The organism is Amycolatopsis sp. NBC_00438, from assembly GCF_036026695.1.
Classification (GTDB): Bacteria; Actinomycetota; Actinomycetes; order Mycobacteriales; family Pseudonocardiaceae; genus Amycolatopsis.
Window position 1 is genome coordinate 395,007 of the sequence record NZ_CP107923.1, and the last position, 224,538, is coordinate 619,544.

Here is a 224,538-nt window from a genome sequence, read left to right on the forward strand (position 1 = left end):
TCGATGATCGCGAACGACGAGTCCTCGATCTCCCGGAACGTCTGGGCCCGGAGCCGTTCACGCCGGTTCATCGCCGGCGGCTGGTCGGTCATCGTCGCATCGTAATGGACCGTCGCGATGTCGAAGGCGACGTCACTCTGCTACGGGGAGTCACGCGGTGGCACAGGCTGTCCAGCATCGCCTCGACCTCGGTCCGGTAGAGCACCGCGGCGTCGATGCCGGTGGCGGTCAGATGCCCGCCCAGTTCGAGGCTGATCAGGCCGTGCAGCCGGCTCCACCAGACCAGCCCGAAGTGCAGCACCCCACTGGGGAGGTGGCGCCGGCCGTCGCCGCCGTTCCACCGCCGGATCTGCTGCTCCAGCGCGGCCGGGAGCGAGGGGGCGGCTGGCTCGCCGGCTTCGGCCACGACGCCCAGGAACACGTCCATGCACCGCTGCGCGGCTGACGCGATGCGGTCGGCGGCCTGATCGCGGGCCGAGCCGTAGGTGGTCTCGTAGGCCAGGTGGTAGGCGTGGGGCTGGGCCAGAGCCCAGTCCCGGTAGGTGTTGGCGACCGCGCCGACCCGCGCCGAGGCGGACGTCTCCCGGTCGGCGGCGGCTTCGAGGGCGCAGGCAAGCGCCAGGTGGATATCGACCGCCAGGTCGGCCAGCAGCTCGTCGCGGCCGGCGAAGTAGCGGTACAGCGCCGGTGCGGACATCGCCATGCTCCGCGCGATCGCGTTGAGCGACACCGTCTCCGCGCCGCCTTCGCGCAGCTGGCCCATTGCGGCGGACTTGATCTCGGCCACGGTCTGGCGCCGGTATCGCTCGCGCCGGGTCGGCTCCTGCTCGGGCATCGTGCAGCACCTTCTTTCGCGCTATGAGTTGACGCAGTATGACACGGCGATGCATAGTTACGACCATTAACAGAGTGACTGAGCGTCGCGCTAACTTCAGGAGTCAGCCATGACCGAGACGAACCTCCCCACCGGGGCCACCGTGACCGCCACCGAGGTGGTGCTGCCGGGCAAGGTCGAACCGTCCGGGTTCCGGGTGCTCCGGCGCTCGCTGCCGGCGCCGGCAGCCGGTCAGGCCCTGGTGCGCGTCGAGTCGACCGCTGTTTCCTTCGCCGAGAGCGCGATGCGCCGCGGCCGCTACTACGGCCAGCCCGCGTTCCCCTTCGTGCCCGGTTACGACCTCGTCGGCGTCGTCGAGTCGGTCGGCCCGGGCGTGGACCGCGCCCTGATCGGCCGGCGGTTCGCCGCGCTGACCAAGACCGGTGCCTGGGCGACGGCCGTCGTGCTGCCCGCCGCCGACCTGGTGGCGGTGCCCGACGGCGTGAGCGCGGACGAGGCGGAGACGGTGACGGTCAACGGGCTGACCGCCTATCAAATGCTGCACCACGTCGCGAAAGTGAAGGCCGGGCAGACCGTGCTCGTGCTGGGCGTCGCGGGTGGCGTCGGCACGCTGCTGGCCCAGCTCGCCCGCCACGCGGGTGCTCGGGTGATCGGCACGGCGAGCCCCCGCCAGCACGAGGCCCTGCGTGAACTGGGTGTTCAGCCGGTCGACTACCGGGATCCCGACGTCGCCGCCCGGGTCCGGGAACTCGCCCCCGACGGCGTGGACGCCGTGTTCGACCACCTCGGCGGGGCGAGCATCTCCCGGTCCTACCGGTTGCTCACCAGCACCGGAGCCCTCATCTGCTACAGCATCGCGAGCAAGCTCGACGACCGCACTCCGGTGCTGCTCAGCTTCCTGCACGTGCTGACGAAACTGACGTTCTGGAACTACCTTCCCACCCGCAAGCACGCGAGCTTCTTCGACGTGTGGTCGGGTGCGGGCAAGCCCGGCTCGGCGAAGCGGGAGGCGTTCCGCGCCCGGATCCGCACCGACCTCACCCACGTCTTCGGGCTGCTGCGTGATGGGGTGCTCACCGCGAAGATCGCCGCCCGCTACCCGCTCACCGAAGTGGCGGCGGCCATGGAACTCTCCGAGTCCTCCGGCCGGACGACCCTGGGAAAGATCGTCCTCGTTCCCTAGCCGAAGCCTGTGAACCCGGTACCGGAAGGACAATCGACCATGGAGAACCAGCCCGTCGGCACCCTGCCGCGGACCGGGATGTCAGCGGCGCCGGCCGGTTTCGCCATCGCCCTCGTGCTCAGCGCGCTGGTGTATGCGATCGGCGAGACCGTCACCGCCCGCGCCTGGTCGACACCGGCCTACAGCTACAGCGCGAACTACGTCAGCGACCTGGGAAACCCGCACTGTGCCGCGTACGACGGGCGGATCGTCTGTTCTCCGTTGCACGCACTGATGAACTGGGGGTTCGTCGCCCAGGGACTGCTGCTGGCCTGCGCCGTGCTGCTGGTCGGCCGGGTGGTTGAGGGCCGGACGCGAGCCGTGGTGCTCGGCATCGGCGCGGCAACCACGGTGGGCTTCGTGTTGACCGGAGCCACGCACAGTTCCCCCGATGCGGTGGCGCAAGGCACGCTGTGGCTGCACTACACGGGGGCGACGATGGCGATCCTCGGCGGCAACGCGCTGGCGATCGTCATCAGCCGGCACTGGCGCCGGCTGCGGATCCCCAGGGCCGTCGGCGTGGCGGGTGTCGTGCTGGGTGCCGCGGGGATCGTTGCCGCCCTGACGTGGTTGGCGACGTTCGGTGTGGTTCCACCGGGCATTCCGGAACGGGCCGCCGTGTACACCTTCGTGCTGTGGCAACTGCTCGTCGGCGGATTCGTCCTGCACGTCACCCAACCGTTTCGCGCGCTGCTCTCACGGCGCTCGCGTGAGCGGATCTGACTTTCCCCTCAGCCGCAAGGAATCCAGGACCATGAAGCTCACCATCTCCGGCGCGTCCGGACTCATCGGCGGCAAGCTCGTCGCCCGCCTGCGAGCGCGCGGCGACGAGGTGACCGTGCTTTCCCGTTCCGCGAGCACCGACCCGTCGGTGGCGCGGTGGGACCCGCTCTCCGGGCCCGCCCCGGTCGACGCGCTCGCCGGCCGGGACGCCGTGATCCACCTGGCGGGCGAACCTCTCGGCCAGCGCCTGACCGACGAGGTCAAGGACCGCGTCCGACGCTCGCGCGTGTCCGGCACCCGCAACCTGGTCGAAGGCCTGCGTGCCACCGCCGAATCGGAACGGCCTCGGGTCCTCGTCTCCAGCTCGGGCGTCGCCTATTACGGTCCACGCGGCGATGAGGAGGTGACCGAGGAGGCACCGCCGGGTGACACGTTCCTCGCCCGGGTCTCCGTCGAGTGGGAGCGCGAAGCGGCCAGGGCGGCCGAGTTCGGCGTCCGGGTCGTGCGGATGCGGACCGGTGTCGTGCTCGACGCGTCGGGCGGGACGCTGAAGTCACTGCTCGCGACCTACCGTGCCGGCCTGGGCGGGCCGATCGCGGGAGGGGCGTTCGCCGTGCCGTGGATCCACCTCGACGACATCGCCGGCTTGTACGTCAAGGCGGTCGACGACGCGTCGTGGAGCGGCGCCTACAACGGCACGGCGCCCGAACCGGTCACCCAGCGGGAGTTCGCGAAGGCGCTGGGCCGGGCACTGCACCGCCCCGCCGTGGTGCCGATGCCCGGATTCGCGCTCAGGATGACCCTCGGCGAGATGGCGGACATGGTGACCACGGGCCAGCGCGCCGTTCCCCGCCGGGCCCTCGACGGCGGCTACGTCTACGCCTACCCGCACCTCGACGCGGCGCTGCGGGCCGCGTTGAACGTTCCAGAACGAGGTTGATGATCGCGCTGACTCGCCACGGTGACCCGTTGGCCGCCCTCGCCGGGTGGTGGTCACTGATGCGGTGGCTCGCAGGCTCAGGGTTCGGTGCCCCACGTCAGAGTTCCGGACTGGTAAGCGGAGACGGTGGTGAGGTCGGTGAACGACGCCGCCGCGCGATAGCTGTGGTCGTCGGCCTGGTTGAACGATGACCAGTCGGCCTTGGCGAGCCGGACCTGGAGCTCGCCGGTGTTCGCGCCGGCGGCGAGGGTGCCGCCGCTGAAGCCGACCTCGATGTAGGCGTCGGCTCCCGGGCGCGGCGTACTGAGCTTCAGGACGCGCAACGTGACGTTGCCGCAGCCGACAACCGCGTAGTCGCACCAGATCTGGTAGCCCGGGTTGGTGGCGTCGCCGGTGAACCAGTAGCGCGCGGTGACGCCGTTGAGGGCGACCGGGGTGCTGCCCCGGTTGACGATCTGCAGGCCGGTGCGGATCTGGTTGTCGGTCACGCCGCTGCCGGAGCGTTGCTGCACGGCGAGCGCGCCGGTGCCGGTGTCACCGCCGGTCGTGGTGGTGACCGACACCGGGCCGCCGGCCGCGGACTGGTTGCCGGCGGCGTCCCGGGCGCGTACCGAGAACGTGTACGCGGTCGCGGGGGTGAGGCCGGTGACCCGGTAACCCTTGCTCGTGGTGCTACCGACCACCGCGCCGGCGGAATTCAGCACGTCGTACCCGGCGACGCCGACGTCATCGGTGGCGGCGGTCCAGGTGAGGCTGACACTGGTGCTGCCGGGAGTGGCGGTGACCCCCGTGGGCGCGGACGGCGCAGTGGTGTCCCCTGTGGACTGGCCGGGTTGGGTTCCCCACACCACCGCGGAGCCCTGCGTGAGCACCAGCCGCGCGTCATCCGCGGGCGCGGTTCCGCTGGGGGCGAGACCGGCGTGCGACCAGTCGTTGGCGGGGTCCCAGGTGCCGGTGGCGGCGATCCGGAACTGCACTTCCTTGCGGTAGCGGGACTGGCCGCCGGGCGCGACCCCGCCGGAGCAGGGCACCTCGACGTAGTACACCTGGCCGGAGAACTGGTGCAGGGCAGGCGCGTCACATTGGTTGTACGCCGAAGTGACGGAGATCTGGCCGGGGGCGGTGGTGCCGTCGAGCGTGAAGTAGTAGCGCAGCGAGCCGGTGAACGTGCGCGCCGGCCAGGCCGACTTGTTCAGCACGTACGCCTTGACTTCGGTGAACGCGCCGCCGTCGGGCTGGTTGAGCGCGCCTTGGGCGAGGATTTCCGGGCCGTCCGGGGTTTCCGCCGGTGGGAAGCTCGCCAGGGGCGCGCCGCCGTACTCGGCGTAGAGGCGGGCGAGCGCGCTGGTGAAGCCCGCGTTGTAGTCGAGGGCCACCTCGTTCATCGTGTAGTTGGTGCGGTCGTCGGTGTACGCGTCGTTGGCGGAGCTGGGACCGCCGACGAGCGCGCCGTAGAGGGTGTGCCGGCTCTGCGCCGGCTCGGTGATGGAGTCGGCCCAGGAGCCGTGTGCGGTGCGGTGGTGCGGGTTGCGGGGCGGGTTGACGCCGAACCCGACTTCGTAGCTCGCGCCGCGTGGGTTGTCGCCGAGTGCGTAGTCGATCTGCCGGACGCCGAAGTCGTGGTACGTGGCGGCGCGGGTGGGATCCTTGGCCCGCAACCAGTCCGAGTAGGTGAGCGCCGCGAACGCGGTGTTCGCCGCGTACCGCAGGGAGCCCCACTGGTCGAGCACGGCCTGGCCGCCGGGGGAGTAGGGCACGCGCTGGCCGTTGACGCCGGTGGTCCACCAGTCCAGCCAGCGGTTGGCGTCGGCGACGTACTCGGGGTCGCCGGTGAGCTGGGCGAGCAGGACGTAGGCGCCGTAGGACTTGTCGTCCCAGGCCAGCGTCCAGCGGTAGGAACGGGTGGTGGTCTGTGGTTCGGTGGAGAGCTTCTCGTACTCCGTGCGCGCCTTGGTCAGGTAGGCGCTGTCGCCGGTGGCTTTGTAGAGCCAGATCGCGCCCCACGTCAGCTCGTCCTGATAACCGCTCCAGGACTTGTAGAAGTTCTGGGCGTCGGTGATGCAGTTCGAGTAGGCGCCTCGGTGGTTGTCGGCGAACGAGTACAGCTGCTTCGCGTGGGTGAGCAGGGTGGCCGCGTAGGCCGGATCGTCGGCTTGGAACACCAGCGAGCCGGCGGCCAGCTGCGCGGCGGCCTCGCCGGCGAGGTCCGAGCCGGGGCAGGAGTCGTCGATGCGGTAGGCGGGCCGCGCCATGGTCATCGTCTCGGCCGGGCCCCACCACTTGTGGTCGTCGTCGCCCTTGCCGACCTGGCCGTAGAGCACGTCGGGCTGCGGGTGCGCCTTGATCAGCCAGTCGGCGCCCCAGCGCAGGTTCGACAGCAAGGGCTGCCACTGGCCGGAACTCCGGTAGGCGGCGCGGTTCTCCAGCGCGCCCCAGGCGAGCATGGTCATGCTGGACTCGAACGGCAGCCCGAACTTGACGTGGTCGCCGGCGTCGTAGAATCCACCGGTGAGGTCCAGGCCGACGTCCTTGCCGTCGCCGAGGGCGGACGGGCCGCGCCAGGAGACCCGGTTGCCGGCGGGGAGCGCACCGGAGCGCTGAGCGTCGTAGAACCAGACGGCCTTCTGCAGTGCCTCGCCGTAGTCGAACTTCCCGGCGGCGGCGCCCGCGGAGGTGCCCGGGACCACAAGGGTCAGGCCGAATACGAGCAGCGCGACGACCGCCCGGGACATCGCCTTCACCGTTGAAGTGCGCACGCCGACTCCTCAGATCTGGGAGCGCTTCCAGAACGAAGGGTAAGGAGCTGGATCGGTTGTGTAAAGCACCGACGGCCGGCGTAAGCGGTTCGGCGGAACCGGCAAGGCTGTCCGCCGTAGTCCGGGCGGGAGGAGCCGTTGCGGTGCCGGAAGATCGCGAGTCTTCGGCTGGAGGCCGCCGCCTGAGCCGGTGGCACCGGAACGGCCTCTTTCGCGGTCACGGTTCCCCGGCTATGGTGCACATTTCTGGGAGCGATCCCAGGCGCCTTGAACTTCGGCGCCGCCGGTCGAGGCGAGGCAGGCCCGGCCCGGCTAGTTCCCGTCGCCGAGGCGGTACTCCGCGTTCACCAGTTCGAGGAGCTCGGCCACCGACGTGTCGCCCGATCGCCGGTCGAAGGTGATCTCGCCGTGCTGCAACAGGTTCACCCGGTCGCAGACGTCCATCACCTGGCCGTAGTTGTGGGCGATGAGGATGATCGCGATGTCCCCTCGCTGCTTCAGCTCCCGCAGCAGGCGCAGGATCACCGCGCTCTCCTTGGCGCCCATCGCGGCGAGCGGCTCGTCGAGCAGCAGCAGCTTCGCGTTCGAGTACACCGACCGGGCGACCGCGATCGCCTGCCGCTGGCCGCCGGAGAGCATGCCCACTTCCGCGGTCACCGACGGGATGTTGATGCCGATCGAATCCAGGGTCTCCCGGGCGCGGCGTTTCATCTCGCGGCGTCGCAGGAACGGCAGCGGACGGTGCGTCAGCTCGCGGTTCAGGTGCAGGTTCAGGTAGACGGGCAGGTCGTTGACCATCGCCAGGTCCTGGAAGACCGTCTCGATGCCCAGCGACCTGGCGTGCACCACGGACTTCAGCGTGGTCGGCTCGCCCTCGAACAGGATCCGCCCGCGGTCGGGCTGGTGGTAGCCGGTGAGGATCTTGATCAGCGTCGACTTGCCGGCACCGTTGTCCCCGATGAGCCCGAGGATCTCGCCCCGCCGCACGCGCAGGGTGACGTCGGTGAGCGCGTCGACCGGGCCGAACCTCTTGCTGACGCCCTCGATCCGGATGACCTCGCCGGTCATGTCAGCTCCCGGGATCCGACGCGGTTGCGGGCGACGATCAATGTCACGTTCAGCACCATGGCGCCGAGGATGGCGGCGCCGAGCACCAGGTTGAACGCGTTCGCGCTGACGCCGGTGAGGTTGAACCCGTCGAACACGATGCCGAGCAGCAGCGCGCCGAGGAACGCGCCGACCACCGTGCCGGAACCGCCGAGCAGCGCCGTGCCGCCGATCACGGCCGCCGCCACCGCGAAGAACATCGTGGTGAACCCGCCGTTCGTCGGGTCGTACGAGCCGACCCGGGTGCCCTGCAGGATGCCGGCGAGCCCGGCCAGGGTGCTGGTGACCGCGAAGTTGACCACCTTCACCCGGTTGACCGCGATGCCGGACTCCGCGGCACCGACCGGATTCCCGCCGGTGGCCTGGGTGTGGATGCCGAACCGGGTCGCCGAGAGCACCACCTGCATCAGGACGACCACACCGACGGCCCACAGGAACTCGCTCCAGCGCGCCCCGCCGAACACCTCGACCACCCAGCCGTCCTTCGGCGCGCCGACCGGACGGGCGTTCGAGATGATGAGAACCAGTCCCTGCAACAGGAACGCCATGCCGAGGGTGGTGATGAACGAGGGGATCGTCAGCACGGTCCGGATCAGCCCGTTCACCACGCCGATCAGCGCGCTCACCACGATCGCGCCGAGCAGCGCGAGCCACAGCGGCCAGCCGTTGACGGAGAACAGCGTCAGCAGGAACGGGGAAAGGGTGAACACGAAGCCCGCGGACAGGTCGATCTCCCCGCAGATCAGCAGCATCACCTGCCCCGCGGCGATGATCGACCACGGCGCGACGTACTGCGCGATCGTCTGGTAGTTGTCCAGGGAGTTGAACGCGTCACTGGTCACCGTGAAGTAGATCCCCGCGGCGATCGTGACCAGCAGGATGCTCAATTCCTTGACCCGCATCACGCCGAGCAGCAATGACCTCACCGGTATCGCCCCGCTACCGGCTCAGCACCGACGCCGGCGGCAACGGGATCGCACCCGGCATGGCGATCACGTCCTTGTTGTCGCCGCCTTCGAACCTGCTGCGGGCCGTCGCGTACGGGCCGACGTTCTCCTTGGTGACGAACGTGAGGCCGGTGTCGGTGACCGGCGGCGCGACCAGCGTGCCGGACAGCCGGAACAGGTAGAGGTAGAGGACCGACAGGAACCCTTGCAGGTAGGGGGACTGGTCGATGGTGAAGTCGAGCGCGCCGCCTTTGACCCCGGTGACCGTGTCGTCGAGCAGGTCGAATCCGCCGCCGCCGATCTTGCCGGCCAGGCCGCGGTCGGCGATCAGCTTCGCGCACGCGGCCGTGCTGCCGGCGTCGACGGCGTAGATCCCTTTGACCCCGGTGTTCCCGGTGTAGGCGGCGGTCATCGCGTTCAGTTCGCCCGCCTGCTCGGCCCCGGTGTTGACCGACTGGACCCGCACGCCCGGCGCGGACTGCTTGAGCGCGTCGGTGATGCCGTCGAGCCGCGGCTGGACGTTGTTGCCGCCCGGCTGGGAGATGCCGACCAGGATGTCGCCGGAGGTGACCTTCTGCCCGATGCGCTGTCCCATCCGGAAGCCCGACAGGTACAGGTCCTGGCCGACGTAGGTGAGCGGGTAGTTGCCGGCGGCGTTGGCGTTGTAGGCGATCACCGGGATGCCCTGGCCCAGCGCCCGCTTGGTCAAGTCGACGAAGGCGTTGTCGTCGGTCAGCGCGACGGCGATCCCGTCGGCCTTTCCGGTGATCGCGGTCTCCATGGCGCTCGCCATCTGGGCGACGTTGCCGTTCTCCGACCCGGTCCATTGTGGCTCCGGCACCCCGAGCAGGGCCGCGGCGTCGGCGAGCCCGGTCCGCGTCGGCACGAAGAAGGAGTTCGTGGTGACGTGGTTGACGAACACGAACCGCCACCCCGGCGTGGCCGGGAAGGGGCCGGCGTGGCCGCCGTTCTGGGCTTCCTGGACGCCGGTGCACGCCGCGAGCAGCGCGCTCGCGGTGACCGTCGCGCCGCCCGCGCCCAGGTACTTGAGCGCGGTCCTCCGGGAAGTGGTGCCGGTTCCAGCTCTCATCGTGACCCCGCATTCATCGCAGCGGCAGTGCTTCGTACGACGGTCTCTCTTGGTGCGGCAGCGACGACGGTAGCAGACGTATGATGTCTCGACTAGGTTCTCGCGGATTCGACCGTGCTTCTGGACTTTTCGACGACGAAAGCGTAGCCATACGTATGTTGTCTCCCGGTCGGTTGGTGAGAGGTGGCGGACTTGCCCGAAGTGATCAGCTCGATCGAGGCACTCGACGTCCGCTTTCCGACGTCGCTGGACCTCGACGGTTCGGACGCGATGAACACGGAACCCGACTACTCGGCCGCGTACGTCACGATCCGCACGAGCGCGGGGGAGGAGGGGTACGGCCTCGCGTTCACCGTCGGGCGCGGCAACGACGTGCAGGTCGCCGCCGTCCGGGCGCTGGTGCCCCTGGTCGCGGGCATGCCGGTGGACGAAGTCCTCGCCGACCTCGGGGGCTTCTCGCGCCGCCTGACCGGGGACAGCCAGCTCCGGTGGCTGGGCCCGGACAAGGGCGCGATCCATATGGCCGCGGCCGCGATCGTCAACGCCGTGTGGGATCTGCGGGCCCGCCGGGAAGGCAAGCCGGTCTGGCGGCTGCTCGCCGAGCTGCCGCCGGCGGAGCTGGTCGACCTGATCGACTTCCGGTACCTGAAGGAAGCGCTTACCCGCGATGAGGCGCTGGACATCCTCCGTCGCGCGGAACCGGGCCGGGCGGCTCGCCAGGCGGAACTGCTCACGTCGGGTTATCCGGCCTACACCACCACTCCAGGCTGGCTCGGTTACTCGCCGGAGAAGCTGGCGACGCTCGCGTCGGCGGCGGTCGCGGACGGGTTCACGCAGATCAAGCTCAAGGTCGGGGCCGATCTCGACGAGGACGTCCGGCGGCTGCGGCTGGCGCGTGAGGTCGTCGGCCCGGACGTGCGGATCGCCGTCGACGCCAACCAGGTGTGGGGTGTCGAGGAGGCCATCGCGTGGATGCGGCCGCTGGCGGAGTTCGACCCGTACTGGATCGAGGAGCCGACCTCGCCCGACGACGTGCTCGGCCACGCCGCGATCCGCCGGGCGGTGGCGCCGATCAAGGTGGCCACCGGGGAGCACACGCACAACGCGGTGATGTTCAAGCAATTGCTGCAGGCGGAGGCGATCGACATCCTCCAGCTCGACGCGAGCCGGGTCGCCGGCGTCACCGAGAACATCGCGATCCTCCTGCTGGCCGCGAAGTTCGGCGTGCCGGTGTGCCCGCACGCCGGCGGGGTCGGGCTCTGCGAGATGGTGCAGCACCTCGCGATGTTCGACTTCGTCGCGGTCAGCGGGACCCGGGCCGACCGGGTCATCGAATACGTGGATCACCTGCACGAGCACTTCGTCGACCCGGTACGGGTCGAGCGGGGGCGGTACCTGGCGCCGGACCGGCCGGGCCTCGGTGCCCGCCTGCACCTCGAATCCGTGGCGCGCTACCGGTATCCGGACGGTCCGGCCTGGCGCGCCGAGGCGGTGGTGGTCGCGTGACCACCGGCCCGCGATTGTTTTCGTAGCCTGTCAACGAGGAGAGGTCATGAAGATCCGCTACCTGTGCTCGGCCGTCGTCGCAGCCGGCCTGCTCGCCGGCTGCAGCGGTGGGGGCACCACCGCCTCCGGCGGCACCGTCGTCGGCGTGGACTACCCCCGCTCGGACACCGACTTCTGGAACGCCTACATCAAGTACGTGCCCCAGTTCGCCGGCCAGGACGGTTTCGAGCTCAAGACCACGAACTCGCAGAACGACGTCGCCACCCTGACCGCCAACGTGCAGACGATGATCAGCCAGGGTGTCAAGGGCGTCGTCATGGCCCCGCAGGACACCGCGGCGATCATCCCGACGCTGCAGCAGCTGGCCGGGAAGAAGATCCCGGTCGTGTCGGTCGACACCCGCCCCGACCAGGGCGACGTCTACATGGTCGTGCGGGCGGACAACCGTGCCTACGGCGAGAAGGCGTGCCGGTTCCTCGGCACGAAGCTCGGCGGCGCGGGGAAGGTCGTGATGCTGCAGGGCGACCTCGCGTCGATCAACGGCCGGGACCGCACCGAGGCCTTCAACGACTGCATGAAGCAGAACTTCCCCGGGATCACGGTCTTCGGTGAGGCCACCAACTGGGACGCCAACACCGCGGCCCAGAAACTCCAGACCCGGCTGACCGCGAACCCGGACATCAAAGGCGTCTACATGCAGTCCAGTTTCGCTCTCGCGGGGACGTTGCAGCTGCTGAAGCAACGCGGTCTGCTCGTGCCGGCGACCGACCCGAAGCACGTGTTCATCGTGTCCAACGACGGGATCCCGGAGGAGCTCGCGAAGATCCGCGCCGGTGAGATGGACGCGACCGTCTCCCAGCCCGCCGACCTGTTCGCCAAGTACGCGCTGCAGTACGTCAAGGACGCGATCGCCGGCAAGAAGCCGGTGCCGGGCAAAACCGACCACGACAGCACCATCGTGGCCGTCCGCGACGGCCTGATGGAGGACCAGCTGGCCGCGCCCCTGGTCACCGCGGACGGTGCCACCTTCGGTCCGGTCGCGAGCGTCAAGGTCGACGACAAGTCCCTGTGGGGCAACAGCAAGAGCTGACCGTGACCGGCTTCGGAGAGGAGGTGGACATGAGTACCGTGCCGATCGTCGAAGCGCGGCAGGTGGTCAAGCGCTACGGCGCCACCGTCGCCCTGGACCACGCCGACCTCACCGTCCTACCGGGACAGACGCACGCACTCGTCGGCCGCAACGGCGCGGGCAAGTCGACGCTCGTCTCCGTCCTCACCGGCCTGACCGGGCCGGATTCCGGCTCGCTGAAGATGAACGGCGAGCCCGCGCCGGGACTGTCCGACCGGGACGCCTGGCGGTCGCTGGTCGCCTGCGTGTACCAGCGTTCGACGATCATCCCCGACCTGTCGGTGGCGGAAAACCTGTTCCTGAACCGGCAGGAGACCGTGCGCGGATTCGTCCGCTGGTCCGCGGTGCGCCGGGCGGCCACCCAGCTGCTCGAACGCTGGTCGGTCGACGTCGACGTCCGCCGGCCCGCGGGTGAGCTCGGGGTCGAGCAGCGGCAGTTCGTCGAGATCGCCCGAGCGCTGTCCTTCGGCGCGCGGTTCGTCATCCTCGACGAGCCGACCGCGCAGCTGGACGGCGGCGCCATCACCCGGCTGTTCGGCCACATCGCCGACCTGCAGCGCCACGGCGTGACGTTCCTGTTCATCAGCCACCACCTGCAGGAGGTCTACGAGATCTGCGACACGGTCACGGTCTTCCGCGACGCCCGCCACGTCCTGACCGCGCCCGTCGCCGAACTGCCGAAGGCCGGCCTCGTCGCGGCGATGACGGGGGAGAACGCCGTCGTGGCCGAAGAACGCGCTTCCTCGGCCCGGCTCGGTGTGCCGCCGGTGCTCCGGGTGCGCGGGCTGAGCCTCGCCCCCACGTACGAGGACGTCTCCTTCGACGTTGCACCAGGGGAGATCGTCGGCCTGGCCGGGGCCGGCGGCAGCGGCAAGACCGAGGTCGCCGAAACGCTGACCGGGCTGCGGGCGGCCGGCTCGGGAACCATCCTCGTCGGGGAACACCGTCCTCGCCCCGGCGACGTCCCGGCGGCACTCGCCGCCGGGCTCGGCTTCGTCCCGGAAGACCGCCACCACCAGGGACTCGTGCCCGAGATGTCGGTCGCGGACAACACCACCCTGTCGGTCATGGACCGGCTCGGTCCCGGCATCTTCGTCCGGGCCGCCCTGCGTGACCGGCTGGCCGGGGCGCTGATCGACCGGCTGGAGGTGAAGACGCCCGGTCCGGAGCTCGCGGTGTCGGCGCTCTCCGGCGGCAACCAGCAGAAGGTCGTCATGGCCCGGGCGCTGGCCGGCGATCCGCGGGTGCTCGTGCTGATCACCCCGACCGCGGGAGTGGACGTGCGGTCGAAGGAGTTCCTGCTCGGCAAGGTGGCCGAAGCCGCCGCCGGGGGCACCGCGGTGGTGATCGCCTCGGACGAGCTGGACGACCTGCGCCTCTGCGACCGCGTGCTCGTGCTGGTCCGTGGCCGGCTCACCACCGAAATCCCCGCCGGCCGGCCGGACCGCGAGGTCGTGGCCGCCATGGAAGGAGTCGACCTCGATGCCGGATAGCCCTGCCACCGTGGCGGCCGAGGCACGGACCGAGCCCGCTGCCGCCCGGCCGCCGCGGCGGATCGCCCTCGCCCGCGTGCGCGACTTCGCGCTGGTACCCGGGATCGTCGCGATCGCCGTGGTCGGCCAGCTGGTGAACCCCGTGTTCCTCCAGTACGACAACGTGATCAACATCCTGCAGACCATGTCGGAGATCGCCCTGCTGGTGCTGGCCCAGACGCTGGTCCTGGTCGTCGGCAAGATGGACCTGTCGCTGGAGTCCACGTTCGGCCTGGCGCCCGGGGTGGCGGCCTGGCTGACGATCGACGGCGGCCATTCGCTCGGCCTCCTGCCCGCGTGGACGGCGGTGCCGGCGGTGCTCGCGGTCGGGGTGCTGGTGGGTGCGCTCAACGCCCTGCTGATCGTCCGGTTCGGGCTGAGCGGGTTCGTGGTCACCCTCGGCATGCTGATCGTGCTGCGTGGCCTGCTGACCGGGATCTCCGGCGGCCAGACGTTCTTCGGCATGCCCGAGGCGATGCTCTACCTCGGCACCACGCTGTGGGCCGGGATCCCGGCGTCCATCTGGATCTGCGTGCTGCTGTTCGCCGGCGGCATCGTCCTGCTCGGCCACACCCGGTTCGGCCGCAGCCTCTACGCGATCGGCGGCAACGAAGACGCCGCGAAGGCGGCGGGCATCCGGACCGACCGCGTCGTGTGGATCGTCCTGATCGGGGCGAGCGTGCTGGCCGCGCTCGGCGGCCTGCTGCTCTCGGGCCGGCTCGCGTCCGTGGCGGCGGGGCAGGGCAACGGCTACATCTTCACCGTCTTCGCCGCGGCGGTGATCGGCGGGGTCAGCCTGAACGGCGGCCGCGGCACGCTTTTCGGGGCCTTCACCGGAATCCTGCTGCTGTACATGATCCAGAACGTGCTCACCCTGGCCGGGGTGCCCGCGCAGTGGATCGGGGCGCTCAACGGCACGATCATCCTGGTCGCGCTGGTGATGTCCCGGATCACCAGCGGCAAGCGGCAGAGCTGAGCCCGTTACTGCTCGCCGAGGGTCCGCAGCTCGGCCAGGTGGTCGCGCAGCCAGCGCTCGGACGTGTCCACGTGCATCAGCGCGGCCGCGGTGGCCACGGCGGGGTCACGGCCGGCCAGTGCGTCGTAGATCGCCTTGTGCTGCGCCAGGGTCACGTGCGTGACGCCCCGGTCGACGGTGCCGCGCCAGATCCTCGCCCGCAGCGTGCGCGAGGAGATGCCGTCCAGCAACGCGGTCAGGGTTTCGTTGCCCGACGCGGTGACCACCGCGCGATGGAAGGCGGCGTCGAGCACCGTCAGGCGCTCGACGTCCTCGACCGCCTCCTGCATCGCGTCGAGCAGTTCGGCGACGGTGCGGAGCTGGGCGTCGGTGATCCTGGTGGCGGCGACGCCGGTCGCGGCGGGCTCCAGGAGGCGGCGCACCTCGGTCAGCTCGAGCACGCTGCCTTCCATGAGCGACACCGCGGTGCCCAGGCCCTCCAGCAGCAGGCTGGGCGCGAGGCTGGTGACGTAGGTGCCGTCACCACGCCGTACTTCGAGGACCCGGGCCAGCTCCAGCGCCTTCACGGCTTCGCGCGTGGGGCTGCGGGAGATGCCGAGTTCGGTGGCCAGTTCGTGCTCGGCCGGCAGCCGGGAGCCCGCGGGGAACCGCCCGGACCGGACGAACTCCCGGATCCGGTCGATCGCGTCGTCGGTCAGGGACCTCGCCATGGTGCTCCTCGGGCAGTGAACTGCCTGAGATCCTAGCAGTCATATGATGAATGTCACGAAAGCGGTGAGTTTTTCGCTTGATTCGACGGGTTCAATGCGACTAGCTCGCTCTCGGTTGCCGAGACATGTGATGTTCTGTCAACGCGCGCTGCGGCGATCCACTCGCGGGAGTGCCGCGGCCTTGTCCGGGTCTGTAGCTTCCTGCCGGCCGACTTGGCCGGCCACCGCGCGGCTTTGCTTCCCGGTCATGGCGGCGATGCGGTCGGCCGCGCGTTCGGCGAGTTCCCGGGCCTGCGGGGAGTCCGCGGCCAGTCCGGCTTGCTGGGCTGCTCGCGCTTCGAGCAGGAGCTTGCGGTGGGTTTCGGCGCGGGCCGGCATGTCCGGCGTGGTGATGAGCTTGCCCTGCTGGGTGCTGAAGGCGCGGTGGTGGAAGTCTTGCATCGCGTCCGGAAGTCCTTGTCCTGGACCAGGTCGGTCAGCGCGATCCACGCTTCGAGCTGCTCGGTCGACGGCTCTTCGGGCAGGTGCGGCTGTCGCGACACGAGCTTGTGGAGCAGGTTCACCTGCGGGCGCTCGGTGATGAGCGCGTACGTCCTGGACGTCACCTCGATCCGATCGTGTGGTGTGGGTGTCGCTCATCGGATCGGAAGGTGCGTCCTCATGGTTCGGCGGGCCCCAAGGCGGTGGTCGGGACGAAGCCGTCGGGACGAGGCTCCTTCAGCTCGATGAACACCGAATGCGTCGGGGTGTCACCGACGTTCTCGCCTGAATGTTCCTGTTCGTCGAGCCACCGGACGGCGCCTGCCGGCAGCTCGACGCCGACTTCCCGGCCGCCGGCGTGGATCCGGCGCCGGAACGAGCTGAGCGTGACCATCACGCTGTCCGGGTGCCGGTGCGGCGCGGTCCGATCGCCTGGCCCGTCGAGGTACTCGAGCACCCGGACCCGTTCGTTTTCGAAGGCGACTCGATACAGCTCGGGGTTCGTGTCCGTGGGGTCGTCGGCCATGACTGCCTCCTTGTGGCACTGAAGTACCATGATGGCATGGACGTACCATATGAGTCCACCGGCCGTCGGCGGCAGAAGGGCCGGACCCGGGCCGCGCTGGTGGCGGCTGCGCACGAGTTGCTCGCGGCGGGAGAGTCGCCGGCCGTCGAGGACGCCGCCGCCATCGCGGGCATCTCGCGGACCACGGCGTACCGCTACTTCCCGAACCAGCGCGCCCTGCTGCTCGCCGCCTATCCGGAAATCGAGGACGGCGTCGGGTTGCTGCCGGTCGACGCGCCGACTGACGCGGAGCCGCGCCTCGAGCTGGTCATGCGCTCGTTCCTGGATTTCGTGGTGCGCTGGGAGCCGCAGCTGCGAGCGCAGCTGCGGCTGTCCCTGGAGCCGGGAGCGGCTCAGCCGATCCTGCGTGGCGGCCGGGCGATCCGCTGGATCGAGGAGGCGCTGGCGCCGCTGGCCGAAACCCACCCGCACGTCGACATCCGCGAAACCGCCGTCGCGATCCGATCCGCGACCGGCATCGAGTCCCTGGTGTGGCTCACCGACATCGGCGGGCTCGACCGCGCACGCGCCGCCGGGATCCTGGCCGGCTCCGCGCGAGCGATCCTTCGAGCGGCCCTCGAGCCCACGGACTGAACGGCATCGCAAGCGTGAGGTCCGCGGCGCTGCCTACAGCCGGGCTCCCATGATCGTGACAACGTTCGTCGAAGGGTTCGGCTTCGCCGGCAAGCCCGTTCATCCGCCCCCCGCCTACGCGATGAGCGGGCTGGGAACCACCGGCGGGACTACGCTGCCTCTTGTCCCGGCGCGACGCCGGGGAGGGCTTCACTGTGCGCGGCGAGGACGTCGCCGACGCGGAGCCCGCGATCGCGGAGTGGCTGCGCCGCATCGGTTTGCCCGCCCGCTGACCCACCACAGGAGACCGGCACCGCATGATCGTCCTCTTCCTGCTGATCGCCGCCGTCTTCGTGGGCCTGCACTGGTACGTGTGGCGACGTCTCGTGCGCGACACCACCGCCCGCGGCTCGGCGCCGCGGCGGATCGGCACCGTCGCGCTCGTGGTCCTTCCGGGGCTGACGCTGCTCGCTGTCCGAGACGACCTGCCGGGAATCCCCTTCCGGCTGGAAGGCGTCGTCGACTGGCCGGGCTTCCTGTGGCTGGCCGTGTTCCTGTACGTGGTCCTTGCTCTGGTGGCGGGGGAGGCCGTGCGCCCCCTGCTGCTCCGGGCCCTGGCCCGGCGGGACGTCAAGCGGGCTGAACCGGTCACGGCGCCGCCGGGCACCGGAGCCGCACCGGCGCCGGCGGACGACGTCCCGGCACCGGCGTTGCTGGCGCGTCGGGTCTTCGTCTCGCGCGTGGTGGGTGGGAGCGCCGCGGCCGTGGCGCTGGGCACCGTCGGCTACGGCACCGCCGGCCTGCTGCGCGGACCCCAGATCAAGCGGCTCACCGTGCCCCTGGCGAAGCTGCCCCGCGGCGCGCACGGCTTCCGCATCGCGGTGGTCAGCGACATCCACCTCAGCCCGCTGCTGGGCCGCGACTTCGCCCAGCACGTCGTCGACACCATCAACAGCACCCAGCCCGACCTGATCGCCGTGGTCGGGGACCTGGTCGACGGCAGCGTCGAAAATCTGAGCACGGCGGTGGCACCGCTCGCCCAGCTGCGCGCCCGGCACGGCAGTTACTTCGTGACCGGCAACCACGAGTACTTCCACGACGCCCGGCGCTGGGTCGGCGTGGTCCGCGACCTCGGCCTGCACCCGCTGGAGAACGCCCGGACGGAGCTGCCCGGCTTCGACCTGGCCGGCGTCAACGACGTCCGCGGCGAGAGCGAGGGCCAGGGCCCGGACTTCGCCCGCGCGCTGGGCGACCGCGACCCCGCACGCGCCAGCGTGCTGCTGGCCCACCAGCCGATCGTCATCGACGAGGCGGTGCGCCACGGCGTGGACCTGCAGCTGTCCGGCCACACCCACGGCGGGCAGCTCTGGCCCGGCAACCTGCTGTTCGGCCTGACCAACCCCACCGTCGCCGGTCTCGACCGCTACGGCGACACCCAGCTCTACGTCAGCCGCGGCGCCGGCGCGTGGGGGCCGCCGGTCCGGGTGGGCGCGCCGTCCGACATCACCGTCGTCGAGCTGGCCTCGGGGCAGGCGTGACGGGTCATTTCTCGGCGGTGACCCAGCCGGCCAGCAGTTCGAGGCCGTCGCCGGACAAGGCACCTTCGACGACCTCGTGGTGGCGATCCGGCGGGTCTGCCCCCGCTCGGCTGGATGGGGACTACCGCGCGTGGCCGTCGCGGGTGGCGAGCACCCGGCGCACCTCCTCCGCGCCCAGCGCCACGGGGGAGCGCAGCGATCCGACCTCGTCGATCTCGATGTCGACCACGTCTCCCGGCCGCAGCCCTTGGTCGAGCCCCGGCACGACGGACGTGCCCGTCGAAAGGACGGCGCCGTCGGGGAAGTCGTTGTCCCGCCACAGGTACTCGACCAGGTCGGCCGGTTCGCGGTTGAGCTGTGCGGTGCCGGCTTCGCCGGCGAACACCTCGTGACCGTCGCGCCGGATGCGCATGCGGATCTCGAGCGACAGCGGGTCCGGGACCTCCCACACCGGTCGCACCCGTGCCGAGACCGCGCACGAACCGGTGTAGATCTTGGCCTGCGGGAGGTACAACGGGTTCTCGCCTTCGATGCTGCGGGAGCTGACGTCGTCGACCACGAGGTAGCCGGCGATCTCCCCGGTGCGGGTCAGCAGCAGGCCGAGTTCCGGCTCCGGCACGTTGTTGGCGGAATCGACGCGGACGGCGATCGGCTCGTCGTCGGTGACCACGCGCCACGCGGGTGACTTGAAGAACAACTCGGGCCGCTGCGCGCGGTACACCCGCGCGTAGACGTCCTCGTCGGCGCTCTCCTCGCGGCGGGCCTCCTCGGACCGCCGGTACGTCACCCCGGCGGCCCACACCTCCATCCGGCCGTCCAGCGGCGGCAGCAGGCGCGTCCCGGCCGGGGACACGGGCTCCCCGGCGGCCTCGGCGAGTTCGCGGATCTCCGCCACGGTGTGGCGCAGCAGGTCACTCATCGACGTCACCGCGAGGGGCCGCAACCACTCACCGGTGAGCAGGCCGACCCGGATCGTGCCGGTTCCGTCGGTGAAGCGCACCAGGTGGCTCATCCCGGACCTCCTTGTCGACGGGTCACTTGGGGGTCACTTGGGTCACCAGGGTCACTACTCGAACACCCCGTAGCCCGCGACAGCGTGCGCCCGGACGCCGTCCATGTCGAGTTCCACGCCGATGCCGGGGGTGTCGGGAAGCGTGATGTAGCCGTCCTTGACGATCGAGCCGCTCCCGTCGGGGGCGTGGACGTAGCTGTCCCACACCTCGCGCTCTTCGAGGGCGTGCCATTCCTGGACGAGGAAGTTGGGGATCGCCCCGCACTGGTGCGACGTGGCCATCGTGCCCAGCGGCGTCGACACCAGGTGTGGTGCGAACGGAATGTAGTGCAGCTCCGCGAGGTTGGCGATCTTCTTGGCCTCGGCGAGACCACCGCACTTCGGCACGTCCGGCTCGATGACGTCCACGGCGCCGCGTTCGAGCAATTCGCGGAATCCCCACCGCAGGTAGAGGTTCTCGCCCGCGCAGATCGGCGTGCGGGTCTGCTCCCGCACCCGCACCAGCGCGTCGACGTTCTCCGCCGGCAGCGGTTCCTCCAGCCACATCAGCTGGAACGGCTCGAGCTCCCACGAGATCCGGCACGCGCTCGGCACGTCGTAGCGGGCGTGGAGGTCGATGGCCAGATCGACGTCCGGTCCGATCGCCTCCCGGACGGCGGCCACGCGCTCGACCATCGAGCGCAGCTCGGCGGTGTTGACCGTGTGGTTGAAATCGTCGAACTTGGCCGGGTGGCGCAGGTTGTCGATGTCGAACTTGATGGCGGTGAAGCCTTCCGCGACCATCCGCTGGGCCCGGTCGACGCACCCGGCGATCGAGCCCGCCGGGTCGTCGCCGTCGCCGCAGTCGGCGTAGAGGCGGATCCGGTCGCGGAACTTCCCGCCGAGCAGCCGGTAGACCGGCTGGCCCGCGGCCTTGCCCGCGAGATCCCACAGCGCGAGCTCGATCCCGGACAGGGCGATCACGAACACGCCGCTCTGGGCGCCCGCGAAAACCTTGCTGCGACGCAATTTCTCCCAGCACCGCTCGACGTTGCGCGGGTCCTCGCCGAGCAGGAGGGGCGTCAGCGAATCGATCATCCCGACGACGGCGCCCGCGCCGGCATCGGGGTTGGCCTCGCCGAACCCGCTGATTCCCTCGTCGGTGTCGATCCGCACCAGGGTGGCCTGACCGTGGTAGGCCACCACCGCCGTCGTGACGTTCACTATCCGCATTGCTCTCCCGCCGCCGGGTAATGCGTCTGAAAGGGACTGTCGCAAGAGCCAACTTGTCCTATAAGCTGATGACATGCCAAGGAGACAAGAGTCTCCGGACGCTGTCAAGGTCCGGACTCTCCCGGTGCAGGTGGCGGCCCACCTGACCCGGCGCATCGTCAGCGGCGAAATCGAGGACGGCCGGGCCCCGTCGGAGCTGGAAATCTCCCAGGAGTTCGGGGTTTCCCGGGTGGTGGCGCGGGAGACGCTCAAGATCCTCGCCTCGCTCGACATCGTCGACGTCGCGCAGGGCCGCCGCGTCGTCGTCCGGCCCCGCGCGGAGTGGGACTACCTGAACCCGTTGCTGATCGAGTGGCTGCCCACGGAAATCGTCGACGAGCTGCTGCAGGAACTGCACCAGATGCGCGTACTGCTCGAGCCCGAACTCGCCGCGATGGCCGCGACCGGCATCACCGACGAGACGCTGGCCCGGCTCGGGAAGGAGATCGAGCGGATGGCGGCGCTCGAGACGGATCCCGAGGCCTACCTCGAGGTCGACCACGAATTCCACATGGAGATCTGCCGGGCGGCCGACAACCGCATCCTCGACCGGATCATGTACTCCGCGCGCTGGCTGGGCACGGCCAGCCGGCGCCTCACCAACGAGGCGCCGGCCGGGCTGCGCCGCGCCACCGCCCAGCACACGGAGATCTACGAGGCGCTCGTCGCGCGCGATCCTGCGGGCGCCCGCGCGGCGATGCGCAAGCACTTGAGCAACAACTACTCCACGCTCCTCGCGGAGAAGGAGCAGCGAAGCAAGCGGGCCGCCCGGCGGCGGCGTTACCAATCCGGCCAAAAGTAGGCCGCCCCCGCGCGGCACGTAGCCGTTGCTACGAAGCCATTCGGCCGTGGCTGTGGTCGGGTTGGTAACCATCGGCGCAGTACTTCTGCACGACCGAGTTCCGGAACCGATGACGAGGACGGACGAGGCATGGCAGCATCCGCGATCCCGCCGATCCGGCTGGGGCTGATCGGCACCGGGCTCGCGGTCGAGAAGCTGCACTGGCCGGCGTTGCGCGGGCTCGCCGATCGGTACGTGGTCACGGCGTTCACCGATTCCTCCGCCGAGCAGAGCACGAGGTTCGCCGGCTACAGCGGGACCGATCCGTCCCGGGTCGCCGCCGACCGGGGCGCGCTGCTCGCCCGCGACGACGTGGACGCCGTGCTGATCTCCGTGCCGATCCCGCACTTGTACGAGGTGGCGCGCGACGCGCTCGCGGCGGGCAAGGACGTGCTCTGCGAGAAGCCGGCAGGCGTCGACGCGGCGCAGGCCGGCGCCTTCCTCGCGCTGGCGGCCGGGCACCCGGACCGCACCTTCGTGGTGGGCGAGAACTTCTTCTACCGCGACGATCTGCGTTACGCCCGCGCCTTGCTCGACAGCGGCGCGATCGGCCGCCCGCACCTGATGGCGTGGCGGCACGCCGGCCGGGTGGTGCCCCGCGAGGGCGGGTTCAGCGGCACGCCGTGGCGGCACCGGCCGCAGTACCGCGGTGGGGTGCACCTCGACTTCGGCGTGCACCACATCGCCCAGATCCGGTTGCTCTGCGGCGACATCGCGCGGGTGCACGGTGTCGTGCAGAGGGCCAACAGCACGATCGACGCACCGTCGGACCTCGCGCTCAACCTCGTGTTCACCGGAGGCGCCATCGGCAACTACACCGCGTCCTTCCCCGAAATCCCGGTGCCGCCCGAACCCAACGACATGCGGCTCTACGGCACCGAGGGAGTGCTCGTGCTCGCTGGCTCCGAGTCGGAGCGCCGCGTGACGCGCAGCGGTTCCGACGCCACCACCCACACCACGGTCTTCCGCGGTAGCGACAACGGCTACCTCGCGGAGCTCGTCGACTTCGCCGATGCCGTGCAGTTCGGCGTGCGGCCGGTCGGCAGCGTCGCGCAGAGCGTGGCCAACACGATGGTCGTCCAGCGGGCACTCGACTCCGCGGAACGGGCGGCCGCACTGGCGCTCGACCCCGTGCCCGGCGCGGGCCCGGTACCGCTGTGGCGGCCCCGTGGCTCGACCGGGCTGTTCGACGGGCTGCCAGGACAACGCGTCAGCAGTTCGGCGTCCTTCGCCGCATGAAAGACCCAGCTTTGAGTACTCACAGCGCGGCACTCGCCTCGCTGCCCCGCCGGTTGCACCGTCGCCCCGTCGGTACGAGGAGTTGTCATGGAAGAGAAGAATGACCTGTCGAGACGCACTTTCCTCGGCATGAGCGCGGGGGTGAGCGCGCTGGGCGTGCTCGGTCTCGCCGGGTGCGGGAGCGGCCCCGCGCCCGCACCACAGGTCGACGTCCAGGTGCCCCAGGCGCTGCTCGACCAGGCGGCCAAGCTCCGCGGCGGGTCGGTGGGGATGCTCTCGCAGAAGCTGTACTCGGAGGCCGCCAACAAGGCGCTGGACAAGTCGCTGCAGGTGTTCGCGCAGGCCACCGGCACCACGGTCCGCAACGACCTGGTCTCCGGCGACGCCGGTGACATGGTCGCGAAGATGGACGCCGAGGTGAAGGCGGGCACCAATCGCGACCTGGCCTTCCTGAGCGACCGGCGGTTCGTCGGCCAGCTGCACAACCTCGGCGCCCTCACCGACGTCACCGACGTGGTCAACGACATGAAAGCGCTTTACGGCGAACCCGCGACGGAAGCGAACAACTACTGCGTGTTCGACGGGCGCTGGTTCGCGATCCCCTACCACTTCATCGCGACCGGGATGTACCTGCGCAAGGACTGGTACCAGGAAAAGGGTCTCCCGCTCAAGCCCTACTACTCGTGGGAAGAGCTGCGCGACAACGCGCTGGCGATCTCCGACCCGGCGAAGCGGCGCTTCGGCTGGGGGCTCACGGTGAACCGCTCCGGCGACGCCAACGGCTTCATCACGAACGTCATCAACACCTACGGCGGGGCGATCGCGGACAACACCGGCACGAAGGTGGTGTTCAACTCGCCGGAGACCGTCGAAGCCGTCACGTTCATCGGCGACATCTACACGAACCCGAAGTACAAGCCGATGCTGCCGCCCGGGATCGGCAGCTGGACCGACTCGAGCAACAACGAGAACTGGCTGGCCCAGATCCTCGGGCTCACGCTCAACCAGTTCAGCGTCTACGCCGATTCGAAGAGCAAGAAGAACCCGGTCTACGCCAACACGCACGTGTTCAACGGTGCGAGCGGACCGGCGCTCGACCGGCCGCTGGCCTACGGCGAGTCCAACTCGTTCGTCGTGTTCAAGGGGGCGAAGAACCCCGACCTCGCCAAGCTCGTCGCGAAGTTCATGGCCGGCGGGAGCGCGCTGCTCGGCGTCGCGAAGGAAGCGCCGTGCCTGGTCAATCCCTCGTGGGACAAGGTGTGGGACTCCGACCCGTACTACACCACCGGTGACCCGGCCTTCGCCGCGCTGCGGGAGCAGACCCGCGCTCCGCTCCCGGTGAAGACCAAGACCGGTTATGCCTTCCCCCAGGCCCCGAGCCCCGGCGAGCAGGCCGCCGTCGCCGCCTACCTGCTGACCGACATGATGCAGTCGGTCATCCAGGGCACCAAGCCGGCCGAGGCCGTGGCCACGACGCACACCAGGATCGTGCAGATCTTCGAGCAACAGGGCTACCGGCAGTGACCGTCCTGCGTCCGAAGAGGACACACCCGGCGCCGGCCCGTCCGGCGCCGGGCGCGTCGTCCTCGCTCACCCCGGTACAGCGGCGGCTCGGGCGCGACTGGCGCCTCGCCGCGGTGTTCATCGGGCCGACGCTGCTGCTGGTCGCCGGCCTGATCCTGGTCCCGATCATCAGTTCGGTCTTCACCAGCGCCACCGAGCGCCACGGTGCGGACACGGTCTTCGTCGGGCTGGACAACTACACGGCCCTCATCGGCGACGCCCTGTTCCACAAAGGCGTGCTCAACTCGTTCGTCTTCACCGCCTACGCCGAGATCTTCAAGGTGGTCTTCGGCCTCATCGCGGCGTTGATGCTGCACCACATGCGCCGCGGCCGGGCGATCCTGGCCGGGGTGATCCTGCTGCCGTGGGTGATCCCGACGGTCGTCACGGCCTTCACCTGGCGGTCGTTGCTCGACCCGATCTTCGGCAGCGTCAACGTCCTGCTCACCGACTCCGGGATCGGGCCGGCCCTCGCCGCGATCGGGCTCGTCGACAAGTGGCCCGCGGAGTGGCTGTCCGATCCCGCGCTCGCCATGCCGGCGGTCATCCTGGTCAACGTGTGGAAGGGCATCCCGTTCTTCACGGTGACGTTCCTCGCCGGGCTCAAGGCCATCGACGGCAACCTCCACGAGGCCGCGATGGTGGACGGCGCCTCGGCGTGGCAGCGGTTCGTGCACATCACGTTGCCGGGGCTCCGCAGCGTCATGATCGTGACGACGCTGCTGTCGTCGATCTGGACGTTCAACAACTTCGACCTGATCTGGCTGATGACCCAGGGCGGGCCGGGGGACGCCACCGCCCCGTACGTCATGGTGGCCTACTCGAAGGCGATCCAGCAGCTGCAGCTGGGCGCGGGCGCCGCGGTCACCCTGGTGATGCTGCCGATCATCGCCGTCCTGGTGGTGATCCTCGTGCGGATGATGCGGCGCAGCGACCAGCCGGGCGCCGCCGACATGGGGCGCAGGCGGCTGACTCCCGCTCAGCGCCGGGCGCTGCCGTGGGTGATCGTCGTGGCCGCGGTGCTCGTGCTGATCTGGGCGTCGCCGCAGATCGTCTGGAAGGCCGCGCTCGTGCTGGGCGTGTTCGTGGTGCTCGCGGCCGCCGTCGGACGGGTCGTCTCCACGCTCGCCGCGCGCGGCAACCGGCTCGCCGCGCGCCTCGTCGGTGGTGGCGGCACCGGGGTCGCGCTCGTGGGCCTGCTGGGCTTCGTGCTCGCCCCGATCTACTGGATGACGGTCACGGCCTTCAAGTCCGACGACCAGATCGTCGCGCGCGGCGACGACCTCTGGCCGACCCCGTGGAGCACCGAGCAGTTCACCAACCTGTTCTCGGGCCGGGCGTTCGGCACCTGGTACCTCAACACGATCCTGGTGTCGGTGGCGTCCACCGTGATCGCCGTGGTCTGCGCGGCGCTGGCCGGTTACGCGCTGGCGCGGCTGAAGTTCCGGGGTTCGGAGAGCTTCACGGTGACGATCCTGCTCACCTACGTGATGCCGGGCGCGCTGCTGTTCATCCCGCTGTACCAGCTGATGAGCGGGATCGGGCTCAACGACTCGTTGTGGTCGCTCGTGCTCGCCTACCCCACGTTCACCCTGCCGTTCGCGACGTGGCTGCTCGTCGGCTACTTCAAGTCGATCCCGGTCGACCTCGAGGAGGCCGCGCTGGTCGACGGCTGCACGCGGTTCGGGGCGTTCCGCCGGATCGTGCTGCCGCTGGCCAAGCCGGGCCTGCTCGCGGTCGCGCTGTTCACGCTCACCAACGCGTGGAACGAGTTCCTGTTCGCCTTCGTGTTCATCACCAAGGACGACTACAAGACGCTGCCCGTCGGCATGCAGTCGATGATCTTCGGCGACGTCGTGCCGCAGGGGCAGCTGGCCGCGGCCTCGCTGCTGGTCAGTATCCCGGTCGTGCTCATGTACGGGTTCGGGCAGCGGTTCCTGACCGAGGGGCTCACCGCGGGGGCGGTGAAGGGATGAGCGGGATCACCGAGGAGCACGTCGCGACGGCGTCCCGGCCGAGCAAGCTGCGCATCACCGACCTGCGCGTGGCCACCCTGGCCGGGGTGCCGTTCCGTTCGTCGATCATCCGGATCGACACCAACCAGGGCCTGTCCGGCTACGGGGAGGTGCGCGACGGGGCCAGCGCCACCTACGCGCTCATGCTCAAGAGCCGGCTCGTCGGGGAGAACCCCTGCGACGTCGACAGGATCTTCCGCAAGATCAAGCAGTTCGGGTTCCACGGCCGCCAGGGCGGCGGGGTCTCCGGCGTCGAGATGGCGCTGATGGACCTGGCCGGCAAGGCGTACGGCGTGCCCGCGTACGCGCTGATCGGGGGCCGGTTCCGGGACGAGATCCGCTGCTACGCGGACACGCCGTCGCTGCCGGACCCGCACGCGATGGGCGCGCGCCTGCTGGAGCGCAAGCAGCGCGGGTTCACGATGCTGAAGATGGACGTGGGCGTCGACCTGCTGTGGGACGTCCCGGGCGCGCTGATCGCGCCGCCGGGTGCCCGCGCGGACGTCACGACGATGCACCCGTTCACCGGTATCCAGGTCACCGCGAAGGGCGTCGACCACCTGGTGTCCTATGTGGACATCGTCCGTTCCGTCGTCGGCACCGACGTCGCGCTCGCCGCCGACCACTTCGGCCACATCGCCCTCGACTCCGCCATCCGGATCGGCCGCGCGCTGGAGCCGTTCACGCTGGCGTGGATCGAGGACCTGATCCCGTGGCAGCTGACCGATCAGTGGCGGCAGCTCACCACCGCCGTCGCCGTCCCGACGTGCACGGGGGAGGACATCTACCTGCTCGACGGCTTCCGGCCGCTGCTGGACGCCGGCGCCGTCCGCGTCGTGCACCCCGACCCGGCGACGGCGGGCGGGATCGCGGAGACCAAGCGGATCGGCGACTACGCGCAGGAGCGCGGGATCGCGATGGCGCTGCACCTGGCGGCGTCGCCGATCGCGACGATGGCGTGCGTGCACCTGGCCGCCGCCACGGAGAACTTCCTCGCCCTCGAACACCACGCGGCCGACGTGGAGTTCTGGAGCGACCTCGTCACGGCCCCGCTGATCCGGGACGGCCGCATCACGGTGCCGGACACACCGGGACTGGGGTTCGGGGACCTCGACGAGGAAGTGCTGCGCCGCCACCTCGACCCGCGTGATCCGGTGTTCTTCGCCGAGACGACACACTGGGACGGGGAGTCGAGCCACGACCGCCTGTGGAGCTAGGCGCGGCCCTGTTCGGCCCGCCACCGCTCGTACTCGGGCCGGGCCTCGTCCGACAGCGGGTAGTACCGCCGCAGGTCGCCGCCCTCGGCCAGCCGGATCCGGGAGAACTCCTCCCATTCCGCGTGCTCCTGAGCGTGGGCCACCAGGGCGGGGGCCAGCTTGACCGGCACCACGACGGCGCCGTCGTCGTCGGCGACCACGATGTCGCCCGGTTCGACGAGCGTGCCACCGCACGCCACCGGCACGTTCACGGCAACCGGGACGATGCCGGTCTGGACGTGGAAGTTCGGTGTGGCGCCCCGGATCCACAGCCCGAGGCCGAGCTGCTTGGCCTCGGCGGTGTCACGCAGACAGCCGTCGACCACCACGCCGAGGCCGCCGCGGCCCTTGAAGTAGGTCAGCATCATCTCGCCGAACACGCCGCTTTCCATGTCGCCGCGCGCGTCGACGACGATCATGTCGCCGGGCTGGGCGTGGTACATGACGTGGCGGTGCAGCTGCTTCTCCGGTTCTTCGTACTCGTCGACGGGGTAGAGGTCTTCCCGCTTCGGCAGGAACTGCAGTGTCAGCGCCGGGCCGGCCACGCGCACGCCGGGGGTCACCGAAACCGGGCCGCGGATGAACGCGCTGCGGATGCCCATGCGGCTGAGCTCGCCGCTGGCGGTCGCGCTGCCGATGGCCGCGAGGGCCGCGCTGAGCTCGGCAGGCGGGCGAACGATGTCGTGCGTCTCGACCACGTCGATAGCTCCCTCGGGTCCGCGTTTACCGTGGCTGTCGGGAAGTTTCCCCGAGATTCCACGTCCGAGCGTAGTCCGGCGGAGCTGTTTCCGCGATGTCATACGGGGTTTCGGCACCAGCTCGCCCCCTGTTCCTTCGTGGACGAGCTGGTGCCGGCTTGCCGTGTCAGGTCTCAGGAGGTGCTGCAGCTGACGGTGGGCCAGTTCCAGTTTCCGTTGTGCTGGATGGTGACGCCCCAGTTGTTGCCGTTTCCGTTGGGTGTCGCGATGAGCACCTGACTGCTGGGCCAGGTGGCGTTGATGTTCCAGGTGGCGCTGATCTTCGCGGGGCTGGGCACGGTCATGGTGACGGTCCAGGTGCTGGAGCCGCTGACTGAGACGTTGAGGTTGTAGCGGTCGTTCCAGGACTGTCCCGCCGACAGTGTGGCGGTGCAGGTGCCGCTGCCTGGTGTGGTGGTCGGGGTGGTGGGGGTGGTGGGGCCGGTGGGGGTGGTGGTGGGTGTGGTGGTTGTGCCGCCGCCGGAGTTGAGGACGTTCAGCACGGAGTTGTAGGCGGATTTTTTGTTGCCGTTGCCGTCGAAGAGGAGCGGGTTTTCGCTGGAGCGCCAGGAGTCGCTGTCGCGTACGCCCCAGACGGTGATGCCGACGCAGCGTGCGACGTTCATGCAGGCTTGGGTGAGGGCTGCGTATTGGGTGGTGGATGCGTTGGTGACGTCGACTTCGGTGAGGGCGACGTCGACGCCGAGGGCGGCGAAGCTGGAGATGGTGGTCTGGAGGTTGCTGGGGACGGAGCTGCCGCCGGTGAAGTGGGCTTGGAGGCCGACGCAGTCGATGGGGACGCCGCGGGATTTGAAGTCGCGGATCATGGTGTAGACGCCTTGGGTTTTGGCGTAGTTCCAGTTGTCGATGTTGTAGTCGTTGTAGCAGAGTTTGGTGGTGGGGTCGGCGGCGCGGGCGGTTTTGAAGGCGACTTCGATCCAGTCGTTGCCGGTGCTTTGCAGGTTGGAGGAGCGGCGGCTGCCGTCTTCGTTGAAGGCTTCGTTGACGACGTCCCAGTAGGCGAGTTTGCCTTGGTAGTGGGCCATGACTTTCTGGATGTGGTTGATCATGGCGTTGCGGAGGGTGCTGCCGCCCATGTTCTGCATCCAGCCGGGTTGCTGGGCGTGCCAGGCGAGGGTGTGGCCGCGGACTTGGGCGCCGTGGCTGGTGGCCCAGTTGTAGATCTGGTCGCCGGCGGAGAAGCTGAATTGGTTCTGGTTGGGTTCGGTCGCGTCGGGTTTCATCTCGTTTTCGGGCGTGACCATGGTGAATTCGCGTGCGGCGAGGGTGGTGTAGGCGGTGTTGCCGAGTTTGCCGGCGGCGATGGCGGTGCCGAAGTAGCGGCCGGTTTGGGCGGCGGCGGCGCCGAGGGTGCCGGCTGCGGCGTCGGCGCCGGGTGCGGTTATGAGGACGGCGGCGGTGGCGGTGAGGGTGGCTGCTGCGGTGAGTAGTCGGGTGGTGGGTGTGCGCCACCATCGCTTGTGGGGTGGGTTTGCTGGGGTTGTTGTCATCGGTGGTCTCCTTCCGGGCGTGCGCCCAGGGGAGCCGGGGACCAAGTCGCCGGTGACCTGGGCGTGCTGATGATGTTCGTCCGTTGGGTGCAGGAGAACACGGGTGTTTGTTGTGGGGCAAAGAGTTTCGGTCGAGTTTCGACTGGTTCGCCGGGGGACGGCGGGTGGGTGCAGGAGTTCACCCGATTGCGACAGGTGTTCGTCCAATCGCCCTCGGCAAAGGGGCAGGCGGCTGGTGCTCGGCCATTCGAGTGGTCCGAGGCGCCGGGAATCAACGGTGCGGCCGGGTGGGGAGTGGTCCGAGTCGAACGGGACAACTCATCAGGGGCCTGCGGGCCTGCGATCGTCCGAGGGGAAAACATGAGTACCGGAAAACGCTTCATCCGAGGGGCACTGACCGTGCTGGGGGCGCTGCTGCTGGTGGTGGCCAACTCGACCGCCCCGGCGTCCGCGGCGACTCGCCAGGGCACGTGCGAGTCGGGAGAGGTCTGTTTCTACTTCTACGCGGGCTCCCAGGGATCACTGTCGGACTTCACCGGCTCGCTCGACAACTACGGCGCGACGCAGCCGTCGTGCTACGAGTTCAAGACCCCGCAGATGAGCGGGTACGGGCAGTGCATGAAGAACAACGCCCGCTCGGTCCGGAACCTCACCGGAAAGGCCGTTCGCGTCTACTTCAACAGCGGCTACTGCGGCAGTTACGACACCATTCCCGCGAATTCCGCACACGACCTCAGCGTGGCGTACGACAACAACGCGTCCCACCAGTTCTCCCCGTACCCCGTCGGATGCCATTCCGTGTGACCGGGTCCTGATCGGGCCACCCGGTCGGTCGGTCCCGGACCGGCCGACCGGGGGGCGCGGCTGTCACGGCCGCGTCGCAACGGAGTACCAGGCGTGCGGGGATGCTCGGCCGTCCGAGTCCGACGAAGCGCGACCGCGACCCGGCCCGGCGGGTGACGCGGTATCTCCGGCAACCACGACCGCGGCCGCCCGTCGCGGCCAACAATGGCGGCATGGCGTTCACCGAACCACCTGATCCCGGCCAGGCGCGCACGCTGGCCGAGCTCATCGCCCAGTTGCGGCTGCTCAAGACGTGGGCGGGCGGCCCGTCGTACGCGCAGATCGCCGAGGGGGTGAACCGGCTCTGGACGGCCGCTGGGCGTCCGCCCGCCGAGCGGACCGCCCGCACGACCGTCGCCGACTGCTTCAAGACCGGCCGGGCGCGGCCCAACACCGATCTCGTGCTGGCCGTCGTCGAGGTGCTGCACCCGGACCCGGGTTACCTCGCCCACTGGCAGGACGTGCTGCGGGTGATCCGCAGCCGCGCGGAGGCGGCGACCTTCGTGCAGGCCCAGCTCGGCCTGCCCGAGGCGATCCCGCACTTCACCGGGCGCCAGGCGGAACTCGCGAAACTGTGCGCGGCGCTCGGCGACGCCGCGGGCGGGCAGGCGTCGGCGATCGCGGGCATGGCCGGGGTCGGCAAGACCGGGCTGGCCGTGCACGCCGGCCACGAGCTGCTGCGCGCGGGCCGGTTCGACGACGCGCTCTTCGTGAACCTGCGCGGCTTCCACCCCGACCCCGGCCGGCCGCCGGTGGATCCGGCCGCGGTGCTCGACTCCTTCCTGCGCTTGCTCGGCGTGCCCGGGCACGCCGTCCCCGCCGACCTGCCGGGCAAGAAGCGCGTCTACCGGGAGCGTTCGGCCGGGCGGCGCCTGCTGGTCGTGCTCGACAACGCGCACAGCGAGGACCAGGTCCGGCCGCTGCTGCCCGACGAGCGGGGCGGGCCGGTGCTCGTCACCAGCCGCCTTGCCCTGCCCGGGCTGGCCGGTGCGCAGGTCCGGCTGGACGTGCTGCGCCCGGACGAGGCGCTGGCCTACCTGCGGCGCACCGTCGGCGCGGAGCGGGTCGACCAGGAGCCCGGCGTGGCGCGGCGGATCACCGCCGAACTCGGCCACCTGCCGCTCACGCTGACCCTCGCCGCGTTGCGGATGACCGCGCCCGCCCACCGGTCGTGGCTGCTGGCCGACCACCTGGAGCGGCTCGAGCAGCGGCGCGCGCACCTGCGCCTGGACGACGCCGTGGACGCGTCGATCAGCCTGTCCTACGACCACCTCGGCGAGCCGGAACGGCGGGCCCTGCGGCTGCTCGCCCTGCACCCGGGCGCGGACCTGGACGTCCACGGCATCGCCGCGCTCGCCGGCACCGGCCTGGACGAGGCGACCCGGACCGCGGACCGGCTCGTCGCCGCGAGCCTGGTGCGGCGCCGCGAGGCGGACCGGTTCGAGCTGCACGACCTCATCCGCGCGTTCGCGATGGCGCGGGCCCAGGACGAGGACGTCTCGGCCGGCCGGCGGGCCGCGCTGGCGCGGCTGCTCGACTACTACACGTTCGCCGCCGCCACGGCGATGGACTACTACGCGCCGCGCGTGCGTGACCACCGGCCGCCCGTCCCCGACCCCGGTCTGCCGATCCCGCCGCTGACCGACCGGGAGCCGGCGGCCGCGTGGCTGGACGCCGAACGGGCCAACCTGGTCAGCGCCGGCCTCCACGGGGTGGCGACGGGCCACGCGGGACTGCTCTCGCGGATCCTGTTCCGGTACCTGCAGACCGGCGGCTACATCAGGGAAGCGCTGGCGCTGCACGCGAGCGCGACGGAGTCGGCGGACCCGGTCGCCCGCGGGCACGCCCTGGCGAGCCTCGGGGCCACCCACAGCCAGGTCGGCCGCTACGAGGTGGCGACGCGGTGCGCCGAGCAGGCGCTGGACTGCTTCCGCGGCGCCGGGGACCGCTCCGGCGAGTGCCGGGCGCTCGGCACGCTGGGCGCGATCGCCTCCTGGAACGCCGATTTCGCGCGCTCGGCCGGGTTCCTGCAGGGGGCGCTGGCCCTGGCCCGCGAGATCGGCGCCCGGGCGGGCGAACGCACCGCGCTCACCAACCTCGGCTACGTCTACGGCCGGCTGGGCCGGTACGCCGAGGCCCTGGAGTGTCACACGAAGGCGCTCGCCATCGACCAGCAGACCCGCGACCTGAGCGACATGGGCCGCACCCTGCTCAACATCGGCGACACGCACCTGCGGACGGGCCGCCGCGCGGAAGCCTGCGGTTTCTTCCGCCGCGCGACGGGCATCGCCGAGCAGGCCGGCGACCGGGACCTGCACCTGGAAGCGCTGCTGTGCCTCGCGGACGTCTCCCTGGAACTCGGCCGCCTCGGCCGGGCCCGGGCCGCGCACGAGTCCGCGCTCGCGTTGGCGGCGGACCTCGGCATCCCGCACCAGGTCGCCCGCGCGCACCTCGGCCTCGCCCGGTCCCTGACGGCGTCGGGCGACCCGGAACGCGCCCGCCACCACTGGCTCACGGCCCGCGACCACCACCGCGAGCTGGGCCTGCCGGACCCGGAGGAGATCATCGAGGAGGCCGGCCACTCGGTGCCGGCCGGCAGCTGAAGCCGCAAGTATTCGCCACGACACACGTACCTGGCTGGACGACACGCGTACCTGGCTGGACGACACGCGTACCTGGCTGGACGACACGCGTACCTGGTTGGACGACACGCGGCCGACCTCGGCCGCGTGTCGTGTCGTCCGCCGGGGTACGCGTGTCGTCCACCCGGGTACGCGTGTCGTCCGCCGGGGTACGGGCCAGTGGTGTGGGCCGGTCGGGGTGACCGGGTGTCGGTGGTGACCCGTGCCGGGCGGAGGGCGTCCGGGTTCGTCCGGGATTGCTGCCGGGGGCGGCGGGGACCGCGATGCTCGCGGCCGGTGCGGGACCACGAAAGCGGCTTCGCACCGAGCCGGACACCCACCGTCGAAGGGAGACACCATGCGGCGCCTCGTTGACCGCGTGCTCGACCGGATCGTGCCCACCGCCCAGGCTTCCGCCTGCGCGGGCGGCTACTTCTGCAACAGCGCGGGCCACCCCGGGTACTGGTACCGGTTCTGCTGTCCGCAGACCGGCTGCGAATGGTCCAAGATCCGCAGCTCCTGCTGACCCAGGCAGGGACGTCCCGGGCGGTGTCCGCGGAAGCGGGCACCGCCCGGCGGGGAAGGAGTGCCGTGGAGTACCTCCGCGCGGCCTGCGCGACGCTGATCGCCGTCGTGTTCGCCGCCTCTTCGCTGTCGAAGTTCCGGGACTTCCGCGGGTTCGCGCGGTCGGTGCCCGCGCTGGTGCCGATGCCCGCGAACGCGGTCCTGCCGGTGTCGGTGGCCGTCGTGGCCGCCGAAGGGGGCGTCGCAGTGCTCGTGGTCGTGCCGGCCACCGGCACGGCGGGCTTTCTCCTCGCTTCGCTGCTGCTACTGGCTTTCGCCGCCGCCATCGGCACCGCGCTGCGACGCGGGCGGCCCGCGCCGTGCCGCTGTTTCGGCGCGGGTGACACCCCGGTGGGCCCGCGTCACCTGGCCCGCAACGCCGTGCTGCTCTGCCTCGCCGTCGCCGGCGCGCTCGCGCCGGCGCACCTGCCGCCCGTCGCCGGGGCCGCCCTCGCGGTCGCGGCCGGTGGGGCGGTGGCCGTACTCGTCATCGCGATGGACGACATCGCCGTCGTGTTCGCAAGGAGTTCCTGATGCCCTTCGTCGTCGCCGCCCTGGTTCTGCTCGGCCTGTTGTGCCTGGTGAACCTGCTCCTGACCGCCGGGATCCTGCGCCGGATGCGAGCGCAGGCCACGATGGGGTCCGGGGCGCTCTTCGCGCTGGGCCCCGGTTCGGCCGTCGGCGAGTTCGCCGCCACCACGACCGAGGGCGAGCCGGTCACGGCCGCGACGCTGGACGGCACGGTCGCGTTCTTCTCCGCCGACTGCCCCGCCTGCCACGACACCCTGCCGGACTTCCTCGCCTACGCCCGCGAACAGGGCCGCGACCGCGTCCTGGCGGTCGTCGGCGGCGGTGACGCGGACACCGTGCGCGCGCTCGCCGCCGTCGCGCGGGTGGTGCCGGCGGAGCTCGACGGCGGGCCGGTGGCCGCCGCGTTCCGCAACACCTGGACCCCCGCGCTGTACGTCGTGGCCGACGGGCGGGTGGTCGCGACCGCGGGCCGGGTGCACGAGCTGACCGTGCCCGCCGGGCGGTGACGGTGCGCGAGCCGGACCGGCGGATCGGCGCGGACCAGCTGCGGGCCGCGGCCACGGCGGCCGCCGCGCTGCTGTGGCGGTCCGGCCCGGCGCGGCTGGCCGGCCTCCTGGTGATGACCGCGGCCGCGGCCATCGCGCCGATCGCCACCGCCTGGCTGACCAAGCTCGTCCTCGACCGGCTGGTCTCGCGCACCGGCGCGGTCGGCGGCCTCGCCGCGGCGCTGGCGCTCGCCGGGCTCGCCCTCGCCGCGCTGCCCGTGGTGGTCCACTACGTCCGCGCGCAGATCGGCCGCGCGGCGAGCACCGTCGCCACCGACGGGCTGTTCGCCGCGCTGGGCCGCCAGGTCGGGTTGCGCACCTTCGAAAACCCCGCCTACCAGGACCGGTTGCGGCTGGCCCAGGAGAGCTGCGGCCGGATGCCGGAGATCGTCGACGGCGTCGGCGGCACCCTCAGCGGCACCCTGTCGCTGGTCGGCTTCCTCTGCTCGCTGTTCCTGCTGAGCCCGGCGATGACCGGCGTCGTGCTGGCCGCCGCGATCCCCGCGCTGCTCGCCGAACTGCTGCTGGCCCGGCGCCGCGCCGCGGTGGAATGGCGGATCGAGCGGTTCGCCCGCCGCGAGTTCTTCTACAGCCAGCTGCTCACCGGCACCGCCGCCGCGACCGAGATCCGGCTCTTCGGCATCGGGGCGTTCCTGCGCGCCCGGCTGATGGACGAACGCCGGAGCGCGAATGACGCGCAACGCCGGATGGACGAACGGGAGCTGCGGACCATGGGCGGCCTGACGGCGCTGAGCGCGGCGGTCGCCGGTGCGGGCCTCTGGTGGGCGATCACGTCGGCGCGCGACGGGTCGCTCAGCGCCGGCGACGTGTCCATGTTCGTGGCCGCCGTCGCCGGGGTGCAGGCCGCGCTGGGCACCCTGGCGTCGGCGATCGCCGACGGCCAGGCCCGGCTGCTGTCGTTCGCGCACTACGTCGCCGTGGTCCGCGCCGAACCCGATCTGCCGAGCGGGTCCGGGGACACCGCACCCGCGTTGCGGCGGGGACTCGAGCTGCGCGACGTCTGGTTCCGCTACAGCGACGACCACCCGTGGGTGCTGCGCGGCGTGGACCTCACCATCCCGCACGGCGCGGCGGTCGCCCTCGTCGGCCTCAACGGCGCGGGCAAGAGCACGCTCGTGAAGCTGTTGTGCCGCATGTACGACCCGACACGCGGGCGGATCCTCTGGGACGGCGTGGACCTGCGCGACATCCCGCCCGCGTCGCTGCGCGACCGGATCAGCGCCGTGTTCCAGGACCACATGAACTACGACATGACCGCCGCCGAGAACATCGGGCTCGGCGAGCTGTCCGCGATGGACGACCGCGCCCGGCTGGTGGACGCCGCGACGCGGGCGGGCGCGCACGACCGGATCGCCGCGCTGCCACGCGGTTACGACACGCCGCTCACCCGGATCTTCGAGATCGGCACCGACACCGGGGACGCGTCGACCGGGGTGGTGCTCTCCGGCGGGCAGTGGCAGCGCCTGGCGCTGGCCCGCTCGCTCGTCCGCGAGGGCCGCGACCTGATGATCCTCGACGAGCCGAGCTCCGGCCTCGACCCCGAAGCCGAACACGAGGTGCACGCGCGCATCCGCGAGCACCGGCAAGGCCGCACCAGCCTGCTCATCTCGCACCGGCTGAGCGCGGTGCGCGACGCCGACCGCATCGCCGTGCTCGAAGACGGCCGGGTGGGCGAACTGGGCACGCACGAAAGCCTGCTCGCCGACGGCGGGGGTTACGCGCGCCTGTTCCGCCTGCAGGCCGACGGCTACCAGGCCGTGCCGTGAAAGCGCCGGTTTTCGCGGCGCTGCTGGCGGCCGGCTGCGTCGTCGCCGCCCGGCGGCTGCTGATCCTGACCACAGTGGACGGTGCGAGCATGGCGCCGGAACTGCTTTCGGGCGACCGGGTCCTGGTGCGCCGGACCCGCCGTCCGCGACGGGGTCAGGTGGCCCTGCTGCGCTACCCGCGGTTGCCGAGCGGGGCGCCGGCGGAGCAGCAGCTGCTGCTCAAACGCGTGGTGGCGCTGGCAGGCGACCGCGTCCCGGCCGGCTGGGCCGACCCGGACGTCCACGGCCTCGCCGGTGCGGTGGTACCCGCCGGCAGCGCCGTCGTCCTGGGCGACAACCGGCCGACCAGCTGGGATTCGCGGCACTACGGGTTCGTGCCGCGGGAGCGTCTGGTCGGCGTGGTGGTGCGGCACGTCTCCCGTGGGTGAGGGTGCCTCGCGCCGGCGTGGCCGTCGAATGCGTCGAACTCCCGGCCGGGCATGGGCGGACGCGCGGAATCGGCTGGGGTTGCGGGAAAACCGGTCCGGTGCGTCTCCGGTCAGTCCCGGCTGATCGTTCGGGCAGGGTTCCCGCGGGTGGGTCCCCCGGTTCGCTAGGGTCGAGAGCTTCGAGACGATTGTGGAACTCTGCGGAGGGGGGCCTGCGCGGTGAGTAATCCGTTGGTTGCGCCGGTGAAGGATTCGACGACAGCGGTGTCCGGGGTGCCGTTGCTCGAAGACGCCACCGGCCTGAAGACGGCGATCGAGAGCGGCGACTGGGCTTCGGTCGCGATGGGGGCCGTGGGCACCGCGCTGGACGCCCTGACCGCCGCCATGGACCCGTTCGGCGCGATCTTCGCCGCCGGGGTCGGCTGGCTGATCGAGCACGTCGGGCCGCTCAAGGAAGCCCTCAACGCCCTCACCGGCAACGCGGACGAGATCACCGCGCAGTCGCAGACGTGGACGAACGTCGCCAAGGAGCTCGAAGGCGTGTCCACCGAGCTGGTGGACCTGGTCAAGAAGGACCTCGGCGGCTGGGCGGGCCCGGCGGCCGACGCCTACCGCACGCGCGCGCAGGACACCTCGACGCTGATCGCCAGCGCGCAGAAGGGTTGCGAAGGCGCGGCCAGCGGCGTCAAGACCGCGGGCGAGGTCGTGGCCGCGGTGCGCACGCTCGTGCGCGACATCATCGCCGAGCTGGTCGGCCACCTGATCTCGTGGGCGCTGCAGGTCGTGTTCACCCTCGGCATCGGCCTGACGTGGGTCGTCCCGCAGGTCGTGGCCGCGGTCGCCAAGACGGCGTCGAAGATCGCCAGTGTCACCACCAAGCTGGTCAAGGCCCTCAAGGCGCTGGTCCCGCTGCTGAAGAAGGCCGGGACGCTGTTCGAAGACGCCGCCAAGGCGTTGAAGAACATCAAGCCCGGCAAGGTCAAGCCGGCCGGCAAGCCCAAGGACATCACCGCCAAGTCGTCCCCCGACCCCACCCCGCACGGCAAGGGCGGTGATTCGACGAACACCGCCGGTGACCACAGCGGCGGCGGCAGCTCCGGTGGCCACGGCGGCGACTCCACCGGTACCGCGGGGGACAAGGGCAAGGGCGGCGGTTCGGGCGGTGGTTCGGGTGGTGGCGAGAACACCGGCCCGGCCGGCACCCACGACAACCCCCCGGGCGGTGGCGGGCAGAACCACCCGGGCGGCAACGGTTCCCGGGGCAACCCGGACGGCACCTCGCCGCAGGGGATCCGCGGCCAGGGGGAGAACAACCGCCCGATCGGCAACGAGGTCTGCGTGACCGACCCGGTCGCCGTCTCGACCGGGCAGATGGTGATGGAGGAAGTGGACGCCACCCTCTTCGGCGTGCTGCCCCTGGAGTTCCGGCGGACGCACTTCTCCGGCTACCGCGCCGGGATCTTCCTCGGCGACGGCTGGGTGTCCACTGTGGACCAACGGGTCGAGGCCGACGGAGACGGCGTCAGCTTCGCCGCCGAGGACGGCACCCTGCTGCGTTACCCGCTGCCGGGCCCGGACGACTGGGTGGTCGCCGAAGGCGGGCCCCGCCGTCCGCTCAAACGCGCCCCGGACGGCGGGTTCCTGATCGACGACCAGGGCCAGGGCCGCCTGCTCTACTTCGCGCCGGGTGCCGGTGCGGCGCTGCTGACGTCGGTGACCGACCGCAACGACAACGCCTTCGAGGTCGTGCGCGCCGAGGACGGCAGCCCGCTGGAGATCCGGCACACCGCCGGGCACCGCGTCCGCTTCGAGACCCGCGAAGGGCTCGTCACCGCGCTGTTCGCGGTCTCCGGCGACGGCGAGGTCGAGCTGGTCCGGTACGGCTACGACGGCCGGAACCTGGTCTCGGTCACCAACGCCTCGGGGCAGCCGATGCGCTACACCTACGACGGCGCGGGCCGCATCACGGGCTGGACCGACCGCAACGACGAATGGTTCCGCTACCACTACGACGACGCCGGCCGCGTGGTGCGCACCGAAGGCTCCGGCGGCTTCCTCGACTGCGTGCTCGAGTACGACCCGGACAACCGCGTCACCCGCTCCACCGACGCGCTCGGCCACACCTCCGAGTTCCACTTCAACGAAGCCGGGCAGGTCATCCGCGAGATCGACCCGCTCGGGCGGGCGACGCTCTCGGAGTGGGACGCGCGCAACAACCTGCTGAGCAGAACCGATCCGCTGGGCCGCACCACCCGCTACCACCACGACGAGCTCGGCAACCTCCTCGCCGAGATCCGCCCGGACGGGACCGAGCGCGCCTTCGAACGCGACTCGGCCGGACGGGCGGTGGCGGTGCACGACGCGCCCGGCGTCGTGACGCGCTACGCCTTCGACGAGCGGGGCAACCTCACCACGGTCGTGGCGCCGGACGGCGGGACCACCCGGTACCGCTTCGACGACCAGGGTGCCGCCGTGGCGATGACCGACGCGACCGGGGCCACGGTCACCGTGGTCAACGACCCGGCCGGGCTGCCGGTCGTGGTGACCGACGCCCGGGGCGGCGTCACCCGCTACGAACGGGACGAGTTCGGGCGCGTCACCACGATCGTCGACCCCGCCGGCGGGGTGGAGCGCTTCGCCTACACCGTGGACGGGAACCTGGCCTGGCACCAGGATCCCGACGGGAGCCAGGACCAGTGGGTGCTGGACGGCGAGGGCAACAACCGGGTGCACATCAGCGCGGCCGGCGGGGTCACCCGCTACGAATACGGCGGGTTCGACCTGCAGACGGCGCGGATCCTTCCCGACGGCAACCGGATCTCGGTCACCTACGACGCCGAGCTGCGGGTCGACACGGCGACCAACGAGCAGGGCCGGGTGTGGCGCTACGAGCGGGACACGGCCGGGAACCTGGTGCGGGAGACCGACTTCACCGGCGGGGTGACGACCTACGGGTACGACGCGGCGGGCCAGCTCGTCGACCGCGTCCGCCCGGACGGCCGGCGCACGACGTTCCGCTACGACCTGGCCGGGCACCTCGTCGAGCAGCTCGACGGCGACCGCGTCACGAAGTTCGAGGTCAGCGCCACCGGGCAGCTGCTGTCGGCCGACGACGGCACCACGCGGGTCAGCTACGAGCGGGACGCGGTGGGCCGCGTCCTCGCCGAGACGGTCAACGGCCGCACGGTGCGCTCCGCCTACGACGCCGAGGGCCGCCGGGTTCGCCGGCTGACCCCGTCCGGCGCGGAGAGCGCGTGGGAGTACGACGCCGCCGGGCTGCCGGTCGCCGCCCGGCTCGCGGGCCGGGACCTGCGCTTCGCCCACGACGCCGCGGGCCGGGAGGTCCGCCGCTCCCTCGGCACCGGCGCCACGCTGCTGCAGACCTGGACCCCGAACTCGCAGCTGGCGACCCAGGCGATCACGGACCAGGCCGGCACCGTCCACCAGCAGCGCTCCTACGGCTACCGGGCCGACGGCGAGCTGGTCGCGCTGCACGACCAGGCCGGCGGCCCGCGCGAGTTCGGTCTCGACCCGCTCGGCCGGATCACCGAGGTGCGGTCGCCGCGCGGGTCCGAGTCCTACCGCTACGACGAGGCCGGGAACATCACCGACGCGTCGTGGCCCACGGCCGAGACGGACCTCGTGGGCCGGCGGACGTTCGTCGGCCCGCTCGTCACGGCCGCCGGCGGGACGCGCTACGGGCACGACCGGCGAGGCCGGGTCGTGCTGCGGGAACGCACGATGCCTGGCGGCGCGAAACTGACCTGGCGGTTCACCTGGGACGGCGACGACCGGCTCGTCGCGGCCGGCGTCCCCGACGGCAGCAGCTGGCGCTACACCTACGACGCGCTGGGCCGTCGCGTCGCCAAGGAGCACCTGGCCGCGGACGGCCGGACCGTGCTCGAACGCGTCGAGTTCACCTGGGACGGGCAGCTGCTCGTCGAGGAGGCCCGGCACACGCCCGAGGGTGTGCAGGCGACGGTGTGGGACTACGAGCCCGGCGACTTCCGTCCGCTCGCGCAGCGCGGGCGGACGGCCCGGCCGGGGCAGGCCTGGGTGGACACCCGGTTCGACGCCATCGTCGCCGACCTGACGGGCAGTCCCGCGGAGCTCGTCGACGACCACGGCCGGATCACCTGGTGCGCCCGCCCGAGCGTGTACGGCGCCCCCACCGGGGCGGGTACGCCGGCGGCGACCCCGCTGCGGTTCCCCGGGCAGTACTTCGACGCCGAGACCGGGTTGCACTACAACGCCCAGCGCTACTACGACCCGGTGACCGCGCGCTACCTCAGCCCCGACCCGCTCGGCCTGGAGCCGGGCCCGAACCCCTACGCCTACGTGGACAACCCGTTCGGGCAGATCGACCCGCTGGGCCTCACCCCGAAGTCCTGCGGCAAGCCCAATCTGACGATCGACACGAACGTCGGGCCCAGCCCGATGAAGCAGTCGCCGGGCGGCGGGAAGTACAGCCAGTCCCCGGGCGGCAACTGGTACAAGGAATCGGCGCCGGCGGGGCCGAACAAGAACAAGAAGAACCGGCCCGCGGCGGGGATGGACAACCCCAGCTGGACGCACCAGAACATCAAGCCGATGTTCGACAACGCCCTGGTCAACAAGCACCAGATGCCTCCCGGCCTCAAGACCGACGCCGAGAACAAGTGGATGCAGAAGCACGGCCAGTTCCAGACCTACCACCAGGACGGCACGCCGGACCTCGTCGTCCCCAAGAAGAACGCGATCATGGGGCACAACAAGGCGGCGGGCACGTACTTCAACGAGACGGGTCACAAGCTGCCCATCGCGGACAACAAGCACTACAACCGGCAGGGCAGCAGCTACGGTCAGGTCGAGTACTCGAAGAGCTCGTCGGGCACCGGCGCGCACGAGGACAAGTACATCCCGCCGCGTCCCGACCGCGGTTCGCACCCGGGCTACACCAACCCGGCCGCCCCGGGCCACACCGGCGGCCCGTGGCCGTCCTACCCCCACGCGCCGAACGGGGTGCCGCCGAACTCGAACCCCATCTCGCCCGGCGGCACGCCGATCCCGCACGCGCCGACGTCCGAACGCCCCCCGACGGGCCTCCCGCTGGTCCACACACCCCCGGGGTCCCCGGTCGACCCGCCGGGGAAGCGGCCGCGGTTCGACTGACGATCCGCCGGCCGCGGGGGTGCCCCGCTCGAAAGTCCGTGAAGGCCTCCTTGAGGGACGTAGAGTCTCTCAAGGAGGCCTTCACGGACCCTGCCCAGGGATGGTGCGGCGTCGCGTGTGGGAGGGGCCGAGCGCGGTGGTGCGCAGGGCCTGTGGGAGTGCGTAGCCTTTCGGTGGCGGTCCGCCCGCGTACTCCTTGAGGAAACTTGCCATGCCCGACGACGATCCAGCCGCCGTGGTCCTGCCGGACGTGCTCGCGCAGGACCTGCGGGTGGTGTTCGTCGGGATCAACCCCGGCCTCGCGGCCGCGGCGGCCGGGCACAGCTTCCACGGCGCCGGCAACCGGTTCTGGCCCGCCCTGCACCGCTCCGGGTTCACCCCGCGGCGGCTGCGCGCGGAGGAGGAACGGCTCCTGCCGGACTGGGGGCTGGGCATCACCAGCATCGTGCGCCGCCCGACGGCCCGCGCCGCGCAGCTGTCCCGTGCCGAACTCGTCGCGGGCGGCGAAGACCTCGCCGAACGGGTCCGGGCGGTCCGGCCGCAGTGGCTGGCGATCCTGGGCGTCACCGGCTACCGGGTGGCGTTCGGCGCACCCCGGGCCCGGCTCGGTCCGCAGCCCGGGACGCTCGGCGGCGCCCGCGTGTGGATCGTGCCCAACCCCAGCGGCCTTAACGCGCACTTCCCGCCCGCGGCGCTCGCCGTCGAGTTCGCCCGGATGCGGGCCGCCGCCGGTGTGCCCGACCGTTCCGGGATCCTCGGCGACGGCCCGTTCCCGGAACCCGGGCACTGACCCGCGCCGCGGGTCCCGGGCCGCCCCCCGAGGCGGTCCGGCGCCCGCGGCCGGCGGTCAGTGGGCGGCGCTGGTGTTCACCTCGCCGTTGACCCCCTTGGGGAAGAAGCCGCCGGAGGTGGCGGCCTTGTTCGTCAGGTAGACGATGTTGAGGACCTGGCCGGGCGAGCGGCTGTAGGCGATGCCGTTCGCGTCGGTGGGGACGATGTTGGCGTTGCCGTGGCTGTCGATGACGCCCTGGTCGTCGTCGCCCGGCCCGTCGAGGCTGTCGCGGGCGGCCGACAGCTTGACCGTGGCGTTGGCGTCGCCGCGCTGGTAGAGCGCGCTGCGGATGTTGGCCGCGTGGTAGGCCTCGACGGCGAGGATGCCGGCCGCGGCTTCGAGGTAGGTCTTGTTGGTGATCAGCGGCGCGGCACCCTTGTAGGCCGTGACGCCGACGTCTTCGAAGAGGAACGCGGCGAGCAGGAAGTTCTCCTCGCAGGAGAACGCGTCGAAGCTCTGCCCGGGCTTCACGAGCCCGGCGGCCTGCGCGGCGGCCGTGAAGCTGGACCGCAGGTCGATGGCGGGCCGGCTGACCGCCGCCGAGCCGAGGGCCGAGCGCAGGAACCGGACGTGCGCCTTCTCGTCGCCGGCGATCTCCTGGGCGTACTGCTTGGCGGCGCGGGTCTGGAAGCGGACGGCGCGTCCGCCGGTGACGCCGCCGCGGGCGCCGGTGCCGGTGGTCATGGCGTCGTCGAGGCCGCGGCCGGTGACGGCGTGGAGGTAGAACTCGGCTTCGAGGTACTCGAGGTTGAGGGCGAAGTTGAGGACGGCGGCGTCGCTCACCCCACCGGCCGCGGCGGCCGCGGCGGCGGGCCGGACGGTGGCCGCGGACGCGGGCCCCGCGACGAGGCCGCCGAGCGCACCGGCGCCGACGACGCCGAGGCCGGTCATCCCGGCCGCCTTGAGGAAGCGACGGCGGTCCTGGTCGTTCTCCGCGCTCCGGTTGATCATCGAAGCGGCATAACGTTTGCCAAACACGGACGAACTCCTCCCCGCCCGCGCACGGCGGGCGTAACCCACCGCCGGAATTCCCGGCACCGGGCGGATTCTTCGTGGACCTCCCACTTTCGAGGCCCGGGCCGCCGCGGATGGGTCGTCACCCTGAACGGGCGAAAACGCGGGCGGCGGGCGGGTCACCGCGGGTGTCCACATCGGTCCGTTCCGGGAGTTCCGTGGCCGGTACCGGCCACGGAAAACGCCGCGCGTACCCCCTACCCGACGGTAGAAAACCCTTTCGGGTAAAAGAAAAAAAGAATGTTTTCCACCAATCTGGTGACGTCCTTCGCCTCGAAACCTGACTGACGGTGAAGTCCAGACCTGAAAGGGGGTGAGATGGATGGATACTTCCCAGAAGGACTACGTGCTGGTCGACCACCCGTTACTACTGCGGGTGCTCGTTGTGGCCGGTGCGTTGTTCGGATTCACCCTGGTGGCGTTGGCCGTGTCGGGGGCCGCGGACGCTTCCGAAGGTTCGCCGCCACCGGATCGGCCCGGTCTGCTCGACGGAGCCGGGCAAACGGTGCACGGCGTGCTCAAGCCGGTCGAACCGGTGCTGAAGCCGGTCACCGGCGCCGTGTACACGGTGTCGTCGCAGGTCGCTCCGGTGGTCAAGCCGGTGGCGGGCACGCTGCACACGGTGACGTCGGTAGTGGCCCCGGTGGTGCGGCCGGTGACGAGCGGGCTCGAGCCCGTGCTCGCGCCGGTGACCCGTCCGGTGCTGCAGGCGGCGGAGCCGGTGCTGTCGGCCTTGCGGCCGGTCACCGAGCCCGTGCTGCACGCGGTGTCCCCGGTGACGTCGCCGGTCCTGCACGCCACGGCTCCGGTGACCGCACCGGTGGTCCGGGCGATCGGGGCCGGGTACGTCGTCCCGGCGGTGACCGGGCAGCCGGCCGAGCCCACTCCGCGCGGTGACACCAGTGCCCCGTGGGCGGTGGTTGCGCCGGCGGAGCAGGTCGCACCGGTCGGCTGGATCGCCCCGGTGGCCGCCGAGCAGGGTGATACCCAGCGTCGTCACGATGCTCAGGTGGGTTCCCGGCACGTCGCCGGGGACGCGGCTCCGGAGATGGCCGGCGTGACCGGCCCGATGTCCGGATCCGGCGGCGGACTGCCCGCCGACGTCTCCGGCACGAGCGGCGCGATGTCGGCGGGTTCCGGTGCTCAGCACGGCGGCGAGTACGCCGTGACCGCGGCCGGGACCGGTGCGGCGGGAACCGATCGATTCTGGCGGGCGCCACCTGCGGGCTCGTGGTCGTTGCACTGGCTGGAATTCTTCGGCAACGACCATCCGAGCTGACTTTCCCTTTCCACCTCCGGAATCCACATTGGACAGAAGGTAAGGAAAGGGAAGTCATGCACAAGTACGTGCGACGCGGCCTGACCGCCGCATTCATCTCCGGCGGGTTCGTCCTGCTGGGCAGTGCGGTGGCCAGTGCGGACACCGGGAACGCGAACCCGCTCGGCGGGCTCGGCAACACCCTGCACTCGGTCGTGACCGGCACCGCCGGCGGCGGCGACGGCGGGACCTCGGGCACCGGCGGGAACGCGAGCAGCGGCAACACCGCGGTCAGCGGGAACTCCGGTAACTCGGGCAACTCCGGCTCCACCGGCGGCAACAGCGCCTACGGCGTTTGTGTGCTGGCCAAGTGCACTACCTCGGTGTCCTCGGGTAATTCCGGGAACACGGGCGCGACCGGCTCGACCGGGAACGCCTCGAACACCAGCACCACCAGCGGTGGCCACTCCGGGAACGCCGGCAACGGCGGCTCCGGGACGGCGGCGGTCTCGGGCAAGAACACCGCGGACTCGCGGGGCGCCCGCGGCGTCGGCAAGGCGCTCGGAACCGTCACGGGCACCGCGAAGGGTGGCAACGGTGGCAACTCCGGCGACGCCGGGAACGCCACCAGCAGCAACTCCGCGACGTCGGGGAACTCGGGCGATTCCGGGAACTCCGGCTCGACCGGGGGCAACAGCGCCTACGGCCTCTGCCTGCTGGCGCAGTGCAGCACCACCGTGTCCTCGGGTGACTCCGGGAACACCGGCGCCACCGGCTCGACCGGTGACGCGACCAACACCAGCACCACCACCGGCGGGAACTCCGGCCGGGCGGGCAACGGTGGCGACGCCACCGTCGTCGGCACCGGTCACAACTCCGCCGGCACCAACGGTGGGCACGGCTGGGGCTGGCACCGGCACGACCAGGGCGGCAACACGGGCGTCCTGGGCTCGGTCACCGGCACCGCCAAGGGTGGCAACGGTGGCAACTCCGGCGACGCCGGGAACGCCACCAGCCACAACTCCGCGGTGACCGGGAACTCCGGCACCTCGGGTGACTCGGGTTCTACCGGTGGCAACAGCGCCATCGTGTGGACCCTGGGCGGCCAGGACAACGGCCGTGGCCACCACAGCGATGGCTGGAACAACGGCGGCTGGAACAACGGCGGCTGGAACAACGGTGGCTGGAAGCACGAGAGCGGCACGAAGTCGGCCACCACGGTGACTTCGGGCAACTCGGGTGACACCGGCGCCACCGGCTGGACCGGTGACGCGGGCAACACCAGCGTCACCACCGGCGGGAACTCGGGCTGGGCGGGCAACGGCGGCGACGCCACCGTCGTGAGCACCGGCCGGAACTCCGCCACGAACAACGGTGGGCACCGCTGGAACCACCAGGGCGGCAGCACGAGCGTCCTGGGCTCGGTCACCGGCACCGCGACCGGCGGCAAGGGCGGCGACTCCGGCGACGCCGGGAACGCCACCAGCGGCAACAACGCGGTGAGCGGCACGTCCGGCACCTCGGGCGACTCGGGCTCGACCGGCGGCAACACCGCCGTCACGTCGACCCGCGGCCACGAGCAGCAGGGCCGTCACCACGGCGGCGGCTGGAAGCACGAGAGCGGCACGAAGTCGGCCACCACGGTGACTTCGGGCAACTCGGGTGACACCGGCGCCACCGGCTGGACCGGTGACGCGGGCAACACCAGCGTCACCACCGGCGGGAACTCGGGCTGGGCGGGCAACGGCGGCGACGCCGGCGTCCTCGCCTCGGGCTGGAACACCGTCGCGCACGCCCCGCACACCGTCTGACGGTAAGCGGGAGGACAACGAGCGGGGGCACCGGATTCCGGTGCCCCCGCTTCGTTTCGCCGGGGACCCCGCGACCCGTCGGGAAGACCGGGTTACGGCCGCGCGGCTCAGATCGCGCGGGCGATGGCGATGTTGCCCGCCAGCCGTTCACCGGCTTCGTAGATCATGTACTCGTGGCCCTGGTAGGTGCCGAAACTGGGCGCCGCGCTGCGGCCGTTGTCCGGGCTGCCGCTCAGCGAATCGTGGAACACCCCGAGGTGGTTGCGCTTCGAGAAGTCGGTGCCCACCTCGGTGATCATCAGGTTGCCGCCGTGCGCGATGTCGGTGTTGTAGACGACGTACGTGCTGTTGTTGCGGTTCAGCAGGTGCGGGCCGCCGATGTCGTTGGCGCCGACGTCCGAGTGCTTCACCAGTGGCGTCTGCGAGAACGTCCAGTTCAGCGCGTCGGGTGACCAGCCCCAGCCGATGTCGCGGTGGTTGCTGCTGTTGTTGATCATGAAGACCATGACGTACCGGGCGTTCTTCGACGGCACGTCCTGGCGGAACACCCGCGCGTAGGACGTCTCGGTCGTGCCGGCGGGCTGCAGCCGGGTGGACAGCACCTCCTTCTCGTAGGTGAAGTGGATGCCGTCGGCCGAGCTGGCGAGGCGGGTCACCGTGTTCTCACCGTGGAAGTACAGGTAGATCCGCTTGACGTCGTCGTTCCACAGCGCGTGCGGCGACGAGACGTGGCTGACCGAGTACTCGCCGGGCCACGAGTTCTTGATGATCGGGTTGCCCGCGTACTCGGTGAACTCCTGGTCGAGGGTGTTCGCGTAGGCCAGGCAGATCCCGCCCGGCGCGTCGTGCGGGGCGTAGTAGAGGTAGTACGCCCCGAGCGCGTCCGGGATGCGGCCCGCGGTGCCGCGGATGCAGGGGAAGATCAGCTCGCCGGTCGGGTTGTACTCGAGCTTGCTCTTCACCAGTGCGAGCCGCTGGTACCGGTAGTCGGGGAAGCCGGCCGGGGCCGCGAGGGCCGGCGCCGGCAGGAGGGCGCCCGCGCCGAGTGCGGCGGCACCGGCCAGCAGGCCGCGTCGAGTGAGGGACATGGTGCCGCTCCTTCGCCTTCGAAGTGTTCGCGTTCCGGCGACGGTGGCACGCGTCCGACAGCGAAGTCAATGGAGTAATACGTATTAGTACGGTCGGGGCAGGTTCGCTGGAGTTTCGGGCAAAACGGTTGACGGTGTTCCGGCCGGGCCGCACGCTGGCTACTGAACCGAGTCGGCTGACCCCCGGTGCGGCGACCCGAGCGAGGTGTCGATGAGCAGGGCGCGGCGGACGCCGAGGCAGGCCGACATCGCGCGTGTCGCCGGGGTTTCGCAGGCGACGGTCTCGGTGGTGCTGGGCGGGAACCGCACCGGCGTCCGGCTTTCCGAGCGCACCCGGCTGCGCGTGCTGGAAGCCGCCGAGCGGCTGGGGTACGTGCCGGACCCGGTGGCGACGCGGCTGGCGTCGGCGCGCAACAACCTGCTCGGCGTCTACACGTTCACCCCGGCCTTCCCGATCGACGTCGCCGACTCCTACTACCCGATCCTGGTCGGAATCGAGGCGGAAGCGGCCGCGCTCGGCCAGGACCTGATCATGTTCACCGCGTCCAGCGCGGTGCCCGACCACACCCGGATCCGCCGCACCCGGCTCGCCGACGGCTGCCTGTTCCTGGGCCGGCACGTCCCGGTGGCCGCGGTCGGCGAGCTGCTGGAGAGCGGCTTCCCGATCGTCTACATCGGACGCCGGACCGAGCTGGGCGGCACGATCCCCTACGTGGGCGCGGATTACGTGTCGGCCTCGGCCGAAGTCGTGACGCGGCTGGTGGGCGCGGGACACCGGCGCGTGCGGTACCTGCGCGAGCCGGACGAGGCCCCGTCGTCGGACGACCGCGAGCGCGGCGTCCGCACCGCGGCGGCCGACGCGGGCGCGGCGCTGACGGTGACCCGCACCGACGGCACGGATCTCTCCGCCGCGACGATCACCGCGTGGCTCGAAGACGGCGTGACGGCCCTGGTGGTCGAGGAGACGGACACCGGCGCGGTGTTCCACGCGACGCGGCGGGCCCTGGGTGAGGCGGGGGTGTCCGTGCCCGGCGACGTTTCCCTGGCGGTCCTCGGCCGCCCGCCCGGCGTCCCGGCGGGCCCGGAGATCAGCGGCTTCGAGGTGCCGCGCCGCGAGATGGGCCGGGCGGCGGTCCGGCTGCTGGCGTCGCTGCTCGACCCGGCCGCGGCCGACCCGTCGGTGCACCGGCTGCTGACGTGCCCGCCGGTGGCCGGCGCGACGATCGCGCCGGCGCCCTGAAGCGGCGCGGTCAGCGCAGCGCGTCGAGGTGCCCGGCGATCTCCGTGTTGACGTCGGCCTGGTGGTCGGCGAGGAAGAAGTGGCCGCCGGGGAACACTCGCATCGTGAAGGCGCCCGAAGTGTGCTCGCGCCAGGCCTCGGCTTCGGGCAGCGTCGTCTTCGGGTCGTGGTCGCCGGTGAGCACCGCGAGGGGCGCCGCGATCTTGCGGCCCGGCTCGCAGCGGTAGGTCTCGATCGCGGTGTAGTCGCCGCGGATCGCCGGCAGCGCCAGCCGCAGCAGCTCGTCGTCGCCGAACACCGCCGAGTCGGTGCCGTTGAGCAGCCGCAGCTCGGCGATCAGGCCCTGGTCGTCGCGCTCGTGGACGCGGTCGTCGCGGCGGGTCGAGGGCGCCCGCCGGCCGGACGCGATCACCGTGGCCGGCGCGTGGGTGCCGCCCTGTTCGAGCCGGTACGCCGTCTCGAACGCGAGCACCGCGCCCATGCTGTGCCCGAAGAACACCGTCGGCTTGGGGCTCAGCGCGGCGAGCTCTCCGGCGATCAGGTCGGCCAGCTTGCCGAGGTCCTCGACGCACGCCTCGCGCCGCCGGTCCTGGCGGCCCGGGTACTGCAGCGACACGACGTCGGTACCGGGGGAGAAGCGCACGGAGACCGGGTGGAAGAAGCTCGCCGAGCCGCCCGCGTACGGGAAGCACACCAGCCGGGCGGTGCTGCCGGTCGCGTCGTGGTACCGGCGGATCCAATCGGTCGTGGCGCCGTCGTCGGTGCGCAAGTCGTCCGCCCTCCAGGTCCGGGATATCGTCGTCGGGACCAGTGAAACACGGTCGGCCCGGTGTTTTCGCCGGTTTCGCCGGACCGCGCCCGACAGGAGAACCGGTGGCCGCGACGACGTACCTGTTCGTGCCGGGAGACCGGCCCGATCGCTTCGGCAAGGCCGTCGCGAGCGGCGCCGACGTCGTCGTCCTCGACCTCGAGGACGCGGTCGCCCCGGCGGACAAGGACACCGCCCGCGCCGCGGTGTCCGCATGGCTCGGCGACGGCCGGGCGAGGGGGACGGCGGTGCCGGCGGTGTCGGCGGTGCGGATCAACGCCGCCGGCACACCCTGGTTCGACGCCGACGCCGCCCTGGTCGCCGCGCACGGAGTCCCGGTGCTGGTGCCGAAAGCGGAGACGCCGGGGGTGCTGGCCGGGTTCGGCGAGGTGGTGGCCCTGGTCGAGACGGCGCTCGGCGTCGAACGCGCGGGTGAGCTGGCCGCCGTCGGATCGGTGACGCGGCTGGCGTTCGGCCACGTCGACCTGGCCGCCGAACTGGGTGTCGCGCCCGAAGACCCGGAGCCGTTCGCCTACGCGCGTTCGCGGCTGGTCGTGGCGTCGGCGGCGGCCGGGCTCGCGCCGCCGGTCGACGGCGTCACCACGGACCTGCACGACGAAGAGCGGCTCGCCGCCGACGTCCATTACGCGCGGCGCATGGGCTTCGCGGGCAAGCTCTGCGTGCACCCGAAGCAGATCGGCCCGGTGCGCGCCGGGTTCGCGCCGACCGAGGCCGAGCTCGGCTGGGCCCGCCGGGTCGTCACCGCGGGCGATTCGGTGTCTGCTGTGGACGGGAAGATGGTCGACAAGCCGGTGCTGGCCCGCGCCCGCCGGATCCTCGGGGAGCGGTGATGGGCCGGAAGACGCGGCAGGCCGGGTTGCGTCAGCCTCGATCGGGTGACGACGAGTTCTGCTTCCAGCTGCACCGCAGCGCGCTCGGCGAGTACGTCGAGGCGATCTGGGGCTGGGACGAGCCGGCGCAGCGCGCCTACCACGAGAAGAGCTTCGACGCGGCGCGCACGCAGATCATCACCGTCGACGGCCGGGACGCCGGCGCGCTGGTCGTCGACGACACCGGCCCCGACGTCGTCCTCGGCCGGATCGAGCTCGAGCCGCACCACCAGGGCCGCGGCATCGGCACGCACGTCGTCCGGGCCCTGGCCGCCGAAGCGGCGTCCCGCGGCCGCGACGTGGTGCTCGAGGTCCTCGACGTCAACACGCGCGCCCGGGCGTTCTACGAGCGGCTCGGCTTCCGCGAGACCGGCCGGCCCCGGCCGCACAAGATCGCGATGCGCTACACGGCGCCCTGACCCGGCGTCACCCGGAGCCGGCGCAGGCCCACGGTGACGACCGCCGTGGCGACGACGAGGTGCATCAGCATCAGGCCGACGACGTTGGCGGCGGTCGCGCCCGCGCTCAGCAGCAGGACGTCCGGGATCCAGGTCAGCGCGAGCGCCACGGGGACGATGACGCGCAGGGCCCGCGGGGCCCGCTTGGCGAGCACGTTCCAGCCCAGGACGCCGAGGACGAAGCCGACGACGGTCGCGGGCAGGTAGGCGGCCGGGGTCAGGCCCATGCCGATGCCGCCGTCGTCGAGTGCGGCCGCGCTGAGCCCGAGGACGGTGTTGACGGCCGCGGCGGCCAGCGCGGTGGCGCCGTACCGGAGAGCGACGGCCGAAGCGGGAGTGGTGGCGGTGGTGGTCATCGCTGCTCCTTGGGTTGCGTGTGCAACCCAAGGTAGGTTGAGTTGCGTGTTAAAGTCAAGCCGTGAGCGAGCGAGACGGGGAAACCGAGCCGGTGCGCTGGCTCGACGACGACCAGCACCGGGCGTGGATCAACCTGGTGAAGGTGCTGATGTCGCTGCCGGGGGTGCTGGAGAGCCAGCTCCTGCGCGACGCCGATCTCACGCTGCTGGGGTACATGATCCTGGCCCGCCTGTCGGCGGTCCCCGGCGAAACCCTGCGGATGAGCCAGATCGCGGAGATGGCCAACGGGTCGCTCCCGCGCATCTCGCACGCGGTCGCGCGGCTCGAGGACCGGGGCTGGGTGACCCGCACGGTGTGCACCGGCCAGGGCCGCCGCTTCACCGTCGCGACCCTGACCGACGCGGGCCGCGCGCACCTGGAGGCGTCGGCCGCCGGCCACGTCGCCACCGTCCGCCGGCTGGTCGTCGAGCCGCTGGGGGACGACTTCGTGCGGCTCGGTGACTCCGTCGAGCGGATCGTCGAGATCCTCGGGCTGCCCACGGCGTCGCTGAAGCCGTGATCTCACCGGGCCGGGGAGCCCGCGCCGGGACCGCCTGCCGGGTGAGCGGCAGACGGTCCCGCGCCGGGCGGTCCCGCTCCGCTGGGGCACGGGACGGGACGCCGGTCCGGATGACCGCGAGGTCGTGCGCCCCCCTCGGCACCACGCCCGGTCCGCCTCGTTCTAGCCCAGCCACCCGGGGACCGGTCCCCGGTGTGCGTCACCCGGTGATCCTGCGCGCCGCCGCCAGTTGCCCTTCCTTGTGCCGGTGCTCGCGGGACAGGTCGGCGGCGTGGTGCGGGACGAGCCCCTCCTGCACGGCGCGTTCGACCGCGACCCACGTCCGGACCCAGCCGGTGCGTTCCTTGCACCGCACGTCCCGGATGGCGACGGCGATCTCGTGCGGCGACGCGCGGCCCGCGCCGAACGCGGGATCCTCGATCGCGGCTTGCGGGTCGGGATAGCGGAACCCGGCCTCCGCCATGCACCGCGACCACACCGCCGCGGCCGCGGTGACCGGCGGGGTGGTCCGGGTGATGTCGTAACTGCGTTGGCTCAAGGCGAAACCCACCGGTTCCTGGCCGGGTTTCCCGTCGGGCGCGAGAGTCCGGTCCGCCTCGCCCGCGCACCCGCCGGGTGGGACGTCACGTCCTCCGCCCGTGCCGGTGATCATGGCGACGACGTCCGGTGCTGGCGGCGGCCGGTCGGCGCCGTGCGGGGCGAACACCGCCGGGTCGCGGTAGCCGTACGCCGCCGCCTCGGCCGCGTCGACGAGACCGTGCCGCCGCGGCTTGGCGGCGTCCCGCACCGGATCGACGGGCGGGAAGATGAACGAGAGCCCGCGGGCGGCGAGACAGCGTTCCATCAAGGTGTTGCGGGCCTTGATGACCTCCAGCTCTTCGACCGGCGTCAGCTGCGACCGGTCGAGCGGGAGGTCGAGACCGTGCACCGTCGACAGGTCACGGGGAACCTTGCCGAGCGCGGCGGCGAGGTCGTCCGCACCGAAGTCGGACGTCGCGGCGGGCGCCGCCGAACAACCGGCGACGATCGCCAGCACCGCGGCGAAGGTTATGACGCGGCTGGATGTGGCCACGGCTGGACCTCCGGTTCGCGACCGGGACCGCGCCGGTGCGGCGCGGTCCCGGCCGGTGCGGCTAGAACTGATCGCGGTTCGCGCAGTCGGAGGACGCCCCTGCACTCCCCGGCCACTTGAAGCTCGCGTTCTGGTTCTTCATGGTGGCGTTGAAGTTTCCGGAGGAGTACGGGGCGAACGACTGCGACGCGACACTGCCGTTGCAGCCGCTGTTGTAGTAGACCGTCGCCGTGTAGGACCAGTTGTTGGTCACCGACGCGGCATGGTTCTTCACCTGGACGCCCAAGCCGTTGCTGGTGGTGCCGACCTTGTTGAACAGCTCGTCGCCGAGGTTGCCGTCCGAATGGAAGTAGTCGCCGTGAGCGCCGGCGTTGCCGCTGTTGAAGTAGAAGCAGAAATAGGCGCTCGGGCAGGCGGCGCTCGCCGCCGGGCTCACGGTCGCCGCCTGGGCGGCCGGGGCCGCGATGAGCCCGGCCGCGGCCAGGACGGCACCGATCGCGATTTTCCGCACCTTCGACATCATGGGTTCTCCCTCGTTCGTGGTCCTGCACCGCTTCCACGCCCGAACTGGACCCGGGTTGAGGCCGGACCGCGAAGAGAACCCGGGTGGAGCAACGTCAGGGGACCAGGACGATCCGGCCCGGCGCGTGTCCCTCGGCCAGCATCTGTTGGGCCGTCGCGGCTTCCTCCAGCGGGAACGTCCGCGCCACCCGCACCCGGAGCGTCCCCGCCTCCGCCAGGGCGGCGACCGTGCGCAGGTCGGCGGGGACGAGGCGGGCGAACACCGGTGTCACACCCGGGACGTCGAACTCGGCGACCGACGCGACCCGCGTGCCGAGGCCCGGAGTCGCCCTCAGCGTTCCGCGCCCGGCCGTGTCCAGGACGGCGTCGACACCCTCCGGGGCAAGGGCGCGGACGCGCTCGGCGAGGCCGTCGCCGTAGCGGATCGGCTCCACGCCCAGGGAACGCAGGTAGCCGTGGTTGGCTTCGGACGCCGTGCCCAGCACCCGGACGCCGCGGCTGACGGCGAGCTGCGCGGCCAGCGAGCCGACGCCGCCCGCGGCCGCGTGGACCAGCAGCGTCTCGCCGGGCTTCAGGGCGAGCGTGTCGACGGCCTGCACCGCGGTGAGCCCGGCCAGCGGCAGCCCCGCCGCCTCGGCCCACGGGACGCCGCGGGGCTTGCGGACCAGCGTCCGGACGTCGGCGGCGACCAGCTCCGCGTAGGCGCCGTTGCGGTGTTCGACCTCGCCGCGGACGTAGCCGATCACCTCGTCGCCGGGCGCGAACTCGGGCGCGGCGGGGCCGGCGCGCCCGACCACCCCGGCGACGTCCCAGCCGGGCACGACCGGGAAGTAGGACGCGCGGAACCCGGCCAGCACTCCTGATCGGACGCCGAGGTCGGCCGGGTTGAGCGCGGCGGCCCGCACCCGCACGAGCACGCCGTCGAGGTCGACCACGGGCTCGGGCAGCTCGGCGACCGCCAGCACCTCGGGGCCGCCGTACCGGTGGTGGACAACGGCTTTCACGGCTGCACGACCCGCATCGGCAGGTCGCCCAGCGCGTGGTGCCGGACGATCTTCCACTCGCCGTCGACGCGCCGCAGTTCGGTGTCGTAGTACCCCGACTCGACGGCCTGGATCGTACGTTCGGGCGTGGTCCGGACCTCGAACACGACGAACTGGGCGTTGAGGTGGGCGGTGTCGCCGTCGACGGTGATCAGGTGATCGGCGGTGACGTGGTGGCTGGACCCGCCTTCGGGGTGCGGGGCCATGAAGTTCTCGACGGCGTACCGCACACCGGCGCCGCCGGTCAGCGGCTCGCCGACCGGCTCGTACTGGTCGGGCCCGGCCTTCCGGAAGATCCGGACGACGGCGTCGTCGGTGAACAGGGCGCCTTGGGCGGCGCCGTCGCGCCGGTCGGTGGCGCGGACGTAGCGGGCCAGGACTTCCTGGACCGCGCGTTCGTCGGACACGGGGTGACCTTTCGTCGGTGGTGGCTGTGCTTCCAGCCAACCGCGCCGTGACCGGCGGAACGATGCCGTCCGGGCCGCCGATCATTACCCTGGAGGTATGGATCGACTGGAGACCCGCGAGCTCGCCTACTTCGTGACGGTCGCCGAAGAGCTGCACTTCGGCCGCGCGGCCGAGCGGCTCGGGATCGCGGCCCCGCCGTTGTCGCGGGCGATCGCCCGGCTGGAACGGCGCCTGGGCGTGCGGTTGTTCGACCGGACGAGCCGCCGCGTGTCGCTCACCGACGCCGGCCGCGTCTTCCTGGCCGACAGCCGGTCGGCGCTGGCCGCGGTCGACCGGGCGGCCCGGCGCGCCCGGCGGGCGGGACGCTCATCGCCGCTGACGGTCGCGGTGCGCTCGGGCACCGCCGCCGGCGTGCTGTCCGAGCTGGTCGAGGCGTTCGCCCGCGCGTACCCGGTGGAGCTGCTGTTCACCACCGACCAGGTCGGCGCCCTCCGCGGCGGCGCCGCCGACGTCGCCCTGCTCTGCGCGAGCAACGACCTCGCCGGGTTCGTCACCACGGACGTCGCCGAAGAGCTGCCGGTGGCCCTGGTCCCGGTGTCGCACCCGTTCGCCGCCCGCCCGGCGGTCTCGATCGCCGACCTCCGCCGCGAAGACGCGTTCCGGACGGAGTGCCCGCAGCTGCCCCTGGACGAGATCGTGGACCGGGTAGCGGTCGGCCAGCTGCTGGCGGTCGTCGGCCACGGCGCGGTGAGCCGGGCCGGTGACGCTGTCGTGGGAGTGCCGGTGGCGGACTGCCCGCCGACCCGGGTGGTGCTGGCCCGCTTGGCGGGTGAGGTGGGCGCGGAGGTGAAGGCGTTCGAGCGTACGGCGAGGGATGTTGCGGCTCGAAGGCTTGCCGTGGCGGCGATCGCTTAGCCGGTTGGGGTTTGTGTGCTTGGTGTTGTGGCGGGGTTGCCCGCCGACCCGGGTGGTGCTGGCTCGCCTGGCGGGGGAGGTGGGCGCGGAGGTGGAGGCGTTCGAGCGTACGGCGAGGGATGTTGTGGCGCGCAGGCTTGCCGTGGCGGCGATCGCGTAGTGGTAGTTTCCGCGGATGCTCACGCCCGAAGACGAATGGTACGCCGTGCGTTGCGTTTTCCGGTGGGACGGCTCCCACGGCACGCCGTTCGAAGAACGGATCACGTTGTGGCGGGCCGGAAGTCTCGACGCCGCCATCGGGCTGGCCGAGCGGGAAGCCCGCGAGTACGCCGCGGCGGCCGACGTCACCTACCTGCAGTTCGCCCAGGCGTACGCGCTGCGGGAACGCGGCGAGCTCCGGCCGGGCGCCGAGGTGTTTTCGTTGCTGCGGGACAGTTCCCTGCCGCCGTCGGAGTACCTGGACGCGTACTTCGACGACGGCCGGGAACACTGGCGCGGCTCAGCAGCGGGGTAGCGTGGCCCGCAGCAGGTTCGGGTCCTTCCGCGTCAGGTACGCCGCGCTCAGCACGTAAACCTCACTGCCGCGCACCGCGATCGACGTCGGGTTCTGCAGGCCGTCGGCGGCGTCCAGCACCGTCGACGCCGTTCCGTCCGCGCTGATCCGGACGACCTTGTTCGGGCTGTCGAGCGCGGCGAGGATCTCGTCGCCGCGGCCGGTGAACGTGAAGTCGTCGATGCCCGCGACGTCCGTCGCCTTGATCCGCGGGGTGCCCGCCCGGCCGTTCGGCAGGATCGGGATGCGGAGCACGGTGCCGCGATCGAGGTTGGTCACCCAGAGGGCGCCGTCGTGGAGCTTGGCGCCGTTCGCGCCGAGGAAGCCGTTCGGGACGAGCTCCGTCGCGGTGGACCAGGATTTCGCTGTCCCGCCGGCGAAGGGGACCGTCCACACGGTACCGAGCACCGAATCGGTGACGAAGAAGCGGTGCCCGTCGAACGCCAGCCCGTTCGGCAGGCCGGTCCCGGGCAGCGCGGCGATCCGCTCGGGCGTGCCGCCCGGGCGCAGCCGCCACAGCCCCGTCAGGTCGTCGGTTCCGGTCGCGTACAACACATACAGGGTCCCGTCGGCCGTCCGGACGATGCCGGTCGTCAGCGGGAAACCCAGGGCCGGAGCCCCGCCGCCGCCGGCCGGAGCGGGCAGCGTCGCCAGGATCCGCGTCCGGCCCGCCCGGTCCACGCGGGCGACCTGACGCGCGCCGGCGAAGGTGACGTCGGCGGAACCGTCGGGTTCCAGGGCGACGTTCTCCGGCTGCTGCCCGGCCGTCAGATCGAAGTGCACCACGTCGCGCGACGCCGCCGAGGCCGGTGTGGCGGTGGCGACGGTCGCCAGGAGGGTGAGGGTCAAGAGCGTCTTCTTCATGGTTCCTTCGTTTTTCCGGCGCGTTCGAGGAACGCGCGGTGGGTGAAAACCGTGCGGTGCGAGGAAAAAATGTCAGGGCCGAACGGGGGCGACCTCGGCTGTGACGTCCCGGGCGAGCAGCTGCAGCGCGTGCGCCGACGCCGAATCCGGCTCCGCCGTGGCGACCACGATCCGCTGCCCCTGCTCGGTGTGCAGGGTCTGCTGGGTGAGCGTCATGGCGCCCACGATCGCGTGGTGCATCTCGTAGACGCCGACGTCGCAGGCGCGGACGCGGTGGTCCGACCACAGCGCGGCGAACTCCGGGCTCTTCATCGACAGCTCGCCGATCAGCGACGCCAGCAGCGGGTCGTCGGGGTGCTGCCCGGCCGCCAGCCGCAGGTTGCCGACGACGTCGCGGGCCTTCGCCGCCCAGCCGGGGTACAGCTCGCGGGTGTGCGCGTCGGTGAACACCAGCCGCGTCATGTTGGGGCGCGCGCCCTTGTCCTCCGGCGAGCCGAATCCGAGGTGCCCGGCGTGGAGCGCGTGCCCGGTCCGGGTCCAGGCGAGGACGTCGCCGCGCCGGCCGAGCACGACGACCGGCACGTCCCCGAGCGCGGCCATCAGCTGGCGCGTCGCCGGGGTGAGCCGCTCGGGCGCCGGCCGGCGGTTCCCCGCCCGGCGGCGGGGCCCGGCCAGGTTGTGCAGGTGCCGGCGTTCGGTGTCGTCCAGCGCGAGCGCCCCGGCGATCGCGTCGAGCACCTCGGCGGAGGCGTTGAGGGAGTAGCCCTGCTCGAGCCGCGCGTAGTACGACGCGCTCACGCCGGCCAGCAGCGCGAGCTCCTCCCGGCGCAGGCCCGGCACCCGCCGCCGGTCGCCGTGCTCGGCCAGCCCGACGTCCTCGGGCCGCAGCCGGGCGCGCCGGGTCTGCAGGAACTCACCGAGCTGCCGTCGTCCGTCCATGGCTCCAGTGTCGAGCCTGGGGCGAACCCGAGCCACACCCTGGCACGGGGACCCTTGTGCATCGCCCGGCGTTCAGGTATCCAATCAAGCGTCACATGTATGCCACTGGTTCATGTACGTGAACGGAGTAGCAGTGTTGCCACTCGGAAACCTTCGCCGCCTCGGTGTTCTGGCCGTGGTGACGGCGACCCTCGGCGGGGCGCTGTCCGGAGTCGCGTCGGCCGGCCCGGCCACGACCGCCGGGGTGTGCTCGCTGCCCGGGATCGAACGGCTCTGCCCGCCCAAGACCGTCGTGCTCGACGGGAACCGCCTCCTGCTGAACAAACTCGCCCTGCTGCTCGGGGACAAGACCGTCAAGACGTCGCTCGGGAATCTCGTCGAGCAGGCCGACGTCGCGGTCGAGGACGGCCCGTGGACCGTCGCCGACAAGGAGCGGGTGCCGCCCAGTGGCGACAAGCACGACTACCTGAGCCTCGCGCCGTACTGGTGGCCCAGCCAGCCTAAGACCGCGGCGAACCCGCTCGGCTGCCCGTACGTCCAGCGGGACGGCGTGCTCAACCCCGAGACCACGGCCGTGTCCGACAAGGCCGAGCGGCTCAAGGCGTTCAGCTCGATCTACCGGCTGTCGCTGGCCTGGTACTACACCGGCAAAGCCGACTACGCGCGGCGCGCGGCGCTCGACCTGCGCACCTGGTTCCTCGACGCCGCCACGAAGATGAACCCGAACCTGAACTTCGCGCAGGGCATCCCGTGCAAGAACGACGGCCGCGGGATCGGCATCATCGAGTTCTCCTACACCTTCACCCAGGTGCTCGACGCCGCCGCGATCCTGAGCACCGGCGCGCCGGGCTGGTCGAAGGCCGACGAAAGCGCGTTCAAGGGCTGGTCGGGTGACTTCCTGACCTGGCTGCGCACCAGCAAGTACGGCCAGGACGAGGCCGCGGCCCAGAACAACCACGGCACGTTCATGGACGTGCTGACCGCCGGGATCGCGCTCTACACCGGGCAGAGCGGCGTCACCGAGGACATCCTCGAGAAGGCCAAGGCGGGCCGGATCGACCACCGGATCGCCGCCGACGGCAGCCAGCCGGAGGAGGTGGCGCGCACCCGCACGTTCCACTACTCGACGTTCAACCTGGTCGCGCTGACCCGGCTCGCGCAGATCGGCAGCCACGCCGGCGTCGACCTGTGGGGCTACCGGAACCCGCAGGGCGCCGGCATCACCAAGGCCGTCGACTTCCTGCTCCCGGCGGCCACCGGCGGCGCCGCGCAGTGGCCCTACCCGGACCTGAACTTCACCCAGTACGCGGCCTTGGACAGCGTCCACGCCGCCGCGGACGCCGGTGACCGCCTGGCCCGCGCCGCGCTCCCGCGGGTCCCGGCACCGCCGGGCGGCGACCTCTACCCGGTCCGGCCGGCGGCCGAGCAGCTCGACGACATCTCGACGACCGGCTGAGTCACCGGGAAAGCAGTTCCGTGATCGCCGCGGTGGGGACGAACTCGTCCGCCACCGCGGCGAGCGCCGGGTCGAGGGTGACGAACCGGTCGGCCTGCAGCTTCGCGACGGCCAGGTATTCGGCCATCCCGATGCCGGGCCAGTCGAGCCGCGCGGCGATCTGCCACGCCGTCGAGCGCGAGACGCGGTCGCCGAGCAGCCGGATCTTCAGGCCCGCCAGGCGTTCCAGCAGGGCCAAGCCGTCTTTCTCGGTGCGTTCGCCCCGGCGGACGCTCTCGTAGAGGTGCGCCATCGCGTGCGACCGCAGCACGCTCGGGGCGACGAGCCGGTGTTCCGGGGCCACCGCCACCCGGTCTTCGGCCAGGCGCAGCGCGGTCAGGGCGTCGATGCCGAAGCGGGTCATCCCGCCTCGCCCGGCCAGGCGTCGACGACCTCGACGTGCCGCGGCCCGCCCGAGCCCGCGAGGTGGCGGAACCACGCCGCGCACTCCGGCACCGAGCCGATGGTCCGAGCCGCTTCCTCCGCCTCTGCGCGGCTGCGCCCCAGAATGACGTCGAGCCGGCCGCCGTCGTCCTCCCGGGTCAGGTACGCGGCGAGGCCGCCCGGGAACCGGCGGCGCAGCGCGACCACCGTCGCCGGGCGTTCCGCCGGCAGCGCCGCTTCGGCGCCGTCGTGGATCGTGAAGCGGGCCGGTTCCATGGTCGTCACCGGGCCAGGGTAACCGGACAGGAATCGGACTGATCTCGCCGCGCGCGACTTCCGTCCGTTGACTTTCCTTGCTCCGAGCCGCTTCCCTGAGGTGCGGCGCCCCGGTCGCGGGGTGCCTGGCTTCGGCTGGAGGAGCACTTCATGGCCCGGGTCGCCCGCTTGCTCGTCGTCCCGTTCCTCGTCCTCGCCGCGCTGGTCGTCCCGGCCACGGCGGCGTCGGCGGTGACCACCGACATCGCGGTGAACGGCGCCGCGCAGGGGAGGACCTTCGACGGCGCCGGGGCGATCAGCGGCGGCGGCGGGAACTCGCGGCTGCTCGTCGACTACCCGCCCGCCCAGCGCGCGCAGATCCTCGACTACCTGTTCAAGCCCGGGTACGGCGCCGCGGTGCAGCTGCTGAAGCTGGAGATCGGCGGCGACGCGAACTCCACCGACGGCGCCGAACCCAGTCACGAGCACGTGCGCGGCGAGGTGAACTGCGACGTCGGCTACGAGTTCTGGCTGGGGGAGCAGGCCGTCGCCCGCAACCCCGGGATCAAGCTGGTCGCGCTGCCGTGGGCCGCGCCGGGCTGGATCGGCGGCGGGAACTTCTGGTCGCAGGACATGATCGACTACGACCTCTCGTGGCTCGGCTGCGCGAAGCAGCACGGCCTGACCATCGGCTACCTCGGCGGCTGGAACGAGCGCGGGCACGACACGACCTGGTACAAGAACCTGCGCGCCGCCCTGGATTCCCACGGTTACGGGGCGGTGCAGATCGTCGGTGACGACACCGGCTGGAACACCGCGGACGACATGCTGGCCGATCCGGCGTTCGGGCGCGCGGTCGGCGTCGTCGGCTCGCACTACCCGTGCGGTTACCTGTCCGACGCGACGTCGTGCGCGTCGTCGGCCAACGCCGTGGCGACCGGGAAACCCTTGTGGGCCAGTGAGTTCGGCTCACAGGACGACAACGCGGGCGCGGTGCCGCTGATCCGCAGCATCACCCGGGGCTACCTGGACGGGCAGCTGACGGGGTTCATGAACTGGCCCCTGCTCGCCGCCATCACCCCGAACCTGCCCTACAGCACGGTCGGGCTGGCGGTGGCCGGGTCGCCGTGGTCGGGGTCCTACCAGCTCGGCAAGAGCCTGTGGGCCACCGCGCAGGTCACGCAGTTCACCCAGCCCGGCTGGAAGTTCCTCACCGGCAGCGCGAGCGGCTACCTCGGCGGCAACCGGGCGAACGGCAGCTACGTCAGCCTGAAATCCGCCACGGGCACGGACTACTCGACGATCTACGAGACCACCGGCGCCACGGCCGCGCAGACGGTGAACGTCAAGGTCTCCGGCGGGCTCGGCACCGGGACGGCGCACGTCTGGTCGACCGACCTCGGCGGTGCGGACTCCTTGGTGCGGCAGGCCGACGTCACGCCGCAGGGCGGCGCGTACTCCCTGACGCTGCAGCCCGGCCGGATCTACTCCGTCACCACGACGTCCGGCCAGGGCAAGGGCACCGCCGCCGGCCCGGCCGAGCACGCGCTGGCGCTGCCGTACTCCGACACCTTCGACGCCTACCCGAGCCGCGCCGAGGCGAAGTACTTCGCCGACATGCAGGGCTCCTACGAAGCTCGCCCGTGCGCGGCGGGCCGGACCGGCCAGTGCCTGCAGCAGGTCGCGCCGGTGAAGCCGATCGAGTGGCAGGACGACAGCGACGCCTACGGCCTGCTCGGCGACCCGGCCTGGCGGGACTACACCGTCAGCGTCGACGTCGATCTCCAGCAGGCCGGCACGGTCACGCTGCTCGGCCGGGCGAACACCCAGACCCGGCCGCAGAGCCGCCAGGCCGCCTACCAGCTGCGCCTGGACGACCGGGGCCGGTGGGCGATCGCGAAGAACAGCAGCGGCGGCGTCCTGACGACGCTGGCGTCCGGCACGGCGGCCGCGCCCGGGCTGAACACCTGGCACCGGCTCGGGCTGGGCTTCTCCGGCAACAGCGTCACCGCGACCCTCGACGGCGCCCGGCTCGGCGCGGTCACCGACACGTCGTTCACCGCCGGCCAGGTCGGCCTCGGCGTCGCCGGCTACCAGACCACGATGTTCGACAACCTTTCCGTGGTCGCGGCGCCGCCCGGGAACCTCGGCGGTGTCCTCAAAGGACGGGAGTCCGGGCTCTGCGCCGACGTCCCGGCGCTGAGCCAGGCCAACGGCACGGCCATCACGCTGTGGGACTGCAATGGCGGCGCGAACCAGCAGTGGACGGCCACCCCGTCCGGGCAGCTCACCGTCTACGGCGGCAAGTGCCTCGACGCGGCCGACAGCACCGCGGTCCGCATCCAGGACTGCGCGGGCACGCCTGCCCAGAGCTGGCGGCTCGACCCCGACGGCAGCGTGGTGAGCACCGGCGACGGCACCTGCTTGGACGCCGTCGCGCACGGGACGTCGCCGGGCACCGCGCTCACCACCTGGGCCTGCAACGGCGGCCTCAACCAGCGCTGGGACCGCGGCGCGAGCACCGGCGTGCTCAAGGGGCAGGCGTCGGGCCGCTGCGCCGACGTGCCCGCCGCGGACCAGACGAACGGCACCCGCCCGGCCCTGTGGGACTGCAACGGCGGCGGCAACCAGGCCTGGACGTCCACCACGACCGGCCGGCTGACGGTCTTCGACACGAAGTGCCTGGACGTCGTCGGCGGCGGGACCGCGGACGCCACCCCGGTGCAGATCTGGGACTGCACGGGCGTTCCCGGCCAGCAGTGGCGGGTCCGCTCCGACGGCACGGTGGTCGGCGCGGGTTCGGGGAAGTGCCTGGACGTCGCGGGCGGCGCGACGGCGTCGAGCAGCCCGCTCGTCATCGCGGCCTGCTCGGGCGCCGGCAGCCAGCGGTGGTCCCGCGGCTGAGCCGGGTGTCCGCAAAGTTGTCTGGACCAAAAACGCGACAATCTGTTGACAGTCCCCCGGTTCGGGGCTCAACCTGAAACCGGTTCACCGCCGGGCCCGGGCGGGTTCTCCCTGCTCTCAGTGATCTTCACGCGGATCCCGTGTTCAGCGAGGAGTTCGTCATGCCCGGTATCTGGATTTCCGCTGCCCTCACCGCCGCCGCGCTCGTGGCCCCGGCCGCGACGCCACCCCCGTCCGCCACACCGTCGACCGCGCTGGCCACCATCTGCAACAAGTACTGCGACGCCGCCGATCCGGCGAGTTCGCCCGGCGACCGCCGTCCGGTGAGCTCGACGCTGTTCTCGCGGACGATCGCGCTGCACTTCGACGACTCGGACGCGATGGGCTGGGCCTCGATCGAGAACGGCAGCCCCGGCGACGAGGTGTGGCTCGACCGCTCCTTCGACGGCGGCCGGTCGTGGGCCTCGGGCAGCCGGCTCGGAGCCACCGCCGTCCCCGCGAACAACCGCGGCTGGCGCACCCTGATGTACAACGTGGACGACTGGAACAACACCGGCGTCGGCGCGCTGCGGGCGTGCGGGAAAGCCGTCGACCGCGCGGACATCGCGTGCACGACGTGGGCGCGTACCACCTGGAACGCCGGCGAGCGCCGGACGGCCGCGGCCACCGCGGAGATGATGTTCTACAACAACTCCACGGGCTTGTTCGACACGACCGGCTGGTGGAACTCGGCGAACGCGCTCACCGCGGTGATCCGCAACGTCCAGGTCACCGGCATGCCCAGCTACCGCTACGCCATCGCGCGCACCTACGACAAGAACATCAATGCGGCGCAGGGGCAGTTCCGCAACGAGTACATCGACGACACCGGCTGGTGGGGCCTGGCCTGGGTGCTGGCCTACGACGTCACCGGCGACAGCCGCTACCTGAACACCGCCCGCGCCGACGCCGACCACATGGCGGCCTACTGGGACGGCACGTGCGGCGGCGGAGTCTGGTGGAGCACGGCGAAGACGTACAAGAACGCGATCGCCAACTCCCTCTACATCCAGCTCAGCGCGGCGCTGCACAACCGGATCTCCGGCGACAGCACGTACTTGAACCGGGCGAAGAGCGGCTGGACGTGGTTTCAGGGCACCGGCATGGTGAACGGCTCGTCGCTGGTCAACGACGGCATCGACCTGGGCAGCTGCCGCAACAACGGCAGCACGGTCTGGTCGTACAACCAGGGCGTGCTGATCAACGCGCTGACCGAGCTGAACCGCGCGACGGGCGACGCGGGCCTCCTCACGACGGCCCGCCGGCTGGGCGACGCCAACATCACGTCGACGTCGCTCAACACCGCGGACGGCATCCTGCGCGACCCGTGCGAAAACGGCGACTGCGGCGGCGACGGCCCGTCCTTCAAGGGCGCGGACGCCCGCGGCCTGGCGGCGCTGAACGCGGCGCTGAGCGACCACCCGTACACGACTTACCTGCGCCGCCAAGCGGATCGGGCGTATTCGGCGGACCGCAACGCCTTGGACCAGTATGGCCTGCGCTGGTACGGCCCCCTGGACAAGATCGACGCGGCCCGCCAGCAGAGCGCCCTGGACCTGCTCAACGCGGCCTCCTGACGATCAGGCGGCCAAGACCGGCGGTGCCAGCGCTTCCCGCAGCCGCTGAACGTGCGAAAGCGGGGACTCCAGCAACGGCGAGCGCACGGCCGGGCTCGGGATGATCCCGAGTTCGGCCAGCGCGGCCTTCGCCATGATCGCCCCCTGGGACGTGCGCATGATGGCCTCCGCCAACGGAAGCAGCGATCCCTGGATCGCCCGGGCCGACTCCAGATCGCCGCGGAGGACGGCGTCGATCAGGGCCGCGTTACGGTCCGCGAACGCGTTGCCCACCACGCTCACCACCCCCGCCGCGCCGGCAGCGAGGTACGGCAGGTTCAGCTCGTCGATGCCGCAGTAGTAGGCCAGCGACGTGCGGGACATGACCGTCATCGCCTCGAACAGGTCGCCCTTCGCGTCCTTCACGGCCTGGATGCGGGGATGCCCGGCCAGTTCGATCAACGTCGGCACCTCCAGTGCGACGCCGGTGCGCGCGGGGACGTCGTAGAGCATCACCGGCAGCGGGGTCGCGTCGGCGACCGCGGCGCAGTGGGCGATGATCCCGGCCTGGGTCGGCCGCGAGTAGTACGGGCAGACCAGCAGCAGCGCGTCCGCGCCGGCGGCCTCGGCTTCGCGGGCGCGGCGGACGCTGGTGACCGTGTCGTAGGTGCCGATCCCGGCGATCACCCGGGCCCGGCCCGCCGACCGGGCGGTGACGTCGCGGACGAGCCCGGCCGCCTCGGCGTCGGTCAGGGTGGGGGACTCGCCGGTGGTCCCGCCGACGACGAGGCCGTCGCAGCCGGTGGCCAGCAGGTGGTCGACCAGGCCGGCGAGCCCGGGTTCACTGAGCGTGCCGTCGGGGTGCATCGGGGTCACCATGGCGACGAGGTTGGTGCCGAAGGGCGTCATGGATCCGAGCCTGCCGCGCCCGAATGCCAGGGTCCAGCGATGCTTTCTTGCCCATATTGCGTAGCGTGGCTTCATGATCGACGTCGGGGCGTTGCGGGCATTGCGGTCGGTGGCGGCACTCGGGACGCTCGCGCGCGCGGCCGACGAGCTGGGTTTCACGGCCTCGGCCGTGTCGCAGCAGCTCAAGCGGCTGGAACGGCAGCTCGGCGTGCCGGTGCTCGCGCCGGCCGGCCGCGGGGTCGTGCTCACCCCGGCCGGGCAGGCGCTCGTCGACTCGGCGCCCGCGGTGTTCCAGGCCCTCGAACGCTGCGCCGAGGCCGCCCAGTCGGTCTCCGGCGGCGCGCCCCGCGGCGTGCTGCGCGTGGTCGCCTTCTCGACCGGCATCCGCGGGCTGCTCGCACCGGCCCTGCGGCGGCTGGCCGGGCGCTGCCCGGACCTGCGCGTCCGGATCACCGAGCAGGACCCCGGCGAAGCGCTGCACAGCGTCGACGCCGGGACCGCCGACCTCGCCCTCGTCCACGACGCCGACGGCCTGCCCGTCCCGCTGCCGCCGTCCCTGACCCGGCGGCACCTGCACACCGACGTCGGCGACGTCGTCCTGAGCCGCACGCACCCGCTCGCGGCGCTCGAAGGGACGCTCGACGACGCCGACCTCGCCGGGCACGCGTGGGTGACCAGCCCGCCCGGCACCGTGTGCCACCAGTGGTTCCGGCGGCTCGTGCCCGGCGACTCCGACGTGCGGCACCTCGTCGACGATTTCGCCACGCAGCTGTCCCTCGTCGCCGCCGGTGACGTCCTCGCGCTGATTCCCCGGCTGGCGCGCCCGCCGCTGGGGGACGGGCTCGTCTCGCGACCGCTGCGCCGGCCCCCGAAACGCGAGGTCCACGCGGCGTGGCGGCACAGCGCCGACGCCAGCCCGGCGATCCGGGCGGTGCTCGCGGAACTGTCCACATGGGACAAGTAACGTGACTCGACGCGCGCCGGGCCCCCGGGGCGGACATCATGGGTCCATGACCGGTTCCCCGCCCGAGGATCGCCCTGGGCCCGGCATCATCGGGCGCAGGCTCGTGCAGTTCTTCCTGGACGAGATGCTCGTGTTCGTGCCGATGCTGCTGCTCGCCGTGCTGGTGGTGCTGCTGTTCCACCCGAGCGGCCTGGTGCCGCTGCTGACGTTCCTCAAGGTCGTCGTCTACACGATGCTGGCCCTGGATCTCGTCGGGCTGTGGTTCGTCACGACGTGGTGGCCCTACCGGCACGGCGGCCAGACGCCGGCGATGCGCTGGCTGCGGCTGCGCGTCGTCCTGCTCGACGGCTCGCACCCGCCGCTGCGGTTGTTCCTGGTGCGCCAGGTGCTGATGCTCATCGACGGTTTCGCCTGGGGCCTCGCCGGGGTCGTGGTGATGCTGTTCACCCGCCGCCGCCAGCGGTTCGGCGACGTCGTGGCGCGCACGGTCGTCGTCCGGGTCCCCAAGCGCGGCTCAACGGACTCAGTGGACTCAACGGACTCAACGGACTCGGTGGACCAGGCCGACTCAGTGGACGAGGCCGCTTTCCCAGGCCCAGATGGCTATCTCGGTGCGGTTGCGGGCCCCGAGCTTGCGCTTGGCCGCGCCGATGTGCGTCTTGACGGTGGGCAGCGAAACCACGAGTGAGCGGCAGATCTCGTCGTTCGTGGCGCCGCGGGCGATCGCGCGGACGACGTCGAGTTCGCGCGGCGTCAGCGGGCTCTCGGGCGCGGTGGCGCGCCGGGGATCGCGCCGCGAGTAGTGCGCCAGCAGCCGGGTCGTGATCGCCGGCGACACGAGCGCTTCGCCGTGGGCGGCCGCGTGCACCGCTTCGATGAGCAGGTTCGGCCCGGCGTCCTTGAGCAGGAAGCCGCACGCGCCGGCGCGCAACGCCGCGTGGACGTTCTCGTCGAGGCCGAACGTCGTGACCATGACGACGTGCAGCGGATCGGGCACGTCCGGGCCGGCGAGCAGTTCCGTCGCGCGCAGCCCGTCGACGCCGGGCATCCGGATGTCCATCAGGGTCACGTCCGGGCGCAGTTCCCGGGCCGCGCGCACGGCTTGTTCGCCGTCGGCGGCCTCCCCGACGACCTCGATGTCCGGTTCGCCTTCGAGGATCAGGCGGAATCCCGCGCGGACCATCGCCTGGTCGTCGGCGATCAACACTCGGGTGGGCAAGCGGTTCCCTCCTCAGCCGGGGTCGAGCGGCAGCCGCGCGGCCACCCGCCAGCGCTGCCCGGCAGCCGGTCCGGCCTGCACCGTACCGCCCACCGCCGCCACCCGCTCGGCCATCCCGAGCAGGCCGTAACCGCCGCGGCGGGCGGGCCGCGCGGCGCCGTCGTTGACGACCTCGACCCGCAGCTCACCGTGGGGTTCGTGGCGCACGAGCACCCGGACCTCGGCGGCGTCGGGCGCGTGCCGGCGGACGTTGGTGAGCGATTCGGTGAGCAGCCGGTGCGTGGTCGTCACGACTTCGGGCGTCACCGGGAGGACGGCGAGGTCGTCGCTGACGTCGAGGTGGATGCGGGTGTCGTCGGGCACCGCGCGGTCGACGGCCGTGGCGAGGTCGGCGGGCGGGACGAAGAGGTCTTCGCCGTCGGTCCGCAGCGCGCCGACGAGCCGGCGCATCGCGGAAAGCGCGGCCGCACCGGCGGTTTCGAGCTCGGCGAACGTCGCGGTGTCGCCGCCGCCGCGTTCGGCGACCCGGTGCGCGGCCTGGACGCGCACGACGATGCCGGTGATCTGGTGGGCGACCAGGTCGTGCAGCTCGCGGGCCAGCCGAAGTCGTTCGGTGGTGCGGATTTCCAGGACGTCGGCGCGGCCCCGGACCTCGGCGTCGCGCAGGATCAGCCCGACGGCCAGCGCGCCGCCCCAGAGCAGCGCGGCCCCGGCGGCGAAGAGCGCGGCCGGGGTTTCGGCACCGTAGCGCAGGATCGGCGCGAGCGTGGTGGCGGCGCCGCCGAGGATCGCCAATGTCACAGCGGCCTTCGGGGCGAGCCGGTGGCAGCAGGCCCCGACCATGAGCGCGATGGCGAGGGCTTCGGCCACGCTGGGCTGGGGCGGGAGCTGTTCTCCCGCGGCGGCGATGCCGGCGGAGATCGCGGTGCCCAGCAGGGAAAGCCCGCACACGGCGGCGGCCAGCGCGGCGGTGTGGTCGGGGAACCGCCGGCGCAGCACGGCCAGCACCGCGACGACCGGGCCGAGCCCGGGCGTGAACTCCAGCGCGATCGTGGCGAGCTGACCCTGCGCCGGTCCGGACCGGACGGCGAGGATCATGTCGAGCACCACCAGCGCGCCGAGGACGACGGACTCGGCCACCAGCGGCCCGCGCCGGCCCGGCAGGAGGATCACGTGCTTCCCTCGGGAGTCATCTCCCGATCGTGCCTCACCGGAAGACGGCGCGCTTCGCCACGACGAGATCTCATCCCCAGGTACGAGACGGCGGGCGGATCTCGTACCGCCGGCTGATCGCTTTCCCGCCGATCCCCACCAGACTCGGGACGGAAGACGAGGCGAGACGGAGGGAATCCGATGCAGGAAACCGCGTTCGTACCCGGCCCGCGGCCCGTGAACGGGAAGATCACCGGCTTACCGGGCTGGTACTTCCTGCTGGTCGGCCTGCTGGTGGCCAGCAACGACCTGACCCAGCAGTTCGCGGACCGCTATTCGTGGGTCGCAGTGCTGCCGCTGGTGCTGGTGGCCGTGCACGTCGTCCTGTGGTTCACGATGCTTTCCCGGCGCCGCCAGTACTTGCGGGCCGTGTGGCGCAGCAAGCAGGCGCTCGGCCTGGTCGCGCTGCTGTTCGCGGCGCGGCTGCTGCTCCAGCTGGGACTGACCGCGCTGACCGACCGCGTGGCGCCGTTGCACAGCTACACGCACCTGATCCTCGGGCTGGCCATGCTGGTGCTGACCACCGCCGGGGCCTGGTTCGACCAGTGGCTCGTGCTGCGGGTGGTCAACAAGCAGCAACACCCCGGTTTCTGAGCGTCAGATCTTCCGGAACCGGGCGTCGAAGAGGGCGAACACCCCGAAGGCGGCGATCCCCGCGGCGAGGACGAGCAGCAGTGGCTGCCCGTAGGGCTGCACGGCCAGCGTCTTCAACGCGGGGTCCAGGCCGGCGGCCTTCGCCGGGTCGTAGTTCACGGCGGCCAGCACGAACATCACGCCCACCGCGGCGTAGGCCACCGCGACGGCGCACCAGCCGATCTGGCCCAGCCGCTCGGTCGAGCGCCGGACCGTGCGGGGTGCCTTGCCGAACTCCAGCTCGCGCAGGAACGTCTTGCGGACGCCCCGGTGCACGAGGAAGGCCGCGACGCCGATCACCGCGATCCCGGCCGCGACCACGACGACCGCGCCCCACGGCTGCGCGAGCAGGCCGGCGACCAGGGACTTGCCCTGGCTCGGCGCCCCGAGGGCGGTCTTGCCGGCGCTGTAGGCGACGAGGCCGTACAGCACGACCTCGATCCCGCTGGTCACCCGCCGCAGCACGCGGCGGCGGGGCGGGGCGTGCCGGTGGCCGGTGAGGACCTCGGTCACCTGCCAGAGCGCGAGCACGGTCGTGCCCGCGGTGACCAGCCACAACAGCCAGACGCCGGTACCCTCGGCGACGAGCTGGAGGGCGCCGGCCTTGTCGGCCTTTTCGTTGTCGCCCAGGGCGACCTGGGCGGCCAGCCAGGCCACGACGAGGTGCACGATCGCGTAGCACGTGAGCCCGATCCGGGCGATCAGGGTGAAACCTTTGAAATCGGGCATCCGCCGATCCTCGTCTCCCGGAGCCGGATTGGCCAGGACCGTTTTTGTCGGTCCCCTTGCGTACGGTCTCGAGTGATCGGTCGAGGACGGCCGATCACCCGAGACCGGAGGACCCCATGCCCTTCGCCGATGAACTGATCGGCACCCCCGCGGTGCGCGCGCTCGTCGCGTCGCTGCGTGTCGCCGCCCCGAAGGCGCGGCTGACGAGGGTGCGCGCGGCCGAGGCCGCGCTCGGGCCGCTGTCGCTGCGCGAACGCAGCGACCTGCTGCGGGACGCGCTGCTCGAAGACCTGCCGGGAGACTACGCGTCACTGGCGGCGGTGCTGCGCACCGCGGCGGCGGACGCGCCCACGTTCACCGGCTGGCTGATCTGGCCGGTGACCGGCGCGGTCGCGGTCAAGGCGGTCGCCGACGGCGGCGCGGAGGCCTTCGACGACGCCCTCACGCTGCTGGCGGAGCTGACCCCGCGGCTGACGGCCGAGTTCGCGCTGCGCGTCCTGCTGAACCACGACCTCGACCGCGCGCTGGCCGTGATTTCCGGCTGGACGGCGTCGGAAAGCCACGACGTGCGCCGGCTCGCGTCCGAAGGCACCCGCCCGATGCTGCCGTGGGCCGTGCGCGTGCCGGCGATCCTCGCTTCGCCGAAAGCGACGCTGCCGATCCTGGACGCGCTGTACCGCGACGAGAGCGAGTACGTCCGCCGGTCGGTCGCCAACCACCTCAACGACCTGAGCCGCCGCGAGCCGGACCTGGTCGTCGAAACGGCGACGGCGTGGCTCGCCGACCCCGGCGCAGACCCGGCGGCCACGACCAGGCTCGTCCGGCACGCCCTGCGCACGCTGGTCAAACAAGGCCATCCCGGCGCGCTCGGCCTGCTGGGCTTCGCCCCGGCCCGAGTCGACGTGACAGGCCCGCGGCTGGTCTCGGACACGGTGGTGATCGGCGACGCCCTGGCGTTCACGGCCTCGGTCCGCAACCTGGAGCCGGAACCGGCCCGGCTGGCGATCGACTACGTCGTCCACCACCGCAAGGCCAACGGCGGCTCGACGACCAAGACGTTCAAGCTGACCACCCAGGTGATCCCGCCGGGGGAGACCTACGAGCTGGCGCGGGAACACTCGTTCCGGGTGATCACGACCCGCCGCTACCACCCGGGCCCGCACGCGCTGGAACTGCAGATCAACGGGGTGAGAAGCGGCCGAGCGGACTTCGACCTCCTGGCCGAGTAGCGCTAGGACGGGCGGCGCCGTCGCCGAGCGCGAAGTTACGGTGTCCACTTGTTCGGCGAGGGTGACCGCGTACGGAAGGCCTTGCCGCTCCCGGGGATCGCCGCCTATCGCCGCGCTCGGCTGGTGGTGCGGGCGTGACGGCCGGAGCGACGTGAGATCAGTGCTGCAGCACGATTTTCCGCGCGTGCGGCGGCTGTCGCTGAGTTCCTGCGCGGCGGCGACCCCGCCGAGCGCGAGGTAGTGGCGGTCGCCGCTGCTCGGCAAGCGTGACTGTGAGCGGAAGGCCTTGCCGCTCCCGGGGATCGCCGCCTATCGCCGCGCTCGGCTGGTGGTGCGGGCGTGACGGCCGGAGCGACGTGAGATCAGTGCTGCAGCACGATTTTCCACGCGTGCGGCGGCTGTCGCTGAGTTCCTGCGCGGCGGCGCGCTCGCCGAGCGCGACGTAGCAGCTGTCGCCGCTGCTCGGCAAGCGTGACTGTGAGCGGAAGTTCTTGCGGTGTCCGGGATCGCTGCCTATCGCGGCGGTCGCCGCTGCTCGACGAGCGTGACCGCGAGTGGAAGCCCGGGCCGTGCCCGGGAGCCCCGCCTGCCGCCACGCCCGCGCGCCCGGCTGGTCGCGCGGCCGCAGCGCCGAGCGGTCAGTGCAGCAGCACGATCTTCCCGCGCGCGTGGCGGCTTTCGCAGAGCTCGTGCGCGGCGGCGACCTCGCCGAGCGGGAAGGTCGCCGCGACCGGGATCCGCAGCCGGCCTTCGGCGGCCAGGCGAACCGCGATCGCAAGAGCGTGCGACGCCAAGGGATCCGCGCCCGAACCGGCCGGCGATCCGTGCGACAGGTGCACCCCGTGGGCCGCCGCCGCGAAGTCGGCGATCGTCACCACGGATGCCGGGTCGCCGGTCAGTGTGATGAGGTCCGGCAGCGCGCCGCCCGCGCAGTCGAACACCGCGTCCACTCCGGACGGTGCCAACGCGCGGACCCGCTCGACCAGACCCGGGCCGTACGTCGTCGGCTCCGCGCCCAGCGAACGCAGGAAGTCGTGGTTTCCCGGGCTCGCCGTGCCGAGCACCCGCGCGCCGCGGGCGGCGGCGAACTGGACCGCGACCGAGCCCGCCCCGCCCGCCGCGCCCTGGATTAGCACCGTCTGGCCGGCGCGGACCGCAAGGCGGTCGAGCACCCGGGTGGCCGTCTCGACCGCTCCCGCCGCGCCGCCCGCCTCCGCCCAGCTCCACTCCGGCGGCTTCGGTGCCCACGCCGCCAAGACCGCGAAGTCGGCGTTGGCCCCACGCGTGGCCGCCGGAGCCATGCCGAACACCGGATCACCGAGCGAAACCCCGGTGACGCCGGAGCCGATCTCGTCGACCACGCCCGCCGCGTCGAAGCCGGTGCGGAACGGGAACTTCACCGGCACGACGTCCCGCAGCTCGCCCGAGCGGAGGCGGATCTCGCCGGGCGAAATCGCGGAAGTCCTTACCGTGACACGAATCTCGCCGGGTCCGGCATACGGCAAAGGCACGTCGGCGACCTCCACCACACTGGGCGGGCCGTAGGAGGAAAACCGGACAGCTCTCATACGGGCGAACGTAACGGAGCACCCCGTCCGGTTGGCTAAAGTGAGAGTGGTGACGGCCCAAGTGAGAGCGACGCTGCGCTCCGACGCCCGCGACAACCGCGGGCGCATCCTCGCGGTCGCCCGCGCGGCCTTCGCCGCCGAGGGCCTGGACGTGCCGATCCGCGAGATCGCCCGGCGCGCCGGGGTCGGCGTCGCGACCGTCTACCGGCACTTCCGGACCAAGGAAGCCCTGCTGGCCGACGCCTTCGCCGAGCAGCTGGCCTCGTGCCGGGCCGTCGTCGAGGACGGCCTCGCGGCCGACGACCCGTGGCGCGGGTTCTGCCTGGTCCTCGAGCGGCTCATGGAGGTGCACGCCCTCGACCGCGGCTTCGCCCGCGCGTTCACCTCGCAGGTGCCCGGCGTCACGCACTTCGCCGCCGACCGCGACCAGACCCTGCGTCTGCTGCTCCGGCTGGTCCGGCGAGCGAAGGAAGCCGGCGAACTGCGCGACGACTTCGTGCTGGAGGACATCAGCCTCGCGCTGATGGCGAACGAAGGCATCCGCGCCGAGTCGCCCGAGCTGCGGGTGGCGGCCTCCCGCCGGTTCGCGGCCCTGCTGCTCCAGTCGTTCCGGGCGGACCCCGTCCTGGCGCCGTTGCCGCCCGCCGTCCGGCTGCCGCTGTCGCGGGTCGAGCTCAGCAGGGCCCGAAGTAGCGGCACTCGATCAGCGCCCTGAGGTCGTGGGCCGCGGCGCGCGGCTCCAGGTCGTCGAGCAGTTCCCCGAAGCCGTCCAGGGCGACGACCTGCTCGGCGGTGTCGTGCTCGGCGCAGCCGCTCCCGTGGAGGTTCCCCGCGGGGACGACGCAGAACACGGCCGCGCCGTCGTCGCCGTAGCTGAAGTAGGCCTGCAGCGGGACCGGCGTGGCGTCCGCGACGGCGTTGCACCGCGCGCCGCCGAAGCTGCCGGGGAACTCCCAGGCCGGGTCGTCGGCGGTGCGCTCGTCGGCGCGCCAGCCCCGCCCGGTGAGGAACTCGTGCACGCGCTGCCGGTCGGACGCGGTCTGGGCCATCAAGGGATCCCTTCGAACGAGGCCAGGAACGTCCAGTGTCGCGGGACCCCGTCCGCCACGATCGGGTGACCGGGTTCAACGGCGGAGCGTGGTCTCCGCCGCCATCCGCGACAGCTTCTCGGGGTTGCGCACGGCGTAGACCCCGGTGACGAGACCGCCGTCGACGCGCAGCGCCAGCACCGTGTCGAGCTCGCCGTCGAGGGACATGATCAGCGCCGGGTGGCCGTTGACCTGCGCCGGTCGCAGCGTCGCCCGGCCCTCGACCCGGCCCAGCCCGCCGGCCAGCACCCGCCCGACGCGGTCGGCGCCGACCACCGGCCGCAGCACGGCCTGCTTGACCCCGCCACCGTCGCCCACCAGCACGACGTCCGGGGCGAGGACGTCGAGCAGGCCCTGCAGGTCACCCGTCTCGATCGCCCGCTGGAACGCCTCGAGCGCGGTGCGGGCGGCGGCCCGGGAGACGTCGCCGCGCGGGCGCCGCGCCGTGACGTGCGACCGGGCCCGGTGCGCGATCTGCCGGACGGCGGCCGCGGTCTTGCCGACGGCGTCCGCGATCTCGTCGTAGGGCAGGTCGAAGACGTCGCGCAGCACGAACACCGCGCGCTCGGTCGGCGTGAGCGTCTCCAGCACCAGCAGCATCGCCATCGAGACGCTGTCGGCCAGCTCGACGTCTTCGGCGACGTCGGGCGCGGTCAGCAGCGGCTCGGGCAGCCACGAGCCGACGTAGGACTCCTTGCGCCGGCCGAGCGTGCGCAGCCGCTGCAGCGCCTGGCGGGTGGTGATCCGGACCAGGTACGCGCGCTGCGCCTGCACGGTCGCGAGGTCGACGCCCACCCACTTCAGCCAGGTCTCCTGCAGGACGTCCTCCGCGTCGGCGGCCGAGCCGAGCATCTCGTAGGCCACCGTGAACAGCAGGTTTCGGTGGGCGAGGAACACCTCGGTGGGATCGTCCCCGGTCATCGTGGTCCCCCTTCGCGATCGGCTGCGTCCCCCATCAGATACCGGGCCCCGCCGTTCTGTGACAGCGCGCCGCTGTGGCGTGGGTCACTGTCACAACCGCCGGGGGCACCGGCATCTGGTGGTCGTCAACGCACCACCACGAGATGAGGACACACATCATGGAAGCCCGATTCGACATGCTGAACAACGAGTTCGCCGCCAAGTTCGGCAAGCGGTTCGCCGGCATCAGCCAGATCATCGACCGGTCGCCGCTGCCGAAGGTCGTCCAGGAGCTGGTCAAGATCCGCGCCAGCCAGATCAACGGCTGCGGCTTCTGCACGGACATGCACACCAAGGACGCCACGGCCGACGGCGAGACGCCGGTCCGGCTCAACCTGGTCGCGGCCTGGCGCGAAGCCACCGTGTTCACCGACGCCGAGCGGGCCGCGCTGGCCCTCACCGAGGAGGGCACCCGGCTCGCCGACGCCCACGAGGGCGTGTCCGACGAGACCTGGGCCCGGGCGCGCAAGCACTACGACGACGAGCAGCTCGGCGCGCTCGTCTGCCTGGTCGGCCTGATCAACGCGGCCAACCGGATGAACGTGATCGCGCGCACCCCGGCGGGGTCCTACGAAGCCGGCATGTTCGCCGGCTTCGTCCCGGAGGACTGAGTGTCGCGGCGGTGTCGGAGAAGTCCACTGTGGACACCGCCGGCCGTCAGGCCGAAGTGACGGGCTTGATCAGCTCGTCGGCGACCCACTGCGCGACGCCGTCCGGGTACGGCGACGCGACGCTGAGGACGAAGTGCCCGAAGCCCGCGTCGAGCGCTTCGCGGATCGCGTCGCGGGTCGTGCCCGGCTCGTCGTAGGACACCGGCAGGTGGATCGAGCGGGTGATCGACGCGGGATCGCGGCCGATCTCGCCGCAGTAGCGGTCCAGCAGGGCACTGCGGCTGACGACGTCTTCGATGTCACCGCCCGGGATGTTCCAGACGTCGGCGTGCTCGGCGACCACGCGCAGCGTCGCGGCCGCGCGCCCGCCGATGACGATCGGCGGGTGCGGCCGCTGCACCGGCTTGGGGTTGCCGAACGCCCCGGTGAGCCGGTGGTGGACGCCGTCGAAGTCGAACGGCTCGTCCTCGGTCCACAGGCGCTTGATCAGCGTGCAGGCCTCGGCGAAGCTCGCCACCGCGTCCGCGGTCTCCTGGAACGGCAGACCGTGGGCCGCGTACTCCCGCCGGGCGAGCGGGTGGCTGGGCCGCGAGCCGACGCCGATGCCGAAGTCGAGCCGGCCGCCGGAGACGACGTCGACGGTCGTGGCGATCTTGGCCAGCATGGCCGGCGGCCGGAACCGGTTGCTGGTCACCAGCAGGCCGAGTCGCAGCCGGGACGTCTGCGCGGCCAGCGCCGACAGCAGCGTCCAGCCTTCGAAGATCGGCCCGTCCGGGTCGCCGAAGATGGGCATGAGGTGGTCGAACAGCCAGGCGTGCTCGATCTCGGGGACGGCGTCCGCCTCGCGCCAGACGCGCAGGATGTCGTCGTAGGAGACCTGCGAAGGCGCGGTCATGATGCCGAATCGCGGAGCGGACATGTCAGCGGCGCCTCAGGGTCGGGTCGAGCAGGGCGGGCGGGGTGTCGAACTTCTCGTCGGCGGCCAGGTCGACGCCCGGCGCGACGATCGTGTCGATCTCGTCGAGCACGTCGGCGGGCAGCACGGTGCCGGCCGCGGCGAGCTGGGAGCGCAGGTGCTCGAGCGTGCGCGGGCCGATGATCGCGCTGGTCACGGCGCGGTGCGCGGTGACGAACCCGAGCGCGAGCTGGATCAGCGTCAGCCCGGCCGCGTCGGCGACCTTCACCAGCCGCTCGACGGCGTCGAGCCGGGCCTGGTTGGCGGGCCGGGCGAGGTCGAAGCGCTGCGGCTGGACCTGCGACCGGCTGGTGGTGATCTCGCGGCCGGCGCGGACCGCGCCCGAGAGCCAGCCCGACGCGAGCGGGCTCCACGCCAGCACGCCGAGGCCGTACTCCTCGGTCACCGGCAGCACGTGGGTCTCGATGCCGCGCTGCAGGATCGAATAGCTGGGCTGCTCGGTGACGTACCGGCTCAGGTGGTGCTCGCGGGCGGCCCACTGGGCCTGCACGATCCGGTAGGCGGGGAAGGTCGACGAGCCGAAGTAGCGGATCTTGCCCGCGCGCTGCAGGTCGGTCAGCGCGGAAAGCGTTTCCTCGTCGCTGGTGGCCGGGTCCCAGCGGTGCATCTGGTAGAGGTCGACGTGGTCGACGCCGAGCCGGCGCAGGCTGTGGTCCAGCTCGGCGACCAGCCAGCGCCGGGAGCTGCCCCGGTGGTTGCGCTCCTGGCCGATCGGCATGGTCGCCTTCGTGGCGAGCACGAGATCGTCGCGGCGGCCGGCGATGGCCTTGCCGACCATGACCTCCGACTCGCCGTCGCCGTACATGTCGGCCGTGTCGACGAGGTTGATCCCGCCCTCCAGGGCGGCGTCGACGATCGCGGTGGCCTCGTCCTGGGTGGTGCGCCCGATGGCGCCGAAGTTCATCGCGCCGAGTGCGAGGGCGCTGACCTGCACACCGGTGCGGCCCAACGTGCGGTACTGCATGAGACTGGTCCTCCATGGCATCATGGGCAAACGGAACGTTGCTCCGCTAACGATACGGAGCGTTGTTCCGTTTCGCAAGCGACGGGAGGAACGGCGTGGTGGACGAGGGTGCCCGGGGGCCGGCCCAGGAGCAGGCACGGCCGAAGCGGGCGGACGCGCGGCGCAACCAGGAGACGCTGCTCGACGCGGCCGCGGCGGTCTTCGTCGCCTCCGGCGTGGACGCGCCGGTGCGCGACATCGCGGCCGAGGCCGGTGTCGGGATGGGCACGATCTACCGCCACTTCCCGACCCGCGCGGACCTCATCATCGCCGTCTACCGGCACCAGGTCGAAGCCTGCGCCGAGGCCGGTCCGGCGCTGCTCGCCGCCAGCGAGAGCCCGCACGCGGCGCTGACGCGGTGGATCGACCTGTTCGTCGACTTCCTGGTCACCAAGCACGGGCTGGCGGGCGTGCTGCAGTCCGACCAGGCCGGCTTCGAGACGCTGCACGCGTACTTCCTCGACCGCCTGGTGCCGGTGTGCACCGAGCTGCTCGACGCCGCGGTCGCGGCCGGCGAGGTCCACGTCGACCTGGCGGCGCTGCAGCTCATGCGCGGCGTCGGGAACCTGTGCATCGGCGCGGACACCGACGCCGGCTACGACGCGCGCAGGCTGGCGGGGCTCCTCGTCGCGGGGCTGCGCGCGCCGCGGTGAGGCGTCACTCCGCGACGAACGCGCGCTGCTCCTCGGTGATGTCGGGTGATGTCGGTGATGTCGGTGAACAGGCGCTTGAACCGCGCGTAGTCCTCGCGGCCGACCCGTCGCGCATGGCGGTCCTGCAGGTCCGCCATGATCGCGTCCGCCGTGCGCAGCCGGGCCAGACCGCGCCCGGTGGGGCAGATCGGCTTCGCGCGGCGGTCGCTCGGGTCGGGCCGGCGTTCGACGCAGCCGAGGGTTTCCCGCTCGTCGATCAGCGTCCCGGCGATCTGCTTGTGCTGCCCGGACAGGCGGGCCGGCTCGGTCGCGCGCACGTCGCCGGGTCCGGTTAGGCGAGCACGGCGCCGTGGCGGTGGTTCAGCTCGCCGAACCCGCGCGCACCAGGGGGCCGGCCCAAGCGCCGGTCACGTTCGTACCGCTCCGGTCGGCGCCTGGTCCATCCACAGTGGACTGACGGGGTGGGAACGGTGGGCCTCTGCTCGTCGCCACCCGAACGGCCCGGCCGGTGGCCGGGGAACCGGTGTTGGCCGTCCGCCAAGCCGACGGCGGCGCGTTCACCCGCTGTCGTCCGGTGTCATCCGACCAGGGAACGCAATCGGCCGCCCGGGTTGTTCCTCCCGCCACGATTCCGGTCGCTCGGCAGGCGGGATAGGCCGATCAGGCCGCGGAACCGGGCGTCGTCCGTTTCCCGGAGTGAACGTTCTTGTGACCCGCGACAACGGGCCACTAGCGTTGGTCACCGGGCCGAGGGAAACGTCCGGCCCATTCTTTCCGGCGTGGGAAAATGAAGGAGCCGCCCGTGATTTCCACCGACCAGCCCGTGATCCGCAGCGCGTACCAGCAGTCGATCGCCGACTACTGGAACCGGGAAAAGGATCCGGTGAACCTCCGGCTGGGCGAGGTCGACGGGCTCTACCACCACCACTACGGCATCGGCGAATACGACCCCGCGGTGCTGGAGACACCCGAAAACGTCCGCGACGAGGCGATCATCGCGGAAATGCACCGGCTCGAAACCGCGCAGGCCGAAGTGCTCCTCGACCACCTCGGCGCGGTCGGGCCCGGTGACCGGCTGCTCGACGCCGGCTGCGGCCGCGGCGGCAGCAGCATCATGGCCAACCACCGCTTCGGCTGCCAGGTCGACGGCGTGTCCATTTCGGAGCAGCAGGTCGCGTTCGCCAACGAGCAGGCGAGCAAGCGCGGGGTCGCCGGCCAGGTGCGCTACCACCTGCGCAACATGCTCGACACCGGCTTCGAAACCGGTGCGTTCAAAGGCATCTGGAACAACGAAAGCACGATGTACGTCGACCTGCACCAGCTCTTCGCCGAGCACGCCCGTCAGCTGGCGCCGGGCGGCCGCTACGTCACCATCACCGGGTGCTACAACGACGTGACCGGCGGCCGGTCGCGTGCGGTGAGCCAGATCGACCAGCACTACATCTGCAACATCCACGCCCGCGGCGACTACTTCAAGGCGTTGTCCGCCAACGGTTTCGTCCCCATCAACGTCGTCGACCTCACCGCCGCCACCATCCCGTACTGGGAGCTGCGCGCGCAGTCGTCGGTGGCCACCGGGATCGAGGACTCGTTCCTGACGGCCTACCGCGAAGGCAGCTTCCACTACCTGCTCATCGCCGCCGACCGGATCTGAGCGAGGGACTCCGATGACCGCTCCCGAGTGTCCGTTGTGGATCCCGGCCGACGCGCTCGCCTTCTCCGCGGGCCCGTCGGGGATCGGGACGTCCGCGGCCCGGCTCTCGGCGGCACTCGCGCACGACCCGGCGTACGTCGAGCGGGAGTGGGGTGCCGGGACGGCCTCGCCACTGTACGTCCCGGTGGTCGAACGCGTCGACGAGCCGCTGGCCGAGGAGGTCGACCGGCGGCTCGTCGCGTGGGCGGTGGAGTGCGGGTTCACCGGGGAGGGGCTGGAGCAGATCGCCAAGGCCGGCTTCGGGCGGCTGGCGATGCTGGCCCACCCCGACAGCGCCGACCCGGACCTGCTGCTGATCGCCGCGCAGCACAATGCCGTCTGGTGGGCCGCGGACGACTACTACGCCGACGACAGCGCGCTCGGCGCGTCCCCGACCGAGCTCCCGCCGCGGCTGGCGCTGGTGATGGCGGCGATGGACCCGGTCGCCCCGGCGGGCGAGTTCACCGACGCGCTCGACGAGGCGCTGCGGGCCGACCCGATCCTGGTCGGGCTGAACTCCGCGGTCGGGCACCTGGGCCGCCACGGCACGCCGACGCAGGTGCAGCGCGTCTGTTACGCGACGTTCTCGATGTTCGTCAGCTGGGACGCGTACGCGGCGTGGCGTTACACCGAGGCCTACCCGCCGGCGTGGGAGTACCTCGCGGCGCGCCAGCACGACAGTTTCTACACGTCGATGACGCTCTGCGACCCGGTCGGCGGCTACGAGCTGCCTGCCGCGCTGTACTACGACCCGCGGGTGCGGCGGGCGATGATGCGCGCCGGCACGGCCTGCGTCCTGGTCAACGACCTGTACTCGGTGGCGAAGGACGCCGCCGACGAAAACCCGGTGTGCAACATGGTCCTGCAGGTCGCGGCCGACCGGGACTGTTCACTCGAGGAGGCCACCGAGGTCACCGTGGCGCTGCACAACAAGCTCGTGCGCGAGTTCGAAGAGGGGCACCGGGAACTGCTCGCGGTGCCCTCACCCGAACTGCACCGGTTCCTGAGGGGGGTGCGGGCCTGGATGGGCGGCGGCTACGAGTGGCACGCCACCAACCCGCGGTACCGCACCTGAGGGCACCCGAGACTGCCGGGACCTGTTCGGGGGCAGGTCCCGGCGGCCGGCCGGGGCCCGTCAGGCCAGGCGTTCGTGCCAGGAGGTGAACGCCGCGACGAGGTCTTCGGGGGCGCCGGCCTCCCGCAGGCGCCGCGTTTCCTCCTCGACGTACTGGAGGTAGAGCGGCCGCAGGTGGGCGCGCAGCTCCGGCTCGGCCTCGGCGGGGTTCAGCGGCCGCCCTTCGCGGATCTGCCGCGCCAGCCGGACCAGGGACGCCTCCGAGGCGTCGGGACGGCCGAGGTACCACGAGATGGCTTCGTCGTTGGTCGCCGCGCGGCCGGTGCCCGTCGTGCCCGTGTAACCGAAGCGGAGCGGGAAGAACACGGCCTTCGTGAACCACACGGGGTCGGCCAGCAGCCGCTTCGGCCGGTGGAACTCCGCGGTCACCTCGTCGGTCGCCAGGACGCCGACGGCGAACCGCGCGCTCTCCAGCAGGAGTTCCCCGCGGTCCGGCCGGGCCACCTTCGCGGTGATCTCTTCGCCGAACAGGAGCGTCGCGTGCTCGGCCAGCTCGAGCCGGTCGATCGCCGGGAAGCGCCCGTCCTGCTCGCCTCGGCTCAGGGCCGGCAGCGACCCCCAGAACACGGACAGCTTGCGGTGCAACGGACTCCGCTCCCGGAGCGACTCGCCCAGGGCCTCGAACGTGGCCGGGTCGTCGTCCTGGCGGTCGGCGAGGACGACGGCGAGGTCGATGTCGCTGACGGCCGGGGAGTAGCCGCCGTAGGAGAGACTGCCCAGGAGGTAGGCGGCGACGAGGCGCTCGCCGAAGGCTTCCCGGTACGTCTGCGCGGCTTCGACGGCGACGGCGCGGGCCGCCGTGGCCGGTTCGGTCGTGGTCATGCCGCAACGGTATCGCGCCGGGCGCACTCGGCGATGCGGTTCGAGACGACGCCGATGACCTGCCAGGCCCGGTCCAGCACCTTCACGAGCGCGTCGACGGTCCAGTCGCTGCGCTGCCGCAACACTTCGTAGCCCATTTCGAGGTGTTCGACGTCGGCTTCGTCGTGCAGCTCGAAGTACTCGTCCTCGGGGAACGCCCGGGTGCCCGCCTGGCTGAAGACGAGGCTGCCGGCTTCGAGGGCGAGGTGCGCGAGGACGGCGCGCTGGACGCCGGGCAGCACCGCGAACTGGTCGACGAACCACGACGCGCCGGCCTCGATCACCGGGTCCCAGACCAGTTCCCGGTCGTCCGCGCGGCTGCGGGCCAGGATCTTGTCGTGGCCGATCTCCTCCTCCTGGTGCTCCAGGGCGAGCGCCCGCAGCTGCGGGTCGGACTCGAAGGTGACGCGCGCGCTGATCATCCGCTGGAAGGCGTTCGACCACGGCTGCAGGTAGGTGAGCACGGCCTTCTTGGTCTTCTCCGGCGTGCTTTCGTCGGTCAGCAGCCGGATCAGGTCCGACGACTCGTACTCGCGTTGCCGCTCTTCGTTGTAGCGGGCGATGCGCTCGACGTCCTGCTGGGTCATGGTCGGCTCCTTCCGTCGGTGCTGCGGATGATCATCTTTCCGGGGACGCTACGCAAGATCAACAGTCGCGAGCGTCTGGTCGAAAACCGGGAACCGGAAGTACGTGGTGACGTCGCCGCGCCGGCCCGCGGCGCGGTGGCTGACCAGTTCGAGCAGGCCCCGGCTCGCCGCCAGCGGCCCGGGCGCCAGGGCGGCGGCGAGCGCGCGGAACCGGCCGGGGTCGACGCCTTCGCCGCGCAGCAGCTCGGCCGTGCGGTCGACGGCTTCGGCGTCGCCGCCGGTGAGCGAGGGGAGGCGGAGGTAGGTCGTGGACTCGGCGGCGCGGTCCAGCCCGGACCGGAACGCCAGGCAGCTCAGCGCGGCGTCCCCGGCGCTTTCCCGGCCCCCGGTCAACGTCCGGTAGGCGGAGAGAGCGCTTTCGGCGTCGTGCCGCCGGGCCGCGGCCGCGACGCGGTTCACCTCGGCGAGGTCGGCGTCGTGGTTGCGGTAGTAGATCTTCACGCGCGCGTCGGCGCCGTCGGCGACGTCCACGGCGAAGAACTCGATCTCCCGCTCACCGCCGGGTATCTCCACCCGGCGGCGCGCGTCGTCCCACGCGGCGGTCAGGCCCAGCCGGTCCATGGCTTCGCCCACCGCCGCGTAGCGGTGTGACAGCGGCCACTCGTAGAGGCCGAAGTAGGACTTGTGGACGATCCGCGCCGGCGGCCGCCAGGCGACCGAGTGCCACAACGGCGCCGTCGACGGCCGGCCGGCGCGGGTCGTGAAGAGCTCGTGGATCCGTCCCCAGTACCGCGTTTCCCCGGTGTCCACAGGGGAATCCGCGTCGTCCTCGCCGAGGGTGTCGAACAGCACCCGCAGCTCCGGGTGGTCCCCGGACCAGTTGACCGACAGCTCGGCCGGGAACCCGTCGCCGGCCACGTAGGACGGTCGGGCGGGCTTCGGGCCGATCACGTCGCCGCTCCACGAAGGGAGCAATCCGCGCAGCATCCGGGTGGTCCGCACGGCCTGGTCGACCGGGACCTCGAGCGCGTCGCACGCCGTCGCCCAGAGACCACCCAGGAAATCTCCGAACAGCCGGCCCCGTGCGGGATAGTTTTCCCTTATATATTCGGGAAACCACGGCAATCGACTGGTCACGACCGGATGCTATCAGCCGGGTGCATTCCCAACTAAAAAGCTCTACCCGGGTGGTCCAACCAATTGCGCCATGTGGGTTTGCCGATGTTCCCCCTGGCCACGCAGGGGAACCGGACTGTTCCGACCGGACAGGATTAAGACATCAGACCGTCGCCGGTATCACGGTCATCGCGTGTTTGACCAGGCGGATCAGGGCCAGTTTGCTGGAATCGCGGTCGCGTGCGTCACACATGACGATGGGCACTCGGTCGGGAATGACCAACGCTTCCCGGATTTCGTCCGGCGTATACCGCGGCGCGTTGTCGAAACAGTTCACCGCGACGACGAACGGGATCTTCCGGCGTTCGAAGAAGTCGATGGCGGCGAAACTGGTCTCCAGCCGCCGGGTGTCGATCAGCACGATGGTGCCGATCGCGCCGCGGGCCAGGTCGTCCCACATGAACCAGAAGCGGGCCTGCCCGGGCGTGCCGAACAGGTACAGCACGTGCCGCGGCGAGATGGTGATCCGGCCGAAGTCGAGCGCGACCGTCGTCGTGTTCTTGCGCTCCACGCCGGACAGGTCGTCGATGCCGGCGCTGGCCTCGGTCAGCACCTCTTCGGTCGTCAGTGGCGGGATCTCGCTCACCGAGCCGACCATCGTGGTCTTCCCCGCGCCGAACCCGCCGGCGATGATGATCTTGACCGGGGTCGGGACCAGGTCCGCGCCGGAGCCGTCAGTACTTGATGAGACCATCGAGAACCGCCTGGAGAGTTTCGAGGTCCGGCGCCATGGCCGGATTGTGGGTGGGGGACCGCGTGATGACGAGGCCGCGTTCGATCAGGTCGCCGCACAGCACCCGGACGACCCCCAGCGGGATCTTCACGTAGACCGCGATCTCGGCGACGGACACCGGGTTGCGGCAGAGCTGCACGATCGCCAGGTGCTCCGGGCCCAGCCCCACCGGCTCCTGCTCCGACCGCAGGGTCATCACCTGGGTGGAGAGGTCGAGCCGCGCGCTCTCGCCCGGCGTCCGGCCGCTGGTGATCGTGTAGGGCCGCACGAGCGGCCCCGCGGCCTCGTCGTACCAGCCGTCGTCCGCGCTCATGTGGCCTCCCGTAGTACGCGTGCCGCGTCGCGCGGCGCGGACGCCAGGTAGTCCCCGACGCGCTTGACCAACCGGTTCATCTCGTAGGCGATCATCTCGACGTCGACGCTGTCCGCCGCCAGCACGGCCAGGCACGCGCCCAGGCCGGCCGCGGAGACGAACAGGTAGCCGCGCTCCATCTCGATCATGTTCTGCAGCACCGGCCCCCGGTTGAACTGCTTGCTCACGCCCTTGGCGAGGCTCTGCAGGCTCGAGGCGATGGCGGACAGCTGGTCCGAGTCGTCCTTGCTCATGCCGGCCGATTTGCCGATCAGCAACCCGTCGGCGGACAGCACGATGGCGTTCTGCGCGCCGACGACGCGGCTCACGACGTCGTCGAGCAGCCAGTTGAGATCGGGCTTCGCGTTCCCGTACTCGTTCATGCTCCAGAGACCTTGACTTTCCTGTGGTGACGACTTTCCTATGTGGACGTTCGGGGGTGACGCGGGTTACGAGTCTTCGGCGCCGTCGCGGCCTCGTCGGGTGCCCTTGTGGAAGGCCGCGAGCGTGCGCGCGGTGCCCTCGCCGGGAGCCACGTCGGGGGTGACGTCCTCCTCCGGCTCGTTCTCCAGCTGGGCGACGAGGTTCTGCTGCGGCTCCCGGCGCGGCAGCCGCGGCCGGTCGTCGCCCCGTTCCTGCGGCGGTTCCGCCGGGCGGGCGGCGAGCCGCTCCTCCAGGGCGGCCGGCGGGGCGGCGGGCGGCCGCGGGTCGAGCGGGGCCCGCACCGGGTACGGCCGCGGCTTGACGTCCCGCTTCATCGGGATCTGACCGGTGAACGAGCTGGGCATGTCCATCGAACGGAGCGCGCTTTCCTGAGCCTTTTCCGGAGCCCCTTCCGGGGCCTGCGGCGCGGGACCGCCCACCGGGGCGAGGATCGCGGTGTCCTCCGGTGCGACGAACTCGGCCTCGACCTGGCCCGGGAGCTGCTCACCGGCCAGGTGCTGGGTCGGGACGAGGACGGTGGCGCGGAGGCCGCCGTAGCGGGACGGGTCGAAGGTGACGGTCATCCCGAGCTTGGCCGCCAGCCGCGCGACCACGAACAGGCCGAGGCTGGAGTCGGCCCGCAGCGCCATCGCGTCGAACTCGGGCGCCTCGGCCATCATCTCGTTGGCCCACTGGCGGACGCCCTCCTTCATGCCCAGACCCTGGTCCGAAACGTCGACCACGACGCCGCGGGCGACCAGGCGGCTGGTCACCTCGACCGGGGAACCGGGCGGGGAGAACGTCGTCGCGTTGTCGACCAGCTCGGCGATCAGGTGGATCGTGTCGGCCACCGCGGTGCCGGTGATGGCGACGTCGGCGACCTGCTCGACCTGGACCCGCGCGTACTGCTCGGTTTCCGACACCGCCGCGCGCAGCACCTCCATCAGCGCCACCGGCTTGCGCCAGCGGCGGCCCGGCTGCTTGCCGCCGAGGATGATCAGGTTCTCGGTGGTCCGGCGGGCGCGCGCGGCGAGGTGGTCGAGCTGGAACAGCGACGCCAGCTGGGTCGAGTTCTCCTCGCGGGCCTCCATCTCGTCCAGGATCTGCAGCTGCTGGTGCACCAGGACCTGGTTGCGGTGGGCGATGCCGAGGAACACGTTGTGCACGCCGCTGCGGGCCTTCGCCTCGCTCGCCGCCGCGTTGACGGCGGTCAGCTGGGCGACGTTGAAGGCCTCGGCCACCTGCCCGATCTCGTCCCGGCCGTGGTCGAGCTGGGGGAGCTCTTCGTTCAGGTCGACGGATTCGCCGTTCTTGAGCCGGTCCACGATGTTCGGCAGCCGGTTGCGGGCGAGGTCGAGGGAGTCGTTGCGCAGCCGCGCGAGCCGCGTCATCAGCGCGCGGTCGACGAGCGAGCGGGACACCCGGATCGCGACGATGATCGCGGCGAGCGAGGCGAGCAGGGCCACCACACTGCCGACGATCGCGTTGCGCAGCTGGGCGTCACCGGAGTCGATCGCCGCCGCGGAAACCTTGTCGGCCTGGTCGATGGCCATGTCGTTGAGGACTTGGGCGACCTGGCTCGTCGCGCTCTGCCAGTCGGCCCCGCCGACGGGCGGGCCGTCCCGGTCGCCGGCGGACCACGGGCCGTGCTTGACGATCGCGTCCTCGGCGCCGGCCAGCTGCTTCCAGGCCCCGCCGGTGGTCAGCGTCTGGTACTTGGCGCGCACAGCCGGGTCGAGGAACGGCGCGATCTGCGCCAGCTGCGTCTTGTAGTACCCGGACAGCTGGGTGAACTGGACGAAGTCGTCGGGGGCGAACGTCCCGGACGCGAGCGCCGTCGAGACCAGCGACGTCTCCCGCGACATCATGTCACCGGCGCGGAAGACCGACGTCGCGGTGATGCCGCCGTACGCGGCCGCGGCGTCCGGCACCACGCGGGACTGGGTGTCGAACAGGTTCGACGCCGTGTCCAGCACCCCGTTGTAGTAGGTGTTGACCTGGCTGCGGTCGATGCTGCGGAAGCCGATCTGCGAGCGCAGCACCGGCAGCTGGTCGAACTGGTTCTTGAGCGCGTTGACCTTGGTCGCGATCTCGTCGGGCGCGCTGGAGATCGTCGCGGCGAAGGCGTTCTGCAGGGCGCCGAGCTTCTCGTCGGTCGCTTTCTGCTGCGTCTGCAGCCGGGTCTGCCCCAGGCCCGGGTCGTCGAGGTACTGGAGGGCGACCTGGCGCTCCTGCTGGAACGCGGCCAGCGCGGTGGCGGCGGGGATCGACACTTCGCGCACCGAAGCCGCGACCAGGCGGACGTAAAGGCCGTTCACGAAGAAGTACGAAGACAGCGCGGTCCAGAGCACCAGGAGCGTCACACTCGGAATGAGGACGGTCCTGGTGAGCCTTTTGCGGATCGACTTGTCGTACGGCTTGTCGGACTCGTCTTTGTCGGCTTTGCTCTTCACGGGGGTTCACGAACTCCTGAGTGACGGTCGGCGATAGGTGGGGACCCGGTCGAGGAAGCAGACACGACGAAGGGACATTGTGGCCGCCGTCACTCGTCTTCGCCTCACCCTCCGTGTTGCCGCGGTATCGATCAGGATCCGTTTTTTACCACGAACCACTGACGCGCCGCGGAGCTGACCCGGCCTGCGGACCCTTGTCCGGCGTCGCGCGAACACCGTTTACCGTCCGCGGCGGGGCCGTTACCGCCATTTGCGCGGGTACCGGCGCCGGGCGCCAATTCGCACTACCGTGTATTGGGCCGAACGGGTGAAACTGAATTCGTCCGGGCTGTCTTCCCGGTAGCGGGAAGAACGGGCAGGGGCACTGCCCCGGTGTGCGCTACCGCCGTTCGGGTTCTTCGACGATTTCACCGGGATCGGCGTCCGCGCCGGCGGTGAGCCCGCGGGCGAAGGTGCGAACTCGATCACGCAGCGCGTCCGGCGTCTCGATCACGAAGGGGCGGTCCAGGGCCGCGAGCACCGACGGGACCCAGTCCAGCCGCTCGGCCCGCAGCCGGACCCGCACCCAGTCCGGCGCGCCCGGGATCGCCGCCACGGTGGCGATCCCGGCCGGCAGCCGCGGCCGGACCTGCTCGGCCGACGCGCGCACCCGCACCGAAACCTCGTGCCGGCGCGGCACTTCCGTGAGACCGGAGAGGACGTGCTCGCCGGGGTCGAAGCCGTCGGGCACGGCGAACGACCCGGCGCCGGGCGTGGCCGCGGCGATCCGGTCCAGCCGGAAGGTGCGCACTTCGCCGCTGGCCGAGTCCTCGCCGGTGACGTACCAGCGGCCGGCGTGGGCGACGATCCCGTACGGGTGCACGGTGCGCTCGCTGCGCCGCCCGTCCCACGCGGTGTAGGCGACGGCGACGGGCCGGCGGTCCCGCGCGGCTTCGGCGAGCGTCAGCAGCACGGCCGTCTCGGGACCGACCGCGGGCCGCGCGGGTGAGGTGAAGTCGAGGGTCCCGAGGAGCGCGTCCAGCTTCCGCCCGAGCGCCTCGGGGAGCACGCGGCGCACTTTGGCGGTGGCGCTCTCCGTCGCGACGGCGGACGTCGTGACCAGCCCGGCCCGCTGCCCGGCGACCAGGCCGAGGAGCACGGCGAGCGCCTCCTCGTCGGTGAGCATCAGCGGCGGCATCCGGAACCCGGGCGCGAGCCGGTAGCCGCCGTAGCGGCCGCGGACGGAACGGACCGGGACGTCCAGGTCGATCAGGTGCGCGGCGTACCGGCGGACGGTGCGCTCGTCCACCCCCAGCCGCCCGGCGAGGTCGGCGACGGTGCGGGTCCCGCCGCCCTGAAGGATCTCCAGCAGAGCGAGCACCCGGGCGGTCGGTCGCGTCACGTCCGGAAGTCTGCCACGGATACCGGGCGGAACCGGCCCGGTATCGGCTGCCTCACCCGGTCCGGGTGCCGCGCTCTTCTTCGCGGACCGGGAGCGGCCGGCGCTCACGGCTCCGGTTTCGCGTGCGGGTGGGCAGCGGCGGGTTCTCGTGCTTCGGCGGTCGGCGCGCCGGATGTCACGGCACTTGCGCGGCGGACGGTCGCCGCCGGCTCAGCCGTCGCGGTCCGCTTCCCCTTGGTCGGCCCGGCGGACCGGCAGTGGCCGGCGTGGCTCGCGGACCCCGGCGGGATCGCCGCCGCCGGTGATCCGGACCGTGACGGTGCCCCAGCGCGCCGGCCGCACCCCGGCCGCGGCAGTTGCGCGACGACCCGGCCGTTCAGGAGGGGATGGGGGCGGTCGGGATCGGGGCCCTGCACGAAAAGTCCGGCGTCATGCCCGGAAAGCCGGGCGTCGAGAGCTTGCCTGCCCCGGAAGTTCGGCACGATGACCGGTTCGTCCGACTGTGCTCACCCGAGCTCCGAAATCCCGGACGGCACCGCCGTTGACGAGTGACCTTTCGGGCCGTTCGGGCCGCTTGACCTGGCCGGATCCGCCGTCAGATTGACATTCAGACTGCTCTTGTCAATCGAACTATACATACTCTATGGTTTTGTAAACCAGCCAACGGAGGAGGGTGTGATGAGCGAAGTGACCGGGACCGTGCCCGCCGGTTCGACCGAGCTGTGGCGCGATCGCAAGCGGTACCTGTGGCTGATCGGGCTGGTGGTGCCGTCGCTCGCGTTCCTCGCCATCGGGCTGCACGCCGCCACCGGCTGGGGGGTCTGGTTCTGGATCGGGCCGATCGTGATCCTCGTCGTCGTGCCGCTCATCGACCTGGCCGCCGGGCTCGATCGCAGCAACCCGCCCGACGACGTGCTCGAACGGCTCGAGAAGGACCGCTACTACCGCTGGATCACCTTCGCCTTCCTGCCCATCCAGTACGTCGGCTTCGTGGCCGCGTTCTGGCTCGTCGCCCGCGGTGACCTGTCCATTGTGGACAAGATCGGCCTGGCGATCTCGATCGGCTGCATCGGCGGGATCGGCATCAACACCGCGCACGAACTGGGCCACAAGAAGGAGAGCCACGAGCGCTGGCTGTCGAAGATCGCGCTGGCGCAGAGCTTCTACGGCCACTTCTACATCGAGCACAACCGCGGCCACCACGTCCGGGTCGCGACGCCGGAGGACCCGGCCAGCAGCCGCGTCGGCGAAAGCTTCTACCGTTTCTGGCCGCGCACCGTCTTCGGCTCGCTGAAATCCGCGTGGCGGCTGGAGCGCAAGCGCTACGCCCGGCGGGACAAGCACCCGTTCCGGATCGGCAACGACGTCCTCAACGCCTGGCTGATGTCGGCCGTCCTGTGGGCCGCGATGATCGTGTGGCTCGGCATCGGCATCCTGCCCTACCTGATCATCCAGGCCGTGATCGGCTTCTCGCTGCTCGAAGTCGTCAACTACATGGAGCACTACGGCATGCTGCGCCAGCGGGTCGGCGCGCCCGGCCGCCGCCGGTACGAGCGCGTGGATCCCAGCCACAGCTGGAACTCCAACAACATCGCCACCAACGTCCTGCTCTACCACCTGCAGCGCCACAGCGACCACCACGCCAACCCGACCCGGCGCTACCAGACCCTGCGCGACTTCGCCGAGTCGCCGGTGCTGCCCACCGGGTACGCCGGGATGATCGTGCTGGCGCTGGTCCCGCCGGTGTGGCGCCGCGTGATGGACCCGCGCGTGCTCGGCCACTTCGACGGCGACCTCTCCCGCGCCAACCTCCAACCGTCCAAACGGGACAGGATCCTCGCGCGGTACGGCACCCGCGTCACGGCGGAGCACCCGCTCCAGGACACCCGCGGCGACGCCACCGAAGGCGGCATGTGCCCGGGCTGCGGGTACGTCTACGACGAGCAGCTCGGCGACCCGCGCGAAGGCTTCCCGGCGGGCACGCCCTGGTCGGCGATCCCGGACTCCTGGTGCTGCCCCGACTGCGGCGTGCGCGAGAAGGTCGACTTCGTCGCGCCGGGGCGGGTGGGCGCGTGATGCGGATCGAAGCGGACCGCGGCAAGTGCGACGGCCTCGGCATGTGCGAGGCGATGGCGCCCGACTTCTTCGAGGTGGGGGACGACGGCACCGTCGTCGTCCTCGACGAGCGGCCCGGCGAGGACCACCGCCAGGACGTCGCCGCCGCCGTCGACGCCTGTCCCGTGCTGGCCCTGAAACTGACATGACGTTCGTCGTCGCCGGCGCGTCGCTGGCCGGGCTGCGCGCGGTCGAGTCCGCGCGCCGCACCGGTTACCGCGGCCGGATCGTGCTGATCGGCGCCGAGGACCGCCTGCCCTACGACCGGCCGCCGCTGTCCAAGGCGTTCCTCGACGTCGACGGCCCGGGCGAGGTCGCGCCGTTCCACCCCGAAGCGGTGCTGCGGGACGAACTCGGCGTCGAGCTGATGCTGGGCGCTGCGGCCGAAAGCCTCGACACGGCGGCCCGCGAGGTGACGGCCGGCGGCACCGCGATCCGGTACGACGCCCTGGTCATCGCCACCGGCGCGGCCGCCCGCCGGCTCCCGGGAGCCCGCACGCTGCGGACCGCCGAAGACGCCGTCGCGGTGCGCACGGCGCTGGACCACGGCGCGCGGACCGTCGTGATCGGCGCCGGGTTCATCGGCTCCGAAGTCGCGTCGGCGGCCCGGAAGCGCGGCCTGCCGGTGACGATCGTGGAAGCCCAAGCGGTCCCGCTCGCCCGCGCGGTCGGCGAGGAAGCCGGTGCGGCGCTGGCCGAGCTGCACCTCGCGGCGGGCACCGACCTGCGGCTCGCCACCGAAGTCACCGAAGTCACCGAAGTCACCGAAGTCACCGGAGTCGGCGACGGCGTCCGGCTGGCCACCGGCGAAGTCCTGCCCGCGGACCTCGTCGTCGCGGGCATCGGCGCCGTCCCGGCCACCGGCTGGCTCGAGGGCAGTGGCCTCGCGCTGCACGAGCGTGACCGCGGCGTGGTGTGCGACGCGACGCTCGCCGCCGGAGCGCCCGGCGTCTACGCGGCCGGCGACGTCGCGCACGTGCCGAACCCGCTCTTCGACGGCGAGCCGATGCGTCTGGAGCACTGGACGAACGCGGCCGAGCAGGGCGCGGCCGCCGCCCGCCACGCGCTCGACCCGGCGTCGGCGCGCGCCCTGGAACCCGTGCCGTACTTCTGGTCCGACTGGTACGGCCACCGCATCCAGTTCGTCGGGACGCCGCGCGCGGACGAGGTCGTCGTCCGCGGGGCCACGACGCTCTACCGGCGCGGTGACCGGCTCGCCGGCGCGCTGACGGTCGACCGGCCCCGCGAGATCATGAAGTACCGCAGGCGGATCGCCGCGCGGGCGCCGTGGTCCGAGGCGCTGGCCTTCGCGGGCGCGGCCTAGAATGACGATCATGAGCGGGGCACTGGCGCCGCCCGAGGGTGGTCAGCATCGGCGGCCGATCATCATCGCGGCGATCGAGCTGACGGCGCGGTCGGGCTGGTCGGCGGTCACGATGGCGCGGCTGGCCGAACTGGTCGGCGTCAGCCGCCAGACCGTCTACAACGAGATCGGCTCCAAGCCGGCGCTGGCCGAGGCCATGGTGGCGCACGAGCTCGACCGGTTCCTCTCGGTCGTCTCGGCGGCGTTCGAGCGGCACCCGGACGACCTCGTCGAGGCGATGTACGACGCCGTCCGCGCGGTCCTCGAGCTGGCCGACGACAACATCCTGCTGCGCGCGATCGCCTCGGCGACCCACGGCACGGACACCGAGCTGCTGCCCCTGCTGACCACCCGGGCGAGCCTGCTGCTGACCGGCGCGAAGACCATGCTGGTCGACCGGGTGCTGTCCTACCGCCCGGAGCTGACGTCCGAGCAGGTCACGGTAGTGATCGACGTGGTCGTGCGCACGGTCCTGAGCCACGTGATGCAGCCGTCGGACACCCCGGCCCGCACCGCGGACGCCCTGGCCTGGGTGGCCGCGCGGGTCCTCGGCGTCGAGGCGGCGAACCCGCCCCTGCGCCACGCCTGAATGCCGTGAGGGGCACCCTCAGGGACAGATAAGCCCTGAGGGTGCCCCTCACGGCATCCGACGTCAGGGCCGGGGGATGTTGCGCAAATTGCTCCGCGCCAGCTCCAGCATCCGGCCGACGCCGCCGTGCAGCACCGTCCGGGTCGAGGCCAGCGCGAAGCCCCGGACCTGCTCACCCGTGATGTGCGGCGGCAGCGAAAGCGCGTTCGGGTCGGTCCGGACGTCCACCAGGAACGGGCCCGGCGACGCCAGTGCCCGCTCCAGCGCCGGGCGGACCTGGGCCGGGTCGTCGACCGCCACGGACTGCAGGCCGCACGCCGCCGCGATCGCCGCGTAGTCCGCAGGGCCGTGGTCGGTCTCGTAGAACGGGTAGCCGGCGACCATCATCTCCAGCCGGATCATGCCGAGCGAGCCGTTGTTGAACACCACGACCTTCAGCGGCAGGTTCTGCTCGCGGACCGTCAGCAGCTCGCCCAGCAGCATCGACAGCCCGCCGTCGCCGGAGAGCGAAACCACCTGCCGGCCCGGCGCCGCCGTCTGGGCGCCGATCGCCATCGGCAGCGCGTTGGCCATCGAGCCGTGCCGGAACGAGCCGAGCACCCGCCGGCCCGGCCCCGGTGTCAGGTAGCGGGCGGCCCACACGTTGCACATCCCGGTGTCCACCGTGAAGATCGTGTCGGCGCCGGCCAGCTCGTCCAGCTGCGCCGCGACGTACTCCGGGTGGATCGGCCGCAGCTTCGTGATGTCCTTGGTGTAGGCCGAAACGACGTTCTCGAGCGCCTTCGCGTGCCGCCGCAGCATCTTGTCCAGGAACGTCCGGTCGGTCCGCCGTTCCAGCAGCGGCAGCACCGCGCGCAGCGTCGCCCCGACGTCGCCGGTGACCCCCAGCTCCAGGGGCGTGCGCCGGCCCAGCCGCGCGGCGTCGCGGTCGATCTGCACCGTGCGGCGGCCCGGCAGGAAGCTGTCGTACGGGAAGTCCGTGCCCAGCAGCAGAAGCAGGTCCGCTTCCTGCGTCGCCTCGTAACAGGCGCCGTAGCCGAGCAGGCCGCTCATGCCGACGTCGTACGGGTTGTCGTACTGGATCCACTCCTTGCCGCCGAGCGAGTGGCCCATCGGCGCGTTGACCGTGGCGGCGAGCTCCAGCACCTCCGCCCGCGCGTCGCGGACCCCGGCGCCGGCGAACAGCGCGACGCTCTCCGCCCGGTTGATCAGCTCGGCCAGCTCGCGGACGTCTTCGGCGGCCGGCTCCTCGACGGGCGTGCGGTAGGCGAGCGGGCTCGTCCCGGTTTCGTGCGCGACCGGCCGGGCGCCGACGTCACCGGGGACGACCAGCACGGATACGCCGTGCTTGCCGACCGCGGTCTGCATGGCGATCCGCAGCAGCCGCGGCATCTGCGCGGCGCCGTTGACCATCTCGGTGAAGTGGCTGCAGTCGGCGAACACCCGCTCCGGGTGCGTCTCCTGGAAGTAGCCGGTGCCGATCTGGTCCGACGGGATGTGCGACGCGAGCGCCAGCACCGGCGCGCCGCTGCGGTGGGCGTCGTAGAGGCCCTGGATCAGGTGCGTGTTGCCGGGCCCGCAGCTGCCGGCGCAGACCGCCAGCCTGCCCGTGACCTGGGCTTCGGCCGAGGCCGCGAAGGCCGCGCCCTCCTCGTTGTGGGTGTGCACCCAGTCGAAGTCCGGGTGCCGGCGGACGGCGTCCGCGATCGGGTTGAGACTGTCGCCTACGAGGCCGTAGATCCGCCGCACGCCCGCCGCGTGCAGCACTTCGATGAGCTGTTCCGCCACGGTCGTGGCCATCAGGTGTCCCTTCGCGCGGCGGTCCGTCCTTGATCGACAGTATTACCGCAGCCCGTGGTTGTCCGCCCAGGCGGCGATCGCGGCGGCGATCTCCTTCGGCCGGTCCTCCTGGGCGTGGTGCCCGGCTTCGCCGCCCGCGACGACGTCCAGTGCCGCGACGTTCTCCCTGCACCACCGCGTCATCGCGTCCCCGATGAGCAGGGTCGGCGAGCCCTCGAACGTCAGCAGCAGCTTGGGGACGTCGTCGCTGGAAGCCAGCCACCCGTCGTAGGCCTCGATGCGCGTGACGAGCCCGGCCGGGTCGCCGCCGAGGGGGAGCTGGCGGGCCCACGCGAGGACCGGGCGGCGGCTCTCCGGCGTCGGAAACGGCGCCAGGTAGGGCTCGAGATCGGCGACCGGCGTGCGCACCCCGCCGGTGAAGGCCTGCCGCACGAACAGGTTCCGGTCCAGCACCATCTCCTCGCCGACGCCGGGGGTGCGGATCTTCCGCGACCGCTCGGCCGCCTGCGGCGACAGGTCCTCCCAGGCCATCGGCTTGACGATCGTCTCGAAGAACGCCAGCCCCCGGACGCGGCCCGGGTGCCGCGCGGCGAAGTCGAACGCGAGCGCGCCGCCCCAGTCGTGCCCGACGAGGACGACGTCGGCCAGGCCGAGCGCGTCGAACCAGGCGTCGAGGTAGCGGGCGTGGTCGGCGAAGGCGTACGGGACGTCGGGCTTGCCCGAGCGGCCCATGCCGATCAGGTCGGGGGCCAGCAGCCGTCCGGCGCCGACGTCCGGCAGGACGTTGCGCCAGCCGTACGACGAGCCGGGGTTGCCGTGCAGGAACACGATCGGGGCGCCGCTACCGGATTCTTCGTGGTGGATGACCGAATCGAGGACGGGGGTTTCGGGCATGGCCGGTCCTTCAGGAGGGATCGAGGGGGGTGTCGAGCAGGAGGGTGAGCTCGCGGACCAGCGCGTCGGTGCGGGCGCCGTCGCGGCCGCCGAGGGGGGCCAGGAGCCGGTCGAGCAGGGTGCTCACCGTGGTGATCGCCGGCCGGACGATCTCGCGGCCGTGGCCGGTGAGGGTCAGCCGGACGGTCCGGGTGTCGGCGGCGTCGCGGGTGCGGGCGATGAGCCCGTCGGCGTCGAGGGCGCGGGCCAGCTTGGAGACGTAGAGCGCCTCGAGCCCGGTCTGGTCGGCCAGTTCCCGCTGGCTCGGCTGCCGGCCGGTGCCCTCCAGGCCGTAGAGCGACGCCATCAGCACGTACTGGGCGTGGGTCAGCCCCAGCGGCGCCAGGGCGCGGTCGACGGCCACGCGCCACTTCATGGACAGCCGCCAGACGAGGTAACCCGGCGTCGCGCCGTTCGATGTGCCGCTCACGGTCGATACAGTACATGGCTACTAAATACATGGCTACTATTTTGGGCGGCGTGAAACCCGGGCGGACGCGGGCGAGGTCAGGCGAGTTCGCGGATCCGGGCCATCGCGCGCCGGACCTCGGCGAAACCGGTGGTCAGCGGGCTCAGACCGATCCGGATGCCGTCCGGGCGGCGGAAGTCGATGATGACGCCGTGGTCGATGAGCACCGCGGAGAGCCGTTCGGCGTCCGGGTGCCGGAGGGTGACGTGGCCGCCGCGCCGGTCGTCGTCCCGCGGCGAGGCGATCGTGAACCCGAGCGGGACCAGCCACGCGTCGGCGAGGTCCAGGACCCACCGGCCCAGTTCGACGGCCTTGGCGCGCACGCGCGTGATCCCGGCCTCGGCCAGCAGTGCGACACCTTCCCGGACGCCGACCAGGCCGAGCACCGGCGGGGTGCCGGACAGCGCGCGGCGGATCCCGGGCGCCGGCTCGTAGCGCGCCGCCATGCCGAAGGTGTCGGCCGCGCCCATCCAGCCGGTGATCGGCTGGCCGAACGCGCTGTGGTGCCGGGCGGCGACGTAGAGGAACGCGGGCGCGCCGGGGCCGGCGTTGAGGAACTTGTACGTGCAGCCGACCGCGAAGTCGACGCCGGCCGCGTCCAGCTCCACCGGGATCGAGCCGACGCTGTGGCAGAGGTCCCAGACGACGAGCGCGCCGTACTCGTGCGCCAGCCGGGTGATCCCGGCCAGGTCGGCGATCGCCGCGGACCGGTAGTCCACATGGGACAGCACGACCGCCGCGGTGCGCTCGCCGACGACGGCCGCGACCTGCTCGGCGCCGAAGCCGTCCCACGGGTCGGCGTCGATCCACCGCACGGTCAGGCCCAGTTCGGCGGCGACGCTCTCGACGAGGAACCGGTCGGTGGGGAAGTTCGCGGTGTCCGTGACGAGCTCGTCGCGCCCCGGCCGCAGCGCGACGGCGGCCCGGATCGTCTTGTACAGGCAGACGGACGTCGAATCGGCGACGATCGCCTGCCCGGGCGCGGCCCCGAGCGCGACCCGGCCCAGCTCGTCACCGAGCTGCCCGGGCAGCGTGAGCCAGCGTTCGTCCCACGACCGGATCAGCCGCGAACCCCACTCCTGGGTGACGACTTCCTGGAGCCGTTCCGCCGTGGCGAGCAGAGGCCGGCCGAGGGAGTTCCCGTCGAGGTAGGCGACGACGCCGGGATCCGCGATCGGCACGAACCGGCCCCGGAACGCGGCCAGCTCGTCGGCGGCGTCGAGCGCCTCGGCGCGGGCGAGGGAGGTGTCGGCGGCGGTCAGTTCGCCGGCCCCTTGCCGTTTTCTCGGCCGCTTTCCTTGACCCGTTCGGCTTCCTTGCGCACCTCGGCCTGGGTGGCGCGCTCGCGCTCCAGCCAGGCCGGGCTTTCCGTCTTCAGCGCGTCGATCTGCTCGGTGGTGAGCGCGTCGGTGACACCGCCGCGCGCGAGGCCGCCGATGGACACGCCCAGCTTCGCCGCGACGACCTGGCGCGGGTGCGGGCCGGTGCGGCGCAGCTCGCGCAGCCACTCCGGCGGGTCGATCTGCAGCGCGTTCAGCTCGTCGCGCGAGACGACGCCCTCCTGGAACTCCGGGGGCGTGGCTTCGAGGTACACACCCAGTTTCTTCGCCGCTGTCGCGGGCTTCATCGTCTGGGTGGTCTTGTGCGACGTCATGCCGTCCAGGGTAGCCAGCGCCCGACCGGTAACCTGACCCGGTGACCGGCCCGGACGTTCCCGCCTCCTTCCGGCTCGCGTACGTCCCGGGAGCGACACCCGCCAAGTGGGTGCGGACCTGGGCCGAGCGGGTCCCCGAAGTGCCGCTGCTGCTCGTTCCCGTGGCCGCCGCGGACGCCACCGCCCTCGTGCGCGAGCGCGGCGCCGACGCGGCCCTGCTGCGCTCGCCGCTCGACCGCGAGGGCCTGCACGCGATCCCGCTCTACACCGAGACGACGGTCGTCCTCGTGCCGAAGGACCACCTGGTCGCCGCGGCCGACGAAGTGTCCACAGCGGACTTGGCGGACGAGGTCGTGCTGCACCCCCTCGATGACACGATCGAGTGGGATTCGCTCCCGGGTCGCCCGGCCGTGGACCGCCCGGCGACGACGGCGGACGCGATCGAGCTCGTCGCGGCGGGCATCGGCGTGCTGGTCCTCCCGCAGTCGCTCGCGCGCCTGCACCACCGCCGTGACCTCACCTACCGGCCGGTGGCGGACGCCCCGCAGTCGGGCGTGGCGCTGTCGTGGCTCGAAGACGAGACCAGCGACCTGATGGAGCAGTTCATCGGCATCGTCCGCGGCCGCACGGTCAACAGCACACGCGGCCGGGCGCCCGCACCGGCTCCCGCCGAGCGGAAGCCGCCGGCCCGCAAGCCCGCCGGGGGCAAGGCCGGCAAGCCGGGAGCCGGCCGACGCGGCGGTGGAGTGGCGAAGCGCGGGAAGCCGCGCCGCCGCTCCTGAGCGCTCAGCCCGTTTCGCAGACGCAGTTGCCGTTGGCGCGGTCCGGCAGGTCCGGGTCGTCGAACCAGTGGCCGTCTTCGCCGAGGTAGCGGAACTGGAGCACGGTGCCCGGCACCACCTCGACCGACGTCGACCGGCGGCCGTTGGACCGCGGCATCAGGTGGTGGCGGCCGGGCGTCCAGTCGTTGAACGAACCGACGACACTCACCCGCCCCGGCGGGGCGCCGATCGGCAGGCTGAACGTGACGCGCTTCGAACCGGCGCGGCTCTTGCTGATCTTGATCACTCGGCGGTGGCCCTTTCACGGGACGGTCAGGAGGGCGTGCTCGACGCTGAGCGCGCCCATGATCGCACACCTGTGACGATTCGGTCACGAAGAGTGCTCAAAAGGGGGACGACGCCGCTCAACGGTGCGCCACCGACCGGGTGGACCTGGCCCGATCCATGATCATCTTGCTGTCTTTCGGGGGTTCCGGTGCAAAACTGGCTGCCGTGACCATCACCGTTGATCGTCTCGTCAAGGACCCGTGTGCCTGGCTCAGCGCCGCGACTCGCGAGCTCGCCGACGCGCCACCGGCCGACACGCGAGCGGTGCTCCTGACGGTGTGGGACGGGCTGGCCGCGGCGCGGCTGGCCGGCCTGCACGCCGCCACGGCTTCGCCCGGCTGGCAGGTGCGGCAGCGCTGCGCCGAAGCGGTCGAGTTCGACCTCGCCGTCCAGCTGGCCCGGGACTGCACCGTCGCCACCGGCCTCAACGTGCCGGCCCGGCTGCCCGGAGCCGCGGTCGCCTGGACGATCGACCGGGCCGACGCCGCGGTCGCCACGATCATCCGCTTCTGCCGCACGGCGGAACGCGTCCTGCGCCGGGCCGGCGAGCTGAGGCCGGTGTGGGAGGACAGCCTGCTCGGCCCGGTCGCGCTGACCCGCTGGCTCGGCGACTGCTGGGCGGGCCGCCACACGTGCTGCCCGCTGACGCTCCCGGCGCCCCCACCGCCGTGGTGGCGCTGAAGGATCCGGGCGTGTCCGTCAGGGGAAGGCGGGACCGGCGAGAGGAGCATCGGGTGACCAGATCCGCGGCCCGCCGGTGAAACTCCCCGACGCCACCCGTTCGTGCCTGCGCGAGCTGCTGCTGGCCGAACTGGCCGACGCCGGGACCCGAGCCCGTAAGGCGGGCTGCCCGCCCGGCACGCTGGCCGAAGCCCTCGACGTCCGCCTGACCTCGCTGACCTCGCTGACCTTGAAGACCTCGGACCCCCGCCCCGCACCAGACCTGGCCAGTGGTCCGTGAAGGCCTCCTTGAGGGACTCTACGTCCGTGAAGGAGGCCTTCACGGACTTGCGGGGCAGGGTGGAGGTGGCGGTGGGGTCAGCGGGCGAGGACGGTCAGGGCAGTGGTGACGATCCGGTCGAGGCGGGCGTCGTCGGCGAGGGCGGCGCTCAGCCAGTCGTCGCGGGTGGAACCGTTGCGCGGCAACCGGTCGAGCACCGCCGGGTCGGCCGCGCCGAACAGCACGCGCACGACCGCCGTGACCGCGACCGCCGGGTCCTGGCCGCGGGCCAGCCGGGCCTCGATGGCCCGCAGCGCCTGCTCGGCGAGACCCGAAAGCCGGGCGTCGTCGACCTCGTGCGGCCGCACCAGCTCCAGCGCCGCGAGCTCGGCCGAGCTGTCGGCCGGCATCGGCGCGACCGGCGCGCGCTTGTGGCCGAGCGGGCGCTCGACGTGCTCGGCGTACCAGTTCGGCCGGGTTCGCATGGCCGCCAGCACTTTCCGCACCTCGCGGTCGAGCGTGTCCCGCGTGTCGCGGCCGGCCGGCTCGCCGGTGACCTCGGCGCGGTGCGCGGCCCAGCCGGCCAGCGGCCACAGCTCGCCGCCCGCGGTCGTCGGCACCCCGACCCAGAGCAGGATCCGCACGGCCAGCTCGCCCAGCCACGGGTCGCCGCCGAGGGCGTCGCCCAGCCAGGCCGGGAGCCGAGGTCGTTGCAGCGCCCCGATTTCGCCGCGCCGCCGCCGGTGCGCGTCGACGGTCGCCGGGTTGAGCCGGGTGGCCAGCCAGCCCTCCAGGTTCTCGATCGGCCCGGTCGCGCGCCGCAACGCGTGCTCCACCACGGCTTCGACGTCGTCGTGGAAGCCGTCGAGGCAGTCGGGCCGCATCCATTCCAGCCCGCGGAGGCAGTCCGGGTGCCGGCGTCGCAGCTCCAGCGGCTTGGTGAGCCGCGCGAACACCAGCGGCCAGGTCACGGCGTAGACGGCTCCGCGCAGCCGGGCGAGGTCGCGGGGCGGCGCGGCCGAAGCCGAACCGGCCAGCCGCCCGGCGCGCGCCAGTTCACGGACCCCGGCGACGTCGACCGGGCGGATCGGGTGCGTGGTGCCGGGCAAGCGGTCCTCCAGCTGCCTCGTGGCGAATACGCCGACAGGGCACATGGTCGGCCGGGCGGGGGAGAGGAAAAGGCCGGTGCCAGGCCGAGTTCCGGGCCGACTGGCCAGCGACTGGCCACCCGGTGAATCACCTGATCGGTGCAGCGAATACGTCCGATCGCGCGGAAGTCCGCGTGCCACAATCGGTTTCCGATGGCACACGACGGCGGGTTGAGCCGCGAACTGACCACGCTGCGGCGGGGCTGGGGCCTGGAGACCGAGGGCCTGCTCAGCCGGGTGGGCCCGCTGATCTCCGGCTGGTGCGAGCTGCACCGCGCGAAGAACGACCGGGAGGCGCGGCGCGTCCTGCGGGCCGCCATCGAGTCCGCGATCGAGGAGTTCCCCCGGGACGACCGCCTGGCGGTCACCATCGCGCTGTGCATCGAACCGGGCGCGCAGTACGCGCTGCTCAGCGACCGGGTCGCGGTCCTGATGGAGCGGCTGCAGGTCGCCGAGCGCACCGCCCGGCGGCGGATCGACCGGGGCTGCGCCCGGCTGGCCGCCGAGATCGAGGCGAGGACACATCCCGACCGGGGTGAGCCGGACCCGGACAAGGGCTGGTTCGTCAAGCGGCTCAACGCCGTCGTGCGGCTCGACACCCTGGTGCCGACACTGATCGAGGACCGCCTGATCGTCGCGACCCGCGACGGCCTGAACCGGATTTCGGCCCAGCTCACGGTGCCCCGCGTCGAAGACGGCACCGACGCCGAGCGCGACGTGGCCGCCGACGCCCGGTACGGCGTCCGCATGGGCGAGCCGATCCGCCAGGGGCAACGGCACTTCCGCTGGCCGCTGGACCTGCCCCGGCCCCTGAAGGCCGGCGAAGACCACACCTATTCGCTGGAGTACCAGGTCCGCGACGGCCGCCCGATCCGCCCGTCGTACGCGTTCGTCCCGCTGGTGACGTGCGAGTCCTTCACGGTCCGCGTCCGCTTCGACCCGCACCACCCGCCCCGCGCGGTGTGGCGGCTGGACAAGGTGCCGAACTCGGTCCTGTCCGACCCGCCGCAGCCGGGCGAGCCGTTGCCCCTCGACGGCACGTTCGAGGTGGTGCAGGACTTCGCCGCGCCCCAGCTGGGGTACGCGTACGGCGTCCAGTGGCTGCCGGAGGCGTAACGGGCCGGGCCTCGCCGACGACCCTGGGTGGGTCGTCCACCAGGGGAGGCCCGTCATGGGAAACAGAGCACTCGCCGCACTGGCCGGGGCGCTGGTGGTCGCCGCGGGCGCGGTGGCCTTCGCCGGCGCGTCCGCGGCCGTGGGCCCGGCGCCGGCGCCGCTCGTCCAGGCGGCGCAGGCCACCTGCGTCACCGACGGCAACGGTTTCTGCACGGTCGCCCACGGTCTCGGCAAGGTGCCGGAGGCGATCGTGGTGTCGCCCAACACGCCGAGCGCGTTCAACGCGTTCACGCTCAACACGGTGCTGGGGTCGTCCACGGCGACGACGTTCCAGGTGCGCGCGATGTTCGGTCAGACGACCCCGAAGACGTTCGGCCAGATCTGGTTCACCTACGCGGCTTACGGCGCCGCGGCGACACCGCCGACAACGACATCGCAGCCCCCGACCACGACCTCTCCGCCCCCGACCACGACGCCGCCCGCGGGCTGAACCGGGTCACGGAATCCGCGGCGAAACCCTTGCCCGGCAACGACTTCAGGTCACCGTGGCCGTGGCGACGGCTTGTCCCGCAGTTCGTCGGCGAAGATGGCGTCCATGCGGGAACCGGCCCGCAGCAGGACACGGGCGGCCGCGCGGATCCCGTAGCCCAGCGCGAACAGGAGCAGCAGGCCCAGGCCGATGGCCGCGGAGTTCGCCACGAGCGCCTCCCGGTACTGGTGCGCGAGGTAGCCGAGGCCGGCTCCGGCGGTCACGGCGTCGAGCAACGCCAGCCGGAGCAGGGGGGACGGTGCGGCTCGGAGTGCGGTGGCCATCGTTCACCTTCCCGCCGGGCCGTTCAGCGGCAACGTCCTTGCAACTTAGACGAGCGTGCTCCGGTCGGCAGCCACGACAACCTGTTTGGCCTACCGGGTGGGCCCGGATGGCCGCTGTGATAACTTGAAACGAACTGGGTCTTCTTTGCATTGGCACATCCCCGAGCCGCCTGCGCGCACCGGGGTCAGGGGGCGGTAGCTCAGTTGGTTAGAGCAGGGGACTCATAATCCCTTGGCCGCGGGTTCGAGCCCCGCCCGCCCCACTCGATCGTGGGCGAGGTCCGCTCGCGCGGGAACTCGCCGCTCGCGAATTTCCCTGACGCGCACGCACCGTGCATCGATTTCCGTTGCGCACGCAGCGTTTCCCGCCGGTTCCCGGGCCCGGCCGGACCACGCCCGGCCGGACCCGGGAAACGAATCAGCGCCCCGCCGACGCCGAAAACGCGGCGACGGCCGCCTCGGCCCGGCCGTCCCGGAACCCGGCCACGGCTGCGTAGAGCAAGGGATTCCCGGCGTTGACGCACCCGGGCACGTCCGCCACCGAAGAGCAGTTGTTCGGCCGGTTGCCCGTCACCGTCGCGCCGTTGGCCGGCGTCACCCGGGCGTCCAGCGTGTAGACGCCGCCGGCGTCGGCGGCCGGCGGCGAGTAGCCCGCCCCCGGCTCGCCCGCGGTGTTGTCCGTGACGCTCCCGCCGTCGAAGGTGAGCGCGTCGTAGAACAGGCCGAGCCCGCCGCCGCTGCCGCCGTAGCCCGCCCGTCCGACGTAGCCGCCCGGGCCCGGGACGCCCGCGGCGCTGCCGCGGCCCGCGTGGTTTCCGCTCAGCTCGGTCGTCGTGACGACCGGGTCCAGGTGCTCATCCTGGCGAGTGGCCACGAACAGCCCACCGCCCGAGCCGCCGCTGCCCCCGGCTCCGGAACCGGCGCCGGGGCCACCCGTTCCGCCCGGGCCGCCCACCCCGGCGGTGTTGCCCTTCCCCCGCGCGTACACGACGCTGTCCTGGGCCACGACCCGCCGGCCGGGCAGCTCGACGCTCTCGACGACCGAGCGCAGCAGCCGGCCCGTGACGGTGCTGCCGGTGATCCGCAAAACCGTGCCGACGGAGGTGTAGAGCCCGCCGCCGAAGCCGCCCGAGCCGCCGTCGCCGCCGGTGGCCGTCCCGGTCGCGTCGCCGCCCCGGCCGCCGTCGCCGGTGGAGTTGCCGGTGATCTCGCTGCCGGCGATGGTCAGGGGAGCGGTCGGGCTCCCGATGTAGGAGGAGATCCCGCCGCGGAAGCCGGCCAGTCCGCCGCGGCCGGGCGAGGCGTCGTCGGCCCCGCGCCCGCCCGAGCCGGACGTGTTGCCGGTGACCGTGCTGCCGGTGATGCTCAGCGGACCCCAGTTCTCGATGGCGCCGCCGCTCTCGCCCGGGTTTCCGCGCCCGTCACCACCGGCGCCGACGCCGTCGGGCGCGTGGCCGCCGGTGAGCGTGACGTCGGTGAGGGTCAGGTCGCCCCGGTTGGCGATGAGCCGGAACTGCGGCGCGCCGGCGGCCCGGCGGATCGTCGCGTGGTTGCCCCGGACCGTGAGCTTCCCGCGGACGGACGGCAGTCCCGCCGCCCAGGTGGTGCCGGCTACGGCGGTGAGCGGGTAGTCGCAGCCCGGTGCCAGCGACAGCGTGTCCGCGTCGGCGGTGGCGCTCGCCGCGGCGACCGCCTGGACCAGCGCGGCCGCGTCGCAGGGAACGGTGGTCTCGGCCGCTTGCGCCGGCGGTGCGGCCAGGGCCAGCGCGCCCAGCGCGGTCACCACGGTGGCTCGTCTTCGGAGTTTCGTGCCTGTCATCGGAGTCCCCTCGTCCTGCGCGCGGGGGAGCCGGGGCAGCACGAAGTGGCCCCCGGAGCGTGCCTCCCCCGCACGACGAACATCGACACCAAGGCTCGCGATGATCCGGTGTCACCGGGTTTCCGCTGAGCGGTACTGTCCACAGTGGACAATCAGGCGACCCGGCACCAGATGTTGCTGATCCGCCCGGCGTGGCTCAGCTCGATCGGGTCGAGCCGCACCCGCGTCCCGCCCGGATGGTCGAACAACCGGACGCCGTCGCCGAGCAGCACCGGCACCACGTGCACCAGCACCTCGTCGAGCAGCCCGGCTTCCAGGCACCGCCGGGCCAGCGTGGCGCCCAGCAGCGCGACATAACCGTCACCGGCGGCCTTCGACGCGGTCGCGACGGCGGCCCCGAGGTCGTCGACGAAGGTGAAACCCGGCTGGGCCGTCGCCGGGTCGTCGCGCGTCAGCACGAACTTCGGGCCCTGCCAGCGGCCGCCGTAGACCTCGCCTTCGGCCGACGTCGCCGGGGCGTAGGTGTGGTGGCCCAGCAGCACCGCCCCGATCCCGGCGAGCAGCCGCTCGACGACCGGGTTCGGCCCGGAGAACTGCCCGGCGAGCCAGGACATGTCGTCGGCGGGCCCGGCGACGAAGCCGTCGAGGGACATCGTGATGTGGTAGAGCAGCTTGGCCATGGAAGGTGCCTTTCCGTGCGGGGTCACCTCTACTGACCTGCCTCGCCCGGAAAACTCATCGCTCAGGCGGCGACGAGTTCCCCGGCGTCCGAAGGGTCCCGGGCGTAGCGGCGTGCCATCGTCGCGCAGACGATCAGCTGCAGCTGGTGGAACAGCATCAGCGGCAGCACGATCAGCCCGACCTGCGCGTGCCCGAACAGCACCGTCGCCATCGGCAGGCCGCTGGCCAGGCTCTTCTTCGACCCGCAGAACACGATCGTGATCCGGTCGGCGCGGGCGAACCCGAGCAGCTTCGCGCCCCACCCGGTCGCCGTCAGCACCGCCGCGAGCATGACGACGCAGACCGCCGCGAGCACCAGCAGGTGGCCGACGTCGAGGCGGTGCCAGATGCCTTCGGTCATGCCCGCGCTGAACGCCGTGTAGACGACCAGCAGGATCGACCCGCGGTCGAACAGCTTGAGCGGCGCGGAGTTGCGGGTGATCCAGGCGCCGATCCAGCGCCGCGCCAGCTGGCCCGCGACGAACGGCGCGAGCAGCTGCAGCACGATCCCGAGCACGGCCGAGCCGTCGACGCCGGCACCGTCCCCGGACAGCAGCAGCGCCACCAGGATCGGTGTCACCACGATCCCGGCGAGGTTGGACAGCGACGCGCTGCAGATCGCGGCCGCCACGTTGCCCCGCGCGATCGACGTGAACGCGATCGAGGACTGCACCGTCGAGGGCAGCACGGCCAGGAACAGCACGCCGGCGGCGAGCTGCCCGGGCAGCACCGACGACGGCAGCAGCGTCACGGCCAGGCCGAGCAGCGGGAACAGCACGAACGTCGAGGCGAGCACGACCGAGTGCAGCCGCCAGTGCCGCAGCCCGTCGAGGGCCTCCTGGGTGGACAGCCGGGCGCCGTAGAGGAAGAACAGCAGCCCGACGGCCACCGTCGTGGCCGTGCCGAACCCACCGGCCACGGCGCCCGAAGCGGGCAGCAGCGTGGCGACGCCGACGGTGGCGAGGATGGCGAGGATGAACGGGTCGAGACGCAAGCGGGACATGGATCTCCTTCCACGGCCATTCTCGGCCGCCTCGCGCTCATTGTGAACCCCGATGACCGGACTGACTGTCATCGCCGATTGTGATAAAAGAAGCGAGTGCTGGACCCACGACTGTGCCGGTCGTTCCTCGCCGTCGCCGAGACGCGCAGCTTCACCGCGGCCGCGCGCCGGCTCGGCGTCGGCCAGCCGACGGTCAGCCAGCACGTCCGGCGGCTGGAGAAGGACGCCGGCGGGCTGCTGTTCGCCCGCGACACCCACACCGTCGAGCTCACCGCGCGCGGGCAGGCCATGGTGGGGTTCGCGCAGACCATCGTGGACACAGAAGAGCGCGCGCAGCGGCACTTCCGCGGCGCCGGGCTGCGCGGCCGCGTCCGGTTCGGGGTGTCCGAGGACTTCGCGCTCGGCGAGCTGCCGGAGATCCTGCACCGGCTGCGCCGCAGTCACCCGCTGGTCGACGTCGAGCTGACCGTCGAGCTCTCGGACGTCCTGGCGCAGCGGCTGCGGGCCGGGCAGCTGGACCTCGTCCTCGGCAAACGCCGGCCGGGCGCGCACCACGGCCGGCTGCTGTGGCGCGAACCGCTGGTGTGGATCGGTTCGGCGGCCACCGTGCTGGAGCCGGGCCAGCCGGTGCCGCTGGTGCAGTACCCGATGCCCTCGATCACCCGGCAGCTCGCGGTCGAGTGCCTCGAACGCGCCGGCCTCGAGTGGCGGGCGGCGTGCCAGACGTCGAGCCTCACCGGCCTGCGGGCCGCGGCGGCGGCCGGACTCGGCGTCACCCTGCACGCGCGCAGCCTCGTCCCGGCCGACCTCGTCGAGCTCGACGGCCTGCCCGAACCCGGGGACATCGAGTTCATGCTGCTGGCGCGGGAGTCGATGGAGGAGCCCGCGGCGGCGCTGGCGGAGTTCGTGCTGGACCGCGTCGGCTCCGGGAAACCGGACTGACTACGCCTCTTCGCCGGTCAGCAGGCGCCGCAGCCGGGCCAGCGCGCGGTGCTGGGCGACGCGGACCGCGCCCGGGGTCGAGCCGACCGCGCCCGCCGTCTCCTCCGCGGACAACCCCACGACCACCCGCAGCACGACGATCTCGCGCTGCTTCTCGGGCAGGATCTCCAGCAGCCGCGCCAGCCGTTCGTTGAGCTCGAACTGCAGGGCGCGCTGCTCCGGGCCGGCGGTCTCGGCGACGCCGTCGGGGACCTCGGCCATCGGGTCGGTCCGGTTGCGGGCCGCGGCGCGGTGCGCGTCGGCCACCTTGTGCTGGGCGATGCCGTAGACGAAGGCCAGGAACGGCCGGCCCTGGTCGCGGTAGGACGGCAGCGCGGTGAGCACGGCGAGGCAGACCTCCTGGGCGACGTCGTCGGCCGAGGCGAAGGACCGCTCGCTGCGCCCGACGCGCGCCCGGCAGTAGCGCACCACCAGGGGGCGGATCGTGGCGAGCAGCCGGGCGGTCGCGGCGTCGTCGCCGGTGATCGCGTCGGCGACCGGCTCGTCGTGGCGGCGCCAGTGGTCCGGGAAGTCCCCGGCGGGCTGCGCCGCGGCGATCTCCCGGACCAGCGCGCGGCTGCGCACCCGCAGCAGGGTGCCCTCCACGTCGAGGCCGACGCGCAGCGAGTCGTGCAGCGCGGCGTTCGACTCCCGCAGCTGCTCGGTGATCGCGCGATCCCCGTACTCGGTTGCCGGCATTTCAGCTCACCTTCCCCTGTCCCGCTGATCGTCGGGTCGTGCGGCCCGGTGACGCCGGAGGCGTTCCCGTACGTGGCGGAGGTTGGACCGGACGGTCGCCGGGGCGACCCGCAGCGCCTTCGCGATCTCCGCGGGGGTGAACCCGTCGAGGGACCACGCGAGGACCGCCCGCTGCTGGCCGGGGAGCGTCGCGAGCAGCCCGATGAGGTCGCCGTGCTGCTCCACCAGGGCGGCCAGCTTCTCGTCGTCCCGCGGGTCGGCGACCGGTGCCCAGTCGACGCGCGCTTCCCCCGGCGCGTCGAGCAGCCGGCCGGCGACGCGGCGGACCCAGGCCCGCGGGTCCTCGATGGTCGGCCACGCCTCCAGCGCGTGCAGCATCGCCTCGGCGGCGACGTCACGCGCGGTTTCGACCTCGAACCCGGCCTTGCACAGGAACGCCACGAGTGGCGGGAAATCGGCGCGGAAGAACGCGTCGAACTCGTCTCGACCGCACACGGCCGCCTCACCACCCCTCGCCTCCACAGGAACAGGTGCGGTGAGGTGACCGTTACGTGTAACGATTCGGTCAAGACTCCTCGGTAGGAGTAATGCGGTGCGCCATCCGGATCACGCACAGTGATGGGTTGGCCGGACGATCTTGGGTACCCGGGCGGGATGAGTCACGGAGACCGACACCACGGGCACTTGGCCGCGCGTCCCGGTCCCGGCCGGAGACGCACCCGCGAACGGTGACTTCCGGTCACCGGCCGGCCACCGCGCGTCCCGGCGCGCGGCCGACCCCGGCCGAGCCGGAAAACCTTGCCGGACCGGTAAACCGGCCACCGGTGACCAGGGCTGAGCGCAGTCGCGCAAGGGGACGCGCCGGGGCCGTTGCCGTCGATCGGGTGACGTGATCGACATCGAGATCCCCGGAAGAAAGGCGTACTCTCACGTGTTGCAGTCTTGGTTGCCCGGAGGGTGAGCCGGGGACCGACGCCAAAACCCCTTGACCGACGCGGATACGCTTGCGCGCCCCGCGGCGGTCAACTCGGTTGACGCGTCACGACAATGGGAAACAAGAGAGCTAGGGAGGTGAACGAAGGAAATGGAAGCCACGATGACGGGCTGGGCGGAACTCGCGGCCTGCAAGGACGAGGACCCGGAACTGTTCTTCCCGATCTCCGAGGTCGGTCCGGGCGCCCGGCAGACGTCCCACGCGAAGGCGGTGTGCGGTCGCTGCCCGGTACGCGCCGAGTGCCTCGGCTACGCGCTCGACAACGGCCTGGACCACGGCGTTTTCGGCGGTGCCACCGCGGTCGAACGCCGGCGCCTGGTGCACACGGCGCCCCAGCGGGACCGAGTGGCGTGACCGCCGCCCGGTGACCTCTTCCCGGCGGCCTCGAGCGAAACACCGAAACCGGAGAATAAGATTCCGGGAGTGTGTGTGCCCGGGTGGGTGATTTCACGGAATCACCCACCCGGGCATTTGCTTTGCCTGATGTGGGTGACGCATTGTCCGAATAGCCTGAGCGCGTTTCCGTCGCGCCTTCACTCACGTGAGTCACATCGCCACTCAGGTGAGTCGCGGCTCCGATCACGCGGGTCACGGCGTCGATCACGCCGGATCCGCGTACGTGCTCACTCGGATGCAGGCCGGCCGTCGGTGGGCCAGGTCTCCGGCAGACCCCACGGCGCCGCCGACGGCGGTTCGAACGCCGCCATCGCCGCCACCAGGCCGCGTTCGACCGTCAGCAGCGTGACGCCGAACCAGCGGTAGCCGTCCTCGCCCGGGCGACGCAGGTACGTCGCCACCGCGGGCTGGCGGTTGGCGCGGATCGGCAGCATCCGGAACCGGCCGACGCACGTCGGCGACGCCGGGTCCATGCTGAGCACGAGCGCCCGGATGATCGCCCCGCGCGAGCCGAACCACAGCGGGTAGGGCGGCATGATCGCCTGGGCGTCCTCGTGCAGCAGCTTCGCCACGGCGCTCGGGTCACCTTGCTCGTACGCCGCGATGAACCGCTTGAGCAGCGCGGCTTCCGCCGCTGTCGGGTCACCGGTGGTCCACTCGGAACGGCGCGCGGGCAACCGCTCACGCAGCGTCGTCCGGGCTCGCTGGAGCGCGCTGTTCGCCGACGCGACGCTCGTCTCCAGCAGCGCCGCCGTCTCCTTCGCCGACCAGCCGAGCACGTCGCGCAGCACCAGCACGGCCCGCTGCCGCGGCGGCAGGTACTGCACGGCGGCGAGGTACGCGAGTTCGATCGTCTCCCGCTCGACCACCACGGCGTCCGGCGTCTCGAGGTCCAGCAGCCGGTCCGGACACGGCTCGAGCCACGGCTGGTCCACGGCGGCGAGCGGCCCGTCCGGTTCCCCGGCCGGCCCCAGCTGATCGGGCAGCACCCGCCGTGGCCGGCGATCGAGCGCGTCGAGGCAGGCGTTGGTCGCGATCCGGTAGAGCCAGGTGCGCACACTCGCGCGGCCCTCGAAGCCGTCGCGGGCCTTCCAGGCCCGCAGGAAGGTCTCTTGCGTGAGGTCTTCGGCGTCCCCGAGCGAGCCGAGCATCCGGTAGCAGTGCACCTGGATTTCCCGGCGATGCCGCTCGACGACGCTTTCGAAGTCCACCCCGGCAAGCTAGCGCACCGCGGGTCAGGAGCCGAGGACCCGCGCTTTGGCGGCTTGGTACTCGGTTTCGGTGAGCAGGCCCTCGCGGCGCAGAGCCGCGAGCTTTTCGAGATCGGCCGCCAGCCCGCCGGTCGCCGGCGGTCCGCTCTTGCGGCCTTGGCGATCGAGGATCAGGTTCGGCCACCGGGAACCCTCGCTCGCCGGTGTCCCGCGCACCCCGAACGAGACGGAGAAGATCCCGGTCCGGGATTCGACGACCAGTTCGTGCGCCTTGTGGACCAGGTCCTTGAAGCCGTTCGCGTCGCGGAACCGGCCCATGGAGTAGCGCGCGGTCAGCACGTGCTCGAGGTCGATCAGGACGCAGGTCGGCTCGAGGAAGCCGAAAGCGTTGCCCCGGGCGATCAGCAGCCGGTCGTCGGTGAGGGCGAGCATCGCCACGCGCAGGTTCGGCAGCAGCACCGGGCAGGCTTCCCGCACCACTTCGCCGGGCATCAGGAAGTCGGTCATCGTGTCCCAGTGGAACGCGTACCGGTGGTCGATGAAGTTCCGGCGTTCCGCGGTGAGGGTGTCGGTGAACGCCGGGGCCCGGGCCGCTTCCCGGCGCCGGACGGCGACGAAGTCGTCGACCTTCGCCGCCGCGGCGATCGCGGCCTCGTCGATGGCCGCGCGCTCGGCGGGCGACGGGCTCCCGAGGGAGGCCGCCACCGGATGCTCCGCCGTCTCGGCCCACGAGCGGACGAACACCGCGATCTTCAGCGCCAGGACGTGCTCGTCCAGCTCGTCACACGCCGCCGACCAGGCGGCGCACCACTGCCACAGCGTCCGCTCGGGGTGCTCCGGGCCGAGCCGGGCCAGCCGGACGAGCTCCCGCAGCGGCGGCCCCGCGTCCGCCGGCGCGGCGCTCGACGCCGCGTCGAGCAGGTTCGCGAACAGGTCGGCGTCCTCGAGCGACACCACCGGCCACCGGGTCCGTCCGAACACCGGCCCTCCTCCCGTCCCGCCCGCGCGCCGCGAGCGAGACGGGAGTCGGCCGGGGAGGCCGGGGTGTTACGGGACCGCGGGGGTCTCCTCCGCCAGCCGCTCCAGACCGCTCTGCGTCTTGAGCGGCAGGTGCTTGAGGAACGCCACCGCGACGACCACCAGCAGCGCGATCGGCGCCGCGATCAGGAACAGGTCGCTGGTCGCGGTGCCGTACGCCTCGCGGACTACCTTGGCCACCGGCTCCGGCAGCGTCGCCAGGTTCGGCACCGTCTCCGAGCTGCCGCCGCCCGGCAGCGGACCGAGGCCCGCGGTGATCAACGACGTCACGCGGTCGGCCAGCACCGCGCCGAGCGCGCTCACGCCGATCGAGCCGCCGAGGCTGCGGAAGAACGACAGCGTGGACGTCGCCGCACCGAGGTCGTGCGCCGGGACGTCGTTCTGGGCCACCAGCACCAGGTTCTGCATCAGCAGGCCGACGCCGACGCCGAGCACCAGCATGAACAGGCTGAGCACGAGCACGCTCGTGTGCGCGTCGATCGTGCCGAGCAGCCCGAGCCCGGCCGCCAGCAGGATCGCGCCGAGGACCAGGTGCGCCTTCCACTTGCCGGTCCGGCTGATCAGCTGGCCCGAGACCGTCGAGGAGACGAGCAGGCCGAAGATCATCGGCAGGCTCATCAGCCCGGCCACCGTCGGCGACTTGCCCAGTGCCAGCTGGAAGTACTGCGACAGGAACACCGTGCCGCCGAACATCGCGACGCCGACCAGGAAGCTGGCCACCGTGGTCAGCGTGATCGTGCGGTTGCGGAACAGGCCCAGCGGCAGGATCGGCTCGCGCACCTTCGCCTCGACCAGCACGGCGAGCGCGAGCACGACCAAGCCGGTGGTCACCAGCACCGCGGTCTGCCACGAGCCCCAGGCGAACTGGTGCCCGGCCAGCGACGACCAGACGAGCAGCGTCGAGACCCCGGCCATGATCAGGAACGCGCCGAGGTAGTCGACCTTCACGTCCCGGCGGACCGTCGGCAGCTTCAACGTCCGTTGCAGCAACAGGATCGCGGCGACGGCGAACGGGACGCCGAGGAAGAAGCACCAGCGCCAGCCGAGCCACGACGTGTCGACCAGGACGCCGCCGATCAGCGGGCCGGCGACGGTGCCGACGGCGAACACGCCGCCGAAGATCCCGGAGAACTTGCCGAGCTCACGCGGGGAGACGATGGCCGCCATGATCACCTGCGCGAGCGCGGTGAGCCCGCCACCGCCGATGCCCTGCGCGACCCGGCTGGCGATCAGCACCTCGATGTTGCCGGCGAACCCGGCCACGAGCGAGCCGACCACGAACAGCGCCAGCGAGACCTGGATCAGCAGCTTCTTGTTGTAGAGGTCGGAAAGCTTGCCCCACAACGGAACCGTCGCTGTCATCGCCAGCAGCTCGGTGGTGACCACCCAGGTGTAGGACGACTGCGAGCCGCCCAGCTCGCTGACGATCCGCGGCAGCGCGTTGGCCACCACGGTCGAGGCGAGGATGGCCACGAAGATGCCCATCATCAGCCCGGACATGGCTTCGAGCACCTGTCTGCGGCTCATCGGGCCGGTCGTCGTCGCCGGTGGATCTGCGGTCATGGACATGGGTGTCCCCCCTGGGTGTCGGACGCGGACCGGGTCAGCGGGTCCGCTTCGGATCGGGCAGGCCGGCGGCGACGCTCGCCACGGCCTCGTCGAAGAGCTCGGTGACCGTGGTGTTCTTGCCGTCCAGCTCGCGCCACCGCAGCATCGCGGCGCTCATCGCGCCGCCGACCACGGCCAGCAGCAGCGAAGGGAACAGGTCGCCCTGCTCGCACCCGGCGCGCCGGGCGATCGCCGCGGTCAACGGCTCGGCCTGCTGGGCGTTCATCGTCACCGCGCGGTGGAACAGGGCCGGGTTCTTCTTGATCGCGGTCATCCTGGCCAGCCACTCCCGGGGGTTTTCCCCGACGTCGGCGACCTCTTCGCGCATGACGGCGACCAGTGCGTCCATTGTGGACAGCTCGGGCGGCTGGGCGAGGAACCGTTCGACGGCGCGCTCGGTGCGTTCGAGGTGGTCCGGGAAGGCGATCACCACCGCGTCCTCTTTGGACGCGAAGTAGTTGAAGAACGTGCGGACCGACACGTCGGCTGCGGCCGCGATGTCCTCCACCGTGACGGCGTCGAGGCCGCGCTCGGCGACGAGTTCGACGGCGGCGACGGCCAGCGCGCGGTGCGTCTCGTACTTCTTGCGCTCACGGAGGCCGGGAGGTGGGGGCACGCCACCACGGTAGCGGAACTTGCACGTCATGCAAAGTTGCATTTCGTGCACCTACCTGCCTTCGCGGGTGGTGGTCCCGGCTGGGAGACTGCCGGGGTGAGCGGAACGGTGCTGGTGCTCGGCGGACGCAGTGAGATCGGGCTGGCCGTGGCGAAACGCCTGGTCAGCGGGGACACGCGGCGGTTCGTCCTGGCCGCGCGGCCGGGCGCGGACCTCAGCGGGGAGGTCGCCGCGCTGCGCGAAGCCGGCGCCGAAACCGTCGAAACGGCCGACTTCGACGCCGACGACCTCGCCGCACACGGCGCATTCCTGGAGAAGGTCGTTGCCGGCCACGGGCCCCTGGGCGTCGTCGTGCTCGCCTTCGGCATCCTCGGCGACCAGGCCCGCGCCGAGTCCGACGCCGCCCACGCCGCGGCGATCGTCCACACCGACTACGTCGCTCAGGTCGGCATCCTGACCCACGCCGCGAACCTCCTGCGCACGCAGGGGCACGGCAGCCTCGTCGTCTTCTCCTCGGTGGCGGGCATCCGGGTGCGCCGCGCGAACTACGTCTACGGCTCGGCGAAGGCCGGCCTCGACGGCTTCGCGAGCGGCCTCGCCGACGCGCTGCACGGCTCCGGCGTCCGCCTGCTGCTGGTCCGCCCGGGCTTCGTCATCGGGCGGATGACCGAGGGCATGTCCCCGGCGCCGTTCTCGAGCACGCCGGACCAGGTCGCCGACGCGACCGTCGCGGGGCTGCGCCGCGGCCGCGGGGTCGTCTGGGTGCCGGGGGTACTCCGTCCGGTCTTCTTCGCGATGCGCTTGCTGCCCCGCGCGATCTGGCGCAGGATGCCGCGGTGATCCGCTGACCGGGACGCGTGTGGCAGGCGCCACAGCACTTTCCCGTGTGCGCTTCGGTACGGTCCGTCGCGAAATCGGCCGATAGGCTCGTTCTTGCTCGGCCGATCGGGCAGCGTCACAAGCTTTCAACAAGTTTCTCAGGTAATTCCCAGCTAGCGCGGTGATCCTCGAAGACAGGGGTCGGAGGTCATCGAGGGAAGCAAGGGGAACTTGTCGTGCTGCTGTCGTCCCGGGGGCGCCGCATCGGCGGCCGTGTCGCGCTCGGCGTCGTGTCGACGCTGGTGCTCGCGGCCACCGGGTACGCGTGGTCGCAGCTGAGCAAGCTGGACGACGGCATCGTCACCGCCGACGTGATCCCGCCCGCCGCCCAGATCGACGACGACACGGTCGCCATCGGCGAGCCGCTGAAGGTCGCCCAGAACCTCCTGCTCGTCGGGATCGACGCGCGGACCGACGCGTACGGCAACCCGCTGCCGCAGAGCGTTCTCGACGCGTTGCACGCGGGCAGCGGCGACGACGGCGGGGACACCACGGACACGATGATCGTGGTGCACATCCCGGCCGGCGGCGCCGCGGCGACCGCGATCTCGATCCCGCGTGACTCCTATGTGGACATCGCCGGCGGGTACGGCAAGCACAAGATCAACTCGGCCTACAGCCGTGGCAAGAACGCCTCGATGTCCGATCTGCGCGCGCAGGGGCTTTCCGGCGCGCAGCTGGAGGTGGCGGCGAACCAGGCCGGCGCGAAGACCGCGATCCAGACCGTCGAGAAGTTCACCGGCCTGACGATCAACCACTACGCGGCGATCAACCTCGCCGGGTTCGACGCGCTGTCGCAGGCCGTCGGCGGCGTCGAGGTCTGCCTCAAGGAGCCGGTGCACGACACCTACTCCGGCGCGGACTTCCCGGCCGGCCCGCAGACGCTGACCGGCGCCCAGGCGCTCGCGTTCGTCCGGCAGCGCCACGGCCTGCCGGGCGGCGACCTCGACCGGATCGCGCGGCAGCAGGCGTTCCTCTCCGGGATGGCGAAGAACCTCCTCAACGCCGGCACGTTCACCAGCCCGTCGAAGCTGAACGCGCTGGTCGGCGCCGTACAGGGCGCGGTCGTCCTGGACAGGGGCTGGGACGTCCTGAGCTTCGCGCAGCAGCTGCGGGGGATGACCTCGGGCGCGATCGGGTTCGCCACGATCCCGGTGCAGAGCCTCTCGCTGCAGACGCCGTCCGACGGCGACGCCGTGAAGGTCGACCCGGGTCAGGTCCAGCAGTTCGTCCGCACCGCGATCAGCACGCCGGCCGTGCAGGCGTCCGGCGACGAGGTGGCGGGCGGCGTCAAGCCGGTGGCCGCGACCGGCACGCCGCCGTCCGGGACCCCGGGCACCACGCAGAAGCAGCCGGCGACCTCGTCGGCCGCCGGCTGCGTGAACTGACCCGACCTCGTGTTGGCCACTCCGGTCGCCGTGTCGGCGATTCGGTCGTCGTGGTGGCCGTTGGCGGGAAGCACGCGGGCCCCCTTGCCCGCGAGCACCTCGGCCGTGCGGAGGCCGAGGCCGGAGTTCGCGCCGGTGACCACCGCGGTGCGGCCGGTCTGGTCGGCGATGTCGGCTTCGGCCCAACGCTCAGTCATGCGTGTACTTAACTCCTGTCACGCGCTCGGCGCGAGCAGGCGGCGCAGGTGTCCCATCACCGGACGGGTTCCTCGCGGCTCGTGCGCAGCAGCGCCTCGAGGGTGCGGCCCACCTGGACGATCTCGGCGGCCGGCTCACGCGGGTCGGCCGGCGAGCAGTCGGCTTCCGGTCGCTCGGCCCCGGCGTCGGGAGCGGCCGACTTGCCGACCGGAGCGGCCACCACGGCGTCCGGAACGGCCGACACGGAGCAGCCGGCGACCTCGTCGGCCGCCGGCTGCGTGAACTGAGAGTCCTTACACGAACGCGCTCTGCCCGGTGATCGCCTTGCCGACGATCAGGGTGTTCATCTCGCGTGTGCCCTCGAAGGAGTAGATCGCCTCGGCGTCGGCGAAGAACCGCGCGACGTCGTAGCCGAGCACGATCCCGTTGCCGCCGAAGATCTCCCGGCTCCAGGCGACGACCTCGCGCATCCGCGACGTCACGAACGCCTTGGCCAGCGACGAGTGCTCGTCCTTGAAGATCCCGGCGTCCTGCAGACGGGCGAGCTGCACGAGCATGCCCCACGACGCGGTGATGTTGCCGAGGCTCTTCACGAGCAGGTCCTGCACCAGCTGGAAGCGGGCGATCGGCCGGCCGAACTGCTGCCGCTCCTGCGCGTAGGCCAGCGCGGCTTCGTAGGCGCCGATCGCCACGCCGAGCGCCTGCCAGGCGACACCGCCGCGGGTGGCGCGCAGGATCTCCGCGACGTCGCGGAAGGAGTCGATGCCCTGCAGGCGGTTCGCCTCCGGCACGCGGACGTCGGTCAGGGTGATCTCGGCGTTCTCGACGATCCGGAACGCGATCTTGCCCTCGATCTTCTCCGGCACGAAGCCCGGCATGTCCTTTTCGACGACGAAACCCTTGACGTGGTTGTCGTCGACGTCGCGCGCCCAGACCACGATGTAGTCGGCGAAGGTCGCGTTGCCGATCCACTTCTTGGCGCCGTTGAGGATCCAGGAGTCGCCGTCCTTCTTGGCGGTGGTGCGCATGCCGCCGGCGACGTCGGAGCCGCCGAGCGGCTCGGTCATCGCGAACGCGCCGATCTTGTCCATCGCGGCCATCTCGGGGAGCCAGCGGTCGCGCTGCTCCTGGCTGCCGCCGGAATAGATCGAGTACATCGCGAGTCCGTTGTGGACACCGAAGAACGTCGCGACCGACGCGTCGGTGCGGCTCATCTCCATCGCCATCATGCCGGTGAGCAGGTGGCTGACCGCGGGCTTGTGCTCGCCGTAGCCCTCGTAGGGCAGACCCGCGAGACCGCTCTCGCGGAACATCCCGATCAGTTCCTTCGGGAAGGTGCCCTTCTCCCAGTTCTCGTTCACCAGCGGCTTGACGTCGTTCCGCATGAACTCGCGCGCACTCACGAGCAGCTTGCGCTCGTCGTCCGGCAGCAGCGCCTCGAAGTCGTAGAAGTCGGCGGTCAGCTTGTCCTTGAGCGGTTCCATGTCAGTTCTCCTCCACTGCGTGCAGAACGGCGAGCTGCTTGCGGTCGCGCGTCTCGGCGAGTTCCGAGTACGTGGAGGAGCCGTAAGCCTTTTCGACGGCCTCGATCAGCCGTTCCTGCTCTTCGGGGCTCTGGCTGGGATTGCCCAGCCTGGCCCACATCTTCTTCATCGACTTGCCGATGTGCTCGGCCATGTGCCGGTAGCCGCCGGGGCCGCCACCGAGGTGCGAGCCGAGGAACGGCCCGACGGTGGCCCAGCGGATGCCGAGCGAGTTCGTGATCACCTTGTCGAGTTCTTCCGGCGTCACGACACCCTGCTCGACGAGGTAGATCGCCTCGCGGCTCAGCGCGTTCTGCAGCCGGTTGCCGACGAACCCGGGCAGCTCCTTGCGCTCCACGACCGGCGTCCGGCCGAGGAAGGCGTAGAAATCGACGGCGGTCTCGACGCTTTGCTGGCTGGTCCGTTCGCCGGGGACGACCTCGACCAGCGGGATCAGGTGCGGCGGGTTGAACGGGTGTCCGATGAGGACCCGGGACGCGTCGGCCAGGTCGCCGGTGAACGCCGTCGACGGGATGGCGCTGGACGAACTCAGCAGCAGGGCGTGGTCCGGGGCTTCCTTGACCAGCGTCGCGAACAGGTCCTTTTTGAACTCGACGTTCTCGGGTCCGTTCTCCTGCACGACATCGGCGTCCTTCACGGCGTCGATGACATCGGCGGCGACCTGGACCCGGCTCGCCAGCTCGTCGGCGGTCGTGCCGAGGTGCGGGGCGAACGTCTCGAGTGCTTCGGTGATGGCCTCGGCGAGGTCGGGACGCGGGTCGCTGACGCGGACGGTCAGGCCGTGGTGGGCGAACAACGCCGTCCAGGACAGGCCGATGGTGCCGGCGCCGATGACGGCCGCATTGCGGAAAGTCATGACTGGGCTCCCTTCAAGTAGTCGAAGACCGGCTTGACCGGAGCGAGCGTCAGGTCGGTGAGGATGTGGCTGGCGGACACGACCTCCAGCACGGGCAGGTCGGCCAGCGGGGCCAGGACGTGCTGGAACAGCTGCAACCGCGCGGGGCCGGTGTAGGCCTCCTTGACCACGACGTCGGTGATCTCGGTGCGGACCAGCTCCTGCACGCGCGGGGTTCCGTCGTAATTCGGGATGGTCTTGAGCATGAACGTCGGGACCGTGATCTGCTTCTCGGCTTCGCGGACGTCCAGCTCGTGGTGCTTGTAGCCCATGGTCGCGGTCGCCACCCGGAGCGTCCCGTAGTCCAACGTGCCCACCAGGACGCCGTTGTCGACATACAGACTCGGGCTGCCGACGGTCTTCGGGTACGCGCTGACCTCGCGCCCGGACGCCGTGGCCGGGAAGTTGTCGAGGTACATCGCGTGCAGGTACTCGCCGCGCTCGCCGTCGAAGCTGACCTCGATCGCCTGGCCGGACTCGGTGTACGGGCCGTAGCCGGAGACATCGCCCATCTTCATGACCTCGAAGCGCACCAACGGTTCCCCGACCCGCAGCGGCTCCGGCACGACGGCGCGCAGGGCGTCGGCGTCGGTGCGGTAGACGATGTTCAGGTACTCGCGGTCGGTGAACCTCGGGACCACGGGCGCGAACGCCGGGGCGGTCAGGGGAGTCGTCACGTGCTGGCGGACTTCGTCGATCTTCATGTCACTCACCGGTCCACTTCGGACTGCGGCGCTCGGCGAAGGCGGTCATGCCCTCGCGGACGTCGTGGGATTGCATCAGTTTCTTGATTTCTTCGCGCTGCGCGGTCGCGGGATCCACGGCACGCACGATCTTCTTGACGGCGGCCAGCGCGAGGGGCGCGTTCTCCGCCAGCTTCTCGGCCAGCTGCAGCGCGACGGCGGCGGCGTCCCCGCTCGGCGTGACGCGGTTGACCAGGCCCAGCTCACCCGCGCGGCGGCCGGTGACCGGCTCGCCGGTCAGCAGGAACTCCATCGCCAGGTGGTGCGGAATCCGCTTCGGCAGCCGGATCACGCCACCACCGGCGGCGATCAGACCACGCTTGACCTCGGGCAGGCCGAACTTCGCATCTTCGGCGGCGACGATCAGGTCGCAGCCCAGCGCCAGTTCGAACCCGCCGCCCATGGCGAAGCCTTCGACGGCGGCGATCAGCGGCTTGGACAGCTCGGCCTCGGTGAGACCGCCGAACCCGCGTCCGGGAATCTCCGGCGACTCGCCCTTGAGCGCGGCCTTGAGGTCCATGCCGGCGCTGAAGGTGTTCTCGGCGCCGGTGAGGACGCCGGCCCGCAGCGCCGGATCGGCTTCCAGCTCGTCCAAGGCAGCGGCCAACCCAGCGGCCACAGCGGCGTTGACGGCATTGCGAGCCTGAGGCCGATCAATGGTGATCAGCAAGGTGCTGCCAACCCGCTCGGTCCTTACTTCAGTACTGCTCATGACTTCACACTCTCTTTACGTCACTTTCGCCGTGAAAGTGTTCCGGAGTTACGGCCTCCGCATCACTTTCGCCGAGAAAGTGCGGTGGTTCAGACCAGCTCGGCGAGGACTTCGGCGGTGTCCTGGCCGGCCAGCGGGGCCAGCCGGCGGATCGAGCCGGGTGTCGCGGAGAACTTCACCGGGATGCCGACCGTGCGGATGGTGCCCTCGCTCGGGTGCTCGACGGTGTCGAGCAGGTGGCCGTCGCGGACGTAGCTGTCCTCGTACGCCCGGTCCAGTTCGAGCACCGGCGCCATCGGGATGCTGTGCTTCGCGCAGACCTCGGCCCACTCCTCGGTGGTCAGCGCCGGGGCGCACGCGGCGATCTGCGCGGTCAGCCACTCGTTGTCGGCGCGGTCGATGGCCTCGCCGTTGACGCGCGGGTCGGCGGCCAGCTCCGGACGGCCCGCCGCGGCGAAGAAGTCGCGGAAGTTCTTGGGGTTGTAGGGGATGACGCAGGCGAGGCCGTCCTTGGTGCGGACCGCGGCGTGGCCCTTCGTCATCGACAACGCGAAGCCGGTGGGGCCTTCGGCGGGCTCGTAGGTGTGGCCGGCGAGGTGCTCGACCAGGTTGAACGCGAGCAGCGTGTCCGTCATCGGGATCTCGATCTGCTGGCCCTCGCCGGTCTTGTCGCGGTGGACCAGCGCGGCGAGCACGCTGTAGGCGATGGTCAGCGACGACACCTTGTCGCCGATGATCGTCGGCAGGTAGACCGGCTCGCCGAGCGCGCGGTTGGCGACGTCGACCAGGCCGGAGGAGGCCTGCACGGTCTCGTCGTAGGCGGCGTTGCCGGCCTGGTCGGAATCACTGCGGAAGCCCTGGGCGTGGGCGTAGACCAGGCGCGGGTTGCGCGCGGCGACGTCGGCGTAGTTCATCCCGAGCCGGCTCAGCGCGCCGGGGCGCATGTTGGTGATCAGCACGTCGGCCGTGTCGATCAGCTTCAGCGCCTGCTCGCGCTCGGCTTCGTCCTTGAGGTTGAGGGCCACACTGCGCTTGTTGCGGTTGACGTTCAGGTTCAGCGGCGTCATGCCCGGCGTGGTGCGGTACTGGCCCACCCGCACGGTGTCCGCGGGGGACTCGATCTTGATCACGTCGGCGCCGAGGTCGCCCATGATCTGGGCCGCGTACGGGCCCATCACCACGGTCGAGAGGTCGATCACGCGCACGCCGTCCAGCGGGCCGGCGGCGGTGGGGGTGATGTCCGTCATCATTCGTCCTTTCGCGCCTTGCTTCGTTGCTCTACTCACGAACGTAGGCGCGAACGCGGGGAAAGGGAATGATCATGATGCGCACAATGGTATGACCGCGACGGTCATACCATTGTGGTCAGCTGTCGAGCGGTTCGTCGAAGACGTCTTTCGCGGCGTCCAAGAGTTCCTGGAGGTCGCCTTCCGCGCGGTCGCGCCGCCAGAGCAGGCCCGTGTCGAGCTGGGGACGGAAATCGGTGAACGGCAGGACGATGACGTTGTCGAGCCGGTAACCGTGCATCGGCGATCTGCCGTCCAGCATGGAAATGGAAAAAGCCTCGCCGCTGGAAATGATTTCGGACGTTCCGCCGTAGCCGGTGTTGGTCAGCCGAATGCGTTTCTTGACGCCCAGATCGTTCAATTGGTGGTCGAGCTGGTCGAAGTACGCGGGCGTGATCTCCCCGGGTGAGGCCACGTACGGGAATTCGGCCAGTTCGGCGAGCGTCACGGAGTCCCGTCCGGCGAACAGGTCGGCCGGGACGACCGCGCCGAGCCGTTCCGACATCACCGGCAGCTGCTCCAGCGCCGGATCGGTGACGGGCAGCCGGGCGAGGGTGAGCGCGAGCTTCCCGTCGTGCACGCCCTGCACGAGGTCGGCGGTGGTGCCGGGCCAGCGCTTGAGCTCGTAGCGCGCCTTGACCCGCTCGGCGAGCGCGTTGACCCGGTCCCGCAGGTCCGGGTGTACCCCGGCGGGCATGCCGAGGAAGACGGTGCTGCGCTGCGGCCGCGTCGCCTCCTTGAGCTTCCAGGGAATCGCGCCGACCTGCTCGAGGACGTCCCGCGCGAGCGGCAGCAACGCGGTCCCGGCGGCGGTGAGCGTGACGTGGTGGGTGCTGCGGTCGAACAGCTGCTGGCCCAGCTCGTGTTCGAGGTCCTTGATCCGCTGGCTCAACGGCGACGCGGCCATGTGCAGCTTCCGAGCCGCGGCCGAGAAGTTCAGCTCCTCGGCGACCGCGACGAAGTAGCGCAGGTGCAGCATCTCCATCCCCCGACCCTACGGCCCCCACCGTGTCGTCCTCCCAGGTACGCGTGTCGTCCACCGAGGTGCGCGTGTCGTCCCTCCAATCACGTGAGTTGACCCTCCGATCACGCGAGTCGTGTACCCGGACGGACGACACGCGTACCGGAACGGACGACACGCGTACCTGGATGGACGACACGCGTATTCAGGGGGTCGACGCGCCGCGGCGGACCAGGGCGAGTAGCCGGGCGGGTTCGCCGCCGGACAGGGCGATGCCGGTCGCGAGCAGGAGGAGGTCCAGCTCGGTGACGTCGGGGGCGACGGCGCCGGCGGCCCGGGCGCGGCCGAGCAGGGCGGCGGCGGTCGTGTTCATCGCGGCGTGCCAGCCGGCGAACAGGCCCTCGTGGTCACCCGCGGGATCGGCGAGCGACAGGGCGAGGGCGCGCTTGGTCCGGACGTGCTCGACGAACAGCCCGAGCCACGCGAAGAGCGCTTCGCCGGGGTCGTCCGCGTCGAGGTCCGCGCGGCTTCGCAGCTCCGCGACTTCGTCGGCGTACACCGCGACGACCAGTTCGCGCCGGTTAGGGAAGTGCCGGTACATCGTCGCGTTGCCGACGCCGGCGCGGCGGGCGACGCGGTCGAGCGGCGCGTCCGGCCCGTCCTCGGCGAAGACTTCCTTCGCGGCGGCGAGCAGCAGCGCCTGGTTGTCCCGCGCGTCCGACCTGCGGGCCCGTGCCGTCATGCTGCTCCCTTGCCAAGTGGGGAAGTCCCCGGTTAGCGTAGCCGAACCATAAACGGGGAAGTCCCCACTTAAGGAGTGACCATGGACGCCGCCGAAGTCCACCGCCGGCTGATCGCGCTGACGCCGTTCACGGCCGAGAGCGTCGCCGAAGGCCTGCGCTACATCGACCCGGACGTGGTCGACCACCGCGGCGGCGCGGGCGGCGACCACCACGGCATCGACGCCTGGCGGGCGAAGTGGGAAGCCATGCTGGGCGGCGAGTTCTTCGCCGACTTCCGCGACGTGGGCGTGCGGGTCGAGCGCAACGTCGCCGACGGCGAGTTCTCGGTGAACCGCTACACGAGCACCGGCACGCAGATCTCGACCGGCCGCGGTTACGCCGTGACCAGCATGGACATGATCCGCGTCCGCGACGGCCGGGTCGTCGAGCACTGGGCCGTCATGGACGCAACCGACCGCGCGGCCCAGCTGGCACCGCCGTCCTGACGCGACGTCGCGTGCTTGGACGCGCATCTCGCGTGCCTGGAGGGTCGGGTCGCGTACTCGGACGGTCGGGTCGCGTACCTGGAGGGTCGGGTTACGGGCGGGGGATGGGGACTGTGGCTGTCGACGCGGCCAGGGGGAGGGTGATGGTGAACGCGGCGCCGCCTTCGGGGGCCGGGCCCGCGGTCAGGGCGCCGCCCATGCGGGTGACCAGGGCGTGGACCAGGGCCAGGCCGATGCCGGAGCCCACCGGGCGGCGGTCGCGGTAGCGGGCGTTCAGCACCCCGCGCTCGAACGCCACCGGGTAGTCCTCCGGGGCCAGGCCCGGGCCGCCGTCGCGGACCGAAAGGTGGGCTTCGGAGCCGGACACCGACAGCGAGAAGACCATCGGGGCGCCCGAAGGGGTGACCCGCAGGGCGTTTTCCGCCAAGCCGTCGACGACCTGGTGCAGCCGCCGGGCGTCGGCCGGCACCGGGACCGGGGAAGAAGGCGCCACAATGGACAGCCGCACGTTTTCCCGCGCGCACCGCAGCTGCCAGACCTCCGCGCAGTCCCGCAGCAACGCGCCCAGGTCCAGGGTCGTGACGTCCAGGCGGAACTCGTCGGCGCCCAGCCGGGCCAGCTCCAGCAGGTCCGTGACCAGGCGTTCCAGCCGCGCCGCCTCGCGCTGGATCGTCTGGCCCGCGCGCTGGGCGTCGTCGCCCGACGCGACGCCGTCCGCGATCGCCTCGGCGAAGCCCGTCACCGCCGTCAGCGGCGTCCGCAGCTCGTGCGACACCGACAGCAGGAAGTCCCGCTGCCGCGCCTCGCTGTGGGCGAGCGCGTCGGCCAGCGAATTCAGCGAGCCCGCCACCTCCGCGACCTCCCGCGGCCCCTCGACCGGCACCCGGACGTCGCGCCGGCCGGCCCGCAGCGATCCGGCGGCCGCGGCCGCCCGGCGCAGCGGACGGCCCAGCAGCCGGCCGGACACGAACCCGGCCGCGGCTGCCACCAGCAGCCCGATCCCCAGCGCGAACGCGATGTTCCGGACCAGCGCGCGCTGCGTCGTCTCCGCGTTGCGCGCCGGCAGGACCAGCGCGAACGCGGCCCCGCGCGTCCCGACCGCCCGCGTCTCCACCAGGTACTGCGCGCCCGCGACCAGCACCCGCTCCGAGTGCGCCGCGCCGAGTCCCGCCTTGACCGCCGCCTGCACCGACACGGCGTCCCCGGCCGGCTGCCCGCCCGCGCGCCGCACGACGACCGAGATGCCCTGCCCGCGCACGACGTCGGCGACCTTGCCGACGCCCAGCCGGTTGCCGATGCCGCTCTCGTCGAGCTGCGACGCGACGACGTCGGCCTGCGCAGACAGGGACGACTGCAGCACGTTGTCCGCCGTGGTCCGGATCAGCCGGGCCGCCACGAACCCGGCCACGATCACCGCGATCCCGGCGACGGCGAGGCAGACGAGCGTGATCCGCCCGGCGAGCGTCCCGCGGTACCTCATGCCGGGTCCGCCGCGTAGCCGATGCCGCGGACCGTCCTGATCGGACTGGCCGCGCCGAGTTTCGCCCGCAGCTGCGCGACGTGGACGTCGACCGTGCGCGTGCCCGCCGCGGCGGCGTAGCCCCAGACGGCGCTCAGCAGCTGGTCGCGCGAAAGCACCTGTCCCGGGTGCCGGAGCAGGTGCGTGAGCAGGTCGAACTCCGTGGACGTCAGGGAAATCTCCGTCTCGCCGGCCCAGGCGCGGCGGCTCGCGAGGTCGACGCGCGCCGCGCCGACGGTGAACGCCGAGGGCGCCGGCGTCGCGCCGGACGCGCGTCGCAGCACGGTCCGGACGCGCGCGGCCAGCTCGCGCGGGCTGAACGGCTTGGTCAGGTAGTCGTCGGCGCCGATCTCCAAGCCCAGCAAGCGATCCAGCTCGTCGTCGCGGGCGGTGACGAACAGCACCGGCGTCCAGTCGCCGGCCGCGCGCAGTGTCTTGCAGATCTCGATACCGTCCATTCCGGACAGTCCGATGTCGAGCACGATCGCCACCGGCTTGAGCCGCCGGACGGCGTCGAGCGCGCGGCCGCCGTCCGGCTCGACGTGCACGCCGAACCCGTCGCGCTTGAGGTACAGCGCCGCCAGTTCGGCGATCGCGGACTCGTCCTCGACCACGAGGACGAGGCCGCGCCCCGGTGACCCCATTCCCGCTCCCGTCTCCGCCGTCGCCCCCGGGGAGACGCTAGCCGGTCACGGGGAGCCGTCGTCGTTCATGTCGGACTCGACGCCGTTGAGCGTCGATTCGATGCCGCTCAGTTCCGACGACGCCGGGGAGGTGCCGGGGTCCGGCGAGCCCATCAGGTTGTCGCGGCAGGCCGAGCAGCCGAGCGTGATGAGCGCGGCGGCCCCGACCGCGGCCGCGATCCTCGCCGCCCTCACTTGGTCGGCGCCGGCGCGGCCGGCTTGCAGTGGGCGGACGCGAAGGCGTCGAGCTTCTGCTTCGCGGTGGTCAGCTCGCCGACCTTGCCCTGCCGCTTGGTGGCGCGCTCGTCGAGCTTGGTGGCGCGGTCGTTGTGCCCCGCCGTGCGCTGGTCCTGGGCGCGGGCCTTGAGGTTGGCGACCGAGCCGGCGACCTCGGGGCCGCCGTTGATCCGCTTCTCCAGGTTGTCGGCCCGCTTCTGCAGCTTCGGCACCCAGTCGCCGCAGACCTGCTGCGACTCCTCGGGGCTGAGCGTGATCGGCGCGACCGGCGCCGGGGACGTCGTCTGGGCCGAGGCCAGCGGCGCCAGCGCCAGCAAGCAGGCCGCGCTCCCGGCGCCCGCCAGTGCCAGCCGCCGCGTCCAGATGGGTCCTCGCATGGTGTCTCCCTCGGTGAATGGTTTCCGGGTACGAGGAGAACTCTGGCGGGCCGGTGTTCGGAGGGCGTGCGCCTAATGTTCGGGCTGTGTAAGGCCCACGGTGATCGACGTCCGCGCGAGGTCGAACGTCAGCGTGTCGCCCAGCACCGGCAGCGCCGGGTCGAACAGCTGCCCGTCGGTGCCGCCGAGCAGCAGGCCGAGCCGGTGCCCGGCCGGGACGACGTGGTCGAGGCTGCTCAGCGTGAACGTCATCGAATACGCCAGCCCCGGTACGAGCGGCTCGCCGTGGCGCAGCGACGCGTGGTGCCCGAGGTCGGCCCACCCGGCGGCGACGATCCGGTGGTCGGTGTGCACGAGGTCGGTGGCGGTGTCCAGGAAGCACGCGCTGTCACCGGGCCGGCTCACACCCCAGCACGATCGGGTGGTCAGGTTCTTCACGCCACTGCCGTAGTTCGCCGTGTTCCGGACGTCCGCCGGGCCGTAGTCGACGAGCGCGACGCCGAGCCGGGCGGCGGGCTTGTCGGACGACGCGGTGATCGTCACGGACGGCGTCCCGTCCAGCCGCACCGCCGAGGTCAGGGGAGCGCCGGTGAACCGCGCGGCCGATGTCCCGGCCGCCCACTGCTCGCGGCCGACCGCCGGGTCGTCGACGACTGTGGCCGTGCCGGAACCACGCCGGCCGAGCGTGCCGCCGGCAGCCGGCCGGAACGTCGTGGCGGCGGTCGCGGGCGGCCAGGCCCGGACGTCGGTCCACCGGTCCGGCGTGGTTTCCAGGTGCACGGCGGGCTCGTGCTCGACGCCGTTGCGGACGCCGCGCAGCCAGCGGTCGAACCAGCGGCCCAGCGTGTCCACCCACTGCGCCCGCTGCAGGTCGAACGGGTCGACGTGGCCGGCCTGGCTCAGCCACGCCTTGCGCGGCACCCCCGCCCGGCCGAGCGCGGCCCAGTAGGCGGCGAACTGGCCCGGGCCCACGACGCTGTCCCCGAACCCCTGCGCGATCAGCACGCTCGCGCGCACCTGCCCGGCGCGCGGGACGTAGTCCACACTCTGCCAATAGCCGTTGTAGTCACCGTTCGTGCCCATCCGCGCCTTGACGTCCGCCTCGAACGGCTGACACAACCGCGCCGCGCGGTCGTTGTAGGTGAAGGCCGACCCCGTGTTGTCCGGCGTCGCCAGGGGCGCGCCGTTCGCGACGAGCTGGGCGTAGTTGTCGGCGACGCCTTCGATCGGCACGATCGTCTTCAGCCCGGGGATCCCGGACGCGGCCATGCCGATCGCGGTGGCGCCGTCCTGGGACTTGCCGATCGCGCCGACGTCCCCGGTGGCCCAGCCCGCCGTCACCGGCCGGCCGCCGTCGGGCGCGTCGAAGGCCTTCGCCCGGCCGTTGAGCCAGTTCACGACGGCGTTGCCGTCGGCGACGTCGTCGAAGCAGCCGGACGAGCGGTTCGTGCCGCCGACGTCGGCCAGTACCACCGCGTACCCGCGCGGCACGAAGTAGTTGTCGAGGAACAGCGGGAACTGCTCGGGGGTGCCGTCCGGCGCAAACGTTTTCTTCTGGGACTCGTTGCCGCGGCCGCAGCACGCGAAGTACGGGCTGACGTCGAGGATCACCGGGACGCGTGCGCGTCCGGCGGGCCGGACGACGTCGGCGGCGACGCGGTCGGGCTTGCCGTCGTGGTCGAGGTCGGCGCCGGTTTCGACCCACGCCGTCTCGCGGACCGGGCCGGTTTCGGCCGCCGCCGCGGGCGCGAGGGCCGCCGTCGTGACCAGCGCGAGCAAGATCCCCGGTGTCCGGCGCATCGCGCCATTATCACTTCTCGTACGCCGCCAGGAAAAGCTCCATCGCGGCGTCGACGGCTTCGCGGTCGCCGGTCGTGACGAGGTCGAGCAGCAGGCCGCGGGTGACGGCGAGCCCGAGCCGGGCGTGCGCCGGCCGGTCGGCCTCGGGGACGCCGTAGCGCGCGAGCAGGGCCTCGATCGGGCCGAGCCAGTCGTCGACGACGCCGTCCAGGAACTCGGTCGTGCCCGGGGTGCCGCCGAGGGCCTGGCCGTAGAGCTGGAAGAAGAGCTTTTCGTTGGCGCGCAGGTCCTCGTCGGTCAGCCGCCGCCAGAACTCGCGGCCCTCGCCGACGTCGGCCAGGGCCGTGCGCTGCCGGGCCTCGACCTCGCGCGCGACCGCCGTGAGCAGACCTTCCTTCGAGCCGAAGTGGTAGATGAGCATGCGGTGGCTGGTGCCGAGGCCGGCGGCCAGGGCGCGCAGGCTCTTGCCCGCGCCGCCGTGGTGGGCGATGTGGTCGATCGCCGCGTCGAGCAGCTGGGCGCGCGGGCTTGTGCCGATCATGTACCAGATGGTACACGTACCAAATGGTACAGAGTATTTCCGTCCGTGGCCGGACGTCCGCGCCGGCCGACACTGTCTACGCCCTGCTCCGCGACGGCGCGAGCTGGCCGGCCTGGTCGCCGCTGGAGTCGTTCGAGCTGGTCAGCGAAGGAGAGGGGGAGCGCGAAGGGCTCGGCGCGATCCGGCTGTTCCGCACCGGCCGCACCCGCTCGTACGAGAAGATCGTCGCGCTGGAACCCGGCCGCCGCTTCGGTTACGCGCTGGAGCACGGCCTGCCGCTGCGGGACTACGTCGCCTACGTCGACCTGTCGCCGAGAGACGGCGGCACCGAGGTCCACTGGCATTCGACGTTCACCGCGAAGATCCCCGGCACCGGCTGGTTCTATCGGCGAATCCTGGGCGTGTTCATCAAGCGGGTCGTCACCGGGCTGGTCGCCGCGACCGAGGCGCGCGTCGCCCCATAAAGTGGGCATATGTCAGCGCCACGACGGGGATCGACCGGCCGCACCCAGGAGGAGCGCAGCGCGGCGATGCGCGTCCGGCTGCTCGACGCGACGATCGACTGCCTGGTCGAATTCGGCTACGCGGGCACGACGACCACCCGCGTCGCCGACCGCGCCGGCGTCACGCGCGGCGCGCAGGTGCACCACTTCCCGACGAAGGCCGACCTGGTCACCTCGGCGATCCGGCACCTGGCGGCGAAGCGCACCGAGGTCGCGATGGCCGAGCTGGACCGGCTGCGCGCGTCCACCGACCCGGTCGGCGACGCGCTGCAGCTGCTGTGGGAGATGCACCAGGGGCCGGTGTTCTCCGCGACGGTGGAGCTGTGGGTCGCGTCGCGGACCGACCCCGAGCTGCGCCGCCAGATGGCGGTGGTCGAGCCGATCGCGACGTCCAGCCTGGTCGAGTTCGGCAAGGCGCTGCTGCCGGAGCACGCCGGGCACCACGAGTTCCTGCACGCGGTCTACACCGCGATGGACGTCGTCCGCGGCATCCTCATCGCCAGCTGGGCCACGCGCGAGCAGGGCGAACTGGACGCGCGCTGGGAACGCGGACGCCGTCACCTGCGGATCCTTTTCGGCACGCTGATGGCGCCCACCGGCTGAATCGCGTGTTACTCTCTTTGGGAAAGTGAGGAGACGCGCTGTGCACCCGGACCCGTACGACCGCGACTGCCCGACCCGTCAGCTGCTCGACCGCATCGGCGACCAGTGGACGGTCCTCATCGTCGGCGCGCTCACCGGCGGCCCGTTGCGGTTCACCGAGATCGCCCGCCGCGTGGACGGCATCTCCCAGAAGGTCCTGACGCAGACGCTGCGCAGCCTGGTCCGCGACGGCATCCTCACCCGCACGGCGTACGCGGTGATCCCGCCGAAGGTCGAGTACGAGCTGACCTCGCTGGGGCGCAACCTTTCCGAGCCGCTGGAGCTGCTGGACCAGTGGGCGCGGCAGCACATGGCGTCGGTCCAGGATTCGCGGGACGCCTACGACGCGGAGCACACGCCCGCGTCGGCGTGACGCTGGACAGCTCCAGGACAATTCCCGGCGGGGATCCCGCCCGGCCCGCGGCCCCGGCGACACTGTGGAGGACGGCTCCACGGCTCCGGGGAGGGACTCATGGCGTCCGCGTTCGCTGTGCTCGACGAGACCCTGCCCGCGCCGGGACCGGAGCTCGTCGGGATCACCGCGCTGGTGGCGGCCATGGTCGTGGTGACGTCGTTCGCGGTGCCCGCCGACGGCCGGCGGAGTGTCGTCTACCGGGCCAACTTCCTCGGCACGCTCTTCCACGAAGGCGGCCACGCGCTGGTGAGCATCCTGACCGGCGGCGGCGTCGGCCGGGTCGCGATCGACAGCCCGGAGTCCGGCGGTACCTGGCACCGGACCCCGCCGGGGCTCGCCGCCGTCCTGACCAGCGCCGCCGGGTACGCGATGCCGCCGCTGGCCGGCCTGGGCGCGGCGGGCCTGCTGCACCGCGGGCTCGTTCCGGCCGTGCTCACCCTGACCCTGGCCGCGATGGTGTTCCTCCTGCTGTTCACCCGGGACCTGCTCACCTTCGTGGTGGTCGTCGCGGTCGGGGCGATCGTGTTCGGTGCCCTGCGCTGGGCGCCGGTCTGGCTGAAGAACGGCGTCGCGTACGCCGAAGCGTGGCTGCTGCTGACCAGTGAACTCGGCGGCCTGCGCGCGCTGGTCCTCAACCGGTTCCGGCACGGCTTCGGCGGTCAGGAGGACGACGCGGCCATGCTCGCCCGGAGCACCGGAATCCCGGCCCTGGTGTGGATCGCCGCCTGGCTCGCCCTCATCGCCTGGGCGGTCTGGCGCGCAATCCCATTGCTGTGGCCCACGTAAAATCCCTGTGAGGCGCCGCATCTTTCGTAGTGAAAGTGGCGTTAGATCCGTGTGAGGCGTCGCATCTTTCCTGGTGAAAGTGGCGTTAGATCCATGTGAAGTCGCATCTTTCGTGGCGAAAGTGACGGGTCAGCGGGCGACCAGGCCGGCTTCGTGGGCCAGCAGGCCCGCCTGCGTCCGGTTGGTGCAGTCCAGCTTCACGAGCATCCGCGACACGTAGCTCTTCACCGTCGCCTCCGCGAGGTGGAGCCGGGCCGCGATGTCCGCATTGGACAGTCCTTCGCCCAGGCACGCCAGCACATCCCGCTCGCGGTCGGTGAGCCCGGACGTCCGGCGGCGGGCGTCTTCGCCGCGCTCGCGGCCGTCCGCGGACAGCGCCACCAACCGGCGGGCCGCCGACGGCGACAGGACCGTGTGCCCGTCCGCCGCCACCCGGACCAGGCCGATCAGGTCCTCCGGCGGCGTCGACTTCACCAGGAAGCCGGCCGCGCCCGCGCGCAGGGCGCGGATCACGTAGGTGTCCGCGTCGAACGTCGTCAGCGCCACCACCGCCGGCGGGTCCGGGAGCGCCGCGATCCGCGCGATCGCCGTCAGGCCGTCGACGCCCGGCATGCGCAGGTCCATCAGCACGACGCGCGGCCGGTGCCGGACCACCGCCTCGACGGCTTCGGCGCCGTCGCCCGCCTGGGCCACGACGTCGATGTCGCCCGCCGAACCGAGGATCGTGCGCAGGTGCGCGCACACCATCGGCTCGTCATCGACCACGAGCACCGGGATCACCGGGATCACTGTGCGTGCCTTCCGCCGTCGGGACGTAAGCGGGCAGTATCGCACCGACCCGGAACCCGCCACCGGCCACCGGGCCCGCGTCGAACCGCCCGCCGACGAGTTCGACGCGCTGCCGCAGCCCCGCCAGCCCGGCCCCGGAACCGCTGCCCGCCAGGGCCGGATCGGGCCGCCGCGACGCCGCCGTGTTGGCGATCGAGACGTCCAGGCCGCCCGGGTGGTAGCGCAGCGACACCGCCGCCGACGCGCCCGGCGCGTGCTTGCGGATGTTCGTCAGCGCCTCCTGCACCAGCCGGTACGCGGTCCGCGCGACGGTCGGCGACACCTGCGCCGGGTCGCCGTCCACCGCGAGCCCGGTGACCACGCCGACCGAGCGCGACTCCTCGACCAGCCGCGCCGGGTCGCCGGGCTGCTCCGGGCTGAGCGTGCGCGGGACCGTCTCGGTGCCGTTGCGCAGCACGCCGACGAGGTCGCGCAGCTCGTCCAGCGCGAGCGCGCCTTCGCGGCGGATGTCCTCGGCCGCCGCCCGCACCGGCTCCTCGTGCGACGTCACGCCGAGCGCCCCCGCGTGCAGCACCATCAGGCTGAGCCGGTGCGTGACGACGTCGTGCATCTCGCCCGCCAGCCGCCGCCGTTCCTCCGCGCGGGCCTGCTCGGCGAGCAGGTGCTGCTCGCGCTCGGCGCGCTCCGCGCGGTCCCGCAGGGATCGCAGCAGCTGGCGCCGCGCCTCGCCGTAGAGCCCGAACATCGCCGGCAGCGTGGTGCTGAGCACGGCGAACGGCGTGGTGCTCCAGCTCGGCACCCACGGCCGCGCGGCGATCAGCGTGAGGATCCCGGCCAGCCAGAGCACGCTCCGCCGGTCCAGCACCCGCGGCAGCTGCGACAGCACGACCGGGGTGATGGTCGGCACCGTCGTCAGCGCGAGCGGGCGTACCGCCACGAACAGGCCGGGCGCGAACAGGTCGGACGCCAGCATCAGGCCCGCTGCCGCGACGACGAACCAGGCGACCTGGCGCGGGAACCGGAACAGCAGCACCAGGGAGAAGTCGCAGACCAGTTGCAGCACCAGCCCGGCCGCCGGGCCGAGCGGCCCGGTCGTGACCTCGCCCAGCGCGTAGAGCAGGACGTTCAGCCCCGCGAACACGAACGCGGCCAGGAGCAGCCAGAAGACGTCGGCGCGGCTCGGCCACCACGGCCGCCTGGTGCTGGTCACGCGGTCACGGTAACCGCTCACCCGCGCCGTCGCGCCGGACGCGCAACGAAAGTTGCGGCCCGGGCGCGGGCCCGCAACTTTCGTCGTCGCGAGCACCTTCCTTGCCCCGTTCCGGTGCCGGCCGCGATCCGGTGGAGTGGGCGGACCACAGCGAGGGAGGCAACCGTGGTGACTGTCCACACGCGACAGATGACGAGCGTGGCGTTCGCCCGCGGCCCGGTGCTGGCGATCGCGGGCCTCGCCGGGCTCGCGCTGCTCCTGACCAGCGGGCGCTACGCCGGCGGGTTCGACGAGCTCTACTTCCTGGTGGCCGGTCGAGATCACCTGAGCTGGGGGTATTTCGACCAGCCACCCCTCATCCCGGCGCTGGCGGCGGCGATGGACCGGCTCGCGCCGGGCTCGCTGGTCGTGCTGCGGCTGCCGATGACCCTCGCCGCGGTCGCTGGGGTGGTCGTCACGGCGCTGATCGCGCGGGAGTTCGGCGGCGGCCGCGGCGCCCAGGCGATGGCGGCGGCCTGCTACGCGGCGTCCGGCATCGTCGTCGTCAGTCACTGGATCGGGACCTACGTGCTGGACCCGTTCCTGTGGACGGTCGTGGCCTGGCTGCTCGTCCGCTGGACCCGCACCCGCCGCGACGGCCTGCTCGTCTGGGCCGGCGTCGTCACGGCGGTGTCGCTGGAGACGAAGTTCCTGATCCCGGCCCTGTGGGCGGCGGTGCTGCTCGCCGCGCTGGTGTTCGGGCCGAGGGACCTGCTCCGGCGCCCGAAACTCTTGCTGGGCGCGGCGATCGCCGTCGTGGTCACGGTGCCGACGCTGCTCTGGCAGGCCGCACACGGCTGGCCCTACACCCACATGAGTGAAGTCGTCGCCGCGGAGTTCCCGGGTTACGGCCCGTGGGTGCGCGACGGACTGCTCGGCGCCGGGATCGGGGTCGGTGTGGTGGCCCTGCTCTACGGCGTCTGGCGGCTGCTGCGGTCGGCGCAGCTGCGGCCGTACCGGTACCTCGGCGTCGCCCTGATCCTCGTGGCGCTGGCCGTGGTCGCGACGCAGGGGCGGTCCTACTACCTGATGGGCTGCTACGCCGTGCCGTTCGCGGCGGCGGCCACCGAGCTGACCCGGCGGAACCTCGTGGGCTGGTGGAAAGCCGTCGCGTGGCCGGCGTTCGTGCTCTCGGCGGTGGTCACGCTCGTCGCGCTGCCGGTGTGGCCGGCCTCGGCGCGGACGTCGTTCGGGCCGTTCTCGCTCGGCAGCGCGTTCGCGCAGGGGGAGCTGCCGCAGCAGGACCTGGCCGAGGTGATCGGTCAGACGTACGCCTCGCTCCCGCCCGAGGTTCGCGCGCGGACCGCGGTCTACGCCGAGATCTACCCGTTCGCGGCCGTGACCGAGTTCTACGGGGCGCCGTACGGCATCCACACCGTCTACAGTGGACACCGGGCGTACTGGTACTTCGGGCCACCGCCGGAATCGGCCGACGAGGTGCTGTTCGCCGGGTTCGACCCGGGGCTGCTGCGGCCCTACTTCGCGCACGAGACCCAGGTCGTCGACGGGCTGGTGTGGGACTACGACGGCCGGACGGCACCCTGGTCGCGGATCTGGCCCGCCCTGAAGCGGCAATGAGAGGAACACGATGAGCGCTCTGTCCCTGCCCGCGCAGGCCTACTTGCTGGCGTGCGACACCGGCCGCGACCGGCTGCCGGACCGACAGCGCGTCGCGCTGCTGGTGCGCGCGGCGGCGTTGACGGACCTGGTCCAGCGCGGGCTGGTCGTCGACGGCGACGGGCGGCCCGTGGTGACCGGCGCCGCCGGCACCGGCCACCTGGTGCTCGACGACCTGCTGAGCGACCTCGCCGCGGACCCGCACCGCAAGTGGCGTGCGTGGGTCCGCCGCGATGCCCGCGCGACGCTCCAGTCCCTGGAGACCCAGCTCGACGCGGCGGGCACGATCACGTTGAAGACGTCACACGTGCTGGGGCTGTTCCCGCGCCGCCGCCCGGTGGTCCGCGACCACGCCGAGGCGGCCCGGCTGCACGAGGTGGTGGCGGACGCGCTGCGAAGCGTCGCACCGGCGTCGCGGGCCGACCCGGGCGCGGCGGCCCTGACGTCGCTGGCCGCGGCGGTGGAGCTGGGCACGGTCCTCTCGCGCCGCGACCGCCGGCATCACAAGGCCCGGCTCGCGGAGCTGGAGGACGTCGCGGGCGCCGCGGTTCCCGCGCTGCGCAAGGTGATCCGCGAACTGAAGGCGGCCCGCGCCGCGGCGATCTCGGCGGCCAACTCGGGCGGCAGCGGCGGCTGACGCCGTACCGGGCCGGACGACACGCGTACCCCGACGGACGACACGCGTACGCAGATGGACGACACGGCGAGGCGGGGGAGGTCCTCGCCGTGTCGTCCGCCCGGGTACGCGTGTCGTCCATCTGGGTTCGGCGGTGGCCGAAGTTTCGGGGACCTAGGTTCGGGGGCATGGACGACTTTCGTGCCCTGCACGTCCCCGGTGCCCCGCTCCTGCTGCCCAACGCCTGGGAGTTCGGCGTCGGCGCCCATCTCGTCGCGCAGGGGTTCCGCGCGCTCGGGACGACCAGCCTCGGCGTGTCCGCGGCGGCGGGGGAGGCCGACGGCGCGCCGTCGACGCGGGACGTGACCGTCGCGCTGGCCGCCCGCCTGGCCCGGCTCGACGCGCTGGTCAGCGTCGACATCGCCGACGGCTTCAGCGCGGACCCGGCCGCCGTCGCCGACCTGGCCGAAGAGCTCGCCGCGGCGGGCGCGGTCGGCGTCAACCTCGAAGACGGCCGCGCCGACGGCTCGCTCGCTCCCGTCGAGGTCCAGGCCGCCCTGGTCACGGCGGTGAAGGAGCGCACACCGCAGTTGTTCGTCAACGCCCGCACGGACACCCACTGGGCGGGCGACCGCTCGGTCGCCGAAGCCGAGACGCGGGCGCGGGCCTACGTCGCGGCGGGCGCGGACGGCGTCTTCGTGCCCGGCCTCGCCGAGCCGGCCGACGTCGAGCGGATCGTCGCCGTCGGCGTCCCGGTCAACCTGCTGTTCCTGCCCGGCAAGGTGACGCTGGCCGGGCTGGCGGAACTGGGCGTCGCCCGGATCAGCCTGGGTTCGCTGCCCTACCGGATGGCGCTGGCCGCGGCGGCCGAGACGGCGCTGGCCGTGCGCGACGGCCGTGACCTTCCACTCACTCCGCCGTCCTACGCCGACGTCACCGCGTTCCTGTGAGAACCGGATCTGCTTGGCTCGGGACATGCACGCCTTCGGAGCCGACTTCGCCGTCCCGTCCGGGTACCTCAACACGCCGAGCATGGGCATCCCGCCCGCGCCGGTCGCCGCGGCCGTGGCCGGGTCGGTCGAGAACTGGCGGACCGGGGCGAGCCGGCCGGCGGACTTCGACGAGGCCGTCGCGCGGTCGCGGGCCGGGTTCGCCCGGCTGGTCGGGGTCGAGCCCGGGCGGGTCGCGATCGGCGCGTCGGCTTCCCAGCTGATCGCCAACGTCGCCGCCGCGCTGCCCGCCGGCACCCGCGTGCTCGCCGCCGAAGGCGACTTCACCAGCGTGACCTTCCCGTTCGCGGCGAACCCGGGCGTGACCGTCACCGAGGTGCCGCTCGACGACCTGGCCGCGCGGGTCGAGGGCCACGACGTCGTCGCGGTGAGCGTCGTCCAGTCCGCCGACGGCCGGATCGCCGACCTCCCCGCGCTGCGGGCCGCGGCCGAAGCCGCCGGCGCCGCGGTGCTGCTCGACGCGACCCAGGCCGCGGGCTGGCTGCCCTTGGACGTCGCCTGGGCCGACTGGGTCGTCGCGGCGGGCTACAAGTGGCTGCTCGCGCCGCGTGGCTGCGCGTGGCTGGCGGTGCGCCCGGACGCGCAGGACCGCACCCGCGCGGTCGCGGCCAACTGGTACGCGGGGGAGGACCCGTGGGCCACCGTCTACGGCCTCCCGCTGCGGCTGGCCGGCGACGCCCGCGCGTTCGACCTCTCCCCGGTCTGGCTGGCCCAGGTGGGCGCGGCCGCCGCGCTGGAGTACCTCGGCGGGCTCGACCTCGCGCAGGTCAGGGCCCATGACGTCGGCCTGGCCGACACGCTGCTGGAGAAGCTCGGCCGGCCGCCGCGGGGGAGCGCGATCGTGTCGCTCGAAGCCGACCCCGGGCGGGTCGCCGCGGCCGGGATCGTGTCCGGGTTGCGCAACGGGAAGGTCCGGGTCGGCTTCCACCTCTACAACACCGCTGACGACGCCGAACGCGTCTTACACGCATTCGAGTGAACTCCCGAACGGGCGTGAACTACCGTATGGCGTCGTGGTTGGTGCGCATTTCACCCCAGGCCCGTCCGACACGGCCCCGCTGGGCGCGGTTCCCCCGCAGCCCCGCCCGCCCGTGCCCGGCCCACCGGCGCGTGACACCCGGACCCTGGCACTCAGGGGCGCCGGGCTCGTCGCGATCGCCGTGATCTCGGGACTGCTCTGGTTCCTGATCCGGCACGACTCGACGCCGGACGAGCCGGTGGCGCAGCCGCCGGCCAAGAGCACCGGGCAGTACACGTTCACGCCGGTCGCCGGGCCGGCGCGGTCCACGGACTGCGCCGCGAAGTCCTACGGCAAGACCCAGGACTTCTTCCAGGACAGCCCGTGCCAGTCGCTGGTCCGCGCGCTGTACACGACGGAGTCGGGCGGCGCGAAGGCGCTGGTGTCCGTGGTGCTGGTGGGGATGCCGGACTCGGCGAAGGCGAAGGCCCTCAAGACGCTGACCGAGCAGGACGGCACCGGCAACGTCACCGACCTGGTCAAGGACAAGACGTTCGCCGGCACCGGCACCCCGAGCGTGAGCGGTGCCGACGCGGCGTACGCCTCCCGGGTCGAAGGCACGAACACGACGATCGTGCTGGGCGACTTCTACGACAAGCACAAGGACAAGGCGCTCCTCGACAAGATCGTCAAGGACGCCCTGCGCCTGTCGGGCGACTTCGGCTGACCCGCTTTCGCAAGCCCTGAAGGGCACCCTCAGGGACGTGACGTCCCTGAGGGTGCCCTTCAGGACATCGCGGGGTCAGCTCGCCTGGCCGGGCATGGCGACCGCCGCCGGCTTCTCGCCGGCCTCGGAGCGCCACGGCGTCCCGCGCCGCGAAGCGGCCACCAGCGCGTGCAACGCCGTCGTGCGCAGGCCGGCGTCGTCGGTGTGGTTCACCACGGCCAGCCAGGCCGACGCGCAGTCGGCTTCCGCCGTCGCGACCACCAGCGCGGCCGACGCCGTGTCGGTCACCGGCTTCTTCGGGTTGTAGGCCGGCTCCGGCGCCACCGGGGTCGCCCCGGCGCCCGCGAGCATCGTCTGCAGCAGGTCGCGGCGCAGCGCGTGCTCCGCGACGCCGCCCTTCTCGGCCTCCCCGAAGTCGGCCGGGAGGAACGCGCCGACCAGGCCGTACACCCAGACCGCGGCGTGCTCGGCGGCGAGCGCCTGCTGCAGCGGGTCGACGGCCTCCGCGGGGACGGCGCCGCCGGGCGGCCCGGCCGCGGCCGGGGCGTCCTCGCCCGGGCCCAGCGCCGGGTTGATGCGCTGCAGCGCGGCGCAGCCCGCGGCGATCGCCGCGACCATGCCGGCGCGGTAGCGCGGCAGCCCGGGGACGAGGTCCTCGGCCTGCTTGCGCGCGGTGGCCAGCCGCTCCTTCAGGTCGCTCAGCGCCGCCGGGGCCGGCGGCGAGGCGGACGTCGGGGGTTTCGGCCGGTTCAGCCGGTCCACTTCGGACTTCAGCGCGGCCGCGTGCGCCGCGCGCGCGTCGGCGAGCTGGCCGGCGGTGTCGGCGTCCTTGCCCTTGGCCAGCGCGCGCGCCGCCGCGGCGTCCGCGTCGGCGGCGGCCAGGAGCGGCTGCAGCGGGTCGGGGCTCTCGTCGTAGCCGGGCCCGCAGGCGGCCAGCGGCACGGCCAGTGCGGCCACCGCCCCGAAGCGGAGGGCGGCACGGCGGGTCAGCTCGGTCGGTCTTCCGGTCACGTCGGCCCATCCTGCCAGGCCCCGGGGCGGCCCCGCCGCTCGCGCGTGCCGGAAGGGCGACCGGATAAGCTGGTCCACCACCGACCCGGTGAGGCTTGTCCGGACGTCGCCCGGCGCAAGGTGCCTGCCAGCAGGCAGGCTGCAGCTCCGCAGCGCCGAGCCGGCCGGAACAGGCCTCGAACGCCAACTTGATCCCGACCGAGGAGAGCCCCACGTGCCAGGAGAACTCGCCAGCCGGCTTCAGCCGATAGTGGCCGAAGCCGTCACCGCCGCGGGTTTCGACCTCGATTCGTTCGAGGTCCAGCAGGCCGGCCGGCGGCAGCTGGTCAAGGTCGTCGTCGACTCCGACGACGGCATCGGGCTGGACGAGGTCGCCGAGGTCAGCCGCAAGGTCGCGGCGGCGCTCGACGAAAACGAGCACGTGCTCGCGAGCGCGTACACGCTGGAGGTCACCTCGCCGGGCATCGAGCGCCCGCTGACCCAGCAGCGGCACTGGCGGCGCGCGCGGTTCCGCCTGGTCAAGGTCACTCCGGTCGAAGGTGACGCCTTCATGGGCCGGGTCGGTCACGCGGGCGCGGACGCCGCCCGCCTCCTCGTCGGCGGCGAGCTCCGCGACGTCCGCTACGCCCAGGTGGCGAAGGCGGTCGTCGAGATCGAGTTCAAGCAGCCGCCGGCCGAGGATCTGAAACTGCTCGACGACGACGCGTCCGGCCTGGCCGGCGCCGGTCAGGCCGAGACCGAGAAAACGGAGAAGGGGTCGAAGTGAACGTCGACATCGCCGCGCTGAGGGCGATCGAACGGGACAAGGACATCCCCTTCGAAACGGTGATCGAGGCCATCGAGACGGCCTTGCTCACCGCGTACAAGCACACCGAAGGGCACCAGCCGCACGCCCGCATCGACATCGACCGCAAGACCGGCCTGGTGCGCGTGCTCGCGCGCACGCTGACCCACGACGGCGAGACCGACGAGGAGTGGGACGACACCCCCGAGGGGTTCGGCCGGATCGCCGCCACCACCGCGCGCCAGGTCATCCTGCAGCGGCTGCGCGACGCCGAGCACGAGAAGACCTTCGGCGAGTTCTCCACCAAGGAGGGCGAGATCGTCGCCGGCGTCATCCAGCGCGACGCCCGCGCCAACGCCCGCGGCATGGTCGTGGTCCAGGTGGGCGACACCGAGGGCGTGCTGCCGTCGGCGGAGCAGGTGGCCGGGGAGTCCTACGAGCACGGCAGCCGGATCAAGGCGTACGTGGTCACCGTGTCGCGCGGCAACCGCGGCCCGCAGATCATGCTCTCGCGCTCGCACCCCAACCTCGTGCGCAAGCTGTTCGCGCTGGAGGTGCCGGAGATCGCCGACGGGACGGTCGAGATCGCCGCCGTCGCGCGCGAGCCGGGACACCGCACGAAGATCGCGGTGAAGTCCACCGTGGCGGGCGTGAACGCCAAGGGCGCCTGCATCGGCCCGGTCGGCTCGCGCGTGCGCAACGTGATGAGCGAGCTGGCCGGCGAGAAGATCGACATCATCGACTACTCGGAGGACCCGGCCCGGTTCGTGGGGAATGCCCTGTCCCCGGCGAAGGTTGTTTCCGTACGGGTCGTCGACGAGCGGGGCAAGACCGCGCGCGTCGTGGTGCCGGACTTCCAGCTGTCGCTGGCGATCGGCAAGGAGGGCCAGAACGCCCGCCTCGCCGCCCGTCTGACCGGCTGGCGGATCGACATCCGCAGCGACGCCGCGCCGGTGGACGACGAGGGTGATCAAGACCACGCCGGTCCGACGCGGCCCGCCGCGACAACCGGTTCGGCTGAGTGAAGGTCGAAGCGGTAGACTCTGGAGTGGTTCGAAGCCCGCGGCGGGTAGCCGAGCACCAGCCCCACCGAGAATCCCCGGTGCGGACTTGTGTCGGCTGCAAGCGGCGGGCCTTGATCGGTGAGCTGCTGCGCGTGGTCGCGGTGGTCGGACGGGTGGTCGTCGACGGACGTCGTCGGCTCCCGGGCCGGGGGGCTTGGTTGCACCCCGACCCGGACTGTCTGGCCAAGGCCGAACGGCGGCGGGCTTTCCCGAGGGCCTTGCGGGCTCCGGGAGCGCTCGACGTCCGGGAAGTCCGCGAGTACGTAGCGCACGCCACGCATCACGGAGCCGGGACGTCCCCGGCTCCGCGAGGAACGAAGGAAGCAGGTCGACCCGTCATGAGTCAGCCGTGAAGCTGAAGCCATGAACGCGAGACAATAAGGACGAGGTCAGCGGGTCCCCCGCCTGGCCTCCCCTAGATGAGGAGAGCTGTGCCAGGCAAGGCCCGCGTACACGAGCTCGCTAAGGAGCTCGGCATCACCAGCAAGGACGTGCTCGCCAAGTTGAAGGAACAGGGCGAATTCGTCAAATCCGCGTCGTCCACGGTCGAGGCGCCTGTCGCCCGCCGTCTGCGCGACGCGTACGCCCCCAAGGGCGCCAAGAAGCCCGCACCGACCCCCGGTCCGTCGGCGCGCCCGGGACCCCCGGCCGCCAAGCCGGGCGCTCCCGCGCCCAAGCCGGCGACGCCCGCTCCCCAGCAGCAGGTCCCGGTGGTGAAGGCCGCCCCCGCGGCGGCCCCGCAGCAGCAGGCTCCGGCTTCGAAGCCGGCAGCCGCACCGGGCGGCCGTCCGGCCGGTCCCGGCCCGCGGCCCGGCCCGCGCCAGCAGCCGGCGGCGCCCGCTCCCCAGGAGCAGGTCCCGGCGGCGAAGGCCGAGGCGGCTCCGGTCGCACCCCCCAAGCAGGAGACCCCGGCCGCGCCCCCCGCGGGCAACACCGGTTCGGTCGTCCCGCCGAAGCCGCAGGGCCCCAAGCCCGGCGGTCCCAAGCCCGGTCCGCGCACCCCGCGGGTCGGCAACAACCCGTTCGGCGTCGGTTCCGGCGCCCCGCCGCGTCCGCAGGGCCCGCGCCCCGGTGGTGGCGGTCAGGGCGGCGACACGCGCCCGCCGCGTCCCGGTGGTACCGGTGGCGGCGGTGACCGCCCGGCTCCGCGTCCCGGTGGTGGCGCCGGTGGCAACCGGCCGAGCCCGGGCAACATGCCCCCGCGGCCGAACCCCGGCATGATGCCGGGCCGTCCCGCCCGTCCCGCCGGTGGTCCCGGTGGCGGCGCGCGCGGTGGTCCCGGTGGCGGCGCCCGTGGTGGTCCCGGTGGCGGCGCCCGTGGCGGCCCCGGTGGCGGTGGCGGCGGTTTCCGTGGCGGTCCCGGTGGCGGTGGCGGCGGTGGCGGCTTCCGTCCCGGTGGCGCCGGTGGCGGTGCCGGTGGCGGCTTCCGTCCGGGTGGCGGCGGTGCCGGTGGCGGTGCCCCGGCCGGTGGCGGCGGGTTCCGCGGTGGCGGCGGCCGTGGCGGCCCCGGTGGCCGTGGCGGCACGGCGGGTGCCTTCGGGCGTCCGGGTGGTCCCTCGCGCAAGGGTCGCAAGTCGAAGCGGCAGAAGCGCCAGGAGTACATGGACAACATGCAGGCGCCCAGCGTCGGCGGCGTCCGCTTGCCCAAGGGGCAGGGCGAGACGATCCGGCTGCCGCGTGGCGCTTCGCTGACCGACTTCGCCGAGAAGATCGACGCCAACCCGGCTTCGCTGGTGCAGGTGCTCTTCCACCTCGGCGAGATGGTCACCGCGACGCAGTCCGTGTCGGACGACATCCTCGAGCTGCTCGGCGGCGAAATGAACTACCACGTTCAGGTCGTCAGCCCCGAGGAGGAGGACCGCGAGCTGCTCGGGACCTTCGACATCACCTACGGCGACGACGCGGGTGGCGAAGAGGACCTGCAGATCCGGCCGCCGGTCGTGACCATCATGGGTCACGTCGACCACGGTAAGACCCGCCTGCTCGACACGATCCGGAAGACGAAGGTCCGCGAGAGCGAGGCCGGCGGCATCACGCAGCACATCGGTGCGTACCAGATCGAGACCGAGCTCGAGGGCAACCCGCGCCTGATCACCTTCATCGACACCCCGGGCCACGAGGCGTTCACCGCCATGCGTGCCCGTGGTGCCAACTCGACCGACATCGCGGTGATCGTGGTGGCGGCCGACGACGGTGTGATGCCGCAGACGGTCGAGGCGATCAACCACGCGCAGGCCGCCAAGGCCCCGATCGTGGTCGCGATCAACAAGATCGACAAGGAAGGCGCGAACCCGGACAAGATCCGGCAGCAGCTGACCGAGTACAACCTCGTGGCCGAGGAGTACGGCGGCGACACGATGTTCGTCGAGATCTCCGCGCGGCAGAACATCAACATCGACGGGCTGCTCGAGGCGATCCTGCTGACCGCCGACGCCGCTCTGGACCTCCGGGCCAATCCGGACATGGAGGCCCAGGGTGTCGCGATCGAGGCACACCTCGACCGCGGCCGCGGCCCGGTGGCCACCGTCCTGGTCCAGCGCGGCACGCTGCGCGTCGGTGACTCGGTCGTGGCGGGTGACGCCTACGGCCGCGTCCGCCGGATGGTCGACGAGCACAACGTCGACGTCACCGAGGCGCTGCCGTCGCGTCCCGTCCAGGTCATCGGGTTCACCTCGGTGCCGGGTGCGGGCGACACCTTCCTGGTGGTCGACGAGGACCGCGTCGCCCGGCAGATCGCCGAGCGCCGCTCCGCTCGTACTCGCAACGCGCTCAACGCGTCGCGCCGCAAGCGGGTCAGCCTCGAGGACCTCGACTCCGCCTTGAAGGAGACGAACAGCCTCAACCTGATCATCAAGGGTGACAACTCGGGTACCGTCGAGGCCCTCGAAGCCTCGCTGCTGCAGCTGGACGTCGGCGACGACGTCGAGCTGAACGTGGTGCACCGCGGTGTCGGTGGCGTGACCGAGTCGGACATCGACCTGGCGACCGCGTCCGACGCGATCGTCCTCGGGTTCAACGTCCGCGCCCAGGGCAAGGCGACCGAGCGGGCCACCCGCGAGGGCGTCGACGTCCGGTACTACACGGTCATCTACCAGGCGATCGACGAGATCGAGCAGGCTCTGAAGGGCATGCTCAAGCCGGAGTACGAAGAGGTCGAGCTGGGCCGCGCGGAGGTTCGCGAGGTCTTCAAGTCCTCCAAGATCGGCACGATCGCGGGTTGCCTGGTCATGTCCGGCGAGATCCGGCGCAACGCGCGCGCCCGGCTGCTGCGCGACGGCACTGTCGTCGCGGAGAACCTGCCGGTCAGCTCGCTGCGGCGGTTCAAGGACGACGTGGTCGAGGTCCGCGAGGGCTACGAGTGCGGTCTGACGCTCGGTTCGTACGGCGACCTCAAGGTCGGCGACTCGATCGAGACGTACGAGCAGCGCGAGAAGCCGCGAGCGTAAGGCGTTCGGTCCCGGGTGCGTGGGTTCTCCCACGCACCCGGGGCTTTCGCTTCCCATTCCCTACAACACCACCTCACTTGCCTATGTACGTCGGAGCTCTTGAGCTCGACATCCTGCTCGGCGATGTCCATTCGCTGAAGCAGAAGCGATCCGTGGTCCGGCCGGTGCTGGCGGAGGTGCGCAAGCGCTTCGCCGTGTCGGTGGCCGAAGCCGGTCACACCGACCTGCACCGGCGGACCCTCATCGGGGTGGCCGTGGTCGCCGAAGGTGGCGAGCACGTCCGTGACGTGCTCGACTCGTGCGAGCGGTACGTGGCGAGCAGGCCGGAGTTCGAACTGCTTTCCGCGCACCGCCGGCTGCTCGGCCCAGACGACTGATTTTCTCGAGGAGAAAGACATGGCTGATCCTGCTCGGGCCCGCAAGCTCGCCAAGCGGATCTCGCAGATCGTGGCGTCCGCGATCGAGCACGAGGTCAAGGACTCCCGGCTGGACTACGTGACCGTCACGGACACGAAGGTCACCGGCGACCTCCACGACGCCACGGTGTACTACACGGTGCTCGGCGAGAAACTGGACTCGGTCCCGGACTTCGCCGGTGCCGCCGCCGCGCTCGAATCGGCGCGCGGGATGCTCCGCACGAAGGTCGGGCAGGGCACCGGGGTTCGCTACACGCCGACCCTGACGTTCGTGGCCGACACGATCCCCGAAGAGTCGAAGCGCATCGAGGCTTTGCTCGAGAAGGCCCGTGAGGCCGACGCGGAGGTCGCGCGGCGGTCGGCGGGGGCCCAGCACGCGGGCGAACCCGACCCGTACAAGGCGCCCCGCGAAACCGAGGACGACGACGAGCTCGCGGAGGAAGAGACCCGGGGCTGACCCGGTGCTCTTTCTACGGCGGACGACGTCGGGTCCGATCGAAGGCGCCGGGGCTGCCTCGGTGCTCACTCGTCGTGGCCTGCTCGCCGGCAGCGCACTCGCGCTGCTGGCGGGCTGCTCGTCGGCTCCGTCCGGGCCGCCCCCCGGGCCGCCCGCGACGTCACCGCCGACCGGCCTGACGCCCCTGAGCGCGCCCGTCACCGTGCAGCGGATGCACTCGGCGGCCCGCAGCACCGACGTCGAGCTGGTCCTCATCACCCCCGAAGGCGTCCCGGCCTCGGGGCTGCCGGTGTGCCTGGCCCTGCACGGCCGCGGCGCCCGCGCCCGGACGTTCCTCGACCTCGGCGTCCCCGAAGCGCTGACCAAGGCCGTCCGCGCGGGCGTCCCGCCGTTCGCGATCGCCGCACCCGACGGTGACCACTACTGGGTGAACGTCGGCGAGAACGACGACCCGCAGCGGATGTTGTCCGAAGAACTTCCCGCCTGGCTTACCCAGCGCGACCTCAAAGCGCCCGCGGCCGTGTTCGGCATCTCGATGGGCGGCTTCGGCGCCCTCCGCTTCGCCCGCGCCCACCCGGACCTGAAGGCGACGGCCGTGGCGAGCGCCGCTCTGTTCGTGAGCTGGCCGGACGCCCGCGCCCGCAAGGTGTTCGCCGACGAGGCCACCTGGCGCGCGGAGGAGCCGCTGCTGCACCCGGGGGACGTCCGAGGCGCGGACCTGGGCGTCTGGTGCGGGGAGTCGGACCCGTTCCTGGGGGCGGACCGCAAGCTGGTGAAGGCGGTGTCCCCGGCCGTGGCGCGGTTCTCGCCGGGCAAGCACGAAGACGCCTACTGGCGCGGGGTGCTGCCCGACGTGCTCGAGTTCGCCGGCCGGCGGCTCACCCCAGCTGGCTGATGCGGACCATGTTCCCCGCCGGGTCCCGGAACGCGCAGTCGCGGACGCCGTAGGGCTGGTCCATCGGCTCCTGGACGACATCGGCGCCGCTCGCCTGGACCTGGTCGAACGTGCCCGCCAGGTCCGCGGACGCCAGCACGATCGACGCGTAGCTGCCCTTGGCCATCAGCTCGGCGATCGTGCGGCGCTCGTCGTCGGTGAGGCCCGGGTCGGCGGCCGGCGGGTGCAGCACGATCGACGTGTGCGGCTGGTCGGGCGGGCCGACCGTGATCCAGCGCATGTCCCCGTACCCCACGTCGTTGCGCACCTCGAAGCCCAGCGCGTCACGGTAGAACGCCAGCGACTTCTCCGGGTCGTCGGCGGGGAGGAACGTGTGCTGGATGATGAGGTTCATGCCGCTCACGATAAGTGGGGGCGAGTGGGCGTCGCTTCTCGATTCCTGATCGGCCGCATGACCTGCTTGGCGAGACAGGTGGGGATCCCCTCGCCGTCGCCCGCCGCCAGGCGCTTGTAGGCGCTCGGAGAGAGGCCGACCAGTTCGGAGAACCGCGTGCTGAACGTCCCGAGCGACGAGCAGCCGACCTCGAAGCAGACCTCGGTGACCGACAGGTCACCCCGGCGCAGCAGGGTCATCGCCCGCTCGATGCGCCGGGTCATCAGGTAGCTGTAGGGCGACTCGCCGAAGGCGGCGCGGAACTCGCGGCTCAGGTGCCCCGCCGAGAGGTGGACGCCGCGCGCCAGCGCCTCGACGTCCAGCGGCTGCGCGTAGTCCCGGTCGATCCGGTCGCGGACGCGGCGCAGCAGCACGAGTTCGCGCAGGCGCGCGTCTGATCTGCCGGTCACGCGAACAGCATGCCCGCTGGATCGCGTCACCGCAAAGACAGCGCCCCGGGCGTCGTGAGTGGTCAGGGCGGTGAGAACCGCCTAACCACTCACGACCGCGGGGCGGCGGGCGAACAGGATCGCTTGGGGAACGTCATCGTCCGGGGCCATCAGCCATTCCGCCTCGATCTCGAACCCCGCGTCGCGCACGAGCGCGCCCACCCGCTCCGGGCGGCGGCGGTGGATGTGCACCTTCATCGGGTGGCCGCCGTAGCCCTGGGTCTTCAGCGTGGACTCGTCGCCGACGTGATAGCCGATCATCAGCCGGCCGCCCGGGCGCAGCACCCGGTGGAAGTGGCCCAGCACGCCGGGGACCGCGTCGTCCGGGATGTGGATCAGCGACCAGGACGCGAGCACCCCCGCGACGGAGGTGTCCGGCAGCGGCAGGTCCGTCATCGAGCCCACCTCGAACCGGACGCCGGGGTACGCCTCGCGGGCCAGCTCGATCATCGACGGCGAGAGGTCGACGCCGGACGCGTCCAGGCCGAGGGAAGCCAGGTGGGCGGTGAAGTGCCCCGGACCGCAGCCGACGTCCACGACCGGGCCGCCGGCCTGCTCGGCGAACAGCGCGAGCGCCGCCCGCAGGTACGGCTGGGTCGTGACGGCGTCACGCACGATGCCGGCGTAGCTCGACGCCACCGTGTCGTACGACGTGCGGGTGTCCGCGAGCCAGTCGTTCACGGCAACGGGTGGGCGGCCGGGGCCCGCAGGCCGTCGAGGACCAGGGCGAGCCCGCGCCGCCAGTCCGGGGACGCCGTCGCCGCGGCGAACACCACGGCGAGGTCGAGGGTGCGGAAGTCCGGCCGCAGCGCGCCGGCGTCCTGCGCCCGCTTGACGATCCGGTCCATCCGGGAACCGTTGGCGCGCTTGGCTTTTTCGAGTGCCGACGCCGGATCGAACGTCCGTGAGCACACCTCGGTGAAGCCGCGGTCGGTCACCTGCATCCGCACCGAGCGCTCGAGGTAGAGCACGAAGCCCTCCCACGGGTCCGCACAGGCGAGGGCCTCGTCGCTGATCGCCTGCGCCTCCTCCAGCGTCGGCAGGAACGCGGCCTCGACGAGGTCGGCGCGGGTCGGGAAGCGGTTGTAGAGGGTGCCGATCGCGACCTCGGCGCGGCGGGCGATCTCGTCCAGCGGGGCGTCGACGCCCTTGGCGCCGAACACCTCCCGCGCAGCCGCCACCAGCGCCTCGCGGTTGCGCCGGGCGTCCGCGCGCAAGGGGCGCTGCTCCACCGTCACGGTCCGGAGTGTAGCCGTCCGGGTTGCTTCCTGATCGGAACCTCACAGAGCCCGTGCGCGGTCGCCACCGGGAGCACAATGGGGGGAGCGGGCTCGGCCCGCGTCGAGGCGGACACACGAGGGAGGCCGGCGCATGCACTCCGACCTCACGCCGTCGGGCCGCACCGGGGTCCTCCTCGTCGGCACCCGCGGGCAGCGGGGGCCCGGGGAGGTGCTGATCAGGATCAGGGGTGGCCTGGAAACCTTCCTGGCCTGGTCCGACACGGAGCTGCCGAGGGGGACGACCGTGCTGGTCGTCGAAACCCGGGGCCGGCGCACGGTCGACGTCGTGGCGTGGGACGTTCCCGAATCCGCGCCGGAAACCACTTCCTAGTGTTCGTCTAAGGACAGTCGATGTTCGGTTATCGCGTGCCGGCCCCCAACGAGGCGATGCTCATTTCGGGCGGCAAGACCAGCAAGGGCGCGTCGCCGTTCCGGGTCGTCACCGGCCACGGCGCGTTTGTCATGCCGGTGTTCCGGAAAGTCCGGTTCCTGACGCTTTCGATGTGCGAAGCCGAAGTGACCGAAGTATGCGTGACGAAACAGGCCATCGCGCTGACCGTGCGGGCGGTGATCGCGTTCAAGGTCGGCAACGACACCGAGAGCATCGTCAACGCCGGTCAGCGGTTCCTCTCCGACCAGGACCAGATGTCCGTGCTGACCGGCCGGATCTTCTCCGGCCACCTGCGCTCGATCATCGGGTCGATGACGGTCGAGGAGATCATCACCGAGCGGCAGAAGCTGGCGACCGAGGTGCTGGACGGCTCGGCGGTGGAAATGGCGAAGATCGGCCTGTCGGTCGACGCCCTGCAGATCCAGTCGATCGACGACATGAAGCTCGGCTACATCGCCGCGATGGCCGCGCCGCACAACGCCGCCATCCAGCGGGACGCGCAGATCGCGCAGGCCGTGGCGAACAAGAAGGCGGCCGAGGCCGAGCAGGAGTCGCAGCGGACGCAGGCGGCGTACGTCCGGCAGACGTCGATCGTGCAGGCGCAGTACCGCGCCGAGGTCGAGGCGGCTCAGGCCGAGGCGTCGCAGGCCGGGCCGCTCGCCCAGGCGAAGGCGCAGCAGGAGGTCATCGACGCGCGGACCGAGCTGGCCCAGCGCGAAGCGGAGCTGCGCCAGCAGCAGCTGGTGGCCGAGGTCATCAAGCCGGCCGACGCGGAAGCCGAGCGGATCCGCATCCTGGCCGTGGCCGACGCCGAGAAGATGCGCGTGCAGGCGGAAGCGGCGGCGTCGAACAACCGCGTCGCGCTCGACCGGATGCTCATCGACCAGCTGCCGCTGATCGTCAAGGAGGCCGGGCGCGGCCTGGCCGGCGCGAACGTCAACATCCTCAACGGCGCCGACGGCCTGGGCGAGATGGCCGCGGGCCTCGTCGGCCAGGGACTGTCCATTCTGGACTCCGTGAAGCGCGGGCTGAGCACGCCGCCCGTTCCCGCACCCGCGGTTTCCCCCGAGAGCAACGGAAAAGCCATCACCGCGAAGCCCGGCGAAGTGACCCAGTCCTGAACCAATACTGAACCGGTACTGAACCGGTTCCGCGGGCCCGAGCGGCGACGGGCCCGCGGAATCCGGCTCACATGCGGGGCAGCCCCCGCGGGTTGACCTCCGACGCCGGCAAGGCCTCCGACGTCAGGTTCCAGCGCTTGAGGACCTCGGCGTACTTCCCGTTCCCGAGCACCGTGCCGACGATCTTCGTCTTGCCCTCCACCGCTACGTGGTAGGCCGACGTCGGGTTGGGCCCAGCCCGGCGGACTTGTTCTGCTGGTCCCAGCGCAGCAGGATCTGCTCCTGGTTCGTCCCGGCGCCGACGCCGACGGTGAGCCCGGCGATGTCCTGCGCCTCGCGCACCGCGATGTTCTTGTCGCCCCGCACCTCGAACGCGATCGTGTCCTTGCGGTAGGTCGCGAAGTCGTACTTGTCCTTGCGCTCCTCGGTCACCGTGATGTTCGAGAACCCGCTGTCGCACTGTTCGGTGAAAGAACGAGGAAGACATGCGCCTGCCCTCGCACGGGGACGCTTTCCGTTGACGTCGTCGACTTCAGGAAGCCGGGGCGAGCCCGGTCAACGAGCCGCCGCCCGATTCCAGATCCTGGACGGCGGCTTTCAGGCCGTGGGTTTGGCGGCTACGACGAGGTCGCGGAGGATGGCTTGGTCCACCCGGTGGGCGAACTCGTCGTAGGGCCCGCCTTCGCGGACGTCGAGGCCGGCCTTCTCAAGGATCGCGACGAGTTCTTCGCGGGGCAGGACGGTGGTGTTCCACGAGATGCCGAGCGCGCCACCCGGCTTGAGGACCCGGGTCCACACCGGGATCGCCGCCGCCAGCAGGTCGCGCGGGCTGCGCTGCAGGCCCGCGTCGCGGTGGCTGCCGTGCTGGACGCCGTACGGGGCGTCCGTGACGATCACGTCGGCGGAGTTCGCGCGCAGGACCTCGTCGGTCGTCAGGGTGTCCGCGTTGAAGTACGTGAGCTTGCGGGTGTCGCCCGCCTTGTAGTCCTCTTTGGTCATCGCGTACTCGATGTCGAGGCGGCGGCCGAGGCGGGCCTTGTTGCGGCGCAGCACGCCGGACTCCGCCGTGTGCTTCACACGCTTGTTCCGCAGCCACGTCTTGATGAACGCCTCGTACGCCTCGAAGTCCTTGGCGTCGACGTCCAGGCCGGTGGCGTGCAGGCCGTACATGATCGCCTGGTTGAGCGTGGTGCCGCGGCCGCACAGCGGGTCGAGCAGGTACCGCGGCTTGTCCGAGGCGGGGTCCGCGGTGGCCAGCAGCGTGATGTTCAGCAGCAGCTTGGTGAACGACTCGTTGGTCTTGCCCGCGTACTTCTGGATGGTCAGCAGGTCCGAGTCGGCCTTCGCGAGCGGCGTCACCTTCACCGGGCGCAGCACGTCGCCGTCCAGCTCGAACAGCGCGTACAACGACGACAGGTTCGACAGCAGCGCGAGGTCGCGCTCGCCGAGCGGCGCGGAGCTGGTGAAGCGGACGTAGCCGACGCCGCCGAGCTCGACGTCCTCGATGCCGGACAGCTCGGCCGCCAGCGCCGTGCCGAACACCGCCAGCTCGGCGCGCAGCAGCGCGGGGGAGGAGGCGGCGTAGACCCGGTTGGCGGACGGGTGGACCAGGATCACGTACTCGGACATCCCGCAGAGCGTAGCGTGACGCACCGTGACCTCCACTTTGGCGCAGGACATCGAGGCCGCGGCCGCATTGCTCGCCACGGCGACCGACGTGACGGTGCTCGGGCACGTCCGTCCCGACGCGGACGCCCTGGGCAGCGCGCTCGCGCTCGGCCGGGCCCTGCTCCAGCGGGGCGCGCGGGTGCGCGTCTCCTTCGGCGAGCCCGACGAAGCGCCCGAGACGCTGCGGTGGCTCGACGAGGACGGCCTGCTCACCCACCCGGACGACCTGCCCACGACCGAGGCGCTGCTGGTGTGCGTCGACACACCGGTGCCGAAGCGGCTGGGCCGGCTCGCCGGGCGCGTCGAGCTGGCCGGTGACGTGCTGGTGATCGACCACCACGCGACCAACACGTTCTACGGCACCCAGCACGTCGTCGACGAGAGCGCCGAGGCCAGCGCGATCCTGGTGTTCCGGGTCCTCGACGCGATGGGCGTCGAGCCGGACGAGCCGATCGCGCGCGGGCTCTACGCCGGGATCGTCACCGACACCAGCGGGTTCCGCCGGGCGAGCCCGGAGACGCACCGGATGGCGGCGCGGCTGCTGGAGGCGGGCGTCGACCCCGAGGCGGTGGTGCGGCGGATCGTCGACGAGCGCCCGTTCGCGTGGCTGCCGATGCTGTCGTCGGTGCTGGCCGGCGCCGTGCTCGAGCCGGAAGCCGCGCAGGGCAGGGGTTTTGTGCACGCGGTCGTCGGGATCGACGCCGCGAGCACGGTGCGGGCCGAGGAGGTCGAGTCGGTCGTCGACGTCGTCCGCTCGGTGCGCGAGGCGGCCGTGGCGGCGGTCCTCAAGCAGGACCCGGCGAACCCCGCGCAGTGGCAGATCTCGTTGCGCTCCCTCGGGATCGACGTCTCCGCGGTGGCCGCGGAGTTCGGCGGCGGCGGGCACCGGCAGGCCGCTGGGTGCACCATCCCGGGCACCGCCGAGGAGGTCCTGGCCGGCCTGCGGGCCGCGCTGGAGCGGGCGCCGCTGCTCTAGGACCCCGGTTCCCGCCGGCCGGAACTTGTCGGGGCCGGCGGTTAGAGTCCGGCTCGTGGTGAACGTGGAGGAGAGCGAGCGGGTCCCGGCCAAGCGGGTGCTGGGGCTGGCCGTGCCGGCGCTGGGCGTGCTGGCCGCCGAGCCGTTGTACGTGCTGGTCGACACAGCGGTCGTCGGCCACCTCGACGCGCTGTCGCTGGCCGGGCTCGCGCTCGGCGGGGTCGTGCTGTCGCAGGTGTCGAGCCAGCTGACGTTCCTGTCGTACGGCACGACGTCGCGCACGGCCCGCCTGCACGGCGCCGGCCGCCGGGCCGACGCCGTGCGCGAAGGCGTCCAGGCGACGTGGCTGGCGCTGTTCGTCGGGCTCTTCGTGCTGGTCGCCGGGCAGCTGCTGGCCTGGCCGATCGCGCGGGTGCTCTCGGGCAGCGACGAGATCACGAGCGCCGCGGTGTCGTGGCTGCGGATCGCGTTGTTCGGGGCGCCGCTGATCCTGGTCACCATGGCCGGCAACGGCTGGATGCGCGGGGTGCAGGACGCCGTCAAACCGCTGCGGTACGTGCTGGCGGGCAACGGGATCTCGGCCGTGCTGTGCCCGGCGCTCGTCTACTGGGCCGGGCTCGGCCTGGAGGGCTCGGCGATCGCGAACGTCGCCGCGCAGGTGATCTCGGCGTCACTGTTCTTCGCGGCCCTGGTACGCGAGAAGGTGGGCCTGCGGCCGGACTTCAAGGTGATGCGCGCCCAGCTCGGCCTCGGCCGCGACCTGGTGCTGCGCAGCCTCGGGTTCCAGGCGTGCTTCGTCTCGGCGGCGGCCGTCGCGGCCCGGACGTCGACCGAGGCGGTCGGCGCGCACCAGGTGGTGCTGCAGCTGTGGGTGTTCCTCTCGCTGATCCTGGACTCGGTCGCGATCGCGGCGCAGTCCCTGGTCGGGGCCGCGCTCGGCGCCGGCTCGGCGCGGCAGGCGCGCGGCGTCGCCACGCAGATCACCAGGTACGGGCTGCTGATGGGGTGCTTCCTGGGGGTGCTGTTCGCGGCGCTGTCGTGGGTGCTGCCGCACGCCTTCACGTCCGACGCGGGGGTGCTGGCCGAGGTCCCGCACGCGTGGTGGTTCTTCGTGGCGCTGCAACCGATCGCGGGTGTGGTCTTCGCCCTGGACGGCGTGCTGCTGGGCGCGGGCGACGCGGCCTTCCTCCGCAACGCGACGCTCGGCAGCGCGGCCCTGGGCTTCCTCCCGCTGATCTGGGCGTCCCTCGGTTTCGGCTGGGGCCTCACGGGCATCTGGACCGGGCTCTCGCTGTTCATGGTCCTGCGCCTGGTGGCGGTCCTGGTCCGCTGGCGCTCGGGAAACTGGGCGGTCACCGGCGCCATCCGCCCCGCCTGACGTGGGAACGGCGCGGCTAGCGGGCCCCGCGCCGCGAGCAGAGCCACCGACCGGTCCGGGTACCCGTGGCTCCCGAGCACCGCGGCCGCCGACGGGATCGCCACGATCGACCCCGCCCGCCGCCGGACCGGCCGACGTCACCAGGACGTCGCACGGCCCGGCCGCCGACGTCAGCGCTTCGAAGGCCCTCCGATTCGGGAAAGCCGGTGCACCGTGTGGTGAACGCCACCGGGGTAACGGCTAGGTTTCGCCGTTGCTTAGGCGCTACAAGTAGTGGGGACGGCAGTGAGGGCGTCCCGTACCGCAAGCCCCTAGTCACTGGAGGTCCCCGTGCCGCCCGCCACCGGCCGCGCCACCGCCCGGTCCTGGCTCATCTGGCTCGCCGCCGTCACCGTCTACCTCCTCGCGGTGTTCCACCGCACCTCCTTCGGCGTCGCCGGGCTGCAGGCGGCCGAACGCTTCGGCGTCGGCGCGGCCGCGCTCGGCACGTTCACCGTGCTGCAGGTCGGCGTCTACGCCGCGATGCAGATCCCGACCGGCGTCCTGGTCGACCGCTACGGCCCGCGCCGCGTGCTCACCGTCGCCGTGCTGATCCTCGGCGCCGGCCAGCTCCTGCTCGGCGTCGCGCACTCCTACGGCCTCGGCCTGCTCGCCCGCGGTGTGCTCGGCCTCGGCGACGCGCTCACGTTCGTCAGCGTGCTGCGGCTGGTCGCGGCCCATTTCCCGGGCCGCCAGTACGCGCTGCTGACGTCGTTCACCGCGGCCATCGGCTACGTCGGGAACCTCGCCGCCACCGTCCCGCTGTCGCTCGTGCTCGACAGCGCCGGCTGGACGCCCACCTTCCTCGCGGTCGGCGCGCTGACCGTGCTCTACACGCTGGTCGTGACGCTGCGGGTGCGCGACGTCCCGGCCGGTGTCGAGGTGCCGGCCCGCGAAGCCGTCCGCCCGCGCGAGCTCGCGCACCAGGTCGCCGAGGCGTGGCGGACCCCGGGGACGCGCCTGGGGTTCTGGGTCCACTTCAGCACGATGTTCGCGCCGAACGCGCTGACGCTGCTGTGGGGTGTGCCGTGGCTGGTGCAGGGCCAGGGGCAGTCGAAGGCCGCCGCGAGCGCGCTGCTCACGGTGTTCGTCTTCGGCTCGATGGCCGGCGGCCCGCTGCTGGGTGGCCTGATCGGCCGGCACCCGTCGCTGCGGATGCCGATGGTCGGCGGCTACATCGGCGGCGCCGCGGTGGTGTGGGCGGTGCTGCTGAGCTGGCCCGGCCAGGTGCCGGTGGCGCTGCTGGTGCCCGCGTTCGCCTTCCTCGCGCTCGGCGGCCCGGCGTCGATGATCGGCTTCGCGCTGGCTCGCGACTACAACCCGCTCAGCCGCGTCGGCACCGCGACCGGCGTGGTCAACGTCGGCGGCTTCGTCGCGACGACGATCGCCGCGCTCGCGGTCGGCGTGCTGCTGCAGTGGACCGGCGGGAACTTCCGGTGGTCCCTGCTGACGATCGTCGTGCTCCTGGCGATCGGCACCTCGCGGATGCTCGTGTGGTGGCGCCGCACGCGCACCCACCTGTTCCTCGCCGAGGCCCGCGGCGAGGAACTGCCGGTCCGGATCACCCGCCGCCGCTGGGACGCGGCCCTGCCGGAGACGCCGATCGTCGCCGCCTGACCCGGGGCGTCAGGGCCCGCCCGGCCCCGGGATCTCGGCCTGCATGAGGTGCCGGGCCACGGCGAACCCGCGCCGCTCGTAGGCCGGCACCGCGCGTCTCGACGAATGCACCGTGACCCGCTCGAGCCCGAGGTCCGCGGCCAGGCGCAGGATCCCGTGGATCAGCAGGCCGCCGAGGCCGCTGTCGCGGACTTCCGGCGAGACGTAGACGCTCTGCACGTCGCCGGCGGCCCGGGTGAACGCCGTCGGCGTCGGCACGCGCGCGGTGATCGCGAGGAACGCCATCCCGAGCACCTCGTCTTCGCGCACCACCACCAGGCACCGGTGGGTGGCCGCGTGCTCCCGCGCCCACGCGCCGAACTCCCGCACGAACCGGTCGCGCCCGGCGGCGGGCAGGCCGTCCCGCTCGGCGACCCAGCGCCACCGCAGCCCGGCGACGGCTTCGAACTCGGCCGCCGCGGCGGGCCGGACTTCGATCTTCGCCACGCCTTCATCCTGGCCCTCCGCCGCGCCACCGCTCAAGCACCCGGCTGCCTTACCCGCCACGCCGATCGCGCCGCCCGAACGCACCCGATCGGCCGACGATCAGCGGCCGCTAGGGTTTGCCGCGTGTCGAGCCCCAAACCGCCCCGCCGCCCCGCCCCGCCGCCCGGTCTCGTGATCGTCGACAAGCCCGCCGGGATGACGTCGCACGACGTCGTCGCCCGCGCCCGCCGGTTCATGGGCACCCGCAAGGTCGGGCACGCCGGCACGCTCGACCCGATGGCGACCGGCGTGCTGGTGCTCGGCATCGAGCGCGCCACCAAGCTGCTCGGCCACCTGGCGCTCGACCGCAAGACCTACCTGGCGACGCTGTCGATGGGCAGCAGCACCACGACCGACGACGCGGAGGGCGAAATCCTCACCACGGCGGAAACCGGCGCGGTGACCGACGAGGCGATCACCGCCGGGATCGCCAAGCTCACCGGCGCCATCCAGCAGGTGCCCAGCGCGGTCAGCGCCGTCAAGATCGACGGCAAGCGCGCCTACGCCCGGGTCCGCGCGGGCGAGGACGTCGTCATCCCGCCGCGCCCGGTCACCGTCTACCGCTTCGACGTCCTGGGCATCCGCCACGAGGACGACCACGTCGAGGTCGACGCCGTCGTCGAGTGCTCGTCCGGCACCTACGTCCGCGCGCTGGCCCGCGACCTGGGCGCCGACCTCGGCGTCGGCGGTCACCTGATGGCCTTGCGGCGCACCACGGTCGGCCCGTTCAGCCTGGCCAGGGCGCGCACGCTGGACCAGCTGGAGGAGCAGCCCGAGCTGAGCCTGGACCTCGACGCCGCCGTCGCCGCCGCCTTCCCGCGGCGCGACCTCGACGCCGCGACGGCCAAGGCGGTCCGCCACGGCCAGCGCATCCCGGCGGCCGGGCTCGAGGGCACCTACGGCCTCTTCGGACCCGACGGCCGGGTGCTCGCGCTGGCCGCGGATGAACAAGGCGTGTCCAAAGCAGTGGTCGTGTTGCTGCCCGCCTAGGGTGGGGCCGGAAAGACGGGAGAGTGACGTGCTGCGGTGGCGTGGGCTGGGGGACCTTCCCGGCGGCTGGGGCCGGTGCGTGGTCACCATCGGCGTGTTCGACGGGGTACACCGCGGGCACCAGGAGCTCATCAACCGGACCGCCGCCGCGGCCGCCGAGCGCGGCCTGCCGAGCGTGGTCCTGACCTTCGACCCGCACCCGTCGGAGGTGCTGCGCCCCGGGAGCCACCCGGCGCAGCTGACGACGTTGCGGCGCAAGGCCCAGCTCGTCGAAGGCCTCGGCGTCGACGTCTTCTGCGTGCTGCCGTTCACCTTGGAGCTGTCCCGGCTGCAGCCGGAGGAGTTCGTGCACGAGGTGCTGGTCGACCGGCTGCACGCGGCCGCGGTGATCGTCGGCGACAACTTCACCTTCGGCGCCAAGGCCGCCGGTACCGTCGAGCTGCTGCGCACCCTCGGCCGCCGCTTCGGCTTCGCCGCCTACGGCGCGGAACTGCAGGGCAAGGAACTGTCCGAAGAGGACCAGTCGGCCATCACGTTCTCCAGCACGTACGTCCGGTCCTGCATCGACGCCGGGGACGTGGTCGCCGCCGCCGAGGCGCTCGGCCGCCCGCACCGGCTCGAGGGCATCGTCGTCCGCGGCGACGGCCGGGGCCACGAACTCGGCTACCCGACGGCGAACCTGTCGACCCCGCGGTTCGCCGCCGTCCCGGCCGACGGCGTCTACAGCGCCTGGTTCACCCGCTCGGCGGACCCGTCGCGGCGGCTGCGCGCCGCGGTGTCGGTGGGCACGAACCCGACGTTCTCCGGGCGCGAGCGCACCGTCGAGGCGTTCGTCCTCGACGTCGACGAGGACTTCTACGGCCAGCACGTCGCGATCGACTTCGTCACCCGGTTGCGCGATCAGGTCCGGTTCGCCGACTCGGCCGGGCTGGTCACCCAGATCGACGAGGACGTCGTCCAGACCAGAAAGGCCCTCCCGGACGCGGGGTAACGCCTCGACCGGGGCGAAAAGGGGAATTCCGCGTTCACGGACGTGATCGTGATGGCAAGATGCTCACGGACAGTGTGCGTGCAGACTGTGCGGGCGAAGCGGCGGTTTAGGGGAGCGGAACTGGTGGAGGACCACAAGATCGTCCAGCGGAACATCGCGCTGCAGCGGGAGTGGTACGGGGAGCCCCTGGGCGACCGCGTGCGCCGGCTCGTCGTCGCCTTCGACGTTTCGCAGGCGTTCCTGGCCGAGGTCCTCGGCATCAGCGCCCCCATGCTCAGCCAGGTGATGAGCGGGCGGCGCGCGAAGATCGGCAACCCGGTCGTGCTGGCCCGGATGATCATGCTCGAACGCAAGATCCTGGTCCCCGAGGTCGCCGCCGGCAACCGCGACGCGATGCTGGCCGCGATGGAGGACGTCCGCGACTCCCGGCCCACCGTCGGCCGCGACAACATCCCGGTGGTCAACGAAGACCAGAAAGTCCTCGCCTACCTGCGGGACCTGGCCGAGGACGAGGACCTGGGCGAGGCCGCCAAGCGGCTCGACGACGAGTTCCCGGCGATCGCCGACCTGCTGCGCCGGGCCGGTCACGGCGGCTGATGACGGCCCTGTTCAGCGCCCTGCTCCCGCCGGACGACGTCGTCGAAGCGGCCGCCGAGGCGCTGGGGGAGCCCGGCGGCGGCCTGACCTGGGAGCCGCCGGAGAGGTGGCACGTCACGCTCGCCTACTACGGCCGGGACGACCTCGCCGTCCGCGCGGCCTGGCTGGCGGACCGGCTGGCCGGCCGGCGGGCGGTGGACGTCCGGCTGGAAAAGGCCGCGACGTTCCCCGGGGTGCTGTGGTTGACTGTCGCCGGATCGGAGCTGACGCCGCTCGCGCACGCCGCGGGGGCCGGCGCCGAGGCGAGGCCGTACGTGGCCCACTTGACGCTGGCGCGGTTCCCCCGGGAAGAACCCGGGCCCGCCGAGCGGTGGACCGCGGAGCTGGCCGGCTTCACGAGCCGGAACTGGCAGGCCACGCGGGTGGCGCTGATGACCAGCGAGCGCGAACCGGGCGGAACCCGCTACCGGGTGGCCCGCGAGTTCGAGCTGAACCGCGCCTGAAGGCACAGTTCAGCGGGCTGGTAACCTCAATGATCGGGTCCGGCTGCAGTCCGTGGCGGCCGTGACCGACTTCCCGGCGTTCATTCCGCGTCCGGGGCCGCACGGCACTGATTATCTCGAGGAGTTACACAAGTGGCGCTGTCCACCGAAGAGAAGAAGTCGATCCTGGCCGAGTACGGCGTGCACGACTCGGACACGGGATCCCCCGAGGCCCAGGTCGCGCTGCTGACCAAGCGGATCGTCGGCCTCACCGAGCACCTCAAGGCTCACAAGCACGACCACCACTCGCGTCGCGGGCTCCTGCTGCTGGTCGGCCGTCGCCGCCGGCTGCTGAACTACGTGATGAAGGTGGACATCGAGCGTTACCGTGCGCTGATCCAGCGCCTCGGCCTGCGCCGATAGCTTGAACCCGAAGGGGAGTGACCGCCGGTCGCTCCCCTTCGGTTTGAGAGAACAACGGCGCGAGCGCGCCCGGGGAACCGTCCGCCGGTCCTCGGTAGTGGCTTCCGGGAAAGAGTCCCGGGGGCTTCGATCGAAGACCGGCATCACTCCTCGAGCGTCCTCAGCGAATCGGGTCCCAGGGTGGGAGACTCGCGTCGTACGAAGGAACTAAAGAGGAGAAACACCCTATGACCGACTCCACCGGAGTCACCGTGCACGAAGCAGAAGCCGTGATCGACAACGGCCGCTTCGGCACCCGCACCGTCCGCTTCGAGACGGGCCGCCTGGCCAAGCAGGCCGCCGGCGCCGTCGTCGCGTACCTCGACGAAGAGACCATGCTGCTCTCGGCGACGACCGCGTCGAAGCACCCGAAGGACCACTTCGACTTCTTCCCCCTGACGGTGGACGTCGAGGAGCGCATGTACGCGGCCGGCCGCATCCCCGGCGCGTTCTTCCGCCGCGAGGGCCGCCCCTCGACCGACGCGATCCTGACCTGCCGCCTGATCGACCGGCCGCTGCGCCCGTCGTTCACCGACGGTCTCCGCAACGAGATCCAGGTCGTCATCACGGTCCAGAGCCTCAACCCGGACGACCCGTACGACGTGCTGGCCATCAACGCCGCGTCGGCGTCGACCCAGATCGCCGGCCTGCCGTTCTCGGGCCCGGTCGGCGGCGTCCGCGTCGCCCTGATCGAGGACCAGTGGGTCGCGTTCCCGACCTGGTCGCAGCTCGCGAAGGCCACCTTCAACATGGTCGTCGCCGGCCGCATCGTCGGTGATGACGTCGCGATCATGATGGTCGAGGCCGAGGGCACCGAGAACACGCTCGACCTGATCGCCGACGGCGGCAAGGCGCCGGACGAGGTCTCGGTCGCGCAGGGCCTCGAGGCGGCCAAGCCGTTCATCAAGGTGCTGTGCGAAGCCCAGCAGAAGCTGGCCGACGTCGCCGCCAAGCCGACCGGCGAGTTCCCGGTCTTCCTGGCCTACGAGCAGGACGCCTTCGACGCCGTCGCCGCGATCGCGACCGACGACCTGGCGAACGCCCTGCAGATCGCCGGCAAGCAGGACCGCGACGCCGCGACCGACCAGGTCAAGGCCGCCGTGCTGGAGAAGGTCGGCATCAACGAGGGCGAAGCCTTCGAGGGCCGCGAGAAGGAGATCGGCGCCGCGTTCAAGGCGCTGTCCAAGAAGGTCATGCGCAAGCGCGTCCTGACGGACAAGATCCGCATGGACGGCCGTGGCCTGACCGACATCCGGTCGCTGTCGGCCGAGGTCGCCGTGATCCCGCGGGCCCACGGTTCGGCACTCTTCGAGCGTGGAGAAACGCAGATCCTGGGCGTCACCACGCTGAACATGCTTCGCCTGGAGCAGCAGATCGACTCGCTGTCCCCGGAGACGCACAAGCGCTACATGCACCACTACAACTTCCCGCCGTTCTCCACCGGCGAGACCGGCCGCGTCGGTTCGCCGAAGCGGCGCGAGATCGGCCACGGCATGCTCGCCGAGCGCGCCCTGGTCCCGGTGCTGCCGAAGCGCGACGAGTTCCCGTACGCGATCCGCCAGGTCTCCGAGGCGCTGGGCTCCAACGGCTCGACCTCGATGGGCTCGGTCTGCGCGTCCACCATGGGCCTGTACAACGCCGGTGTGCCGCTGAAGGCGCCGGTCGCGGGCATCGCGATGGGCCTCATCTCCGACGAGGTCGACGGCGAGACGCGCTACGTCGCGCTGACCGACATCCTCGGGGCCGAGGACGCCATGGGCGACATGGACTTCAAGGTCGCCGGCACCAAGGACATCATCACCGCCCTGCAGCTGGACACGAAGCTCGACGGCATCCCCTCCGAGGTGCTCGCCGCCGCGCTGAAGCAGGCGAAGGACGCCCGTCTCACCATCCTGGAGGTCATCGCCGAGGCGATCGACGGCCCGGACGAGATGAGCCCGTACTCGCCGCGCGTCACCAGCGTGAAGATCCCGGTGGACAAGATCGGCGAGGTCATCGGCCCGAAGGGCAAGATGATCAACTCGATCACCGAGCAGACCGGTGCCGACATCTCCATCGAGGACGACGGCACGATCTACGTGGGCGCGGCCGACGGCCCGTCGGCGGAGGCGGCGATCGACCTGATCAACGCCATCGCCAACCCGCAGCTGCCCAAGGTCGGCGAGCGCTTCCTCGGCACCGTGGTGAAGACGGCCGCCTTCGGCGCGTTCGTCTCGCTGCTGCCGGGCAAGGACGGCCTGGTGCACATCTCCAAGCTGGGCAACGGCAAGCGGATCGCCAAGGTCGAGGACGTCGTCAACGTGGGCGACAAGCTCCGCGTCGAGATCGCCGACATCGACAACCGCGGCAAGATCAGCCTGATCGTCGTCCAGGAGGAGGAGGCCCCGGCCGCCACTCCCGCCGCCGACGCCGACGCCGAGAAGGCCGACGCCTAAGCAAGACCCGGCTCGTCCGGTTCGTGACAGTTCCGTCGAAGGCCTCCTCGCCGTCTCCCGGTGAGGAGGCCTTCACGGCATCGTGAGTAAGGAACCCATGGCACGGCAGGTTTCCGGGCACGAGCAGCCCGTCGGCACCACCCGCACGCTGGAGTCCACTCCGGACGGTGCGGTCGTCAAGCGCAGTGTGCTCGCCGGCGGTCTGCGCGTGATCACCGAGCACGTCCCGGCGTCCCGGTCGGCGACGGTCGGGCTGTGGGTCGGCATCGGCTCGCGCGACGAACCGGACGCCGTCGCCGGGGCCGCGCACTACCTCGAACACCTGCTGTTCAAGGGAACCCGGCACCGCGACGCCACGCAGATCGCCGAGGAGATCGACGCGGTCGGCGGCGAGTTCAACGCCTTCACCGCGAAGGAGCACACCTGCTACTACGCGCAGGTGCTCGACGCCGACCTTCCGCTGGCCGTGGACCTGGTCACCGACGTCGTGTTCGAGGCGCTCTGCACCGACCGCGACATGGACATGGAACGCAGCGTCGTCCTCGAAGAGATCTCGATGCGCGACGACGACCCCGAAGACCTGCTGCACGAGACGTTCGTCAGCGCGATCCTCGGCGACCACGCGCTCGGCCGCCCGGTGCTCGGCACCGAGAAGTCGATCATCGAGATGTCGCCTGCCGCCCTGCGCGGGTTCTACAAGCGCCGCTACACGCTGCCGCGGATGGTGCTGGCGGTGGCCGGGAACATCGAGCACAACCAGGTGCTTCGCCTGGTGCGCAAGGCTTTGAAGGAACGGCTGACCGGCGGCGCGACGCCGCTCGCGCCGCGTGAGGGCCGGGCGCGGATCAAGACCCCGCCGAAGCTGGCGCTGCACACCGACGACACCGAGCAGGCGCACGTCATGCTCGGCCTGCGGTCGCTGTCGCGCCACGACGACCGCCGGTTCGCGCTGTCGGTGCTCAACGCGGCGCTCGGCGGCGGCATGAGCTCGCGGCTGTTCCAGGAGATCCGCGAGCAGCGCGGGCTGGCGTACCAGGTGTACTCGTCGGTCGCGAGCTACTCCGACACCGGTCACATGTCCGTGTACGCGGGCTGCCAGCCGGAGAAGCTCGGGGACGTCGCGGGCGTGATCCGCGAGGTGCTCGACAAGGTCGGCGTCGACGGCCTGACCGAGGCCGAGGTGGTCCGCGCCAAGGGGCAGCTGCGCGGCGGGATCGTGCTGGGCCTGGAGGACACGTCGTCGCGGATGTCGCGGATCGGCAAGAACGAACTCAACTACGCCCACTACCTGGGCGTCGACGACACGATCGCGCGCATCGACGCCGTCACCACCGACGAGGTGTGTGCGCTCGCTCGCACTTTGTTCGCACGGCCGGGCGGGGTCTCGGCGGCGGCGGTCGTCGGGCCGTACGCTCACGCCGACGACCTTCCTGACGACCTGCACGAGGTGATCGCTTCATGACCATCAACGTCGGTGTGCTCGGCGCCCGCGGCCGGATGGGCGCGACGGTGGTGAAGGCCGTCGAAAGCGCCGGCGACATGAAGGTCGTCGCCGCGCTCGACGCCGGGGACGACTTCGCGGCGCTGGCCGAGGCCCAGGTCGTCGTCGACTTCACCCACCCCGACGCCGTGATGGACAACCTGAAGTACCTGGTGGCGCACGACATCCACGCGGTCGTCGGCACCACCGGCTTCAGCGAGGAACGCCTCTCCGAGCTTCGCGGGCTCTTGGCGCCGAAGCCGTCGCTGGGTGTGCTGATCGCGCCGAACTTCGCGCTCGGCGCGGTGCTGGCGATGCGCTTCGCGGCGCAGGCAGCGAAGTTCTACGCCTCGGCCGAGATCATCGAGCTGCACCACAACCGCAAGGCCGACGCGCCGTCGGGCACCGCCGCGCACACCGCCCGGATGATCGCCGCGGCGCGTGCCGAGGCCGGCGTCGAGCCGGGTCCGGACGCGACGACGGCCGAACTGGACGGGGCCCGCGGCGCCACGGTCGAGGACGTCCGCGTCCACTCGGTCCGGCTGCCCGGGCTGGTCGCGCACGAGGAGATCCTGTTCGGCGGCGAGGGGGAGACCCTGACCATCCGCCACGACTCCCTCGACCGGACGTCGTTCATGCCGGGTGTGCTGCTCGGCGTGCGCACGGTGCTCACGCGTCCCGGCCTGACGGTCGGCCTGGAGAACGTGCTCGACCTGTGAAGGCCCGCCCATGAAAGCCCGCAATGTCGCGCTGCTGATGACGGCGGCGCTGGTCGTCTACCTGTTCCTGCTCGCGGACCGGGCGTTCGCGCTGTTCGCGTCCGGGACGGGCGTGGGCATCGCGCTCGGGATCGGCGTGCTGCTGCTGCCGATCCTGGGGATCTGGATCGTCGTGGTCACCTGGCGCAACGGCCTGCAGATCCAGCGGCTGTCCCGCCGGCTGGACAGCGAGGGCGAGCTCCCGGACGTCTCCGACCTGCCGCGCCGCCCGTCGGGCCGGGTGGACCGCGACGCGGCCGACGCGTGGTTCGACCAGCGTCGCGCGGAGGTCCAGGTCGACCAGGAGAACTGGCGCGCCTGGTACAAGCTCGCGTACGCCTACGACATCGCGGGCGACCGCCGCCGGGCCCGCGAGACGATGAAGAAGGCCCTGGAACTGGAAGCCGCCGACCACTGACCCCGCCCGGCCGCCCCCGGCGAGACGTCACTTTCCCTAGGAAAGATGCGCCGCGCCGCCCGTGAGGCGTCACTTTCCCTATGAAAGATGCGACACCTCACGCGGATTTCACCTGTGGCGGGGCCGGGTGTCAGTGGTGCATCCAGCCCGTGAAGACCGCGGGCGCGGCGGCGATCAGGCTGAAGCGGATCCAGCGTCCGGTCAGGCCGGCCGTCAGGAACGTCGCCAGGCGCATGCGGACCAGCCCCGCGAGGACGCTCGTCGCCATGAAGGGCGGCAAGCCGACCAGGGAGCTCACGCCGTACGTCCCGGCCATCCAGTGGGGGTGGCGGTGGCAGCGCTCGCGCAGGGCGTCCACCCTCGCGCGGATCTTCTTCGTCCGCAGCTCCCAGCGCACCCTGCGGGCCGTCATCGGACGTTCGCGGTGCAGCCGGTCGTGCAGCGGTTTCGGCAGCTTGATGGTGCCGCGCGCGGCCAGGTAGTACAGCGTCTTCCCGGCGATCTGGCCCACCGCGACGGCCGCGCCGAGCCACAGCCAGTGCAGCCCCGGGTGGCTCGCGCACAGCCCGATCAGGAACACCTCGGCGTTGATCAGTGGCACGAGGGCCGAACCGAACGCGACGCCCAGCGTCAGCAGGATCCAGCTCATCGTGTCACCTCCTGATTTGCTCCCGGTCTTCCAAGTTATCAGTTCGAAATCTCCACGCACTGGGGTTGGCCCTACTCTTCGGCCGGTGGTCCGCACCAGAAGATCACCTGCCGGACGGTTTCCGGCCACCTCCCGCTGGAACGCTGACGGCGTGGCCGCCGAGCACCTTCGTACGCCCGCCGACCGGTTCGGCGCCCTGTGCCGGACCGTCGTGCGGTTCCTCCCGCTGGGTCTGTCGCGGATCGTGGCGCCGACGTTTCTCGGGTTTTGCCTGATCAACGGCTTCACGTTCGGCCTCGACCTCGGCCTGCTGACCGTTTTTCACGGGCTGCTGGGCTGGCCGGTGTGGCTCGGCATCACGCTGGCGTACGTCTGCGCGTTCGCGGTGAGCTTCGTGCTGAACCGGACGTTCAACTTCCATTCCCACGCGGCCGTCGGAATCCAGCTCGTGCTTTACATCGGGGCGATCGCCGTCAATTACGCGGTGTTTCTGCTGGGCGTGGGCGCGGGACTGAGCGCGCTCGGCCTCGAATACCACCTCGCGCGGGTGCTGGCGGGCGCCGGCGAGGGCGTCTTCATGTACGCCGTGATGCGCTGGGTGATCTTCCGGGACTCAGGCGAGGGACAGCGCGAGGGTGCCGGTGAGCCGGACCTCGCGCAGCATGCGTTCACCGGTGTCGAGGGTGCGGACCGTGCTGTCGGGGTTCCAGCCGGCCCGGCGGTAGAAGCCGAGGGAGGCGTGGTCGCCCTGGGCGACCCAGGCGATGCCGCGGGTGGCGCCGTCGGCCCGCAGCCCGGCGGCGGCCGTCGCGAGTAGCCGCCCGGCGTGGCCGCGACGACCCCACCGCGGCTCGACGAGCAGGGTGGCGATCAGGCCGGTGGTGCCGGCGTCCTCGGGCAGCGACCCGTCGGCGGCGGCGACCTCGCCCTCCGGGGCGCGGCCCGCGACGCAGAACCCGACGGTGAACTCGCCTTCGGTGGCGACGTAGACCAGGCTGTCCGGGTAGTCGATGGTCTCGGTCCAGGTGCCGACCAGGTCGGTGCCGTCCAGCTCGGCCAGGGCCTGCTTGCCGAGGAGGTCCTCGTAGGCGGCGTGCCAGGTTTCGCGCTGGATGCGGGCGATCTCCGCGGCGTCGGACAGGTCGGCGGGGCGGACGGCGGCGTCGCTCATGGGCTGAAGATATCGCCCTCGCGAAAACTGTCGGTGGTGGCTGGCACGATGGCGGCATCATGCAGACGATCAGTGTCGCGACGGCCCGGAAGACCTTCCTGGCCGCGCAGGGCTTCAGCGACCCGCGTCCCTCCGGCGAGCCGTCCCGGCGGCACCTCAAACGCGTGCTCTCGCGCGTCCGGCTGCTGCAGCTGGACTCGGTGAACGTCGCGGTCCGGGCGCACTACATGCCGGTGTTCTCGCGCCTGGGGGCGTACGACCCGGCGTTGCTGGACAGCGCGGCGTGGTCGCACTCGGCGAAGCAGCCGCGGCTGCTGGTGGAGACGTGGGCGCACGAGGCGAGCCTGCTGCCGGTCGAGGACTGGCCGCTGATCCGGTCGGGCGCGAAGCGCGACGGCTGGTGGAAGCACTACGGGCCGCTGATCGAGAAGTCGCCGGGGCTGGTCGACGAGATCCTTTCGGTGGTCAAGGAGCTGGGCCCGATCGGCGCGGGCGGCATCGAGCGCCAGGTCGAAGCGGACGCGCAGCGCCGCGGCCCGGGCTCGTGGTGGGAGCGGTCCGAGGTCAAGCGCGTCTGCGAGTACCTGTTCGGCGTCGGCCAGCTGACCACGGGCTCGCGCCGGTCGTTCGAGCGGCTGTACGACCTGACCGAGCGGGTGGTCCCCCCGGAGATCCTGGCGCGCTCGGTGCCGGCCGACGAGGGCGCCCGCGGCTTGATCGACCGTTCGGCGCGCGCGTTGGGCGTCGCCACGGAGACGGACCTGCGCGACTACTACCGCCTCGGTCCGGCCCCGGCGCGTCAGGCGGTGGCGGAGCTGGTCGAGTCCGGGGTCCTGGAGCCGGTGGCGGTCCGCGGCTGGAAGGCCCAGGCGTACCGGCACGTCGAGGCACGGACGCCCCGGGCGGTGGCGGGCCGGGCGCTGCTGTGCCCGTTCGACCCGCTGATCTGGGAGCGCGCGCGGACCGAGCGGCTGTTCGGGTTCCACTACCGCATCGAGATCTACGTCCCGGAGCCGAAGCGGGTGTACGGGTACTACGTGTTCCCGTTCCTGCTGGACGGCGAGCTGGTGGCCCGCGTCGACCTGAAGTCCGACCGCGCGGCGGGCGTCCTGCGCGTCCAGGGCGCGTTCGCCGAGGAGGGCGCGGACATCGCCCGGCTGCTCCCGGAACTGGCGGCGGAGCTGACGCACATGGCGGAGTGGCTGGGCCTGTCGGGCGTCGCGGTGGGCGCGCGCGGCGACCTGGCCCCGGCATTGGCGAAGCTGGTGCGCTGAAGGCGGCGACCGACCCTGTTCCGGTCGGCGCCGAGGGAGCGGGCAGGCCCGGCGGCCGATTCGCCCGGCCGTTGCTGAGTGCGGGAGCCGAGGCGACCGGGCCATCCCGGTCGTCCCGCATGAGCTGCGGGCCCGCTCCGCGGCGTCAGGGCCGGGTGAGTTTGCCGGCCGTGGCGAGCGATCCGCCCGGGTCGCAATGCCGAACCCGCGCATCGGAGCAGGCCAGCCGCGACCGTTGTCAGCCCAGCAACGCCTTCACCGCGTGGCGGGCCCGCGCCCCGGCGTGGGGGACGTCGTGCAGCTGGTGCCGGGGACTTTCCCGTCGATCGGTACGACGGCGGCGCGCATCCCGCCACGGGATGCGCGCCGTCACCCCGGCCGGCCGGGCTCGGCTACCGCGTGCACTGCCCGGCCATGGCGGCGCGCCCCGGCGAAGGGCCTACCCGCTGACGGCCTTCCGCGACGCCGTCCTCGCCGAACTGGACCGGCCGGCGCTGGAGCGGTGCTCGTCGGGCATTCGCTCGGCGCCTTGACCGCGAGCCTGGTCGCGGCGCACCAGCCGGACCGCGTCACGAGGCTGGTGCTCGAAGAGCCGCCGGTGCCGAGGCGAAACCTCCAGGACGAGCCCCCGGACCGGCAGCGGAGTGCCGGGCTCGCGATGCGCGCGCTCCGTTTCCCAGGACGCGGCCGCTGCGACCCGCGGATGCTGCGCGACGTCGTCGCCGGGCTGCGCGAACCCCAAGAGGCGTGGTGGGCCGTGCTGCCGTCGATCACGGCCCCGACGCTGATCCTCGCCGGCGGCGAACCGAGCCACCTCGATCAGTCGCGGTACGAGCTCCTGGCACGGACGCCGTCGTCGCGACCCTCGACGCCGGTCACCGCATCCACCGGCGGGCGCCGGCGAAGTGGTTCGCCGAGGTCGCGGGGTTCCTCGCCTAGTACCCGCGCGTCTGCGCCGTCTCCGTCGCGAAGTCGTCCGCCAGCCGCGCGATCGTCGCACGACCCTCCACAAGGGACACCCAGTCCCACGGCAGCACGCCGTCGCCATGCCTTGCGCCGAGCAGGTTTCCGCAGATCGACCCGGTCGAATCACTGTCCCCGGAGTGCGTGACGGCCAGCCGGAGCCGGGCGCGGAACGCCGATTCCGGGTGCGTGTCCGGCACGCTCACCGGCGCCAGCGCCGCGTAGACGGCGATCGCCAGCGCCTCTTCGGCCACCCAGCCGCCGCCGAGGGACTCCACGCGTTCCGGCGTCGCGTCGCCCGCGTCGGCCAGCTCCAGCGCCCGGTGCACCGCGGCCAGTGTCTCCTCGTGCGCCGGATAGCGCGCGAGCAGCCGCATCGACCGCAGCACCGCGGCTTCCAGCGACTCGCCTTCGAGCAGGTACGCGATCATCGCCGCGAACGCGCCCGCCGCGTGGTAGCCGGTCGGATGACCGTGGGTGATCCGCGCGCAGTTGGCCGCGACGACGTAGGCGTGCCGCGCGCCGCCGGCGAACCCGAACGGCGCCGAGCGCATCACCGTGCCGCAGCCCTTGGAGTCCGGGTTGACCGGCCCCGGCCGGCCGGCCGGCTCGGCGTAGGTGTCCGGCGTGTAGGCCGCGCGAAGACCGGAGAGGCACGCCGAACCCGGCGCCCGCCGCGCGTAGAGCCACGGCTCCAGCCGCAGCTGCCCGGCCCGGTGCCGCCGGCCGTCCGCGGGCGGCGGCCCCGGGTGCTCCTGCGTGTCGAGCCAGCGCAGGTACGCGTCGTGCACCAGCGGCGCCAGCGCGCCGCCGATGCCCTTCGCCTGCGCGCGGACCCAGCCGCGGTGGAAGCCCTCGAGGCCGAACAACGTCATCTGCGTGTCGTCGGTGATCTCCGCGACGCCCTCGGCGTTCGCCACCAGCTCGACCGGCTGCCGGATCGCCGCGAGGGCCTGGAACTCGACCGGGTTGCCGAGCGCGTCCCCGATCGCCCCGCCCAGCAAGCACCCGCGCAGGCGCGCCCGGTACACCGCGCGCTCGGTCTCCACCGTCGTCATGCCGCCATCCTGGCACTGTCCGGGCATGGAACGGGCCGTTCCCGGCACCCCCGCCGGGAACGGCCCGTCACCCCCTTCATTCAGCCGGCCGCGCGTGTCACCACGGCGTTGCCGGAGCCCGTGCGGGCGCGGACCTTCAGCGTCACGCCGCCCTCGGGAGCGGCGTCGGCGACGTCCAGCTCGCTGGAGACGCGGCCGCCGCTGGAGGTCAGGTCGACCTCGGCGGCCGTGCCGCCGCGGATGCCGATGCGGACCTCGCCGGAGCCGGTGATCAGGTCGAGCGTGCCGGAACCGGCGTCGGCCACCGAAAGGTCGCCGCTGCCCGTGCGGGCCATCACCTCGCCGGACACCGCGCCCAGCCAGACGTCGCCGGTGCCGGTCGCCAGGGTCGCCGAGCCGGCCAGCGACGTCGCCTCGACGTTGCCGCTGCCGCTGCGCAGCTGCAGCCCGCCGAGCGTCGGGCCGAGCTTGATCGCGCCGCTGCCGGTGCGCACGGTCGCCGCGCCGTCGGCCCGGTCGAGCTTCACCTCGCCCGACCCGGTCAGCACGTCCACCCGCCCGGCCGAGCCGGCGACGGTGACGTCCGCCGCGCCCGCCCGCACCTGGACGTGCGAACCCGCCGGCGCGTGCACGACCACCGACAGCGCGACGTTGCGCAGCTGCCACGCCTTCGGCGCCTGGACGACCAGACGGTTGCCCAGCTTCTCGATCCGGCTCTGCTTCACCGCTTCGGCGGGCGACGTCGCGGGGTCGACCCCCAGCTGGTCGCCGAAGCGCTCGCCGACCCAGGACAGCAGGTTGTTGACACCCTCCACCCACGGCTGCTGCTCGCCCCGGTCGTGCCGCAGCTCGACGCGGGCGCCGGAGTCGCCCTCCAGCACCAGTTCGACGCGCCCGATCGTCACGGCGACGTCCAGCTCGAGCGGCCCGCCGGCCTCGAACTCCTGGACGCGCACCAGCCCGTCGGCCGTGGTCTCCTCGGTGCGGGCCTCTTCGGCGTGGGCCTTTTCAGTGGAAGTCTGATCAGTGGAAGTCTGATCAGTGGGAGCCTCGTCGGCCGGAACCTCCGAGGCGCGGTTCTCTTCGTTCGGTGTCGTCTGCTCTTCGCTCATGGTCGTTTCCCCTCAGCCCTCGACCCAGCCGTGCAGGCGGGAGCCGCTTTGATCGCTCTTGGAGTGGTGCTTGCGCGCGCCGCCCAGCCCGCCCAGGCCGCTGCCGCCCAGCCCGCCGTGGCCCAGCGCCCCCTGCACCGCCTGGGAAACGAAGGTGTTCAGCGAGACGCCCTGCGCCTGCGCGGCGCGCTCGGCCTGGCCCTTGATCTGGTCGACCAGGCGCAGCGTGATGCGCGTGATGTCACCGGTGTCGATCGGTGGTGGCGGCGTGGTGTCACGTGGTGTCTCGTCCGGCCGGGGCGTTCGAGCTTCTTCGGCGGCGCCGGTGACGACCACGCGGACGTCCCGGCCGTCGAGGCGGACGTCGACGACTTGGCCGGGTAAGGTGGCGGTGACCTCGGCGGCGAGGTCCGCGAGGGCGTTCATCAACGTCAGGCGGACCGCGGGTTCGAGCGCGGCCGACAGCAGGGCGGCCGCACGCCGGGTGTGCTCATCCCCGGCGGAGGCCGTGTTCGCGAGGTCCTCGCGGAGGTTGGCGATGTACGGCGTCAGGTCCATGACACCACTATGACGTCACTCGTGATGTCAGTCAAGGAGACGGCGGTGTCACGGCGGTGTCACGTGTCGCCCGGGAGTGGCCGCCCTCACGCGGTTAGGCTGCGCTGGAGTCGTGGAGTCGGGCCGGGAGAAGGAGTGCGGACGTGGCCGAAACCGTGTCACCCAAGGTGCAGCTGATCGCGAAGACGGAGTTCTTCCCGCCCGAGGACGTGCCTTGGTCGACCGACGCGGACGGCGGCCAGGCGCTCGCCGAGTTCGCGGGACGCGCCTGCTACCAGTCGTGGAAGAAGCCGAACCCGGTCACCGCGACCAACGCCGGCTACATCGAGCACATCATCGACGTCGGCCACCTTTCGGTGCTGGAGCACGGTTCCGTCAGCTTCTACATCAGCGGTATCTCGCGCTCGCTGACCCACGAGCTGATCCGCCACCGCCACTTCTCGTACTCGCAGCTCTCCCAGCGGTACGTGCCCGAGCGCAACGCGGCCTTCGTCGAGCCCGAGGTGATCGCGAACGACCCGGCGCTGCACGAGAAGTTCCTCGCCGCGGCCCAGGCGAGCGTCGACGCCTACACCGAGCTGCTCGCCGGGCTCGAGGAGAAGTTCGCCGACGTGCCGAGCGCGACCCTGCGCCGCAAGCAGGCCCGCCAGGCCGCGCGCGCCGTGCTGCCGAACGCGACCGAGACCCGCATCGTCGTCACCGGGAACTACCGCGCGTGGCGCCACTTCGTCGCGATGCGCGCCACCGAGCACGCCGACGTCGAGATCCGCGAGCTGGCGGTGGAGTGCCTGCGGCAGCTGCAGAAGGCCGCGGGCAACATCTTCGCGGACTTCACCATCTCGACCCTGCCCGACGGCACCGAGATCGCCACGAGCCCGAAGGTCCTCGAAGGCTGATGAAGCGCCTCGCGATCGACGTCCGGCCCGGCGAGTACGCCGTCGTCCGGCTGCCCGCGGACGCCCCGGTGCCGGCGGAGCTGCTCGCTCCCGGCGAACCGGCGTTCGTCTCGGTGACCCGGACGCCCGAAGAGCTGTCGGTGATCTGCCCGGCCGGGCGCGAACCGGCCGGCAGCTCGGCCGCGGAGGACGGCTGGCGGCTGCTGTCGGTCCGCGGCCCGCTCGAGTTCACCCTCACCGGCATCATCGCCGCGCTGGCCTCGGAGCTGGCCGCGGCGGGCGTCGCGCTGTTCTCGATGTCCACGTTCGACACCGACCACATCCTGGTCCGCGCGACCGAGCTCGACCACGCCGTGAAGGCCCTGCGCGAATCCGGCCACGAGGTCGCCCACCCCTGACTCGTTGTCCGTGAAGGCCTCCTTACCGGCTCTTATGGCCGGGAAGGAGGCCTTCACGGCTTTTCGGGGTACCCGGCCGGGCGAGGGTGGGAGCGGTCACCCTTGTCAGGGAAAGTTCGGCATGCCTAAACTTCGGTTTTGGGTCCCCGACATCCGGTTCGAGAGGCAGGCGCCATGGCTGTGACCGAGGCCGCCAGGCCGAAACTGGTGTCGCGCCTGCGCACCGGCTCGGCCCTGCTCGGCCCGGCGTTCGTCGCGGCGATCGCCTACGTCGACCCCGGGAACGTCGCGGCCAACATCAGCGCCGGCGCCCGCTACGGCTACCTGCTGGTCTGGGTGATCGTCGTGGCGAACCTGATGGCGGTGCTCGTCCAGTACCTGTCGGCGAAGCTCGGCCTGGTCAGCGGGATGTCGCTGCCGGAGGCCCTGCGCGCCCGGCTGTCCCGGCCGGCTCGGCTCGGGTACTGGCTGCAGGCCGAGGTCGTCGCCATCGCCACCGACCTGGCCGAGGTCGTCGGCGGCGCCATCGCCCTCTACCTGCTGTTCGACCTGCCGCTCGTCGCCGGTGGCCTGATCACCGGCGCGGTGTCGCTGACGCTGCTGGCCGTGCAGGACCGCGGCGGCCAGCGGACGTTCGAGCGCGTCGTCACCGGCCTGCTGCTGGTGATCGCGATCGGCTTCCTGGCCAGCCTGTTCGTCGAGCCGCCGTCGGCATCGGGCACGCTCGGCGGGCTGATCCCGCGCTTCGAGGGCTCCGGCAGCGTGCTGATCGCCGCCGCGATGCTCGGCGCGACGGTCATGCCGCACGCCGTCTACCTGCACTCCGGCCTGGTCCGCGACCGCCACGGCCGGGCGGACGCCGGCAGCCGGCGCCGGCTGCTGCGCGCCACCCGCGCCGACGTCGGCCTGGCGATGCTCCTGGCCGGCGCGGTCAACCTCGGGATGCTGCTGCTCGCGGCCACGAACCTGCAGGGCCAGGAGGGTGTCGACAGCATCGAGGGCGCGCACGGCGCCGTCTCCCAGGCCCTCGGCCCCGGCATCGCCCTGATGTTCGCGATCGGCCTGCTCGCCTCCGGCCTCGCGTCGACGTCGGTCGGCGCGTACGCGGGCGCGATGATCATGCAGGGCCTGCTCCACAAACGGGTTCCGCTGGTCCTGCGCCGCCTGGTCACCCTCACCCCGGCTATCGTGGTCCTCGCGCTCGGTGCCGACCCGAGCGCGGCGCTGGTCGTCTCGCAGGTGGTGCTGTCGTTCGGGATCCCGTTCGCGCTGGTACCGCTGATCCGCCTGACGGCCGACCGCGAGCTGATGGGCGCGGACGCCAACCACCGCCTGACGACGGTGGCGGCGTCGCTGATCGCGGCGGTCATCATCGCGTTGAACCTGGTGCTGATCTACTTGACCTTCACCGGCTGACACCACGACCAGGGAGGCCGCAACCATGGCCTGGATCTTCGCCCTCAACGCCGAATGCGGAGGGCGTGAGACCCACGCCCGGGATCTCGCGCGCCACTTCGACGGCTGGCCTTCGCGCATCTTCACCGCCAACGGCGGCTGGTGGTGCGGCGTGGCGCCCGAGGGGATGGGCGAGCGCGGCGTCGAGTCCGACGAGGACGCGACGGCGGTCACCGCGGCCGGGCGCCGGCTCTACTGGCAGCTCCGGACCGCGCCACCGGTCTACCGCTACGCCCTCGCCGGTCCGAAGACCGACGAGCTGCGCAGCTACGACCAGCTCATGGCCCAGGACCTGACGCTCGTGCCCGGTCTCGTGGTCAGCGAGGACATCTGGTTCGCGACCGGGCGGCGGTCCGACTTCAGCGACTTCGCGCCGGGCTACCGCTGGATCCCGTACCACGGCGAAAGGTACGCCCCGGCTCGCTGAGTCACGAATTGCGCGGAACCCGAGGCGCTCCGCGGCGGTCCGACTAGCATCTGCGCGACCGCCGCCTGAAGGAGCACCGTGACCGACGAACAAACCCGCCCGTACCCGCCGCGGGCGCCCGCCACGCCTGGTCAGCGGGTTGTCGCGGGCCGTTACGTCCTGCTCGGCGAGCTCGGGCGGGGCGGCATGGGCGTCGTGTGGCGGGCGCAGGACCAGGTGATCGGCCGCCAGGTCGCGGTCAAGGAACTGCGGCTGCCCGACGCCGAATCCGCCGCCGTCTTCTCCGAACGCGCCCTGCGCGAGGTGCGCACCGGCGGGCGGCTCAACGACCCCTCGATCGTCACGGTCTACGACGTCGTCACCGACGGCGGCACCACGTTCATCGTGATGGAACTGGTCGAGGCGCCGTCGCTGGCCGACCTCGTGCGCCAGCGCGGCCCGATGCACTCGGCGCAGGCCGCGCAGCTGGGGGAGCGGGTGCTCACCGCGCTGCAGGCCGCGCACCAGGCCGGGATCGTGCACCGCGACGTCAAGCCGGCGAACATCCTGGTCGCGCCGGACGGCCGGGTGAAGCTGACGGACTTCGGCATCGCCCACGCCATCGACGACCCGCGCCTGACCACCAGCGGGATGATCGTCGGCTCGCCCGCCTTCATGGCGCCGGAGCGCGTCGAAGGCCGGGAAGCGATGCCCGAGTCGGACCTGTGGTCCCTCGGGGCGACGCTGTTCTACGCGGTCGAGGGCACGATGCCGTTCGAGCGGTCGACCACGGCCGCGACGCTGCACGCGATCATGACCGAGATCCCGTACCTGACCCGCGGCCACGGCCCGATCGCCGCGGTGATCCTCGGGCTGCTGGTCGCCAAGCCGGAGGCCCGGCTGACGTCGGCGCAGGCCCAGAACCTGCTGGCCACGGCGCAGGGCGTGCGGCCCACGCCGCCGGGCGGCACGATGCTGCAGCAGGGCGGCCCGCCGACCAGGATGGCGCCGCAGCCGCCGAAGAAGAACCTGCGCGGGCTGTGGATCGCGGCCGCCGCGGTGCTCGTGGTGGGCGCCCTGATCGGCGGGTTCTTCGCGGGCCGGGCCTTCGAGAAGCCCGCCGTCGACGCGCAGAAGCAGCCGACCATGACCTACGGCATCGGCGGCCAGCTCCGCGCCGAGGTCGACAGCTACTACCGGTGCTTCAACACCCCGGTGCAGGACGGCGCGATCATCAGCTCGGAGACCAAGTCCGACAACTGCGAGGGCACCCACCTGATGGAGATCTTCGAGGTCGGCGGCCTGCTGTCGGTCGAGAACTGGAACTCCGACGACGCGAAGGTGGCGGCCTACCCCGGCCTGGACGCCGTGAAGGCCAGCGCCGAAGCCGCGTGCGCGACCGCGTTCCGCTCCTCGATCGTGCCGGAGGCCAAGCGCACCGGCCTCACCTACCGCGCGCTCGTGCCCACCCAGGCGGAGTGGGACGGCGCGCCGTCGAAGGCGACCGACGAACCCAGCCGCGACTTCTACTGCGTGCTCACGAAGGCCGACGGCGGCCCCATCACCGCGCCGATCGTGACCAAGGTCAAGTAGAAGTTCCGCGACGAGCGGCCGGTCCCCGGAAATCCTCCGCACTTCCCGCACCCGACCAGGTCGGCGCGGTTTTCGTCGGGGGGACGGGGTACCGTCTCAGCATGTCCAACCCACCTACAGCCGCGCCCGGACGGCCGTTCGGGCGCGTGCTCACCGCGATGGCCACCCCCTTCGACGCCGATGGCGCGCTGGACCTGAAGCGGGCGCAGGAGCTGGCCGAGCACCTCGTGGAGCTGGGGAACGACGGCCTCGTCATCAACGGCACCACCGGCGAGAGCCCGACCACGACCGACACGGAGAAGCAGGAGCTGATCCGCGCCGTGGTCGAGGCCGTCGGCGACCGCGCGACCGTCGTGGCCGGCGCGGGCACCAACAACACCGCGCACAGCATCGAGCAGGCCAAGCAGGCCGAAGCCGCGGGCGCGCACGGGCTGCTGGTCGTCACCCCGTACTACTCGCGCCCCAGCCAGGCCGGGCTCTACGCGCACTTCACCACGGTCGCCGACAGCACCGGCCTGCCGGTGATGCTCTACGACATCCCGCCGCGCTCGGTCGTCCCGATCGAGGTCGACACGCTGCTGCGGCTGGCCGAGCACTCCCGGATCGTCGCGGTCAAGGACGCCAAGGGCGACCTGATCGCCGGCTCCGAGGTCATCGCCAACACCCACCTCGCGTACTACTCGGGTGACGACGGGCTGAACCTGCCCTGGATCTCCGTCGGCGGCACCGGAGTGGTGAGTGTGATCGGTCACGTCGTCGCGGGCCGGATCCGCGCGATGATCGACGCCTACGAGAACGGCGACACGTCCACCGCGCGCACCAACCACCGCGGCATGCTGCCGGTGCTGCGCGCGATGTCGCGGGTCGGCGGGGTCGCGTTCAGCAAGACGGCGCTGCGGCTGCGCGGCTTCGACATCGGCGAACCGCGGCTCCCGATCGTGGCCCCGACCACCGACCAGACGGCCATGATCGCCGCCGATCTGGCCCAGGGCGGCGTGCCGCTGGGCGACACGGCGGCCCAGGACTGGCATGGTGAGCGGGTGGCACAAGCAGACTCGAGGGCCGCCTACGTGGCGCCGACCTCGCACACCAGCGTTGGGACCCTGCCTCGGTGAGCTCACTTCCCCCAGGTCCAGGCCCCACCAACGCCCCGCCCGAACTGCCCGCCGGAGCCCTGCGCGTAGTCGCGCTGGGCGGTATCGGCGAGGTCGGGCGCAACATGACCGTGTTCGAGTTCGCCGGCCGGCTGCTCATCGTCGACTGCGGGGTGCTCTTCCCCGAGGACGACCAGCCCGGCGTCGACCTGATCCTGCCCGACTTCCGCGCGATCGAGGACCGCCTCGACGACATCGAAGGTCTGGTGCTCACCCACGGGCACGAGGACCACATCGGTGCCGTCCCGTTCCTCCTGCGCCTGCGGCCGGACCTGCCGATCTACGGCTCGAGGTTCACCAACGCCCTGCTCGCGGCCAAGGCCAAGGAGCACCGGCAGCGGCCGAAGCTGATCGAGGTCCGCGAGGGGGAGCGCCGCGACGTCGGCGTGTTCAACCTCGAGTTCTTCGCGGTGAACCACTCGATCCCGGACGCGCTGGCCGTCGCCATCCGCACCCCGGCGGGCGTCGTCCTGCACACCGGCGACATCAAGCTCGACCAGCTCCCGCTGGACGGGCGCCTCACCGACCTGGCCGGGTTCTCCCGGCTCGGCGACGAGGGCGTGGACCTGTTCTGCGTCGACTCGACCAACGCCGAGGTCCCCGGGTTCGTGATGCCCGAGCGCGACATCGGCCCGGTCCTCGACGACGTCGTCCGCCGGGTCGGCCAGCGGGTCATCGTGGCCTGCTTCGCCAGCCACGTGCACCGCGTCCAGCAGGTGCTCGACGCCGCGCAGCGGCACGGCCGCCGGATCGCGTTCGTCGGCCGGTCGATGGTCCGCAACATGGGCATCGCGGCCGACCTGGGCCTGCTCAACGTGCCGGACGGCCTGCTGGTCGACCTCGACCAGGCGAGCGGCCTGCCGGAGAGCAAGGTCCTGTTCGTCTCCACCGGCTCCCAGGGCGAGCCGCTCTCGGCGCTGTCGCGGATGGCGCGCGGTGAGCACCGGCAGATCTCCATTCGCGCCGGCGACACCGTCGTGCTGGCCAGCTCGATGATCCCGGGCAACGAGACCGCCGTGTTCGGCGTGGTCAACGGCCTGACCCGGCTCGGGGCGAACGTCGTGCACCAGGGCAACGCCAAGGTGCACGTCTCCGGCCACGCGTCGGCGGGTGAGCTGCTGTACCTGTACAACGCGGTCCGGCCGAGCAACGTGATGCCGGTCCACGGCGAGTGGAAGCACCTGAAGGCCAACGCCGAGCTGGCCATCCGCACCGGCGTCGCGGCGGACAACGTGGTGATCGCCGAAGACGGCGTGGTCGTCGACCTGGTCGACGGCAAGGCCTCCCGCACCGGCCGGGTCGAGGTCGGGCACGTCTACGTGGACGGCCTCTCGGTCGGCGACGTCGGCGAGTCGACCCTGTCCGACCGGCTGGTACTGGGCGAAGGCGGGTTCATCTCGATCAGTGTCGCGATCGAATCCGCCACCGGCCGCCCGGTCAGCGCCCCGACGGTGTCCGGGCGCGGCTTCTCCGACGACCCGAAGGCGCTCGCCGCCGTCGTGCCGCTGGTGGAGATGGAGCTGGCGCGCACCGAGGCCGAAGGCATCACCGACACCCACCGCATCGCCCAGGCGGTCCGCCGCGTGGTCGGCCGCTGGGTGGCCGACACCTACCGCCGCCGCCCGATGATCGTCCCGACGGTCATCCCGGTCTAGGTTTTGCCGCCGTGAGGGGCACCTTCAGGGACACCACGTCCCTGAAGGTGCCCCTCACGGCGTTTCAGCGTCCGGCTTTGGCGAGCAGCAGGGCGGCGGCCACCGTCGCGGTCTGCCGCGCCAGGTCCCACCGGGCCCGGCGCTGTTCGGCGCGTGTCGGTTTCATGCGAACCCCCTTCGACGGCACCCAGTGTTCCGCGGGGAGCCGCCCGCGACATCCCGCCCGGGAACGAATCACCTCCACCCCGGGGATGAGGTTGCGGCCGTACTTAGCCCGTCCGGACCACGTGCGGCCGGTGGACCGCGGTCTAGCCTTGGGGTTCACCCGCCTCGGGAAGAGAGGCCGCGCCGATGGGACGTCATTCGCCGGACGGGCGACGACGCCGGCTGCTCGTGCCCGCTTTGGCGACCGGTCTCGTGGTCGTGCTCGGCACCGCGGCCTGGGTGACCGTCTCGGTCGTGCGCTCCCGGTCGGCGTGCGAGCAGCCGACGAAGGTCCTCGTCACCGCTTCGCCGGACATCGCGCCCGCGCTGTCGCTGGTCGTGCAGGGCCTCGACATCGACTGCGGTTCCATCGAGGTCCAGACCCGTGAGGCGACGCTGGCCGCCGAACGGCTCGCGATGTCCGACGGCACCCCGCGGCCGCAGGTCTGGGTGCCCGACTCCACGCTCGCGCTGCGCCGCGCCCACCAGCTCGGCGCCGCCGACGTCCCCGCGACCGGCGCGTCGGTGGCCAGCTCACCGGTGGTGCTGGCGGTCGCGGAGGCGGCGGCGAAGGGCCTCGGCTGGCCGTCGCGGACGCTGAGCTGGGCCGACGTCCTGGCCCCCGGCGCGGCGGGGATCATCACCGGCATGCCCGACCCGGCCCGCGACCCGGTCGGCGCGACGGCCCTGCTCGGGATCCGGGCCTCGGTGGCGCCGGGCCCCGACGCCGCGGCGGCGTACGTCGCGCAGCTGCGGCGGTTCTCGACGAACACGCTCGGCGAGGAGACCGACCTCATCGCGCGGCTGCCGGGCTCGAGCGACGGCGCCGGCACGGGCTCGGTGACGGCGTTCCCGGTGTCGGAGAACTCGTTGCTGCGCCACAACATCGAGGACTCGGAGTCACCGCTGGTCGGCGTCTACTCGACGGCGGTGCCCACTTTGGACTACCCGTTCACCGAGCTCGGCGGGATCACGCCGCAGCAGCAGCCGATCGTCGACCTGCTGCGCGAGGCGATGCTCAACGGCTCGGGCGGCGACGCCATCGCGAAGACCGGCCTGCGGGCCGCGGGCGGCCAGGCACTGCGCGAGCACGTCGACGACCCGCGCGTGTCACCCTCGGGCTTCCGGACGGCCGTCATGCCGGCCGACGCCGACATCGACCAGCTGCTCAACCAGTGGGCCGGGATCAACCTGAGCGCGCGGGTGCAGGTGCTGCTCGACGTCTCCGGCTCGATGAACGCGCAGGTGTCCGGCACCGGGCTGAACCGGATGGAGCTGACCACCGAAGCCACGGCGAAGGCCCTGCACCTGTTCAAACCGGCGACCCAGCTGCGGATACTGGAGTTCTCGACCCGTCTCGACGGCGACAAGGACTACCGCGAGCTCCTCCCGATGGCCCCGGTCGCCCAGCACCTGGCCGGCGGCGCGCTCGAGAAGCTGAGCCAGCTGAAAGCCACCGCCGACGGCGGGACCGGCCTCTACGACAGCGTGCTGGAGACCTACCGCACGGCGCGTCGCGAGTGGGAGCCCGGCCGGCTGAACCTGGTGATCGTCGTGACGGACGGCCGCAACGAGGACCCGAAGGGCATCAACCGCGCGGACCTGCTGACGGAGCTGGCGAAGCTGCAGGACCCGAGACGCCCGATCCCGCTGATCGGCGTCGGCATCGGCCCGGACGCGGACAAGAGGGAACTGGACGACCTGACCAAGGCGACGGGCGGAAGCGCGTTCGTGGCGGCGGACCCGACGAAGATCACGGAAGTGTTCTTCGGAGCCCTGAGCCGGATCGCCGGCGGTGGATGAGGTTGTGGAGAGCGCCTCGACGGCTCGTCAGCTGAACCAGGCTCCGAACATCGAGCTGTGCGATCGGCCGGAGAGCCGCTCGTCCAGATCGACGGCTTGCGCTTCGGTCAACACACAGATGTAGTCGACGACGGCGCGTGCCCGCCGGACGTCTGAACCGCCGGAGAAAGCCGTGAATTCTTCATCGTGGCCCAGATCTCGATAGAGTGACCGAAGCTGAATGGGCAGCCGCGGACTCTTCGGTGACTCGGACAAGCAGTCGCTGAGCCGATCGTAGAGCGACTGGATGATGTGCTTCTGCCCTTCTTGCATCACCGCCAATGACGGCCGGTCGATGACGTAGTACCAAGTCAGTTCCTTCAAGGCCTCGACCAGGTACTGGCATTGCGGATCCACGGTGACGAACGGAGCCTCGGCGGCGAAGGAAACGGCCCGGACGCATGCACCGAGGTTCTCGGTGGTGATCTCGTTCATGGCGGACCGGTTGCGGCGGGTGTCCCAGCAGGAAGAAGAGATGCCCTTCTCGAACCGGTCGATGACCCGGTCCAGCTCACCTGCGAACCGCGCCGGATCGAAGTCCTGCAGGCCACCGAGCCGACGGCAGGCGTGCTTGAAAATCCCGTCCCGGTCACTGTGGAGGTTGTGCAACGGGATCAGGCCGGCCCGGAAGTAGTCTTCGATGTCGTGGGTCGCGTACGTGATGTCGTCCGCCCAGTCCATGAGAACGGCGTTGGCGGACCTGCGGTCACCTCGAGCTCGTTTCCGGGCCCAGCGGAAGTCCATGAGCTCGCTCCGGTACGTACCCCACTTGCCTCCGAACCCACGATCCGTCCACGTCGGGACGTCGAAGGGATTGTCCTCGGACGCCGACCGTGTTCGGGGGTACTTGAGCATCGCGTCGAGCGTGGCTCGGGTGAGGTCGAGTCCCGGGTGATCAGTTCGCCGCCGGGCGAGCTTCGTGACGATGCGGAAGGACTGGGCGTTTCCCTCGAACCCTTCGAGGCCTTCGACCCGGCGCAAGCACGCGTTCAGGACCGGTTCCGAGATGTGACCGAACGGTGGATGGCCGATGTCGTGCACGAGACCGGCGGTTTCCACGACATCCGCGTTCACGCCCGCCGCCCGCCACAGATCACGTGACTTCCCGGACCTATCGTGTTTGAGGTGCTGGACCAGTCGACGGCCCAGTTGGGCCACCTTCAGGCTGTGTGTGAGGCGGTTGTGCAGAACCCGTTGTTCGTTCACCGCGGCGACCTGGGCGACGCCGGACAGGCGCCGGAATGCCGAGGAGTACAGCACTCGGTCTCGGTCTCGCTGATAGGGCGTTCGGTACGGATCGACTTCCACCTTGGTGTGTCTTCTTTTCGCGCCCCGCGCCGGCTTTGTCATGGCTGTCCCTCGCTGACTGGCTGTTGCCGTACAACAACGCCGCGGCAAGAGAGCTGTTACTGGTTGCCGGCTGGGCGCCGCCATAGTTGCGGCGTTGTGTCGGACCCGGAATCAGGTCGGGACTTCCGGGCACGGTTCGTTGCAGTTGGGCATCGGTGGGACAGCCCCGGCGTGCGGGTTCGGATATCAGCGCCGGAACTCGCGAGTTCGGGTTTCAGTCACGTGTGGTGCCCGCCGGGGCCCGGCTTGTGCGGCGGCGGATGACGGCGTAGACCGCCAGGATCACCGCCAAGCTGATCAGGCTCAGGTACAGCTGCACCCGCGTGTCCTCGTCCACGAACAGCATCGACGCGACCACCACCAGGGTGAGGGCCAGCGCCACCCAGCTCAGCCACGGATAACCCCACATCCGCAGTTTCAGCTTCTCCGGCGCCGACGCTTCGAGACGGCGTCGCATGCGCAGCTGCGAGCCGCAGATGATGGCGTACACGAACAACGCCACCGCGCCCGCCGAGTTGATGATGAAGTAGAAGATCTTGTCGGGGGAGAGGTAGCTCATCACCACCGCCACGTAACCGACCACAGTCGACACCAGGATCGCCTTCCACGGCACGCCGCGCTGGTTCGTGTCCGCGATCCAGCGCGGCGCCCAGCCGTGGCGCCGCAACGCGAAGAGCATGCGGGAAGCCGTGTACAGCCCCGAATTCAGCACCGACAGCGCCGCCGTCAGGACGACCGCCGACACGATCGTCGCCGCCGCCGGGACGCCGAAGCGGCCGAACGCGGCCGCGAACGGGCTCGTGTCGCTCGGGACGTCGCGCCACGGCGTGATCATCACCAGCAGCGCCACTGAGCCGACGTAGAACACGATGACGCGCCAGACGATCGTCGAGGTCGCCTTGCGCACGGCCGTCTCCGGCTCGTCCGACTCCGCGGCGGCGATCGTGACGATCTCCGCGCCGAAGTAGGAGAAGATCACGATGACCACGCCGTGCACCACGGAAAACGGGCCGTTCGCGACGAAGCCGTCGAGCCCGATGTTGCCGGCCGAGAAGTGCGCGCCCGGCCAGAGCCCGAGCACGAACAGCAGGCCCAGCACCAGGAAGACGACGATGGTGGCGACCTTGATCGAGGCCAGCCAGAACTCCGTCTCGCCGAACGAGCGCGCCGACGCGAGGTTCGTCGCGGTCAGCAGCAGCATCAGTGCGAGGGAGAACACCCACTGCGGCACCCCCGGGATCCAGCCCTGCAGGATCTTCGCCCCGGCCACGGCTTCGAACGCCACCACACCGACCCAGAAGTACCAGTACAGCCAGCCGATCGTGAAGCCCGCCCAGCCGCCGAGCGCCTCCCGCGCGTACTCCATGAACGACCCCAGCGACGGCGCCGCGGTGGCCATCTCGCCGAGCATCCGCATCACCAGCACGACGAGCAGCCCGCCGAGGGCGTAGGACAGCACGGCTGCGGGGCCGACGGTGTGGATCACCGCGCCGCTGCCGATGAACAGGCTCGCGCCGATGATGCCGCCGAGCGCGATCATCCGGACGTGCCGCTGGCGCAGGGTGGGCCGCAGGCCCTCGGTGCCGGTCTTCGTCAAGGTCGAACCTCCCCGGGTGTGCGCGGAATTGTCGCACCCGGGGGCTACTTCGTGAAGAACCGTCAGTCGGTGAGGATCTCCGAATTGCGCTGCACGATGTACGCGCCGGCCAGCAGGATCGCCGCGCCGAGCAGCTGTGGCCAGGTCAGCTCCTCGCCGAGCAGCAGCCACGCCGCGACGGTCGTGATCACTGGTTCGACCAGCCCGAGCACGCTCGCCACCGACGCCGGCAGGTGCCGCAGCGACGAGATGCCGAAGACGTAGGCGAGCACCGTCGCCACCAGGACCAGCAGGGTCAGCAGCAGCCAGACGGGCGGGTGCCAGGCCCCGAACTCGACGTCGACGTCGAGCAGGCGCACCGGCCAGGTCCACGGCGGCGCGACGACGCACACCGCGACCGCGCCGAGCACCATGCCCCAGGTGACCAGGCCCAGCGGGTCGATGTCGGCCACCGCGCGCTCGCCGAGCAGGAAGTACCCGGCCGAGCAGACGGCCGCACCGACGCCTGCGAGCAGGCCGACGACGTCCAGGGTCACGCCCTGCCAGACCTGCGCGACCATCGCGAGCCCGGCCATCGCGAGGGCGATGCCGCCCCAGACGGCCCGCGGCAGCCGGTGGCGCCGGACGAACCGGACCCAGAGCGCGATCAGCACCGGCGAGACGAACTCCAGGAGGATCGCGATGCCGACCGGGATCCGGCCGGCGGCGACGAAGTACAGCAGTTGCACGCCGGCCACGCCGAGCAGGCCGTACCCGAGCAGCACCGGGAGGTGTTCCCGGCGCACCTTCAGTTTCCGCGGCGCGACCAGCGCCACGCCCGCGAGCAGCACGACGCCGGCGAGGGTGATCCGCGCCGCGGCGATCTGTTCCGGGGTGACGCCGGCGGACATCGCCGACTTGCCCAGCGTGCCCGACGTGCTGAAGAACAGCGCGGCGAGCAGGACGAGCGTGGTCCCGCGCCCGCGGGAGGTGACCCGCGGTGGCGCGACGACGGGCAGTTCGGTGGTCACCCTCGCGACTCTAGGTGCCGCGGGCGTGACCACCAAAATGGTTTTCCCGGTTACTCCGCCTGCTTGAGCCCGGTGGCGACGTGCGTCGTGATCGTGGCCAGCCGCCGCCCCTGGACGCGCAGCGCGCCGAGCGCGAGGTCGTCCGGCGAGGCCGACTTGCGCGAGACGAATGAGCCGCCGTACGGGTTGCCGGACTCCATCAGGTGCGGGTCGGTGTACCCGAGCGGTACGACGATCGCGCCCCAGTGGTAGAAGACGTTGTTGATCGCCAGCAGCGTCGACTCGAGGCCGCCGTGCGAGGTGGACGCCGTGGTGAACGACGTCGCGACCTTGTCCGCCAGTTTTCCCTGTGCCCACAGGCCACCCGTGCTGTCCAGATAGGACTTCAGCTGGGCGGCCGGGCCACCGAACCGGGTCGGGCTGCCGACCGCGAGGCCGTCGGCCCACAGGAGGTCGTCGAGGGTGGCGAGGTCGTGGTGCGGCGCGGAGTCGACCCACGCCTGCCAGCGGCGGTTGGTGGCGATCGCGGCCGCCGGCACCGTTTCCGGCACGGTTCGCACCCGTACCTCGGCCCCGGTCTCCTGCGCGCCTTCGGCGAGGGACTCGGCGAGGGCGGCGGTGTTCCCGGTCGCGCTGTAGTAGACGACGAGTATCCGTGTGCTCACGTCCGCCGACTCTAGGTGCTGCTCTTCCCGCGTCTCAAGATCCGGACTTGGGTTACCGGGTTACCGGGGCTTCCACGGGCTGACGGTGTCGGTCGGCCGCGTCGGGTCGTGGAACCGCGGCCGGTCGAGCTCGCCGGCGCGCAGCGGGACCAGGCCGTCGGTGATCGCCTGCATGATCTTCGCGTGCGCCCGCACCCCGGCGCCGGGCCGCTCCGGCTCGACGCCCGACAGGTCGACGGGGTCGCCGAAGTGCACCCGGAACTTCGGTCGGCGCAGCGGCGCGCTGAACCCGGAGCGGGCGAGGGGGAGCAGGTCGGCCGGGCCGTTGACGGTCTCGGTGCCCCAGTAGACGGCCTCGTGCGCGCCCCACTGGCTGATCGGGATCACCGGGACGTCCGCGGCCAGCGCCAGGCGGGCGGCGCCGGTCTTGCCGCGCTCGGGCCACAGGCCGGGATCGTGGCTGATCCGGCCTTCGGGGTAGACGATGATCGGTTCGCGAGTGGTCTTGAGCGCCTCGACGGCCTCGGCGAACTGCCCGACGGCGGTGCCGGCGTGCTTGCGGTCGACGCGCAGGTGCCCGCTGACGCGCAGCGCCGGCCCGATGACGGGGGCGTCCAGGATGCCGCCGGCCAGCATGAAGCGCGGGTTGATCCCGATCCGCTTGCACGCGGCCATCAGGACGAAGGCGTCGAACACACCGATGTGGTTGGCGACCATCAACAGGGGCTTGCCCCGCAGCTGCGCGGGCACCCGCCCGGACACGGTGAGCCGCCCGACCAGGTTCACCAGCCCGCGGTCGATGTTCAGCATGGTCCGCCAGATGGCCGGGGCACGGCGGGACGAGTCGTCGGTGCGCAGCGCGAACATGCGCAGAGCATGGCAGACGCCGGATTTCACCCGGATGGCTCCTCATCCGGCTCCCGACCGGGCAGTTTGGTGACATGTTTTCGGCCACCGGCCGGCCGGTGGGTCGCGAGCGGCCCGTTGGTGACGGCTTGGTCGCGAACGGGCCACTCGCGCCCATCGCCGGGCTCGCGGGAGCGCGGAGGGCGGGGTCGGCTCGGTCGCCCAGCTCGGGAAGGTCCGTGAAGGACTCCTTGAGGGACTCAGAGTCCCTCAAGGAGTCCTTCACGGCTTTCAACGCTCGCGCCGCCGCCGGCTCCCGGCCGGGCACGGAAGGCCCGTTCGCGCAGGTCGGGCGGCATGGGGTGCGTGGCGAGCAGGTCTGTTCGTGCAGGTCATGTGGCATGGGTGCGTGGCGAGCAGGTCTGTTCGCGCAGGTCGGGCGGTATGGGTGCGTAGCGAAGGGTCCGTTCGCGCAGGTCAGGAGGTATGGGTGCGTGGCGAGCAGGTCTCTTCGCGCAGGTCAGGCGGTATGGGCTTGTAGCGAGCGGCCCGTTCGCGCAAGTCGGGCCGTGTGGGCGTGGCGAGCGGGTCCTTCGCGCAGGTCGGAGGTGCGGGGTGCGTCGCAAGTGGGCTCGCGGGTGCCCCGCCGGGTCTGGCACGGTCGCGAGTGGCCCGTTCGCGCGCTCCGCCCGCCGAAACCCCCATCACCTTCACCCGGATGGCCCCACCCCGCCCGCTGTGAGGCAGAAGTTCACGATGCGCTGAGAGTGGCGCATGTGACGAAACGGCGTCGGCGGTTACCGTTGGAGCATGGCTGGGTCGGCGACGAGGAAGCGAAGTACGGGAAGCGGCGCGAAGGGAGCAGCGGCGCGCAAGCCCCGTACCCCGGCGAAGCCGAGCTCCGGCGCCACCCGGAGCACCCGGAAACCCCCGGCCCGCAAGCCGGCGCCGCGGCGGAAGACGCCCGGCGTTTTCGGCAAGGGCGTGCGCGGGACCTGGAACCTGCTGGCCAAGGGCATCGGGACGCTGGCCCGCACCGTCGGGCGCACCCGGGAACTCGAAGCCGAGCACCGCCGTGACGGGCTCGCGCTCGGGCTGATCGCGCTCGCCATCATCGCCGCCGTCGGGGTCTGGTGGCGGGCCGCCGGGCCGATCGGCGCGGGTGTGGAGATCGCGACGCGGACCGTGCTGGGCGCCGGCGCCGTCACCTTGCCGCTGGTCCTCGTGGTGGTGGCCGTCGCGCTGATGCGGTCCGAACCGCATCCGGAGACCCGGCCGCGGATGGTCGTCGGGACGATCATGGTCGTGCTGTCCGTGCTCGGGATGCTGCACATCTTCACCGCGCTCCCCGGCACCAACGACGGCCGGATGTACGCCGGCGGCATCGTCGGCGCCTTCTCCGGCGGGCTGCTCACCATGGGCGTCACCACCTGGGTCGCCGTGCCGCTGCTGATCCTCGCCCTCGTCTTCGGCATCCTCGTGTTCACCGGCACGCCGGTCCGCGAGATCCCGCAGCGCCTGCGCAACTGGGGCCTCGACGAAGAGGAGATCGCCGAGGCCGAGCAGGGCTCGATCTTCGCCACCGACGAAGACGCCGTCACCGAGGCCGACCCGAAGGCCGCGAGGCTGCGCAAGCCGTCCCGGCGGCGCCAGAGCCGGGGCGATCACGACGGCGAGCAGCTCGACCTCGACGCCGCCCTCGCCGAGATGCCGACGCCGATCAAGCCGCCCAAGGCCCTGCCGAAGCCGCCGGCGGAGGTGCCGGAAAAGAAGCCGAAGAAGGCTCCGGAGCCCCCGCTGGCGGTCACCCGGACGGTGGAAGGCGACTACCAGCTGCCGCCGCCCGACCTGCTGAAGCTCGGCGACGCGCCGAAGTCCCGCAGCAAGGCCAACGACGCGATGATCGAGGCGATCACCGGCGTCCTGGAGCAGTTCAGCATCGACGCGCAGGTCACCGGCTTCACCCGCGGCCCGACCGTCACGCGCTACGAGGTCGAGCTCGGCCCGGGCGTCAAGGTCGAGAAGATCACCGCGCTGACCAAGAACATCGCCTACGCCGTCGCGACCGACAACGTCCGGCTGCTGGCGCCGATCCCCGGCAAGTCCGCGGTCGGCATCGAGGTGCCTAACTCCGACCGCGAGATGGTGCGCCTGGGCGACGTCCTGCGCGCGCCGACCACGGTCAAGGACAATCACCCGATGGTGATCGGCCTCGGCAAGGACATCGAGGGCCACTTCGTCACCGCGAACCTCACGAAGATGCCCCACCTCCTGGTCGCCGGTTCGACCGGTTCCGGTAAGTCGAGCTTCGTCAACTCGATGCTGGTGTCGCTGCTCGCGCGGGCGACGCCGGACGAGTGCCGGATGATCCTGATCGACCCGAAGATGGTCGAGCTGACGCCGTACGAGGGCATCCCGCACCTGATCACGCCCATCATCACCCAGCCGAAGAAGGCCGCCGCCGCGCTGGCCTGGCTGGTGGAGGAGATGGAGCAGCGCTACCAGGACATGCAGGTCAACAAGGTCCGGCACATCGACGACTACAACAAGAAGGTCAAGTCGGGCGAGATCACCGCGCCGCCCGGGTCCGAGCGCGAGTACCGGCCGTACCCGTACATCATGGCGATCGTCGACGAGCTCGCCGACCTGATGATGACCGCCCCGCGCGACGTCGAGGACGCGATCGTCCGGATCACGCAGAAGGCCCGCGCCGCCGGCATCCACCTGGTCCTGGCCACGCAGCGGCCGTCGGTCGACGTCGTCACCGGCCTGATCAAGACCAACGTGCCCTCGCGGCTGGCGTTCGCGACGTCGTCGCTGACCGACTCGCGGGTCATCCTCGACCAGCCGGGCGCGGAGAAGCTGATCGGCATGGGCGACGCGCTCTACCTGCCGATGGGCGCCGGCAAGCCGGTCCGCATCCAGGGCGCGTTCGTCGGCGACGAGGAGATCTCCGCGGTCGTCAACTACGCCAAGGAGCAGGCGCAGCCGGACTACCAGGACGGCGTCACCGCGCAGAAGGCCGGCGAGAAGAAGGAGATCGACGCCGACATCGGCGACGACCTCGACGTGCTGATCCAGGCGACTGAGCTGATCGTCACCTCGCAGTTCGGCTCGACGTCGATGCTGCAGCGCAAGCTGCGGGTCGGGTTCGCCAAGGCCGGCCGGCTGATGGACCTGCTGGAGAGCCGTGGAGTGGTCGGCCCGTCGGAGGGTTCGAAGGCCCGCGACGTGCTGATCAAGCCGGAGGAACTGGAGTCGGTCCTCTTCATGATCCGCGGCGGCGACCCGGTGCCCTCGGACCCGGACGACGAGTGATGCAACCCGCGCCCAGGGTCAATCCGTCCTGAGCTCGTGGACATGCAGCGATTCGTAGCCGGACTGTTCGCGTTCGCCGTCGTCCTGGTGGGCGCCGGGAGCTCGGTCGCCTCCGGGCAGGCCGCCCCGGTCCGCCCCGGCGCGCCCTCGACCGTGAGCACCGTTCCCGGCGGAGACGTCACCCTCCGGCTCGGCCAGGAGGCGGCGGTGCAGGGGAAGGACCTGACCGTGCGCTACGTCCGCGTGGTCAACGACTCCCGCTGCCGGCCGAACATGACCTGCGTCTGGCAGGGCGAGGCTTCCCTCGCGTTCCTGCTGAGCGAGCCCGGCCGCGGTGAGAGCACCACGGCCGAGCTGCACACCGGCCCGCGGACCGGCCCGCAGGCCACGAACTTCGCCGCGAGCCGGGTCGACCTGGTGTCGGTGAGCGAGGACGGCCAAAAGGCCACGGTCCGGGTCAGCTGAGCGGCGCGCCCCAGTGATCGAGGTAGGCCACTTCGGACAGGGGGACGCGCACGGCCGGCTTGAAGTCCGGGACCGTCGTGTACGCCACCGGCAGCAGGCCGACCTGCGTGAAGCCGTCCGGGACGCCGAGGATCTCCGCCGCTTCCGGCTCGCGGGACAGGTGGTACGTCGTGAGCGTCGAGCCCAGCCCGCGGGAGCGCAGGGCCAGCTGGAAGTTCCAGACCGCCGGGAAGATGCCGCCGTAGAACGCCGCGTCCGTCGCGTTCTCGCCGCTCGGGCGGCCCTTGAGGCAGGGGATGACGAACACCGGCACGCGCTCGATGACGTCGATCAGGTGCTGCCCGGACGCCAGCGCCCGCCGGGTGGCGGTGTCGTCCGCCGCGGCCTCGCGGCCCGCCAGGTAGGCCGAGCCGACCTCGCGGAACAGGCCGCCCAGCCGGTCCTTCACGCGCTGGTCGCGCACCACGAGCCAGCGCCACGCCTGGGCGTTGCCCGGGGTCGGGGCCTGCAGCGCCAGGTTCAGGCACTCCTCGAGGACCGCCGGCTCGACCGGGCGGTCGAGGTCGAGCTTCCGGCGGACGGCGCGGGTCGTGCTCAGCAGGTGATCGATCTCCATGACCCCATCCTGGCCCGGACCGCGAGGGCCCGGGCCGGAACGGGCCGGGATTTCGCTCAGCCGCCGAACTTGCGGACGGCCTGGTAGTACGTCCAGGCCGCGCCCTTGCACACCACGTTCGACCCGCAGACGCTCTTCAGGTCGCTGTAGAGGTTGTCGTCGATCTTCAGGCGGTTCGCCGAGGTGAACCGGCCCTGCTTCTTGTAGTTGCGGTACCCGAAGTCGTGCCGGTGGCAGCCCGGCAGGAACTGGAAGCCGAACGGGGTGTCCGGCGACCAGGAACAGCCGTCGGACGACCAGTCGAGCTGGCCGTTGTAGGGCTTCTGGGCCCGCGTGGACTCGAAGCCGGAGAGGGAGGTGTGGAAGAGGTACTGGTCGGTGACCGTCGGGATGTCGACGGCCGCGGCGGTGCCGGTGCCCATGAGGGCCCCCAAGCCGACAGTCACGGCCACCGTCATGGTGGCCCCCAGGTTCCGGAGTGTCGTGCGCATCGTGTGCTTCCTCGCTGATCGGGGCGGACGATTTGCCCGATCAGCTTCGAGTGCGCTTTGTCCCGCCGTCACCGCCCGAAAGGAGGATGTTCGGTGAATTCCCCTCAGAGTTCGAGCAACATGCGTGAATTGCCCAGGGTGTTGGGCTTGACATACGGCAGGTCGAGGAATTCGGCGACGCCGGTGTCGTGCGAGCGCCGCATCTCCTCGTAGACCTCGTGCGAAACCGGGGTGCCATCGATCTCGACGAAGCCGTGCCCGGCGAAGAAGCCGGTTTCGAAGGTCAGCACGAACAGCCGCCGGAGACCGAGCTCACGGGCCTCGTCGACGAGCCGGGCGACCAGCAGCCGCCCGACACCCTGGCCGCGGGCGGCCTTGTCGACCACGACGGTGCGCAGTTCGCCGATGTCCTCCCAGAGGACGTGCAGGGCGGCCGCGCCGAGGACCTCGCCCGCCGCTTCGGCGACCCAGAACTCCTGGACCGTCTCGTAGAGCGTGACCAGGTCCTTCTCCAGCAGCACGCGGCCCGCGTCCGCGTCGACCAGGGCCTTGATCTTGCGGATGTCGGCGATCCGGGCACGGCGGGCGGTCGGGCGGGGCGAGTCGGACGGCACGATCGTCAACTCAACCACACGGCCCTGGAGACCGGCTGACACGACCGGGCTACGCCGTCGTCGGACCGCCGGGGCCCGGCGGCTACCCTGAACGTCGTGCCTTCTCCCACCACGGAACCTGCCGCCACCCGACGCGTCTCCCTGCTGACCCTGGGCTGCGCCCGCAACGAGGTCGACTCGGAGGAGCTGGCGGGCCGGCTGGCGGCCGGCGGCTGGGAGCTGGCGGCCGATCCGGAGGACTCCGACGTCGTGGTGGTCAACACCTGCGGCTTCGTCGAGTCGGCCAAGAAGGACTCCGTCGATACGCTGCTGGCGGCCTCCGACACCGGCAAGAAGGTCGTCGCGGTCGGCTGCATGGCCGAGCGCTACGGCCACGAGCTGGCCGACAGCCTGCCCGAGGCGGACGCCGTCCTCGGCTTCGACCACTACGCCGACCTTTCCGACCGCCTCGACGACGTCGTCGCCGGCCGCAAGGTCGCCTCGCACACGCCGGGCGACCGCCGCAAGCTGCTGCCGATCAGCCCGGTCCAGCGGCCCGCCGCGGCCGAGAACGTCGAGGTCCCGGGCCACGCGCAGCACGGCTGGGGCCCGCGGGTGCTGCGCACGCGCCTGGACGACTCCCCGGTGGCCGCGCTGAAGATCGCCTCCGGCTGCGACCGGCGCTGCTCCTTCTGCGCCATCCCGTCCTTCCGCGGCTCCTTCGTGTCCCGTCAGCCGGACGAGATCGTCGCCGAGGCGATGTGGCTGGCCGAGCACGGTGTCAAGGAACTGTTCCTGGTCAGCGAGAACTCGACGTCCTACGGCAAGGACTTCGGCCGCGACGGCGCCACCGCGCTGGAGCGGCTGCTGCCGCACCTGGCGGAGATCGACGGCATCGAGCGCGTCCGCGTCTCCTACCTGCAGCCGGCCGAGACGCGCCCGCAGCTGGTCAAGGCCATCGCGACCACGCCGGGCGTCGCCGAGTACTTCGACCTGTCGTTCCAGCACTCCAGCGAGCAGGTGCTGCGCCGGATGCGCCGGTTCGGCTCGACCGACTCCTTCCTCGCGCTGACCGAGCAGATCCGCGAGTACGCGCCCGAGGCGGGCATCCGCACCAACGTGATCGTCGGGTTCCCCGGCGAGACCGAGCACGACCTGGCGGAGCTGGAGCGCTTCCTCACCGGCGCCCGGCTCGACGCGGTCGGCGTCTTCGGCTACTCCGACGAGGACGGCACCGAGGCCGAGGGCTTCGACGGCAAGCTCGACCCCCAGGTGGTCACCGAGCGCGTCACGCGGATCTCGGCGCTCGTCGAGGAGCTGACCTCGCAGCGCGCGGAGGACCGGATCGGCACCTTCGTCGACGTCCTGGTCGAGCTGGACGACGACGGCGAGCTGACCGGCCGCGCCGCGCACCAGGCCCCCGAGGTCGACGGCGAGTGCGTCATCCTCGACGCCCCGGAGAAGACTGAGACATCCGGGGCTTCGCCCCGAGCCGGGGGCTCCGCCACCCGGACCCCCGCCAAGCGGCCCCAGGTGGGTGATTTCCTCCGGTGCGAGGTCGTCGACTCGGCGGGTGTCGACCTGATCGTGCGCGCGGCACCGGACGCCGACCGGTGAGTGCGCTCCCGAGCGATGCCGCGGACGAGGGCCTGGTCCCGCCGGCCGCGGAGACGACGGCGCAGGTCCCGGAACCGACCCCGGTCCCGACCCTGAACCTCGCCAACCTCCTGACGCTCTCGCGCCTGGTGCTGGTCCCGCTGTTCATCGCGGCGCTGTTCACTGGCGACGGCGCCGACACGACGTGGCGCGCGATCGCCACCGGGCTGTTCGCCGTCGCCTCCGCGACCGACCAGCTCGACGGCTGGGTGGCCCGCAAGTACGGCCTGATCACCGACTTCGGCAAGATCGCCGACCCGATCGCGGACAAGGCGCTCACCGGCGCCGCGCTGGTGGGCTTGAGCATCCTCGGCGAGCTCGGCTGGTGGGTCACGATCGTGATCGCCGTCCGGGAGATCGGCGTCACCCTGCTGCGCTTCTGGGTGATCCGGCACGGCGTGATCCCGGCCAGCCGCGGCGGCAAGGCCAAGACGATGGCCCAGATCGCCGCGATCACCGCCTACCTGCTGCCGCTGCCGGCCGGAGCCGACCCGATTCGCTGGGCGCTGATGGGCCTGGCGCTGGTGCTGACCGTGGTCACCGGCGTCGACTACCTGGTCCGGGCGGTGCGGCTGCGCGCGGCCGGACGTCGCGCCACCGGAAGCTGAGCGTGGACGAGACGGCTCTGGTCGCGGCCCTCAAAGCCCGCGGCGAGACGGTCGCGGCGGCCGAGTCGCTGACCGCCGGGCTGGTCTGCGCCACCCTGGCCCGGGTGCCGGGGGCGAGCGCGGTGCTGCGCGGCGGCCTGGTCGTCTACGCCACCGAGCTGAAGACGCGCCTGGCCGGCGTCGACCCCGAGCTGCTCGCCGAGCACGGCGCGGTGTTCCCCGAGGTCGCGGCCCAGCTGGCCGTGGGTGCCCGGGAGCGCTGCGGCGCCACGTGGGGGCTCGGGCTCACCGGCGTGGCCGGTCCGGCCGCCCAGGACGGCGTCGCGCCGGGCACCGTGCACCTCGGGCTCGCCGGGCCGGGGACACGCACACCACGTCCTCCGGGGGCTCGGGTGGCGGAGCCCCCGGACCGAGGCGAAGCCTCGTTTGTCACACCGCGTCCTCCGGGGGCTCGGGTGGCGGAGTCCCCGGACCGAGGCGAAGCCTCGTTTGTCACAGTCCGTACCCTGGCCTTGAGCGGCGACCGGGACTTGATCAGGACCGAGTCGGTCCGCGCCGCGTTTGCCCTGCTCGGGGAACATCTGGCGTGAATCGGGCGTTCGCCCTTGGCGTACGGGCACCCAAATCCTGCGCCCGGGGCGCCGCTCTGGGTAACGTAGGGGGTACTTGTACGGAAGGGAGGCGCGTGATGACCGTGCTGTTGCGTGAGGCGATCGGTGATCGGCTCCGTCATGCCCGCACCAACCAGCGTCGTACGCTGCGCGACATCTCCCGCGCCGCCAGGGTCAGCCTCGGCTACCTCTCCGAGGTGGAACGAGGCCAGAAGGAGGCGTCGAGCGAGCTGCTCGCGTCCATCTGCCAGGCCCTGGACCTTCCGCTCGGCGAACTGCTGCACCACGTGGCAGCGGACGTTTCGGCCCTCGACAACGTCGAGGTCGCGCCGGTCGACGAGCGGATCGTGGAAGGCCCGCCCCGGGAGAAGGTGCCCGACCGCGGTGCCAAGGCTTCGGCGGCCGGGATCGAAGGCGGCCGCCTGATGTCCGACCTGATCGGCAACGACCTCGCCGACCTGCGGATATCGCCGGCGCCACGGATGAACACCACGCTGCGCACGACGATCGGGCAGCCGAAGCTGGCTTCGACCATCGCCGCGTAGTAACGGATCGGACACGACGACGGCCCCGGGCAACGTGCCCGGGGCCGTTCGCGTGGGATACCCGTGGGATACCGGGGGTGTTCCGGGGGCGAACCCTGAAATCCCCCGGGGTCGCCTGGAATGGACGTGGCCGACCTGACACGATGGAACCCAACGCCGGGGTCGGTGCGTTGCATGTGCAGGGGAGCGACGCCCCACCACCCCGAGTACTCAAGGCCCGTGGGACGCAAGAAGGCAGGCGGAGGAGATGGCCAACCCGTTCGTGAAGTTCTGGAAGTACATGATGGCGGCGTTCTCGTCGAAGATCGACGAGCACGCCGACCCGAAGGTACAGATCCAGCAGGCCATCGAGGAGGCGCAGCGCAACCACCAGGCGCTGACGCAGCAGGCCGCCTCCGTGATCGGCAACCAGCGTCAGCTGGAGATGAAGCTCAACCGGCAGCTCAGCGACGTCGAGAAGCTGCAGGCCTCGACCCGCCAGGCCCTCGTCCTCGCGGACGAGGCCCGGGGCAAGGGTGACGAGCAGAAGGCGACCGAGTTCGAGACCGCCGCGGAGAGCTTCGCGACGCAGCTCGTCACGGCCGAGCAGAACATCGAGGACCTCAAGACGCTGCACGACCAGTCGCTGCAGGCGGCGGCCCAGGCCAAGAAGGCCGTGGAGCGCAACTCGCAGATGCTGCAGCAGAAGCTGGCCGAGCGCACCAAGCTGCTCTCGCAGCTGGAGCAGGCGAAGATGCAGGAGCAGGTCTCCGCTTCGCTGAACCAGATGAGCCAGCTGGCCGCGCCGGGCAACACGCCGTCGCTGGAAGAGGTCCGCGACAAGATCGAGAAGCGCTACACCACGGCGCTCGGTCAAGCGGAACTCGCTCAGAACTCGGTCCAGGGCCGCATGATGGAGGTCCAGGCCTCCACCACGCAGTTCGCCGGGCAGTCGCGGCTCGAGCAGATCCGCGCGTCGATGCGCGGCGACTCGGTCGCCCAGGTGACCGACGGCGGCGCGGCGGCGGCCCAGAAGCCGGCCGCCAGCTCGGCCGACATCCAGCGCGAGATCCAGGCGCGCGTGCAGGCGGAGCAGGGCAAGAACCCGGCTTGACGCCGGTGTCGGAGCCGAACCAGGGGGCGGGCATGGGACAGCAGCAAGGCAGAGGCCGGGACTTCAACGAGTTCAGCGCCAAGCTCGAGAAGCACATCGAGAAGCTGCCCGAATACGCCCAGCGCGCCCAGGAGAAGCTCCAGAAGGTCCAGAGGTACTTCCCGCCGGCCGATCAGGCCGGCGGGAAGCCCGGGACCGCCCGGCCGTCCTACCAGCGGCCGAACCCGTTGCAACGACCGCGGACAGCCGGGTCGCGGATGCCGGACCTGTCGTCGTTGGCGTCCGTGGCGAACCAGGTCCCGGCCTTCGCCGAGGCCCGGACCAAGTGGAACCGGTGGAACGACCCGGCCGCGAAGCTGGCACGCCGCAAGCGGCGGACGTCTCGCGCGCTCACGCTGTGGATCCTGCTGACGATCCTGTGCGGCGTCCTCGCCGTGGCCGCGGGCGTCGGCTGGATCAGTGCCACCGGCGCCGCGATGATGCCGCAGGCGATCATGGCCTTCGCCGGCGCCGTCGTGTTCGGCACGTTCGGCGTCCGGTCCGGGCTCAAGCTCCGTGGCCTCAACCGCGTCCAGCTGCCGGCCACCCCGGCCGGGCCGCCCCCGCTGCCGCCCGCCGGGTCGGTGGCGCGCGAGCCGATGGAACGGCTGGCCGAGGGTGAGGCGTCGCTGTTCGAGCTGCTGCGCCAGCTGTCGGTGCCGTCCTCGGTGGGCACGATGCCGGTGTCCGAAGTGTCCGTCGCGGACGCCCGCCAGACCGCGGACGAAGCCGCGGCCGCCCTGCGTGGCCTGGCGGCCCGCATTCAGGCGATCGAACGCGGCCGCAACGCCGCCCCGGCCCGCGAGCAGGGCGCGCTGGACGCGGCGGTGGCCAAGCTCCGCGAGCAGCTCGACGACGGCCTCGAAGGCTACGGCGGCCTGGTCGCCGCGGCCGGCCACACCGTCGCCGCGGCGGGCGACGGCCTGATCACGTCCAAGCAGGCCCTCACCGACGCCACCGACCGCCTGGCCGGCCTGGCGATGGCCCTGCGCGAACTCTCCTGACGCGCCACCACCCGTAACCCACGTGATCCGCGCCGCTGACGGCCCGATCACACCCGTGTCGACTGTCCAAACACGCGAGTCGACCGTCCAATCACGCGTGTCGGCCCGTCCGTCACACGTCCCGGCTCGTCGATCACGCCAAACGCCGCTTCGCTGCGCCGTTCAGGTGCGCCGCTCGGCCGTCCGGGTGCCGTCATCCTGCTCCGGACCCGCGTTGTCACGCGGCGTGCGTGATCGTGCGTTTCACCCCGGCGTCGCCGCCTGTTCACCTCTGGGTGCCGAAACACGCGCGTAATCGGAAACCGGTAGCGACGGAAACGTGCGCCACCTAACGTTTCTGTCATGCATGCAGTGATGGCAACCCACGGAAGGCCCGCCTTGCTCTGAGGTTCGCCGGCGCCGACCGTACACAGTGGACTTTCTCGCTTTCCGCCGAGGAAAGGACGCCCCGTGAACACGCTCCCGCCGGAACCGGACCCCGTCACGCCCGCCCCACCCAGCGCGACCCAGCGCGTCATCGCGGCCTTCGAGCGCATCGCCGAAGTCGACCGCCCCGAACTCTGGACCACGCTGCGCGCCGTCGAGGACGTCCTCGTCGACGCGAAGGCGGTCGACGAGCGGATCAAAGCGGGTGAGGACCTGCCCCTGGCGGGCACGGTCATCGCCGTGAAGGACCTGATCGACGTCGCCGGGCAGCCCACCACCGCGGGGTGCCCGTCGTTCGCCCGGGTCCCGGAAACCTCCGCCACCGTCGTCGCCCGGCTCACCGCGGCCGGCGCGGTCGTGCTCGGCAAGACCAACCTCGACCAGTTCGGCTACGGCCTCGCCGGCACCCGCACCCCGTACGGCGCCGTGACGTCGGCGTGGGACCGGACCAAGGTCGCCGGCGGCTCCAGCTGCGGCTCGGCCGTCGCCGTCGCGCTCGGCATCGTCGACCTGGCCCTGGGGACCGACACCGCGGGCTCCGGCCGGATCCCGGCCGCCCTGAACGCCGTCGTCGGGCTGAAGCCGACGCTGGGCCTGCTGCCGATGACCGGCGTCCTGCCGGCGTCGCACTCCTACGACGGCGTCTCGGTGTTCGCGCCCGGCCTGGCCGCCGGCCGCCGCGCGCTCGCCCTGATGACCGGCCCGGACGGCGTCGACCCCGGCATGCGCACCTGGCCCGCCGACGTCCGCCTCGGCGCCGGCGACCACCCGCGGATCGCGATCCCGGACGAAGCCGGCCTGGCCCCGTTGAGCGCCGCGGCCCGGCTCGCCTTCGACGACACGGTGACGCGGCTGGCGGTCTCGGGCGCGATCCTCGAACCGATCCCCTTCGACGTCTTCCGCGAGGCGGGCAAACTGGTCTACACCGGTTCGTTCGACGTCGAGAGCTACACCGTGATCGGGGAGTTCCTCGGCAAGAACCCGGCCGACGCCGACCCGACGGTCGCCGCCCTGGTCCGCGCGGCCGGCACCCACACCGCACACGCGTTCGCCGCCGACAAACGCCGGTTCGCCGAGCTGAAGGTCCGGGCCGCGCGGGCTCTCGACGGGTTCGACGCGCTCCTGGTGCCGACCGTGCCGGACCACCCGGAGCTCGCCGAGGCGCTGGCCGACCCGATCGGCGTGAGCCACCGCCTGGCCGTCTACAGCGCGTTCGTGAACGTGCTCGACCTGGCCGCGGTCACCGTCCCGGTGCTGCCGGGCGACCGCCGCCCGTTCGGCGTCACCTTCGTCACGCGCGCCTTCGAGGACCAGATCGCCCTCGACCTGGCCACCGTCTGCACGGACGAGCCGATGACGCACTACCCGGAGCCCGGCGAGGATCTCGTCGTGTTCGGCGCGCACCTGCGCGGCCAGCCGCTCAACTCCCGGCTCACCGAGCTCGGCGCCCGGTTCACCGGCCCGGTCCGGACCGCCGAGCGGTACCGGATGGTGTTGCTGGCGACCGAACCACCGCAGCCGGGCGTGCTCGAGGACGTCGACGGCCGTGCTCTCGACGGCGAGCGCTGGCGGCTGTCCCCGGCCGCGCTCGGCCGGTTCGCCGCGACGCTGCCGGAGCCGTTCGTGCTGGCCCGCGTCGAGCTCGAGGACGGGTCGCGGGTCCTGGCCGTCCGGTGCGAAAAGGACGCGACCACGGCGGCGCCGGGCCTGGAACGCTACGAATCCTGGCGCGGCTACGTGCGCTTCACGTCTACCGCCGGGCCGCGAGCCCCCGGCTGACGCGGCGGACCAGCCCCGGCCCGTGCAGCGCGAACCCGGTGTAGAGCTGCACGAGCGACGCGCCGGCGTCCACCAGCCGGACGGCGTCGTCGGGGCCGAGGATGCCGCCGACGCCGATGATCGGCAGGCTCCCGCCGGTGTGGTCGTGCACGAACCGCACGACCTCGGCCGCGCGGGTGGTCAGCGGCCGGCCGGACAGCCCTCCCGCCTGTCCGGCCAGGCCGCTTTCCGCGGCCGCGATTCCGTCACGGGAAAGGGTGGTGTTCGTGGCGATGATCCCGGCGACGCCGTGGTCCAGGCTGACTTCCAGGAGCTCGGCCAGTGCGTCGTCGGTCAGGTCGGGGGCGACCTTGACCAGCACCGGCGTCGGCGCGGCGCCGCCGGCCAGCTCCACGGACGTCGACCGCAGCTCGCCCAGCAGCTCGGCCAGCGCCGCGCGGTCCTGCAGCTGACGCAGCCCCGGTGTGTTCGGGGAACTGACGTTGATCGCGAAGTAGTCGGCGTACGGGTGCAGCGCGCGCAGCGAGAACCGGTAGTCCTCGACGGCGTCTTCGAGTGGGGTGAGCTTCGACTTGCCGATGCTGATCCCGAGCGGCACGCCCGGTTTGCCCTCCCGCGCGAGCTTCGCCGCGAGCGCCTCGGCGCCGTCGTTGTTGAAGCCCATGCGGTTGATCACCGCGTCGGTCTCGGGGAGGGTGAACAGCCGCGGCTTCGGGTTGCCCGGCTGCGCCAGCCGCGTCACCGTGCCGACCTCGACGAAACCGAAACCGAGCCCGGCCCACGCGGGCAGCGCGCGGCCGTTCTTGTCCATCCCGGCGGCGAGGCCGACGCGATTGGGGAAGCGCAGGCCCAGCACCGTCGCCGGGTCGTCGACGCGGTACACGCGGCTCAGCGCCGAAGTGGCCTTGCCGAGGCGGGAGAGGACGCCGATCGTGCGCTCGTGCACCAGCTCGGGGTCGTGGTAGGACAGGCGGTACAGCGCCGGGCGGACGATCTTGTCGAAGAACACGCCCTCATGCTGCCAAATCGCCCGGAGCGCGCGACCGGAGCGTCACCTCGGGGTGAACGAGACCACTACGCGCGGTCCTTCCACTCGTCTTCCAGCATCGCGAAGACGAGTTCGTCGGTCCACTCGCCCTTGACGATCTCGTTCTCCCGCAGCCGCGCTTCCTCGCGCATGCCGAGGCGTTCCATGAGCGCGGCGGAGGCGGTGTTGCGGCCGTCGCAGCGGCCGATGATCCGGTGCAGCCCCAGGTCTTCGAAGCCCAGGCGCAGCAGCTCGGTGGCGGCTTCGGCGGCCAGGCCCTTGCCGTGGTGGTCGGGGTGGAAGACGAACCCGATCTCGCCCTGTCGGTGCTCGCTGCTCAGCCACTCGAGGTTCAGGTCGCCGATCAGCTGCCCGGTCGCCGCCAGCTCGACCGCGACGGCCAGGAACTGTCCCTCGTTCGTCAACGTCGAGCTGTGCACCCGTTTCGCGAGCGCGGCGGCCGATTCGGCGCGGCTGCGAGGGCCCCAGTACAGGTAGCGGGCGACGTCGGAGCGGGACTGGAAGGAGTTCAGCGCGTCGAGGTCGTCGAGCGTGAACGGGCGCAGGAGCAGGCGATCCGTGGTGATCGGGTAGTCGGGCCTGAGCATGGTTCCAGGCTAGCGACGGTTGACCCGTCCGGGGGACGGAACGGCGAAACCGAATCGGCGAAACCGGAGGTCTGATCGCCGGGCGGTCGCCCGCCGCCGACGGGCGGCTTGACCTGCACAAATGAGCGGTTTGGGGGTGCCCCCAGGGGGTCTCTCGAACGCCGTCAAACGCTCGAGCCCGGGCCGGACCGGTGCCCGGGAACCCTGGGGGCCCGGTGACTGCCTGGTATTCGCTATCAGGCAAACACGGGAAGCAGGCGATGAGCCGAAGGTGGCTCCGTTGTATCGCTGCTCAAAGTCCCATCTCGTGCCATCCGCTAGCGGACAGTCACCTCACGAGTCCTGTTGGAATACAACTTAGGACCACCTCCTCTCTCGTGTACCGCCACGCTAAACGAAGTTCCCGGTACCCGGCAACGTCATTTGCCGGATCTCACGTCGCAGGAGGTTTTTCGGTGCGTCGCCGAGGAAGGACGCGTCGACGGCGTTCTCCGCGAGCCGCGCCAGTTCGGCGGCGGTCAGCCCCAGCGCCTCGGCGACGGCGACGTACTCGCCGGTGAGCGTGGCCCCGAACATCGGCGGGTCGTCGGTGTTGAGCGTGACGACGACGCCGTGGTCGAGCATCCGCCGCACCGGGTGCGCGGCGACCGAGGCGACCTGGCCGGTGCGCACGTTCGACGTCGGGCACACCTCCAGCGGAATCCGTTGCGCCGCAAGGTGTTCGAGCAGCGCGGGATCGGCGGCGCAGCTGGTGCCGTGGCCGATCCGCTCGGCGCCGAGGTCGTGCAGCGCCGACCAGATCGTGGCCGGGCCGGTGGTCTCGCCGGCGTGCGGCACGCTGTGCAGCCCGGCTTCCCGCGCCCGGGTGAAGAACGGCGCGAACCGCGCCCGCCCGACCCCCAGCTCGGGCCCGCCGAGCCCGAAGGACACCAGCCCTTCGGGGCGTTCGCGGAGCGCGAACACGAGGGTTTCGGCGCCGGCCTTGGTGCCCTTTTCGCCGGGAATGTCGAAACACCAGGCCAGTTCCACACCCAGCTCGGCGGCGCGGGCCCGGCCGGACTCGAGCCCGGCGAGCAGGTCGTCGCCGGGCATACCGTCGAGGAGGTGGTTGTAGGGCGTCACGGTGACTTCGGCGTAGCGGCAGTTCTGCGCCGCGAGGTCCGCGGCCAGGCCGGCGACCAGCGTGTGGACGTCGTGGCGGTCGCGCACCAGCGACGTGACCGCGAAGTAGACGGTGAGGAAGTGGTCGAAGTCGCGGAAGGTGAAGAACTCCGCGAGCGCGCGTTCTTCGGTCGGGACACCGGCTTCCGGGCGGCGGCGGGCCAGTGCGCGGACGGTCGGCAGGCTCGCCGAGCCGACCAGGTGGACGTGCAGTTCGACCTTGGGCAGGGCGCGCGCGAACGCGCGCAGCGCCGGCCCGGCCGGGATTTCGGGCATGACGAGACTCCCTGGGACGTGCGGGTGCGGTGACGTGGCTGCGCGGGCGGCTCAGGGAGCGAGGTCGCCGCGTTCGGTGTCGGTCCCGTAGAGCGGGAGCTTGAACGACGTCACGCAGGCCACCTTAGCGCGCGGGGGCCGGCCCGGACTGGCACTTCGGGCAGAACCACGTCGGCCGCCGCCGGACGTCGTGGCCTTGCGTGCGCACCAGGGTGGGGCCGCCGCAGCGGAAGCAGCCCTGGCGGGTGCGCTCGTAGACCCAGTTCTTCCGGTTGCGGTCGAGGTGACCGGTGGTGCTCTGGTCGAACCGCCCGGAGACGGCGTTGGCCAGCAGCAGCTTGCGGCCGAGCGCGACCGTCCGCGAAGCGTCCACTTCGGACACCGACGTCCACGGCGTCACGCCGAGCAGGAAGCACATCTCGCACTTGTACAGGTTTCCGACGCCCGCCATGACGCGCTGGTCGAGCAGAGCCAGCCCCAGTTCGCGTGCCGGGTCGGCGGCCAGTGCCTTCACGGCGCGGGCCGCGTGCTCGTCCGTCCACTGTGGATCGAGCAGGTCCGGGCCGAGGTGGGCGACGAGGTCGTGTTCCTTCGCGGTGGGCACGAGTTTGAGGTCGTGGACGCGGAACCCGATCGCCTGGGCGTCGGCCGAGGTGAGGATCACGCGGGCGTGGTGACCCGGCCGGCGCCACTTCGCGCCGGCCGCGTAGACGTCCCACATGCCGTCCATCATCAGGTGCGAATGCAGGGTCAGGTCGCCGGAGAAGCGCGTGAACAGGTGCTTGCCGACCGTGCCGACGCCGAGCAGGTCGCGCCCGGCGAGGTCCACGGTGGCCAGTTGTGGCACCCGGAACTCCCCGCGCAGCAACGTCTTCCCGGCCATGGCCCGGTCGAAGCGCTTGCCGACGAGGTAGACGGTGTCACCTTCGGGCACGGCTCACCCCGCGGATTCGGACACCTCGGCCGGGGCCGCCTCGGTCTCCGGCGCCGGGCCTTCGGGCCAGTCCGGGCCCTCGGGCTCCTCGCCGTGGACGCGGTGCCGGCCGGCGCGGTTGGAGCGCAGGATCTTGGCCAGCACCATGTTGAAGGTCAGCGCGATCTCCTGCGCGCCGGGGGAGTGCCACTCGTGGATCGGGCTGCAGGCGCCCTGGGCCTGCTGCACGGCCAGCCGGTCGGTGATCGCCGTCGGCATCACCAGCGGGCCGAAGTTCTCGCGCAGCTCGGCGATCCGGAACTGGTGCTCGTAGGAGCGCACGCGCAGCTTGTTCACCAGCACGCCGATCGGGCGCAGGTCCGGGTTGAGCTCCTTGCGGATGTTCTCGATCGCCTCCAGCGCCCGGCGGGCGCCCGCGACGGCGTACATCGTCGGCTCGGTGACGATCAGCGCGCTGTCCGCGGCGACCAGCGCCGACTTCGTCAGCCGGCCCAGGGACGGCGGGCAGTCGAGGATCACCAGCTCGTAGGGCGTTTCGCGCAGCGGCTCCCGGTGCAGCTCGTCGAGCGCGCGGGAGAAGTTGGCGAGCCGCTCGCTGCTCGCGTCCGGGTCGTTGAGCAGTTCCAGCTCTTCGGTGCCGACGAGGACGTCGACGTCCTCGCTCCACACGCTCGGCGCGATGGCGCGTTCGAGCACCTCGCGGGTCGGCGTCTCGAGGACGTCGGCGAGGGTCGCGTCGGTGTAGGGCGGGTCGAGCGAAGTCGTGGCGTTGCCCTGCGGGTCCAGGTCGACCACCAGCGTCCGCGTGCCCCTACGCAGGGCGGCGGAGGCTACACCGAGAGCGACCGTCGTCTTGCCGACGCCACCCTTGAGGCTGAGTACGGCGACCGTGTGCACAACGACCAGCCTACGGGTGCGGGCCAGCGGGGCCACCGGGCGAGGCGTCGTGACTTCCGATCACCCGAAGGGACCAACCGGGAGGAAAGCCGGACCGGGCACTACCCTGTGCGACATGAAGACGGACACCGTGGCCGCCCGGGGTTCGGGCGCCGTTCGCCGGGTGCTCGAGGCCGAGCTCAAGGCCGCCCGCGCCCGGGGCGCCGAGCACCCCGGCGTCGTCGACGTGGGCGGCGGCAGCGGCGGCTGGGCGGTCCCGTTCGCGGCGGCCGGCTGCCGGGTGACCGTCGTCGAGCCGAGCCCGAACGCGCTGGCGACGTTGAAGCGCCGCGCCGAGGAGGAAGGCGTCTCCGACCGCATCACGGTGATCGCCGACGACGCCGACGCGCTGGGCCGCCACATCCTGGCCGGCTCGGCCGACCTGGTGCTCGCGCACGGCCTGCTGGAGATCGTCGACGACCCGGCCGCGGTGCTCGCCGCGCTGGCGGCGGCGGTCGCCCCGGGCGGCGCGGTCTCGGTCCTGGTGGCCAACCGCCACGCGGCGGTGCTGCACCGCGCGCTGGCCGGCCGGGTGGCCGAAGCCCAGCAGCTGCTGACGAGCGTCGACGGCATCGCCCCGGGCGACACGGTCCTGCGCCGCTTCGACGGCGACGACCTGCGCGCCCAGCTGGAGGCGGCCGGCCTCGAGGTGACCCTGCTGCAGGGCGACCGGGTGATCGCCGACCTGATCCCGGGCGACGTCCGCGACGAGGACCTGGCGGAGTTCGAGCGGACGGCGGCGTCGTCACCGGCGCTGCGGAACATCGCGGGCCGCCTCCACGCCCTGGCCCGCCACCCGTCCTGACGTCAGCTCGCCCGACGGCCCACTTCCGGCGGTCCGTGAAGGACTCCTTGAGGGACTCAGAGTCCCTCAAGGAGTCCTTCACGGACCTTCCCGAGCTGGGCGCCCGAGCCGACCCGGCCCACCGCGCTCCCGCGAGCCCCGGCAACAAGCGTTTCGCTGGGTCTGACCGGGCACTTCCGGCCGGCCTGGCCGCGCTGGTGGGCGGCCAAACCGGCAAAGCCGCCTCGCTGCGCATGCCGGGCAGCACGAGTCACCGCCGTACCGGTCGTGAGTGGTTAGGACGGTTCTAACCGCCCTAACCACTCACGACCCCTCGGTCACCGTGCCCCGCACGTACCGGCAGCCTCGCTGCGCATGGCCGTCGTCGCCAGATGCGGGTCGGCGAGCGGCTCACTCCGGCGCGTGCTTCCGGGCGTCGGCGGATTTCCGCCCTCTCACCCGGAAGAGTGCGGGTCGCGTCCCGTGGGCGGCGAAACTGTCGGTGCTGGCCGGTAGCGTCCCGGGCGTGGGGCGAAACGCTGAACTTCCCGGCGGCATGGGCCGGTTCCGGGTCCGGCCGGGGGAGCCGTTGCCGGATGACGCCGGGTGCGGGCTGCTGCATGTCGACATGGATGCTTTTTTCGTGTCCGTCGAGCTGCGGACGCGGCCCGAGCTGGCCGATCGGCCCGTCGTCGTGTCCGGGGGTGGGCCGCGGGCCGTCGTGGCCGCCGCGAACTACCCGGCGCGGAAGTTCGGCGTGCGCTCGGCGATGCCGTTCTCGACCGCGAAACGCCTCTGCCCGCACCTGATCAACATCCCGCCGACCTCGGGGCTCTACGGCGAGGTCTCCCGCGGCGTGATGGGCATCTTCCGCGACCTCACCCCGCTGGTCGAACCGCTGAGCCTCGACGAGGCCTTCCTGGACGTCAGCGGCGCGTTACGCCGCCTCGGCGCGACCCCGGCCCAGCTCGGCGCGCGGATCCGCGCACGCGTGGCCGCCGAACACGGCATCTCCTGCTCGGTCGGCGTGGCGAAGGTCAAGTTCGTCGCGAAGCTCGCCTCCGGCATGGCGAAGCCGGACGGCATGGTCGTCGTGCCCGCCGCGGAGACCCTCGCGTTCCTGCACCCGCTGCCCGTCTCGGCGCTGTGGGGCGTCGGCGCCCGCACCGAGGAGCACCTGCGGCGGCTCGGCCTGGACACCGTCGCCGACGTCGCCGCGTTCCCGCCCGAACGGCTGAAGAAGTCCCTCGGGGTCGCCGCCGGCGAGCACCTCTACCGGCTCGCCCGCGGCATCGACGAACGGGCGGTCGTCACCGAGTCGCCGGACAAGTCGATCGGCGCCGAGCACACCTTCGACGTCGACCGGCACGACCGCGCCGAGCTCGGCCTCGAGCTGCTGCGCCTGGCCGAACGGGTCGGCGCGACCCTGCGCGGGCGGGAGGTGCGCGGCCGGACCGTCTCGATCAAGGTGCGCTTCGCGGACTTCCGGACGATCACCCGGGCCCGCACGCTGGTTTCGGCCACCGACGTCGCCCGCGAGATCCACGCCGTCGCCGTGGCGTTGCTCACCGAGCACGCGCCGACCGGCGCCGTCCGGCTGATCGGCGTCCGGGTCGAAGGGCTCGAAACCGGCGAAGCGGGCGAGCAGCTCATGTTCGATTCACCGGCGCCGCGCTGGCGCGACGCCGAGGTCGCGGCGGACGTCGCCCGGTCGAAGTTCGGCTCCGCGGCCATCCGGCCGGCCTCACTTCTGGCGCCGCGGGAGCCCTGAACCGGTCACGATCGGCCATCGTGACGGTCCGTCAACCCTCCCCGGACCGGATTTAGCCCAATTCGATCCCTTCTGGATGCGGGATCGGGTAGTCGTCCGGGCGCGGGCCTCGTATCCTGGACAGTGCCACCCCGCCTGGGGTTGGCTGTTGGGTCCAGAACGTTGCGCGGCCCGGCGCCCGCGACAGCTGTGCCGGAGGAGGAAAGATGCCACTCTCCGAGCATGAGCAGCGGCTGCTCGATCAGATCGAGCGCGAGCTCTATGCCGAGGACCCCAAGTTCGCATCCACGGTGCGTGGCACCCGGTTGCGTCGCCCCGCTCGCCGACGGCGTATCCAGGGCATCGCCCTGTTCGTAGTGGGCGTGGCCCTGCTGGTGCTGGGCGTGGTGGTGCCGCAGTTCCGGGTGGCCGACATCCCGCTGATCAGCGTGCTCGGGTTCCTCGTGATGTTCTTCGGGGTCATGTTGGCCGTCACATCGCTTCGGCACGGTGCCGAACCGGACGGCAAGGGCGGTGGAGCAGGCGCACGCGGCGGCAAGCAGCAAGGCCGCCGGAGCTCCTTCACCCAGCGGATGGAGGAGCGCTTCCGCCAGCGCTTCGAAGAGCAGTAGCGCCGCAAGACCACGAGATCCGCGTCCCGCCCGCCCGGTGGGACGCGGATCTTCTTGTGTGCTCACCCACCTAGGACGACCGGCCTGCCCCGGTCCATCACATTGGGTGACAGCGGCCGGCGACCGGAATCGCCGACACGCTGACCGGAGTGGCCAACCCGGCGACCGGATTGGCCAGCACGGCCGGGGCTGGGTCGGCGCTCGGCGTGGTGACCGGTCCTCCGGGCGGTGTGTCGGCCGGACCGGTCAATCCCGGAACGGTCAGTCGCGGTTGCGGAAGACCGAGCGCGGGAAGAGGCGGCCCTTCCAGGACAGCGGGGCGTTGCGGTGCAGGCTCCGGCGCAGGTGGTCGAACGCCGTGGGGAGCGTCGGGTCGCCTTCGCCGTCCTGGCCGTACCACGAGCGCTCCACGACGCCGATGACCGTGCGCAGGCCTTCGCGGCCTTCGTCGTCCAGGTGGTGCTTCTTCGCCAGCTTCTGCCCGGCCACCCGGACCGTGTCGCTCGGCGGGATCGGCAGCCCGCGGTCGGCGCACTCCGCCCGCAGCTCCGACCACGCCGCGTCGGCCGCGCCCGGCCGCTGCCCGACGATCTCCTGCAGCCGCCGCCGGCGGCCGACGTCGCGCGCCGCCGACGGGCCGAGCAACGCGGCCAGCAGCAGCACCACGATCAAGCTGAACCACCACGCCAGCAGGGACGACAGCACGCCCAGCACGGCCACCCACAGCACCGTGGTGATCAACGGCAGCCAGTTCGTCAGCACCGCCCCGAGCCCGGTCCGCGCCGGCGTGCTCTCCGGCGCGGCTCCCGGCCGTCTCCGGTAGAGGAGCCCGCCGACGACCACCAGCAGGGTCGCCAGGATCGCGAAGCCGATCAGCACGTACACCAGGACCCACTGCCAGGTGGGCGTGCCCTCGTCGGTCTGCTGCGGGCCCTGGGCCTGCGCGTTCTGGTCCGTGTCGCGGGGCGCGCCGGTGGGCGCGGCGCTCGACTGGACCGTGCTCGGCGCGACCTGCGTGTCGTCGGGCTGGTTGCCGTTCTCGCCGCCGGCCTGCAGGTACGACGGGGTGATGCCGCGGCCGTCGGACAGCGGTGTCGGGTCGAACGTGACCCAGCCCTTGTCGCCGAAGTACGCCTCGACCCACGCGTGGGCGTCCTGGGTGGTGATCGACATGTAGTCGTTGACCGGGACGCCCGGCGTGAAGCCGATCGCCACCCGCGACGGGATGTTCGCCACCCGCAGCATCACGGCCATCGCCGAGGCGAACTGCTCGCAGAAGCCGCGCTTGCCCTTGAGGATGAAGTCCGCGAGCGCGTCGGCGTCGTTGGCCGGCGCCGTCTGCGTGTCGTAGACGAAGCCGTTCTGCGCGGTGAAGTACTGCCAGATCGCGCCGGCCCGGTCGAAGTCGTTGGTCTTGCCCGCGATCAGCTGGTCGGTCTTCGCGCGGACGCGGTCGTCGACCCGGTCGATCTGGGTGTAGCGCGGCGGCAGGTCGTCGACCCGGTCGGTGACCCGCAGCTCCTGCGCCGTCGGCTCCTTCAGCGACGCGTATTCGGTGTAGGACGGCGGGACCTCGCTGCGGGTGGTGAACACCGTGCCGCTGACCTGGTCGTAGAGGTAGCCACTGCCCGCGCCGTCGATCGCGCGCGGCGCGCCGTAGACCGGCAGCCAGTTGTCGCGCCAGCTCGTCGGCTCGACGTCGACCCGCCGGGCCGGGCCGGCGCCGTCGTCACCCGGGGCGGGCGGCAGCTGCGGCGTGATCGGGATGCCCTGCTGCGACCGGCCGTCGTCGTGGATGCCCCAGCCCTTGTTGGGGTAGTAGGTGTCGAGTGTCATCGCGCGCAGCAGCCGCCGGTCGGTGCCGAGGCCCCGGACCTTGAACAGCTCCCGGTTCGAGCCCTGGTCGAGCATGCCGCGCAGCTCGGTGAACGGCTGGATGCCGAACCCGCCGGCCCCCGCGCCGGGGCCGTCGCCGCCGTTGCCGAACGGGATCCGGCCGACCGTGCCGACCCAGGTGATCGCCCCGCCGAAGAGGCCGAGCACGATCGCCGCGGCCACCACCGCGACCGGCGCCGACAGCACGCCCGGCTTGCCGCTGCGCCCGGGCGCCTCGCGGGTCCGCCAGCGCTGGTGGCGGTGGTTGCCGTCGACCGCGAGCAGGCCGGCGAACGCGGCCCCGCCGAGCAGGAACGTCCACCAGGGCAGCATTTCCTCGGACAGCGCGGCCGGCACGGCGTAGACGCAGAGCAGCACGAGCCCGGTCGCGGCGGGCGCCGCGGCGGCCACCGTCAGCGTGTCGACCAGGATGGCGACCAGGCCGACCAGGATCGTCACGAGGCAGAGGATCGGCTGGCTGCCCTCGACCGGTGGCAGCCCGACGCGGATCTGCTCGGCCGCCGCCGAGAGCGTGTTCCCGAGCTCGCCGAACGCGTCCGGGCCCGGGACGACCAGCAGGATCCCGTGCGTGGTGAACGCGCCGGTGATGAGGAAGAGCAGCACCAGCAGCTGGCCGAGGCCGACCAGCACGGTCGGCACCTGCAGCGACCGCAGCGCGAGCCCGGTCGCGCCGATCAGCAGGACGGCGACGAACAGGTAGCCGAACCAGGCCAGGCCGGACACGACGCTCGTCACGGACGTCGCCGCGCAGAGCGTCGCGATCCCGGCGCAGGCCGGGGCGAGCAGGCTGGCGCGCCACGCGGAAAGCGGGTGCTGGGAGGGCGGACGCCGGGGCGGCGTGGCGGACGGGCGCGGCGGGGCGGCGGTGCTCATCGGGTGCCCCCGATCAGGGTGCCGCGGCGGGCGCCCGCCTGGCAGAGCTCGGCCCACACCTGGGGCATCGGCGAGCCGGGCCCGGCGACCACGACGCCCCAGCCGGCGGCGCGCAACAGCGCGGCCGAGTCCTCGGTGGCGGCGGCCCGCTGCTCGGGCGCGCTCACCCCGGCCGACCAGGTGGGCGTGTCGAGCAGGACGGCGAGGCTGCGGATGCCGCGCGGGCGGAACTGGGTCAGCTCGTGCACGGCTTCGGTGCTGACGGTGCCGAGCACGGCGACCAGCTCCTGGCCGTCGGCCGGGTCGCGGGCCAGCGTGATGTCGCGCTGGTGCGCCGGCTGCAGCGCGGCCAGCGCGTCGAGCACGATGTGGTCGTAGTGGTCGCCGCCGTCGCCGGGGGTGTCGGCGAGCGTGACGCCGTGCTCGCTGACCAGCCGGACGCGGTGCCCGGCGCGGCGCAGGTGCAGCGCGGCCGACGCGGTGAACGACACCGCCCACTCCAGGCTGGCGGCGGGGCCGGAGCCGTGGTGCGCGGCGGCGCGGTTGTCGAGCAGCACCGTGGTGCCGCCGCGCCAGGGCCGTTCCTCGACGCGCACCATGATCTCGTCACGGCGGGCGGTCGAGCGCCAGTGCACCTTCCGCAGGTCGTCGCCCTGGCGGTACTGCCGGACGATGACGTCGGCCTCGCCCTGCCCGGCGTGCAGCCGGACGGTGCCGTCGTCGCCGACGCCGATGCCCGCACCGCTCGGCAGCCCCCACAGGGCGACCACGCGGGGGACGACGACCAGCCGCGAGTGCCCGATCAGCTCGCGTTCGAACTCGCACAGCCCGAACGGGTCGGTGATCGTCGCGCGCAGCGGCCCGACCTGCTGGATCCCGCGCAGCACCGGCTGCAGCGGGTAGCGCAGCGCGACCCGCCGGTCGTGCGGGAGCCGTTCGACGACGAACCGCGGCCGCGAGCCCAGCGCGTACGGCACGCCGTCCTCGAGGAGGATCTCGCCGGCCGGCAGCCGCCCGCTGCGCCACAGCTCCAGCTGCACTTCGCCGTTCGCGCCGACCGCGACCCGCTGCGGGTGCAGCGCGCGGGTGGCGCCGATCCGCAGCCGGGTCGCCGAGATGAACGCGGCGACCAGCAGCGGCAGGCCCACCACGAAGACGGCGACCCGGAGCAGGTCGCGTTCGTTGAGCACGAACGAGCACACCGCGGCGGCGAGCCCCGCGGCCAGGAGGCAACGGCCGCGGGTGGTCAGGCCGGACAGGGCACGCAGCATGCGGTTCTCTTCACCTTCGCCGTGGGGACTACTGGCGCGGGCCGGTGCCCTGGGGCACCGGGACGCGGTGCAGGACCGCCCGCACGACGTCGGTCGCCGAGCGGCGGGCCGCGTGGGCCTCGGTGGTGAGCATCAGGCGGTGGGCCAGCACCGGGACCGCGACGGTGTGCAGGTCGTCCGGGACGACGTAGTCGCGCCCGGACAGCGCCGCCTGGGCGCGCGCCGCGCGGACCAGGTGCAGCGTCGCGCGCGGGGACGCCCCGAGCCGGATCTCCGGCAGCTGCCGGGTCGTCGCGACGAGGTCGACCGCGTAGCGGCGGACCTCGGGGGCCAGGTGCACGCCGCGGACCGTCTCGATCAGCCGGTGCACGGTCTCGCCGTCGGAAACCGGCTGCAGGTCCTCGATCGGGTTGTGCCCGGCGTGCTCGTCGACCATGGCCAGCTCGGCCTGCTGGTCGGGGTAGCCGATGGAGACCCGCGCGGTGAAGCGGTCGCGCTGGGCTTCGGGCAGCGCGTACGTGCCTTCCATCTCGATCGGGTTCTGCGTCGCGATCACCATGAACGGCTCTTCGAGCTTGTAGGTCGAGGTGTCGACGGTGACCTGGTGCTCTTCCATGCACTCGAGCAGCGCCGACTGCGTCTTCGGCGAGGCGCGGTTGATCTCGTCGCCCACCACGATGTTGGCGAACACCGGGCCGGGGCGGAAGTCGAACTCGCCGGACTGGCGGTTGTAGATGGAGACGCCGGTGACGTCGCTCGGCAGCAGGTCCGGGGTGAACTGGATGCGGCTGACCGTGCAGTCGATGGACCGCGCGAGGGCCTTGGCCAGCGACGTCTTGCCGACGCCGGGCACGTCCTCGACCAGCAGGTGGCCCTCGGCGAGCAGGGTGACCAGGGCGATCCGGATGACGTCGGGTTTGCCGACCAGCACCCGCTCGATGTTGGCGGCGATCCGCCGGGCGACCTCGTGCAGTTCGTCCAGCGACACTCTGCCCGGCCGGGCGTTCGCCCGGCCGTTGCCCGAGGCGTCCGCCGGATAAGGCGTCCGCCCGGATGCCTGCTCGCCCGATCCGGGCGTCGCAGACTGGATTCTCGACGTCACTCGACCTCCTGGTGGCGCATGGCTGGGCGCGGAGTGCGCACAGCCGGGCCGATCGGCCCCCTGGCTGCTGTCCGCGCAGCGACCAGCCTTCCATCCAGTGTGTCAAACCCGGGCGAACCGGAGGGCGGAACCCCGCGAAGCCCCTGAGCCTGACGCCCGCAACGGCGGTCGATGACACTGCGCAAGCAGGGACGATACCCCGATCGGGTGTTCTGTCACCCGATTCTGGGCGCTCCCGCTGACACCCCGCACTGTCGTATGCTGCGATTCGAGGTCGCTCCGTCACTGAGAGGCGTAACCGCTTATGAGCGAGGTCCGGACGCAGCCGCCGTACGACGTGCGCGGGTTCGCGGTCGCGCCCGAACTGGCCACGGACGCCTACGCGAAGCTCGGCCAGCTGCAGGACGTCGTGGGCGAGATGGTCCGCGAGGCCAAGGTGCTCGGCCGGAGCGTGCCGCTGGGCGGCGGGTACGCCGGGGAGATCGGCAAGTTCATGGCCGAGTACGGCATCGGCGGGCAGGGCTCGGCCGTGCAGCAGCTGACCGCGTTCGGCAAGGAGCTCGAGACGCTCAAGCACCGGATCGGCCAGGCGCTGGCGAAGTACCAGCACGCCGACGAGACGGCGGCGGACGGCGTGGACTGCACGGGTGGCTGAGGGCGTGCACAAGAAGTATCTGTGGGTCCCGGCCGTGCTGCTGCTCGCGGCCTGCGGACAGCAACCCGCGCTGCCGGCCGTCGCGGGCAACGCCTCGACTGTGGCCCCTTCGACGTCGCGGCCCCCGGCCGAGCCCGGCACGCTGGCCGCGCTCGACCCGTGCACGCTGCTCTCGCCGGCGGACCGCTCGAGCGCCGGGGTGAGCGTGCTCGGCAAACCCAAGGACATCGCCGGCGCGCGGGCGTGCGACTGGACCGTGCCCGCGAGCTTCGGCGTCACCGTGACCCTCGACGAGCGCACCGGCCTGGCCGACCTCGCGGTCGCGAAGAAGACGGCCACCAAGACGACGGTGGGCGCCCACCCGGCGCTGCGCGTCTCGGACAAGAAGGCCGCCGACGGCACCTGCGCCGTGCTGCTCGGGGTGGGGGACTCCGGCAGCGTCCAGGTCGACGTCAGCAACTCCGGCTTCACCGACACCGCGCTGGCGTGCCGCCGCGCGGGCACGGTGGCCGGGCTGGTCGAACCCAAGCTGCCCTGACCCGACGACCGGAAGGTGCGCTGTGCCCGACGCCGAACCCCCCGTCCCCGCCGCGAGGTACGAGTCCTACAGCCACGAGGCGATGGCCGCCGAGGTCGAGCGGGACAACGACCCGGTCGCCGCGGGGGAGACGGGTGCCCGCTGGGACGGGCTCGCGAAGCGGCTGCACGAGTCGACCGCCGACCTGGCCGCGCTGATCGCCGGCACGCACGAGACCTGGCAGGGGCCGGGCGGTGACGCGGCGCGCGCGTCGCTCGGCCGGGCCGCGCAGTGGCTTTCGCACTCCGCCGCGGTGTCGGCGTCGGTCGGCACCGCCGTCGGCGCGCAGGCCGATGCGGCCGCGCGGGCCCGGGCCGACATGCCGCCGCCGGTGACCTACGACCCGGCGGCGATGATCCGCGACGCCGCCGGCGCGGGCGACATCCTGGTGCTCGCCGGGCTGGCCGACGAGATGGAGGCCCGCCGCGCCGAGGCGGAAGCCGCGCGGCAGAAGGCGATCGACGTCCTCCGGACCCGGGACGCGGCCCTGCACGGTCACGTCCCGGCCGAGACGTTCGCGGCCCCGCCGGCGCTGGGGCAGGCTTGATCCGCGTCTCCGCGTCGGCGTTCGACATCCTCTGGACGGACCTCGGCCACGACCGGCCGCCGGAGCCGCTCAGCGTGCGCAGCGTCGGCGGCACCGACGAGGAGCGCGACGAGGTGCGCAAGGCCGTGTACGAGAACCTCGCCGGGCGCGGGCTCTACGACGGGTCGCGGCTGGAACCCGCGCTGGCGCACCGGCTGGAGCTGCTCGCGGCGGGGGAGGTGTTCGTCGCGTGCGAGGCCCTGGCCGACATGACGGCGGAGGTGCCCTTCCGCGCGGTGACGGCGGTCCGCGGCCGCCGCGGCGTGCTGGCCGTCCAGCCGGAGCAGACCATCAGCCTGGACGGCATCCGCGAAAGCGAGCTGTGCACGGCGATCGTCGATGTCCTGCCGGAGCTGACGGCGGGCCCGGGTTACGGCGTCAGCCTCGCCGCGGCCGCGCTCGCCTCCGACGTCGACGACCCGGTGTTCGCCGAGCGCGGCGCGCGGTCGGCGGCGTCGTCGGCCCAGTTGCGGGAAGTACTGGCGATCCAGGCGCGTCCGGTGTACGCGGCGGGCCAGTTCAGCGTCAGCCGCCGGGCCGCGTCGGGCCGGGTCGAGCGCACGGGCGGTTTGACGTGGTTCGACACCGACGTCGGCGCGTACTGCGCGACGAAGACCGCGGGCCGCGGCGGGCAGGACTGGGTGACCGTCACCCCGGTCGACAGCGCCCGCCTCGCGTCCCGCGTCGCCACCCTGGTCACCCCCGAAGCCTGACCCGGGTGCCCGAAGGGGCACGAACCGTGGCCGGACGGGCAGTCCCCGTGATCCGGGAGCCGGCACGCGTGATCGAAGAGTCAGCACGGGTGATCGGGGGGTCGACACGGCGGCGGACGGCGTGTCGACCCCCCGATCACGTGAGTTGGCGTTCCAGTCACGCGTGCTGACCCTTCGATCACGCCGATCCGGGTTCCGGCACCTCGGTGTGCTGGTCACCCGGGTTCCCCACTTCGCGCCACCCGCGTCCCCGCCGGACCCCACCCGGATCCCCACCGGGCCCCACCCGTGTCCCCACCGAGCCCCACGGAAGGGGGTATCGGTTCTTTCGCGGCCGTTATGCGGACGTTTCGGGGACAGCTGAGGTTGCTTTGGTCCACCACGGCGGGGGATCTTGGCCACGGCGCCCCACACCGCCCCCCACCTGGACCCACCCTGCTGACCTGCACAAACGCGTGACACGACGGAGTGAGACGCGGTTTTGTCGCGTTGACTGTGGTGAAAAGTGGGGTACGGTGGTGGCCAGTGGGGCGGAAGGGAAGCCCCGGAGCCGCAGCCAGTGGTCCGCCACCGGATGCGGTAGGGAGGTGGAGGCCGTGTTCCTCGGCACCCACACCCCGAAGCTGGACGACAAAGGGCGGCTCGCGCTGCCCGCGAAGTTCCGCGACGCCTTGGCCGGCGGGCTGATGCTCACGAAGGGGCAGGACCACTGTCTTTTCGTCTTCCCCCGCGCCGAGTTCGAGCAGATGGCGCGCAAGGTCGCCGAGGCCCCGTTCACGAACGAGGCCGTCCGGGCCTACCAGCGCTACCTGTTCGCCGGGACGGACGAGCAACGCCCTGACGGGCAGGGGCGCATCAGCATCGCGCCCGAGCTCCGCCGCTACGCGGGGCTCAGCAAGGAATGCGTGGTGATCGGGGCGATCACCAGGCTGGAGATCTGGGACGCCGAAGCGTGGCAGGGCTACCTGGAGGAACACGAAGACAGCTACGCGAAGGCTCGAGAGGAAGTACTGCCGGGCGTCTTCTAGGCGCGTGGTCGCGGTGCACCCACGTCGTCGGGGGACGGGGGTACGCCACCGCCCGCGCACCGTGGAGACGCCCACCCGGATGCCGTGAGGCCTCTGTCCGCTCAATGGCCCTGGTGCACCTTCCCCGGTACCAGGTCAGCAGCGGGCGGACAGGGACCTGACGGCATCCGCTGCATTTCCCCCGAGTCGCCCACGGAAAACGGGCACCGAGAAAGGGGGAGGGAACATGACGGCACCCGAGCACGTCCCGGTGCTGCTCGAGCGCATCGTCGAGCTGTTCGCTCCCGTGTTCGCCGACCGCGACGCGACCCTCGTGGACGCGACCGTCGGGCTCGGCGGGCACTCCGACGCCATCCTCGAAGCCTTCCCGCGCCTGCGCCTGGTCGCCCTCGACCGCGACCCCGCCGCGCTGGAGCGCTCCGCCGAACGCCTGGCCCGCCACGGCGATCGCGTCAGCTTCGTGCACACGATCTACGACGAGCTCCCCGAGGCACTGGCCGGGCTGGGACTGTCCCGTGTGGACGGCATCCTGTTCGACCTCGGCGTCTCTTCGATGCAGCTGGACCGCGCCGAGCGCGGGTTCGCCTACTCGAAGGACGCGCCGCTCGACATGCGGATGGACCCGACGACCGGGTTCACCGCCGCCGACGTCCTCAACACCTACACCCCGGGCGAGCTGATCCGGATCCTGCGCGACTACGGCGAAGAGCGGTTCGCGCAGCGGATCGTCCGGGCGGTGGTGAACGCGCGGGAGAAGGAGCCGTTCACGATGAGCGGGCGCCTGGTCGAGCTGCTCTACGACGCCGTCCCGGCGGCGAGCCGGCGCACCGGCGGGCACCCGGCCAAGCGGACGTTCCAGGCGCTGCGGATCGAGGTCAACGGCGAGCTCGAAGTGCTGCGCCGGGCCATGCCCGCCGCGTTGCGCGCGCTCGCCGTCGGTGGCCGGATCGTCGTCGAGTCCTACCAGTCGCTGGAAGACCGGCTGGTCAAGCAGGCCCTGGCCGAACTCGCGAAGTCCCGCACGCCGGAAGGACTTCCCGTGGAGCTGCCGGGGCACGGACCGGAGCTGAAGCTCCTGACCCGAGGGGCCGAAAAGGCCGGCGAAGAGGAGACCGAACACAACCCGCGCGCCGCTTCGGTGCGGTTGCGGGCCGCCGAGAGGATCGGAGAGCCGCGATGACCGCTCCCACGAAGCGCCGGGCCGGCGGGCCCGCGACGCGCAAGCGTGACAGTAGTGTCGCGCGCGGGACCACCGTCGAGGTGGAAACCGAGCCGCAGACCCAGGAACCGGGCCAGGCCGCGCCCCGGCGCGCGTCGCGCGGGCGGACGTCCGCGGCCGAACGCGCCTACGCCCGCCGCGCCCAGCGCGCCGACCTGCTGAAGGAGCGCGAGCCGCGGCCCGCGCCGAAGGCACAGCGGGAGCGGGTGCCGGAGGCGCCGAAGCTCAAGCTGAAGCTGCGGCTGCCCAAGTCGCGCGCGTCGTTCGTGCTGCTGATGATGGCGCTGCTGGCCGCCGGCGTGGCGACCACGCTGTGGCTGACCACGCAGGCGATCGCCGACTCCTACCGCCTCGAGCAGCTGCGCACGACGAACTCGAACCTGGCGGAGACCAAGGAACAGCTGCAGCGCGACGTCGCCAAGGCCGAGTCGCCCGCGTCGCTCGCGCCCGCGGCCCAGCAGCTGGGCATGGTGCCCGGTGGCGACCCGGCGCGGATCCTCGTCGGGCCCGACGGGAAGACGTCGCTGGTCGGCGAGCCCAAGAAGGCCAAGGCGGACACCCCGGCGGTGCCGGCCGCGCCGCCGGCCGCCCCCGCCGCGGGCACGCAGTCGCAGCAGGGCGCGCCGATCGAGGGCGACCAGCCCGCGGTGCCGGCCGAAGAGCAGCCCGCACCGCCGCCGGCGCAGCCCGGGGGCCAGTGATGGCGGCGAGCAGAGGGGGCCAGGCCCGGGCGCGCAACGCGGGCAGCGCGCGGCGGACCTACGCGGCCGGGACTCGCAGCGCGGCCGCGAGCCGGGGCAACGGCGGTCACCGCAGCCGGTTCTCCGCGGTGCGCCTGATCCTGGTCGCCGTGCTCGTCGTCGCGGGCGCGAAACTGGTGCAGGTGCAGTGGTTCGAGGCCGGCGAACTGTCGCTGGCCGCGGAGAAGCAGCGCACCCAGACCATCGACATCCCGGCCCAGCGCGGGTCCATTGTGGACCGCAACGGCGCCAAGCTGGCGTTCAGCGTCGAGGTCCGCACGCTGTCGGTGAACCTCAAGGCGTTCCACAAGAGCATGGACGACCTGGCCGCGAAGACCCCCGCCACGAAGAAGACGTTCGACACCGAGACCGCCGCGGCCGCGAAGTACATCGCCGCGAAGGTGCCGAGCCAGCTCACCGAGCAGCAGCTGCTGGACCTGTTCCACAAGCAGGCGTCCTTCACCTACCTGGAGAACAACGTCGAGCCGTCGGTCGCCGCCGACATCGTCAAGCAGTTCCCCTGGATCGGCGTCGAGAAGCGCGCGCTGCGCGAGTACCCGGGCGGCAGCCTCGCCTCCAACATCGTCGGCGCCGCGAACTGGCGCTCCGACGACCCGGACGTCTCCAAGCACAACCTGCACGGACTGGTCGGGCTGGAGCTGGTCCGCGACAACGACCTGGCGGGTACGCCGGGGCGGATGCTGGTCAACACCAAGAACGGCAGCGACAACGTCGTCATCCCGGGCACCGAGCGCGACCTGCAGGCCGCCGTCCCGGGCTCGGACCTCGAGCTGACCATCGACTCCGACCTGCAGTACGAGGTGCAGCGGCAGCTGACGGACTACGTCCAGCAGTCGCACGCCAAGGGCGGGCAGGCCGTGGTCATGGACGCGAAGACCGGCGAGGTCTACGCGCTGGCCAACGACAAGTCGTTCGACCCCAACGACCAGTCGACGTGGACGACCGACGACCTGGCCAACCCCGCGGTCACCACGCCGTTCGAACCCGGCTCGGTGAACAAGATCGTCACCGCCACCGGGGCGATCGACTACGGCGTCGCGACGCCGGAGTCGACCATCGCGGTGCCCGGCGCGCTGCAGGTCGCCGACAAGACGGTGCACGACGCCTGGACCCACGGCACGCAGAACTTCACCACCGCGGGCATCTTCGCCAAGTCCTCCAACATCGGCACGCTGCTGCTGGCGCAGAAGATCGGCCCGGACCGCTACTCGGACCTGCTCAAGAAGTTCGGGCTCGGCCAGCGCACCGGCGTCGGCCTGCCCGGCGAGAGCGCGGGCGTGGTGCCGGCGCAGAGCCAGTGGTCGGCGACCACGTTCGGCAACCTGCCGATCGGGCAGGGTCTGTCGATGACCGTGCTGCAGATGGCCGGGATGTACCAGGCGATCGCGAACGACGGCCTGCGCGTCGAGCCGCGGATCGTCAAGGCGAAGGTGAACCCGGACGGCACCACCGTGCCCGAACCGGCGCCGCGGACGACGCAGGTGGTGCCCGCGCCGACGGCGAAGACGGTGCGCGACATGATGCGCGCGGTCGCGCAGAACGGCAAGGGCCTGCAGAAGGGCACCGCGCCGACGGCGGCGGTCGAGGGCTACCAGATCTCCGGCAAGACGGGCACCGGCCAGCAGGTCGACCCGCGGACGAAGGCCTACAGCGACCACCTCTACAACATCACCTTCGCCGGCATCCTGCCCGCCGACCACCCGCGGTTCGTCGTCGGCATCCGGCTGGACGCGCCGGACACCACGCTGCCGGTGGGCCACTCCGCCGCGCCGCTGTTCCACACGATCGCGTCGTACCTGACGCAGCGGTTCCAGATCCCGCTGTCCGACGGCCCGGCGCCGGAGGTCCCGCTCATCCAACCGTGAGCCGAACCACGAGCACAGTCCGTGAAAGCCCCCTCACTCCGGTGAGGGGGCTTTTCCGTGCTCACCGTCCACTTCGGCCGAACGCGGCGGGGAAAGCCTTGCGCCGCAAGAGGGTCTGCCGGCGCGTTTAGCACATGTGCCGGGTGCGCACGCAATCGCCGTACCGCGTGAGGGCCCCCGAACCGGCCGCCGGTAGCCTCTTGGCCGTGTCCGTGTCCTCGTCCAGTTCCCCGGTGCCGGAAAGCCCGGTGAAAGCGGTCCCCGCACCGCCGCGCCCGGCGCGCATCGTCCCGGTCCCGCTGGCGACGCTGCTCGCCAGGGCGGACGCCCGCCTGATCGCCGACTCGCCCGACGCCGCCGACCTCACGGTCACCGGCGCCACCCTGCGGGCCCAGCACGTGCTGCCCGGCGACCTGTTCGCCGCGCTGCCCGGCGCCCGCGCGCACGGCGCCGACTTCAGCGACCAGGCCGTCGCCGCCGGGGCCGTCGCGGTCCTCACCGACGCCGCGGGCGCCGAGCGCCCCGCGTTGCGCGACGCCGGCGTCCCGATCCTGGTGCACGCCGACCCGCGCGCCGCCCTCGGCGAGATCGCCGCCTGGATCTACGGCGAGCCGTCGCTGCGGCTGTCCGTGCTCGGCGTCACCGGCACCTCCGGCAAGACCACGACGTCCTACCTGGTCGACGCCGGGCTCGAGGCCGCCGGGCTGACCACCGGCATGATCGGCACGGTCGAGACCCGGATCGCCGGCGAACGGCTGGTCAGCGGGTTCACCACGCCGGAGGCCCCGGACCTGCAGGCGCTGCTCGCGGTGATGCTGGAGCGCGGCGTGACGCACGTGGCGATGGAGGTCTCCAGCCACGCGCTCGCGCTCGGCCGGGCCAACGGCACCCGGTTCACCGTCGGCGCGTTCACCAACCTCTCCCAGGACCACCTGGACTTCCACAAGGACATGCAGGAGTACTTCGCCGCGAAGGCGCTGCTGTTCGACGGCCGCTCGACCACCGAGGTCGTCGTGGTCGACAGCGCGTGGGGGCAGGCGCTGCTCACGCCGCAGACGATCACCGTCACCACGGACCCGGGGACCGAGGCCGTCTGGAAGGCCACCGACCTGGAGGCCACCCCGCACGGCGAGCAGACGTTCACCCTGCACGGCCCGGACGGCGTGTCCGCGCCCGCCCGGATCCCGCTGCCGGGTGAGTTCAACGTCGCCAACGCCGTGCTCGCCGCGGCGATCCTGAGCACCGCCGGGGTGAGCCTGGAGCACATCGTCGCCGGGCTCGCGCGGGTGCAGGTGCCGGGCCGGATGGAGCGCGTCCACGTCGGCCAGGAGTTCACCGCCGTCGTCGACTACGCCCACAAGCCCGCCGCCGTCGCGCAGGGCCTCGACGCGCTGCGCGCCCGCACCGACGGCCGGATCATCACCGTGCTCGGCTGCGGCGGCGACCGGGACACCGCGAAGCGCCCGATGATGGGCGAGGCGGCGGCCCGCCGCAGCGACGTCCTGATCGTCACCGACGACAACCCGCGCTCCGAGGACCCCGCGGCCATCCGCGCCGCGATGCTGGCCGGCGCCCGCGGCGTCGGACCGGCCGAGGGCGGCGAGATCGTCGAGATCGGCGACCGCCGCGAGGCCATCGCGCGCGCCGTAGCGCTCGCCGGACCGGGCGACATCGTTTTCCTCGCCGGCAAGGGGCACGAGACCGGCCAGGAGGCCGGCGGCGTCGTGCACCCGTTCTCCGACCGCGACGAGCTGGCCGCGGCCATCCGCAACAAACTCGAGGTGAGTGTGTGATCGTGCTCAGCCTGGCCGAGATCGCCGACGTCGTCGGCGGCCGGCTGCACCGCGCCGACCCGGGCGCCCAGGTGACCGGCAGCGTGGAGTTCGACACCCGGCAGCTCGTCCCCGGCGGCCTGTTCGTCGCCCTGCCGGGGGAGAAGGTCGACGGCCACGACTTCGCGGCGAAGGCCGTCGAGTCCGGTGCCGTCGCCGTGCTGGCCGCCCGGGAGGTCGACGCGCCCGCGATCGTCGTGCCTCCACTGGGGGAGGGGGAGGCCCACGAGCGGTCGGTCGCGCTGACCGGCGACCAGGACGGCTCCGGCGCCGCGGTGCTCGCCGCCCTCGCGAAGCTGGCCCGCTACGTCGTCCGGCGGCTGGCCGAAGGGTCCCTGACCGTCGTCGGCGTCACCGGCTCGTCGGGCAAGACGTCCACGAAGGACGTCATCGCGCAGCTGCTCGAGCCGCTCGGCCCGACGGTCGCGCCGCCCGGGTCGTTCAACAACGAGCTGGGTCACCCGTGGACCGCGCTGCGGGCCGACGCGCAGACCCGGCACCTGGTGCTGGAGCTGTCCGCGCGCGGGCCGGGCCACATCGCCCACCTCGCCGAGATCGCCCCGCCGAAGATCGGCGTGGTGCTCAACGTCGGTACCGCGCACGTCGGCGAGTTCGG

224 protein-coding genes, 1 tRNA gene and 2 pseudogenes (2 of these 227 running past the window's edge) are annotated in these 224,538 nt (G+C 72.0%); 120 read left to right on the top strand and 107 right to left on the bottom strand.

From position 1 onward, the window contains the following. A protein-coding gene (locus OG494_RS01855; RefSeq protein ID WP_328451277.1) for a TetR/AcrR family transcriptional regulator crosses the window boundary here: on the bottom strand, window positions 1-92 show its start. The gene continues 604 nt to the left of window position 1, outside the view; 92 of the gene's 696 nt are visible here — the first part of the coding sequence; it begins with the start codon at window positions 90-92; its stop codon lies beyond the left edge, outside the window. Beyond that, a complete protein-coding gene (locus OG494_RS01860; protein ID WP_328451279.1) occupies window positions 89-835 on the bottom strand; it encodes a TetR/AcrR family transcriptional regulator in 747 nt (248 codons plus the stop codon). Before OG494_RS01860 ends, OG494_RS01855 begins: the two co-directional genes overlap by 4 nt. Window positions 836-944: 109 nt before the next feature. Here OG494_RS01860 and OG494_RS01865 point away from each other — a divergent pair, with 109 nt between their 5' ends. From OG494_RS01865 to OG494_RS01875, 3 genes are read left to right on the top strand one after another with little or no spacing between them, the layout of a single operon-like run. After that, on the top strand, window positions 945-2,018 hold the full coding sequence (locus tag OG494_RS01865) for a medium chain dehydrogenase/reductase family protein (RefSeq protein ID WP_328451281.1): 1,074 nt from the start codon (window positions 945-947) through the stop codon (window positions 2,016-2,018). Window positions 2,019-2,057: 39 nt separating this feature from the next. Further along, window positions 2,058-2,780, top strand: a complete 723-nt coding sequence (locus OG494_RS01870; protein WP_328451283.1) for a DUF998 domain-containing protein — start codon at window positions 2,058-2,060, stop codon at window positions 2,778-2,780. A 31-nt stretch (window positions 2,781-2,811) separates the two neighbouring features. After that, a complete protein-coding gene (locus OG494_RS01875; RefSeq protein ID WP_328451285.1) occupies window positions 2,812-3,720 on the top strand; it encodes a TIGR01777 family oxidoreductase in 909 nt (302 codons plus the stop codon). A gap of 77 nt (window positions 3,721-3,797) precedes the next feature. Here the strand turns inward: OG494_RS01875 and OG494_RS01880 are convergent, their stop codons facing one another. The 4 genes from OG494_RS01880 to OG494_RS01895 form a co-directional block, all read right to left on the bottom strand. Further along, window positions 3,798-6,476, bottom strand: coding sequence for a glycoside hydrolase family 9 protein (locus OG494_RS01880; protein ID WP_328451287.1), 2,679 nt, complete (start codon window positions 6,474-6,476; stop codon window positions 3,798-3,800). Window positions 6,477-6,788: 312 nt separating this feature from the next. Further along, a complete protein-coding gene (locus OG494_RS01885; protein WP_328451289.1) occupies window positions 6,789-7,544 on the bottom strand; it encodes an ATP-binding cassette domain-containing protein in 756 nt (251 codons plus the stop codon). Continuing rightward, window positions 7,541-8,509 (bottom strand): ABC transporter permease, encoded by a 969-nt coding sequence (locus tag OG494_RS01890; RefSeq protein WP_328451291.1) that lies wholly within the window; start codon window positions 8,507-8,509, stop codon window positions 7,541-7,543. Before OG494_RS01890 ends, OG494_RS01885 begins: the two co-directional genes overlap by 4 nt. 13 nt (window positions 8,510-8,522) lie before the next feature. Beyond that, window positions 8,523-9,620 (bottom strand): substrate-binding domain-containing protein, encoded by a 1,098-nt coding sequence (locus tag OG494_RS01895; RefSeq protein ID WP_328451293.1) that lies wholly within the window; start codon window positions 9,618-9,620, stop codon window positions 8,523-8,525. 183 nt (window positions 9,621-9,803) lie between these two features. Here OG494_RS01895 and OG494_RS01900 point away from each other — a divergent pair, with 183 nt between their 5' ends. From OG494_RS01900 to OG494_RS01915, 4 genes are read left to right on the top strand one after another with little or no spacing between them, the layout of a single operon-like run. Then, window positions 9,804-11,126, top strand: a complete 1,323-nt coding sequence (locus OG494_RS01900; RefSeq protein ID WP_442874374.1) for an enolase C-terminal domain-like protein — start codon at window positions 9,804-9,806, stop codon at window positions 11,124-11,126. Window positions 11,127-11,172: 46 nt separating this feature from the next. Next, the gene (locus tag OG494_RS01905; RefSeq protein ID WP_328451297.1) at window positions 11,173-12,216 is read left to right on the top strand and encodes a sugar ABC transporter substrate-binding protein; all 1,044 of its coding nucleotides are present in this window, start codon (window positions 11,173-11,175) and stop codon (window positions 12,214-12,216) included. A 29-nt stretch (window positions 12,217-12,245) separates the two neighbouring features. Beyond that, a complete protein-coding gene (locus OG494_RS01910) occupies window positions 12,246-13,748 on the top strand; it encodes a sugar ABC transporter ATP-binding protein (protein WP_328451299.1) in 1,503 nt (500 codons plus the stop codon). Then, window positions 13,738-14,763 carry an ABC transporter permease gene (locus OG494_RS01915; RefSeq protein ID WP_328451301.1) on the top strand — a complete coding sequence of 342 codons (1,026 nt, stop codon included), beginning with the start codon at window positions 13,738-13,740 and terminating at the stop codon, window positions 14,761-14,763. The genes OG494_RS01910 and OG494_RS01915 overlap by 11 nt, the downstream gene beginning before the upstream one ends. 5 nt (window positions 14,764-14,768) lie before the next feature. Here OG494_RS01915 and OG494_RS01920 read toward each other — a convergent pair whose 3' ends face one another. From OG494_RS01920 to OG494_RS01930, 3 genes are all read right to left on the bottom strand, one after another. Further along, window positions 14,769-15,473 carry a FadR/GntR family transcriptional regulator gene (locus OG494_RS01920; protein ID WP_328451303.1) on the bottom strand — a complete coding sequence of 235 codons (705 nt, stop codon included), beginning with the start codon at window positions 15,471-15,473 and terminating at the stop codon, window positions 14,769-14,771. A gap of 138 nt (window positions 15,474-15,611) precedes the next feature. Further along, window positions 15,612-15,914, bottom strand: coding sequence for a hypothetical protein (locus OG494_RS01925; protein WP_328451305.1), 303 nt, complete (start codon window positions 15,912-15,914; stop codon window positions 15,612-15,614). A gap of 217 nt (window positions 15,915-16,131) precedes the next feature. Continuing rightward, on the bottom strand, window positions 16,132-16,479 hold the full coding sequence (locus OG494_RS01930) for a cytoplasmic protein (protein ID WP_328451307.1): 348 nt from the start codon (window positions 16,477-16,479) through the stop codon (window positions 16,132-16,134). A 36-nt stretch (window positions 16,480-16,515) separates the two neighbouring features. Here OG494_RS01930 and OG494_RS01935 point away from each other — a divergent pair, with 36 nt between their 5' ends. Together OG494_RS01935 and OG494_RS01940 are read left to right on the top strand one after the other, a co-directional pair. Continuing rightward, the gene (locus OG494_RS01935) at window positions 16,516-17,112 is read left to right on the top strand and encodes a TetR/AcrR family transcriptional regulator (RefSeq protein ID WP_328451309.1); all 597 of its coding nucleotides are present in this window, start codon (window positions 16,516-16,518) and stop codon (window positions 17,110-17,112) included. A gap of 296 nt (window positions 17,113-17,408) precedes the next feature. Next, on the top strand, window positions 17,409-18,629 hold the full coding sequence (locus OG494_RS01940) for a metallophosphoesterase (RefSeq protein ID WP_328451311.1): 1,221 nt from the start codon (window positions 17,409-17,411) through the stop codon (window positions 18,627-18,629). Between the two features lie 121 nt (window positions 18,630-18,750). On the opposite strand, the gene OG494_RS01945 is transcribed toward OG494_RS01940, so the two are convergent. Next, entirely contained in the window at window positions 18,751-19,641 is an 891-nt protein-coding gene (locus OG494_RS01945) for a fumarylacetoacetate hydrolase family protein (RefSeq protein WP_328451313.1), read from the bottom strand. Between the two features lie 54 nt (window positions 19,642-19,695). After that, window positions 19,696-20,853 (bottom strand): mandelate racemase/muconate lactonizing enzyme family protein, encoded by a 1,158-nt coding sequence (locus OG494_RS01950; protein WP_328451315.1) that lies wholly within the window; start codon window positions 20,851-20,853, stop codon window positions 19,696-19,698. A 73-nt stretch (window positions 20,854-20,926) separates the two neighbouring features. Between OG494_RS01950 and OG494_RS01955 the strand changes: the two genes are divergently transcribed. From OG494_RS01955 to OG494_RS01975, 5 genes are all read left to right on the top strand, one after another. Next, complete coding sequence (locus tag OG494_RS01955) at window positions 20,927-21,694, top strand: FadR/GntR family transcriptional regulator (RefSeq protein WP_328451317.1); 768 nt, start codon at window positions 20,927-20,929, stop codon at window positions 21,692-21,694. A 129-nt stretch (window positions 21,695-21,823) separates the two neighbouring features. Beyond that, window positions 21,824-22,972 carry a Gfo/Idh/MocA family protein gene (locus OG494_RS01960; protein ID WP_328451319.1) on the top strand — a complete coding sequence of 383 codons (1,149 nt, stop codon included), beginning with the start codon at window positions 21,824-21,826 and terminating at the stop codon, window positions 22,970-22,972. A gap of 87 nt (window positions 22,973-23,059) precedes the next feature. After that, the gene (locus tag OG494_RS01965) at window positions 23,060-24,496 is read left to right on the top strand and encodes an extracellular solute-binding protein (RefSeq protein ID WP_328451321.1); all 1,437 of its coding nucleotides are present in this window, start codon (window positions 23,060-23,062) and stop codon (window positions 24,494-24,496) included. Continuing rightward, window positions 24,493-26,511 (top strand): ABC transporter permease, encoded by a 2,019-nt coding sequence (locus OG494_RS01970; RefSeq protein WP_328451323.1) that lies wholly within the window; start codon window positions 24,493-24,495, stop codon window positions 26,509-26,511. The genes OG494_RS01965 and OG494_RS01970 overlap by 4 nt, the downstream gene beginning before the upstream one ends. After that, on the top strand, window positions 26,508-27,767 hold the full coding sequence (locus OG494_RS01975) for a mandelate racemase/muconate lactonizing enzyme family protein (protein ID WP_328451325.1): 1,260 nt from the start codon (window positions 26,508-26,510) through the stop codon (window positions 27,765-27,767). The genes OG494_RS01970 and OG494_RS01975 overlap by 4 nt, the downstream gene beginning before the upstream one ends. On the opposite strand, the gene OG494_RS01980 is transcribed toward OG494_RS01975, so the two are convergent. After that, window positions 27,764-28,504, bottom strand: coding sequence for a ribonuclease activity regulator RraA (locus OG494_RS01980; protein ID WP_328451327.1), 741 nt, complete (start codon window positions 28,502-28,504; stop codon window positions 27,764-27,766). The two genes, OG494_RS01975 and OG494_RS01980, sit on opposite strands and share 4 nt — an antisense overlap. Window positions 28,505-28,677: 173 nt before the next feature. Then, window positions 28,678-30,054, bottom strand: a complete 1,377-nt coding sequence (locus tag OG494_RS01985) for an endo-1,4-beta-xylanase (RefSeq protein WP_328451329.1) — start codon at window positions 30,052-30,054, stop codon at window positions 28,678-28,680. A gap of 360 nt (window positions 30,055-30,414) precedes the next feature. On the opposite strand from OG494_RS01985, the gene OG494_RS01990 reads away from it, so the two are divergent. The 9 genes from OG494_RS01990 (at window position 30,415) to mug (ending at window position 43,314) form a co-directional block, all read left to right on the top strand. Then, on the top strand, window positions 30,415-30,858 hold the full coding sequence (locus OG494_RS01990; RefSeq protein ID WP_328451331.1) for a peptidase inhibitor family I36 protein: 444 nt from the start codon (window positions 30,415-30,417) through the stop codon (window positions 30,856-30,858). A 212-nt stretch (window positions 30,859-31,070) separates the two neighbouring features. After that, window positions 31,071-33,500: a tetratricopeptide repeat protein gene (locus OG494_RS01995; RefSeq protein ID WP_328451333.1), complete on the top strand. Its 2,430-nt coding sequence runs from the start codon at window positions 31,071-31,073 to the stop codon at window positions 33,498-33,500. 376 nt (window positions 33,501-33,876) lie between these two features. Beyond that, window positions 33,877-34,044, top strand: a complete 168-nt coding sequence (locus tag OG494_RS02000) for a hypothetical protein (protein ID WP_328451335.1) — start codon at window positions 33,877-33,879, stop codon at window positions 34,042-34,044. A 65-nt stretch (window positions 34,045-34,109) separates the two neighbouring features. Continuing rightward, a complete protein-coding gene (locus OG494_RS02005) occupies window positions 34,110-34,616 on the top strand; it encodes a MauE/DoxX family redox-associated membrane protein (RefSeq protein WP_328451337.1) in 507 nt (168 codons plus the stop codon). After that, a complete protein-coding gene (locus tag OG494_RS02010; RefSeq protein WP_328451339.1) occupies window positions 34,616-35,119 on the top strand; it encodes a TlpA disulfide reductase family protein in 504 nt (167 codons plus the stop codon). The genes OG494_RS02005 and OG494_RS02010 overlap by 1 nt, the downstream gene beginning before the upstream one ends. Before the next feature lie 2 nt (window positions 35,120-35,121). Continuing rightward, window positions 35,122-36,945, top strand: a complete 1,824-nt coding sequence (locus tag OG494_RS02015; protein WP_328451341.1) for an ABC transporter ATP-binding protein — start codon at window positions 35,122-35,124, stop codon at window positions 36,943-36,945. Next, window positions 36,942-37,373 carry a S26 family signal peptidase gene (locus OG494_RS02020; protein ID WP_328451343.1) on the top strand — a complete coding sequence of 144 codons (432 nt, stop codon included), beginning with the start codon at window positions 36,942-36,944 and terminating at the stop codon, window positions 37,371-37,373. Before OG494_RS02015 ends, OG494_RS02020 begins: the two co-directional genes overlap by 4 nt. 219 nt (window positions 37,374-37,592) lie before the next feature. Continuing rightward, window positions 37,593-42,524: an RHS repeat-associated core domain-containing protein gene (locus OG494_RS02025; RefSeq protein ID WP_442874375.1), complete on the top strand. Its 4,932-nt coding sequence runs from the start codon at window positions 37,593-37,595 to the stop codon at window positions 42,522-42,524. A 211-nt stretch (window positions 42,525-42,735) separates the two neighbouring features. Then, a complete protein-coding gene (gene mug / locus OG494_RS02030; protein ID WP_328451347.1) occupies window positions 42,736-43,314 on the top strand; it encodes a G/U mismatch-specific DNA glycosylase in 579 nt (192 codons plus the stop codon). A 57-nt stretch (window positions 43,315-43,371) separates the two neighbouring features. Here mug and OG494_RS02035 read toward each other — a convergent pair whose 3' ends face one another. Then, complete coding sequence (locus OG494_RS02035; RefSeq protein ID WP_328451349.1) at window positions 43,372-44,334, bottom strand: ferritin-like domain-containing protein; 963 nt, start codon at window positions 44,332-44,334, stop codon at window positions 43,372-43,374. A gap of 358 nt (window positions 44,335-44,692) precedes the next feature. Between OG494_RS02035 and OG494_RS02040 the strand changes: the two genes are divergently transcribed. Together OG494_RS02040 and OG494_RS02045 are read left to right on the top strand one after the other, a co-directional pair. Continuing rightward, complete coding sequence (locus OG494_RS02040) at window positions 44,693-45,649, top strand: hypothetical protein (RefSeq protein WP_328451351.1); 957 nt, start codon at window positions 44,693-44,695, stop codon at window positions 45,647-45,649. 56 nt (window positions 45,650-45,705) lie between these two features. Beyond that, window positions 45,706-47,439 carry a beta strand repeat-containing protein gene (locus tag OG494_RS02045; RefSeq protein WP_328451353.1) on the top strand — a complete coding sequence of 578 codons (1,734 nt, stop codon included), beginning with the start codon at window positions 45,706-45,708 and terminating at the stop codon, window positions 47,437-47,439. A 107-nt stretch (window positions 47,440-47,546) separates the two neighbouring features. Here the strand turns inward: OG494_RS02045 and OG494_RS02050 are convergent, their stop codons facing one another. Beyond that, on the bottom strand, window positions 47,547-48,527 hold the full coding sequence (locus OG494_RS02050) for a hypothetical protein (RefSeq protein WP_328451355.1): 981 nt from the start codon (window positions 48,525-48,527) through the stop codon (window positions 47,547-47,549). 211 nt (window positions 48,528-48,738) lie between these two features. Here OG494_RS02050 and OG494_RS02055 point away from each other — a divergent pair, with 211 nt between their 5' ends. Continuing rightward, entirely contained in the window at window positions 48,739-49,767 is a 1,029-nt protein-coding gene (locus OG494_RS02055; protein WP_328451357.1) for a LacI family DNA-binding transcriptional regulator, read from the top strand. A gap of 10 nt (window positions 49,768-49,777) precedes the next feature. Here the strand turns inward: OG494_RS02055 and OG494_RS02060 are convergent, their stop codons facing one another. Then, window positions 49,778-50,536: a thioesterase II family protein gene (locus tag OG494_RS02060; protein ID WP_328451358.1), complete on the bottom strand. Its 759-nt coding sequence runs from the start codon at window positions 50,534-50,536 to the stop codon at window positions 49,778-49,780. 104 nt (window positions 50,537-50,640) lie between these two features. On the opposite strand from OG494_RS02060, the gene OG494_RS02065 reads away from it, so the two are divergent. Together OG494_RS02065 and OG494_RS02070 are read left to right on the top strand one after the other, a co-directional pair. Then, window positions 50,641-51,426 (top strand): HpcH/HpaI aldolase/citrate lyase family protein, encoded by a 786-nt coding sequence (locus tag OG494_RS02065; protein ID WP_328451360.1) that lies wholly within the window; start codon window positions 50,641-50,643, stop codon window positions 51,424-51,426. Beyond that, complete coding sequence (locus OG494_RS02070; protein WP_328451362.1) at window positions 51,426-51,884, top strand: GNAT family N-acetyltransferase; 459 nt, start codon at window positions 51,426-51,428, stop codon at window positions 51,882-51,884. The genes OG494_RS02065 and OG494_RS02070 overlap by 1 nt, the downstream gene beginning before the upstream one ends. Here OG494_RS02070 and OG494_RS02075 read toward each other — a convergent pair. Further along, the gene (locus OG494_RS02075; RefSeq protein WP_328451364.1) at window positions 51,869-52,279 is read right to left on the bottom strand and encodes a DUF6069 family protein; all 411 of its coding nucleotides are present in this window, start codon (window positions 52,277-52,279) and stop codon (window positions 51,869-51,871) included. The two genes, OG494_RS02070 and OG494_RS02075, sit on opposite strands and share 16 nt — an antisense overlap. 62 nt (window positions 52,280-52,341) lie before the next feature. On the opposite strand from OG494_RS02075, the gene OG494_RS02080 reads away from it, so the two are divergent. Continuing rightward, the gene (locus OG494_RS02080) at window positions 52,342-52,839 is read left to right on the top strand and encodes a MarR family winged helix-turn-helix transcriptional regulator (protein ID WP_328451366.1); all 498 of its coding nucleotides are present in this window, start codon (window positions 52,342-52,344) and stop codon (window positions 52,837-52,839) included. 199 nt (window positions 52,840-53,038) lie between these two features. Here OG494_RS02080 and OG494_RS02085 read toward each other — a convergent pair whose 3' ends face one another. From OG494_RS02085 to OG494_RS02100, 4 genes are all read right to left on the bottom strand, one after another. Beyond that, window positions 53,039-53,911, bottom strand: a complete 873-nt coding sequence (locus OG494_RS02085) for a hypothetical protein (protein ID WP_328451368.1) — start codon at window positions 53,909-53,911, stop codon at window positions 53,039-53,041. A 61-nt stretch (window positions 53,912-53,972) separates the two neighbouring features. Further along, the gene (locus OG494_RS02090) at window positions 53,973-54,434 is read right to left on the bottom strand and encodes a peptidase inhibitor family I36 protein (protein WP_328451370.1); all 462 of its coding nucleotides are present in this window, start codon (window positions 54,432-54,434) and stop codon (window positions 53,973-53,975) included. A gap of 94 nt (window positions 54,435-54,528) precedes the next feature. Then, entirely contained in the window at window positions 54,529-55,437 is a 909-nt protein-coding gene (locus tag OG494_RS02095) for an NADP-dependent oxidoreductase (RefSeq protein WP_328451372.1), read from the bottom strand. Beyond that, window positions 55,434-55,883: a nuclear transport factor 2 family protein gene (locus tag OG494_RS02100; RefSeq protein WP_328451374.1), complete on the bottom strand. Its 450-nt coding sequence runs from the start codon at window positions 55,881-55,883 to the stop codon at window positions 55,434-55,436. Before OG494_RS02100 ends, OG494_RS02095 begins: the two co-directional genes overlap by 4 nt. A 97-nt stretch (window positions 55,884-55,980) precedes the next feature. Here OG494_RS02100 and OG494_RS02105 point away from each other — a divergent pair, with 97 nt between their 5' ends. Next, a complete protein-coding gene (locus OG494_RS02105) occupies window positions 55,981-56,799 on the top strand; it encodes a LysR family transcriptional regulator (protein WP_328451376.1) in 819 nt (272 codons plus the stop codon). Between the two features lie 175 nt (window positions 56,800-56,974). Then, on the top strand, window positions 56,975-57,313 hold the full coding sequence (locus OG494_RS02110; RefSeq protein WP_328451378.1) for a hypothetical protein: 339 nt from the start codon (window positions 56,975-56,977) through the stop codon (window positions 57,311-57,313). Here the strand turns inward: OG494_RS02110 and OG494_RS02115 are convergent. Both OG494_RS02115 and OG494_RS02120 read right to left on the bottom strand, forming a co-directional pair. After that, window positions 57,299-58,216, bottom strand: a complete 918-nt coding sequence (locus OG494_RS02115; protein WP_328451380.1) for an SMP-30/gluconolactonase/LRE family protein — start codon at window positions 58,214-58,216, stop codon at window positions 57,299-57,301. The genes OG494_RS02110 and OG494_RS02115 overlap by 15 nt on opposite strands. Before the next feature lie 72 nt (window positions 58,217-58,288). Next, a complete protein-coding gene (locus OG494_RS02120) occupies window positions 58,289-59,155 on the bottom strand; it encodes a helix-turn-helix domain-containing protein (RefSeq protein ID WP_328451382.1) in 867 nt (288 codons plus the stop codon). Between the two features lie 178 nt (window positions 59,156-59,333). Here OG494_RS02120 and OG494_RS02125 point away from each other — a divergent pair, with 178 nt between their 5' ends. Next, window positions 59,334-60,611 (top strand): alginate lyase family protein, encoded by a 1,278-nt coding sequence (locus OG494_RS02125; RefSeq protein WP_328451384.1) that lies wholly within the window; start codon window positions 59,334-59,336, stop codon window positions 60,609-60,611. Window position 60,612: 1 nt separating this feature from the next. Here the strand turns inward: OG494_RS02125 and OG494_RS02130 are convergent, their stop codons facing one another. Together OG494_RS02130 and OG494_RS02135 are read right to left on the bottom strand one after the other, a co-directional pair. Continuing rightward, a complete protein-coding gene (locus tag OG494_RS02130; protein WP_328451386.1) occupies window positions 60,613-61,014 on the bottom strand; it encodes a hypothetical protein in 402 nt (133 codons plus the stop codon). Further along, the gene (locus tag OG494_RS02135) at window positions 61,011-61,319 is read right to left on the bottom strand and encodes a hypothetical protein (RefSeq protein WP_328451388.1); all 309 of its coding nucleotides are present in this window, start codon (window positions 61,317-61,319) and stop codon (window positions 61,011-61,013) included. The genes OG494_RS02130 and OG494_RS02135 overlap by 4 nt, the downstream gene beginning before the upstream one ends. Before the next feature lie 141 nt (window positions 61,320-61,460). On the opposite strand from OG494_RS02135, the gene OG494_RS02140 reads away from it, so the two are divergent. Then, window positions 61,461-64,193: a ricin-type beta-trefoil lectin domain protein gene (locus OG494_RS02140; protein ID WP_328451390.1), complete on the top strand. Its 2,733-nt coding sequence runs from the start codon at window positions 61,461-61,463 to the stop codon at window positions 64,191-64,193. A 161-nt stretch (window positions 64,194-64,354) separates the two neighbouring features. Next, entirely contained in the window at window positions 64,355-65,809 is a 1,455-nt protein-coding gene (locus tag OG494_RS02145; protein WP_328451392.1) for a glycoside hydrolase family 76 protein, read from the top strand. A 3-nt stretch (window positions 65,810-65,812) separates the two neighbouring features. Here OG494_RS02145 and dapA (OG494_RS02150) read toward each other — a convergent pair whose 3' ends face one another. After that, window positions 65,813-66,697 carry a 4-hydroxy-tetrahydrodipicolinate synthase gene (dapA, locus tag OG494_RS02150; protein ID WP_328451394.1) on the bottom strand — a complete coding sequence of 295 codons (885 nt, stop codon included), beginning with the start codon at window positions 66,695-66,697 and terminating at the stop codon, window positions 65,813-65,815. 73 nt (window positions 66,698-66,770) lie between these two features. On the opposite strand from dapA (OG494_RS02150), the gene OG494_RS02155 reads away from it, so the two are divergent. Both OG494_RS02155 and OG494_RS02160 read left to right on the top strand, forming a co-directional pair. Next, window positions 66,771-67,661 carry a LysR family transcriptional regulator gene (locus OG494_RS02155; RefSeq protein WP_328451396.1) on the top strand — a complete coding sequence of 297 codons (891 nt, stop codon included), beginning with the start codon at window positions 66,771-66,773 and terminating at the stop codon, window positions 67,659-67,661. Between the two features lie 46 nt (window positions 67,662-67,707). Further along, window positions 67,708-68,349: an RDD family protein gene (locus OG494_RS02160; RefSeq protein ID WP_328451398.1), complete on the top strand. Its 642-nt coding sequence runs from the start codon at window positions 67,708-67,710 to the stop codon at window positions 68,347-68,349. On the opposite strand, the gene OG494_RS02165 is transcribed toward OG494_RS02160, so the two are convergent. Then, window positions 68,230-68,880 carry a response regulator transcription factor gene (locus tag OG494_RS02165; protein WP_328451400.1) on the bottom strand — a complete coding sequence of 217 codons (651 nt, stop codon included), beginning with the start codon at window positions 68,878-68,880 and terminating at the stop codon, window positions 68,230-68,232. The two genes, OG494_RS02160 and OG494_RS02165, sit on opposite strands and share 120 nt — an antisense overlap. A gap of 12 nt (window positions 68,881-68,892) precedes the next feature. Further along, the gene (locus OG494_RS02170; RefSeq protein ID WP_328451402.1) at window positions 68,893-70,053 is read right to left on the bottom strand and encodes a sensor histidine kinase; all 1,161 of its coding nucleotides are present in this window, start codon (window positions 70,051-70,053) and stop codon (window positions 68,893-68,895) included. Window positions 70,054-70,233: 180 nt separating this feature from the next. Here OG494_RS02170 and OG494_RS02175 point away from each other — a divergent pair, with 180 nt between their 5' ends. Continuing rightward, entirely contained in the window at window positions 70,234-70,686 is a 453-nt protein-coding gene (locus tag OG494_RS02175; RefSeq protein ID WP_328451404.1) for a hypothetical protein, read from the top strand. Between the two features lie 3 nt (window positions 70,687-70,689). On the opposite strand, the gene OG494_RS02180 is transcribed toward OG494_RS02175, so the two are convergent. Next, the gene (locus OG494_RS02180; protein ID WP_328451406.1) at window positions 70,690-71,454 is read right to left on the bottom strand and encodes a DUF1206 domain-containing protein; all 765 of its coding nucleotides are present in this window, start codon (window positions 71,452-71,454) and stop codon (window positions 70,690-70,692) included. Window positions 71,455-71,570: 116 nt separating this feature from the next. Here OG494_RS02180 and OG494_RS02185 point away from each other — a divergent pair, with 116 nt between their 5' ends. Further along, a complete protein-coding gene (locus OG494_RS02185; protein ID WP_328451408.1) occupies window positions 71,571-72,683 on the top strand; it encodes a DNA alkylation repair protein in 1,113 nt (370 codons plus the stop codon). A gap of 638 nt (window positions 72,684-73,321) precedes the next feature. Here the strand turns inward: OG494_RS02185 and OG494_RS02190 are convergent. Then, window positions 73,322-74,251 carry an NADP-dependent oxidoreductase gene (locus OG494_RS02190; protein WP_328451410.1) on the bottom strand — a complete coding sequence of 310 codons (930 nt, stop codon included), beginning with the start codon at window positions 74,249-74,251 and terminating at the stop codon, window positions 73,322-73,324. A gap of 49 nt (window positions 74,252-74,300) precedes the next feature. Here OG494_RS02190 and OG494_RS02195 point away from each other — a divergent pair, with 49 nt between their 5' ends. Continuing rightward, on the top strand, window positions 74,301-74,966 hold the full coding sequence (locus tag OG494_RS02195) for a TetR/AcrR family transcriptional regulator (protein ID WP_328451412.1): 666 nt from the start codon (window positions 74,301-74,303) through the stop codon (window positions 74,964-74,966). On the opposite strand, the gene OG494_RS02200 is transcribed toward OG494_RS02195, so the two are convergent. Beyond that, a complete protein-coding gene (locus OG494_RS02200; RefSeq protein ID WP_328451414.1) occupies window positions 74,926-75,300 on the bottom strand; it encodes a hypothetical protein in 375 nt (124 codons plus the stop codon). The two genes, OG494_RS02195 and OG494_RS02200, sit on opposite strands and share 41 nt — an antisense overlap. A gap of 75 nt (window positions 75,301-75,375) precedes the next feature. Further along, window positions 75,376-76,260, bottom strand: coding sequence for an RNA polymerase sigma-70 factor (locus OG494_RS02205; RefSeq protein WP_328451416.1), 885 nt, complete (start codon window positions 76,258-76,260; stop codon window positions 75,376-75,378). Window positions 76,261-76,418: 158 nt separating this feature from the next. Here OG494_RS02205 and OG494_RS02210 point away from each other — a divergent pair, with 158 nt between their 5' ends. Next, complete coding sequence (locus OG494_RS02210) at window positions 76,419-76,910, top strand: carboxymuconolactone decarboxylase family protein (RefSeq protein ID WP_328451418.1); 492 nt, start codon at window positions 76,419-76,421, stop codon at window positions 76,908-76,910. A 46-nt stretch (window positions 76,911-76,956) separates the two neighbouring features. Here the strand turns inward: OG494_RS02210 and OG494_RS02215 are convergent, their stop codons facing one another. Both OG494_RS02215 and OG494_RS02220 read right to left on the bottom strand, forming a co-directional pair. Next, window positions 76,957-77,829, bottom strand: coding sequence for an LLM class flavin-dependent oxidoreductase (locus tag OG494_RS02215; RefSeq protein WP_328451419.1), 873 nt, complete (start codon window positions 77,827-77,829; stop codon window positions 76,957-76,959). 1 nt (window position 77,830) lies between these two features. After that, window positions 77,831-78,850 (bottom strand): aldo/keto reductase, encoded by a 1,020-nt coding sequence (locus OG494_RS02220; RefSeq protein WP_328451421.1) that lies wholly within the window; start codon window positions 78,848-78,850, stop codon window positions 77,831-77,833. 98 nt (window positions 78,851-78,948) lie between these two features. Between OG494_RS02220 and OG494_RS02225 the strand changes: the two genes are divergently transcribed. Further along, window positions 78,949-79,542 carry a TetR/AcrR family transcriptional regulator gene (locus tag OG494_RS02225; protein ID WP_328451423.1) on the top strand — a complete coding sequence of 198 codons (594 nt, stop codon included), beginning with the start codon at window positions 78,949-78,951 and terminating at the stop codon, window positions 79,540-79,542. Here the strand turns inward: OG494_RS02225 and OG494_RS02230 are convergent. Next, on the bottom strand, window positions 79,485-79,859 hold the full coding sequence (locus tag OG494_RS02230) for a hypothetical protein (protein ID WP_328451425.1): 375 nt from the start codon (window positions 79,857-79,859) through the stop codon (window positions 79,485-79,487). The genes OG494_RS02225 and OG494_RS02230 overlap by 58 nt on opposite strands. A gap of 485 nt (window positions 79,860-80,344) precedes the next feature. Between OG494_RS02230 and OG494_RS02235 the strand changes: the two genes are divergently transcribed. Then, window positions 80,345-81,196: a geranyl diphosphate 2-C-methyltransferase gene (locus OG494_RS02235; RefSeq protein WP_442874376.1), complete on the top strand. Its 852-nt coding sequence runs from the start codon at window positions 80,345-80,347 to the stop codon at window positions 81,194-81,196. 13 nt (window positions 81,197-81,209) lie between these two features. Then, entirely contained in the window at window positions 81,210-82,310 is a 1,101-nt protein-coding gene (locus tag OG494_RS02240) for a family 2 encapsulin nanocompartment cargo protein terpene cyclase (protein ID WP_328451429.1), read from the top strand. A gap of 60 nt (window positions 82,311-82,370) precedes the next feature. Here OG494_RS02240 and OG494_RS02245 read toward each other — a convergent pair whose 3' ends face one another. From OG494_RS02245 to OG494_RS02280, 8 genes are all read right to left on the bottom strand, one after another. Next, complete coding sequence (locus OG494_RS02245) at window positions 82,371-83,192, bottom strand: nucleotidyltransferase domain-containing protein (RefSeq protein WP_328451431.1); 822 nt, start codon at window positions 83,190-83,192, stop codon at window positions 82,371-82,373. Next, window positions 83,189-83,818, bottom strand: a complete 630-nt coding sequence (locus OG494_RS02250; RefSeq protein WP_328451433.1) for a hypothetical protein — start codon at window positions 83,816-83,818, stop codon at window positions 83,189-83,191. Before OG494_RS02250 ends, OG494_RS02245 begins: the two co-directional genes overlap by 4 nt. A gap of 48 nt (window positions 83,819-83,866) precedes the next feature. After that, window positions 83,867-84,805, bottom strand: a complete 939-nt coding sequence (locus tag OG494_RS02255; protein WP_328451435.1) for a hypothetical protein — start codon at window positions 84,803-84,805, stop codon at window positions 83,867-83,869. Window positions 84,806-85,097: 292 nt separating this feature from the next. After that, window positions 85,098-85,688 (bottom strand): GTP-binding protein, encoded by a 591-nt coding sequence (locus OG494_RS02260; RefSeq protein ID WP_328451437.1) that lies wholly within the window; start codon window positions 85,686-85,688, stop codon window positions 85,098-85,100. After that, window positions 85,669-86,040 carry a DUF742 domain-containing protein gene (locus OG494_RS02265; RefSeq protein WP_328451439.1) on the bottom strand — a complete coding sequence of 124 codons (372 nt, stop codon included), beginning with the start codon at window positions 86,038-86,040 and terminating at the stop codon, window positions 85,669-85,671. Before OG494_RS02265 ends, OG494_RS02260 begins: the two co-directional genes overlap by 20 nt. Further along, window positions 86,037-86,462 carry a roadblock/LC7 domain-containing protein gene (locus tag OG494_RS02270; protein WP_247054845.1) on the bottom strand — a complete coding sequence of 142 codons (426 nt, stop codon included), beginning with the start codon at window positions 86,460-86,462 and terminating at the stop codon, window positions 86,037-86,039. The genes OG494_RS02265 and OG494_RS02270 overlap by 4 nt, the downstream gene beginning before the upstream one ends. A 66-nt stretch (window positions 86,463-86,528) precedes the next feature. Next, a complete protein-coding gene (locus OG494_RS02275; protein ID WP_328451441.1) occupies window positions 86,529-88,955 on the bottom strand; it encodes a sensor histidine kinase in 2,427 nt (808 codons plus the stop codon). 379 nt (window positions 88,956-89,334) lie between these two features. After that, window positions 89,335-90,336, bottom strand: coding sequence for a helix-turn-helix transcriptional regulator (locus OG494_RS02280; RefSeq protein ID WP_328451443.1), 1,002 nt, complete (start codon window positions 90,334-90,336; stop codon window positions 89,335-89,337). Between the two features lie 678 nt (window positions 90,337-91,014). On the opposite strand from OG494_RS02280, the gene OG494_RS02285 reads away from it, so the two are divergent. The 4 genes from OG494_RS02285 to OG494_RS02300 are packed head-to-tail and all read left to right on the top strand — an operon-like array spanning window position 91,015 to window position 94,403. Beyond that, window positions 91,015-92,412: a fatty acid desaturase gene (locus OG494_RS02285; RefSeq protein ID WP_328451445.1), complete on the top strand. Its 1,398-nt coding sequence runs from the start codon at window positions 91,015-91,017 to the stop codon at window positions 92,410-92,412. Then, on the top strand, window positions 92,412-92,600 hold the full coding sequence (locus tag OG494_RS02290) for a ferredoxin (protein ID WP_328451447.1): 189 nt from the start codon (window positions 92,412-92,414) through the stop codon (window positions 92,598-92,600). Before OG494_RS02285 ends, OG494_RS02290 begins: the two co-directional genes overlap by 1 nt. Then, window positions 92,597-93,775 (top strand): NAD(P)/FAD-dependent oxidoreductase, encoded by a 1,179-nt coding sequence (locus OG494_RS02295; protein WP_328451449.1) that lies wholly within the window; start codon window positions 92,597-92,599, stop codon window positions 93,773-93,775. Before OG494_RS02290 ends, OG494_RS02295 begins: the two co-directional genes overlap by 4 nt. A gap of 1 nt (window position 93,776) precedes the next feature. Beyond that, on the top strand, window positions 93,777-94,403 hold the full coding sequence (locus OG494_RS02300; protein WP_328451451.1) for a TetR/AcrR family transcriptional regulator: 627 nt from the start codon (window positions 93,777-93,779) through the stop codon (window positions 94,401-94,403). Between the two features lie 63 nt (window positions 94,404-94,466). On the opposite strand, the gene OG494_RS02305 is transcribed toward OG494_RS02300, so the two are convergent. The 5 genes from OG494_RS02305 to OG494_RS02325 form a co-directional block, all read right to left on the bottom strand. After that, a complete protein-coding gene (locus tag OG494_RS02305; protein WP_328451453.1) occupies window positions 94,467-96,203 on the bottom strand; it encodes a pyruvate dehydrogenase in 1,737 nt (578 codons plus the stop codon). A gap of 42 nt (window positions 96,204-96,245) precedes the next feature. Further along, window positions 96,246-97,097: a haloalkane dehalogenase gene (locus OG494_RS02310; RefSeq protein WP_328451455.1), complete on the bottom strand. Its 852-nt coding sequence runs from the start codon at window positions 97,095-97,097 to the stop codon at window positions 96,246-96,248. A gap of 10 nt (window positions 97,098-97,107) precedes the next feature. Next, a complete protein-coding gene (locus tag OG494_RS02315; RefSeq protein ID WP_328451457.1) occupies window positions 97,108-97,566 on the bottom strand; it encodes a MarR family winged helix-turn-helix transcriptional regulator in 459 nt (152 codons plus the stop codon). 77 nt (window positions 97,567-97,643) lie between these two features. Continuing rightward, a complete protein-coding gene (locus tag OG494_RS02320; protein WP_442874458.1) occupies window positions 97,644-98,867 on the bottom strand; it encodes a kynureninase in 1,224 nt (407 codons plus the stop codon). Beyond that, window positions 98,864-99,259, bottom strand: coding sequence for a DUF5997 family protein (locus OG494_RS02325; RefSeq protein ID WP_328451461.1), 396 nt, complete (start codon window positions 99,257-99,259; stop codon window positions 98,864-98,866). The genes OG494_RS02320 and OG494_RS02325 overlap by 4 nt, the downstream gene beginning before the upstream one ends. A 41-nt stretch (window positions 99,260-99,300) precedes the next feature. Between OG494_RS02325 and OG494_RS02330 the strand changes: the two genes are divergently transcribed. Next, the gene (locus tag OG494_RS02330) at window positions 99,301-100,041 is read left to right on the top strand and encodes a LysR family substrate-binding domain-containing protein (protein ID WP_328451463.1); all 741 of its coding nucleotides are present in this window, start codon (window positions 99,301-99,303) and stop codon (window positions 100,039-100,041) included. Between the two features lie 4 nt (window positions 100,042-100,045). On the opposite strand, the gene OG494_RS02335 is transcribed toward OG494_RS02330, so the two are convergent. Further along, window positions 100,046-100,327, bottom strand: a complete 282-nt coding sequence (locus tag OG494_RS02335; protein WP_328451465.1) for an isoamylase — start codon at window positions 100,325-100,327, stop codon at window positions 100,046-100,048. Between the two features lie 206 nt (window positions 100,328-100,533). Here OG494_RS02335 and OG494_RS02340 point away from each other — a divergent pair, with 206 nt between their 5' ends. Then, complete coding sequence (locus OG494_RS02340; protein WP_328451467.1) at window positions 100,534-101,049, top strand: hypothetical protein; 516 nt, start codon at window positions 100,534-100,536, stop codon at window positions 101,047-101,049. 76 nt (window positions 101,050-101,125) lie between these two features. Then, complete coding sequence (locus OG494_RS02345; RefSeq protein ID WP_328451469.1) at window positions 101,126-101,329, top strand: hypothetical protein; 204 nt, start codon at window positions 101,126-101,128, stop codon at window positions 101,327-101,329. 77 nt (window positions 101,330-101,406) lie between these two features. On the opposite strand, the gene OG494_RS02350 is transcribed toward OG494_RS02345, so the two are convergent. After that, window positions 101,407-102,417 (bottom strand): hypothetical protein, encoded by a 1,011-nt coding sequence (locus OG494_RS02350; RefSeq protein WP_328451471.1) that lies wholly within the window; start codon window positions 102,415-102,417, stop codon window positions 101,407-101,409. Window positions 102,418-102,609: 192 nt separating this feature from the next. On the opposite strand from OG494_RS02350, the gene OG494_RS02355 reads away from it, so the two are divergent. After that, window positions 102,610-103,572, top strand: a complete 963-nt coding sequence (locus OG494_RS02355; RefSeq protein ID WP_328451473.1) for a hypothetical protein — start codon at window positions 102,610-102,612, stop codon at window positions 103,570-103,572. Window positions 103,573-103,627: 55 nt separating this feature from the next. Continuing rightward, window positions 103,628-104,062 carry a hypothetical protein gene (locus OG494_RS02360; protein WP_328451475.1) on the top strand — a complete coding sequence of 145 codons (435 nt, stop codon included), beginning with the start codon at window positions 103,628-103,630 and terminating at the stop codon, window positions 104,060-104,062. Between the two features lie 50 nt (window positions 104,063-104,112). Here the strand turns inward: OG494_RS02360 and OG494_RS02365 are convergent, their stop codons facing one another. Then, on the bottom strand, window positions 104,113-104,385 hold the full coding sequence (locus OG494_RS02365; protein WP_328451477.1) for a hypothetical protein: 273 nt from the start codon (window positions 104,383-104,385) through the stop codon (window positions 104,113-104,115). A 189-nt stretch (window positions 104,386-104,574) separates the two neighbouring features. On the opposite strand from OG494_RS02365, the gene OG494_RS02370 reads away from it, so the two are divergent. Beyond that, window positions 104,575-104,648: transfer RNA gene (locus tag OG494_RS02370), tRNA-Ile, on the top strand. A gap of 155 nt (window positions 104,649-104,803) precedes the next feature. Here the strand turns inward: OG494_RS02370 and OG494_RS02375 are convergent. The 3 genes from OG494_RS02375 to OG494_RS02385 all read right to left on the bottom strand — a co-directional run bounded on the left by OG494_RS02375 (window position 104,804) and on the right by OG494_RS02385 (window position 107,927). After that, a complete protein-coding gene (locus tag OG494_RS02375; protein ID WP_328451479.1) occupies window positions 104,804-106,204 on the bottom strand; it encodes a hypothetical protein in 1,401 nt (466 codons plus the stop codon). Window positions 106,205-106,356: 152 nt separating this feature from the next. Further along, window positions 106,357-106,884: a dihydrofolate reductase family protein gene (locus tag OG494_RS02380; protein ID WP_328451481.1), complete on the bottom strand. Its 528-nt coding sequence runs from the start codon at window positions 106,882-106,884 to the stop codon at window positions 106,357-106,359. A 62-nt stretch (window positions 106,885-106,946) separates the two neighbouring features. After that, the gene (locus OG494_RS02385) at window positions 106,947-107,927 is read right to left on the bottom strand and encodes a bile acid:sodium symporter family protein (RefSeq protein ID WP_328451482.1); all 981 of its coding nucleotides are present in this window, start codon (window positions 107,925-107,927) and stop codon (window positions 106,947-106,949) included. Between the two features lie 96 nt (window positions 107,928-108,023). Between OG494_RS02385 and OG494_RS02390 the strand changes: the two genes are divergently transcribed. Continuing rightward, on the top strand, window positions 108,024-108,869 hold the full coding sequence (locus tag OG494_RS02390; protein WP_328451484.1) for a LysR family transcriptional regulator: 846 nt from the start codon (window positions 108,024-108,026) through the stop codon (window positions 108,867-108,869). Here OG494_RS02390 and OG494_RS02395 read toward each other — a convergent pair whose 3' ends face one another. Then, on the bottom strand, window positions 108,870-109,466 hold the full coding sequence (locus OG494_RS02395; protein ID WP_328458848.1) for a sigma-70 family RNA polymerase sigma factor: 597 nt from the start codon (window positions 109,464-109,466) through the stop codon (window positions 108,870-108,872). Between the two features lie 147 nt (window positions 109,467-109,613). Beyond that, complete coding sequence (locus OG494_RS02400) at window positions 109,614-110,102, bottom strand: RNA polymerase sigma factor (RefSeq protein ID WP_328451486.1); 489 nt, start codon at window positions 110,100-110,102, stop codon at window positions 109,614-109,616. A gap of 589 nt (window positions 110,103-110,691) precedes the next feature. On the opposite strand from OG494_RS02400, the gene OG494_RS02405 reads away from it, so the two are divergent. Further along, the gene (locus OG494_RS02405; RefSeq protein ID WP_328451488.1) at window positions 110,692-110,955 is read left to right on the top strand and encodes a WhiB family transcriptional regulator; all 264 of its coding nucleotides are present in this window, start codon (window positions 110,692-110,694) and stop codon (window positions 110,953-110,955) included. A gap of 269 nt (window positions 110,956-111,224) precedes the next feature. Here OG494_RS02405 and OG494_RS02410 read toward each other — a convergent pair whose 3' ends face one another. The 4 genes from OG494_RS02410 to OG494_RS02425 form a co-directional block, all read right to left on the bottom strand. Next, a complete protein-coding gene (locus tag OG494_RS02410; protein ID WP_328451490.1) occupies window positions 111,225-112,208 on the bottom strand; it encodes an RNA polymerase subunit sigma-70 in 984 nt (327 codons plus the stop codon). A gap of 24 nt (window positions 112,209-112,232) precedes the next feature. Next, the gene (locus OG494_RS02415) at window positions 112,233-113,189 is read right to left on the bottom strand and encodes an SHOCT domain-containing protein (protein ID WP_328451492.1); all 957 of its coding nucleotides are present in this window, start codon (window positions 113,187-113,189) and stop codon (window positions 112,233-112,235) included. A 66-nt stretch (window positions 113,190-113,255) separates the two neighbouring features. Continuing rightward, a complete protein-coding gene (locus OG494_RS02420; protein ID WP_442874459.1) occupies window positions 113,256-114,773 on the bottom strand; it encodes an MDR family MFS transporter in 1,518 nt (505 codons plus the stop codon). A gap of 76 nt (window positions 114,774-114,849) precedes the next feature. Next, window positions 114,850-115,470, bottom strand: a complete 621-nt coding sequence (locus OG494_RS02425; protein WP_328451495.1) for a TetR/AcrR family transcriptional regulator — start codon at window positions 115,468-115,470, stop codon at window positions 114,850-114,852. A gap of 96 nt (window positions 115,471-115,566) precedes the next feature. On the opposite strand from OG494_RS02425, the gene OG494_RS02430 reads away from it, so the two are divergent. Both OG494_RS02430 and OG494_RS02435 read left to right on the top strand, forming a co-directional pair. Further along, the gene (locus OG494_RS02430; RefSeq protein ID WP_328451497.1) at window positions 115,567-116,310 is read left to right on the top strand and encodes an SDR family NAD(P)-dependent oxidoreductase; all 744 of its coding nucleotides are present in this window, start codon (window positions 115,567-115,569) and stop codon (window positions 116,308-116,310) included. Window positions 116,311-116,525: 215 nt separating this feature from the next. Beyond that, window positions 116,526-117,737, top strand: coding sequence for an LCP family protein (locus tag OG494_RS02435; protein ID WP_328451499.1), 1,212 nt, complete (start codon window positions 116,526-116,528; stop codon window positions 117,735-117,737). Between the two features lie 62 nt (window positions 117,738-117,799). On the opposite strand, the pseudogene OG494_RS02440 reads toward OG494_RS02435, so the two are convergent. The 9 genes and pseudogenes from OG494_RS02440 to OG494_RS02480 all read right to left on the bottom strand — a co-directional run. Next, a pseudogene (locus OG494_RS02440) lies at window positions 117,800-117,934 on the bottom strand (protochlorophyllide oxidoreductase); the annotation flags it as partial. A 56-nt stretch (window positions 117,935-117,990) separates the two neighbouring features. Beyond that, on the bottom strand, window positions 117,991-118,179 hold the full coding sequence (locus tag OG494_RS02445) for a hypothetical protein (RefSeq protein ID WP_328451501.1): 189 nt from the start codon (window positions 118,177-118,179) through the stop codon (window positions 117,991-117,993). A 49-nt stretch (window positions 118,180-118,228) separates the two neighbouring features. After that, window positions 118,229-119,419, bottom strand: coding sequence for an acyl-CoA dehydrogenase family protein (locus OG494_RS02450; RefSeq protein ID WP_328451502.1), 1,191 nt, complete (start codon window positions 119,417-119,419; stop codon window positions 118,229-118,231). Between the two features lies 1 nt (window position 119,420). Further along, window positions 119,421-120,335, bottom strand: coding sequence for a 3-hydroxyacyl-CoA dehydrogenase NAD-binding domain-containing protein (locus OG494_RS02455; RefSeq protein WP_328451504.1), 915 nt, complete (start codon window positions 120,333-120,335; stop codon window positions 119,421-119,423). After that, window positions 120,332-121,078, bottom strand: a complete 747-nt coding sequence (locus OG494_RS02460) for an acetoacetate decarboxylase (protein ID WP_328451506.1) — start codon at window positions 121,076-121,078, stop codon at window positions 120,332-120,334. The genes OG494_RS02455 and OG494_RS02460 overlap by 4 nt, the downstream gene beginning before the upstream one ends. Window position 121,079: 1 nt before the next feature. Next, on the bottom strand, window positions 121,080-121,829 hold the full coding sequence (locus OG494_RS02465) for a crotonase/enoyl-CoA hydratase family protein (protein WP_328451507.1): 750 nt from the start codon (window positions 121,827-121,829) through the stop codon (window positions 121,080-121,082). Between the two features lie 89 nt (window positions 121,830-121,918). Continuing rightward, window positions 121,919-123,076, bottom strand: a complete 1,158-nt coding sequence (locus OG494_RS02470) for a CaiB/BaiF CoA transferase family protein (protein ID WP_328451509.1) — start codon at window positions 123,074-123,076, stop codon at window positions 121,919-121,921. 118 nt (window positions 123,077-123,194) lie between these two features. Next, complete coding sequence (locus OG494_RS02475; RefSeq protein WP_328451511.1) at window positions 123,195-124,100, bottom strand: LysR family transcriptional regulator; 906 nt, start codon at window positions 124,098-124,100, stop codon at window positions 123,195-123,197. Between the two features lie 181 nt (window positions 124,101-124,281). Further along, window positions 124,282-124,818: a TetR/AcrR family transcriptional regulator gene (locus OG494_RS02480; protein ID WP_328451513.1), complete on the bottom strand. Its 537-nt coding sequence runs from the start codon at window positions 124,816-124,818 to the stop codon at window positions 124,282-124,284. Between the two features lie 81 nt (window positions 124,819-124,899). Here OG494_RS02480 and OG494_RS02485 point away from each other — a divergent pair, with 81 nt between their 5' ends. Continuing rightward, the gene (locus tag OG494_RS02485; RefSeq protein WP_328451515.1) at window positions 124,900-125,304 is read left to right on the top strand and encodes an ester cyclase; all 405 of its coding nucleotides are present in this window, start codon (window positions 124,900-124,902) and stop codon (window positions 125,302-125,304) included. Between the two features lie 91 nt (window positions 125,305-125,395). On the opposite strand, the gene OG494_RS02490 is transcribed toward OG494_RS02485, so the two are convergent. The 6 genes from OG494_RS02490 to OG494_RS02515 form a co-directional block, all read right to left on the bottom strand. Next, entirely contained in the window at window positions 125,396-126,784 is a 1,389-nt protein-coding gene (locus tag OG494_RS02490; protein ID WP_328451517.1) for a sensor histidine kinase, read from the bottom strand. After that, window positions 126,781-127,467, bottom strand: a complete 687-nt coding sequence (locus tag OG494_RS02495) for a response regulator transcription factor (protein WP_328451519.1) — start codon at window positions 127,465-127,467, stop codon at window positions 126,781-126,783. Before OG494_RS02495 ends, OG494_RS02490 begins: the two co-directional genes overlap by 4 nt. A gap of 45 nt (window positions 127,468-127,512) precedes the next feature. Next, a complete protein-coding gene (locus OG494_RS02500) occupies window positions 127,513-127,701 on the bottom strand; it encodes a hypothetical protein (protein ID WP_328451521.1) in 189 nt (62 codons plus the stop codon). Then, window positions 127,698-128,120: a hypothetical protein gene (locus tag OG494_RS02505; protein ID WP_328451523.1), complete on the bottom strand. Its 423-nt coding sequence runs from the start codon at window positions 128,118-128,120 to the stop codon at window positions 127,698-127,700. The genes OG494_RS02500 and OG494_RS02505 overlap by 4 nt, the downstream gene beginning before the upstream one ends. Before the next feature lie 72 nt (window positions 128,121-128,192). Continuing rightward, entirely contained in the window at window positions 128,193-129,920 is a 1,728-nt protein-coding gene (locus OG494_RS02510; RefSeq protein WP_328451525.1) for a CocE/NonD family hydrolase, read from the bottom strand. Between the two features lie 10 nt (window positions 129,921-129,930). After that, window positions 129,931-130,461 carry a TetR/AcrR family transcriptional regulator gene (locus OG494_RS02515; protein WP_328451527.1) on the bottom strand — a complete coding sequence of 177 codons (531 nt, stop codon included), beginning with the start codon at window positions 130,459-130,461 and terminating at the stop codon, window positions 129,931-129,933. 23 nt (window positions 130,462-130,484) lie between these two features. On the opposite strand from OG494_RS02515, the gene OG494_RS02520 reads away from it, so the two are divergent. From OG494_RS02520 to OG494_RS02535, 4 genes are all read left to right on the top strand, one after another. Beyond that, on the top strand, window positions 130,485-130,925 hold the full coding sequence (locus OG494_RS02520; RefSeq protein ID WP_328451529.1) for an SRPBCC family protein: 441 nt from the start codon (window positions 130,485-130,487) through the stop codon (window positions 130,923-130,925). 66 nt (window positions 130,926-130,991) lie between these two features. Further along, window positions 130,992-131,567 carry a TetR/AcrR family transcriptional regulator gene (locus OG494_RS02525; RefSeq protein ID WP_328458849.1) on the top strand — a complete coding sequence of 192 codons (576 nt, stop codon included), beginning with the start codon at window positions 130,992-130,994 and terminating at the stop codon, window positions 131,565-131,567. A 40-nt stretch (window positions 131,568-131,607) separates the two neighbouring features. Beyond that, window positions 131,608-131,979, top strand: coding sequence for a winged helix-turn-helix transcriptional regulator (locus OG494_RS02530; protein WP_328458850.1), 372 nt, complete (start codon window positions 131,608-131,610; stop codon window positions 131,977-131,979). Window positions 131,980-132,078: 99 nt separating this feature from the next. Beyond that, on the top strand, window positions 132,079-132,807 hold the full coding sequence (locus OG494_RS02535) for a M50 family metallopeptidase (RefSeq protein WP_328451531.1): 729 nt from the start codon (window positions 132,079-132,081) through the stop codon (window positions 132,805-132,807). 129 nt (window positions 132,808-132,936) lie between these two features. Here the strand turns inward: OG494_RS02535 and OG494_RS02540 are convergent, their stop codons facing one another. After that, window positions 132,937-133,587 (bottom strand): response regulator transcription factor, encoded by a 651-nt coding sequence (locus tag OG494_RS02540; RefSeq protein WP_328451533.1) that lies wholly within the window; start codon window positions 133,585-133,587, stop codon window positions 132,937-132,939. Continuing rightward, window positions 133,562-134,806 carry a sensor histidine kinase gene (locus tag OG494_RS02545; protein WP_328451535.1) on the bottom strand — a complete coding sequence of 415 codons (1,245 nt, stop codon included), beginning with the start codon at window positions 134,804-134,806 and terminating at the stop codon, window positions 133,562-133,564. The genes OG494_RS02540 and OG494_RS02545 overlap by 26 nt, the downstream gene beginning before the upstream one ends. A gap of 165 nt (window positions 134,807-134,971) precedes the next feature. Between OG494_RS02545 and OG494_RS02550 the strand changes: the two genes are divergently transcribed. The 5 genes from OG494_RS02550 (at window position 134,972) to OG494_RS02570 (ending at window position 139,773) form a co-directional block, all read left to right on the top strand. Continuing rightward, window positions 134,972-136,423 (top strand): ArnT family glycosyltransferase, encoded by a 1,452-nt coding sequence (locus OG494_RS02550; protein ID WP_328451536.1) that lies wholly within the window; start codon window positions 134,972-134,974, stop codon window positions 136,421-136,423. 10 nt (window positions 136,424-136,433) lie between these two features. Next, on the top strand, window positions 136,434-137,099 hold the full coding sequence (locus OG494_RS02555; RefSeq protein ID WP_328451537.1) for a GOLPH3/VPS74 family protein: 666 nt from the start codon (window positions 136,434-136,436) through the stop codon (window positions 137,097-137,099). Window positions 137,100-137,266: 167 nt separating this feature from the next. After that, the gene (locus OG494_RS02560; protein ID WP_328451541.1) at window positions 137,267-138,028 is read left to right on the top strand and encodes an isocitrate lyase/PEP mutase family protein; all 762 of its coding nucleotides are present in this window, start codon (window positions 137,267-137,269) and stop codon (window positions 138,026-138,028) included. Between the two features lie 25 nt (window positions 138,029-138,053). After that, a complete protein-coding gene (locus OG494_RS02565; protein ID WP_328451543.1) occupies window positions 138,054-139,067 on the top strand; it encodes an aminotransferase class V-fold PLP-dependent enzyme in 1,014 nt (337 codons plus the stop codon). A 112-nt stretch (window positions 139,068-139,179) separates the two neighbouring features. Further along, complete coding sequence (locus OG494_RS02570) at window positions 139,180-139,773, top strand: hypothetical protein (protein ID WP_328458851.1); 594 nt, start codon at window positions 139,180-139,182, stop codon at window positions 139,771-139,773. A gap of 75 nt (window positions 139,774-139,848) precedes the next feature. Here the strand turns inward: OG494_RS02570 and OG494_RS02575 are convergent, their stop codons facing one another. Beyond that, complete coding sequence (locus OG494_RS02575) at window positions 139,849-140,784, bottom strand: ferritin-like domain-containing protein (RefSeq protein WP_328451545.1); 936 nt, start codon at window positions 140,782-140,784, stop codon at window positions 139,849-139,851. Window positions 140,785-140,998: 214 nt separating this feature from the next. Between OG494_RS02575 and rimP the strand changes: the two genes are divergently transcribed. The 7 genes from rimP (at window position 140,999) to OG494_RS02610 (ending at window position 147,846) form a co-directional block, all read left to right on the top strand. After that, the gene (rimP, locus tag OG494_RS02580; RefSeq protein ID WP_328451547.1) at window positions 140,999-141,550 is read left to right on the top strand and encodes a ribosome maturation factor RimP; all 552 of its coding nucleotides are present in this window, start codon (window positions 140,999-141,001) and stop codon (window positions 141,548-141,550) included. Then, entirely contained in the window at window positions 141,547-142,593 is a 1,047-nt protein-coding gene (gene nusA / locus OG494_RS02585; protein WP_328451549.1) for a transcription termination factor NusA, read from the top strand. Before rimP ends, nusA begins: the two co-directional genes overlap by 4 nt. Window positions 142,594-142,733: 140 nt before the next feature. Continuing rightward, on the top strand, window positions 142,734-142,985 hold the full coding sequence (locus OG494_RS02590; RefSeq protein ID WP_328458852.1) for a YlxR family protein: 252 nt from the start codon (window positions 142,734-142,736) through the stop codon (window positions 142,983-142,985). A 78-nt stretch (window positions 142,986-143,063) separates the two neighbouring features. Then, window positions 143,064-146,078, top strand: a complete 3,015-nt coding sequence (gene infB, locus OG494_RS02595; RefSeq protein WP_328451551.1) for a translation initiation factor IF-2 — start codon at window positions 143,064-143,066, stop codon at window positions 146,076-146,078. 83 nt (window positions 146,079-146,161) lie between these two features. Next, on the top strand, window positions 146,162-146,455 hold the full coding sequence (locus OG494_RS02600) for a DUF503 domain-containing protein (RefSeq protein WP_247054723.1): 294 nt from the start codon (window positions 146,162-146,164) through the stop codon (window positions 146,453-146,455). Between the two features lie 19 nt (window positions 146,456-146,474). After that, window positions 146,475-146,951 carry a 30S ribosome-binding factor RbfA gene (gene rbfA, locus OG494_RS02605; protein ID WP_328451553.1) on the top strand — a complete coding sequence of 159 codons (477 nt, stop codon included), beginning with the start codon at window positions 146,475-146,477 and terminating at the stop codon, window positions 146,949-146,951. A gap of 61 nt (window positions 146,952-147,012) precedes the next feature. Next, on the top strand, window positions 147,013-147,846 hold the full coding sequence (locus OG494_RS02610) for an alpha/beta hydrolase (protein WP_328451555.1): 834 nt from the start codon (window positions 147,013-147,015) through the stop codon (window positions 147,844-147,846). Here the strand turns inward: OG494_RS02610 and OG494_RS02615 are convergent. From OG494_RS02615 to OG494_RS02630, 4 genes are all read right to left on the bottom strand, one after another. Continuing rightward, a complete protein-coding gene (locus OG494_RS02615; RefSeq protein WP_328451557.1) occupies window positions 147,830-148,240 on the bottom strand; it encodes a VOC family protein in 411 nt (136 codons plus the stop codon). The genes OG494_RS02610 and OG494_RS02615 overlap by 17 nt on opposite strands. 5 nt (window positions 148,241-148,245) lie before the next feature. Next, on the bottom strand, window positions 148,246-148,689 hold the full coding sequence (locus tag OG494_RS02620) for a helix-turn-helix transcriptional regulator (RefSeq protein ID WP_328451559.1): 444 nt from the start codon (window positions 148,687-148,689) through the stop codon (window positions 148,246-148,248). A gap of 81 nt (window positions 148,690-148,770) precedes the next feature. Further along, the gene (locus OG494_RS02625; RefSeq protein WP_328451561.1) at window positions 148,771-149,409 is read right to left on the bottom strand and encodes a class I SAM-dependent methyltransferase; all 639 of its coding nucleotides are present in this window, start codon (window positions 149,407-149,409) and stop codon (window positions 148,771-148,773) included. Next, window positions 149,406-149,966, bottom strand: coding sequence for a TetR/AcrR family transcriptional regulator (locus OG494_RS02630; protein WP_328451563.1), 561 nt, complete (start codon window positions 149,964-149,966; stop codon window positions 149,406-149,408). Before OG494_RS02630 ends, OG494_RS02625 begins: the two co-directional genes overlap by 4 nt. A gap of 133 nt (window positions 149,967-150,099) precedes the next feature. On the opposite strand from OG494_RS02630, the gene OG494_RS02635 reads away from it, so the two are divergent. Together OG494_RS02635 and OG494_RS02640 are read left to right on the top strand one after the other, a co-directional pair. After that, window positions 150,100-150,339 carry a hypothetical protein gene (locus tag OG494_RS02635; protein WP_328451565.1) on the top strand — a complete coding sequence of 80 codons (240 nt, stop codon included), beginning with the start codon at window positions 150,100-150,102 and terminating at the stop codon, window positions 150,337-150,339. Between the two features lie 20 nt (window positions 150,340-150,359). After that, complete coding sequence (locus OG494_RS02640; protein ID WP_328451567.1) at window positions 150,360-151,520, top strand: SPFH domain-containing protein; 1,161 nt, start codon at window positions 150,360-150,362, stop codon at window positions 151,518-151,520. A 67-nt stretch (window positions 151,521-151,587) separates the two neighbouring features. On the opposite strand, the gene OG494_RS02645 is transcribed toward OG494_RS02640, so the two are convergent. From OG494_RS02645 to OG494_RS02655, 3 genes are all read right to left on the bottom strand, one after another. Further along, on the bottom strand, window positions 151,588-151,722 hold the full coding sequence (locus OG494_RS02645) for a hypothetical protein (RefSeq protein WP_328451569.1): 135 nt from the start codon (window positions 151,720-151,722) through the stop codon (window positions 151,588-151,590). Between the two features lie 2 nt (window positions 151,723-151,724). Further along, window positions 151,725-151,952, bottom strand: a complete 228-nt coding sequence (locus OG494_RS02650; protein ID WP_328451571.1) for a transporter substrate-binding domain-containing protein — start codon at window positions 151,950-151,952, stop codon at window positions 151,725-151,727. Window positions 151,953-152,117: 165 nt separating this feature from the next. Continuing rightward, complete coding sequence (locus OG494_RS02655; protein ID WP_328451573.1) at window positions 152,118-153,149, bottom strand: TRM11 family SAM-dependent methyltransferase; 1,032 nt, start codon at window positions 153,147-153,149, stop codon at window positions 152,118-152,120. Between the two features lie 25 nt (window positions 153,150-153,174). On the opposite strand from OG494_RS02655, the gene OG494_RS02660 reads away from it, so the two are divergent. The 3 genes from OG494_RS02660 to OG494_RS02670 all read left to right on the top strand — a co-directional run bounded on the left by OG494_RS02660 (window position 153,175) and on the right by OG494_RS02670 (window position 157,198). Beyond that, a complete protein-coding gene (locus OG494_RS02660) occupies window positions 153,175-154,164 on the top strand; it encodes a DHH family phosphoesterase (RefSeq protein WP_328451575.1) in 990 nt (329 codons plus the stop codon). 58 nt (window positions 154,165-154,222) lie between these two features. Further along, complete coding sequence (locus OG494_RS02665) at window positions 154,223-155,542, top strand: MATE family efflux transporter (protein ID WP_328458853.1); 1,320 nt, start codon at window positions 154,223-154,225, stop codon at window positions 155,540-155,542. Between the two features lie 330 nt (window positions 155,543-155,872). Continuing rightward, complete coding sequence (locus OG494_RS02670) at window positions 155,873-157,198, top strand: MFS transporter (RefSeq protein ID WP_328451577.1); 1,326 nt, start codon at window positions 155,873-155,875, stop codon at window positions 157,196-157,198. Between the two features lie 9 nt (window positions 157,199-157,207). On the opposite strand, the gene OG494_RS02675 is transcribed toward OG494_RS02670, so the two are convergent. Continuing rightward, window positions 157,208-157,684 carry a GNAT family N-acetyltransferase gene (locus OG494_RS02675; RefSeq protein ID WP_328451579.1) on the bottom strand — a complete coding sequence of 159 codons (477 nt, stop codon included), beginning with the start codon at window positions 157,682-157,684 and terminating at the stop codon, window positions 157,208-157,210. A gap of 123 nt (window positions 157,685-157,807) precedes the next feature. On the opposite strand from OG494_RS02675, the gene truB reads away from it, so the two are divergent. The 9 genes from truB (at window position 157,808) to OG494_RS02720 (ending at window position 166,336) form a co-directional block, all read left to right on the top strand. Further along, window positions 157,808-158,713 carry a tRNA pseudouridine(55) synthase TruB gene (gene truB, locus OG494_RS02680; protein ID WP_328451581.1) on the top strand — a complete coding sequence of 302 codons (906 nt, stop codon included), beginning with the start codon at window positions 157,808-157,810 and terminating at the stop codon, window positions 158,711-158,713. Window positions 158,714-158,741: 28 nt separating this feature from the next. Further along, a complete protein-coding gene (locus OG494_RS02685; protein ID WP_328451583.1) occupies window positions 158,742-159,704 on the top strand; it encodes a bifunctional riboflavin kinase/FAD synthetase in 963 nt (320 codons plus the stop codon). Window positions 159,705-159,827: 123 nt separating this feature from the next. After that, the gene (locus OG494_RS02690) at window positions 159,828-160,301 is read left to right on the top strand and encodes a helix-turn-helix transcriptional regulator (protein ID WP_328451585.1); all 474 of its coding nucleotides are present in this window, start codon (window positions 159,828-159,830) and stop codon (window positions 160,299-160,301) included. Next, window positions 160,301-160,804 (top strand): RNA 2',3'-cyclic phosphodiesterase, encoded by a 504-nt coding sequence (thpR, locus tag OG494_RS02695; RefSeq protein ID WP_328451587.1) that lies wholly within the window; start codon window positions 160,301-160,303, stop codon window positions 160,802-160,804. The genes OG494_RS02690 and thpR overlap by 1 nt, the downstream gene beginning before the upstream one ends. 132 nt (window positions 160,805-160,936) lie before the next feature. After that, window positions 160,937-161,206 carry a 30S ribosomal protein S15 gene (rpsO, locus tag OG494_RS02700; RefSeq protein ID WP_003084034.1) on the top strand — a complete coding sequence of 90 codons (270 nt, stop codon included), beginning with the start codon at window positions 160,937-160,939 and terminating at the stop codon, window positions 161,204-161,206. Window positions 161,207-161,433: 227 nt separating this feature from the next. After that, complete coding sequence (locus OG494_RS02705; protein WP_328451591.1) at window positions 161,434-163,680, top strand: polyribonucleotide nucleotidyltransferase; 2,247 nt, start codon at window positions 161,434-161,436, stop codon at window positions 163,678-163,680. A 97-nt stretch (window positions 163,681-163,777) separates the two neighbouring features. Beyond that, window positions 163,778-165,142 carry a M16 family metallopeptidase gene (locus OG494_RS02710; RefSeq protein WP_328451593.1) on the top strand — a complete coding sequence of 455 codons (1,365 nt, stop codon included), beginning with the start codon at window positions 163,778-163,780 and terminating at the stop codon, window positions 165,140-165,142. Continuing rightward, the gene (dapB, locus tag OG494_RS02715) at window positions 165,139-165,879 is read left to right on the top strand and encodes a 4-hydroxy-tetrahydrodipicolinate reductase (protein ID WP_328451595.1); all 741 of its coding nucleotides are present in this window, start codon (window positions 165,139-165,141) and stop codon (window positions 165,877-165,879) included. The genes OG494_RS02710 and dapB overlap by 4 nt, the downstream gene beginning before the upstream one ends. A gap of 10 nt (window positions 165,880-165,889) precedes the next feature. Then, on the top strand, window positions 165,890-166,336 hold the full coding sequence (locus OG494_RS02720) for a tetratricopeptide repeat protein (RefSeq protein WP_328451597.1): 447 nt from the start codon (window positions 165,890-165,892) through the stop codon (window positions 166,334-166,336). A gap of 130 nt (window positions 166,337-166,466) precedes the next feature. Here the strand turns inward: OG494_RS02720 and OG494_RS02725 are convergent, their stop codons facing one another. Then, entirely contained in the window at window positions 166,467-166,985 is a 519-nt protein-coding gene (locus tag OG494_RS02725; protein ID WP_328451599.1) for a hypothetical protein, read from the bottom strand. 244 nt (window positions 166,986-167,229) lie between these two features. Here OG494_RS02725 and OG494_RS02730 point away from each other — a divergent pair. Continuing rightward, window positions 167,230-167,532, top strand: a pseudogene (locus OG494_RS02730) (GtrA family protein); the annotation flags it as partial. A 66-nt stretch (window positions 167,533-167,598) separates the two neighbouring features. Here OG494_RS02730 and OG494_RS02735 read toward each other — a convergent pair. Beyond that, window positions 167,599-168,156: a GNAT family N-acetyltransferase gene (locus OG494_RS02735; protein ID WP_328451601.1), complete on the bottom strand. Its 558-nt coding sequence runs from the start codon at window positions 168,154-168,156 to the stop codon at window positions 167,599-167,601. Window positions 168,157-168,215: 59 nt separating this feature from the next. Between OG494_RS02735 and OG494_RS02740 the strand changes: the two genes are divergently transcribed. Then, the gene (locus OG494_RS02740) at window positions 168,216-169,430 is read left to right on the top strand and encodes a winged helix-turn-helix domain-containing protein (RefSeq protein ID WP_328451602.1); all 1,215 of its coding nucleotides are present in this window, start codon (window positions 168,216-168,218) and stop codon (window positions 169,428-169,430) included. A gap of 935 nt (window positions 169,431-170,365) precedes the next feature. On the opposite strand, the gene OG494_RS02745 is transcribed toward OG494_RS02740, so the two are convergent. From OG494_RS02745 to OG494_RS02755, 3 genes are all read right to left on the bottom strand, one after another. Further along, complete coding sequence (locus OG494_RS02745; protein WP_328451603.1) at window positions 170,366-171,451, bottom strand: ADP-ribosylglycohydrolase family protein; 1,086 nt, start codon at window positions 171,449-171,451, stop codon at window positions 170,366-170,368. A gap of 80 nt (window positions 171,452-171,531) precedes the next feature. Next, window positions 171,532-172,563 carry a DUF4097 family beta strand repeat-containing protein gene (locus OG494_RS02750; RefSeq protein ID WP_328451604.1) on the bottom strand — a complete coding sequence of 344 codons (1,032 nt, stop codon included), beginning with the start codon at window positions 172,561-172,563 and terminating at the stop codon, window positions 171,532-171,534. 12 nt (window positions 172,564-172,575) lie between these two features. After that, window positions 172,576-173,121: a toxin-antitoxin system HicB family antitoxin gene (locus OG494_RS02755; RefSeq protein WP_328451605.1), complete on the bottom strand. Its 546-nt coding sequence runs from the start codon at window positions 173,119-173,121 to the stop codon at window positions 172,576-172,578. Between the two features lie 143 nt (window positions 173,122-173,264). Here OG494_RS02755 and thyX point away from each other — a divergent pair, with 143 nt between their 5' ends. The 8 genes from thyX (at window position 173,265) to OG494_RS02795 (ending at window position 182,685) form a co-directional block, all read left to right on the top strand. Further along, complete coding sequence (gene thyX, locus OG494_RS02760; RefSeq protein ID WP_328451607.1) at window positions 173,265-174,017, top strand: FAD-dependent thymidylate synthase; 753 nt, start codon at window positions 173,265-173,267, stop codon at window positions 174,015-174,017. Then, window positions 174,017-174,415, top strand: coding sequence for an ACT domain-containing protein (locus OG494_RS02765; RefSeq protein WP_247054657.1), 399 nt, complete (start codon window positions 174,017-174,019; stop codon window positions 174,413-174,415). The genes thyX and OG494_RS02765 overlap by 1 nt, the downstream gene beginning before the upstream one ends. Window positions 174,416-174,589: 174 nt before the next feature. Further along, window positions 174,590-175,831: an Nramp family divalent metal transporter gene (locus OG494_RS02770; protein WP_328451610.1), complete on the top strand. Its 1,242-nt coding sequence runs from the start codon at window positions 174,590-174,592 to the stop codon at window positions 175,829-175,831. A gap of 25 nt (window positions 175,832-175,856) precedes the next feature. Then, window positions 175,857-176,297 carry a hypothetical protein gene (locus OG494_RS02775; RefSeq protein ID WP_328451612.1) on the top strand — a complete coding sequence of 147 codons (441 nt, stop codon included), beginning with the start codon at window positions 175,857-175,859 and terminating at the stop codon, window positions 176,295-176,297. A gap of 78 nt (window positions 176,298-176,375) precedes the next feature. Then, the gene (locus tag OG494_RS02780) at window positions 176,376-177,869 is read left to right on the top strand and encodes a serine/threonine-protein kinase (RefSeq protein ID WP_328451614.1); all 1,494 of its coding nucleotides are present in this window, start codon (window positions 176,376-176,378) and stop codon (window positions 177,867-177,869) included. Between the two features lie 101 nt (window positions 177,870-177,970). After that, window positions 177,971-178,984, top strand: coding sequence for a 4-hydroxy-tetrahydrodipicolinate synthase (gene dapA / locus OG494_RS02785; protein ID WP_328451616.1), 1,014 nt, complete (start codon window positions 177,971-177,973; stop codon window positions 178,982-178,984). After that, window positions 178,981-180,678: a ribonuclease J gene (locus tag OG494_RS02790; protein WP_326943047.1), complete on the top strand. Its 1,698-nt coding sequence runs from the start codon at window positions 178,981-178,983 to the stop codon at window positions 180,676-180,678. Before dapA (OG494_RS02785) ends, OG494_RS02790 begins: the two co-directional genes overlap by 4 nt. A 351-nt stretch (window positions 180,679-181,029) precedes the next feature. After that, a complete protein-coding gene (locus tag OG494_RS02795; RefSeq protein WP_328451619.1) occupies window positions 181,030-182,685 on the top strand; it encodes a VWA domain-containing protein in 1,656 nt (551 codons plus the stop codon). Between the two features lie 27 nt (window positions 182,686-182,712). On the opposite strand, the gene OG494_RS02800 is transcribed toward OG494_RS02795, so the two are convergent. From OG494_RS02800 to OG494_RS02820, 5 genes are all read right to left on the bottom strand, one after another. After that, the gene (locus OG494_RS02800) at window positions 182,713-184,032 is read right to left on the bottom strand and encodes a deoxyguanosinetriphosphate triphosphohydrolase family protein (RefSeq protein WP_328451621.1); all 1,320 of its coding nucleotides are present in this window, start codon (window positions 184,030-184,032) and stop codon (window positions 182,713-182,715) included. A 256-nt stretch (window positions 184,033-184,288) separates the two neighbouring features. Then, complete coding sequence (locus OG494_RS02805) at window positions 184,289-185,614, bottom strand: amino acid permease (RefSeq protein WP_328458854.1); 1,326 nt, start codon at window positions 185,612-185,614, stop codon at window positions 184,289-184,291. A gap of 119 nt (window positions 185,615-185,733) precedes the next feature. Then, window positions 185,734-186,681 (bottom strand): EamA family transporter, encoded by a 948-nt coding sequence (locus OG494_RS02810; protein WP_328451623.1) that lies wholly within the window; start codon window positions 186,679-186,681, stop codon window positions 185,734-185,736. Window positions 186,682-186,731: 50 nt separating this feature from the next. Then, the gene (wrbA, locus tag OG494_RS02815) at window positions 186,732-187,346 is read right to left on the bottom strand and encodes an NAD(P)H:quinone oxidoreductase (protein ID WP_328451625.1); all 615 of its coding nucleotides are present in this window, start codon (window positions 187,344-187,346) and stop codon (window positions 186,732-186,734) included. A gap of 60 nt (window positions 187,347-187,406) precedes the next feature. Continuing rightward, window positions 187,407-188,213 (bottom strand): lysophospholipid acyltransferase family protein, encoded by an 807-nt coding sequence (locus OG494_RS02820; protein ID WP_328451627.1) that lies wholly within the window; start codon window positions 188,211-188,213, stop codon window positions 187,407-187,409. A 789-nt stretch (window positions 188,214-189,002) separates the two neighbouring features. Between OG494_RS02820 and OG494_RS02825 the strand changes: the two genes are divergently transcribed. Then, window positions 189,003-191,510 carry a DNA translocase FtsK gene (locus tag OG494_RS02825; RefSeq protein ID WP_328451629.1) on the top strand — a complete coding sequence of 836 codons (2,508 nt, stop codon included), beginning with the start codon at window positions 189,003-189,005 and terminating at the stop codon, window positions 191,508-191,510. Window positions 191,511-191,552: 42 nt separating this feature from the next. Then, window positions 191,553-191,975, top strand: coding sequence for a hypothetical protein (locus tag OG494_RS02830; RefSeq protein ID WP_328451631.1), 423 nt, complete (start codon window positions 191,553-191,555; stop codon window positions 191,973-191,975). Here the strand turns inward: OG494_RS02830 and OG494_RS02835 are convergent. From OG494_RS02835 to OG494_RS02845, 3 genes are all read right to left on the bottom strand, one after another. Then, on the bottom strand, window positions 191,968-192,591 hold the full coding sequence (locus tag OG494_RS02835) for a nitroreductase family protein (RefSeq protein ID WP_328451633.1): 624 nt from the start codon (window positions 192,589-192,591) through the stop codon (window positions 191,968-191,970). The two genes, OG494_RS02830 and OG494_RS02835, sit on opposite strands and share 8 nt — an antisense overlap. Window positions 192,592-192,647: 56 nt before the next feature. Continuing rightward, a complete protein-coding gene (locus tag OG494_RS02840; RefSeq protein WP_328451635.1) occupies window positions 192,648-193,082 on the bottom strand; it encodes a phospholipase in 435 nt (144 codons plus the stop codon). A gap of 104 nt (window positions 193,083-193,186) precedes the next feature. Next, window positions 193,187-193,705, bottom strand: coding sequence for an amino-acid N-acetyltransferase (locus OG494_RS02845; RefSeq protein ID WP_442874460.1), 519 nt, complete (start codon window positions 193,703-193,705; stop codon window positions 193,187-193,189). An 87-nt stretch (window positions 193,706-193,792) separates the two neighbouring features. On the opposite strand from OG494_RS02845, the gene rimO reads away from it, so the two are divergent. The 7 genes from rimO to atzF all read left to right on the top strand — a co-directional run bounded on the left by rimO (window position 193,793) and on the right by atzF (window position 201,436). Beyond that, entirely contained in the window at window positions 193,793-195,292 is a 1,500-nt protein-coding gene (gene rimO, locus OG494_RS02850; RefSeq protein ID WP_328451639.1) for a 30S ribosomal protein S12 methylthiotransferase RimO, read from the top strand. Then, window positions 195,289-195,939, top strand: a complete 651-nt coding sequence (pgsA, locus tag OG494_RS02855) for a CDP-diacylglycerol--glycerol-3-phosphate 3-phosphatidyltransferase (RefSeq protein ID WP_328451641.1) — start codon at window positions 195,289-195,291, stop codon at window positions 195,937-195,939. The genes rimO and pgsA overlap by 4 nt, the downstream gene beginning before the upstream one ends. A 2-nt stretch (window positions 195,940-195,941) precedes the next feature. Beyond that, on the top strand, window positions 195,942-196,529 hold the full coding sequence (locus tag OG494_RS02860) for a CinA family protein (RefSeq protein ID WP_328451643.1): 588 nt from the start codon (window positions 195,942-195,944) through the stop codon (window positions 196,527-196,529). Window positions 196,530-196,627: 98 nt separating this feature from the next. After that, window positions 196,628-197,095: a helix-turn-helix domain-containing protein gene (locus tag OG494_RS02865; RefSeq protein ID WP_328451645.1), complete on the top strand. Its 468-nt coding sequence runs from the start codon at window positions 196,628-196,630 to the stop codon at window positions 197,093-197,095. A 247-nt stretch (window positions 197,096-197,342) separates the two neighbouring features. Continuing rightward, window positions 197,343-198,188, top strand: coding sequence for a PspA/IM30 family protein (locus OG494_RS02870; RefSeq protein ID WP_326943035.1), 846 nt, complete (start codon window positions 197,343-197,345; stop codon window positions 198,186-198,188). A gap of 32 nt (window positions 198,189-198,220) precedes the next feature. Continuing rightward, window positions 198,221-199,231 (top strand): phage shock envelope stress response protein PspM, encoded by a 1,011-nt coding sequence (gene pspM / locus OG494_RS02875; protein ID WP_328451648.1) that lies wholly within the window; start codon window positions 198,221-198,223, stop codon window positions 199,229-199,231. A 450-nt stretch (window positions 199,232-199,681) separates the two neighbouring features. Further along, window positions 199,682-201,436, top strand: coding sequence for an allophanate hydrolase (atzF, locus tag OG494_RS02880; RefSeq protein WP_328451649.1), 1,755 nt, complete (start codon window positions 199,682-199,684; stop codon window positions 201,434-201,436). Here atzF and OG494_RS02885 read toward each other — a convergent pair. The 5 genes from OG494_RS02885 to OG494_RS02905 all read right to left on the bottom strand — a co-directional run bounded on the left by OG494_RS02885 (window position 201,408) and on the right by OG494_RS02905 (window position 206,339). After that, complete coding sequence (locus tag OG494_RS02885; RefSeq protein ID WP_328451651.1) at window positions 201,408-202,445, bottom strand: quinone-dependent dihydroorotate dehydrogenase; 1,038 nt, start codon at window positions 202,443-202,445, stop codon at window positions 201,408-201,410. The two genes, atzF and OG494_RS02885, sit on opposite strands and share 29 nt — an antisense overlap. 65 nt (window positions 202,446-202,510) lie before the next feature. Continuing rightward, the gene (locus OG494_RS02890) at window positions 202,511-203,071 is read right to left on the bottom strand and encodes a GNAT family N-acetyltransferase (protein ID WP_328451653.1); all 561 of its coding nucleotides are present in this window, start codon (window positions 203,069-203,071) and stop codon (window positions 202,511-202,513) included. Window positions 203,072-203,461: 390 nt separating this feature from the next. Further along, window positions 203,462-204,508, bottom strand: coding sequence for an adenosine deaminase (add, locus tag OG494_RS02895; protein WP_328451655.1), 1,047 nt, complete (start codon window positions 204,506-204,508; stop codon window positions 203,462-203,464). A 124-nt stretch (window positions 204,509-204,632) separates the two neighbouring features. After that, window positions 204,633-205,442 carry a DNA-formamidopyrimidine glycosylase family protein gene (locus OG494_RS02900; protein WP_328451657.1) on the bottom strand — a complete coding sequence of 270 codons (810 nt, stop codon included), beginning with the start codon at window positions 205,440-205,442 and terminating at the stop codon, window positions 204,633-204,635. A 3-nt stretch (window positions 205,443-205,445) separates the two neighbouring features. Continuing rightward, window positions 205,446-206,339, bottom strand: a complete 894-nt coding sequence (locus OG494_RS02905) for a ParA family protein (protein WP_328451659.1) — start codon at window positions 206,337-206,339, stop codon at window positions 205,446-205,448. A gap of 115 nt (window positions 206,340-206,454) precedes the next feature. On the opposite strand from OG494_RS02905, the gene OG494_RS02910 reads away from it, so the two are divergent. The 3 genes from OG494_RS02910 (at window position 206,455) to OG494_RS02920 (ending at window position 209,544) form a co-directional block, all read left to right on the top strand. Beyond that, window positions 206,455-207,183, top strand: coding sequence for a methyltransferase domain-containing protein (locus OG494_RS02910; RefSeq protein ID WP_328451661.1), 729 nt, complete (start codon window positions 206,455-206,457; stop codon window positions 207,181-207,183). A 535-nt stretch (window positions 207,184-207,718) separates the two neighbouring features. Further along, the gene (gene dinB, locus OG494_RS02915; protein WP_328458855.1) at window positions 207,719-208,933 is read left to right on the top strand and encodes a DNA polymerase IV; all 1,215 of its coding nucleotides are present in this window, start codon (window positions 207,719-207,721) and stop codon (window positions 208,931-208,933) included. A 206-nt stretch (window positions 208,934-209,139) separates the two neighbouring features. Continuing rightward, complete coding sequence (locus OG494_RS02920; RefSeq protein WP_328451663.1) at window positions 209,140-209,544, top strand: DUF3040 domain-containing protein; 405 nt, start codon at window positions 209,140-209,142, stop codon at window positions 209,542-209,544. 261 nt (window positions 209,545-209,805) lie between these two features. On the opposite strand, the gene OG494_RS02925 is transcribed toward OG494_RS02920, so the two are convergent. From OG494_RS02925 to OG494_RS02935, 3 genes are read right to left on the bottom strand one after another with little or no spacing between them, the layout of a single operon-like run. Beyond that, window positions 209,806-212,313 (bottom strand): transglutaminase family protein, encoded by a 2,508-nt coding sequence (locus OG494_RS02925; protein WP_328451665.1) that lies wholly within the window; start codon window positions 212,311-212,313, stop codon window positions 209,806-209,808. Then, window positions 212,310-213,584, bottom strand: coding sequence for a DUF58 domain-containing protein (locus tag OG494_RS02930; protein ID WP_328451667.1), 1,275 nt, complete (start codon window positions 213,582-213,584; stop codon window positions 212,310-212,312). Before OG494_RS02930 ends, OG494_RS02925 begins: the two co-directional genes overlap by 4 nt. Window positions 213,585-213,612: 28 nt before the next feature. Next, window positions 213,613-214,686, bottom strand: coding sequence for an AAA family ATPase (locus OG494_RS02935; protein ID WP_328451669.1), 1,074 nt, complete (start codon window positions 214,684-214,686; stop codon window positions 213,613-213,615). A 304-nt stretch (window positions 214,687-214,990) separates the two neighbouring features. On the opposite strand from OG494_RS02935, the gene OG494_RS02940 reads away from it, so the two are divergent. The 10 genes from OG494_RS02940 to OG494_RS02985 all read left to right on the top strand — a co-directional run. Further along, window positions 214,991-215,341 (top strand): hypothetical protein, encoded by a 351-nt coding sequence (locus tag OG494_RS02940; protein ID WP_328451671.1) that lies wholly within the window; start codon window positions 214,991-214,993, stop codon window positions 215,339-215,341. Further along, a complete protein-coding gene (locus OG494_RS02945; protein WP_328451673.1) occupies window positions 215,334-215,879 on the top strand; it encodes a DUF3558 domain-containing protein in 546 nt (181 codons plus the stop codon). Before OG494_RS02940 ends, OG494_RS02945 begins: the two co-directional genes overlap by 8 nt. Before the next feature lie 82 nt (window positions 215,880-215,961). Further along, on the top strand, window positions 215,962-216,465 hold the full coding sequence (locus OG494_RS02950; protein ID WP_328458856.1) for a PPE domain-containing protein: 504 nt from the start codon (window positions 215,962-215,964) through the stop codon (window positions 216,463-216,465). Continuing rightward, entirely contained in the window at window positions 216,462-217,217 is a 756-nt protein-coding gene (locus OG494_RS02955) for an ESX secretion-associated protein EspG (protein WP_328451675.1), read from the top strand. Before OG494_RS02950 ends, OG494_RS02955 begins: the two co-directional genes overlap by 4 nt. Before the next feature lie 596 nt (window positions 217,218-217,813). Then, window positions 217,814-218,245, top strand: coding sequence for a division/cell wall cluster transcriptional repressor MraZ (mraZ, locus tag OG494_RS02960; protein WP_247054593.1), 432 nt, complete (start codon window positions 217,814-217,816; stop codon window positions 218,243-218,245). A 226-nt stretch (window positions 218,246-218,471) separates the two neighbouring features. Further along, window positions 218,472-219,425: a 16S rRNA (cytosine(1402)-N(4))-methyltransferase RsmH gene (rsmH, locus tag OG494_RS02965; protein WP_328451678.1), complete on the top strand. Its 954-nt coding sequence runs from the start codon at window positions 218,472-218,474 to the stop codon at window positions 219,423-219,425. Then, on the top strand, window positions 219,422-220,165 hold the full coding sequence (locus OG494_RS02970; RefSeq protein ID WP_328451680.1) for a hypothetical protein: 744 nt from the start codon (window positions 219,422-219,424) through the stop codon (window positions 220,163-220,165). The genes rsmH and OG494_RS02970 overlap by 4 nt, the downstream gene beginning before the upstream one ends. Beyond that, window positions 220,165-222,090 (top strand): peptidoglycan D,D-transpeptidase FtsI family protein, encoded by a 1,926-nt coding sequence (locus tag OG494_RS02975; protein WP_328451682.1) that lies wholly within the window; start codon window positions 220,165-220,167, stop codon window positions 222,088-222,090. Before OG494_RS02970 ends, OG494_RS02975 begins: the two co-directional genes overlap by 1 nt. A 248-nt stretch (window positions 222,091-222,338) precedes the next feature. After that, window positions 222,339-223,883, top strand: coding sequence for a UDP-N-acetylmuramoyl-L-alanyl-D-glutamate--2,6-diaminopimelate ligase (locus OG494_RS02980; protein ID WP_328458857.1), 1,545 nt, complete (start codon window positions 222,339-222,341; stop codon window positions 223,881-223,883). Then, a protein-coding gene (locus tag OG494_RS02985; RefSeq protein ID WP_328451684.1) for a UDP-N-acetylmuramoyl-tripeptide--D-alanyl-D-alanine ligase crosses the window boundary here: on the top strand, window positions 223,880-224,538 show its 5' portion. It continues 844 nt past the right edge of the window; 659 of the gene's 1,503 nt are visible here — the first part of the coding sequence; the start codon lies at window positions 223,880-223,882; its stop codon lies off the right edge, out of view. Before OG494_RS02980 ends, OG494_RS02985 begins: the two co-directional genes overlap by 4 nt.

What these genes read in the sequence shown, in the direction of transcription:
- OG494_RS02210 (WP_328451418.1), top strand. Translation starts at nt 76,419, where the DNA reads ATGGAAGCCCGATTCGACATGCTGAACAACGAGTTCGCCGCCAAGTTC.
- OG494_RS02075 (WP_328451364.1), bottom strand. Translation starts at nt 52,279, where the DNA reads ATGACCACCACCGCCACCACTCCCGCTTCGGCCGTCGCTCTCCGGTAC.
- OG494_RS02470 (WP_328451509.1), bottom strand. Translation starts at nt 123,076, where the DNA reads ATGACGGACATCACCCCCACCGCCGCCGGCCCGCTGGACGGCGTGCGC.
- OG494_RS02055 (WP_328451357.1), top strand. Translation starts at nt 48,739, where the DNA reads ATGAGCAGGGCGCGGCGGACGCCGAGGCAGGCCGACATCGCGCGTGTC.
- OG494_RS02930 (WP_328451667.1), bottom strand. Translation starts at nt 213,584, where the DNA reads ATGCTGCGTGCCCTGTCCGGCCTGACCACCCGCGGCCGTTGCCTCCTG.
- OG494_RS02155 (WP_328451396.1), top strand. Translation starts at nt 66,771, where the DNA reads ATGATCGACGTCGGGGCGTTGCGGGCATTGCGGTCGGTGGCGGCACTC.
- OG494_RS02600 (WP_247054723.1), top strand. Translation starts at nt 146,162, where the DNA reads ATGTACGTCGGAGCTCTTGAGCTCGACATCCTGCTCGGCGATGTCCAT.
- OG494_RS02725 (WP_328451599.1), bottom strand. Translation starts at nt 166,985, where the DNA reads ATGAGCTGGATCCTGCTGACGCTGGGCGTCGCGTTCGGTTCGGCCCTC.
- OG494_RS02260 (WP_328451437.1), bottom strand. Translation starts at nt 85,688, where the DNA reads ATGGTCTCATCAAGTACTGACGGCTCCGGCGCGGACCTGGTCCCGACC.
- OG494_RS02300 (WP_328451451.1), top strand. Translation starts at nt 93,777, where the DNA reads ATGACGATCATGAGCGGGGCACTGGCGCCGCCCGAGGGTGGTCAGCAT.
- OG494_RS02805 (WP_328458854.1), bottom strand. Translation starts at nt 185,614, where the DNA reads ATGATCGCGCTCGGCGGCATCATCGGCGCGAGCCTGTTCATCGGCAGC.
- OG494_RS02950 (WP_328458856.1), top strand. Translation starts at nt 215,962, where the DNA reads ATGGCCGCCGAGGTCGAGCGGGACAACGACCCGGTCGCCGCGGGGGAG.
- OG494_RS02820 (WP_328451627.1), bottom strand. Translation starts at nt 188,213, where the DNA reads ATGTTCGCGCTGCGCACCGACGACTCGTCCCGCCGTGCCCCGGCCATC.
- OG494_RS02830 (WP_328451631.1), top strand. Translation starts at nt 191,553, where the DNA reads ATGCAGCGATTCGTAGCCGGACTGTTCGCGTTCGCCGTCGTCCTGGTG.
- OG494_RS02045 (WP_328451353.1), top strand. Translation starts at nt 45,706, where the DNA reads ATGCACAAGTACGTGCGACGCGGCCTGACCGCCGCATTCATCTCCGGC.
- OG494_RS02090 (WP_328451370.1), bottom strand. Translation starts at nt 54,434, where the DNA reads ATGATGTCGAAGGTGCGGAAAATCGCGATCGGTGCCGTCCTGGCCGCG.
- OG494_RS02380 (WP_328451481.1), bottom strand. Translation starts at nt 106,884, where the DNA reads ATGGCCAAGCTGCTCTACCACATCACGATGTCCCTCGACGGCTTCGTC.
- OG494_RS02825 (WP_328451629.1), top strand. Translation starts at nt 189,003, where the DNA reads ATGGCTGGGTCGGCGACGAGGAAGCGAAGTACGGGAAGCGGCGCGAAG.
- OG494_RS02245 (WP_328451431.1), bottom strand. Translation starts at nt 83,192, where the DNA reads ATGACCACGACCGAACCGGCCACGGCGGCCCGCGCCGTCGCCGTCGAA.
- OG494_RS02255 (WP_328451435.1), bottom strand. Translation starts at nt 84,805, where the DNA reads ATGCTGCGCGGATTGCTCCCTTCGTGGAGCGGCGACGTGATCGGCCCG.
- OG494_RS02480 (WP_328451513.1), bottom strand. Translation starts at nt 124,818, where the DNA reads ATGACGGCACGGGCCCGCAGGTCGGACGCGCGGGACAACCAGGCGCTG.
- add (WP_328451655.1), bottom strand. Translation starts at nt 204,508, where the DNA reads ATGCCCGAAATCCCGGCCGGGCCGGCGCTGCGCGCGTTCGCGCGCGCC.
- OG494_RS01985 (WP_328451329.1), bottom strand. Translation starts at nt 30,054, where the DNA reads ATGACAACAACCCCAGCAAACCCACCCCACAAGCGATGGTGGCGCACA.
- OG494_RS02420 (WP_442874459.1), bottom strand. Translation starts at nt 114,773, where the DNA reads ATGAGCCGCAGACAGGTGCTCGAAGCCATGTCCGGGCTGATGATGGGC.
- thpR (WP_328451587.1), top strand. Translation starts at nt 160,301, where the DNA reads ATGACGGCCCTGTTCAGCGCCCTGCTCCCGCCGGACGACGTCGTCGAA.
- OG494_RS02910 (WP_328451661.1), top strand. Translation starts at nt 206,455, where the DNA reads ATGAAGACGGACACCGTGGCCGCCCGGGGTTCGGGCGCCGTTCGCCGG.
- rbfA (WP_328451553.1), top strand. Translation starts at nt 146,475, where the DNA reads ATGGCTGATCCTGCTCGGGCCCGCAAGCTCGCCAAGCGGATCTCGCAG.
- OG494_RS02305 (WP_328451453.1), bottom strand. Translation starts at nt 96,203, where the DNA reads ATGGCCACGACCGTGGCGGAACAGCTCATCGAAGTGCTGCACGCGGCG.
- OG494_RS02735 (WP_328451601.1), bottom strand. Translation starts at nt 168,156, where the DNA reads ATGAGCGACGCCGCCGTCCGCCCCGCCGACCTGTCCGACGCCGCGGAG.
- OG494_RS02200 (WP_328451414.1), bottom strand. Translation starts at nt 75,300, where the DNA reads ATGGCCCAGACCGCGTCCGACCGGCAGCGCGTGCACGAGTTCCTCACC.
- OG494_RS02290 (WP_328451447.1), top strand. Translation starts at nt 92,412, where the DNA reads ATGCGGATCGAAGCGGACCGCGGCAAGTGCGACGGCCTCGGCATGTGC.
- OG494_RS01930 (WP_328451307.1), bottom strand. Translation starts at nt 16,479, where the DNA reads ATGGCCGACGACCCCACGGACACGAACCCCGAGCTGTATCGAGTCGCC.
- OG494_RS01975 (WP_328451325.1), top strand. Translation starts at nt 26,508, where the DNA reads ATGAGCGGGATCACCGAGGAGCACGTCGCGACGGCGTCCCGGCCGAGC.
- OG494_RS02510 (WP_328451525.1), bottom strand. Translation starts at nt 129,920, where the DNA reads ATGCGCCGGACACCGGGGATCTTGCTCGCGCTGGTCACGACGGCGGCC.
- dapA (WP_328451394.1), bottom strand. Translation starts at nt 66,697, where the DNA reads ATGACGCCCTTCGGCACCAACCTCGTCGCCATGGTGACCCCGATGCAC.
- OG494_RS02175 (WP_328451404.1), top strand. Translation starts at nt 70,234, where the DNA reads ATGCAGGAAACCGCGTTCGTACCCGGCCCGCGGCCCGTGAACGGGAAG.
- OG494_RS01960 (WP_328451319.1), top strand. Translation starts at nt 21,824, where the DNA reads ATGGCAGCATCCGCGATCCCGCCGATCCGGCTGGGGCTGATCGGCACC.
- pspM (WP_328451648.1), top strand. Translation starts at nt 198,221, where the DNA reads ATGGGACAGCAGCAAGGCAGAGGCCGGGACTTCAACGAGTTCAGCGCC.
- OG494_RS02465 (WP_328451507.1), bottom strand. Translation starts at nt 121,829, where the DNA reads ATGAGCAGTACTGAAGTAAGGACCGAGCGGGTTGGCAGCACCTTGCTG.
- OG494_RS02920 (WP_328451663.1), top strand. Translation starts at nt 209,140, where the DNA reads ATGCCACTCTCCGAGCATGAGCAGCGGCTGCTCGATCAGATCGAGCGC.
- OG494_RS02105 (WP_328451376.1), top strand. Translation starts at nt 55,981, where the DNA reads ATGGATCGACTGGAGACCCGCGAGCTCGCCTACTTCGTGACGGTCGCC.
- OG494_RS02455 (WP_328451504.1), bottom strand. Translation starts at nt 120,335, where the DNA reads ATGACTTTCCGCAATGCGGCCGTCATCGGCGCCGGCACCATCGGCCTG.
- OG494_RS02635 (WP_328451565.1), top strand. Translation starts at nt 150,100, where the DNA reads ATGCACTCCGACCTCACGCCGTCGGGCCGCACCGGGGTCCTCCTCGTC.
- OG494_RS01895 (WP_328451293.1), bottom strand. Translation starts at nt 9,620, where the DNA reads ATGAGAGCTGGAACCGGCACCACTTCCCGGAGGACCGCGCTCAAGTAC.
- OG494_RS02720 (WP_328451597.1), top strand. Translation starts at nt 165,890, where the DNA reads ATGAAAGCCCGCAATGTCGCGCTGCTGATGACGGCGGCGCTGGTCGTC.
- dapB (WP_328451595.1), top strand. Translation starts at nt 165,139, where the DNA reads ATGACCATCAACGTCGGTGTGCTCGGCGCCCGCGGCCGGATGGGCGCG.
- OG494_RS02505 (WP_328451523.1), bottom strand. Translation starts at nt 128,120, where the DNA reads ATGCGAGGACCCATCTGGACGCGGCGGCTGGCACTGGCGGGCGCCGGG.
- OG494_RS01920 (WP_328451303.1), bottom strand. Translation starts at nt 15,473, where the DNA reads ATGGCGAGGTCCCTGACCGACGACGCGATCGACCGGATCCGGGAGTTC.
- OG494_RS01860 (WP_328451279.1), bottom strand. Translation starts at nt 835, where the DNA reads ATGCCCGAGCAGGAGCCGACCCGGCGCGAGCGATACCGGCGCCAGACC.
- OG494_RS02940 (WP_328451671.1), top strand. Translation starts at nt 214,991, where the DNA reads ATGAGCGAGGTCCGGACGCAGCCGCCGTACGACGTGCGCGGGTTCGCG.
- OG494_RS02515 (WP_328451527.1), bottom strand. Translation starts at nt 130,461, where the DNA reads ATGATCGGCACAAGCCCGCGCGCCCAGCTGCTCGACGCGGCGATCGAC.
- OG494_RS01925 (WP_328451305.1), bottom strand. Translation starts at nt 15,914, where the DNA reads ATGCAAGACTTCCACCACCGCGCCTTCAGCACCCAGCAGGGCAAGCTC.
- OG494_RS02485 (WP_328451515.1), top strand. Translation starts at nt 124,900, where the DNA reads ATGGACGCCGCCGAAGTCCACCGCCGGCTGATCGCGCTGACGCCGTTC.
- OG494_RS02745 (WP_328451603.1), bottom strand. Translation starts at nt 171,451, where the DNA reads ATGACGACGGTGGAGACCGAGCGCGCGGTGTACCGGGCGCGCCTGCGC.
- OG494_RS02535 (WP_328451531.1), top strand. Translation starts at nt 132,079, where the DNA reads ATGGCGTCCGCGTTCGCTGTGCTCGACGAGACCCTGCCCGCGCCGGGA.
- dinB (WP_328458855.1), top strand. Translation starts at nt 207,719, where the DNA reads ATGGGCCGGTTCCGGGTCCGGCCGGGGGAGCCGTTGCCGGATGACGCC.
- OG494_RS02975 (WP_328451682.1), top strand. Translation starts at nt 220,165, where the DNA reads ATGGCGGCGAGCAGAGGGGGCCAGGCCCGGGCGCGCAACGCGGGCAGC.
- OG494_RS02190 (WP_328451410.1), bottom strand. Translation starts at nt 74,251, where the DNA reads ATGAGAGCTGTCCGGTTTTCCTCCTACGGCCCGCCCAGTGTGGTGGAG.
- OG494_RS02460 (WP_328451506.1), bottom strand. Translation starts at nt 121,078, where the DNA reads ATGAAGATCGACGAAGTCCGCCAGCACGTGACGACTCCCCTGACCGCC.
- OG494_RS02180 (WP_328451406.1), bottom strand. Translation starts at nt 71,454, where the DNA reads ATGCCCGATTTCAAAGGTTTCACCCTGATCGCCCGGATCGGGCTCACG.
- OG494_RS02185 (WP_328451408.1), top strand. Translation starts at nt 71,571, where the DNA reads ATGCCCTTCGCCGATGAACTGATCGGCACCCCCGCGGTGCGCGCGCTC.
- OG494_RS02355 (WP_328451473.1), top strand. Translation starts at nt 102,610, where the DNA reads ATGGCACACGACGGCGGGTTGAGCCGCGAACTGACCACGCTGCGGCGG.
- OG494_RS02285 (WP_328451445.1), top strand. Translation starts at nt 91,015, where the DNA reads ATGAGCGAAGTGACCGGGACCGTGCCCGCCGGTTCGACCGAGCTGTGG.
- OG494_RS02365 (WP_328451477.1), bottom strand. Translation starts at nt 104,385, where the DNA reads ATGGCCACCGCACTCCGAGCCGCACCGTCCCCCCTGCTCCGGCTGGCG.
- OG494_RS02565 (WP_328451543.1), top strand. Translation starts at nt 138,054, where the DNA reads ATGCACGCCTTCGGAGCCGACTTCGCCGTCCCGTCCGGGTACCTCAAC.
- OG494_RS02205 (WP_328451416.1), bottom strand. Translation starts at nt 76,260, where the DNA reads ATGACCGGGGACGATCCCACCGAGGTGTTCCTCGCCCACCGAAACCTG.
- OG494_RS01865 (WP_328451281.1), top strand. Translation starts at nt 945, where the DNA reads ATGACCGAGACGAACCTCCCCACCGGGGCCACCGTGACCGCCACCGAG.
- OG494_RS02325 (WP_328451461.1), bottom strand. Translation starts at nt 99,259, where the DNA reads ATGACGTCGCACAAGACCACCCAGACGATGAAGCCCGCGACAGCGGCG.
- OG494_RS02525 (WP_328458849.1), top strand. Translation starts at nt 130,992, where the DNA reads ATGCGCGTCCGGCTGCTCGACGCGACGATCGACTGCCTGGTCGAATTC.
- OG494_RS02070 (WP_328451362.1), top strand. Translation starts at nt 51,426, where the DNA reads ATGGGCCGGAAGACGCGGCAGGCCGGGTTGCGTCAGCCTCGATCGGGT.
- OG494_RS02495 (WP_328451519.1), bottom strand. Translation starts at nt 127,467, where the DNA reads ATGGGGTCACCGGGGCGCGGCCTCGTCCTCGTGGTCGAGGACGAGTCC.
- OG494_RS02000 (WP_328451335.1), top strand. Translation starts at nt 33,877, where the DNA reads ATGCGGCGCCTCGTTGACCGCGTGCTCGACCGGATCGTGCCCACCGCC.
- OG494_RS01905 (WP_328451297.1), top strand. Translation starts at nt 11,173, where the DNA reads ATGAAGATCCGCTACCTGTGCTCGGCCGTCGTCGCAGCCGGCCTGCTC.
- OG494_RS02360 (WP_328451475.1), top strand. Translation starts at nt 103,628, where the DNA reads ATGGGAAACAGAGCACTCGCCGCACTGGCCGGGGCGCTGGTGGTCGCC.
- OG494_RS02890 (WP_328451653.1), bottom strand. Translation starts at nt 203,071, where the DNA reads ATGCTCAGGCCCGACTACCCGATCACCACGGATCGCCTGCTCCTGCGC.
- OG494_RS02295 (WP_328451449.1), top strand. Translation starts at nt 92,597, where the DNA reads ATGACGTTCGTCGTCGCCGGCGCGTCGCTGGCCGGGCTGCGCGCGGTC.
- OG494_RS02310 (WP_328451455.1), bottom strand. Translation starts at nt 97,097, where the DNA reads ATGCCCGAAACCCCCGTCCTCGATTCGGTCATCCACCACGAAGAATCC.
- OG494_RS02520 (WP_328451529.1), top strand. Translation starts at nt 130,485, where the DNA reads ATGGTACAGAGTATTTCCGTCCGTGGCCGGACGTCCGCGCCGGCCGAC.
- mug (WP_328451347.1), top strand. Translation starts at nt 42,736, where the DNA reads ATGCCCGACGACGATCCAGCCGCCGTGGTCCTGCCGGACGTGCTCGCG.
- OG494_RS02010 (WP_328451339.1), top strand. Translation starts at nt 34,616, where the DNA reads ATGCCCTTCGTCGTCGCCGCCCTGGTTCTGCTCGGCCTGTTGTGCCTG.
- OG494_RS02770 (WP_328451610.1), top strand. Translation starts at nt 174,590, where the DNA reads ATGGCTGTGACCGAGGCCGCCAGGCCGAAACTGGTGTCGCGCCTGCGC.
- OG494_RS02615 (WP_328451557.1), bottom strand. Translation starts at nt 148,240, where the DNA reads ATGAACCTCATCATCCAGCACACGTTCCTCCCCGCCGACGACCCGGAG.
- OG494_RS02750 (WP_328451604.1), bottom strand. Translation starts at nt 172,563, where the DNA reads ATGAGCGAAGAGCAGACGACACCGAACGAAGAGAACCGCGCCTCGGAG.
- OG494_RS02655 (WP_328451573.1), bottom strand. Translation starts at nt 153,149, where the DNA reads ATGTCCGAGTACGTGATCCTGGTCCACCCGTCCGCCAACCGGGTCTAC.
- OG494_RS02120 (WP_328451382.1), bottom strand. Translation starts at nt 59,155, where the DNA reads ATGGACGGACGACGGCAGCTCGGTGAGTTCCTGCAGACCCGGCGCGCC.
- OG494_RS01950 (WP_328451315.1), bottom strand. Translation starts at nt 20,853, where the DNA reads ATGCGGATAGTGAACGTCACGACGGCGGTGGTGGCCTACCACGGTCAG.
- OG494_RS02450 (WP_328451502.1), bottom strand. Translation starts at nt 119,419, where the DNA reads ATGGAACCGCTCAAGGACAAGCTGACCGCCGACTTCTACGACTTCGAG.
- OG494_RS01875 (WP_328451285.1), top strand. Translation starts at nt 2,812, where the DNA reads ATGAAGCTCACCATCTCCGGCGCGTCCGGACTCATCGGCGGCAAGCTC.
- OG494_RS02270 (WP_247054845.1), bottom strand. Translation starts at nt 86,462, where the DNA reads ATGAACGAGTACGGGAACGCGAAGCCCGATCTCAACTGGCTGCTCGAC.
- OG494_RS02870 (WP_326943035.1), top strand. Translation starts at nt 197,343, where the DNA reads ATGGCCAACCCGTTCGTGAAGTTCTGGAAGTACATGATGGCGGCGTTC.
- OG494_RS01870 (WP_328451283.1), top strand. Translation starts at nt 2,058, where the DNA reads ATGGAGAACCAGCCCGTCGGCACCCTGCCGCGGACCGGGATGTCAGCG.
- OG494_RS01990 (WP_328451331.1), top strand. Translation starts at nt 30,415, where the DNA reads ATGAGTACCGGAAAACGCTTCATCCGAGGGGCACTGACCGTGCTGGGG.
- OG494_RS02160 (WP_328451398.1), top strand. Translation starts at nt 67,708, where the DNA reads ATGACCGGTTCCCCGCCCGAGGATCGCCCTGGGCCCGGCATCATCGGG.
- OG494_RS02240 (WP_328451429.1), top strand. Translation starts at nt 81,210, where the DNA reads ATGACCGCTCCCGAGTGTCCGTTGTGGATCCCGGCCGACGCGCTCGCC.
- OG494_RS02925 (WP_328451665.1), bottom strand. Translation starts at nt 212,313, where the DNA reads ATGAGCACCGCCGCCCCGCCGCGCCCGTCCGCCACGCCGCCCCGGCGT.
- OG494_RS02705 (WP_328451591.1), top strand. Translation starts at nt 161,434, where the DNA reads ATGACCGACTCCACCGGAGTCACCGTGCACGAAGCAGAAGCCGTGATC.
- OG494_RS01995 (WP_328451333.1), top strand. Translation starts at nt 31,071, where the DNA reads ATGGCGTTCACCGAACCACCTGATCCCGGCCAGGCGCGCACGCTGGCC.
- OG494_RS02140 (WP_328451390.1), top strand. Translation starts at nt 61,461, where the DNA reads ATGGCCCGGGTCGCCCGCTTGCTCGTCGTCCCGTTCCTCGTCCTCGCC.
- OG494_RS01935 (WP_328451309.1), top strand. Translation starts at nt 16,516, where the DNA reads ATGGACGTACCATATGAGTCCACCGGCCGTCGGCGGCAGAAGGGCCGG.
- OG494_RS02765 (WP_247054657.1), top strand. Translation starts at nt 174,017, where the DNA reads ATGAAGCGCCTCGCGATCGACGTCCGGCCCGGCGAGTACGCCGTCGTC.
- OG494_RS02115 (WP_328451380.1), bottom strand. Translation starts at nt 58,216, where the DNA reads ATGAAGAAGACGCTCTTGACCCTCACCCTCCTGGCGACCGTCGCCACC.
- OG494_RS01915 (WP_328451301.1), top strand. Translation starts at nt 13,738, where the DNA reads ATGCCGGATAGCCCTGCCACCGTGGCGGCCGAGGCACGGACCGAGCCC.
- OG494_RS02220 (WP_328451421.1), bottom strand. Translation starts at nt 78,850, where the DNA reads ATGCAGTACCGCACGTTGGGCCGCACCGGTGTGCAGGTCAGCGCCCTC.
- OG494_RS02265 (WP_328451439.1), bottom strand. Translation starts at nt 86,040, where the DNA reads ATGAGCGCGGACGACGGCTGGTACGACGAGGCCGCGGGGCCGCTCGTG.
- OG494_RS02475 (WP_328451511.1), bottom strand. Translation starts at nt 124,100, where the DNA reads ATGGAGATGCTGCACCTGCGCTACTTCGTCGCGGTCGCCGAGGAGCTG.
- OG494_RS02385 (WP_328451482.1), bottom strand. Translation starts at nt 107,927, where the DNA reads ATGTCCCGCTTGCGTCTCGACCCGTTCATCCTCGCCATCCTCGCCACC.
- rsmH (WP_328451678.1), top strand. Translation starts at nt 218,472, where the DNA reads ATGACGGCACCCGAGCACGTCCCGGTGCTGCTCGAGCGCATCGTCGAG.
- OG494_RS02970 (WP_328451680.1), top strand. Translation starts at nt 219,422, where the DNA reads ATGACCGCTCCCACGAAGCGCCGGGCCGGCGGGCCCGCGACGCGCAAG.
- dapA (WP_328451616.1), top strand. Translation starts at nt 177,971, where the DNA reads ATGTCCAACCCACCTACAGCCGCGCCCGGACGGCCGTTCGGGCGCGTG.
- OG494_RS02490 (WP_328451517.1), bottom strand. Translation starts at nt 126,784, where the DNA reads ATGAGGTACCGCGGGACGCTCGCCGGGCGGATCACGCTCGTCTGCCTC.
- OG494_RS02555 (WP_328451537.1), top strand. Translation starts at nt 136,434, where the DNA reads ATGAGCGCTCTGTCCCTGCCCGCGCAGGCCTACTTGCTGGCGTGCGAC.
- OG494_RS02865 (WP_328451645.1), top strand. Translation starts at nt 196,628, where the DNA reads ATGACCGTGCTGTTGCGTGAGGCGATCGGTGATCGGCTCCGTCATGCC.
- OG494_RS02145 (WP_328451392.1), top strand. Translation starts at nt 64,355, where the DNA reads ATGCCCGGTATCTGGATTTCCGCTGCCCTCACCGCCGCCGCGCTCGTG.
- OG494_RS01940 (WP_328451311.1), top strand. Translation starts at nt 17,409, where the DNA reads ATGATCGTCCTCTTCCTGCTGATCGCCGCCGTCTTCGTGGGCCTGCAC.
- OG494_RS02250 (WP_328451433.1), bottom strand. Translation starts at nt 83,818, where the DNA reads ATGACCCAGCAGGACGTCGAGCGCATCGCCCGCTACAACGAAGAGCGG.
- OG494_RS02775 (WP_328451612.1), top strand. Translation starts at nt 175,857, where the DNA reads ATGGCCTGGATCTTCGCCCTCAACGCCGAATGCGGAGGGCGTGAGACC.
- OG494_RS02110 (WP_328451378.1), top strand. Translation starts at nt 56,975, where the DNA reads ATGCTCACGCCCGAAGACGAATGGTACGCCGTGCGTTGCGTTTTCCGG.
- OG494_RS02050 (WP_328451355.1), bottom strand. Translation starts at nt 48,527, where the DNA reads ATGTCCCTCACTCGACGCGGCCTGCTGGCCGGTGCCGCCGCACTCGGC.
- OG494_RS01965 (WP_328451321.1), top strand. Translation starts at nt 23,060, where the DNA reads ATGGAAGAGAAGAATGACCTGTCGAGACGCACTTTCCTCGGCATGAGC.
- OG494_RS01885 (WP_328451289.1), bottom strand. Translation starts at nt 7,544, where the DNA reads ATGACCGGCGAGGTCATCCGGATCGAGGGCGTCAGCAAGAGGTTCGGC.
- OG494_RS02215 (WP_328451419.1), bottom strand. Translation starts at nt 77,829, where the DNA reads ATGTCCGCTCCGCGATTCGGCATCATGACCGCGCCTTCGCAGGTCTCC.
- OG494_RS02130 (WP_328451386.1), bottom strand. Translation starts at nt 61,014, where the DNA reads ATGACCCGCTTCGGCATCGACGCCCTGACCGCGCTGCGCCTGGCCGAA.
- OG494_RS02795 (WP_328451619.1), top strand. Translation starts at nt 181,030, where the DNA reads ATGGGACGTCATTCGCCGGACGGGCGACGACGCCGGCTGCTCGTGCCC.
- OG494_RS01945 (WP_328451313.1), bottom strand. Translation starts at nt 19,641, where the DNA reads ATGAGCCACCTGGTGCGCTTCACCGACGGAACCGGCACGATCCGGGTC.
- OG494_RS02755 (WP_328451605.1), bottom strand. Translation starts at nt 173,121, where the DNA reads ATGGACCTGACGCCGTACATCGCCAACCTCCGCGAGGACCTCGCGAAC.
- OG494_RS02840 (WP_328451635.1), bottom strand. Translation starts at nt 193,082, where the DNA reads ATGCGCACGACACTCCGGAACCTGGGGGCCACCATGACGGTGGCCGTG.
- OG494_RS01910 (WP_328451299.1), top strand. Translation starts at nt 12,246, where the DNA reads ATGAGTACCGTGCCGATCGTCGAAGCGCGGCAGGTGGTCAAGCGCTAC.
- OG494_RS02375 (WP_328451479.1), bottom strand. Translation starts at nt 106,204, where the DNA reads ATGACAGGCACGAAACTCCGAAGACGAGCCACCGTGGTGACCGCGCTG.
- OG494_RS02835 (WP_328451633.1), bottom strand. Translation starts at nt 192,591, where the DNA reads ATGGAGATCGATCACCTGCTGAGCACGACCCGCGCCGTCCGCCGGAAG.
- OG494_RS02405 (WP_328451488.1), top strand. Translation starts at nt 110,692, where the DNA reads ATGGAAGCCACGATGACGGGCTGGGCGGAACTCGCGGCCTGCAAGGAC.
- OG494_RS02710 (WP_328451593.1), top strand. Translation starts at nt 163,778, where the DNA reads ATGGCACGGCAGGTTTCCGGGCACGAGCAGCCCGTCGGCACCACCCGC.
- OG494_RS02640 (WP_328451567.1), top strand. Translation starts at nt 150,360, where the DNA reads ATGTTCGGTTATCGCGTGCCGGCCCCCAACGAGGCGATGCTCATTTCG.
- OG494_RS01955 (WP_328451317.1), top strand. Translation starts at nt 20,927, where the DNA reads ATGCCAAGGAGACAAGAGTCTCCGGACGCTGTCAAGGTCCGGACTCTC.
- OG494_RS02560 (WP_328451541.1), top strand. Translation starts at nt 137,267, where the DNA reads ATGGACGACTTTCGTGCCCTGCACGTCCCCGGTGCCCCGCTCCTGCTG.
- OG494_RS02740 (WP_328451602.1), top strand. Translation starts at nt 168,216, where the DNA reads ATGCAGACGATCAGTGTCGCGACGGCCCGGAAGACCTTCCTGGCCGCG.
- OG494_RS02040 (WP_328451351.1), top strand. Translation starts at nt 44,693, where the DNA reads ATGGATACTTCCCAGAAGGACTACGTGCTGGTCGACCACCCGTTACTA.